Source organism: Pigmentibacter ruber (assembly GCF_009792895.1).
In the GTDB taxonomy this organism is placed as follows: Bacteria; Bdellovibrionota_B; Oligoflexia; order Silvanigrellales; family Silvanigrellaceae; genus Silvanigrella; species Silvanigrella rubra.
Genome location: NZ_WSSC01000003.1, coordinates 288,358 through 519,043, shown reverse-complemented (window position 1 = coordinate 519,043; position 230,686 = coordinate 288,358). Strand labels below are relative to the sequence as shown.

Below are 230,686 nucleotides of genomic sequence, written 5' to 3'. Positions count from 1 at the left end.
AGGCAAATAACAACACTGTCTGAATATAATGAAAACGGAAATTTGGTTAAATTTACAGATGCAGATGGCAGTGTAAAAACTTATACATACTGTAAAATAACTGAAGATAATAGCCAATGTAAACCAGACTCGTCAGGTTTTGAAAAGCAACTTAAAAAAATTGAAATAAATTCATCCAGCTCACCTGATAAATACACAACGCTTTTCTACTATGGCAAATACGATAGCAAAGAATCAGGATTAAATTTTTCTTTACCAATAAAATCTGAGCAGTACTTTAACGAAAATATATTTTTGACAGCAGAAACTGATTTTTATTCAGATAAAAATGCCCCATTTTACGGTTATCCAAAATTTTCAAAAATAAGCAATCAAAATGAATCATTCAGCAATAATTATAATTACAGCATAGATAAATCAAATATAATTATAAAAAAAACTTACGGTGGAAAAAAAGTTTCTCTCTCTGAAATTTCTGCAATAAATAGATATATAAATAAATCTATGTTTGAAATTGATTCGCAAGGGATAAAAACAACATATACTTACGACCTTTGGGGCAGAATTCTAACAAAAACTAAATTTGCAGATACAGTTCAAGCTAAAAATTTTAGCTATGATTATATTTTAAATACAGCAGATGAATTTGGAAATTTAAATTATGTTATAGAAACATCGCCTATTGGACAAAAAAGAAAAACGGCTCTTGATGGGCTAGGGCGAGATACAAAATTATACAGAACACCAACTGACGCAGATAGAAGTATTCTAGATGGGAATAATTTCTTGCCACTATCTGAAACATTTTATGATGAGTTTGGTAGAAAAAACAAAGCGACTGTCTATAACACAATTTATTTTAATGATAAATTGCAAGAAGTATCCGCAACAACAGAATTAAAGTACGATTTATTAGGAAGAGTAACAGAAATACAATTCCCTGATGGAATAACGCAAATAACTGAATATGATAATGATAAAAATATTTCACAGACATATAAAATTTCAAACGGAAAAAAGATAAAATCACCTGTTACATTAAAACAATTAAATAGTAGTGATAAACTAATAAAAGAAAGTATTTTAGATCCCAATGGAAATGAAACATATTTTAAAGCGTATAGTTATGATGGTTTTGGACGCTTATTGTCAGTTACTGATATTGACAATAAAAAAACTATGTATAAATATAATTCAAATGGATTTTTAGCTCAAATTACTTCTACAAATAATGGAAACATTTATTATACCTATAATTTGCTAGGCCATGTAAAGAATATTAGTACATCAAGCACTGACGGAAAAATAATAAAAACATTAGGCACTAGAGAATACGATGAACTAGGAAGACTTATCTCAGAAACTAATAGTTATGGATTTTCTACAATATTTAATTATAACGATGTTACAAATGAGCTTCAATCAATTCAAATTCCAAAAGATAATGGAAGTAATTATAACATAATTCATTATTCATATGATCCAATTACACATCAAAAGTTATCCCAATCAATTGAAAATAATTCTACAGAAAATGTGAATTACATCTATGATTCATCTACATTACTTCTAAAACAAGTAAATGATAAAACGGGTGCGAAATTTTTCACTTATTATACAAATGGCGCATTAAAATCAATTGAACATATTTCAGAAGGAGGAATCGAAGGTAAAAAAGTATCTAACTATAAAATATCATATGGTTTATATGATAGAATAGGAAATCTTCTTTCATCCACAGATGCAAATTCTAAAACGACTATTTTTAGCTATGATAAATTTGGAAAAATTCAAGAAATTCAATATTGGAATGATAAGTTTCAGTTTGAAACTGCAAAATATGAGTACGATGAACTCAACAGATTAAAATCGGAATACTTTCAAAACTCAAAAATAAGTCGAGATTATGCTTATGACGATTTGTCTAGAATTGCTCTGTTAAGCAATAAACTAAATGGAAATATAGTAACAGAATTTAAATTTACAGATTATTTCAATAATGGAAATTTAAAGAAAAGGTTAAGAACTAATGGTCAAGACAAATTTGCTGAAGAAAACTACAACTATGACAATATGAATAATTTATCATACTATCATTGCAAAGGAGAGCTTTGCCCCAAAGATTCTCTAGGTAACAAAATACAAGAAGAAAATTATACGTTTGATGTATTTAACAATATTAACTCAGTTACATCTTCTTTAATTTTAAAAGATACTGGAGATAATATACAAAATACAACTAATTACTTCTATGATGAAACTGATCCAATGCGCTTAATAAAATACAGTAACTCAGCAAAAAATATTTTTTCTGATAGTTTAACTATTGAATATAATTGCAATGGAAATATCACTCAAGATGACAAAGGTAATAAATATTATTACAATGAATTGGGACAAACTATCAGTATTAAAACTTCTAGCAATACTGATTTATCTAATTATATTTATGATTTTACTGGCAGACAAGTATTACAATTGATTCCAAACCAATCTCCTATTGAAAAAATCTATGATACAAATACATTAATCAATGAAAGACAAGATAAAACCGTAACCAATTATTTAAATGGATTAAGTGGTAAAGTTGCAAGAATTGTTTCAGACAATTCATTTGGAAATTCTGTCATTACTTATTTTGGTTTTGATCAATCAGGATCAACAGTAAATGAAATAAGTGGTCAATTAAGTAACATAAATAATTTATCTTTGCTGCAAGAAAAAGCATACTCTCCTTATGGAATTGAAACTGAATTTTTACCAACGCAGCAAAGTAAAAATTCGATTGAAATAAATAAAGTAGGATTTGATGGGCAACTTACTGATTCGCAAAGTCATCTTCAATTTTTGGGAGAAGGTTACAGAGCATACAATCCTTTTTTAAAGCACTTCATGAGTTATGATAATTTATCACCATTTGATAAAGGTGGTATAAATGGATATTCTTTTGCAAAAAACAATCCTATTATGTTTAGTGATCCTAGCGGACACATGAGTGTTGGCGGTTGGATTGGAATGATTTTTGGAATTGTTGCAAGCATTGCTCTTGCGATTGTTGTCTCTGTTGTTACTGCAGGTGCCGCTTCTCCCGGGGCAGCTGCTGCTGTCGCATTAGAAATTGAATCAGGTACAGCAGCTGCGACAATAACATCTGCGGCAGTAAATATTGGTGTTGCGACCGTTTCAGGAGCAGCTATTGGAGCAACAAGTCAAACAATAAGTGATGCCGTTGATGGAAAAAAACCTGGAATGGATGTTGCTTTAAGTGCTTTAGAAAGTGGGTTAGGCGGAGCTGTTGGTTCTTTTGCAAGTAGTGCCATAAGCGGTTTAGCTTCATTAGTTGCAGGCGAAGAAATAGAAAGCGGAATAGTCAGAGCTGCATCTGCAGATAATAACGTAGTTTTAACAAAGTTTTCAAAAATTGGACAGGAAGTAACTGATTTAAGCAAATCACCAATTGAAAGTAACGGGTTAGAAGAAAATATAAAAGTACCAAAAGACCCATCATTTTCAGTAAAAAGAAGCTTAAATATCTCAAAAAAAGGAATTGAATTTAAGACTCGATATACCTTACAAGAAAAACCAGATGCAGGAATTACAAAAAATTTAGTAGAATTTAAAGATTCTGTTCTCACCAAGATTAATTCTACAAATATCAATGCTAGAGTGAAGGCATTCGTAGTTAACAAAATATCAGATATTACTTATAAAAACATTCAAAGTTTTGCTATTAACAAAGCAAAATCAGAAATTATTCACTATTCCTATAAAGAAACATTTACAGCATTTGAGAAAAAGATAAAAGAAAGTAAAAAAAAGGAAAATGATAAAGATTAATTTTCTTAAAAAATAGCTGAAAGTAAAAGTCAAAATTCATACTTACTTTTATAGGTTTATTGTTAATCCAAATATCATCCTTTTTAAGCGAAACAAAACAAGTTATTAAAATTGGCTTTTCATTTTACTGGGAATAACTTTTGAAGATGAAAACAAGTAGCTCAAGGGTGCTTTAATTGAATTCTATACTGGCTATGTTTTTAAAAATCTTCCTTATGAATTAAAATCTGTCGGATATCCATATTCAAGAATGTCAAAAGAAATTGAAAGCCGGAAAATTGACATGATTGCTTTAACTTCAAGTGATAAAATAAAAATGAATTTTTTTACTTGAAAATCACTTCTCCATAAAAATAAAACTTTTATTATAACTAGAAATGATTTTCCTTACAAAGAAATTACTGCAACAAGTTAGTTGAAAAATTATATAATATGGATAAGGCAGGATTCTGCTCTATGTCCTTTTATGACGAAAAATCTTCATAAATTTAAAGTTGAGTATTCTCCAGGGAAAAGTTCAGTTGATTATGTGACAAAAAATTAGAAAAAGAATCGATGCCATTTATGTTTTAAATATTTTACCTTTATTGTACATAATAAAAAAAGAAAATATTTTTGATCAAATAAAAATTGAAAAAATATTTAAACTGAATTACTTCTTTTCAAGACTCTTGGATTACGTGTATTTTTCTCTGTAGTATAATCTTCAAATTTATCCGTTAAAGAATTTATATTATAAAGTAGCCTTATTTTTTTAGAGATAATAAGACCTAATAAGTGATGAATTTCTTTCCCAGGATGCACATCATCATGAAAGGCATAAACTTCATTTTTCTTAGAAATACTTCCATTTCTACTTTCAGTACTTTGCAAAGCGGAATTTTTTTGTGGATAAGTTTTATTTTTTTCTTCTTTCTTTTTTAATTTTTCAATTTCTTTTAACTTTTTTCTGAACTCATCTGAGACATTTGGATCATAAATATATGGATTTATATGTGGATATACATCTTCCTTCTCTTCTAATTGAGAAAGCCTTGATCTTTTAGTATTAATATTTACCTCTGAAAGAACCTGTATGTTTGATCTTTTGCGAAACAATCTAGAGCCCAATGAACTTCCAGTTAATTCTGGTGATACATTCATACCTTCTTCAAACTTTGTTATCCGAGTATAAAATCGTTCATCAAATATTTTCCCATAAGACGCAATATTTGAAATATTCTCGTTAGAAAAAATAGAATTGTGTCTGATATCTAAATATTCATAATTAGAAGCACTGAGATCAACCATAATTGAATTAATATCTTGAGTTATAAAATCAACTTCTGGGTAATGTTTTTTTAATACTTTAATTCTTTCCATTAGCATATCGTTATATTCTGAAATTAATGTATCAAGCTTTTGCTTTTTAGTTACATCTGCCTTTATAAATCTAGGAGAAGACGTAAAAAAAGGTAAATTGAATACCATAAAGTTTTTTGCACCTTTTTTAATTAATGCTTGAATCAAATTTTGAATTTGTAACGTTATTTGGTTAACAGCAATCGATGTATCCCAACCTACAGTAATAAGATCGTTTGCCCCAATCCAAATGATGTAAAGATCTTTTTCTAAGAAATATCCTAATAAATTGTCTTTATCTTTTTCTAAACTTTTCCAGAATTCCTTCATAAATTCATTGCTCATTTTATGCCGAATTTTACTAGCATAATATTTTTTTACTTTTTCCCAGCTGTATTCTAAAAAATCATTATATTGATCATCTAAATTTTTTAAAATAAATTTCCTAGTTATTTTATCATTAATTGCATTTTTATTGATTTTATCAAAGAAATTTTCCTTTTCATAATCATCAACATCGGTTTCTTTAAAATTTACTGCGGTAGCACCACCTATTGAGTAATTTAGAATTGGAAAATCTCTAAAAATTTCTGGTATGTGTTTCTCAGTATATTCTATGTTATAATTGTATTTATATGCTTCATTCATAATTTGATCGGCTAACATTCTTTCTAAATCATTCCGAAAAATATAAGATTTTAACCAATCAGTCCAATTATATCCATTGGTAAATCTACCGTAAGGTGATGGTGTGATTTGATTCAAGAAATTTCTAGCTATGATTGCTGTTTTTGAATTATGCATCCTGCCTGTATCACTTAGACTATCACCAAAAATAACGACCCGCTCAATTTTAGGTTTTGATCTAGACATGACAAATTCCTCATATGAATTCGAACTTTTAGGTATAAAAAAATTTCTCCTTTAAAAAGGAGAAATTTTCTAGATTATTTAAAATAATTCATTTACTTTATAAGAGTATTATGAACTAATATTAACTTACCAAAATTTTATTTTTTATCAATTCAAAATTAATCTATTTTTAATGGAATAGTTAAAAAATAAATTATTAATAATTGGATGAAAATAAACAAATGTTACAAAAGTAAAAAATAAACTTAATTAAAGTAATAAACATTAAAAAACAAAAAAGCATTTATAAGTTAAATAAATCAATCTTTTAAATTAAAGAGCTTGGATAAAATCTACTTTAAATTTTCAAACAAATATTTATTTTAGAAACTAAAAATTTAAAATTCTTAAATAAAATTCATTACTCATTTTTTTCACAAATAAAAGTCATTACTCCTAAATTCAAATATTTCTCGAAAATAAAAAAAGGAAAAGTTATAACTTTTAGTAAAAAAAATTTTACAAATAAATTTTCAAAAGGAAACAAACTATTGAAAATATTATATTTAGAAACCCTTCCCAACCACCAAAGAGTAAATGCATCTAGTGTTCCATACTTTAAAATTTTTTTGATCCGAAAACCATTTTGATTCATTAAATACGTTAATGATTCTGGGGAATAAATTACGCTATGCCTTGGTGTATGCAACCCTCCCCAATCACCTTTCTGCTTATTAACAAAAAATGATTTATAATTTGGTAACTCAATAATAATTAAACCATTGGATTTTAATTTATTTTTTAATTCTGAAATTAATTCTACTGGGTGAAAATGATGCTCAAGACTATGCCACAAAGTGATTACATCAAATTTTTCTTGAATTTTTTCAAAATCATTTGAGAGGAGTTTTAATTTTAAAAATTTTTCATGTGAATCTTTCCAGCCATTATCACTAAAATCAAATCCAACGAAAATTCCTTGATTAAAAGTACTCAATTTTTTTAGGAAAGTTGGTTTGCCACAACCATAATCTAAAATATTAAATATTTTTTTATTATCAATATACTTTAGTAACAAATCACATTTTTTCTTATCCACCATATTTTGCCATATATTTACAACAAATGTATATTTTCCCCAAGGCTTTGAGTTTGAATAAGGCAAATAATTGTCAGAATAATACTTTTTCAAATCTTCTTCAAATGGAGGGTTTTTTAAGAATATAGAACTACAATTTAAGCATCTATCAAATTGAAAAATACAATTATCATCTTGCAACTGAGTTTTTGAATGCAAAACAAAAACTGATTCAATGGATCCGCATAGTGGACATTTCATAAATTCACTTCACAATCCTCAGGATACTTTAAAAATTTATAATTTTCTTCTTTTAAATAATGAACTAATTTTTTATTCTTAATAAATTTACTTCCTTTAGTTGTATCAAGAAATTCAAAACAGTTTTGAATTCCAAGTGAATTCGCAATATCAATATGCGTTTTGAAATCACCTGAAGTTAAATTAAATCGCTCACAAAACGTAAAATTAGTAAAAATTTTTTCAATGAAATATACAATATCATTTACATGAATATAATTTAATATATTTTTTCCAAACTTAACTCTTTTCTCAATATACCATTTTTTTGGATAACGATTTGGGCCTATTATTCCAGAAAGATGTAAGATTAAAGCCCCCATTTTTCTCAGATGTTCTTCTTTAATGTAACGTTGATCTTCAATTTGCAAAGGAAAGTCTTCATCTATTTGTAAATTTTCATCAGACAATTGATATGCTGAAGTAGATGATAAGATAATAACTTTTTTATTTTTACAGTATAAATTATAAAAATCAGAGACTAAATCTATTGTTAAATTAGGATTACTTAATGCAAAAGTCCATAAAACAAAATCACAATCTTTTAAATTTTCCCATGTATCTTTATTTAATAAATCAAACTTAACCCCTTTGTTACTATCCTTTATATCTGTCCTTTGAGTAAAAAAACAAGAAGGATGTGAAGATAAAAAATGTTTACCAACGTACCCACAGCCTAAAATGATGCATTTATTCGCATTAAATAACATTCCAAATTACTTTCATATCGAATTAATATATGAATAAGTTGAAGGTAATTTTGCTAAGAGTGAGGGCATTTTTGCAGCTCCAATATCTTTTGCTAATAACCTACAAGTTATTCTTGAACTTAATATAACACCTGGCAAGCCTGCACCTGGCTGTGTATTTGCTCCAACAAAATACAGACCATCAATTTCAGGAGAGCTATTTGATGGTCTAAAGCCTGCACTTTGTAGAATCCATGGCTCTAAACCAAATGCATTGCCCAAATGGCTTTTTAAAGTAGTTTCAAAATCATTTGGAGTAAAAATACTTTCACAAACAATTGATTCTTGTAACCCAGGCATAAACTTTTCCTCAAGAAATTTCTTAACCCTCTCAACCATTACTAATTTATAATTTTCCCAATTTGTTTTACTTAGTAAGTTTGGCACGGGTACCAACGCATAAATAACCTCTCCTCCCTTTGGAGCAAGAGAAGCATCGGTTCGAGTAGGAATATGAATATAAACGCTGAAATCTTCAAATTCTATTTTTTTGATAAATATATCATCAAGTAATTCTTTATATCTTGGTCCTAAAGCAATTGTATGTTGAGACAATTCAGGCCAGGTTTTATTTGTTCCTAAGTATAATAAAAAAGCTGACATGCTTAGGTCTGCTTTTTCAAGTTTTCTTGATAATTTTCTAGGATAAGCATCATTTTTTAACACCGAGGTTACAAAACGATGCATGTCAGCATTTACTACAATATTTTTTGCTGTGAACATTCCATTTGGAGTAGTAATTTCAAAATGTCCTAAAACATTTTTATCTACAACTTCAACAGGAGTTGATAAAAATGTAAGTCCACCTAATTCAGTAAATCTTTTTTTAAAAGCTTCTGCCAAAACATGCATTCCACCTAATGGATGATAAACTCCATAAGCTCTCTCTAATCTATTAATTAAACTATATACAGCTGCTGCACGAAATGGATTTCCACCAATGAGTAACGGATGAAAACTTAAAAATTGACGTATTTTTTCATTTTTTACAAATTTAGATACCATTGAATAAACTGGACGTACCGCATTTAATTTTAATAATTGAGGTGCTACTCCTAACATTGAAAATGGATTAGCAAAATTTTTATCTCCCAATTCAATAAAACCTTTTTGAAATATTTTATCTGCATATAGAAAGAATTCTTTCACATTTTCAATTTCAGTAGGTGCTATATTTTCAATTTCTGCAAGAAATTTTTCTTGTGAATTAAAATGACTTATCTGACTACCATCATGATATCGAACTGTATAAAAAGGATCTACTGGAACAAATTTACAGTAATCTTCTCTATTAACACCTGACATTTGAAAAATATCGTCTATTAAAAATGGGGCAGTAATAATAGAAGGACCTCTATCAAATGTATACCCACATTTTTCTTCTGCGTATGCTCTTCCCCCGATTTTATCTAGTGCCTCAATAATTGCAACATTTAGTCCCATACTTTTTAATGTTAAAGCACTAGCCAAACCGCCAAACCCACTACCAATTATAATAACATCAAAAATACTCATAACAATTCCTTTTCGTTAATCAGATTTGCAACTTTTAAAGGATGAAATCCAAATAAAATTTTTAAAAAAATAATTAACTTTTTGAAATGTGAAATGACAATTCTTTGCTTGAAAACAATTGATTTATCAAATACAATTTTTCCCAAAATTGAACCATAAACACCAATCATAAGTTTAACACATAACCTTGCTCTAAATGATGGGATATATTTTAATCCTTCAATAGCTTCACAGTAATACAAAACAGCTAAATTAACAAGTTCATTAATTAAGTTATTTTTATTACCACAATCATAATTATTCATGAAAAATAAAGAAAAATTTTCAATTTTATATTTAGAAAATAGTTCTATTGGAATGTAAATACGATTATTTTCAAAATCTTCTTTAACATCTCTGAGAATATTGGTTATTTGCATTGCACAGCCTAATTTTTCAGCTGCATTCATAGCTACTAAATGATTTTTTGTATGAAATATTTTAGCCATCATAATTCCAACTACACCAGCAACTCTAAAGCAGTATAAATATAAATCATTTATATTGAATGGTTGAACGAAATTTTCATCCATTTTTTGCCCATTTATGAGATCTATAAAATAAGATTTTTCTAATTCCAATTCTTTGATCAATATTCTAGCATTTAATATAAAATCTATTGCTGAATCATAATTTACAATAGCAAACAGTTTATTGCTTAAATGCTCCATAAATAATTCAATAAATTCATCTGATAGTAAATCACATTCTGACCATAAATATTCTAATATTTCATATGAAAAAGTTGATCCAATTTTATTATTGGCATCAAACACATTTCTTTCATCTGTAGCATCATCAATTAGTCGGCAAAGCACATAAATAAAATAGGAACTATTTCTTTGCTTTGAAGCCAAAACAAGTGATGAAATATAAAAAGATTTCCCATGATTAAATGTAATTTTTTTACAAATTTGTATAAAATTAAAATATGAACTAATTTCATCTTTTGAATGGATGTTTTTAAATAATTCAATTTTCCTAGATTTAATTAATATTTGGTTAAATGATTTTTTAATATTTAATGGATATAAAGCTTCCAAAGTACTTTGAGAATCTAAAGACTTTATTCTATGGTAGAAAGGAGCTGATTCCATTGTGAAATCATAAATAATCTCTCTATTTAAATTTAATATTTTTGGATACTTTATACCAAATAAGTTAAATCTAAATTGTCTAATAAAATTAATATTTTTTGCATCAAATATTTTAAAATCTAAAGATTTTTCATTCATGTAATCCATTTTTTTTATTTGATACATAGCATCTAAATGTGGAAAATAATAATTAACTTGAACTCCATTTTGAATGCTTTCGTGCCACCAATACCAAGGTTCTTTTATAGAATACAACGGAGAAAAACCAAAATTATGATCAAAATAATAAGAGGCATTACTTAAATCGAATACTCCAGCACTTTGATTTTGAAGTTTCAACTTCAGAGGATAATCAAAAAAGAAGGAATTTCTTTTGCAAAGATTTGAAAATGAGAATTCATCAGATACATTATATATATTTACCATTGAATGTAAATCATTGCCAGAATTTATGAATTGCCAAAAATGCTTTACTTCGTTCTGATTAATTTGATACTTATTGTCATCAGTGCAAAAATCATATTTAATCTTTATATTTATATACTTCTTCATAGAATGATCAGGCAACCATAAGTCTAATATATTTGTCTTTCCAGTTAACCATCTTCCAACATTATCTAAGTAACTCTTACTATTTTTGTCACTAAAATATATATAACTATATGCAACAACTTTTTTACTTTTATATAATGTAAAATAGATTGATTGTTGTTGAGTTTTATTATTATTCAAATTAAAACAATCTTTATATGATAATATACAAACAAAATGTAGATCATCTTTCCTAACTTCAAAATAAAACCATTCGTACTCAATTCTTTCATCAATATTTGAAAAAATAACGGGATTATTTGAGCATAATAAAGAAATATCACAATTATCAATTTTTAATGTTTTCATAAAGAAAGAGTTTCTTCCATTTTTAATTTATAATTAACTTGTATAATAGAGAAAATATTTTTTCTAATCATATCAAAAGGCTTCTCTATAATATCTGATAGATAATCTTTTAATTCTTTATTAATTTGAATTGACTCTAATTGAATAGAATTAATATGCAATAAATAAGAAGCTTTATAATAACATTTTTCAAGCGACTGAATTTTTTTATAGTGCTGTAAAAAATACTTTTTAAAATTATTATTTTTAATTTCAAGATATGCTAATTCTTTTTCTTCATCACTTAATATATCAATAAAAGAATGCACAACTGCACTTCTTAAACCGCAGTTTAAATCTTCATATAATTTATTTTTATTTAATTCAGGTACAAAATTTTTCAAATCATCAAAAATTTGATATATAATGCCATATGAATTAAAAATTTTATCTACTAAATTTATTTCTGAATCAGAGATATTTAAAATCTTTTTTAAAGAAAAGAGTGGTAATTGAATTAGCTTTCCTGTTTTTAAAGAAACACATTTCTCATAAAAAGACCATCTAGTACTTTCATCAGCATAAAAATATTTTTTATTTATAAAGTCATCATTACTTGATAAATCAAAAGCTTGGCCTATGTGACAATCAAATAATGTTTCTATAGCAATTGATTTAGAAACTGCTGGAAAATGTTTCAAAGCTAAAAAATACATCCAATTTGCTGCATTTAATGCTTTTGGCAACCCATGTGATAAATGCAATGAAAGCCTTCCTCTTCTTTCACAACTACCGTCTTCTATGTCATCAATAACTAAACTTGCGCAATGAAATATTTCTATACCTATAGCAACTTGTGTAACTGTATCTAATAATTTTTTGTTACTTTTTTCTACTAAATCTAGAGATGTTAAAGAGTTGTTTGGTAATGAAAAGTTTCTGAGTAACCAATAGCATAAAAGAGGCCTAATTCTTTTCCCTTCTGCTAACATAGAATCTTTTGTTATAGCTATTAAATTTTTATCTATAAAAGGTTTAAAATCTATAAATTCATTTGGAAAATTTTTATATATATCTTTTTCTAAATAATTACTTAATTTCTTCATAAAGTAATTGTAATCTAATGCATGATAATTATTTTCTTTTGCATTCATAAATTTTCTATCTCTTTAGCGTTATCTGTTTTGACGAAAAAAAGCATTACATGAAAAATTGCTGTAAAAATTCCTATAGTAATTACAGGATATATAAAATAAGTTACTAAAACCGATTCTTTGTAATAAAAGTTAATATGTGAATTCGATAAACTCCAGTCAGCTATAGGCCGACTCACAAGAATTAGTGAAGAGTAAGTTGCTCTTAATGCTGATAAAGAAAAATGCATAGCATATTCATTGTTGGTTAAACCACCAAGTGATTTACGGCTTTTTGATTCTTCATAGACATCAAAAAATTCTATAATTAAAGAAAGAACTAGTAGCAAAATACCAAAATATAAAAATAGTCCTTGAAATTTATTGCAAAAAACGAAAAGAATTGACCAAGGAAATAAAATTGCATTTAAAGTATGGAGTAAATGTTCTTTTTTAGATTCATCTCTAGCATATAATTTATATTTATAAATATGAAAATAAAATCCATCAATAACAGCTATAATTAAGTAGATTAATAAAAATAAGCAAGACAATGCTTTTAAATCCATAAAATCCATAATAATCCAACCTTATTTAAAATTTTTAGAAATATGCTGAGAGATTCTTTTCGCAGATTTTATCACCATGGTAACACCAGCCCCAGGATGAATACCAGCCCCCACAAAATATAAATTTCTATATTTTGTAATTCCTGAATCGTGAAAAGCTAATGGATTAAATTTTCTTAAACAAGCGCTATATATTCCACCTTTAAAACTGTTCGCTCTTCCTTCCAGCTCTTGTGGACTTATCATTTTAAAGATTTTTCCTTTAAATGCATGTTTTAATCTTTTTCTACACAACTCTAAAATTCGTTCCGCATATTGTAAACAAAAATCATGTGACCAATTAATCCCTGACAGATTATTTGGTGCCATTGCAGAAATAAATAATACTCTTGGTGAAATGCTTTTATCAGTGGCATGCGGCCATACAAGATATATACATGGATCTTTTGGTAACTGATAAGACTCACATACTTGGACAAAGCTTTCAAGCCAACTTTCAGGAAAAATTTTAACATGATGAAGTAATTCAATGTCATCATAAAGGTCAAATAAAATGACAAATTGGCTTTCAGATGGTCTATAAATATTTTTATTAATTTTTTCTACATAATTTTTAGAAATATCTGTGTTACTTAGCCATGAAAATGAAGCTGTAAAAGGATCTGAATTTGAAATAACAATGTCAAAATTGGCGTGATGTATAGAATTATCTTTTTTATAGCTTAATTTCCAACCTTCAGAAGGATTTTTTTCATCTTTTAATGCTGCAGATATAACCGGAGAATTTAAATGTAAATTTACTTTATTTTCTATAGCAACCCGTTCAAGAGCTGAAGCTATCTGATAAACTCCTCCCTTAGGAAAAACAATTGGTGAGACTAATTCAACATGTGCTATACTTAAAATTCCTCCTTGGGCTTCATTAGGATTCATGCCAACATAACTAGCAAAATGATAAAAGAACTCACGCATATTTTTATCGCTAATCAAGGAATCAATAACTTTTCTATATGGTGTCAGTGTTAACTTGGGATATTTTAACATTAGCCCAGAAGCAAAAGATTTAAGCCCTAATGAGATTGCATTTGGTGGATCATTATAAAATATATTTTTTTCTGCAAATTCATAAATTGAACTAGAAATTTCTAATGCATTAAACACATCTTGACTCAATTTCTCATTACTGTTTGCTAAATATTTTTTAATGTTATTTAATCCAAAAGGTAGTTCCCAATTAGTACCGTCAGAAAAATTTAAATGACTACCTGTATGAAGTTTTAATAGTTCTATTTCTGATATATTGAGATCTAAAAAAAGTTTGTTTAGTTCTTGTGGCAATGAGATAAGGGTCGGGCCAGTATCCCAACAAATTCCTTCCGCATTTTTATATTGAAACATTTTTCCCCCACATTTATCTGCAGATTCAAATATTTCAACATCAAAACCTTGTTTAACTAATAAATTTGCAACTGTTAAACCTGATACTCCGGCACCAATAACTGCAATTTTAATAGTTATCTCCTAATGATTTATATGTTTAGTAAGCAGCAAGTATTTAATAGCATAATGTTCTAAATTTATCAAGAATTGTCGGTTTGATATATTTAGAAACAGTTGGATATATTTTTTAATATTTTTATAAATTTTAATAAAATACAAAATCATCTCTGATTCTTGATTATTTTTCGAAAATAAATTATATTTGCCCGTTAAGTTGGCTTTATTCTTTTATGTTGATCATTAAAAAATAACTTATGGAGTAAAATGAGTCATTTAAAAAATTTAATAATTAATGGAGGAAACTCCTTAATTGGTAAGAAACTCGCAGAAATTGAAGAACATAAAACAAACGTTATTAAGATAGTAAGAAGTAACTCCGATTTAAATGAAAATACAAATAACTTATTTTTTGCTAATGCAATAGATTCAGATGAAATTAAAGAAACAATTCTTAAAATTCAAGAAAAATATCAAACTATAGATCAATATGTTCACCTAATAGGATCAATTGTCTTAAAACCATTACATAGTCAAACAAAAGAGGAATGGTTACAAACAATTGATCTTAATTTAAATAGCATTTTTTATGCTTTAAAATTCATTCTTCCAATAATGATTAAACAAAAAAAAGGACAGATAGTATTAGTATCATCTGTAGCAGCACAAATAGGTCTCATGAACCACGAAAGCATTTCTGCCGCAAAAGGAGGAGTGGAATCGCTTACCCGCTCTTTAGCAATTACATACTCAAATTATGGAATTAGAGTCAATTGCGTAAGTCCTTCATTGACAGATACAAAAATGGCAAAATTTTTAACTCAAAATGAAATTGCAGTTAAATCTACAGTATCACTCAACGCTATTAAAAGAATTGGCATACCAGAAGATATTGCACATGCGATTTCTTTCCTATTAAATGATAATAGTTCTTTCATTACGGGTCATGTTTTAAATGTTGATGGTGGACTTACCAAGATAAGAACACCTCCAAAAATATAAAGAAATATTATGACAAAACCTAAATTAGCGATTGCAGGTGCAAGTGGTTTTATTGGAAAAGCAGCTATTGATAGATTAGCTGATGAGTTTAATATTAAGGCACTTAGCCGAGTAGCTCCTTCAAATAAAAATTCATATAAAGAAAATGTACATTGGCATTCTTGTGATCTTTACAATTTAAAAGAAGCAGAAAATGCTTTTAAAGATTGTGATTATATTCTCTATCTAATTCATTCTATGAAAAAAGGAAATAGGCTAACTCAAAGCAGTTTTGATGATTTAGATTTAATAATTGCTGATAATGTAATGCGTTCAGCCAAAATTAATAAAGTAAAACAAATTATCTATGTTGGAGGTATTTTACCTGAAGTCAATTTAAATATTTCAAAACATTTAAAAAGTCGGAATGAAGTAGAAGTCGTACTATCTTGCTCAGGAATTCCACTAACAACAGTAAGAGCAGCAATAATTATAGGAGCTGAAAGCAGTTCATTTCAAATTTTATATCGTCTTATTAAAAGACTAAGAGTTATGATAACTCCAAAATGGACTAGGTCTTTATCACAACCAATTGATGTCCAAGATATTACAGAATTTATATATCATTGTATTGGGAATGAAGAAACTTTTAATAAAACAATTGATGTTCACGGCTCAGAATTATTATCTTATAATGAATTAATGACAAAAATTTCCAACATATTGAAACTTAAAAGAATTGCTTTAACAGTTCCTTTCTTTAGTTTAGGACTATCAAAATTTTGGTTACATTTGATCACAGGAATAGATTACTTTACTATTTCTCCACTTGTAGATAGCTTAAAGTATAACTTAATTGCTTCAAACTCTGTCTTATTTAATAAGTATATTCCAAATCCAGTTAGCTTAAATGACTCACTACAAAGGGCCATATCACAAGCAAAAAAATATGAAAAAGTAAAAGAAAAAAGTATAATATATGAAGAAAGTAAAGTGCGGACAGTTCAACGACTATATTTACCTATTGGCTGGGATGCTATCAAATTAGGAAGAGAGTATATAAATTGGTTACCAAAAATATTTTTTACAATAATTCGATCAAAAGTTAAAAATAATGTTGTTAGATTTTCATTTTTTAGTATAAATTTATTAACTCTTGAATTTTCTCAAGAGCGGAGCACTAAAGATCGACAGTTATTTTATATAAAAGGTGGGTTATTAGTCATTAAAAAAACATTCCCTCACGCAAGATTTGAATTTCGAATTAGTCCACATGAACAAACTGCTATAGCTGCAATACATGATTATTACCCTTCATTACCTTGGCCAATTTATAGAATTTTTCAAGCAAATATTCATAAATTTGTAATGTACTTATTCAATAGACACTTATTAAAAAATTCGAGCAAATTTAAATCATGAATGCCAGGATAGATTCAGAATATAAAAATTTAATAGTGGGATCTGGCGCTGCAGGAATTACAGTTGCAAAATTAATTTCTGTTACTTCTCATTCTAAAAATACAGCCCTTTTAGAACAGCACTATTCTCCTGGTGGATGCTCTAGTTTTTTTGCAAGAGGAGTTCCAAAAAGAGTTTACGATGTTGGCGCGACTCAAATGGTAGCCGTAACTGAAAACGACATCCACCATAAAATATTTACTCTTAATAATGATATGGAATATCCAAAATTAATTAAAATCAAAAAAATAGAATTCATATTTCCTTCAGAAGCAGTTCATTTAGCAATAAACGCTGATAACAGTATAAATGTTTTACAAGGAATTATTAATAAAGATGAAGAAATATATATCAATAATGTTTTAAATTATTCAAAAAAAATTGGGACAATTTTTTGGGATTTACTAAAGAAAATTCCAAAATTTCCAGTATTAAATATTTCTGAAATTCTCCATAATATAAAAATATTTGCTAAGTTGAAATTTAAACTTGAAATTTTACTTACAGTTTTTTTACCAACAAAGATTATTTGCTTTTTTCTTGGTAATAAAAAAAATTTTGTTTTTAGTAATAAAGTATTTAACTCTATACTTCTTGACACAGTTCAAAATACAATGGAAAAAATTCCTTGGTTATTTGGTTCATTAGGATTGAATATCATTAATAATGGAATTTATAGATATAAAGGTGGAATGAGAAGTTATTTTTATAACCTCAGTATGCAAATAAAAAAAAATAATATGAATATATTTTATCAAATAAAAGTTACAGAAATTCATGAGGAAAAAAATGGCTTTAAATTAAAGATATATGATAATAAAAACAAAATACATGAATATATAAATGTCACTGAAAATTTATTTCTAAATATTACTCTTTGGGATTTTTTAGAGTTATTTCAAGAAAACAATTATTATAAAAAGAAAATAAGTAGATTAACTAAAAAATTTAATTCTTGGCTTGCTTTTTCTTTATATGGGTATTTTGAAGAATCCACAGTGTTGGAAGAAGAAGCTAGATATATTCAATTATTTCCACCTAATGAAGAAATAACTGCATTAAAAAGCTCATTATACTTATCAATATATGAACCAAATAATAGTATTAGGTCTTTTACGGCTACTATTCATGTACATGCAAATTATGTACAAGATCATTTAAAAGATATTTACAAAGAAAAATTAATAGAGCGAATTGAAAAAAATCTCAATATTAAAGTAAAATCTCCAGAATTTTCTATGCATCATTCTTTTGCATATTATACTCAAAGATCCAAAGGAAGAGTAGGGGGATTAATAGTAAATTCTATAAATACCTTAATAAATCCTGTCCCTAACGTTTACACTCATCCAAATAAAAAGACCAAACTTTTTTTGATTGGTGATAACTATTTTCCTGGACAAGGTGTCATTTCATCTACTATTTGTGGAATTATTGCTTGGGAAAGAGCATTCAAAGGTAAATTTTCTAAATTATAAAACTATATTTTTAGTTTCTTTAAGATATTTTTTATTTTTAAATTTAATCGATAAAAATATTATTATTCTTGATATTATCGACATGAACATTAAAAAAACTGTAAGAGTCAAAAGCCATATAAATTTTACTTTAAATTCATTCTGATTCATAAAATATATAATTGTACTAAAAATAACAAAAAATGCTCCATATGCTAACAAAGATTTTTCTACTAAACTCAATAAGTTTTTTTTCAAAAATTCATGATATAAATTATAAACTCGAAGAATTGGTAGAAGAACTATAAAAATAAAAAAAGTATTTAAAATTACATTATATATACTTAGAATTTTATTAAAATAAATTAAGTATGAAATTATTTGAGAAATTACTAACCAAAATAAATCAAAACTAATCACACATACGAGTATTAACATTTTTGAGATTTTTAAATTTTTCTTGATCATTGTTTTCCAAGATACTTAAATTTTTTGTAAGTTCTAAGGCAAAAATTTTAACTTTTGAATTTTAAAAATAAAAAAAGGTGCACTAGAGCACCTAATTTAATGAATTTCGGCGTTAAAATAATTATTGATTTCTGTTATCATATCCTCGACGCTGAAAGCCTCCTCCGTCACGTTTATTATCTAATCTAGGTCTTGCTTCGTTTACAGTCAAAGGTCGTCCCATAAAAGGTTTACCATTAAGACTTTCAACAGCCTTTAAAGCATCGCCTTCTTCTTCCATTTCTACGAAACCAAATCCTTTACTGCTTCCAGTTTCACGATCTGTAACAACACGAGCACTAGTAACAACACCATACTGAATAAAAGCTTGTGAAAGCTCATTGTCAGTACAACTAAAAGGAAGATTTCCAACATATAACTTCTTAGCCATGAGACATGCCTCCAAGGAGCGTTCTCTAATACGAGAGAATCGACACATAAATCAATAATCACCTTGCAAGCAACTTAATTTCAGTTTTACTTCTAATTTCAAAACTGCAATTATGAATTGAGCTTGCTGGTGGAGAAATATTACAAATCAAATTTAAAAAAGTCAATCAGTTTCAATTAGATGTCCCTGGTAATCCAGAAAATTCTGGATATGAATCTAATAAATTCTCATTTTCCATTTGGGTAAGTTTAAAATTTACAATTCTAAAATTTGGATCATTTTCTCCTATCATACTTAGATATGTCTCCCATGACTTATAAGCAGATAAGTAATTTTTTCTCTTATTTTCTAAAAATCCATTTAAATAATAAAGAAAAGGAATGGATGGAAAATTAGTCATCGCAATCATTAGTACATCACTAGCTTCATCATATTGCCCACTTTGAATCAAACAATAAGCGTGATTGTGTGAGATATACGGATTATTTCTATTTTCTTCAAAAGCTTTTTTGAATGACGTGCATGCTGATAAATAATCTTTATCATCTTGATAAATAATTCCTTGCCAAAGTAACACATTGCTGTCTTTTGGAAACAAAGTATTTAAACGATTCACAATTTGTTTTGCTGAAATTAAATTACCCATTTCTCTTTCGGATTTTAATTGCAAAATATAAAGATGTAGCAAATCATTTGCACATTTATCTATGCCTTTGACCGCAACATCATAAGCAAGTTTATAGGCTTTTTTACTAAAATAGTATTCTCCTAAAGCTATATAAGCTGGGGTCCAATTATTTGAATTGATAATTAATTTTTCTAAAATTAGCAAAGTTTGCTTTTCTTCACCTGCTTGCATATACGCTAGAGATAGAACTAACATTGCTTCCCTAAATGGTGAAACAGAGTAATCCTCATCAAGAGTCTTTGTTCTTTGGCGTTCTAAAATATTTAATATATTTTTATTTTTTTCAATTGCTTTCTGATAATCACCCCTTTTAATATCAGCTAACGAACTTGCAATCACATCTATTGTACTAGGTATTGCCTTACTTAAAGTAGGATTATTTGAAACTATATCAAGAAAACTAGACTCTTTGTTACTATTCAGATAGTCAACAACCTCATTAGGAATATACTTTTTGCTTGCAGATAATCTCTGCTCCTTTGTTGTAGTTTCAGGATAGTAAAAAAAAGTCTGATAATTTGGCAAATTTAATAATTCTGAATCAAGTATAACTTCATTATTTGTAATTGTTTCACAGGAAGTCAAAATTAAGAAATTACATATACAGACAATATTTTTTATCTTCATTTTAACCTCCCAATTTCTATTTTGCTATTTAAGCTCATAGAATTTGGTAAATATTCTAAAATATCAAAGAAATTTTGTTTATCAGCTATTGATGCAGACAAGTTTACAGCAAATTTTCTCTTATCAAATCTTGAAATTAAAGCTGATAATTCAATATTTTCATCACTATTTATATTTTCTTTTGCATAAGAAAGAGATAAATATAAATATTTTTTTCCTTCATTCCTTAATTTATCTGTTTCAGCTAGGTACATATCTTTTTTGTCTTGAAATTTATATAATAAAGCATATGAATCACTTAATTTTAAACTCATTTTTCCATAAGTCAAATAAGTTTTTGTCAGAATATCATCAATATTATTCAATTTTTCTATGTATTTAATTCTATTTTCTATAAACTTTTTATTTTTTCCCATAGCAATTACCGCTTGATAATTATATGCATCAAAGTTTTTTTCATTTTCTCTTAAAAAATTAGAATAATCAAAATCATTTAGTACCAATATAGATTTTTTAAGATATAAATTTTTTGATTTAATATCTTCTATTTTCATAATATATTCTTTAATATATTTATCAAATTGATTTTCTGATGCATTCCTTGAATTATTAATATATAAATTCGATGTTAATAAACCTATATTTGCATTAATCAAAGAATATTTATTTAAGTTTTTTCTTTTAAGGATATTTTTAAAGATTTTACTAGCAACTTGATATTTTTTTTCTTTCAAGTAATTATATGCTGATTGCATTTCTGTTTCTTCATAATTTGAGTTCTTTTCATTACTTAATTTTTCAAGTAATGATAATTTTTCTAATAATTCGGGAATTTTTTCATCATCTTTTACCATTTGCAGAATGTCGATTGCTCTTTTTATAGCAAATATTTTTGAATTTATATCTGGAAAAGTATTTTTACTATTAGCACTTATAATATAATAATTTGCAGCACTTGAAAACTGAAGTAATGCATCAATAGCTCTTGCTTTCCAGTACATAATTTCATTAATTCTTATGTCATCTTTTCTATTAGCGATGAAATAACTAGCTACATTATTCACTTGTTCCCATTTTTGGAGAATTGCGAATTCTTTTATTGACTGCTCTAAAACTTCACCTGCATGGTCATTTGTATTATAATTTTTTCCCCATAATTCCAAAAATTTTGCAGAATTAAAAAGATCTCCTTTTTCTTTTATAAATTTTGCATATTCAATAGCTAATGCGTAATTAGTAATTTTAACCACAGACATAACTTGAGATGAAACAGAATATTCTTTAGCTATTTTTTCTAAAGAACCGGCTCCATCAGTTATGCTGGAATTTTCTATATTCATTTTCTTTAGTAAGTTAGCCAAATTTAAACTTACTCTATCTTTTTCTTCTTGTGCCTGTTCATTACTTTCTAAAGATGGTAAGGACAAAATTTTTTCATATTTAATTTTTGCAGTTTCATAGTCGCTAAGTATTTCACAACGCTTAGCAAATTCAAATAAGAAATTTCTAGCAATTGAATAAAGTGGAAAATGAGCTATAAAACCATCAACAGATTTTTCATATTTTTCAAATTCAACCGATTTAACATTTGTAACTTCAGAACTCTGTTCTTTACCTATGTTTACTAATTGAAACCAAGAAAGTTTTAAACTAAATTCATCCAACGGGTACTTTAAACTTTCTTCGGTAGCTAGCCAAGCTTCATTATAATCCTTCGCCATAAACAAAGCATTACCATATGATTGAAATAATACACCTCTTAGATCTTCTGAAAAGTTTTCAATTATTCTTGAATGATAAATTTGTGCGCTCTTTAAAAATTCACTTCTAGATTTTGTTGCTAATCCAAGATTAAAATAATATTGACCTGCTTGAAGTGATAAATTTTCAATCATTTCTTTTCTATTTTCTTCTTCTGATTCGGATAATTTAAATCTACTTTTCCATAATGAATCTTTTGCAATAAATGCAGTTCCATAATAAGCTAGTTCGTTATACTTATTTAAATTCTCAGCTTTTGCTAATGCTACTAATCTACTTTTAATAAAATCGGGCAAAAGCCTTGAAGAAAAAAAATCTCTTTCAATTTCCTTTGCAATGTTTTCAACTTCATTTGGATATCCTGCTGCAGTGAAGTAATAAAAGGAACTTATTATTATCTTTTTTCCAAAATCTCCTGCTGATTTATCTTTAGAAAGCTTCAAATAATTTTCTTTTTTCTTTGACTCAAACATTGATAACGCACCAACTCTAATTACATCATCAAAGACTTTTTTTGCAATTAAATTTTCGTATTGTCCCTTTTCTCGTGCAAATTCTTGAGTAAAGTTGAAAGCCAAGTCATATTCAGCATTTCTATAAGAAGACCAAATTAATCTTAATTTTATTTCTGCTAGTAACAAAGAATATTTATTTTCAGAGTATGCAATAAAGCTTTGACTAAAATCTAATCCTTTAGAATAAGCGGTTTTTGCTTCTTGAAAATGAAATGTTTCAAATTCACTATCACCTAAGCCAATATAAGCTCGAATAATTTCTTCTCTAAATTCACTTTTATCAAGTTCTTTCGTTATTATACTTATGTAGTAATTTTTTGCTTCTAAAAATCTCTCGGATATTAAAGCAAGATCTCCTGCTAATAAATTCATTCTTATATATAGCTTAATATTTTCTTTATAATTTTTTAATTCTTTGAGTCCATCATCAATTAAAAATCTGGCTTTTTCAGCATCAATCTGTTTATTAACATACGAATATAATGCTAATTTAAAGCATGCTTCAGCATATGTTTGATTATTATTTTTTTCATTTATAACTTCGTTTAATTTTATTATTTCATTTTTTATTTCTTCATCGATTATTTTATTATTTTCATCTTTTTTTTCATTATCTAAATTATTATATTTCTTTCTAATATCTTCAGTATGTCTTTGAAATTCTGTCTTCCAAGTATTAAAATGTAATTCAAATAAATCACGGTAAATATTATTTAATTGTCTGTCATTTTTAAAATTTATCTCATCTGAGAGCGTATATAAAAATGGTTCTGCATTAAACTTTGGAATAAATAAATCTTCTGCTTTTATTGGGAAAAATAAAAATATGTTTAAAATTATAAATGATTTAAAAATATTCATCTCATTAAATCCATTTGCACTGATTTTATCAAAGTATCTATCCAAATTTCTCTTTGTTCTGCTGCTTCTTTAATTTTCTCATTATTATCTTTTGCTAATGAAACATTTTCTTCTGAATAGTTAGCTAATGCAATGTTAATGTAATCTTTAAATTGTTTTATTCGTGGAAAAAGTAAATTAGCTAACTCAATAGAAATTGAATTATACTCTCTTATAATTTTTTTACTTAAATCTACATTCTCTTTTTCTGTTTTTAATAAGTGATTATTTATTTCATTTATCATTTCTAAAACTTCTTTTCTCTCATAAATAATTCTATCTTTTACTTGATTTATTGCTATTTCCAATTGTTTTAAAGTTGCAAATAAGCTCAACCAAGTATTTCTAGTTGCCTCTTCTATTTCAATTTCACCGATTGAATAAGATCTTACCTTATTTTTTTGGTGCAATGAATATATTGATTTAAAGGTATCATCTAAAGAAGAAAATTTTTTCTCAAATAGTAAATTAGCTGTTGGCTTTAAGCTCCTAGAAATTTGAAATATTCTTTCTTCAATCGTATTTTTTAAAAGTTCCTCTTCCATTTTATAGACGGAATACGTTGCAAATGATTTTTCTAGTATCTCAATATCTTCAAGCTGAACTTTTTCAGGTATTTTATTATTGTTTAATGTAAATAAAAATTTTAACCCTGATAATTCAGCATTCAAGTTATTTATATTGCTATTTAATATTTTTAATGAATTTGGGAATTTTGGAGAAAAAACTTTATCTTCTATTTCTCTTTTTAATTTATATTTACTAATCTCATCATTAATTGATGATAACCTTTTCAGTAGTTCATACCTATTGTTAATTGCAAATTTATTTCCAGATTTTTCATTGTCCCATAATTGAAATTCAAGAATATCTAAATTTAATACAAGCTCTTTAAATGAATCAAGGATTGAATCAACTTTTGTTAAAGAAGAAATCGCTCTTGCCTCAAGAATTCCACTATAGGCCAAGTCATTCACATTAATTGCATTTGCTAAATCAGAACGAATGTATTTTAACTCATTTTCTAAATTATAATACGCCCTTCTAAATGATGACGCCGTAGTTACAAGTTTAGTCTCAATACCGTATTCCTCAGCTAAACTTGATAATGCGAGAATATTCTCTATCTGTTCATTGTTACTATCTGTATTTTTTTTCTTAATTTTTTCTAAAAACTCCAAATCAGCTAATACATCACCATATAATTCTAGTAATAATAATTTAGAATCATTATTTTTTACTTCTTTTTTTGATAGTATTTTTGCAAGAATAAATTTTGATAATCTCATTTTATTCGATCTATTCTGAGGATTATCTTCGAAAATTATATTTAGATCACCAGAAATTTTCTCAATAGATTTTTTATACTCAATGGCACTTTCTTTGAATTTTTTTTGTAAATATAAAACATGTGAAAATTCTAATTGAACTTTTAATTTTTCTTGAACATCTATTTTATACCCAGTAACATTTTCTTCATCTAACACATCTCTATACCAATTCTCTGAAGCAAGTAAATTAAACATAGAAGCATGAAATCTAGCTAAACAAATTCTTGCAAGCACTTTAGTTGTTTCATCTGTTTCAAAATATTTTACATTTTCACCATACCCTTTAAAATCACCAGAAAGATATCGAATAAGCGACAATGCTTCTTCTTTCCTCTCTTTTTCATAAAGAAGTAAAGCTAGGACAAGATAAGATCTGCCAATTAGACTATTTCCTACTTTTGTATGACTAATTGCTTCTTGCAAATATTTTATTGCAAATGAATTATCTGAATATATTTGTCTATAACATAAAGCAATATATGCTGAACTCAAAACCATAAACTTAGAATCATTTTTTACTATTGGGGAGTTAGACCATATTATAAGTTTTTCTTTAAAACTGTCATAATCTTTATTTTTATTTAAAATCATTGCTTCATTAATAAATTCATTTGAACAAGCTAATTTAAACTTATCTGGAAATAGATTTTCTTCAGAACCTCCAATATAAAGCATTTTTATACATATTTCCGTTGATTTATTATGATTTTTTAGAATTCTATTGGATTGAAAGAGTATTTTATATGCCCATGAAATATAATTTCTATTTCTAGGGTCAATGTTTTTTAATTCTCTTTCAATTATTTCTATTGCTGCTAAGTAGTCTCCTAGATACATGTGATCTTGTGCTTTAATTAAATTTAATTTAACTCTAATAGGATCATTACTTAAACCAAGAGGTGTTTTTTCTTTTTTGTAATGTTTAGAATTTGGGTCATAAACATTTGACAGATAAGAAATACCTAAAATACTGCTCCGCAGAATTTCTAGTTTTGTATTAACTGTCTGAATATAATTCCATTGTTTTACTCTTATAGTTTCATTGTCTTGAAAAATATTTTTTTCCGAATCACTTAATTCAATTGAAAATGCATTTAATTTAAATAGAAAAAAAATAATGAATATTTTAATTATTTTTTTCATTATTAATTTCCTTTTTGTTCTTCATCCTCAGTTATTAGTTCAGGTAGTTTTGTTATACTATTTTGTCTTAAAACAATTTTTATATCATGAATTGGGGAACTTAAAGATCCTATAATTTCTATTTCTTTTTCGACTTTCCATTTTCCTTGAGGCAATACATAAGGCCAATTATTATTAAACTGACCAACTATTCCATATACTTTTATCTTATATGTCCCTAATGGTAGAGGACCGCTAAATATTGGCAAAAATATTTTTTTATCAAAAAAAATTGGTTTGTTGTAATGTATTAGTGAAATGTTATTTATAGTTGCTGATAGTTCAATTACGCCAAATTGTGGTAATTCTCTTTCACTATTTTTTGATATTACTTCTACTTTAAGTTCTATTCTATCTTTATATTTTGCAATGAGTAAATCTTGCAAAGTTAAAACTTTTGATCGCATCTTTTTATTTTGTTCTTGTAATTGAGAAATTTTATTAGCTATTTCATCTGCATTAGATAAGTCATTATTATCACTAATAATCAAAAATGGGTCAGGAGGTAAATAATTTGTTTCAGCAAATACTTCCTCTTTTAGAATTAGAGGAAACAAAGAAAATATTAATAGATATAGTATTGTTTTACGCATACAAACCTCAATAATTAAATTTTGTCATTAATTAATACATGAGGTTTGATAAATTCTGCTTATTGTGTTTTAAATTTGACTACTTTATAACATTTTGATTCTATAACTCATTGGATTTTCACTGTTTTGAGAAAATTCATGAATTTGTCTAGCTAATTCTTCAACAGACTTACTACGCATTGAAAGTCGCCAAAAATGATGCCCAAATTGGAACCAACGTGCACCTGTTGCTACAAAGAAACGAAATTTTTCTAAAATATATTCTTCATCATCAAAGTATTCTTGAAAAATTTTCAAAAGTAACAAACAAGCATTTATATATTCTTTGCCTTCTTCTGTTGGTGTCTTAGGTGATAATTGCCCAATGAATGCGTCTGGAGGATTTTCATTACCTAGCATTTCAGCAATTTGCCAAATAATCCAAGGTCTTGCTACAGCTGCGCGCGCTATCATAGCTCCATCAATTTTTAAAGAATTTAGCAGATACAAAGCGTCTTCTGCTGTCTGAATATCTCCATTTGCGACAACTGGAATATTTAAATTATTCCTTACTTTTGCAACCAAATCCCAATTCGCTGAACCACTATGTTTTTGTGCTCTAGTTCTGGCATGAATAGTGATAAAATCAGCACCTGCATTTTGAAGTTCAGTTGTAAAATCTAATAAATAATCAAAGTTCTCTTCGTCAGAAACACCTCCTCTAAGTTTAACACTTACTGGTTTATCTGTAGAGTTCTTTACAATTTTCACAATATCAGAAGCATATTTTTTATCACCCATGAGTCTCACACCCCAATTATGTTTTAAAGTATGAGAAACTGGGCAGCCCATATTTATGTCAAATCCCCATGGGTTTTTCAAAGATAACTTTTCTATACTAGGCTTTATAAATTTTTCTTCGTTACCTAAAATTTGCGGGATATAGTAACTTTCGTTCCTACCTGTTCTAAGTTCATTAGTAGAATCCAATTTTTCATTTGGAATTCTTCTTGTTGAAAGCATTTCAGTAAATCGTAGCACATTAATATTTTTTGGAGTATAAAAATGAATCAACTCGCGAAATGCTAAATGCGACAAACCAACCATTGGCGCAATTAAAAAGGGAAAATCAATGCCCAATTTCAACATTCTAGAATGATTAAAATATTTATTTTTTTGGTCACTAATCATAGAATCTCCAAATTCAATTCAGAGCCTTTTCATAGCGAGAATTTATAGGAAATAAAAGCAATAATTTAAAATTGTGCCCCTACATTAAAGTGGATAGCACCTCTAAACTTTAAATAGCCAGTAAGAAAAGAATCTTGAATTCTACTAACACACTTAGGTGGCGTATTTGAAGATAAAGCTTGTGCAGGGGTTACGCACTCAGGGTCCGAAGAAGGATCTTTTAAAGGATATCCATAATCTAATCTTATAGTAACGTAATTACCGACAATCATTCTTAGGCCAATCCCTGTTGAAATATAGGCTTGTTGCCAATATTGTTCTAAAAAATTAGTGTCTTGCAAACGTACTGGACTAGGTGCTATTAATGCGGCATTATCAGGAACGCATTGATTATTAGAAGGCAAAGCACTAGCAACTTTAGAGTTTATAATTGAGTTAATTTGATTTGTTTCTTGCTGGGTAAAATAATTTGTTGCTGAATCTACAAATAAAACCATACCGAAAAAGTCATTAAATCTATATCTTGTTTCAGCTTTTAAATACATTAGGTTTGTTGCACCAAGAGAAGCAAGTTGTGTATTACAATTTGCAACTCCATTGTTTTGATAATGAATCCACAATAACGGTCCTGGGGCAGTATTTCCATATGTCTCTGGAAATCCTCTCACTAAAGCTGACTCTGTTAAAGTTGCACGTCTGGAAGCTGGAGGTGTTACCGTTTGTCCATCTTCGTTAACGGTATCTATAATAAACTTACCGCCTAAAGAAATTCCTGCGCTTAATTTTTTATATATTGGAAAAAAAGTATCATAGGAAAAACCAAAACGATTGAATTGAACCTGCGATCCCAAACCAAATCGGGCAAAACCATATTGAAAATTTAATAGAGATCCCGAAGTGGGCCAAGCCTCATTATTTCTAGTATCTAAAGTTAAACTTGAAACAAGTTCCTTTACAGTAACAGAGGGACTGTCTAATGTTTGCACAATAGCACTTTCTGAGCTCGTAGATTGCGATTTTTCATAAACTAAAGACTGCCTAAAATTCCAATTCAAATCAAAATATGACGGTTTCCAATCACCAGCCAAAGTAGCAGTATAATATTCTCTATTAGTTAAAGTTTCAGCTGCCACTTGGTAACCAAATGTTGTACTCATATCAATCGGTGTTACTATTGGCCCCAATTTAAACAAAGATTCGGAAAGACCTAAACTTATATTTCGTCCTAATATTTGCTGCGTTTCACTTGAAGCAAAGGTTTGTTGTTGCTTTTCTTGTGAAACAGAAGCATTAGAAAAAAAACGTAATCCATCATCATTTAGTTTATTTAAAGTAAAATCCAATGCAAATATATATCCACGAAATGTCGAATATTGAGGTGATAATCCTAAAGAAAAACCTGTTTTTAATCTGGCATGAATAATAATGTCTATTCTTGTTTCTTTCCGTTCAAGTGCAGAAATATCTAAAGCTTCAACATAAATTGATGAAAATAAATCATGTTTAAGTAAACGAATTCTTGCGTTATCAAAACTATCTTGAGAAAAAATGTCTCCTGAATCTAAATTAGAAGCAGAAATAATAGCACTATCTTTTCCAACTATATCACTATCGACAAATATCTTCCTAATTCTTACTACTTGTCCAGGATAAACCGTTAATTTTAAATTTACTTTTTTGATATCTACCTGATTTGAAATAATTTCTTGATTAATTAAAATTTGATTATAAAGATAACCTTTAACCAATAATTGTCTTCTATATTCATCAACTAATGCTTTTCTTTTCATTGTACTTATAGCAGAGTTTAATTCTAAAATTGAATTAATTTTTGCCTGATCAATTTTAAAATCTGGAGGTAACCCTTCCAAAATTAATTGATTTAAAATATATTTTGCACCTCTATCAATACGAAAAATGATATCCATTTCAGACTTATCCTGTGATGGAATAAAGTCTGGGGCTGCGACTTGAACATCAGCAAATCCTTCTTCTAAATAGAGATTTTTCAGCTTATCACGATAAGTCCCTATATTATCTTTAGAAAAAGGTATTCCAGTTGAGAAGAAAGTTTTTTTTAATCCAATATATTCTAGAACGTCATCTTCACTTTGTGGTAAATGTCCAATAAATGTAACTTTCCCAATTTTAACTAATGGCCCTTTTTTTACTAAAAATTTTAAAACAGTATTTCCTTTGCTATCAATTACTCTTTCCGGTTCTGATACAACAGGAAATGCATAACCTTCTTTTTGATAAAAAGTAGTTAAATTAGAAACTAAATCACTATCTGTCATCAAAATAATATCTGAATAAGTTAAACTTTGCTTTGATTGAAGAAAATCTTGCAATAAAACGCCCGTTTCTTGATCATAAATTTGAAATGTAGTTCTTGGGCCCTTATCAATCTCTAATGATAATTTAGCACTTTCCTTAGTTGCAGAATATGAAATATTTTTTAAATCAACTTTAGCTTGCAAATAACCTTGTTCTAAATAATTTTCTTTAGTCAAATCTAAAGTTTCTTTAATTACTTTTAAATCACAAAGAGTTCCAGTTTCTATAGGCGCTGTAATAAAATTTAATATATTTGCATAAGAATCTTCAATAACCACTTGATCTATACGGCAAGGATTATTTTTTTCAACATCAAATACAACCTGAACATAATCACTAGAGATTTCATTAACTTTTGTTGATATTATTTTAGCATTTAAAAACCCATGTTCATATAAATTTTTCCGAATTTTTTCTGCATCAGAATTTAATATAGATTCGTTAAAAGGCTGCCCTCTTTGACTAGTAATAATTCTTAAGTATTCTGATAATTCAGAAGAATTTAAACCATTAATTATTATTTCTTGAATTCTTTTAATTGTGGTTGCTTTTGTAATGAAAATAATTTCATTATTTTTTGTAATAAATTTTTCAACTTCTACATTCTGATATAATTTTGTTTCAATCAACTCAGAAATAATAGCGTCATCTAACTCACTTAATGGTACGGATGACAAAGTTACAAGTATATCTGAATAAAAATTCACTTCTTTTCCATCGACAAATAAGTGCAGTTCAACAGATCGCGGAGCGACTGATGGATCAAGCAACCTATACTTATTTATTTGTCCAAAAACTGTAAAAGAAATAAAACTAAACAATACAAAGAAAATTATTTTAATAAACTTATTGACTTCCAAATCTAAACCTCAGCCCACCAGTGTAATCACTCAATGATTGTTGTTGTGTGGAGGACGTAGATGAGTTTGTAATAGAATACGAACTAAACAAACTAATAACATCATTTAAAAAGTAATCAGCTGTAAATGACGGTGAAGCACCTGCATCTCCAGATTGTCCTTGGTAGCTTACACCTAAATTAAATCTTTCTGCAACGGAGCGACTCGCTGTTACTCTCCAACTGTATTGCCCATTTTGCGAAGTAGGAACCACATTAACATTATCAAAAAGACCTGCTGTTACTGTATTTACTGTAGAATTTAAAACTCCTAAACCTGGAGTACTATCTCCAAACGAAAAAAATACATTTGTGGAAGCAGAAAGTAAGTTTGCACTTGAGCTTTGAGCTGGAATTTGTCCAGTTGATATAATTGAAATAATATCAAATTCTGTCATTCTATCACCGTTTGGTAAATTTGGAGGAATAATACTTAAGTCTATTTTGGGTCGACTAAACCTTCCATTTAAATTGGCAAAAATTGTATAAGAAGCGACTCTTGCTTCCATTTGAACGTCAATATTTGGATCATATTTCTGAAGTTCAATGAAATTAAAATCAGCTCGCTTAACTTCAAATCTACTTTTCAACAAAAATAAATTTGCTCTATCAGTTGTTAAATTTCCAATTAAAACTGGATTTGTTGTATCACCAGCAATATGCAGAGTTGGAGAAGTAGAGAATTTACCTCTAACACATTGCGTTTGTACCACTAATGAGTTTAGAGCTTGAAGGTTGATATTAAGATTTGCAATAGGAATGGATGTTCCTTGTGTAGTATTCAAACTAGAATTCTGTAAATTTAATTGTTTAGTTATTTCATCACATCCAATATCTTTAAAAATACGAAATTTACTAATAGTAACATCCCCTGCAATATTGTACGGCATTGAGTTGCCAGAAATTGAAATTCCAGCATCAAAAGTAGTATCAATTAATTGAATTATTGGTACAGGTATTCTTAAATCTACATTTTGTGCTGATAATTTGAAAAATAAATCTGGAGGTTGAGGATTTTCGCTGAATAATTTTGAAAAATCTATACTTCCAGCACCACTTATATAACCAGCACCTTTTTCTGCATAAAATGAATTTAGTTCTAATTTATTCCCATTAAATTCAAATTTTCCAAATAAATTTGTAAATGCGGGTTGATAATTCTTTAAAAATAAAGTTTTTGCATCAAGCACTAATGAACCAGATGTTGTTAAGTCAGACAAATATCCGTCTAAAATAAACTGTCCTTTAAGATTTCCTTCTGATGAGCCAAAATCATCGTGTAATTGATCAATTTTATTAAGATTAGCATCAATATTTAATGATGTATTTAAATATTTATTTTCCAAATTAAATTTCGAATTACCAATTTCAATCTTACCAATTTGTCCCGTCATTTGAAATGCATTCAAATCAATAATTTTACCATTAAAATTTATTAAACTTGCTGTATTGATATCCATCAGCATTCTTCCAACTTGTACATGGCCAGAATCAAGCGTTCCCTTTCCTGTCCATTTTTGATACCAACTATTATTTTTAAATTGATCAAATCCCATTGGACCCTGAAAACTAAAAGAACCATTAAATTGTGAAAATAAATTATAATTAGTTTTAACATTATCAGATAATAGATTTGTAGCGTCAAAATTAGATAACTTAACAAATAATATAGTGTTTTGTTCTACATTTCTTGGGATCAAGTAATTTCCAAGAATTTGATTATTATAAAGAGAAAAATCAATTGAAAAATTATTATCTAGTTTCTGTTTTCCTAACAAACTAATATCTCCAAACCAACTATTATTCATAGAAAAATCAGATGCTAATAACTTAAAATTTCCTTCTAATTCATTCCATTTTCCACCCATTTCAAGATTTGCATTTAATTTTCCTGATAATTTATTATCAGGTGTAGAGAACACTGAAATAGGAAAATTATTAACTTTCCCTTTAAATCCTGAATAATCAAATGAAAAATTATTCAATTCAAAAAATGCAAAAGAAGCTCCTTTACTAGGTGAATTTTTATCAGGAGATTTATCTTGTATATTATTAAGTAGAAAAACAGAATTTGCACAAATACCTACTTTACAATTTAAAATTACTTTTGAATCATTTACTTTACCATTTAGAAAATCTAAATCTTCTATATTTGAACTCAACTTTAATGACCATGTAGATGGATGCATTATTAGACCAGATAATGATGCAGAAAATTTCTTTATTTTCCCATTAGTCGAATAAAAAATGGGTTTAATCCAAAATTTATTTGCTTCAATAATAGAATTTAGATTTAAATTCTCACCAGACGCTTCTATTTTTGAATTTAGATTTTTATATTCTACATTTACTGAATTCAATTTTAAGATAGAATCTTCATTAGTAATTTTATTTTTAAAATTTACAAAAGCATTTTTTGTCCAAATACCATTATTATCTAAACCTATCTCTCCAGCATAATTATTAAATTCAACTCCAAACATTTCAGCGTTATTTGCATTTGCGGTTCCATTAAATACAACATTTGTTGAACCTGATTCAACTTTAATTATACCGGTAAAATCACCAATACCTTGAGTTTTAAATTTTAAAAAATAATCTAAAATATTTAAATTTAAGCCTTTACCAGAAATTGAAGCGTTAGCTGAAATACCTTTGGGTGGGGTAAAATCTATAAATGCTTTAGTAATTTTAACACTACCAGAGTTATCATTAACTTTCTTTGCAATAGTAGCGTGTGTATTATCTAGAATTAAACCTAAAACTGAAGCTCCTAAATCAAGATCAAAATCGATTGTTGGAAGTGGGGGCCTTTCTTTATTATCAGTAAAAGTTGTTACTAACATATTTCTCGCACTTCCAGAACCTTTTGCATTTAATTCAAAAACTTTTTTTTCATTTGGGCTAATAATTTTACCAGTTACTAACATTTTGTCAGAATAAATACCAAAATCAACAGGTGTAAAAGAAGCACCTAATCCATTTAATAATTCAGCAAAGCTTAAATTTTCAATTTGTGCTTCATTTTCAAATTCAAATGAATCAAATAATTTAAATTGTCCTTGAGAATATATACTTCCGTTTTTATAAGTTTTTATTTTAGCATTCGAATAAAAAATACTTCTATCTTTGAAATGCAAATCTGAACTACCATTATAAATATCAAATTGCATTAATTTAAAATGATTCCAATCCACTCTTCCATCAAAAATAGGTTCATCTAGTAATGTTTTTCCAGAAACAACCGCTCCAGACAAAATCGCTTCACCTTTAGCTTCCATTTCTAACAAATGAAATACATTTTTAGCATTTAATTTTAATGATTTGATATTTGCAATATAAGTTGAATGCATTATATCTGTTGATAAATGACCTCTAATATCTGTAATTAATTCTGCTAAATTACTTTTAAATTCAAAACTATCAGAATAAACACTTCCATCAATCCCTACAAATAAGGTACTTTCTAAATGATTTATATATACTTTATCAATTAAAAAAGGAAAAGCCAATGTTGTATCGGTAATTAATAAATTATTTTTTAGAACCGGTACTCCATTTTTATTAAATTCTTTTTCAATTTCAATATGTGAAAGTATAACTTTTTGATAGTTATTATTTGTTTCTTTTCCTATAATAAAATTTAAATTAATTCCTTCAATTGAAAATGGAATTTTAGAAATATTTTCTTGTAATATTTTTGGAATATTTATTGGCTCATTATCATCTTCAAACTGAAGAAAATCTGGTAGAATTAATTTATTTTTATCATCATAACCTAATTGAATTCCACCTCCTCTTAATGTAATTTTTTTTATTACAGGCGTTCTTCGAAAATAAGAAGCTAAAATATCAAAAGAAATAGTTAATTGATTCAAGCCAAAATTAAAATTACCTAATTGATTTGGGGCTTCAATATTTCTTTTAACTTCTTTTATATATACTTCATTTAAATTAAGTGAACCAGAGAAAAAGTTTAAACTTAATAAACCCAAGCTTAACTTTAACTTACTCTTTTCTAAGTAATTAACATTAATATATTCAACAATAGCATGCTGAATAGTTTGACTATTTAGAATAAAAAAAACTAAAGCATTCAATGCTACAAACGTCACAACAACAAACAATAGTAATCTTTTTAAAAACTTAATCACTAAATTCATTCCTATATTGGAAGCAAATTACCTTTTTTATGTTAACATTCAGTCACAAAAAGTGCCATTGAGTTTTGACCAAATGCTTACTCTTTGTTATGGACTACCCACCATATTCTGTCGAGGAGGTTACTTAACATGGGATGGCTATCGCGCGAACCAGCAAAACTTCAAGATGTGTCAGAAAAAAAATCATTACCTAGTGGGGTCTGGGAAAAATGTCCTTCCTGCTCAGAAATAGTTCTTATATCAGATCTTGAAGAAAACCACCTTGTTTGTCCAACTTGCAACTATCACCATCGGTTACCTGGCGAACAGCGTATTGAACTTCTTATTGACAATAATACTTTTTTTGAATGGGATCACACATTATGCAGTAATGACCCGTTACAATCAGATGATGGCCGTCCTTATAAAGATCGGCTAAAAAATATGATCAAAAAAACATCTAAATACGATGCCGTAATAACTGGAGCAGGTCTTTTAAATAATAGACCAGTTGCTTTAGGTGTACTTGATTTCTTTTGGATGGGTGGAAGCATGGGTTCGGTTGTCGGCGAAAGAATAAATCGAATGTTTGCTAGAGCAAGAAGAAATAATATGCCTGTTATTCTAGTTAGTAGTAGTGGTGGTGCTAGAATGCAAGAAGGGTTACTATCTTTAATGCAAATGGCAAAAACTTCAGCTGCAATAGCCTTACATCGCGAAGCAAGTCTCCCTTTTATTAGTATTATGTGCGATCCAACCACAGGCGGTGTTGCTGCCAGTTTCGCAATGCTTGGTGACATTAATTACGCTGAACCCAAATCAACTATAGGTTTTGCAGGGAGAAGAGTAATTGAAAATATCATCAGACAAAAGTTACCTGATAATTTTCAAACAGCAGAATTTTGTTTTGAGCATGGTGTTTTAGATAAAATTGTCAAAAGACAAGAAATGAAAGAAATTCTTGCGAGAACTTTAAATATTTTATGTGAGCCATTGCCAAAAAATAAACAAAAAAATTAAAATGGTTTCATTTTTATGAAATATACATTGCCAAAATTTATTCCCCAACAAGTAAATCCCTTGCTTGAACCGTACTTTGAAAAGACAAGGGGTAAAATGAAACCCGGTTCACATCGTTTGCACTTGCTCCTAAAAAATTATTTGAAAGACGATATCCTTCAGATACCATCAGTTCTTGTTGGCGGCAGCAATGGCAAAGGTACAACCTGTGCTTTTATAGAAAGTATTTTAAGATCGCACGATATAAAAACTGGTCTTTACACATCACCGCACTTAATACATCCAAATGAAAGAATTAGAATAAATGGAGTACCCCTCTCAGAAGATACTTTTGAAAAAAATTTACTAATAATAATCACAGAAGCTCAGAATACGTTGCCTGATGCTAGTTTATTTGAAATTCTAACAGCTGCTGCTTTATATACTTTTAAAGAAGAAAAAATAGATTTTTTAATCTGCGAAGTAGGTCTAGGAGGATTGTTAGATAGTACAAACTGCATAGCTCCTTTGGTTAGTATATTAACTTCAGTTAGCCTAGAACATACTGATATTTTAGGAGATACTGAAGAACAAATTGCAATAGACAAGGCGTTTATTTCTAGAAGAAATAAACCCATAATTTTAGGAGATTTAAATCAGTCTGCAATATCTGGTGCACTGAAAACAATACAGCTTACTGGAGCTGTTCCTAAATTCTTCGATACTATGTTATATGAAAAATTTAGCCAGGTTTTTTCCCAAATTAAATTAAATAACAATTCTGAATTTTCTTTTGCTAATCTTAATATTTCTAATTTAAATACAGCTCTGCTTGCAATCCAAGAAATAGAAGTAGAAATGCAAAATCAATTTAATACAAAATTAAATTTAAATATTGAAAAGACTCTTACAGGAATAAAAAAGACTCAATGGCCTGGCAGATTTGACATTCGCCAAATTGAAAATAGAACTATTATTTTTGATGCATCGCATAATCCCGATGGTTTTGAATTCTTTTTACGTGAATACAAAAGTTCCAATTTTTCTAATAAACGTTGTACATTAGTTTTTGCAAGCTTGAGTGATAAAGATTGGAGAAAAACATTAAGAAAAATTCCTGAAATAGCTCATACCATTTATATTACAGAAATGGATTCGCCTAGAGCTGAATTATCTAAAAATATTTTAGAATATTTCAACAAGTTAAAAATAGAGAATCAATCTCAACATTTTGATATTTTCTGTTATGATAAATACGAAATTGCATTAGAAGCTGCAATGAATCAAAATATTAATGATCCTATTGTTATTACTGGTTCTATAGCTTTTATTGGTTTAGTAATGGAACGATTAGGTCTTTCCTTCTTATCGGGGAATTGAGTGATTAAAAAACTTTATCCATGTTTAAAAAAATTTCTTTTGCCCTATATCTTCTTTTTTTTATTGAATGTTGAAAAATCTTTTGCCCAAGAATTTCTTAATAATAGTCTTATTCCAAATTTAGTTTTTTATGATGCAAATTCTATAAGTATCAATAAAAATAATGAAGCTTTTGAACTAAATGGTAATGCTATTATTTTAATTGGAAATATATATATTTCTGCTAATAATATTATTTTACAGAAAAAAGTTGGACTTGTTTCTGCTGAAGGAAATGTTAACTTAATAAGTAATAAGCAAAAAGCTATAGCATCGAGAATTATAATTGATCTCTATACAAAACAACTGCGAATGGATGATGCTAAAATTATTTCAGACCCTAAAGAAACAGATGAAAAATTTTCTGAAGTTACTTTAGGAATTTCTAAAGCAGAATTAGCTTATGAAGCAGCCAAGGATAATCGTACAAAAGAAATTGAAAATGAATTAAAAGAACTTCGAGAAGAGTACGCTAGAATTCAAAATTTAAAAAAATTTAAAAAATATAACGACGATAATTATTCAGAGAGAATAAAAGAAATTACTTCAAAGTATGCTCGTCTTTTAGCTCGTTTAACTCGAACTCAATTTCAACCAAACGCTTTTTTGGAAAAACTCTCCCAAAAAGATAAAGAAAAATTACTTGATAGAAGATCTGCAGTAGAAAAATTCAAGACTGAAAATCCAGAAATAGTACAGAAAATTGCAAATTTCTCATCTATTAACGGATATGTAAAAATAGCTGCTTCACAAATTATTCAAAAAGATAATAACACTCTTATTTTAAATAATTCAATTATCACTCCTTGTAATTGTAGTCCGTTAAACGAACCTCCCATTTATGGATTTAGTTCTGAAAATGCAAAAATAGAAATGGATAATTACATTACTATGCGTGATGTAACGGTAGACTTTTTTACAGTTCCTGTTTTTTATTCTCCTTGGTTAAAATTTCCAATAAAAAATAAAAGAGAATCAGGTTTCCTAACTCCAAGCTCTTACACCAGTACAAATGCAGGTTCTGCAACAGTAATTCCGTATTTTATTGTTTTGGGACCTTATGCTGATAGTACAATAACTTATGAGTACTTTTCTGGAAGGGGTTCACAATTTTCTGGTGAATTTCGTTTTCAAATTGATCGTGATAGTCAATTTAAGACTGAAGGAAAATTTATTAAGGATAAAACATATCTAAATGATTACAACTCAAATTCACAAAAAATAGATACAGCTATAGCACAATCAACTTCACAGAATGATATAAATACCTATAATAGCTATAGGGGTTCAAATAATCAAAATAGATGGTATACAGATTCTTCTGTTAATTTACCTCTAACTTCATCTGGTTCATTAAAATCAAATTATGAAGATGTGAGCGATAATCTTTACCTATCAGATTACTCAAATAATAATTCTAATATCAATCCAACAGCTGCAGTCTTTGGTGATACATCTCCTGCATCAAGAAGATTTTTAAATCAAGATGTTTCAACTGAATATTATGGTGATAATTTTATATTGTCTTTAAAAATACAATCAAATAAAGACTTATTTTCTGCTAATTCGGGTAGTACGCCTTATAAATCACCAAAGTTTGAATTTGACTTATTACCAGCAAAATATTTTAATACACCATTCATTTTTAGCAATAATTCTACTTTCGAAAATATAGTAAGACAAAATAATCAAAATTATATTCCTGTTCCACAAACCTTATTTACAACAACCCCTTCTAATTCTTTAACAGGAACTTATGATTCAAATTATCAAAGAAATCCTAATGATCCTTATGCACAAGGTAAAAGAGCATATACTTCTTCAACTTTAACTTTACCAGTCGCTACTAATGACTATTTTAATTCAAACATTTCTGCTACTGCAGTGGGGACCCAATATTATTTTCCTGATTCATATCCTTATCAAAATGTTCAACCTTATTTGGGTTATTTATCATATAAATTACATTTAGATGTACCATTATATTCCAGTACATATTTTATGACGCAAAATAATGAAGTTAAAACCGGTATAACCCAAAACCTCACACCCTTTATAGATTTTAACTATACTCCTTCAGTAACTCGAAGTAGCAATTTTCCAAATACTTATCAGCTTTGGTATGATCAGGATAAAACCGTAAGTTCCGCCATTATAAATTTTGGAGCAACACTTTCGTGGACTATTGAAAAAGAGCAGTTTATTGAAACCAAAGATAATGTTGCAAGACTTCCATCCGTTGCCGAACCTGGAGTTGCTAATCTTGATTTTTTTCGTCAAATTATTGAACAGCAAAAGTTCAAAATATCAAATAAATCTGAAGAAATATATAATTTATCGTCTCAAGTAAATTCAAATAAAATATTTGATTCCTGGGCAAAAACTGAATTAGAAAATTATTATGATAAAATTTCAGCAACAGAATTAAATCAAAATTATATTTGGCCAGCAGGTAATTTTTATACTAAAAAATCTTTATTGACATTTACTCCTCTTTCTTTAAGTGTTTCTACTGGCTATAATTTAATAGCTGAGCAAACTGCAAGAGAAACAAATTCTCTTGCTGGGCCAAATGTTTCTCCAGTAGATACACAAAAATATACGGACATAATTGCATCAGCAAATTTAAATATGAACCCAGTGTTACCTTTAAGTGGTAATGTTGGAGTAAGTTACAATCAATACTATCAAAGAATAAGCTCATTTACTTCCGGTATTTCAGCAGAATTGCCTTATGGCCTTGGATTTAATTATACTAACAATCAACAGTTTGTTATCAATCCTAATTCAAATATTCAAAACGATTTTATTAGGAAAACTCAACAAACATTAGGAGTGGATTATACCCCATTAAACTGGTTAAAATTTAGTTATCAATGGTCTAAGAGTACCGATCCTACAGCAAATACTGATACCAGTGATGGTAAAGGATATGGTTCCTCGCAAAGCATTACTTTTATGAATTTACAAAACTGTCTTGATCTTATGTTTGCTCGTAATAAGCCCGCAGGGATCACAGAAAACATGTCTACTTACGTGTTATCATTGACTTTTAGATTTTTTGGATATTCCTATACTGCCAAACAACTTGGCGATTATTTAGATCGTAAATTAAAAGACTAAATTATTTTTGAAAAACTTTACAAAGTAATTCAACTTATGCTAACCAGATAACCGTGTGTTCTGGCCGTAGCTCAGCTGGATAGAGCATCGGATTTCTAATCCGATGGTCGCGTGTTCGAATCGCGCCGGCCAGGCCACACAAAAATTCCTACTATCCTATTAATATTAATAGGAAATTATTGCTCCATTATTTTCCTTAAAACACCGATAAGAAACAGAGAAAAAAATTTCTTGTGAGGTGTTAGTGTCCGAACTAGGTAAATCCTTTAAAAAAACTAACTACAAGTACAAAAGTACTACGAAAAAAAAATTTTTCGATAGTCATACTATAATTTATGTATCTAAAAAAACTGGGAAAACTCATATTTTTCAATTACCTACTATTTTGCCTCCAATTCTTCTTTTAAGCTCAATAACCATTTTAACAATAGCTGTTACAATGACTTGGAATTACGTAGTTACAAAAAAAGATGCTTTAGAACTAGAAAGACTAAGAGATCAAAGCTTAGGTCTCCAAAGTGAAGTAGAAGCTTTAAATTCAAAAATAAAAAATATTCAAAATCAAGTTGAGCAAGTAAACTATTATTCAGATAAAATTAAAAAAGTAACTACTAGAACAGATGACCGCAAAAAATCAAACAGTATAAAAAGTACAACCCAAAATATTGAAAATAGTAAACCTCCAATAGAACATACTCCTAAAGGAAATGAAATTGGCCCATTGACTAAAGAAGAATTTGATTTATCAAACAAAATGACTGGTCTAAAGTATGATAGCTTAGAGTTAAAATCACTTTTTGATGTCGCAAATGAATCGGAATATAAAACAAATAAACAATTAGAAGATTTAAAAGTGTTTCTTGTTGAAGCTCAAAAACATGCTTTAAAGCTTCAAAGCATACCAGACATTGCACCAGTTAGAGGGCGTTTTACCTCTGCATATGGCTGGCGTGTCAGCCCATTTACTGGCCAAAGTCGAATTCACTTTGGAATAGATATCGCTGCACCTAAAGGTTCACCAATTTTTGCAACAGCAAACGGAACTGTCCATAAAGTGGGACATTCGGATGATTATGGAAAATTTGTTGAATTGATTCATGAAAAAAAAATGATTACTAGATATGCACACACCAGTGTTATTTATGTAAAAGAAGGAGCGAAAATAAAAAAAGGAGATATTATTGCTGCCGTTGGTAATACGGGACATAGTACAGGTCCACATGTTCACTACGAAATAGAAGTTAGTGGAAAAAGACATGACCCGCAAACGTTTATAGTAATCTGGTAAATGGCAATATAATTTCAATGAAAACAATTTAATTAAAATTGCATTCCAACAGAAGCCCTCATTCCATAAACACCTTTATTTAAGGATTGATTATACATTTGCCAAGAATTTCCAACAAACCAATAGCCTGCGTCTAAACCAAAAGTAACTCGATCTAAAGTAGTATATCTATAAGAAATATCAGCTTCATAACCAAGACTATTATTTCCTCCAACACAAAGAACATTGATTGGATTATTTGGATCTACCGTTGGAGAAGTATTAGTACAAATTGAATTTTGCGCATTATAGTTTTGATTCACTGCATTCAACATCCCCCAAATAAATGCTGGCCCAACTGATCCAAAACTTGGATTTTCATAAGTATAATCTAATCTTAAGAAAGTTGTATTTGTAAGAGCACCACCAGGCATACCATTTATTGCTGGTAAAGTATTATTAAACATTAAAAAAGCAGGTTGAATATTTGCATGTAACATCAAAGCAGTTATTGAATTAGTACTATTTGTTGTCCCAGGTGAACTAAATTGATTAGAGTTACCAGAAACATATCCACCTAATAGTCCTACCACATGCGAGGTTTTTCTTTCTTCTGTACCTAGTCTAAGCTGTGCATTTTCTGTGGAAGCTAATGAAGTATTTTCACTAGCTGCAATTTGATATTTTAATTTTAATAAAGCAGCAAATGCTGAAATATTTTGTGATGTACAAGTTTTAGAGCCAGTTGGAGTACCATCAGGAGAAGATGGACACGCAGCAGCTCCGCCTAATGATTGATAATTAGGACTTTGTGTTGAACCCGTTGGGTATAAAATTTCTGAACCTAAATAAAAACTTGAAAGATAAAATTTTGCATATAGATCAAGAATATTTAAGCTTGTATTTGATTTCCCATGAGAGAATTTTGAATACATGACACCTAATTCTTGTCCAACACCTGAGCTAACAACATCTGCAGGATCTGATTTTAATCGAACTTCTACTGTAAATGCATTTGCTTCAGCATCTAGTGATGTAGCACCAACACCTTCAGCATATTTTTCATAATAAAGTCCTATATCAAACGCGTTAAAATCAGTTACTAATGCAACAGCATCGGAAGTTGAAGGTAAACCAGAAAAAGGAGTCCACTCAGCATTTCTATAAATGCCTAAGCCCCAGTGTCTTGGCATGCGTCCGGCTTTTAATAAACCTATTGCTGTCTGATAGGTAAAATAAGCTTGTGTAATATATACATTATCTACTTGTTGAGAATACGCAGAACTATTAGTTGTATTTGCAAAAGGAAGTGGTGATGATGTTCCAGAAGAATTACTTTTTGCTGTAGATGAATTTTGCCCTAAATAGGTTGTTGGTCCTGGATAATTATTATATGCATAATCTATTCCAAGATACAAAGAAAAATTATCAGTGGGTCTTGCTTCAAGAACAAGTCCTATTGGCACACGAATTGCTGAAAAATCTGAACCAACTGGTGGTGAGCCATAAGTTGCTTGACCCACAACTCCTGCATGGCCACTTACCATTAAAGAAGTTGCAGCATAACTAGTATTACCTAGCAATACTAAAGAAGAAGTATAACAGAAATTCAATAATGTTGATTTTTTGTTTTTTAACTTAGGAAGTATAAATTTCATTCAAAACTCCAAAACGAACCTTTTAACTAAAGTCGATCCATCAGCCGCAAACCATAACATGATAAATTTGAAATTGCAGTTTTTTATAGTTAAAAGAAAAGTCCAAGTTCTGAAAAAATCGGAAAGAAGGATTGAAGTATGACAAACAAGACAAATGATGAGAATAATGGAAAAAAGCTTCCTATAAAAGCGATTGGTATATCAATTTTTATTTTATTTATCATTTTAGTTTTAGGATTTATGATATTACCTGCATATTTTGACAAAAATCCCTTTGGAAAACTTCTCACTAATGAGCCAGCACCTTGGGCTATTTCTGATAATCAGGGAAAAATTATGCAGATGACTGAAGCACAAAACAGAGGAAAGCAGCACTACTTGGAATATTGTGCAAGTTGTCATGGGCCAAAAGGAAAAGGAGATGGCCCTTCTTCAATAACTTTAAGAAAAAAACTTCCTAATTTTCTTGATCCAAACACCAAATATTATAATAATTTTGAAAAAGATGGACTTCTAAAAACAATAAACTTAGGAATACCAGAAAGTGAAATGCCTTCTTTTCACTACTTACCGCAAGAAGTTAAAGAAAATATAATTGAATTTTTGATATATCTTAATAAATATAAAAATTATAATTAGAGAAAATCAAACTTTATTTTACTAGCTTCAGTTACTTTTAATTTTTTCATTCTTTTTCTTTCTGCGGGATCATTTTCAAAATCTTTAATATCAGCTATGACATCTGCTTCAGAAAAAGCATTTTTATTCCATCTATCTACTAACATAATCCCATCTAAGTGATCATATTCATGTTGAAAACAAACGCTTGCATATAAATGCGAAGACTTCACAGAAAATTTTTCGCCAAATTCATTTTGCGCATGAATTTCAACATTTAAAAATCTATCTGTATTGAAAGATTCAGCATTTGGAAACGATAAACATCCTTCCCAGTTTACTTTAATAGGTTCAGACATTTCAACCAAAGTTGGGTTTATAAAAACCATTGGGAACTTAGCTTCTATTTCTTTATTGTTACTATCAAAAACTCTGAACGATTCTTTTTTAAATTCAAATTTATCACTTTCAAATGCGGGCTTAAAATCTACTACAAAAATTCGCTTTGAAACACCAATTTGAGGTGCCGCTAATCCGCCTCCATCAAATTCATACATAGTATTGATAAAGTGTTTTAAAAAATCTCTTAATTGGTCTGTAAATTTTTCCACAGGCGTTGCTTTTTTTCGTAAAAGAACATGCGGATAATGTAATACTTTATAAAGTGTCATTAAAAAAACTCTCCAACTATTTTAGCATAAAATTAATTAAAACGATAAAACGCCTTGATGGTTAAATCACCAAATGCAATTAGATTCAACTAAATCTAAAGTAAATGCTTTTTCTTAAGAAAATTATCTGCTAGCATAAACTTTCGACAAACGGGAAACAATGAAGCCGGCGCATGGTGCGTTGGGACTCTCGGATTGGCCGGGAGGATAAACAGCAAACAAATAGCCATACAATTTCTCCCGATTTTTGTCTGGCTATTTAGGATTTATTAAGGTTTTTTCATGTTTAATATCACAGAAAAGTCCATAAAAATTGGTGAAGATGAAATCACCATTGAAACAGGACGTATTGCAAGACAAGCAGGCGGCTCTGTTCTAGTTTCTTGCGGCGGAACACAAGTTCTTGTAACTGCTACAGCAGCGAAAGAAGCTCAAGCAACAGCCTCCTTCTTTCCATTATCAGTAGACTATATTGAAAAATTTTATTCTGCAGGAAGAATTCCCGGCGGATATGTAAAAAGAGAAACACGACCTTCCGATCGCGAAATTTTGATAAGTCGTTTAATAGACAGACCTATTCGTCCTCTCTTTCCAGAAACGTATTTGGTTGAAACACAAGTAATAGCTCAAGTGATTTCTCTTGAAGCAAAAATTTCTCCAGCCCAGCTCGCCATTTTGGGGGCAAGTTGCGCTCTCCATATTTCTGATATCCCTTTTGCAGGCCCTGTTGCAGGCGTAAGAATTGGATTCAAAGATGGAAAGTTTCTAATTAATCCTGCGGAATCTGACTTGCCTACAAGCGATTTAGATTTGGTTGTTGCAGGAACGAAAGATGCAATCCTGATGGTTGAAGCAGCTGCAAACTTTTTGACAGAAGCACAAATATTAGAAGCTATTGAACTAGGGCATAGAGAAATTAAGAAATTATGTGACCTACAAGAACAAATTCGTAAACTATGTGGCAAAGAGAAAAGAACCGTTCCAGAAGCTCCACAAAATAGTGATATGAAATCTATCATTTCTAAAAAATATGCCAAATCTTTAAAAGAAGCATATTCTATAGCTTCTAAAACAGAAAGAAAAAAAGCTATTGAAGCTGTTAAACAAGAAGCTAAATTAGAACTTGTGATAGAAAATGACAAAGAGTCAGAAAAAGCCTTTCAATATTTATTCGAAATGCAGGAATATAAAATTCTTCGCTCTAGCATAATTAAAGATAATCGCAGGGTAGATGGAAGAAGTTCAAAAGATATCAGAAATATTAATTGCCAAGTAGGTGTTTTAAAAAGGACTCATGGTTCAGCTCTGTTTACACGCGGTGAAACTCAATCCCTTGGGGTCATTACACTAGGTACACAAGACGATGCTCAGAGATCTGAATCCATCATGAATGTCTTAGAAGAAAAAACATTCATGTTGCATTATAACATGCCAGGTTACTCCGTTGGTGAAGTAAAACGTTTAGGTTCTCCTGGACGCCGCGAAGTTGGGCATGGAAATTTAGCTGAAAGAGCTTTAAAAGCAACTCTTCCTGCAAAAAATCGTTTTCCATATTCCATTAGAATTGTATCTGAAATTACTGAAAGTAACGGATCAAGCTCAATGGCTTCTGTTTGCTCTGGTACTTTAGCAATGCTCGATGCTGGTGTTCCTTTAAAAGAACCAATCGCTGGTATCGCTATGGGACTTATCTTAGAAGATAAAGAATTTGCTATTCTTTCAGATATCTTAGGTGATGAAGATCATTTAGGAGATATGGATTTTAAAGTTGCAGGCGGTAAAAACGGAATTACAGCTATGCAAATGGATATCAAAATTTCAGGAATTTCAATGGAAATTCTTGAACAAGCACTTGCACAAGCTAAAGAAGGTAGAACTTTAATTTTAGACAACATGTTGCGTGTAATATCAAGACCAAACGATCTTAGTCAATTGGCTCCAAGAATTGAACAAATTAAAATTAAGCCTGAAAGAGTGCGTGATTTAATTGGTCCAGGTGGAAAAAATATTAAGAAAATAGTTTCAGATACTGGTTGTAAGCTTGAAGTTAACGATGAAGGAATTGTTAGTATTGCTTCAACAGATGGTAATTCGGCGGCAAAAGCAAAACGCATGGTAAACTATTTAACTACTGATCCTGAAATTGGTGAAATTTATCTTGGAATTGTCAAGAAAACTGCTGATTTTGGAGCATTTGTTGAAATTAAACCTGGTGTTGAAGGTCTAGTGCATATTTCACAACTAGCCGCAACTAGAATTAATAAAACAGAAGAAGTAGTGAAAGAAGGCGATGAAGTTATGGTCAAAGTGATTGAGCTTGATCGTACTGGTAGAATTAAGTTAAGTAGAAAAGATGCCATTGGAAAAAGTCCTTCTGTAGAAGGTACTAAACCATGGATAGTTTAAACTTTCCTTAGGAATTTAATTTCTATTTAATTTCAAAGAAAACACCCGAAGTAAGAAACATATTCTTTCGGGTGTTTTTTTATGCTTAGAAAATATGTTTATTTATTAATTATAATATTATTTAATTTAATATACTATCCATTTTCATATTCAGGTGGTTTTAGTGCAAATTGGGTAGATATTATGATTCTGCATAATGGAAAGTATCGAGTTATAATAAAATACACAAATTTAAATATCGGTGAATATAGAGAAGCTTATGTAGATTTTGAATCAAAAAAAGAAGCAATCGAAGTCTTTCAAAAATTAGCCTTAGGTGCTGACTTTTATTGGGGTAGTAATAAAACAATTCATTTTCATGAGACTCCAGATAAGTTAAAGCCATATGGAAAAGGTAATTAATTTTTAGAGAAGACTTACATGTAACCAAAAAATTTTTAATACTTGTTAATATTTAAATTTTTCTCACTAAATTAAACCAATCTGAATAAATATAAGAAAAAAAAATTAATATCTTAATTTTTTTTTGCAACAGATCTTATTTACATATATTTTATAATTCTAGCATCCGCATCTTTTATATATCTTGTGTTATACATTCTCTCTAATGAATTTTTTATTTCGTTATTGCATTTATTTACTTTTTCTTTATCTAGTATAAAATTTTTATATCCATGAGTAATTGAAGAAATTTTTTTGAATAAATTAACTCTTTCATTAAATTTTAAAAAAATTTTGTTCTTTAGATTTTCATTATTTCTTTCTGAAGAGTTGTATATAATTTTTTTATAAAAATAAGTCTCTGTATTTATTATTTTATATATTATCGACCATTGATATTCCTTAAGAATAGATAAATCTTCAGATTTAAAAAAAATTAACATTCTCTTATCATATAAAGGAAACGCACTTGGTCTAAATGGAGAATTTTTGATTACATCTTTATTATATGAACCTTTTAGAAAAATATCCATAAAATTTTCTAAATAATTTTCATCAATACAATAACTTACATTTTTGCCATAGATTTTTGATCTATATTCTTTATAACCTTGTGAATATTCTTTTTCACTATATGTTTCTTTATCATAATACTTTATTGGTGCAAATGATAATGTTTTCGAAATAATACCTTCATTAATTCTCAATGTATTTAATGATTGTCCATGATCAATTTTAATTAATTTTTCATCCGGTCCAAAACCAAAATTGCCTTCATGAAGATCATTTTCTTCCAAAAACATTGATGAAATCAAAATGTACATAAAACCCTGTAAATCTTTCCTAAATTTGTTTATAATTTCTATAGAAGGGATACCATTATCCAAAAATTTTCTAATGGGTTCATATTTAACTAAATATTGTATGACGCCTTGACTTGGTCCCGTTTTTGTTCTCGGTTGTGAATTTCCTATCAAATACCTGTATATTTCTCCAGTAACACATTCAATTAATGACTCTTGTTCTTTTTCTAAAGGTTTAAAAACACGTTCTTTAAACTCCCCTTTCCTACTAATTTTTTCAATAAAAAAAACTTTATTAACACCTACAGGAGCATTAGTTGGTCTTGCCTTGAAATCTTTTAGTGATGAATTTCCTTTCGATCCTGTTACAATAAATTTGTTTAAACCACTTTCTTCAATATATGGATGAACAATATTTTTAAAAATATGAATATAAACATTACTCAAAAATCCTTCATCGGCCATTTTAAATAAGTAATGTTTAAAGTTTACATTTTTGGGATCATCACTATCAATAATTTTTTTTTGTATATTTTCCATATGCTTGCCAATGCAAAAATTAGAGTACCTATTTTCATATTTAATGGTATAAAATTGACTTATCACATAATCTGACATAAAATTTACAAAATATTGTAATTTAGATTTAATAACATCTTTATTTTTCTCTGAAAATTTAAATTTTATATACTTACTTGCATTATCATATACGATATAATTTTCAGTATTATTAATATAGTTTTCAGTTCTATTAATATAATTTGGATTATATTTTATATAATTTGGATTATTAAAGTGATTTTTAATGAACTTATTTTCAAATTGATTATAAAAGATATTAATACCATTTTCCCTCAAATTAATCATATCTTTAAATATTTCTTTTATCAAACTGCAAAATTCATTTTCATCGCTCATAAAATATACTCCAAAATTATTCTATATATTTATCATACCAGGATTAATAATTTCAAAATGTCAAACTTTCGTCTGCTTTGATGGTGAAAGTTATTTTTTAATGATTACTTATTTAAATCCCTAATAGAAATTACAATCTCATGTTTGAATTTCTAAAATTTGTTTTTTAATTTAATGATTTTTTCTCTAATGAGCCAAATAATTAAGGTCATAATGTGTAATAATTTTATTGATAAATAAATCGATATATTCTGAAATAGAAGCTTTTCCTTCTTTTATTATTTATGAGTTAACATAACGTTTTATTTCATTTCTTAATGTGAAAAAATTGTTTAATAAATTCAATTATCATAAGAATATGTAATAATTTTTTATAAAATATGCTTTAATAATAAAGTTTATAATCATTAAATAATACTTATCAAAGAGATTAATTTATAAAGAAATTATACATATTTTAAATACTTATTCTAATTAATTATTTTATAAATGCAGAATTAAATATTTTCAATCTACCTAAACATCAAATTTCAATGAAAATTCATAAAATATAGTTGCAATTTTTTCAGGCGAATCAGTAGTTAAATCATGGCCTAAACCATCTAACACAACTAAAGAAGCCAAAGATGTTTTTTGCCATAAATAAACAGTATTTTGCCATGGCACTAAAGCATCGTCTTTAGAAACAAGAAAAAGATAATTGTATTTTAATTGCTTGCTGTTTAACTTTATTCTATAAAAACTAGCAGAAATTAATTGCCGTAGTAAAGCCATTCTAGAAAAATATTCATTTTCCCAAATATTGTCCCATTTATTAATCCAAAATTCTAAAGGAATATTTCTATTAGCAATTAGATATTTTGCAAAATACTTATGAGATAACTTTCCTGAAAAAAAAGAAAGAATTAGTGAAAATAAAATACTAATTAGCGGAAAAATATATATTCTTTTAACTCCCGATCCCATAGCAGAAGAACTTAAAACAATTATTGATTTACAAGATATTTGATTCCAATTATTATTTCCTAAAATATGAGATATTTCTAAAACAACCATTCCACCTAAACTCATTCCTGCTAAATGAAAATTTTTAATATTATAGTAATTTAATGTGAAAAGAACATCTTGTGCAAATTTTTCAATACTTTTTCTACCAAAAAAATCTTTACTACCACCAGTACCTAATAAATCAACAAAAACAATATCAAAGTATTTTAATAGTTCATTTTCAAAATTTAACCAAAAACTCATTGAACGACCTAGACCTCTAAGCAAAACAATAGGATAATTCAATGGATTTTTTGCCTGTGATTTTACTATGCGAATATTTAAAATTTTATAATTCATGCTTTAGTTAATAACTTTCAAATACAATTTGCGCTTTAAATGGGGTAGTGAATGTTTTTTTAAAGGAAAATTTTTTCAATTTTTCCATTATACATTGTTTTACTTTATCTTGAGAAACCCCACTATTTACAAAATTGAAATCGCTCATAGATATGTTTAGTAATCGCGAATTTTCTTTCAAATTTTTCAATTGAACATTTCCATTTAGAACTAAAAGAGGATCGATAACCTCTTGATCTGAAACACAAACAGTAACTTCTGTTGAGACAAAATCTCTTAATTCAGCTAGCTGACTTTCTAGTCTTTTATTTGTCTTTTTAGTTCCTGTCAAAATTATTTTTAATTGAATATCGCCAATTATTCTGTCTTTTTTCATCAATTCACCAGAGTATGCATTAAATATTTTTTTAACTTCGAACATTTTTTTTAAACTTACAATTTCATAATTTCTTTTAAAATAAAAAACTATTCCGCCATCATTATTTTCCGTATCTTCTTTTTTTATTTCTGAACTACCCAAAAAATATATCCCATTTTTATCTTTATTACCAGTAAGATTAAGTTCAATTATTTTTAAAAGTGTGCGTTCTTTTATATTTTGAATTTTAAAATAATCATCATTCATTTTAAAATACTTTTTTAACTCCTTTGCTTTAATAATCAGAGGATATGTTTGAAATTTTTTTTCAGAAAGATCTTTTGAAGCAATCGTCATCGACTGCATATTCCAAACTCCATTTGGTAAATAAAATTTCTGAATAAAAGTATTATGTATATTACAAGGACTTTTATCATAATTTACTTTTCTATAAAACACATATTGCAGTAAATCTGTTTTATTTACCCAAACCGTTTTTAAAATTCCCTTTATATCGCAACTAACATCAACCAACATACCGAGGTTATTAGAATTAGGATGCCTAATTTTTGAGCCATTTAATTGAAGAGGAGGAAATATTTTATTTGCATACATAAATTTTACTTTATTTGAAAATAATTTATTTTTTAATGATTTTATTTCATTATATATTTCATTAATTTCAATATAGTCATCTTCAATAATGTCATAATAGTTTGTAAAATCAGCTAATTGATTATTTTTAATGTCAAATTTTGTTTCAAAAGAAACTTCTGGCATTGGAGAGATATGATTATTTTGAATTTGAACCTGCAAGTATTTATCTTTATCTTTCTTATAAAGATTTGTTGCAAGAACCTCAAACTGAGAAATCTCACCTTTATTTATTCTATACTTAAGTATTAGTCCCTTAAATTCATATTTTCCTTCTTCAAATTCATTGAATTTTTTAGCAAAAAATATTTGACTTCTTTTTTTCTTATTTAAGATCACAATAGCATTTCTTTTACCTACAAAAGACATTTCTTTTAATATTACTCTGTCATTGCTTTTATCGTAGAAATTTAAACTAATTGATTTTATTTCTAAATTAAAATCATCAGGAATATTTGGGTTTAGTGTCAGTGTCCATGCAATAGGAGTCCACAAATATCCTGATTCTTTTGCATGCAATTGCAGCTGAAAAAGAAAATGAAAGATAAATATTGCATAACATATAAATTTCTTCATAATATCTCTAACGATGATTTTCTTTTATGAAAGCATTATTTTCGGAGAACTCTGTGAATTGTAATGATATTGTTTTTTCCAAAAAAGTACTCCTCAAAGAAGGGGCTTTATACAAAATTTTTCCTGCTTCAATTGAAATATCAGGAAATCAAATCATAAATGTCACAAAACTCTCTTTAGAATCGTATCAAGCTTCAATACAAAAGGAAACTGAACTAAAAAATAGAAATACTCATGATTTTGGCGATCGGATAGTAACCCCAGCTTTTATAAATTGCCATACACATGTAGCAATGAATTTCTTTCGCACATTTTTCCAACAAAATTCTAAAAGTAATAATATAATTGAAGAATTTTTCTATAAAGCAGAATCTGCATTGACACCAGATGATGTACGCGCATTTGCAAGAATTGGTGCATATGAAAATATATTAAATGGCAATGGATTAATTTGGGATCATTATTACTATGGAAATGAAATTGCGAATGCTTGTTCTGATGTTGGCATTTCAGCTGTAATTGCACCAACAATACAAGACCTTAGCGGTCCTGGAATGAAATTTCATCAAGAAATGATTAACGAAACTATTGAAATTTTCTCAAATTCAACTTTTGAAAAAGCAGGTATTTATTCTGCCTTTGGACCTCACGCTACAGATACTGTTAGTAAAGATATGTGGTTAAAAATATTAAATTTATCTGAAGAATACAAAATACCAATTCATACCCATGTCTCTCAATCACTTGAAGAAGTATCGAGAATATATAAAAAATATAAAAAAACTCCTATTCAATATTTAGATTCCCTTGGTATTACAAAAAATACTGCTTCTAATTTATTTGTTCATTGTATTTATTTAAATAATTCCGATTTAAAAATTTTGCAGGCAAAAAATAATTCTTTAGTTTTTTGTCCCTTTTCTCAATTAATTTTTCAATCGCCAGCAAATATTATTGAATGGGATAAACATAAAATAAAATGGTTTATTGCCACAGATTGTGTTGCCAGCAATGATTCAATGAATCTGCAAAAAGAATTAAAATTAGTCGCTGGTTTCCCTAAATTTCAACCAACATTTAGTTTGAATTCTAAGCTTATCTCAAAATTTTCCGATAAAACAAAAAAACAATTTTTAAAAGATACATTAAAAATAAATAAAACATATCATAAATTTTCTGATCCAAGTTTTTTACTGCATAAAGTATTTGAAGGCCCTGGGACTTTCCATAATTTTTTTAAAACAGGAATTATTCAGACAGGGGCATTAGCAAACCTTATTGTTTGGGATGTAGATCATCCAGCTTTATGGCCGTGTGATAATTTCCCTAAAATCCTTGCAATGGGAGACACTACAGGTGCTATTTATAATATGATGATAGGTGGTAAATGGATCAGTAAAAATGGAAATTTTATACATGGGTTATTAAATTCTGACAAATACCAAAGTCATCTCAACGAAGCTAAATTAAGATTAAAACATTTGCTTAAAAAATTGTAATTGATTGCTTCCATATTCTTTCTTGTTTTTTTTAATTGAAAGAGATAACTTACTTTTGCCACTTGGGGAATCGTCTAATGGCAGGACACCGGATTCTGATTCCGTATGTTTAGGTTCGACTCCTAATTCCCCAGCCAATCATTAAAATTATTTGTTGTTTAAGGAGAAGCTATGAATGAATCAAATCATAACTTTCATCCTAACGATAAAAAAATTCAACTCACCCCCGAAATAAATAGACTTGTAGAAATTAATAAAAAAAATAAATATAAATACTTACTAAATAATTTATTAAAGAAAAATTCAATCAACCGTGAAAAAATTATGTTAAAAAAGAATAATCAATAATTACCTTTACTTTTTTATATTTTATAACACAAGAATGATATTAAAAAAATTATTTGTTAATTTGAAAAAGAATTGATCAAGTGGTATGTTTCCTTAAAAAAGGAGGCTATCTTGATAGTAAAATTTTTTAGTAATATTTCTAAAATATTTATAATTTCAAACATTGTTATTTCTTGTCAAACTATCCAAAAAAATAATGAAAAAACTAGTAATAAAGAAAATCAAAGAAATAATGTAATTTTGTTTGTGTGGGATGGTTTAAGACCAGATGTATTAAGCGATCCAAAAGCACACAATCTAATAAAAAATTTAAGATATATAGCTAATAATGGTGTTGAATTTAAAGATAATCATTCTGCATATCCAACTTTTACTATGAATAATGCACAAGCATTTGCTACGGGTAGTTATGCTGGAAAAAGCGGTTTTTTTGGTAATTATATTTATGAGCCATGGCGTGCGCAAAAAATTTATGGTGACGCTTCAAATGCTAATGGGACGAATATCACAAGTACTTTTTTATCGCCAATTTTTACTGAAGATTACAAAATTCTTCAAGCACTAGATCAACCTTATACAGGTTTTGAAAAACTAAATGAACCTCTTGTTCAAGTTTCAACTCTATTAGAATCAGCGCATTCATCTGGTCTTGTAACTGCAGTTGTTGGAAAATCTGGACCTGCTTTTTTTCAAGATTACAAAGCAAAAGGCTATATCTTAGATGAAAAACATGTTTGGCCACTTAGTCTTGCGCAAGAACTTCAGAACAATAATTTTAAACTCCCTAAATTAACAAGTATTGCTTATCCGGGAAAAGAATTTAAATTAGCAGCTAATAATGGAGATCCTACAGCAAGTGAGCCATTAATATTACTTGAAAATAGTGAAGATGTTACCGATCCTAGCCAAGCAAAAACTTCTCCCTTTAACAAAAAAAATGAGTATATGGCAGATATTTTCTTAAATTATATACTCCCAAATAAACTTCCTAATTTAAGTGTCGTATGGCTTAGAAATCCTGACTCAACTCAACATGAATATGGTCCAGGTAGCGAACCTTACTATGATGCATTAAAATCTAATGATATTGTTTTAGGTAAAATTTTTTCTAAATTAAAAGAATTAAACTTATTAGATAAAACAAATATAATAATTGTTTCTGATCATGCCCATAGCAATATTTTAGCCACAAAAAGAGAAGATTCTGAAGGATATCCTCAACTAGTTTATCCTTTACATGAAATTAAAAATGGAAAAATTTTATCTAAAACTAATAGTCAAAAAAAATTTGATCTTGAAAAAAATAAAAAATTATTATTAACAACTGGATATTCTACTTCAGGAATTGTAAGAACTGCTGATTTAATTACAAAGGCAAATTTAAAAACTTCACAAGGAAATAAAATTGCAGCTTTTGACGGTGCTGGTTGTTCATTTAATTCACCAATGGCAGGAGTACTTAATGAAGATGGCTCTATTAATACATCATCAGAAGGTTACAATAATGCAGATGGTAGTTGTGTAGATAAAAATAATAAAAATTCAGCTTATACTTCACCAGCATATTTTGTCCCTAGAAATCTTTCAAATTCAGATGGTATTGAAAAGGTAGTTATTGCAGCAAATGGAGGAACTGATTATGTCTATATTCCAAATCATAATCAACAAGTAGTCGAGGCTTTAGCTAATTTTTTCCAAAGACGTCAAGAATATTCAGCAATATTTATCGACGACAAAAGATATACCGGAATTGATAAAGAGTTGGCTGGTACTTTACCATTATCATTTATTAAATTGGAAAATCAATATGGAAAAAATCCAGATATGGTGATTAGCCTTACACATAATCCAAATGTTGTAGTTAATGGATTACCGGGAACTGAATTTGATTCGACTGATGGATACGGACAAAGAGGCGATCATGGCTCCTTCGGTCGGACAGATGTTAACAATATTTTATTAGCTATAGGCCCTAATTTTAATTCACACATGAAAAATTATTTGCCAACAGGTAATGTGGATGTTGCTCCAACCATAGCAAAAATACTTAATCTAAAATTACCAAATACGGACGGAAGAGTAATGCATGAAGTATTAAAACAATCTAATATATCAGCTAATGATTATAAAGTTAGTCATCTTCAAATAACATCAAATCCAAAGTGTAACCTTGAAATATATGAACCAACTACGCATCCTATTAATTTCAATTCAGATGCTAAAAATAAATTTATTGATCCTGAAATCAATAGTTTTCATACTGAGTTAAATACAAAAATATTAGAAACTAGTAATAAAGAAAAATATATTTACTTTGATTCAGCAGAAGGAAAAAGAAGTAAAGAATGTCCAAAAGTAACTTTTAAAGAACTTAACTAAACCAAAATATAAAATAATCAGTAATTTGGAGTTATTTTTAGAAATAAAAATTCAGCAAAAAAAAACAGACCTAGATAACTACTAGATCTGTTTTTTTTTGGAGCGGGAAAAGGGACTCGAACCCTCGACCCTCGCCATGGCAAGGCGATGCTCTAGCCAACTGAGCTACTCCCGCACCTGAGAGTAAAACTTTATGTACTGAAAGTGATAAATAGAGTCAAGTTGTTTCCGTTAGAAAAATGTCAGAACAGGTAATAAAATTATTAACAGCTTAATTTTGCTGGGTAAATTGAACCTTCCATTTATTCTTACTTTCATGAAAAGCAGAATCACTAGCAATCACATTTTTTTGTTTATGCCCCAAAGTATCAGTACTATCATATAATATTGGCCATTCCGTTTGTTTGCGACTCATTCTATCTTTAATATAATTAAAAAAAGGCTCCTGAATGCTCCAATGACTAAAATTCTTCTCAAATAAAAACCCTAATCTATTAAACAAAGCCTGAACATTGCAGTCTGTGGCGTATTTTAAAATCTTTTCAAAATCCGGTAACTCATCAATTTTTCTACACAATCTTAAGAGTTCAGAAAATGGAGGGCAATGCGCAGGCCTTTTTAAGCAATCAACTAATGATTTTTCAAAATTTGTTACCAGAACTGCATATTCTACATCACATTCTCTTAGTAAAAAAGTTTCCAAACCATGGGGCTCAGGGCTCTGACACCAAAAATAATGAATTCCCTCAAAGCGAAAAGAATTAAACTTTGTTGGACTTACTATGAATACTGTATCATTTTCTTTTGGAATTTCTTTTGCATGAAGTTGCAAGGCAGAATGAAAACCTACATAAGAATAAGGGGTTATTTTACCAGCAACAGCAAATGGAGAGCTTTTTTCGATACTAGGCCTTTCACCAATCTTGCTGACTCTATATAATCCTTGACGAATTGAAAAAATATACCCTCTAGCGGCTAATTCACTAAGACGCTTGCGCAGGGTGTTGCCAGTAGTTTTTAACTTCTCGCGAGCTTCTTCAATTGTAAAGATTTGACCTTGCCTGAAATGCTCGTAAATTTTAGGTAACTTCATGCATTTCTCCAAATGTGTACCCTAATTTAGCAAGTACCATTTAAAGGATACTTTTGGGAGTTTATCACGCTAGGCAATTTTAAAAGAAAAAGGTGTTAAGATGTTGACGGTAAAAATTTGGAGAACTTTTTGGCTTCGTTACTTTTTAGAAAGTTTGATGTTTTATATTCCATTTTTTATTGTTGCATTAATATTTTCATCAGGTTTTGTTTACTTAGGTGAAGATACTTCATCCATATTTCTTATGATTTTTAAGAGCCAACCCGAACTGGTCTTTATATCTCTTGGGAAAATATTTCTAATTTCTTTCCTATTATGTATTGGTCTTCAATTCGTTACCTCATCATTTAGTAAAACTTTCAAAATAATTATTGGGTTTATTTTCTTTCTTTCAGTAATTATTCGTTTAGGAGCATTATATCCTGGCGTTACTGAGAATTGGCTTGTAACGCAAAATTTTGATTTTGTTAGAAGCTTTTTTCAATTTATTTCATCATTAAAAGATGATGCTAGAAGAAGAATTTTAGTTGAATGGTTACCTTTTTATGTTGTATGTGTGTCATTTTTCTTTAATCTTGTTATCCACATGAAATATTTAATTGTACAAAGTAGAAAAGTAAAAAAAGCAAGGTCAAGTATTCATATTAATGAGTTAGATATTGAATCAAAAATTTTCTCCATTCAAGGGATGTCATTTATATTATTTTTTATCTTTGGAAGTATTTTTTTGTATAATTTAACCTCTTCTTTTAGTATTAATCTTCCAAAAAATGAAACAAAGCAAGTCAGACCTAACGTCTTTATTTTTGCCATTGATAGTTTACGTTTTGACAGATTAAATGAACCTGAATTTGCATCGGTAATGCCATTTTTAAAAAGCAAAATTAATGAGGCTGCACTTTTTAAACCTATGCTTGTTGGAATTCCACGGACTTTTCCAAGTTGGGTTGAAATTGCTACTGGAACTTACTCTTCTAAAACTGGTGTACGCTCAATGTTTCCTCCAAGAAATGTAAAAATAAACAAAAAGGAAACTATTTTTGAGGTTGCAAAAAATAGTGGCTATTCAACAATTTTTGTTTCTGATTTTGCTGGAGATATTTTTCCACGTTACCCTTTTGGTTCATTAGAAACTAATGCTCCTACCTCTAATTTAGAATCTTTAGTAGAAAATGGTATTATTTCTGCTTTTAGCCCAATTCAAGCTACTCTTTCTTTACCAAATTTACATCGATTGTTACCAGCTTTATTAGAAACACCTGAAATTGCCGATCCAAGACTTATTGGCAATGCGATGGCAAAAAGTTTGAGTATTTTTTCTTCAACTTCTAGACCTATATTTCTTACTACTTTTTTTTCTACAGCACATTTTCCTTATGCAGCACCAGGACCATGGTATTCTAAATTTCAAGAAAAAGATTCGTCAGGAAAATTATTATTTAGAAAAACACCAGATCAGAGTATTAATAAAGAAACGAACAATTTAAACATTATAAACGAGCAGCAAAAAAAGCAAATTATTTCATTGTATGATGGAAGTTTAAACGCTATCGATCACACTTTAAAAACAATATTTATGCAATTAGAAGAAAAGGGATGGCTTAGACATTCTATTGTTTTAATTTTTGGTGATCATGGAGAAAATTTGTATGATGGAAACTTAGGTATGGGTCATGGAGATGGAGTTGCAGGAGAACATTCAAACGTTACGCCTTTGATGATTTTTTTAAATGGCTATGCACAAACAAGTTTATCTGAATTACCTATCAAAAATATAGTAAGAACTATAGATATTGCGCCTACAATAGCAAAAAGAATTAATGTTAATTTAAATAATAACTATATAGATGGTGAACCTTTATTAGATTTGAATGAAAAAATTTCAGATTTCCCATCAAACGCTGCATATATGGAGACTGGTATTTGGTTTACTTCTGGATTGAATTCACCAGAACGTTTTCCAAGAATTAACTATCCCAATGTAACAGCTTTACTTGATATTGACGCAGGAATGAATTTTGAATTTTTCTTAAGACCAGCATATTCTCAAGCTGTTCCTGGCGTAAAAGAAAGAGCTTGGGTAAATGATAAGTATCGTTTAATTACAAGAACACATTCCAAAGGAATAATACTATCACTCCACTTAAGAACTGATAAAAATGCTGAGAATAATCTTTTAATTTCAAGCAACAATAATAAGTATTATAAAAATATTGCTGAAAATATGTTAAAAGAGTTGAACTCTTATTTATATTCCAGAGGTGTTGAAATAATACAAAATGGAGACAACTCATTTTTTTATGCGGAGAATATTGTTCAATGAAAATGTATAAAATTAGAAGACAATTCATCCGTTTAATTCTCCGCCCTCTAAAAGTTTTAAGACTTTCTTTAGTTTACTTCTATGGACGATTTGCCCTTGCTTTAGCAATCCGCGGAATAAATTTACCAGGACTAAATGCAATCAAAAAAAGAATGCCAACTTCTGCTTTGGGGGCATTTGAACGCCAAGTTTTAATTTATGAAATAAAAAGTGAACGGTATTTCTTTCGGATTGGTCCCTTATGGATTAGAAAATTAATTGATAAAATTTCCTTTTTATTTGCTAAAAATAAATTTTGGTTTCTTATAGTTGTGAAAGCCACTTCAGCAATTATAATTATTGCTATACCTATTTTATTTTTTATATTAATTAGAGGTATTTTACCTGTACCAGAAAGAGTTCCATATAAAAATATAAATAATAAGTTAAGCACAAATTCTAACTTAAAAGTTGATTGGCTTTATACAGAAAGAATTCAACAAAGTAACAGCTATTCTATTTCTGAAAATAACAAGTATAATTTTATTAATCCAAATGATTCCAGAGGTGTTTCTATAACTCCAGTATTAGAAAATAATATTCCTAATGGTCTCCTGCATTTTGGTATTGGTTATTATCCAATTAAATTTAATTTAGTCAGAGGTTTTTTAGTTAGTGAAAATTCTGATATTGAAATTAATAAGTTAAAAAATGTTCCTATTGAAGTTGAGGATGGAAATAAACTTCGAATACAATATTATTTGTTTCCAACAAAGGACAAAAATATTCATCAATGTAAGTTAGAATTATTTGATGAAAATGGAAATATGCTAACTAATTTAATTGAAGATACTCCACAAAAAATTTCTGTTCGCTCAGCAACATCAATAAAAACAGCTTGGAATGAACGATTTGTTCCAAACTCTACTCCAAATTACGGAAACCTTGGCGAATTTATTATAAATCTAAAAATCCCTCCAAAAAAGATTATAGCTAAAGTTACTGAATTGGTTGATAACAAAAACCTTACAAAAAATATATCTTTAAATAATAAAAATAAAGAGTACTATGAAACATTCAAACAATCTTTTCCAAATGCTAATGGTATAGATGTCACAGATGATAATTGTGTTTTTGCCTTAGGCGATTTTAGTTTTGAAAGAAGAGTAGTAAATCCTCCCAAAAGAAGAGGAATTATTTTTATTGTTATTGATACTTTAAAAGCTGAAACAGCTTATGATGAAGATTTAATGCCAAATTTAAATTTTTTTGCTAAAGAAAATGCCATTAAATTTTTAGAGCATAGATCTCAAAGTAACATGACAGTTCCAAGCATTGTTTCACTGATGACATCAAATTATCCAAGGGAAGTAGGTTCTGTTGCGTTTGCATATGCTGCAGATAATAAATCCAAAAAAAGTTTTTATAACAAACAAATTCCTACAATCGCTTCAACAATGCAGAATTTAGGATATAGAGTTGGTGGAATAGGCTGGCTTTCTTTATTCACAGAAGCTTTAGAAGGAGGACTTGATTTAGGTTTTCATAACGCAATTATTACTGAAAACCCTGAATATGAAGCAAGAATTATAACAGAACAAATGGGAAATTGGTTAGAAAATTACGGTGAAGCTCCTTTCTTTCTTTATTTACATTACAATACATCACATGGACCTTATAAACCCCCTGTTGAAAAAATTGATTTAGCCAAGTTTTTTTCCAAACCATTTGGCTTAAATCAAAAAAGACAATTATATAATGGAGTTGCTAGATATTGGGATAGCGAGTTGCCAAATATTATTCAGAAATTAAAAGACTTAGGAATTTATGAAAATGTTGATATTGTTATTACGGCTGATCATGGTGCTCAATTAAATGTTCTTCCTTGGTATTATTTTTTAGGTGTACCTGAAAATATTGATGGGGGATATGCTGACAAAGGAAATTCGTTATTTGATGAAGAAATTAGAGTTCCCTTAATTATAAAATTAGCTGAACAAAAACAACAATACGGACGTACTGTTTCAATTCCAACAACTCATGTTGACTTATTTCCTACAATTTCATCGATTGCTGGAAATCAATCTATTTCTAAAAATTGGAAAGGAATTAATTTTTCGGAAGCATTAAAAAACGATTCTCATCAATCCTTTTTAGATTTACTAAAAAATAGAACCCATATTTATTTCGATGCCCACAAATATGCGGGAATGCTTTATTGGGACGATATATTTATTAATAAACCTATAAAATATATGCGACAATTAACTCCTGATAGTGTAAAATTGTATTTAACTCACAACCCATGGAGTGAAAAAATAAATTGGTATCAACCTGAAATGTTTTCTTATGTAAATTTAAGCGAACATTCTGAAAAAATTGTCCCAAATATTTCTTACCTCGAATTAAAAAAATTGCGCCAAGAATATTTTAAAATATCTCCTTCAGATAAAATGTTACGATTCACTCCAAAATATTCAGGAAATTTAGATTTTAATTTAGAAGTTTTAAATTTTGATGGGATTAATTCACCACAAGTTTCATTAATTCCTGAAAATGTAAAATTTGAAATAATTAGAAAAAATAACAATTTTAAATTGTTTTTTACTGGAAAAGTTAAGCCAGAAGAAGAAATTTGGATTAATTTAGGAAAATCTAATTTAGTAAATCTTGATTTTAAAAGCGAAAATAAATTAGTTGTATGTGCAAATGGAAACATAGTAGATAAAAAATTTGTAACAAAAATAATAAATGAAAATATTTGTTCTTTTTATTCTCCACCAAATAGCCTTATTGAATTAAATTATAGTAATTCAGATAATATTATTGTTATTAAAAAAACATTAGCTAATGAACAGGTGCAACAAATAGAAGGAGCTGGTGCAGGAGCAGCCTTACAAAATGCTCTAAGAGATTGGGGTTATGCCAAATGAAAAAAACTGCAAAAATTATTTCTGACAAAGAAATAATTTATAATATTTTTTCTTCTTTGCACCAAAAATGGCCTGATGCAAAATGTGAATTAAATCATAATAATTCTTTCCAACTACTCATTGCGGTTGTTTTAAGTGCTCAAGCAACCGATAAATCTGTGAACAAAGCACTAGAGCCTCTTTTTACTTCTTATCCGCAATTTTCTCCTAAAGACTTAATAGAAATGGGCGAAGAAAATTTTCTTAAAGTTATAAAAAGTATTGGCTTGGCAAAAACTAAAGCAAAAAATTGTTATAATTTATCAAAAATTCTTGTTACAAAATATCAGGGAGAAGTTCCCAAAAAAAGAGAAGAATTGGAATCTCTACCTGGAGTTGGACGGAAAACTGCAAATGTCGTTCTGAATGTTGTGTATCAACAACCAACAATGGCTGTCGACACACATGTTGATAGAGTTTCGCAAAGAATAGGACTTGTAGAAGAAACAAACGATAGGCTAAAAATTGAAGAACAACTATTAAAAATAGTGCCTAATCAATTTGCACTACAAGCACATCACCTACTTATTTTTCAAGGCAGGTATCATTGCACAGCAAAAAACCCTAAATGTGATTCTTGCCCCATTACAAATTATTGCTTAAAAAAAATTAAACATTAAATAAAAAGTTCATAATATCACCGTCTTTACAGACATAATCACGACCTTCTTTTCTATATAAGCCGGCTTCCTTAACTTTAGTTTCACTGCCTAACCGAATTAAATCATCATATGCATAAACTTCTGCGCAGATGAAACCCTTTTCAAAATCAGAGTGAATCACACCAGCTGCTTGAGGTGCTTTACATGCTTTTGGAATAGTCCAAGCACGAACTTCTTGTACACCCGCTGTAAAATAGGTCATTAATCCCAGAAGCGAATAACCAGCTTTTATCAATCGATCTAAGCCAGGCTCGGTAATTTTTAAATCATCCATATATAATTTAGCTTCTTCTGCATCTAATTGGCCAAGTTCTTCTTCTAGTTTTGCTGATACAACAACAACCTTCGAACCTTCTTTTTCAGCTAAGTTTCTTAATGCGTTTACATGTTTTGAATTTATAGCATTATCTGCAAGTTCATTTTCATTTACATTTGCTGCATAAAGAACTTGTTTCCGCGTAATTAAATGCAAACTTTTGAGATAATCATCTTCATCTTCGTTTAAAGTAACAAAAGATCTTGCAGGTTTTAAACCTTCTAAATGATTTTTTAATCTTAATGCACACTCGTGGGAAGCCAAGATTTTTTTATCATTATTTTTTAATAATCTTGACATTTTATCTAAGCTTTTATTTACAGTTTCAAAATCACTATAAACAAGTTCTGTATTAATTGTATCCACATCTCTAACAGGGTCTGTGCTTCCATCAACATGTGTAACATTTGAGTCTTCAAAGCATCTTACAACGTGCACAATGGCGTCTACTTGCTTAATATGTCCAAGAAATTGGTTTCCTAAACCTTCGCCACGGCTTGCACCCTTTACAAGACCAGCAATATCTACAAATTCCATAAAAGTTGGTACAACACGCTTTGCATTTACAATTTTATTAATATTATCGAGTCTTTCATCAGGGACAGCGACACGACCCACATTCGGCTCAATTGTACAAAAAGGATAATTTGCTGCTTGTGCATTTGCAGTTCTTGTAACAGCATTAAATAGGGTTGATTTTCCAACATTAGGAAGTCCAACAATTCCGCAATTAAATCCCATAAAAACCTCTTTATTCAATGATCTATTGCCATGTAAAACGGCAGCTGGCTACACTAAGATGATTTTCCATCTTAGGCAAGTTCAAATACGAAGGTTGTGCTACTTTGGTTGACACTTCTGTAACTCGTGTTAAACCAATCGTGAGCCTATGATTTGAGTTGACTTTAGTTGAGGCATCGTCTCACTGCGTTAACACTGTCCTGCTGCAACTGGGAATTTATATTTGTATTAAAGGAATATTACATGAATTCTGAAAACCTAAATAGAACTATAGAGGGAGCAACTGTTCAAGGACCTGCGGATGATAACGATAACTCACCAATGGCAAATGAAAAACTTCTAAGTTTTTCTACCTGTCCAGATGAATACAAAATGTTTATTGAGGAAACAAGCTTAGAAAAGTTAGTTTATTGGAAACTCTTTAATTTATTTGAAAAATTTGATGAAGATTCTCCAAACGACATTTTGAAAACTGTTTTAGCTCATGTAGAACGCCCTCTTTTTGCTTTAGTTTTGAAGAAAACGAAAGGCAATCAAAGCAAAGCCGCTGATGTTCTTGGCTGTAATAGAAATACTTTACACCGCAAGTTGAAAGAGTTTTCTATTGAACCTAGAGATTTGCGTAGAGCGCTTAGAAGCTCTGATCAATCCACTCCACGCACTTCTTTTTCTGCTAAAACAGAAGAAGTTTCATTATAAGAATTTTGGAGTTGATGCTCAGATTTATAAATAAAGAGTGTTTTTTATAGGTTAAACAATGACAACAACTCCACAAGTTTCTCATTCAATCACCGGACTTCCGCATTCAAGAGAAGCTGAACAAGCTGTTCTTGGAACTATACTTACTACCCCATCTAGTATTTTTGGGTATACAGATAAACTTATACCCGATTATTTTTTTGATCCTCAACACAAAATTATTGTTGCAGCTATGCGGGAACTTGTAGCTGAAAACAAACCAGCTGATGTTACCTTAGTATATGGGAAACTTCGCGAAAAAGGCGATAACCTAAAAGTAGGTGACCTTGAAGGGGTTAGAAGGCTTTTAGAATTTAATGCGCGTCCAGAACTTCTTGGATACTGGCTTGATGAAGTAAAAAAGTATTGGGAACTGCGCTTGGTTATCGAAGCCTGTGCCGAAATTGTGATCAAAGGTAAAAAAGTAGCTGGGGCAAATGTTGAAGAATTTCTTAGTTTTGCAGAAGCAAAATTTACACAACTTGCAGAATCAAGAATTACAACTGGTTTAATTCCATCTTCGCAGGTGGTAAGACAAACCATTCTTGATTTGGAAAAAATATTTCAAAATCCAGGTAAGATTACTGGTATTCCAAGTGGTTTTTCAGATTTAGATAAAATTACTGCAGGATTTCAACCTTCTGACCTCATTATTTTAGCGGCACGTCCAGCTATGGGAAAAACCTCATTAGCTTTAAATTTTGCTGCTAATGCTGTTCTCTATCATCAAAAGACAGTCGCCTTTTTTAGCCTTGAAATGAGTAATTCCCAGCTTATGCAAAGAATGCTGGCAACAGCTGCTAAAATTGAATCACATAAATTTCGTGATGGTAAAATGACTAGTGATGAATTGGGTCGACTATATCCAGAAGCAGCTTCATTCCAAACTGATAAATTATTATTAGATGATTCACCAGGAATTAGTATTATTGACTTGGCCAGCCGCTGTCGAAAAGTAAAAAGAGAAAAAGGTGCTTTAGATCTTATCATTGTTGACTATTTGCAACTTATGTCCGCCCACGGAGCTGGAAAAGGTTCGCAAAGTCGTGAGCGAGAAATTTCAATAATAAGTATGGGATTAAAATCATTGGCAAAAGAATTAAATTGCCCGGTCATTGCATTATCTCAGCTAAATCGTGGACTAGAACAGCGACCTGATAAACGACCTCGTCCTTCTGATTTACGTGAATCAGGTTCAATTGAGCAAGATGCCGATCAAATTATGTTTGTCTATCGAGATGAAGTTTATAATAAAGAAAGCCCAGATAAAGGAATCGCTGAAATTATTATAGGCAAAAATAGACATGGTTCGATTGACACAGTTAAATTAGCATTTCAAAGTAGTTATACCTCTTTCCATAATTTAGCTCGCTTTGATAATTAATAAATTCTTACCCTCTAAAAATTTTATTAAAAGCAGCAATAAATGCCCATCAATAAAAAAATAAACTTCCGATCAAAGAGATAAGTGACTACTAAATTTTATGACTTGGAGCATATTTAGTGACAATTTCACCGTTCCATAACATTGATATTGTTCTAATATACAAACCTTTTCATTTTTATTTATCGATAAGTGACATTACTGATGTAAAATTAAACATCATTGAAAATGATTTAGATGAAGAAATTAATCAAAAATTAATTGACCATGACAGACTAAAATTATTTATTTTAAAGCCTCAACAGTACAATCAAAAATTTGAACAAATACAAAAATTTTTAAACACAGGAAACAATTCAAAGCATATAGGATTTCTGCTAGTCGAAGACCCGCAAGAAAAATGCACTATTTTATTGAGAAAAAAAATAGAAAAATATTGCAAAAGTAACAACATTATTAATTTTTTAAAAACACCTTTAGCAAAAAATCAGTTCTTTTATGAGGTCAGAAACTCTATACAAACACTATTTTTAAAGTGTAGTTATGAATATCTAGAAGCTTTTTCTTTTTTAAGAGATGTTGAAAGTAAAGCAATTAAAGATCTTAGCAAAGCAATGACAAATAAGTCATTTCTAGCAAAAGATTTTATTGATCTAGTTTTGAAAAAAAGCATGGAAATAACCATGGCAGATGCTGGATTTATTTTTATTAACGAAGAAAGTTTTCACTCAGAAAATAAAGGAAATTTTGCAAGTAAAATACAAAACTTAAACCGTCCATTAAAGTTTTACCAAAAAGGAAAAATTTTAAATAGCCAAAAAATATTTTTAAGAAAAAACTATTTAGATCCAAGTCATTCAAAAGTTACAAGACACTTAGTTGAAAATAAAATAGGTATTTCTTGGTTTGACAACAAAAATAATTTAAACCCAAAAGAAAAAATAATAGCTCTAAAAAAAGTTTCACCTCTCAATGAAGTAGACTTTGATAGTAAAACGTATAAAATTCGCTCTTACTGCGCATTTCCAATTCTTTTACCATCTGGTGAAATGGAAGGATTTATTCTTTTGATTAATAAAAGAGTATCAGAAGATCATATATTAACTAAACAATATGATATAGAAAATTATGTTACTAAGTTTAGTTCGCATGATTTAGATTTACTTGAATCATTTACTAATCAAGCAGGTATTGCTCTAGATCATTCTAAATTAATTTATGATTTAAAAAAAGTTTTTGAATCTTTCACTGCAGCAAGTATAACTGCAATTGAATCTAGAGATCCAACTACAAAAGGACATAGTGAAAGGGTTGCAACTTTAACTGTAGGACTTGCTGAAGCAGTCAATAAAACAAGTACTGGAATTTACAGTGGTCTAGAGTTTTCAAAAATTCAAATAGAAGAAATACGGTATGCTTCTCTTCTCCATGATTTTGGAAAAATTGGTGTTAGAGAACATATTTTGAATAAAGAGAAAAAATTATTTCCGCATGAATTAGAAAATATAGAGTCAAGGTTTATTAATTTACAAGATAAACTTAAAATAAATATTTTAGAAAACTACATAAATAATTTACTTTTAAAAAATCAAGCCCCAAATAATATTGACCTAGAAAAAATAAGAATTGAAATTGAAAAAACTACTGAAAAATTACAAAAATTTTATAAAATAATTCAAGAAGTGAATGAGCCTGCAATTTTATCGCAAGAGTTTTTTGATAAAATATCTGAAATAGCGGCTACAAAAATAATAGTTGGCAATTTATCTTTCCCTTTACTGACAGAAAGAGAAATAGAAGCATTAAGCATTAAAAGAGGTTCTTTAAGTCAAGCTGAAAGATTAGAAATTGAAAGTCATGTAACACATTCTTATAATTTCTTAGTTCAAATCCCATGGTCTAGTGACTTAAAAGATATACCAGAAATAGTATATGGTCATCATGAACGCTTAGATGGATCTGGTTATCCCAGAAATTTAAAAGGAAAAAATATCCCTGTTCAAGCTAAAATGATGGCAATAACAGATATCTACGATGCACTTGTGGCACGAGATAGACCATATAAAAAAGCTGTACCTTATGAAAGAGCGCTCAGTATTCTTGAAAGTGAGGCTAAAGCTGGAAAGCTTGATTCAGAATTATTTAGGATTTTCGTTGATGCAAAAATTGGAGAGTTGACTCTCGACCAAAATGAAATTGATGCCAAAATTAACAGTAAACAAACTTCAGTAGCTTAATTATATTTCTTTTAAATTATATTGTTTGAACAATTTTTTAAGAGCACCACTACTTTTTAATTTTTGGATTATTTTATTTACAACTTCAATTTTAGGATCCATATTTTTTCTTGCAATTATTCCTAAATTATAAATTTGATCGGGTTTATTTGAAATAATAATTTTATCTTTAACATCAGGATTTTTATTTAAATAAAAATCTAAATATGAATGAGTTACTATACCAATATCTCCTCTATCATATAAAATCATTTGAATACTTCCATCATGATCTGATGTTAATTCTGCACGAAAATTTTTCTTTAAAAAATCTATATCATTATTATAGCTTGCGAAAGCATAATGATATCCTTTAATTCCAACAAATTTTTTATTTTTCTTATCATTAAAATAGCTTTGATCACGTCCTTCTTTCTTTTTAGTTATATAAACTTCTTCATCTTTGGTAAGTAATTCTGAAGAAATTACATCATAATCTTTCCATCCCCAAACAATATCTTCAAAAAAAACCATATCAAATTGATTACTCTTATAATCAATATATCTACGACCTGAGGAAGTTGGTACAAACTCAAATTTGTAATCATTTTGAATTTTATTCATTTCATTTATCAGTTCAATTGTTATACCAGTTTGTTTAGCACTTGGATTATGCTGATCTACATAAGGGGGGAAAGTGTATCCTCCAACTTTTACAGTTGTAGAAGGAAAACCCTTGTTGTCTAAAAGCAAAATAAAACAAACTAAATATTTAAATATACTTTTTTTCACACCCCCCCCTTTTTATTAATATAAATTAACTATAATAGTTTTGAGATTTTAGTTTAGTTAAAAATGACTAAATTTTGACTTATTAAAATATTAAATATTGTTTTCTTTTAATTTCTAAATTTTCTATTGTAACCTCTTAAAATATCATTTGCTACTTTTGTAGTATCATCCATCAAAAGTTTAGTCGGCTTTTCTGGATATTCAATTTCACCTTTTGCATTGAATTTTGATAAATACCCATTCTTATAAGCGGCTTCTAAAGTAAGTTTATGTTCTTCATTCATAGAACTAGAATAAAAAGCGATAACATTTTCTGGGTTTAAATAAAAAGGTAATTGTCCAATTAAAGAAACAGACTCGCCTGGAAAAATAAAAATACTCTTTGTTTTATATGATAAAAACAATATTGGATCAAAAGAAGAGTGCTTGATTCTTTGTTTTCCATTTATTTCAAAAGAAAAATTAAAAAAAACAAAAGGAATTTTATTTTTGTTTAACAAACTAACAAAATATTCACTCACTTTATCTACTGCATTTTTCCTTGACTCTCCTGTTTTATATTCATGCAAACAGATAACAGCACCTGTTTTAGGATCATATTTGCCTGTCCTAGGTCCATTTTGAACAATTACTGTTTTTTTTGAATTAGATTTTTTCCAAATATTTTGGACATTTCTAAATAAATTATATGCTGATTCCTTAGAAAAGAAATGAATTTTATTATTGCTATCTGGAGCGTCTCCTGGCAATAAAACTGTAATATAATTTTTTTTCAGATCAAATTGTTTATTGTAATTCCATTTATCATATGAATTTTGTAATTCTTTAATTGTAGGATTTATATTAGGAACTGTTATTGTTTTTGAAACATTAGGAATATCTTTAACACTTTCAATTTTTTCAATATTATTTAGACTTGCTTCTGGTATTTGCAGATGATCTAGTTTTAGCTTTTTATAGTCTTTAATTTTTGCTGAGTACTGATGCATTCCCCAGTATATGTAGTAATTATTGTCTAATAACTCATCACTAATTGCTTCAAGAGCTTCCCCTCCTTTCTCACCTGCAGTTAAAAGTAGATACTTCGTCTCTTTTTGAAATTTTATATTACTCTCTTTTCTATTTACTATATCTTTCAACTCTTTTATTATTTTCATTTTACTTTCATTAGCATTAATTGAATATATTTCTTTATTTTCTAACTTTGATGATAATTCTTTTTCTAAAGATTGAATATGAGCTGCATCACCAGCTTGCGAAAAACTATATAATAAAATTAATTTAGTTAGCATAAATTTTTTCCAATCAATTTACTTTTTTTTAGCTACTTATAACTGTTCATCTATCTAATCTGCTTAAATAAACTACAATATCATTTTTTATTAATACAAGAATATTTTTTAAGATATTTAACTTTAAGAATTTAATTTTTTAGGCATTTGCAAACATAAAATTTGTCATTTAGTTGTTGCTTTTTATTTACTTAGGAGGAAATCATAGTGTTAAAAAAAATGCTTAATAAAATTACTTTAATTTTAATTACTTTTGCATCATTTCATGCTTGTACAACAACAAGTAAAAATGAACAAAATACTTCTGTATATTTTAGAAAAGATATTGCTATTAAAACTGATAAAATAATACTTTTTCCAACAATGTATCTCACAAAACATAATTTTGTTGAAGAAAATAAAATTTTTAAAGGCACATTAATCGATGCTAAAATTACATCGAGTTGGGCAAGTAACCTTAATAAGGCTACATTACTTCCAATTCCTCGTCAAGTTTTAAACGAAATTCCAGCAGCCTGGGAAAGCATGTATATTCTCGCTTCTATGATGGATAACTCAGAAGAAATTAAAAAAAATGTAAATAATTCTGTGTTGGAAAAGTTTGTACACAATATCACAAAAAAATATGGTAAAAATAGTGTTTTAGCTTTATCTGTTGTTTTTGAAAATGAAAACGAATATATTTCAACTCATACAGTTCATAAAAATATAGGATTATATGATACAAAATCTATGTCTTGGAAGTGGATTACAAAAGATACTTTTGATTCAAGTTTTATTCCAGTCCCATATGATGTAGCAGTTGGAAAGATAATTAGTAATTCTTTTGATGCTGTTAAAAAGCAAAATAAAGATAAATTATTTTAATTTTTTATAATTTAGACTGTAAAAAATTTTTATTTTTTTCAGCTAATTTTACGGGATCTATTGGACTTTCCATATCAACAAAACTTTCGTAGTGATCTGGGGAGTACCAACGTTTTCCTGATATTCTATCTACTATCACCCTTTTTGCATCTCTAACCCTAACATGCTCTTCTACAATTGGAATATCAATTTCATAAAGATCAAAATTTTCTGTTAAACCTTTAATTCGTCCTTCATTATTCCAAAACTTTTTGGCTGTATTAAAATCAATTAAATCTGAAATACTATATGCTCTAGAGGGTACTTTATGCCTTGCATTTCCACCTAGCTTATACATATCAATACGCAAACTTCCTGTTCTCTGAAAAGGATTGGCAGCTGTATTTATCTCCTCGCTTGAATGTGTTTTCAGCATGTCAGAATAAGATAACTTTCTTTGTCCCATGGTGTTAGGATTTTGCGAACTACTCGAAACCAATTGCTCAGCAATTTGTGATGGTCTACGCTCTGCTCCAAGATGGCCATTTCCAGAATTTATATCAACAGCACTTACGGAATGAGTAATTTCATTTATTCTTGTGCCAAATGGATCCATTGGTGAAATAGCACCATCAGTTGACGGAGAATTAACATTTGAAATTGTTTTTTCAATAGGTACAACTCTTCTATTAGCTCCTCCATTATTTGAAGTTGCTAATGAATTTGGCCTTGTTAATCCTGAAGGAACTTTACCTCCCTTTAAAGCACCCTTAATGGGTCCTGATGTGATGATATCTGCACTTATTTCAGCAATTAAAGATCCTACAGTTGTATGTGATGTTGTTACTAGCCCTAATGGGTAATCCCAATTTGGACAAATTAGATTATCTGCAACAATATATCCCCAATCAGATTCCGCTAAGGCATTACCCGCTGCTCCAACAAAACGAAACTCATTTCCAAAAGTACTTGTACAGAAATTAACGAGCAATCTACAAGCCTGTAATCCATTATTTGTTGCAATTTGATTTTTAGCTATCGCTACTTGATTATTAAAGCCTGAAATACTAGCTCTTTTATTTCTTTTTAAATTTTCATTAGAAAATTCTTCCCACGCATTCCAATTTTCCAATTTTTCCCATTCATTTGAGTCGCTAAATTTCTGATTGGAAGAATCAGTATGTAGCTGCGCTTCTAATTGAGAAGTAGGCTCTGTATTTTGCTGTCTAATAGTCATTTTTTCTTCTGTACTATATGCTGATATTGTTCTACTAAAAAGATTATTTAAATCTAAATTTAAAGCACTATGCAATGCAATAGGCGCATTAACAATTTTAAGATTTCCTTCAAGCCAAAAATATTGTGTATTAGGATTAGGTTCATTTTTATTGTGATATGGAGCCCAATGCCATTTAGAATTACCATTGGAACAAAATAAGTAGGAACCATCAGCAAAGGCATTTGAATGAATAACTAAAGTAGAAATCAAAAATAACACTTTTTTATTGAAATTAGACATAGCAAACCTCATAGATAATCGTTTTATGATCAAATTTAAAAAAAAATAAATACTAATTAAAATTCATATAAAATAAATGTTTATTAATTTTTTTATTTTATTTTATTATTCTGTTTTTATTTGTTATTTTCTTAGTACTAAATTTCTAACAATATGATTTAACATATATTAAATTTTTTATGACCGATTAAGAAAAGACAAATTCTGATAATCGATTTAATTAGATTACCAAAAAATTAAAAAATGTCAAATTCGGTAAAAATCTAAACAAATTTCTTTGTAACAATTAATATGAACGTAAAAACCTGACTAGTTCTTTATCAATATTTTGATAGGACATAATATTTTTCCGCTTTTACGTCTGAATAAAAAGAACTATGATAGCTTAAATAGGGATGTGTAGATTCAAGATTTCATTTTTTATTTGTGCATTTTAAATGGATACAAGTAGAATATTTGCCTTATTGGAGGCATATTATAAATAATATTTTAAGGTCAATAAAATATAAAGTAATATTTTTATTCCCAACTTGTAACATAATTTTTAAACTTTCAAAAAATATTTTATTTAGTGAAGCATGAAATATTTAATTCAGGAACTATAATGTCTGCTTGATACAATTCTTCTTTAGTATGAGATGTTGTCAATGCTATGCAAAAAGCATTGGCTGCTTTCGCTGCTTTTACGCCACTAATGGAATCCTCAATAATCACCGTTTGATTTACTGGAATATGTGATAAATTTATTGCTTTCAAAAAGCCTTGTGGCGACGGCTTACTTTCAGTAATATCTTCACATGATATAATATTTAAGAATAAGCTTTCTATCCCTAATTTTTTTATATGAAACAATATTTCATTTTTACTTGCACCTGACACAATTGAATAAATAAAATTATTTTTATATTCATTAATAAAATTTATAGTAGATGGTATAGCTACATCTTCTGTTTGAATAATTTGCATATAAATTTTATTTTTAATTTTTATAATTTCTTCAATACTAGAATCAATATTCAGCATTTTGAAATAGTCTTCAAAAGCCTTTTCATTCGTTCTACCAATAAAAAATTTGAAATATAATTCTTCTGAAAAATCATGATTAAAGCTTTCTTTTAAAGCAATTTTTGATGACAAAAAATGAATTTTTTCATCATCCACAACCACTCCATTAAAATCAAAAATAACATGTTTTTTTTCCATAATACAAAACCTTACTTTTATACTTTTTTATTTTGGAAGAAATTTTTGGTGACCCTTACGGGATTTGAACCCATGTTCCCATCGTGAAAGGATGATGTCCTTGACCTGCTAGACGAAAGGGTCAGAAAAAACGACTATTGAGTTTTATTCTGTAGCAAAAAGATATTTTTGATACAATGCAACAAGAAAGACATTTATTAACAGATTAGATTCAAAGACAAAAAAAAACCAACCTAGCTAGGTTGGTTTTTTATCAATAAGGAGTGAATGGTGACCCTAACCGGATTCGAACCGGTGTTACCGCCGTGAAAGGGCGGTGTCCTAGGCCTCTAGACGATAGGGCCATTACTTCCGTGAACGGGTTAGTATTCTTTCAGAGGAAAAGAGTCAAGCGTTTTTGAAATTTTTTTTTCACAGAAGTCTAGAGGACTCAGATATACATTTTTTTTATAGCTGAGAAGAAATTATTATGTCACACTTTGTTTTATATCTACCGACAAGAAGTTATGACATTTTATAGCGCACATGTTTTAAATACATGAGCTTGTTTTGTTTTTTGGAGGTTTTTATGGTTCAAGATCTTGATATGGTTAAAAAAGTTTATGCAAATTTTAAATCTAATGTAGATGCTGCCCGCAAACTTCTTGGCCGACCGATGACTTACACCGAAAAAATTCTTTACGCACATTTAAAACCAGCAAACGGCTCAAAAGGAACCGAATTAAATAACTTTGCACGTGGAAAAGACTACGTGGACTTCTTTCCAGACAGAGTCGCAATGCAAGATGCTACTGCTCAAATGGCTCTTTTGCAGTTTATGTCTGCAGGAATCCCAAAAGTAGCCGTTCCTTCAACAGTTCACTGTGACCACCTTATCCAAGCTGAAATTAACGCTAAAACCGACCTAGCAACAGCAAATAAAGATAACGCTGAAGTCTATGAGTTTTTGGCAAATGTTTCAAAAAAATATGGAATTGGATTTTGGAAGCCTGGTGCTGGTATTATCCACCAAGTTGTTCTTGAAAACTACGCTTTTCCTGGTGGAATGATGATCGGTACAGATTCACACACGCCAAATGCAGGTGGTCTTGGAATGATTGCCATCGGAGTTGGTGGCGCAGATGCCGTTGATGTAATGGCTGGTATTCCTTGGGAACTTAAATTTCCTAAACTTATTGGAGTCAAATTGACTGGCTCTTTAAAAGGCTGGGCTTCACCCAAAGATGTTATCTTAAAGCTTGCTGGCATCTTAACAGTAAAGGGCGGAACTGGTGCTATTGTCGAGTATTTTGGCCCTGGGACTACGACTCTTTCCTGTACTGGGAAAGGTACAATTTGCAATATGGGTGCTGAAATTGGTGCCACTACTTCACTATTCCCATATGATTCCCGTATGGCTGACTATCTTAAAAAGACAGAGCGTGCTGAAATTGCAAAACTTGCTGACGGCCTAAGTGAATACTTAAAAACAGACATAGAAGTAGAAAAAAATCCAGAAAAATTTTACGATCAGGTCGTTACTATTGACCTTGATACCCTTGAACCACATGTAAATGGTCCATTTACCCCCGACTTAGCGACTCCTATTTCTCAATTCGCAAAAGCAGTAAAAGACAACAACTGGCCTGCTCAATTAAGTGCTGCACTCATTGGTTCTTGTACGAATTCATCATACGAAGATATTGATAGAGTTGCATCAGTAGCAAAACAGGCTGCGGCGCAAGGAATAAAATCTAAATGTGAATTTCTAATCACTCCAGGAAGTGAGCAAGTTAGAGCAACCATTGAAAGAGATGGACAATTAGGCATTTTAGAAAAGCTTGGCGCAAATGTAATGGCGAATGCTTGTGGGCCATGTATTGGTCAATGGAAGCGTCATGGAGCACAAGAAAAAAATTCTATTGTCACAAGCTTCAATCGTAATTTTACTGCTAGAAACGACGGCAACCCTAAAACACATGCATTTGTTGCCTCACCTGAAACAGTCATTGGCTTTGCTTTAGCTGGAGATCTTTCCATCGACTTTACAAAAGAGCCTGTCATGAATGACAAAGGCGAGAAAGTCATGTTGCAAACACCAAAAGGGCTTGATCTACCAGACAAAGGCTTTGTAAAAGATGAGCATGGATATGTTGCGCCTGCAGCTGATGGCTCTAGTATTTCTGTAAACATCAACCCACAAAGTGATCGTTTACAAGCTTTAAGTCCATTCAAGGCTCCGCATGTTGAGAATGATTTTAATAGTTTAAAACTTCTTATCAAAGCTAAAGGCAAATGCACTACAGATCACATTTCAATGGCTGGTAGCTGGTTAAAGTACCGTGGGCATTTGGATAATATTTCAAATAACCTACTTATTGGCGCGATCAATGCTTATAATGGTGAAGCCAATAAAGTGAAAAACCAATTAAATGGAAATACTGGAGCAGTTCCGGCTACTGCCAGGGACTATAAAGCTAATGGAATTGGTTGGATTGTTATTGGAGAAGAAAACTATGGTGAAGGAAGTTCGCGTGAACATGCAGCGCTTGAACCTCGTCACTTAGGCGGTAAAGCTATAATAGTTAAAAGCTTTGCACGCATTCATGAAACAAATTTAAAGAAACAAGGCATGCTACCTTTAACTTTTGCTACTCCTGCTGACTATGAAAAAATTAAGGAAGATGATACTTTTTCACTAAATGCAAAAGATTTAGCACCAGGTAAGCAGCTTACTTTAACTGTAAAACATGCTGACGGACAAACAGATACTATTTTGTTAAATCACACCTTTAATGAGCAACAAATTGGCTGGTTTAAAGCAGGAAGCGCTTTAAATTTAATCGCAGCTACTTCAAAAAAGTAACACTTTATTTATAAGTGTTACTTTTCTCCTCAAATTATTCTTATTTCCTTTTAAAATAAATTACACTTAATAATGAAGAAAAACATTACCTATAAAACAAGAGAGTTTTCAATTTAGTTAATTTAACAAATAGATTAAATCAAATTAGAAAGGAAATATTCTGTGCATAATTATTTTAACAAGAATTTTATATTAACATTAATTTTAAGTATCATATTTTTTTTACCTGAATTATTTGCTGAAGAAAAAAAGACTTCATGCTGTGGTGTAATAAGTCCAGCAGGAAATTCTCTTCTTAAATTCTTAGATGAATCAGGTGTAGAGCATCTATGGCTTGCACACTTGCATGTAAATTGGGAAACAGGAAAACCAGATAAAAAAGCTGATTATAAAGGCCCTGGAAAATCTACGCATTGCAGCGCTTTTGCTGCAGCTATGGCAAAAAGACTCAATATCTATATGTTAAGACCACCAGAACATGGTCAAATATTGTTAGCCAATGCACAAGCAAGATGGTTTGGAACTCATGAGGGGATCCAAAACGGCTGGAAAAGCTTAACAAATATGCAAGAAGCACAAAAACTAGCAAATGAAGGTAATTTTGTAGTAGCCACTTTTCAAAGTCCAAACCCCAAAAAACCTGGACACATTGCAATTATCCGCCCAGCTGAAAAAACCCTAGAGCAATTGCTTTTACAAGGTCCTGATATTATCCAAGCAGGGAGTCAAAATAAATTATCATGGAATGTTAAAGCAGGATTTGAACACCACAAAGGTGCTTGGCCCAACAATATTAAGTATTTTTACCATTCACTGACAAAAATTTCCGAGCCTAGATAAAAAAATTAATCTGTTTAAAAATGGTATTGCAGTTTGAATAGCAAAATATATTTACAAGAAAAATTATTAAAAAAATTTTAAACTTTAATTTCAATCTAATTTTAATTTAATAAACTTTATTACCAAACACTTCTAATTAACAAAAATATATTTAATATCTAGAATTAAGCTTATAAATATTTTTTGAAAAAGTAATTAATTGCTAAATTAACCTATAATTTTTTTCTCTATAAAATCTTCTTTTTTATCAATTTGCTTTGCATTTATAAAAAAGTACAGACTTGAAACGTAAATTAGATATAATAAAGACAAATAACCACCTAATTTTATATTGCTTAAATCTCTGTATATAAAGTTTGCAAACTCAGTACCACATGCAAGGATAATGATTAGCATAACACTAAATAAAGCACTTACTATTCCTTTGGGTAATTCCGATGAAAAAAGGAGCAAACGTGTTATAGGTGAACTTACTAAACCTAATCCTAAGGAATATAAAGAGAAAGCAAAAACCATTACATAATAATGCTGATTAAGGAGAATAGAAAATACAAGACTTGAAAACAATCCTATACCAATTAAAATTGTTCCAATTTTAATAAGAACTTCTAAATCACATTTTTTAATTAAAAACTGCAAAATAATTACACCTAAGATAAACGAACCAAATACTGGTATTTGATATAAACCGTAATCAAACCTTGATAATTCAGCTTTTCTCATCAATAATAATGGAGATAACGCAATCCAAATTATTATTGAAAGTTCAGCAAAAGAAAAAGCCAATACTCCAAATATAAATTTTTTATTTTTGAATAGTGCTTTATATTGCAAAGCTGTTTCCCTTAAAAAATTTCCACTTTTTTGCTTGGCTATTGAGTTAACTTTTGCATCAATTGGGAAAAAGAAGTAAAGTCCTATCAGAGCTATACATGCAAAAAAACCAATGACTAAATTTATTCCACGCCAGTTATAATATTGTAAAAATAAACTTCCCGATAAAGGTCCAATTAATGGGGCAATAATAGATATTGTTGTCATAATAGAAATTATTCTAACCGCCAGCTTTTCTTCAAACATTTGTTGTATTTTGGCATATCCAATCACTCCAATATAGCAAATACCCATGCCTTGAAGAAACCTTGAAACCAAAAACTCCTCAATATTTCTGGATAGTCCATTAACTACTGTTGCAGTCAAAAATAATAAAACTCCTCCAAGCATAATTTTACGACTGCCATATTTATCAGAAAGAGGTCCTAATAATAATTGTAAAGTAGCACCTCCAAGCACAAAAATAGTTAATGAAGAGGCTATAAATGAATCTGAAACATTAAATTCATTTACTATATTAATCATAGCTGGCATAATCATATCATTTGCAATATATACACTGAACTCGTAGACTAGTAAAAAAGTAACAAATAAGAATGCAAGTGTTTTATTTTGTTTTGACATAAAAATCTCTTAATATTTATAATTCTACAAGAAAAATGAATTGTTATATAAATAATATAAGCAATTTAGAAAATAAAAAAACAATCTATAATTTAAAAATAATTAAGCCAAAGCTTATTTTTTTTACAGTAAAATCTATAACATAGACATTATAGACAAATTTTTTATCACAGAAATAAATATAGAGCAAGGGTATTTTTTTAGAAAATAGTTATAATTATTAATAATATTCTTTACTAATAATATCTTATAATATTTTTTATCAAACTTTTAACAATAAATAAAATTTATTAAATTCATTTAAAAACCATTTCAATTTTTTCTAGTGCCCTATTTAATTGATTTAAAGGACACGCAAAATTTAAGCGCATAAATCCTTCTCCACCTTTTCCAAAACGGGTCCCAGGATCTAAAGCAACATTTGCATTTTCATAAATAAGCTTTTTTAATTCAATATCTTTTAAGTTCAAGCTCTTAAAAGATATCCAAGCTAAATAAGTTCCATCTGGAGAAACATGTTGAATAAATTTATTGTTTTTATTTGCCCAATTAAAAACAACCTCTCTATTTATTAACAAATATTCCATTAAAGAATTATACCATTTTTCTCCATATTTGTAAGCTGCCTCAAAAGATAATACAGAGAATGCTGATGGTAAAAACAAATGAAATCTGTCTAAAGCTTTGTCTAAAATTTTTTTATAATTATTATTTTCTACAATTATTACGGAACTAGAAATACTTGGCAAATTAAAAGTTTTTGCAGGAGATGTACATGTCAAAGTTAATTCAGCTATATCTTTACCTAAGCTTGCAAAAGGAACATGTTTCTTTGGCTTATAAACAATATCGCTATGAATTTCATCTGATACTACAATAATATTATATTTTTTACATAATTCAGCTACTTTTAGTAGCTCATGTTTTTCCCAAACTTTACCAATAGGATTATGTGGATTACAGAATAACAATATTTTAGGTGCATTCTTTTTACATAAATCTTCAAAATTATCAAAATCAAAAGAATAATTACCTTGTTCATTTAACTTTAATTCGTTTATTAATAATTTTCTATTATTGTTTCTTACAACCTCCATAAAAGGAGGATATATTGGAGTTTGAACAATGACTCCATCATTTTCATTTGTTAAAGAGAATATAATTATACTTAATGAAGTCACAACAGAAGGAGAATATAAACAATTATTACTTAAAACTTTCCAATTATGTCTCCTATGTAACCATTCAGCCATACATTCAAAATGCGAGCCAGAATATATTGTATAGCCAAAAAAAGGATGCTTTGCTCTTTTCTCTATTTCTTCTAAAATTTCAGGAGCACACTTAAAATCCATATCAGCAATATGCATTGGAATTAAATTTTCGTTTCCTAAAAATTTTTTTCTCCCATCCCATTTAAAACAATTACTACCAATTCTGTTAAACTCTTCATCAAAATTATAGTTATTCATTTTTTTTACACTTTTCAAATTGAGAAATACGATAGATTGGAATTTCTAATAATGGAGTAGGTCTTCCTGAATGTTGAGAATCGACAATAACATTAATTGCATTTTTTGCTTCTAAAGCCATGTATGCTAAATTTAGGTATTCGTTTTCAAAATTTCCACAAATATCAAATTCTTTTCCTAAAATCCTTATTTGTTCTGCTTTAAATAGTTGATCATCTTCAAAAGGATTTAATTTTAATATTAAATTTTCTTCTAATAATGGAAAATCAAATTTTTTTAACTGTTCTATAGTACCATGGCGCATTGAGTGCCAATATCTACCTGTCAAATAAAATATTTCTAAACCATTATTCTTTAAATATTTAACAAATTCGCATGAATTTTCAATAGTTTGATCATATTTTACTAAACTAATTCCATCAAAAAATTTCTTTTTCCAAACCCTTTCAATTGAAGAAAAGACTGCCATTATTTGTTGATTACGTAAATCAAAACCTGAATTTTCAAATAAATGCGATAAACTATATCCAATATGATCATAATTTATTTTCCTTATTTTTTGTAGAATACTTTTGTCAAAATGCACTGCTGCATCAGACTCCAGCCATTCTTTTATAATTCCGATTGTTCTGTAACCGACATCAAATAATGTCCCATCTAAATCAAATACACAAATAGGTTTTTTTTTGGTTTTTTTAGCTTTTTTAATTATTAAATTCGCCACTTCATCAGATAAAGTATCTCTTATATCCCAAGTTTTAGGCTCTGAGCGATAAATCCTACTTCTTGGATGTGGATGAGGTAAGCCAATAGAAACTTGCTCACTAAAAAACTTATCGATTGCTTCTTTAATAGAAGTACATGCTCTTTCAAGAACAGGATGGTGTAAGGAATCAGTTTCTTTTTTAATAACTTCTATTTCATTAATAATAATATGCCATAATTCATTTGCATCCATATTAGTTACCTTATTTATAAATCAATTCTGAAGGCATTACATGTGATCGGATTATTTTAACGCCATTAGCAATGCATTTAAATTCATATTCTTTAGAAATATAATCTCTTTTAATAGGTATATCTAATTCCTTATACAACTGCCCAATAAACCATTTTCTTGATAATCCAATTAGAATATGTTTATTTAAAGCTGACAATTTTTTAATAAATTTAGGAGACAGTAATTCTAAATTGTGTTCGACTGTTTTACCAAATCCAATACCAGGATCTATGATAATTTCTTTCACTCCACATCTTTCAGCATAAATCATTCTCTCTTGCAAAAATAAAATGACTTCTTCTGTACAATCTGTATATATTGGTGCATCTTGCATATTATCAGGTTTTCCTTGCATATGCATAATAACATACCCTAAATTAAAAGAAGCAGCAATTTCTGCGTTACTTATATTCTTTGTTTCATTATTATTTGAATTTAACCTTTTGATTCTTCCTGAGAATTGGTCATTAATGATATCAATTAAATTTTCTTTTGCCAATGCATAAGTCACTTCCGGGTTAAAACTATCAAGACTGATTAACACATCATCTGGTATTTTATCTTTTAAGGATAATATTACTGGATAAAGTCTATCTAATTCTTCACTAATAGAGATTTCTTCTGCATAAGGTCTTGTAGAAACAGCTCCGATATCCAAAATTTTTGCGCCATGTTTTATTAGTTGCATTGCTCTTGTATATGCAGATTCAGCTTTTAAATAAGCTCCACCATCACTAAAACTATCAGGAGTAATATTTAAAATTCCCATCCATAAATGCTTATTTTCAGAACACAATTTTCTAAATTTTTCATCACTATTTATCATTTTTATTTACTCATTTAAAATTACTAAATAAAAAACCTCACTATTTTTTAACGAGAAAAAAAAGTGAGGTCAAAAGGAAAATAAAATTAAATTATGCAGGTGTTGGAGTAGTATTTAACGAATTAATTCCAGCAGCATTTTCTTGCTTAGAATTATCACCTTCAAGACTACCACTTAAAGATTTCTTAGCCTGCATTTCTTTGATTTCTTCTGCTGTGGCAGAATTCCCAACAACAGCAAGGAACTCTTCTCCATCTAAAGTTTCTACTTCAAGTAAAATATTTGAAACTCTCTCAAAAACGTCCATATGATCAACCAAAATCTGCTTTGCAAGCTCATATTGAGTATTGATAATCTTAGATACTTCCATGTCTATTTCGTGTGCCAGTGTTTCTGAGTAATTCCTAGCTTCACCCCAATCACGTCCTAAAAACGGATTTTCACTTTTTTGGCCAAAATTTATAGGTCCTAAGCGGCTCATACCAAATTGACAAACCATGCGTCTTGCTAAATCAGTGGCTTGTTGAATGTCGTTTGAGGCACCCGTAGTAAATTGTGAAAATTTAATTTCTTCAGCGGCTCTGCCACCCATTGCAAAAGCAATTTTAGTCAGAAGATCTTCTTTGGAATAACCATAGATGTCTTCTTTTGGTAAATAAGCAGTAACCCCAAGCGCCTGTCCACGAGGAATGACGGTAATTTTATGCACATTTTCTCTGGATTTTAAATAATAAGCTACTAATGCATGCCCTGCTTCATGGAAAGCAGTTACTTTAATTGTTTCCTTAGGAAGAACTGCGCTTCTTCTTTCTGGACCCATTAAAATTTTATCTTTTGCAGATTCAAAATCTTTTTCTGTAACTCGCTTCATACCGTTGCGAGCAGCCATTAGAGCAGCTTCATTACATAAATTTTCCAAGTCAGCCCCAGAAAAACCAGGAGTACCAAGAGCAATACGCTCAACATTAATATCTTCAGTATGCTTAATTTTCTTCATATGCACGCCAAGAATTTCTTTGCGGCCTCTCACATCTGGCAATCCAACCATTACGCGGCGATCGAAACGTCCAGGTCTTAATAAAGCTGGATCTAGTACATCGGGACGGTTAGTAGCGGCTATGACGATGACTGCATCGTTTGCTTCAAATCCATCCATCTCTACAAGTAATTGGTTTAGTGTTTGCTCACGCTCATCATGCCCACCACCAACTCCTGCTCCACGATGTCTTCCTACAGCGTCAATTTCGTCAATAAAAATGATACAAGGGGAATTCTTTTTAGCATTTTCAAATAAATCACGAACTCGCGATGCACCAACTCCAACAAACATTTCTACAAAATCAGAACCAGATATTGTAAAAAAAGGAACCCCAGCTTCTCCAGCTATCGCTCTCGCTAAAAGGGTCTTACCTGTACCGGGAGCACCCATCATAAGCACTCCTTTTGGAATTCTAGCCCCAATTTCTTGAAATTTTTTATGATCTTTCAAAAAGGCAACTATTTCTGTACATTCTTGTTTTACTTCTTCAATACCTGCAACATCTTTAAATGTAACCTTATTAGCACCGTCAGTTTGCAATTTTGCTCTGCTTTTCCCAAATGACATGGCTTTTCCACCAGCACCTTGCATATTTCGCAAAAAGAGAAGCATGAAAATAACGATAATAATCAAAGGTAACCACATGGAAACAAAGTTTAACCAAGCGCTTCCTTCATCAGGTTTTTCATAATTTATTGGAATCTTTTTAGAATCCAAATCTTTCCGTAATTGAGCTCTCACTCCATCATCGGCAGGGGCATATGTTGTCACCACTGAATTATCTTTTAATTTGGCAGTTATTTCATCGCCACGTAAGTTATCAGAGCGTATACTGATACTCAAAATACTTTGAGGATCTCCTGCTGGTTTCTCAATGTAGCTAAGAAATTGAGGATATGTTTTCTGAACTTCTTCGTGAGGTTTGTACAAAAATTTAAAAGTCAGTACAAATAAAACTATAATAGCTGCCCACACTAAGGCAGCTTTCACCCAGGAATCTTTACCCATTCGAGCTCCTTAACTATCACTTTATTTAGCCTCACCTAATGAGTTAGAGGTTCATAAATTATTTATGCTTCTAAACAGGCGAACTCTACACCCTATCATACACTTTGCAACGTTACATCGGTAAGTCAAGGCACATTCATAATTCATTTCATGAAATTTTTTTGCATAACTTCTATGTCAATGTTATTATTAATCTTATTTAACTGGACAATCCAGCCCTGTGCCAAGTTAATATCCTTTTGCAAAAAATTACTTTTTTTAAAAATTTTTATTTCATGTAGTAAATTCATGGCTGCATTTCGAGTTAGCACTCTTTTAAGTTCCTTATTTTTTTCAATTAAATACATGTAAATTTCATTAACAGAAAATGCATCTAAATGCCACTTCTTTTCAATTGAATTGGTTAAATTTTTTTCTTTTTGCATAGCTAACACATTAGCGACATCATTTGACAAGGAAACAAATGCTTTTTCGTAAGAATGATTTAAATTACTCAAATGAGGTATTATATTATGTCTAATATAATTTCTATCATATTTGTCTGACTCATTAGAACTATCTAGTCTATATTTTATTTTTTCTTCATTACAATATTTTTGAAGTAGTGAAAAACTTATCTCAGCAAAAGGTCTAAAATAAATTTCGTCCTCATCAAACTCTTTTATTCCTATTAAACCATCAAGTGAACAACCTCTAATTAAATGCATTAAAATTGTCTCAACATGATCGCGGGCATGATGTGCTGTTAAAATAAAATATTTTTTACAATTTAGCTGTTTACTTAATTCTTCAGATAATTCAATAGCCTTTTTTTTCCGCCAATTTCTAGCAACTTGCTGGAAATTTTTCCCAGTTAAATTTATTTTGTAATCATTAAAATTCTCAACGTAAACAGAAATTCCATTTTTTAAGCAAAAATTAACAACAAATTGCGAATCTAAATCAGATTCTATTCCTCTCATTTGATGGTTAAAATGTTGAACAATAATAATAAATTTATTATTAGGTTTAAAATGTTTGGAATGTGCAATTTTAATTAAAGAATTTAATAAACACATGCTATCCATACCACCAGAAACTTGCACATTTAAAAGAATATTTATTTGCTCATTTAAAACATATTTTTTATCAATAATATGTATTTTTTCTAGGAAAAGATATTCAAAATTATTTAAAGATTTAACAGTAAAAGTCATTTTATCATCTCCAAAAAAATAAACACTAAGAATTTCAACTTCCAATGTTGATTTTTTTATTTTACTAGCTTTTAATAAACCTCTGGTTATTAACCTAGTATTTCTCAAACTTACAATAGTCTAATGTATTTAGCTATTTAAAGTGTTGTTACCGTATATCTAATCTAGAAAATGATTCCGGCTTCATTTTCAGTAACAGAAATCTTTTTCTAAAGGTATTGCAATGCAAATTTCTAATAAAATTGCTCAAAGATGGAACTCTATAGGTAAAAGTATTTTTTCTGAAATGACCTCACTTGCTAAATTACATAATGCAATAAATTTAGGTCAAGGTTTTCCAGATTTTTACGGTCCTATTCGAATAATTGAATCTATCTCCAAACAAGTATTAACTTGTCATAACCAGTATTCACCATCCCACGGTGAGCCTCAACTCAGAACTGAAGTTTCATTCTTTGTAGAAAAAACTACAGGTGTTATATATGATCCTGAGACAGAAATTACCATAACAAATGGCGCAACTGAGGCTATTTTTTGTGCCATAAATGCATTTGTAAATCCAGGAGATAAAGTTTTAGTTTTTGAACCCGCTTTTGATTCATATTATCAGGCTATTGCCAACGCTGGTGGGCAAGCAGTCCCGGTTAAATTACATGCACCTGATACTCCAGTAGGAGTGAGGGGAGGGGGTTGGACCGTAGACTGGTCTGAATTTGATGCTGCTTGCGCAGGAGGTATTCAACTTGCAATTTTTAATTCTCCTCATAATCCAACTGGAAAGGTATTTTCAGAAGATGAACTTGATAGAATAGCCACAAAGCTTTTAAAGAAAAATGCAATTATTCTCTGTGATGAAGTTTACGAAAATCTTGTTTTTGAACCTTATACCCACACATCATTATGTTCAATTCCTAAAATTCAACATTTAGTTGTTAGAATTAGCTCAGCAGCAAAAACTTTTGGCTTTACAAGTTTAAAAATTGGTTGGGTTTGTGCACCTCAAAATTTGACAGAAGCGATTCGAATTGTCCATCAAGCTACAGTATTTTGCAGCAGTGCTTTTATCCAATTAGCTATTGCAGATGTTATGTCAGATCATAAATGGTTGTATACCTATTTAAAGGAACAAAAAGAACAATACTTTATTAAAAGAAATTTTTTAAAATCAATTTTAGAAAGAGCCGGGTACATAGTCAGCAATACGCAAGGAACTTTTTTTATTACAGCAAATTACGCCAATCTAGCTGGAGACATATCAGATTTAACCTATGCAAAACAATTGATGGAAACAAACCGAATTGCTACAATTCCATTATCATCTTTTTACAAACAACCTCCAAAAAGCTTGCCATGGATAAGATTTGCTTTTTGTAAAAAAGAAGAGACTTTACGAGCTGTCGCTGACTTATTTCTCAATCCTTAACTTTAATTCCAGTCCATAAATAAAAACTTTCCTTTGCCTGTGTAACAAGCATTAATTCACCATTGATAGAATTTATTCCTAATTTCTTAGCTAGACTTACAGCCTTAGTATCTTTATAAATTAAATCAAAGTAACTAATATTTTTACTCTTTGCTGTTAATAAAATATTATTGGCATATGTATTTTCATCTAAGTAACTTCCATGTAAATTATCTTTATTTTCTGCCCCTAAAGGAAGAGTATTAATTAAGATTACTTTTTCATCTACAGTATAAGTAGAAAATTCCTTTGAAATATATTGATTTAATTTATCTAAACTATTCACAGTTAATTTATTTTGTTTCTCTATAAATGGAAAATTACTAATTGTTTTATCTGGATTTCTTGTAAATATATTAATATATCTACATAAATTATTTGTTATACATTCATAAATAACACTTACAGCAGATCCTCCACCACCTAATAGTATTACTTTAAAAGGTTTATTTTCTTTATTTAAATACTGAATAGATTCTCTTATTCCTAAAACATCAGTATTTTCTAGTGTCCATTTACCCTTTGAATTTAAATATAAAGTATTAGCAGAAGATACATTTTCCACTATTTCTGATCTAATCAAATTTTTATCTTCTAAAATTAAATTTTTATAAGGTAAGGTAATATTTGCCCCTATAAAATTTTGGGTATTTATTAAGCTCTTTACTAATGAAAGAAGTGTTTTTCCTTCAATTACTTCTAATGGCAAATATACTGCATTTTGATAATGTTCTAAAAACCATTTTGAATGCATTTCTGGAGAGAGCGAATGTTTAATGTTTGCACCGAACAAAAAACAAAACTTTGTTTCTCCGTTTGGAATAAAAGAATGTTGGTCAAAAATGATTTTTTCCATATAAGCCTTTATAATTATTAAAATATTACATACTAGTTTGACTAAATTTTTAGACACAATTGCCAAATTTATGTTAGGTGCACAATGAGTCTTCTAAAATAAACTCAAGGTATTTTTACAGATGTCGATATAAAAGTGAAGCGCAATGTATACGCGTCGTGAAGATGCCTTTTGCGTTAGAACGCGTCGAGATGACGCTATGTGGCATGTAATTACATCATCACCAATGATGAGAGAGGAAAACTTTATGGTGGTACGCAGAAGAAAAAAAGCCAGTACAGCAAAAAAAGTAACCACTGGCAAAAAACGTAGAAAATCTACGAAATCAAAAGTAACTAGAAAAAAACGTAAAAAAGTTACTAAAACTGCTGGTAGAAAAACTAGAGCTAAGCGCTCAACTAAAAAAGCTACGGGCACAAAAAAAAGAAAGACTAAACGTAAAACGTCTGCAAAAAGACGTAAAACTAAAGCCTCTTCTACAACTAAAAAAACCCGTAGAAAACGCACTAAAAAATCTGCAAAAAGAACAGCTAGAAAAGTTGTTGCTAAAAAAAGTGCAGATAAACATCTCAAAAAAGCAGGATAACCTAAAAGTTTATCCTGCTCCTCGAATTAACAGATTTAGTCTGTCCTACCAAAATGGGAGCCTGCCAAAATCAGGCTCCTTCTTTTATACCTATATTCTTTAAGTCTCTGCTTGACTTCTTTCATTACGACTTTTTAAGTCATCAGTAAGCTTATTCAATATCTCTGACGAAATAGCTACTATGTCTTTATCAGCAAGACCATATGCTCGTAAATCCTTAAAAATATTTTCCGCAATGACCTTCGTCATATTTGCTGACGAATTATAATTTGGTGATTGGCTTATATTTTTAATGGTATTCAAAAGTGTGTGCATTTAGATCACTCCAAAAAAGATTTGAATATACTTCTTTTCACATTTTTTTTATTCAGGTGAAAAGAAATAATAGAAACATTTTTCCACCAGCAAAAATCATGCCAAAGCATTCTTGTTTTAAGATTCGCGCTTTTGCTCGACTAGCTAGGATGCATGCTTACTATTACTGTGTCATTTATGACCCACTCTTAGAAAAAATGTAGCAAATGAGAGACTTCTTATTATTAAGACAATAAGTCATCATTATTTTTAGGTTAGCCAAAAAAATGTTATTCCTAGATGTCCATAAAAAAGTTCTTTTATAATAAAGTAAAATCTCAATTCAAGAAGATTTTAAAGTCAACCCTCTACACAAAAATTTCAGGAAGCCAAAAAATTGTCTTGACCATTGCGAGCTAAAGTCGCATGTATTTGTTGCTGAAAGTTTTTTGAGCTTGTTGTTTGCTGTATTGTAATTACTAAGATGAAAAGCCATCAAGGAGAAGCTATGGATATGCACGAACTGATTAGGCAAATGGAACGAGCTGAAAGAGTGTGGCCAGATGAAAGGCCTTGGGCGATTCAAGTGCTTGCTAGTTATCTACATGTACAACCACCTGAATTACTAAGTTTATTTCGTCAAATAAACCCAACTTTGGAAACAGAACGCGACCAAGTTCTTCCTGAAGATCTGCGCCTCTTGAAAGCTTATTGTGAACGAATTATTGAAAGAAACTCTCAAGAGAGTTTAGAAGACAAAAGAAGAGAACAAGTAAGGGCCAGAAAAACAATTCAAACCTTGTCACCAAAAATTGCTGAGATGATAGCAGCAAGAGATCATGTAAGAGCATTAAATTCTTACATTTATTTACTTGGCGAAAGTGGCGAATACGCTTTGCCAGAAGAAAAAGCTCAGTGGTATGAAGAAATGGGTCGCTTATGCTTGAAAGTAAAACGCCATCCAAATGAAGCCGCTAGATATTTTCGTTCTGCAGTAAATGCTTTAAGTCTTCTGGAAGACGCTGACGGTATTCAAGATCTTCTTGAAACTTACGACGAAGAGTTTCAAGGCGATGAAGCTCGTCGCTCTTGGGATTCAGTGATGACCACTGGGAAAGAATCTCTTTCAAAGTTAACATGTAGTGTTAGTTAACCATTAAAATGGATGTAAATAGACCTTTAGTCACATTACTAAAGGTCTAATTTATCCAAACATATAGATTTCAAAATTTTGCTCATTATAAAGGCATAGCTATGAAACGATTATTTACTCTCACTGGTTTATGTTTTTCAACCGCACTGTTATTCTCTAGTTGTTCATCTACATCTAAAACTTATGTTTTGCCCAATGAAGAAGATTATCAGGGCTATGAAATTATTGACGCTGTTGATAAAGACACGGTTTCATTAAAAGTAGATCAAGATGACAAAATTGCAGTCGTCATTCGAGATATTAGCACCACTTCATATAATTATTTAGAGCCAAGATATATGAACTCAATGGTAAAATTTGAAGGAAAAAGCAATTGTTGTAAACCTACAAGCATTACAATGGGAGCAAGCGGAAATTTAGTTTATAAGTTTTCATTTATAGGCAAAGGAAAAACAACCATAAAAATTATAGCAAGACACAAAGGAAAACTGATTACTGCAAACAGTTTTGAAGATGACAAAGAATTTTCTATAAATTTAGAAGTAGATTAACGCCTTAAAGCTCTTTGAGCTTCTCGTTTTGCATCTTTATCTTTTTCAGTGTCACGTTTATCATGATTTGCCTTACCTTTAGCAAGGCCTAGTTCTAATTTAACTCTATTATTATCATCAAAATATAATTCCAGAGGAATTAGAGTATATCCTTTTTGGCGAGTTGCAGTATCAAGTTTTTCTATTTCTTTTCGCTTTAAAAGAAGACGTCTATCTCGCCGCTCAGCGTGATTAAGATAACTGGCATTTTTGAGGGTCGGAATATAAGTATTCACCAGCCAAGCTTGTCCTTCTCGAATCATAGCATAACCTTCAACAACACTTCCGTGTCCACCTCGTAAGACTTTTACTTCACTTCCTTTTAGACTCAGGCCAGCTTCATACTTTTCTTCAATGTAATAGTCATGCCATGCTTTTCGATTTTTTGAGATTGATTTCATATTCTTCTCGTGTTCAATTCATTAAGATAGTTTACTGCAAATAAGATTGAGTTTCTAAACTATCGAATAAGAATAGTTGATAGATATTTATAATTTTGTCAAGGAAAAATACATGCCTATAGATTTAAGTACACTAAATATAATTTTCGGGATTTTTGTATTCTTGTTTGGAATATCAATTGGCAGTTTTTTAAATGTCGTTGCTTATCGAATACCTTTAAATATTTCTATTGTTAGACCAAGAAGTTTTTGTCCAAATTGTAAAAAAACTGTACCTAATTATGCATTAATTCCTGTTATAGGTTACATCTTAACCCATGCAAAATGTAATAAATGTAATTATAAAATTCCAATAACTTATCCTATTGTTGAACTTTTAACAGGAATATTAACACTTTTTATATTTTTTAGATTTTTAACTCCTATAAATGTTTTAGAAGCATTCCCAGCATTTCTTACTGTCGAAACATTCCAGTATGGAAAATTTCATTTTAATAATTTTGTTCCTTTTTTTGTTTCTTTATGGATATTATATACAGGAATTCCTTTATCTATTATCGATTTAAAGTATAGAATTTTACCTAACAAAATAATATATCCTGGAATTATTATAGGATTCTTAATAAGCTGTTTTAATCACAACTTAGGTTGGTCAGGAAGTTTAATTGGAATAATAACTGGTTCAGGTGGACTTTTTTTTATTGCTAAAATTTACGAGCTTCTTAGAGGTAAACAAGGAATAGGAATGGGGGATGTTAAATATCTTGGTTTTATAGGTGCCGTTTTAGGATGGAAAGGTGTAGTTTTTACTTTATTTTATGCAAGTATTATTGGTGCAATAATTGGTATTTTATGGGGAATTATTTCTAAAAAAGGATTAGCAACTGCAATTCCATTTGGACCATTTTTAGCCTCAGCAGCATTAGCAATAAGTACTTATGGTGATGAAATACTTGCTTTTATATTCAAAAATTAATTATGCAAAATATAATAAATTCATTAAATAAAGAACAAAAAGATGCAGTCACAAACATTCAGGGTGCTTGCTTAGTTCTTGCTGGGGCAGGAACCGGAAAAACAAAAGTTATAACCTCAAGGATAGCTTGGATGATTCATTCAGGTATTAAGCCTGAAAAAATTGTTGCGGTAAGTTTTACCAATAAAGCCGCCAAAGAAATGCGTGATAGACTTGGACTTTTAGTAGGAGAAAAATGTGCAAAAAAAGTTGAATTATCAACTTTCCATTCATTTGCCTTAAAAATTTTGAGACAATTTCATTCTGAATTTAATTTGCAAAAAAATTTCTCAATTTGTGATGAAAATGAAAGTGCAAATTTAATTAAAGATTCTATAAAAGAATTTAATTTAGAAGAAATAATTTCTTATGAAAATGCTGCGCAAAAAATTTCTGAATATAAAGATAAACTTTTTAGTGACGAAGAATTTAAAAGACAAAACAATGTATTTGATAGTAAGATTTTTTGCAAATTATTTAATTCATATAACAGGAGATTAAGACTTTATAATTTAATAGATTTTGATGACATAGTTTATCTAACAGTTCTTGGTTTAAGAAATAATGCCGATTTACTAAATGAAATTCAAGAAAAATTTACCTATTTAATGGTTGATGAGTATCAAGATACGAGCTATTCGCAATTTCAACTTATTTGTATGTTGTCAGAAAAAAATCAAAATATTTGTGTTGTGGGTGATGATGATCAAAGTATTTATTCTTGGAGAGGGGCAAGGCCCTCAATAATAGCAGATTTTCTAAAAAAATATCCAGCAGCTAGAAAGATTACTTTAGAACAAAATTATCGATGCTCTCCTAATATTTTAAATGCAGCAAATAGCGTTATTCGTGAAAATACTGAACGTCTTGGAAAAGAACTTTGGAGTGAACAACCTAATTTACATCCAATCATTATACATGCATGTGAAAATGAAAGAGATGAAGCCTTATTTGTTTCTGATTCAATTTTAGATCTTAAAAAAAATATATTAAATTTTACTTTTGAAAATATAGCTGTACTTGTTCGCTCAAATAGCCAAACTTTATCAATTGAACAAGTTTTTATCGAAAAAGATATTCCATATGTCGTTCATGGAGGAGCTCAATTTTTTGATAGAAAAGAAGTAAAAGATGTTCTTTCATATTTAAAATTAGCCTATAATATAAATGATTTGAATAGTTTATTTAGAATAATGAATCTTCCTTCTAGAGGTGTTGGAATAGGAACTTTAGAGAAAATTAAAGCTTCTTTTCTCCAAGAAAAAAAACTGAATAGTAATTGCAGTTTAATAGAAATTTTACAAAAGTTTTCTTTTGAAAATAAAGGAATAAAAGATTTTCTTAGCAAATGGAAAATTTATGGCTTTCATTTAAATTCAGCAAAAAATAAAATTGAAATTTCCCAAAAATTAAAAGATTGCTTTGAACATATGGGTTTAAAAAACGAAATATTGTTAACATCAAATAATATGCAAACAGCTCAATTTAGAATAAATGTTGTAGAAAGGGTTTTTCAAGTTATAGAAAAACTAGATTTAGAAGATGAAAGTATTTCAGCAGTTGTTGATGCTTTGCATCTAGATAAAGCAAGATATGATGTTGCTAAAGAAAATAAAAATAAGGTACAAATAATGACCATCCATTCATCCAAAGGCTTAGAATTTCCTAATGTATTTCTAATTGGTGTTGAAGATGGTATCTTGCCTCATGAAAAAAGTATGAATCTTGAATCGGGAATTCAAGAAGAAAGGCGTCTTTTTTATGTTGCTATTACAAGAGCTAAGTTTAGACTTTTTATCTCTTATTGTGGGTTTCGCAAAAAAGGGAAAGCTGCTGGGAAGGATGTTGAGCCCAAACCATCACGTTTTCTTTCAGCTATTCCAAAGCAACTTGTTATTAAAGAAAAAACGGATCCAAACTCTGAAGAATCAAAGAGAATGGATGCTGCTAGAAAGTTATTTGAACTTTTTCGATAATCTTTATAATGAAAATTAATACTTTATGAAACAGAAATTTAATTATTTAAAATACTTATTATATCTTATGATCCTACTATTAATATCTATTTTTGCTATTTGTAGTTACTTTTTTATAAATATGAAAGCAGAAACTCCAGCTTTATCAGATATTGCACAAAAAGTGGGACAACCTACATTTGCATTTGCTTTTAATTATACCACAGAAACAGATAAACAACTTTATTTATTTTCAAAAAATATTGGATTAGAAAATAATCCAAGAACTCAGCAAAATACTCCTCCAATAGGAGAAATAGGTGCGAAGGGATTTTTTGTATTTAATCTTTTTCCAACAAATAGTGATAAAGCTATTATTGCTCTAGATAATATTTTAAATGACTTTCTAACATCCTCTGAAGCAATTGATGACAATGAATTTTTCGATCCAGAGCCCATTGGCAATGAAATAAAAGACTCATTTAATGCTGAAGATCAAAAAAATATAATAGCAAATAATGATGAACTTGTTTCTGAAATTGAAGACAATCCTTTTTCAAAACCCCTGACACATTTAATTGAGGAATTATGGAATGGAAATACTTTACAAATTGGAGGTGTAACTCAACTCCAATTATCTTTAAAAGATTCATTTATAATTTCATTAGATCCACTAATTAAAAAAATAGTTAACCTCTCTTCTGATACTCTAAAAAATATTATCATAAATAATATTCCAATTTCAATCCAAAATTTTTTAAGTAACCATGCTATTGAATTATCTTCTGAGTCATTAGACTACGATGAATCAACAAAAATAAGCCACTCACAACTTATTTTTTCAATAAGTGATCCATTGGAATTTTTAAATTCAATTTGTTCACAAAAAAATAACCCTTGGGATTTTTGTGGACGTTTTAATTTTCAAAGAAATACATTTAGAAAAAATTTAGAAGGCTTTTTAGCTTTACTCAGCGATGATTTTAAAATTAAGCTAGACATTTATTGGACAATTGTTGGACATTCAATAGTATATTCAAATCAAAAGCAATTTATCATTGATAGTTTGAATCCTAGCAAAAAATCTGATAGCAAAAATATATTAACTTCAGTTTCTTCCTCAGGAGCTGATTTTCTTTTACCAACTGACAGTTCAAAAAAATATTCAAGTATTTCTATTCTTGCTGATATGATACAATCACAAAATAAATTACTTGATATTATAGCGCGAGTAAGAAAAAAATCGAGTGTTTTATCTGACTATTTTTCTTCACCTAACGGAGAAATTAATTTTAGAATGATTGAAAAATCAATTAATAATATTACGTCTTACTCAGAAAGCGCTTCCTTAACATTAGATACTGATGGCGATAAACTGATTCCTAAAATAAGACTTTATTCACCAATTGGAGATTTATTTACTAAACAAGGTAAAGAATTAAATCCTGAAGTTCTTAATACAATAAAAATATTTATTACCAAAACAATTTCATTTGGAAACTTTTTATTACCAAGAGGACTTGTACCATTACCTGGACCATATCTCAGCAGAAATGGAAAATGGGTTATAATTCAATCAGAAATTCCTGTTAAATCAATAGCTCCATATTTAGAGAGTATTGACCCTTATATAAATAGCTCTGAAGATTCAACCAAACTTTAATTAAAAATTGGAGAGGCAATGCAAATTTCTACTTTAATTGGGAACTCACAAATGCTTGATGGTGGAGCCATGTTTGGAAATGCGCCAAAACCAATGTGGGAACATTGGATAAAACCTGACGAGTTAAATAGAATTCCTTTAGCTTGTAATTCTTTATTAATAAAAAACTGGAATAATAAAAATATTTTACTAGAAGCAGGAGTTGGAGCTTTTTTTGATCCTAAACTGAAAGAAAGATATGGTGTAGTTGAAAAACATCATGTTTTATTAGAAAGCCTTAAAAAAGAAAATTTATCGCATGAAGATATTCATTATGTCATTCTATCACATTTACATTTTGATCATGCTGGAGGAATATTAAGTGCATTTGATGATGGTGAACTAAGACTTCTTTTCCCTAATGCAATATTTTTTGTAGGAAAAGAGCAGTGGGAACGTGCACAAAATCCACATTCAAGAGACCGTGCTTCTTATATTCCCCATTTGAATAATTTACTACTAAATTCTGGTAGACTTAAATTCGTTGAGCAAAACAAAAAAACAGAGCTTGATCCTTTCATCACATTTCGATTTTCTAATGGTCATACTCCAGGATTAATGCTTGCCCAAATTAATTTAAATGATGGTCCTTTAATTTTTGCCAGTGATTTAATTCCAGGTTTTGCCTGGATGCATATTCCAATTTCTATGGGATATGATCGATATCCAGAATTAGTTATTGATGAAAAAAGAACTTTATTAGAAGAAGTTTTACCGCTAAATGCTAAAATATTTTTTACTCATGATATTCAGCATTCTATTGGGAAAGTTTTGAAAGATAATAAAGGTAAGTTTTATGCCGAACCATATGAATATCCAAAAGGACAAGAATGAATTCAGGAACACTTTATATTGTTGCAACCCCAATTGGTACTTTAAATGATTTTTCTCCAAGAGCAAAAGAGGTGCTATCACAAGTTGATTTTATAGCATGTGAAGATACTAGGCATACTGGAAAATTGTTACATTATTTTCAAATAAAAACTCCATTAGAAAGTTTACATGCTCATAATGAAAAAAATAAGATTAATTTTTTGATAAGTAAACTTTTAAATTCTGAAAATAAAATGGCTGCAATAGTTACAGATGCTGGCACGCCATGCATTTCAGATCCTGGTTCATTATTAATTGCAGAAGCGCATAAAAATAATATAACAATTCAATCTATTCCTGGTCCTAGCAGTTTAACAGCTGCTCTCGCAGCATGTGGCTTTATCCAACCAAGAACAATTTTTTCTGGTTTTTTAGATCGCTCAATTAAAAATCAATCTCAAGAGTTTGAATTATGGAAACATTCAGCCCCATGTATTGCAGTTATATTTGAAAGTCCAAAAAGAATTTTAAATACTCTAAATAATCTATTAAATTATTTTAAAAATGACGACATTTATCTTTGTGTTTCTAAAGAAATTTCAAAAAAATTTGAAGAACATAAAATAGGAAATTGTAAAGAGATAATTGAATATTACTCTAATTTAAATGAAATTCAAGGTGAATTTGTTGTGTGTATTAATATTAATAAATTGAATAAAGAAGCGCTTGATTTAGACGCAATTGCTTCAGAAGCTATTTTTCACTCTAAAAGTAAAAATTTATCTTTGAAACAAGGATGTAAAGAAATATCATTAAAATATAACATTAATAGTAAAGATATTTATAATAAAGCTTTAAAATTATAAAAAAACTTGACAATTTTTGCAAAAAATTTAAAGTGAATCCGTTCGTACTAAAAATTAAAACTTGTAGGAATTAAAGTGAAATTAATAATTTTCTCAATTTTTTTTGTTTTTCATAATTTAAATCTTTTTGCTATAGACATAAATCTAAGATATTCTATTATTGATACAGGAGTAATTAGTTGTTTTCCTTCAAATACAAAAACTAAAATTTATGAAAAAAGTAAAATTGAAATTGTAGCAGCTTCATGTGAGCCATCAGCTATAGCTTATAATAATAATTCACTATTCTTTGCTAATGATAAAAGTATTAATGGAAAACAAATATCATCCATATTTTCGTTAGAATACAAAAATGGAAATTTCACTGATAAAAATAGTATTAATTTCATTACTCATCCAAATATTTTTCTAGTCAAAAAGTTTGAAGACTTCGCACAAACTATAGATAATAAGTACATTTTAGCCACTACAAGTTTTGATCGCAATGATGAAAGTCTCGAACACAATTCTATCCTCTATTGGAATGCAAATAATTCTAATATAGTAGATTTTTTACAAGTTAAAAGCGGAAATAAGTATTCAAGGAAAATTAGAAATTATTTGGAAAAAGTAATTAAAAAACCGTATTTTAAAATTGAAGGTCTTGTGGTTATACCAAATAATAAATTAATTTTTGGAATTAGAGAAGAAGGAGAATCTTACAAAAAATTTGATTATGTTGTTAATTTAATATCAGTTTCAATTGAAGAAGAAAAAAATTCAAGATTATTTATTAAAGATGATTTTAAATTAATATATTCTTTTAAAAATACTAAAAGATATGTGAATGAAGATATTGGAATTTCCTCATTAGCTTGGGATACTTTTCACAATTCTATTTTAATTCTTACAAGTTTTGAAGAACAAGAAAAAGTTGGAGCATATTTATGGAATCTTCCTCTTGAATATATAGAAAAAAATATTGATCCTGTAATTTTGCTTTCAAAAGAAAATCAGCCATTAAAATTTTTACACAAAGCAGAAGGAATAACTTTTGTAGCAAAAGATAAATTATTTGTCATTCATGATGATGACAGAAGAATCATACCCGCAAATATTAAAGGAAATATCTATTTGCGAAAACCTCATGAAGCAATCTACGACATTGTTTCAATTGAAAAGTTCGTAAAGTAGTTGTCTTGTAAGTATCAATTTTTATTGATACTTTTATATAAATAATTTCATATACTTCAACTAAAAACAGAAACTTATAAGCAAAATCGTATTAAATTACTTATTATAAATCATTATTTTCAATTACTTACATTCTTTACATTTCTTTTACGTTAGTCGTATTCACAGTACGATAAGATCCTAAGTATAAGAGATTTGAATTTTACTTAAGACCTTGGGGTTATTATGAAATTAAGAGAATCTGCAAAAATTGTTAAATTCAACTGGCGAAATTTTATTTGGATTTCAGCAGTACATTTTATAGCTCTAAGCTTATGCTGGTATTTTTTTACATGGCAAGCTTTTGCTGTTTTCCTTGTTTTCCATTATTTAACAGGAATGGTGGGTATCACTTTCGGATTCCACAGACTAATAGCCCATAAAGGATTTCAAGCTTACAAACCACTTGAATACTTTGCTGCGTTTTGTGGAACTCTTTCCTGCCAAGGTGGTCCAATTTCTTGGGTGGGACAACACCGCGTACATCACGCTTATTCTGATAAAGCTGAAGATCCGCATGATATGAATAAAGGTTTCTGGCATTCGCATATTGGATTTATTTTTAACCGTAGAGCAGATTTAAATGACATAGTTGAAGTTTCACACTACTGTCCTGACGTTGCCAAAAATAAATATTATCAATTTCTTGAAAATTATATGATTCCAATTCAGTTTGCAGTAGGAATCTTGCTATTTATTTTAGGTGGATTTCTTAGTACTTATTCTTCTGCTATGTTTGACTGGTTTAATGCTGTGTCTTTCATAGTCTGGGGAATCTTTGTCCGTCTTGTTGCTGGCTATCATGTTACTTGGTTTGTAAATTCTGCAACCCACAAGTGGGGTTCTAGACCAAATAACACGAACGATGCCTCAAGAAATAACTGGTGGGTTGGAATTCTAGCCTTTGGAGAAGGTTGGCATAATAATCACCACGCACAACCAAGAGCTGCTAGACATGGATGGAGATGGTGGCAGTTTGACCAAACTTGGATTATGATTTCTCTTTTAAATAAATTAAAACTGGTGCAAAATATAAAATTACCTGTTCAGGCAAGTGATTGCCAAATTGAAATTGCAAAGAACCGCTCTCTAGAGTCTGAAAATTTAATTAAAGTAAATAAAATTCAGCAAAATAAAGCGGTATAGTGCATTATTGATTGTGAGTTATTGTAAAAATATTTGCATTTCCTAGCACTTTTTGTTCGACTTGATAGTAACCAGTGATATCCATAGTGCCTAAAGGAAATGTTGGATAATATTTATCTACATAATCCATTTTAAAAACATCAGATTGATCTACATTCATCCCAAATTCTTCATCACCACTACTAGCAGTAAATTTTAAATGCATTTTAAATTTTGCATTAGAAACCATAGCGTTCATATCTTCATTGCGCTTCAAATAATTTGAACCACCAATAGTAACTCCACCAAAATTGTAGTCTGGCCTTGCCCCACCATTCCAATGGTTTGGATCCTCAATTGTTGTATGGATAAAAACTTTATAACCTGTTTGATTATTTACTTGTAAAACGGTTCTGAAGGCATCTGAGAAAGGAACAACAAACTTACTTCTGCTAATTTCAACCATTTCAGTAGCATTTGGAGCAACAACATGGACTTGTGGAGGCAGATCGAACATAAATACTCCTATTTTTTAAAAAATGAAAAGGCTATTGGAGTCTACAGAAGCTAAAGATAACAATAAAGTGTCAAATTTTTGATGATAATTTTATTTTTTTTCATTATATTATAAAATAATCCATTTTTAAATATTTTATAAGTAATTTTAAATTCAATAAAAATGTTTTAGATAAGATATCTTTTCAAAACTCTGGAACTTACGAAAATTAAAAGGTATTGGTTCCATATTGATGGATAATGTTTACGAGGTGCTTTTTATGACTGATCCAAAACTAAATCTAAATACAATTCAAAATAAATTAAAGACATGTTCTGATGGATTTGACCGTTATCACCATATGATTACTCCTAAGGCTGAGTATTCAAGCTTTGGTTGGTTTTTAGTCACATTTGGTATAACAGCCAAACCAAAAAAAATTAAGTATTTTTGTCGAAAATGTAATGAAATATTTGATGAAAGCACTGAACCAGAAGATCTAGAAAAGAATACTTAAATCAATCTAGTAATATGGGATATTATATGTATTATAAATAGATTTTATTTTATTTTTCTAATTTAATTAGAATTTTATTTAATATATAAAAGAAATATAAATAAAAAAAGAGTGATTTAACATTTAAATTTAAAAGTTTCATCAAATTTAATCCCTTTTAATTTAATATAATTAAAGCTAGAGGCAGAAATATAATAAATTTAATAATATATTTTGGCTAGAATTTACTTTTTTTAAACAAATTATAACTGAAATATAATTTTAATTTCAAGGTCTTTATTAAAACTTAAATGAAATGAACCCTTAAGAGTTACAAGAAAGGCATAAAATCTAAAAAATGGCGTCACCAGCAGGACTCTAACCTGCGACCCCTTCTTTAGGAAAGAAGTGCTCTATACAACTGAGCTATGGCGACCTACCTAATATTTCTTACAAAAAAAACGGAAAACGTCAAGGAGTAATATGTCAAACCAAATCAATCTATAGCCATGATATGATAACGTTTTTTAAATATCGCGGGAGGTCAAGCTTTATCTTTATTGCAAACTTTTAAGTACAATTTTGCCCACTTTTTATTTAAATAACTAAAACTAAAGAAAACAAGATATAGATTAATTTACAAGATTAGAAAGGAGTCTAATGCAGAAATTTACAATATTTATACAAGCATTTTTTAATTCTATAGCCTGTTATTTATTAACCTTTTGTATTATTTTTTTCATTCATGAGTTTTTTAATTATGGAGAATATTTTAAAAATTTTCTAGACTTATCAAATATTTTTAAAAGCAAATCAGTTTCTATAGCAGAAAATATGAAAGAAAAAGATTTGGCTCTAAATTTTTTGGCAAATATTCGGAAAATTACTTTTCAGGATAGACTTATATTTGAATATTCAGGATTAATTCATTTATTAGCTATTTCTGGCAGTCAAATTACTCCAACTACTAATATTATAGTGAATGGAATAAAATATATTATATATTTTTTAAAAAAAAAGAATACAAATCCTTTAAAAATAATGATTTTAATTAATAAAATAAAAATTTATTTATCTATCATAATATCATTTTTTATTTCATCAATTTTTGGCTTTTCTGGTGCTCTAGTTAGAGTTATTTCAATTAACTATGTAAGTAAAATAAACTTAACATCATTATTTTATGCAATAATTTTTCCAATTTTTCCAAACATCCTCTTTACAACGTTTAAAAATTGCATTTTATTAATATTTTTTTCATTTATTTTTGGAAATCTTTTAATAAATTTATCATTTATCCTTTCTTTTTTTGGCGTTTTATGTCTGAAAATTATAATCAGAATGAATAACTTATTAAATTTTAACAATTTATTTAGTTACGTTACAAATACTGTTTTAACATCTTTCATTATTGGTATTTTATTATCACCTTTCTCAAACTGCAATATTTTTTCATCTTGTCTAGCAAACTTAGTTGCAACACCTATTATTTGTTTCTTAATAACCCCTTTAACTTTCTTACTCTTAATTTTACCTGAAAACAACTTATTTTCTTTAAATTTAATTTACTTATATGATATATCATTAACTATATTTAAAAATATAGGATTAATATTTTCAGATTATAATCAACTATATACTAATAGTAACAAAACAAGTTTATTTTCTTTATATGGATTACTTTATATAAATTCAGCATTTGTTATACTTATTTCAATATATGATTTAATAAAAAATTATAATATTTTAATAACTAGATTTAAAATTAATTCAATTAAAATTTCTTGAAAATTCTTCCTCAGTAATAATCTTGATCCCAAATTTTACTGCATCTTTATATTTATTAGAACCTGAGCTTTCATTACATACCAAAAGGTCTGTTTTTGAGCTGACTGAAGAAACTAATTTTGCTCCCACATTTTCAAGCATAAATTTATATTCTTCTCTTGGCCTTGATAAACTTCCCGTTATACAAATATTTTTCCCAAAATAGGGATGAGAATTTTGTTTACTTATTTTTTTATTTGATTCATCATCTAATACTTCAACATAATTCAATAAATTACGAATAATATTTCGTTTATTTTTTAATGAAGCAACAAAATCTTCAGCAGATTTATCTGCCCAGCCTTTCTCAACTTTTAAATCGCTAGCATCAATTTTTAAAACATTCTCCAAAGTTTCAAACTTTCTCGCAACTTCTTGGCATTTCACAGCGCCACCACGTTTTAATCCTAAAGCAGTTAAAAATTTTGCTAAAGGAATTTTTCTTGTATTTTGTATTGATTTAATAACGTTTTCAGATGATTTTTTTGCAAATCCTTCAATTTGTAACAAATCTTCTTCAGTTAATTTATAAAAATCAGCAGGTTCTTGCACCAATCCTGCGTCTCTAATTTTTAAAACAATTTTATCGGACACTCCCATAATATCTAATGAAGATACAAAATATACAAGACTTTCCTGATCTTTATAATTACAAACTGGGTTATCTAAGCACATTAAATCAGGGCCTTGTCTAGTTAATTTAAAGCCACATTTACAAAATTCAGGTAACTTAAATGATTTTTGAGCAGGCTCTATCAAACGAATAATAGCAGGGATAACTTCGCCACTCCTAATAATTTCAACTTTTGAACCTACTGCATAGTTTCCTTCCTCTATAAATTCCGCATTATGAAGAGTTGCATATGATATTTTAGCGCCAGATAATTCAACTGTTTTTAATTTTGCTCGAAAAGTAATTTTTCCACTCCGCCCAACATTTTCTTCAATGGCTAGAATTTCTGTTTCAGCTGTTTCTCCTGCCTGTTTAAAAGCAATACTTCCTCTAGGATGATGGGCTGTATTTCCAAAATTTTCCCATAATATTTCGTCATTATATCTGAATACAATTCCATCAATTTGATAATCTCTATTTCTTTTATACCAAGCTTCTATAAAATCTTTTAATTCATCTATATTCCTGACATGATCTATTTTTTCAAGCAAATTTGTATTATCAATAAATCCTAATTCTTGACTATATTTTATTTTATCTAAATAGTTATTATTTTTTTTGATAAAAGAAAAAAATTCCTTTGCATTTAAAGGATTATTATCTTTAAAAACCAAAACGTCATAAACACAAAAACGCAAAACCCTTAAAACCTCAAGAGCTTCTTCCACTTCTTTTCTTCCAAGTGTTCCAGGAACTGCATTGCGAAAACTATCAAATCTATCATTAAAATTTTTAAATTCTGAAAGTGGAAAATAGACTTCACCCCGAATCTCAAATTTTAATTCTTCTTTTTTACTAGAAATATTTAATATTTTTGGAATATTAGTGACATGACAAATATGCTCTGTTACATTTTCTCCAGCCTTACCGTTACCTCTTGTTGAGGCTCTATATAATTTACCTGAGAAATCATATTCTAATGACAACGCCATTCCATCTATTTTATCCATCGCTATACAGCTATTTTTTTGCAAAAATTCGTATAGATCCTCTACTGAATATGTTTTAGCCAAAGAAAGCATAGGTATATCATGGGAAACTTTATTTGTTAAGTCATCAAATTGGTATCCAACAAAAGATAATACAGGATGGTCAGGGGCTAGTTCTTTTAATTCATTTTCTAGTGCATCAAATTCAGAATCAGATATTACACTTTTTCCCAAATAATATAATTTTTTATGTTGTAAAATTTTGGAAGCCAGTTCTTCAATATATTTACTTTTACTTGAAACTTTACCCATTGCCCTCTCCCTTAACATAGGAGTGGGTTATAACAATTCCATCTTATAGAAAGCAAGGAGGAGTTATCTATTCAACATAGGGCTTCGCATTTAGTAGAATTTTTCTTTTTCTACCTGCATATCCCATGACACCATGATTTATACCTTCATAAATTAAGCTTACTTTAGACGAATCGGATATCACTATCTCTGCTTTAGTTTTAAAAGGGATATCTAAAACTCCTGCAGAATGAACCCCTGAAAAAATCTGTTGCCCATCAGCTTCTACGACTAAATTAACTTTTCCAGCTATATTTAGTTTTGCTATTCTTTCAATATCTAAGGCTACTTTATTTTTTTCTGAAACAGTGGCAGATGAAGATGAATTGCTAGCAGAAGGGGTTTTACTAGAATCATCTTCAGGAGAAGTTTTAGTTTGAGCTTGAACTTTTGTTACTTTTTCTGAATCTTTAATAACTGGAACACTAGATTCAACTATAGAATTTGGCAATGGCTCTGAATCTCCAACTTCATTTTCAATTTGCTTAGCTGATAAATTAGTCACTTTCACTTGGCTATTATTGCGAGAATAAAGAAATAAACTAAGAAAAATAAAGATAACAATAAACGATAATATGACTAGAATTTGTAGAGGATTAAAATCAAAAGTTTTTTTTCTAACAATTTCTTCTTGTTGTATTGAATTATTTACACCATTATAAGCATCTTTCGCTACAAAAGTACTTTCTTTCTGAATTTCTAGATGAATAGATTCACTAACCATTGATTCTTCAACAATTTCTTCAACTTTTTGAAGATTTTTTGGAATGACTTTTTCAATTTTTACTGGTTCGGCTGTTGGCAAAGTTTGATAATTAACATTAGCTTTTATTTCTGGTTGAGCACTAGAAGTCTGAGGTTTTTCAACACTATTTCCAGCTACAGCTTTATTTTCTAGCTGGATCCCAAGAACGTCATAAATATTAGGGGTTACAATATTCGTATTATTTGTGTGGATAGATCTATTTGTATTAAAATTTCCAGCACTTCTAGAATACACCTTGGTTGAAGTATGTTGCTCTTCTGTAGAAACTTGCGAGACATGTGCAGAATTATCTGGATCTAAATGAATCCCTTTTTGAAAATCACTCCGTGAAATAGAACGTATAATTTCTGCTGATTCTTCAGCAGCAGGATGATATTTTGATTTTTTTGATGAGGCTTGCATTAAACTTTCTGATTGACGTTCTACCATAACTGTTTGTAAATGATGAAATGTTTCAAATTCAGGAATAGCTACATTTAATTCCCTGGCATATAAACGAATAAGACCGCGTCCATTTAATCCTGGAGGAAGAACATCCCAATCTCCAATCTCAATAGCCTCAATATAACGATCTCTAATTTTAACACGTGCTGAAACTTGTGATGGAGATAATCTTTTAACTTCTCTTGCTTGACGGAGACGTTTTCCAATTAACGCTGCCGTTTCATATGAAACACCAAGTGCATTTTTATCGTTAGGGTATGCGGCTTGGTTTATGCTCATGTTCCACATTCCTTATAGTGCAATGATCAAAATCTCTTAATTACCGGCCGAGGTTTTCCTGTAGCTTCTGCCTGACCAACAATTCCTTCTAATATCATTCTATCCATTATACGTGCTGCTCGATTATAGCCTATTCGGAATTCTCGCTGAATACTTGATGTACTCACATTTCCAGCTTCGCGGGCAAATTCTACAGCCTTTTCATACAATGTATTCTCGTCCATCGTCTCATTTTCATTAAAACTTGTGAGTGTACCAATTTCGCTTAGTTTGTCAGATTTTTGTCTTACGAGATCCTTAGAAACTCTTTCAATATCTTGGATAACATTTGTCTCATAAATTGGAGGATATAGCTTCTTAAGTTCATTAGAAAGAGCATTTATTTCTTTATCAGCAACAAATGCACATTGAGCACGAACAACTTTACTAATTCCAGGCGGTAAGAAAAGCATGTCACCTTTACCTAAGAGCCGTTCAGCACCAATATTTTCAATAATTGTGCGACTATCATGCCTTGATGCGACTTGAAAACTTAAACGGCAAGGCAAATTTGCTTTAATAACGCCAGTTAATACATCTACACTTGGTCTTTGCGTTGCAAGTATTAAATGAATTCCTGCAGCTCTTGCTTTTTGAGCTAAACGTTGGATACTATCCTCTACATCTTTTGGTGAAGTCATCATAAGATCACTTAATTCATCAACAACAACAACAATATATGGAAGTAAATCTAGTTTTGGTTGTTTTGGATCAGTTTGTTTTATTTCACCATTAGTAACAGCATTATTATAAGCTAAAATATTTCTAACTTGATAATTTTTCATCAACCTATAACGCCTGTCCATTTCTTCTATCGCCCATTTTAAAGCTCCAGCCGCTTTATCAGGTTCAGTAACAACAGGCATAAGTAAATGCCCAATTCCATCATAAATGGATAATTCAAGCATTTTTGGATCAACTAATAATAATCGAAGTTGTCTTGGTGTTTTGCTAATCATTAAACTTAAAAGCATTACATTAATGCATACACTTTTTCCTGAACCAGTTGAACCAGCTACTAAAAGATGTGGCATTGAAGATAAATCAGAAATAAGAAGCGAGCCATCAACATTTTTACCTAAAGCTACAGGCAAAGGAATATTCGGATTTTGAAACAATGGTGATTCCATTATTTCTTTTAAAGAAACTGTTTCACGGATAGACGCGGGTAACTCAATTCCTAAAGAACTTTTTCCTGGTTGTAAACCAATTAAAACACTTTGAGCTTTCAGTGCCAATGTTAAATCATCTTGCAGAGCAAGAACTTTATTTACTTTAATTCCAGATGCTGGTTCAAATTCATGTAAATTAATCACAGGTCCATTTTGACTTTTAATTACTGAGCCTTTAACTCCAAAAGTAGCTAATTTTTCTTCTATAAGCCTTGCTTCGGATCTTAATTTTTGCGCTTCAACTTCAGGTTGTTTCTTTTGATTAGAAGATTTATGATAATCCAATTTTGTCAACAATTGATCAAAATCTTTTTTATTTATCATAAAAGAAGTATTTGGTGAAATATTAGCAAATGTAATATCTGATTGAAAGAAAGTATTTTGTTGTTCTTCACCTATAGTTGGCTGATTATCAGGTACCTTTGTTTTTAATACTGTAACTTTTGTCTGACTTTGAATTGTTTCGTTTTCAGTTGTGTATCCATTAGTAATATCTTTTTCATTTTGCCCCTCAAGGAAAGCATTACCTATTTTTTTTGTTGTTTTTGAGGGAAATAATGAAAATAAATATGATAAAGTTGTTAATGGCCTAATTCCTAAAGCTAATGTTAAACTTGCAGTTCCCAAAAATGTTAAAGCTATAATACTCCCAGATTTTCCAATGTAAGCCAGAAAAAAACTTGAAATCAAGTGCCCTAATATACCACCTGAATATATTTCAACACCGCGAAAATGTAAGGATGGTAATATAATTGACATAATACTAAGATAACAAAGAATTAACTGAGGATAACCTAAAACTCTTAAAGCAAATCTACTTTTTTGTCTTGGTCTGCGAAAAGTATTTAGCAATTGGATGATAAACACCATTGAAAAAACAATAGAACCAAGTCCAAAAACCTGAAAACTCCAATCAGCTATTGAAGCCCCAATTAGACCAAAAGTATTTGAAGCTGTATGAGAATATTGAATAGAATGTGAACTAATATTGAATGAACTAGGATCTGATGGATTGTAAGTTATTATAGAAATAAAAGCACAAAATGTAATACCTAATAGTAAAACATGGACATACTCTTTCAGATATTCTCTATCCCCTGTTACATTTTTAGGCGTAATTTTATGGATTGAAGCTTTATTTTTTAACTCAGTTGAAGAGGCCATTGAGAGTCTCCGTTTATAACATTATTCTACCGCAACAAGGAGGGTAGAATGTCTATCGCAGTATTTAAACAACTACTATTGGGATTCAAGTCCCCTATTTATTCTGTCAAATTTTTTAAACATAATAAAGCAATGCTTTTTTTAGGCGTCGCTCCTCATTTGGTTAATGTAGTAATCTACTTTTGGATTGTAAGAAATATTATTTTAGCAAAATGGCTGATTCCTTTGTTTCACTCACTTGCTGAAAAGTGGCAAGGTAGTTTTTTCAGCCCATTATTTAATACAACTTTTATCGAAATATTTGTTTGGATATTAGGAATTTTACTCTACGGAGTATTTGGAACATCTTTTGTAAATGCTGTTGCGAGTCCCATTTATGATTTAATAGCTCAAAATGCCTACGAAAAATTTGCTCGAAAAAAAGTCCCAAAACAAACATTTATGGACTTTATTGATAGCATCATCTCAGAAATTACAAAAGCAGTAATTATTTTTTCCCTATTTATTGTTTCTTTTTTCGTTCAATTTTTTGCTCCAGTTGTTTTCTTCTTCGCGATTTGGTATTTAGGATGGAATAATATTGATAGAACATTATTATTACTAAACCTCCCTTTGAAAAAAAGAATTTTATTTGGGATAAAACATTGGGGTCTTTGTGTTGGGCTAGGTATTTGGTGCTATATTCCTATTTTTGGAACTTTAATGGCTTTTAGTTTTGCTGCTTCTGGTGCAATTATTTATGCTCATTTTGAAAAAGACAATTAATAATTTATCACTCATTATAAACAGCTTTGGGGATACGTATTTCAAAGCAAGTGTTTTTAAATTTTGTATTTATCAAAAGACAACCTTTATGTCTTTCTATAATTGATTTAGATATTGATAAACCAAGACCAGTTCCTTCACCTTTTTCTTTAGTCGTAAAAAAAGGATTAAATATTTTTTCTTTAATTTCGTCTGAAATACCAAGTCCAGAATCTATAATTTGCAGAACAACTTCATTCTCATCATCATCATTAAATAAATTAATTGTAATCCATCTTTCACTCATGTTTCTAATTGCATCAGCTGAATTGCTTAATAAATTAATCAATACCTGTTCTAATTCAACAAAATCTCCTTTTATTTTTCCTTCAGATACTACATTTATTCTTAAATCAATAGAATTATCCTTCATTTTTGCGTTCATAATTATTATAACTTCATTAATTACTTCCGAAATATAAATTAGCTCTTGTAAATCATTAACTGTAGAACGGGAAAATCTTTTTAGTCCTGTGACTATTTTTAATATTCTTTGAACAGATTTATCAATTTGTAAACATCTTTGCTCAAATTGCTCAGGATTATCCTTACTTTTCTTCAAAATTTGCATACTTGATGAAATAATTGATAATGGATTGTTTATTTCATGCATTATCCCTGCTGAAAGTTCTCCTAAAGATATAAGTTTAGAATTATGGATTGCTTTAGATCTTTCCTCATCTAATTTTCTTTGCATTAAAATTTGTTCTGTCATATCTTTTGCAATTACCATGTATCCATAAATAATATTGTCACTATTTTTTAGGGGAGATAAATTTAAACTCACTAAAACTTTACTGCCATTTTTTCTAACAAAATTCCATTTTCTTTCTTCAAAAATTTCTTTTTTTGCCTCACAAGTAATTATTGTAAAACTATTATCTAAACAATCTTTATTTGTTGCTGCATGCTCACTCGCTAAATTACTAATTTCACTCGGAACAAAAAAATTAATGACATTAAATTTATTCAGTACTTCTTCATTTTCATACTGTAAAATTCTTTTAGCTTCTTCATTATATCTTAATATAATACCTTCCATATCAGTGGTTATTATAGCTAAATTTGTACTTCTTAAAATTGCTATGTTTTCATCAATTAATTTTTTTAAATTTTCTTGCTGAATAAGTTCTTTAGTAATATCTAAAGAAAGTCCTATAAGTAAATTTGGATTTCCGTATTTGTCGAAAGTAGGGACTTTAAATGTTCTAAGCCATCTTTTTCCAAATTTTGTATTAATTTCTTCTTTAGGAATTTCTAATACATTTTTATCGATAAATACTTGCTTATCTTTGTTTGTAAAGAAATCTGCTTGTTCTTTAGAGAACAAATCATAATCAGTCTTTCCAATAAACTCGTTACTTGGTAAGCCTAACAACATTTCACCAGCTTTATTAAAAACTTTAAATTTTAAATTATCTTGAAAATCCTTTACAAATACCATGCAAGGAATATTATATAATACTTTCTCAATAAAATCTTTTTGTTTTAAAAGTTCTAATTCTCTTGAAGCACCTCCTGTATCATCCCAACTGATACCATATAAAATAGAATTTTCAGAAAATTCTTCTTTAATTTTTACAGCCCGATTCCCAATATATTTTCTAATAGAAAATTTCAAATTTATTTCAAAACTAGATGAATATTCTAAATCACTTAATAAATTTTTCTTGAAATTTTCTTCAACTAAATTTTTATCATATTTTACAAAACTTAACCACTTTTTAAAACTACCATCAAATTCATCATGATTTATTTCATAAAGATCGTACATTAAATTATCCCAATAAAATTTATTTTCCGTAATATTATATTTCCAAATCCCAATTTTCAACATTTTAAGTAATAGTTTATTTTCGTCTTGGAGTCTGACGTATTCTGTCCTATCTTGACAAGTACCTATTAAAAATTTTGCATGATTATTTTGATCTTTTATTACTTTTGCAATTCCTTGCACATACTTAACTCTTCTACCACCTTCAAATAAAACTCTATGATTAAAAACAAATCCTGCACCTTCTTTAATCGCTTTATTTATATAAATATCAAGTTGTTTTAAATCTTCAGGATGAATTTTACTTCTATACATTTCATATAATTTTTCAGGACTTTGATTTGGTGAAATTTCAAAAATTTTATAATGTTCTTCAGACCAAATTTGTGTAAAATTTTCTAGATTAAATTCCCAAGAACCTATTTTTGCAGTTTTTTGCGCTTCAATAAGCCGAATTGTATTGAGAGCTTGGTAGGTAACATCTGTACTTAGTGCTAAAAAATTTGTTATTTCACCTTTTAAATTTTTCAAAGGAAAAATACTTACTTCTAAAACAAAAATTGTTTTATCTTTCCTAGCATTATTAATTTGCCCTTTCCAGGTCTTTCCTGCTAAAATCGTAGACCATAATTGGTTAAAAAATTCTTTATCGTGCATGTTAGAATTCATTTTAGCAAAATTATTTCCAACTAATTCATCTTTTAAAAATCCAGATATTTTAATAAAATTATTATTAACATTTACAATAATTCCATTCTTGTCTGTAACATATAAAATAAAATTATCACTAAGAAAATTAAAAATTTCTGTATTTTGAAAGATAATTTCTTTTTTATCTGTTTTTTCTTGTGAATTATTTATAAAAAAAAGATTTTTTAAATTTTGTGAAATAAAATCTAATTCTTTGTTCATTTTATATTGACTTGTGATATCAGTAAATGCAGATAGAACTCTTTTTTTCCCAAAATTTTTAATTGTTATGGCATTAATTTTAATCCATCGTAATGTTCCTATAGGTAACTTTAGTCCCATAATGACATTGAGCACTGATTTTTCAGTTCTTAAAGAAACCATTGCTGGGTGTTCTTCTCCAGGAAATGGAGAACCATCTTCTTTTATTGCTTTCCAATTAGGATCTAATGAATTTCTGCCATAGAGTTGATCAGCTGTTAAACCTAGAATATCTAATGCTGCAGGATTATTTTGGATTATAACTCCGTTCTCATCCTGAACTACTATTCCTTCACTCATATTGTTAAATAACAATTTAAATTCTGGATTATCGTCAAAGTGTTCCCATAACCCTTTGATACGTGAATTTTTCTTTACCAATAACTTTTTAAAAGAAGATCCTAGTTTATTAAAAATTTTTTATACCTCTCCGTATTACTAGATAAAAATTTGCTTAATGTATCGAATTTTTTGTTTGCTATAACTAGGAAAAATTTTCAAATGTCATAAACAATAACAAATAATTATAATTTCAGACTGTTACCAATGTTTCTTATTTTTTGGTCATCTTTTTTAATTAACATCTAGGTAACAGTAAATTTACAAATTTTTTAGTGAATTAAATTTTGTTGATTTTATAATTTTTATAACTTATCTTAATTGCTCAAAATGATTTTTGAGAAAGGAGAACGGTTTTAAATTTTAGTTTTAATTATCAAAATTAAATAAGATTTTCCATTAAAATTCCCATTATATATTTTGCAATAGGAATAAAAATATGAATAAAGTTACAAGAGTGAATTTATTATTCTTATCGCTTGGATCTATTATAGGTTCAGGCTGGTTGTATGGCGCATTTTATACTGCAAAAGCAGCAGGAAACTCAGGCATTTTATCCTGGATTCTTGGAGGTATTATGTGCGGGATAATTGCTCTGAGCTATGCTGAAGTTATCCTTAATAAGAATTTTAATTCACTATCCGATGCTTCAGAACTTTCATTTGGAAAAAGCGGAAAAATTCTAGTAAGCTTAATAACTTGGATTTGGACTGCTTTGATACCTCCTATTGAAGTGCAAGCCACTGTGCAATATGCATCAAATTATTTTTCTTGGATAAAAACAAATGATAGTACATTTACATTAACCCCACAGGGATATGCATTATCATTTTTTTTAATGATCCTTCTTTTTTTCATAAATATTTTTGCAATAAATACAGTGGGAAAATTCAATAAAGTTATAACAGTTTTTAAAGTTTTTATTCCAATTTTTGTTGCTTGTATTTTTATCTTTGTTATCTTTCATAATCCAACTAATGCAATCAAAAATTTATCTACAGATATGTTCAGTAGCGGTATTTCTGGAATGCTAAGCGCTATTTCTGCTTGTGGTATTGCATTTTCATTTATTGGTTTTCAAACAGCTATTTTTCTAGCTAATGAAACCGATAATCCACAAAAAAATGTTCCTTTCGCAGTCTTTGGTTCAATTTTAATTGCCTGTTTTGTATATGTTTTAATTCAAATCTCTTTTAATCTTTCTTTACCTAATGAATATATTGCAAATGGATGGGCTAATATAAAATTTGCTGGAGATGCTGGCCCTATAGCAGGACTACTTGCTATTTTTGGCTTTGCTTCTATAAGTATTTTATTATATGCAGATGCAATTGTATCTCCTTTTGGAACAGGTTTAAGCTATAAAATTTCAGCTTCAAGAGTTCTAGGAAATATTGCAGAAAACAGATTTCTTCCTTTCTTTATCTCAGCTAAAAATAGGTATGGCTCACCTTATATTGCAAATATTATAAATTTAATTATTGGACTTGTTTTTATATCATTGGTTTCTGGATGGCAAAATATGATTGCTATTCTTTGCGCTCTTATCATACTTACTATGGCATATGTCCCAATATATGTTATTTTTGCAAGATCATCTCATAATTTTTCAAGTAATTTTAAAGTAAAAAATTATAACTTAATTTCTTTTCTAAGCTTTTATTTTTCTAATATTATGCTTCTTTGGTGCGGTACTTTAGCGTTAAAATATACTATAATAATTTTCTATGTATTTTTTATAGGAAATTTAATTATTGATTTAGCGAAAAAATCATTTAAATTTAATTTCATATATCATATCTTTTTACCAACTCATTTAAGCTCTATAGGGGTTTTTGCATACTTTAAAAGTCAAAATGAATCTATTTATTTCGATCTTATTAGCCAATTTATTTTCAGTTTACTTTTAATTTGTATAGCTAAATATTTTGCCTTAAAAGATACAAAACATAGTGATATTAAAGTAGCAAATACGACTCATTAAATATTAAGCTGTCATATTTTCATTCTTCTCAGTTTTCTTTGCTTGCAATGAATCTCGTTGAGTTTGCTCTAAGGAAATAAAATCTTGCTTTTCAGTAACTTGATTTATTTTCATAGTATTTCTTTTTCTATTCATTTTTTTATTAAATTTTGAAAAATATTTTAATTCATGAATGTATTCATTGTGATTATTCCGCATTTCACGTTCCATGATTTCTATTTTTTTAAATATTTTTTTTTCAAGTTCAAAATCTTGTTCAAGTAAATGTTTTCTATAATCTGTAGATTTTCTACTATAAAGAAGAAGCAATGGGGTTTGAATTGCCCCCATCAAAGCTAAAACTGTTCTTAATCCATTAAAAGGATAGGGGTCAAATTTTAAATTTTCAAATGGTATCAACTGGTTCCATAGTACACAACCAAATACTAAAATAAAGAAAAAAAACAAAGCCCACCATGAAGTAGAAAATTCATAAAAACGGGAACCAGATTTATCCCTTATTTTGCATAGGGAATCTAGTTTATCTTTTGATAACCGCATGCTAAATCCTAATCAATTTAATTGTCTGCGTAAGAAAGCATTTCTGATTCTAGCTCTTCGACAGGTTATTGTAAACATTTTGTGACAAACATGTGACAAAATGTTTGGTTGTCACAATTTTTTGTTCAAGATGCTTAAAAAGCTATGCAAATCATAAATGATGCTTCCGCATTTATTTGTTCTTTGTTAGTAATATAACTGTTTCAATTGCCCCGAAATCCGTCTCTTGGTGCATACTCTTTTTCTTTTGTATTTGAGGAATTTCATGTCTTATCAACACAAGCAGTTAGAACCATTCTGGCAACAGCATTGGAAAAATAAGAAAATATTTAAAACTTCTGAAAATCTTAACAAACCTAAGTTCTATGCACTGGACATGTTTCCTTATCCTAGTTCATCAGGCCTACATGTCGGGCATCCTATGGGATACACCGCTACCGACATTGTTTCTCGATATTATCGCATGCAAGGGTACAACGTATTGCACCCTATGGGGTGGGATGCTTTTGGTTTACCTGCTGAGCAGCACGCAATAGACACTGGAGAACATCCCTCCAAAGTAACATACCGTTCTATAGAAAACTTTAAAAAACAATTGCAAAGTCTTGGTTTTTCGTATGACTGGGAAAAGGAAATTGCCACTTGTGACCCAAATTTCTACCATTGGACACAATGGATTTTTACTCTACTTCATAAAAAAGGTTTGGCATATCAAGCAGAAGTTTTTGTTAACTGGTGTCCAGCTTTAAAAACCGTTCTTGCAAATGAAGAAGTTATTGATGGGAAAAGTGAAAGAGGAAATCATCCTGTTTTTCGCATCCCAATGAAACAATGGATGTTGAAAATTACTTCCTATGCGGAAAGACTTTTAGCTGATCTTGACAAATTAGACTGGCCAGAATCCACAAAAGAAATTCAACGCAATTGGATAAAAAAATCAGTTGGAGCAAAAATATTTTTTGCTGTTAAAGATTTTTCAGAAGAAAAAATTGAAGTTTTTACAACCAGACCAGATACTCTTTTTGGCGCAACGTATATGGTAATTGCGCCAGAACATCCTTTAGTAAAAAAACTAACTACTCCAGCACAAAAAATTAAAGTAACAGAGTACTGCGAAGCCTCGTCAAGAAAAAGTGACCTTGATAGAACAGAATTAAATAAAGAGAAAACTGGTGTTTTCACAGGTTCATATGCAATAAATCCAGTAACAAATGAGCCTATTGAAATTTGGATTAGTGATTATGTCTTAATGGGTTATGGCAGTGGAGCGATAATGGCTGTGCCAGCACACGACGCTAGAGATCATGAATTTGCAAAAAAATTTAATTTAAAAATACGCCAAGTAATCACAACTGATAACTTGAAAATAGATATAAATAGTGAAGCCTACACTGGAGACGGACATCTTATTCATTCTGATTTTCTAAATAATTTGTCCGTTGAGGAGGCTAAAGAAAAAATAACTTCCCATTTAACTGAACTCAAAATTGGTGAGAAAAGTATTACTTATAAATTAAGAGATTGGATTTTTAGCAGACAAAGATACTGGGGTGAACCTATTCCCATATTAAAAGATTCTAAAGGAAACATTATAAGAACCCTTAATGATAATGAACTACCTCTCACTTTGCCAGAAGTCAGTAGCTATGAACCAACAGGCGATGGAAAAAGTCCATTATCCGCAATAACAAGTTGGGTTCAAAGAACAAATGCAAAAGGTGAAACTGAATTTATAGAAACAGACACTATGCCCGGCAGTGCCGGAAGTAGTTGGTATTTTTTAAGATATATAGACCCATATAATACTAATTCAATTGGTGATTTTGAAAAATTAAAATATTGGATGCCAGTTGATCTTTACATTGGCGGTCAAGAACACGCTGTTGGGCATTTATTATATTCTAGATTTTGGACCAAAGTTTTATACGATGCTGGCGTTTGTCCAGTAGATGAACCTTTCCAAAAATTGGTTCATCAAGGTATGATTTGTCGTGATGGCGCTAAAATGTCAAAATCTAAAGGCAACGGAATAAATCCTGATGAAGTTGTAGAACAGTATGGAGCTGACACTCTTAGAGTCTACGAAATGTTTATGGGTCCATTAACGCAAACAAAAGATTGGGATGATAGTAATTTAGCAGGTATTCATCGTTTCTTAAGTCGAATTGAAAGGTTCTTTTTAAGTGATGATGGAAAAAGTTTATTAAATGATGAACCTGCAAGTTTGGAAGATAAAAAAATCCTTCACAAAACAATTAAAAAAGTGACAGAAGATATACAAAATTTAAGTTTTAATACATCAATTGCGCAAATGATGATTTTCTTAAACAGTGTTGCTGATACTCAATGTAAAAATAAAGAAATATTAAGTCAATTTTTAAAATTGCTTTGCCCATTCGCTCCTCATTTAGCTGAAGATCTTTGGTATAAATGTATTCTTGAAGAAAAAGTATCGCCAAACAGTGAAGAATATCCCTTTCTTTCTTTAGCAATTTGGCCATCCTACAATGAAGCTTTAACAATTGATAACGAAGTGAAAATAGGAGTTCAAATCAACGGAAAACATAGAGGTGAAATTTTAATCAACTTAAATGCTTCTCAAGATGAAGCTGTACAAGCAGCTATGAATAATGCAAATGTCAAAGCTACTTTAGAGGGAAAAACAATTAAAAAAACAATTTATGTAGCAAACAGAATTCTAAATTTTGTTGTTGTTTAATTTGTTATTCTTTATCTTCCTAAAAAGTATTACTTTTCTTAGTGAAGTCTAAAGTAGATAAAATATTTCCTTGCCTATCCAAAAAATATTGCTTTAATAAAGTTCCAGCAGAGTCTCTTAAAATTACAGTTGAATTTGAATAAAAATCAACTGTAACTTTTTCTTCTGTTTTCTTAGAGTTTTCAAGACCATAATTTTTCATTGCGTGCATAATTGGAATAGCCCAATTATGACTTCCATTTAATTTAATAAAGTAATTAGTGGCAATATCGCCTTCTAAATATGATTCATATTCTATTTTAGCATGAATTGTTCCTTTACTTGCTAGCAATTCTGCTATTACACTTTCCCCTGGTTCTAATTCTACTAATAATCCAGCAGAAGAACCTATCGTAAACGCCTCACTTTTCGATCCTCCTTTTCCCCAAGAGTGCTCATAATGTAAATTTGTGTTTCCACCTAAACCAGCTCCATTAAATTGAATGCCGTAGTTAAAGGCTTGATCAAAAGACATGGTATTTGAATGACTCCAGTTAGACTCAATTGTATTAGTAACATTTGCTGAAATATTTGCATTAAATTGAGCTTTTATTTTACTTAAATTTGAAAAATATTTAGTTTCTACAATATAAGGTATACTTTCAAATTTTGTTATTGAAGCATTTTTTACTTTGAGTTTTGTCTCCACCTCTTTCCATTCATTTTTTGTATACAAATTTCCAAAAGTAGTTGGTCCATGTAAATACGCGGCAAAAGGTTTTTTACCTAATTCAAGTTCAACCATTCTTTTTAAAATATCTTTGTCTTGAATATGAAAAATTCTTTCTTCATTTTTGGTTATCACATGCGCTTCATTTCCTGATGTTACTATGGTTGAAAAAGCTGCATTAACTCCCGCAATGATATTTATTGCAATTGACATAAATTTCTCCTAGTTTTTTTCTATCATTTGTGTATTTAATTTTTCAGAGAACTTCTATAGTCAAAAAAATGCCTATAAAAGTACTTGATATGCTAATTACTCAATTTAGGTTTGGTTATTTATTGAACTATAAATGATACTTATAAACAGATGGAAAGTATTAATAAGGATTTTATTACTTTTCTTAACTAGAAAGATTTAAAAAGGTAAATTAAATAAATGCTTAAATTTTTAAAAAACAGCTATTCAAAAACTTTTTTCCTATTCACTCTGATAGTTTTATTATCTTTAATTATTAGATGTTTGTACGGCTACCATTCATGGTACATAAGAGATCAAGCAAGAATTTTCGATTTAGGTTTTAAGCTATTCAGTGAAAATATTCTTCCGGTTCATGGATCTCCTGTTGTTTATGTGGATTCAGTTCTTCCAGGTAGTTTGCAAGGTATATTAGCCGCTTTTCCATTATATTTTTCATTTGGCAATCCATTTGGAATTATCTGCTTTGTTCAAATTCTCAACTTAATTTCATGCATTATTCTAGCTTTAATTTATTCAAAAATATTTAATAAAATAAACAAACTATTTATTTTTTTCTTTATTGTTCTTAATCCTATGAACATAATATATTCCTATGCTTGGAACCCTTCTTTTATGATTTTATTCACAACATTATTTTTTCTTGGTATTTATAAAGTAATCGAAAATAAAGAAAGTAATATTGGAAATTTTCTTTTGTACTTTCCCATATTATTTATGCTTCAATTAAATTTACAATTTTTAATTTATCCAGTTCTTCTTATTATTCTGTTTTTAAAAAAAATAATTAAAATTCCAAAATTTTCTGTCTTCTCACTTGCAGTTTTACCTGGATTTATTTTTCTTTTACCCTATCTTGTTGATAAACTTTCAAACAAAAGCAAACCCGTTAATAATTGGAATTTAAATGGAAATTTTTTAGATAGCATAACTTTCAATTTCGAAAATATTTTTTCCTACTTTCACGTTTTAATAAGATTCATTTCCTTTTCTGCCTCTGAAATCACTAGAAATATTAACAAAGAATATCTATTTAATTCAGCTTTTCTGATACCATTTTTCATCTTTTCAATAATCATTACAATTTTCATAATAGCATTTTCAGCATTATTTTACTTAAATAAAAATGTTTGGAAAAGTATAATCCTAAATAAAGCTAAATTTAAAACAGAAGATAAATTTAATTTTATATTAATTGCAATTCCTATAATAACAACTATCCTGTTTGTTTTTTCTATTACTCCACCATCTACACATAAAATTTGGAGTCTTTTCCCATTTTGTTTTTATCCATTATTTTTTATGATCAATAAAATAAAGCAAAAAGAAAATCCTAATTATGAAAATCACTTTCTACTACCAAATAAATTAATTTCTAAACTTAGAATATTAAACACAACTAAAATAAATAATTATTATATATATGTAATCCCTATTTTTTATTTTTCTACTTTGCTTTTTGGTTGTTTATCAGCTACAAAAGTCCCAATCAATTATTCCTATGTAATGGAAAGAAGCAAAACATTTTGTAAAAATGAGGATAGAGAATATATTAAAAATATTTTAATAGACGAGAAAAAAGCCAAAAAAGAAGAAGATTATACTTTTTCTTTATTATGTCAGTATTGGGATAATTTAAAATAGCTTTTTAAAAAAATTGCTACCCCATCTTTGTCATTAGTTTCAGTTATAAATTTGGCACCTTTTTTTGCTAATTCAGATGCATTTGCCATCGCGACTCCTATTCCGCAATTTTTAAGCATTAACTCATCATTATCTCCATCACCAAATGCAATAAATTCCGAAAGTGAAAATTGAAATAATTGTGCATAAGTTGAAACTCCTAAAAACTTAGAAACACCTAATGCATTTATCTCTAAAGAGTCAGATTTAGAAAATACACAACTTACTTTCTTCAAATTATTTTCTATGTATTTTCTTATTTCTATTAAAACATCTGGATTTCCTACTAACATAATTTTTTGTACTGAATTTTTTAGTTCTAAAACTTTTCCATCTATCAAAGTAGGAGAAAATCCTATGATATCTATTTCCTCTTGAGCTTTGCTCGTTAAAAAAGGAATATACCAATCAAAATCTGAATATATGTGCATAGTAAGTGTGTTAAACTTTGTATGGTTCTTTAATGTTTGATACAAATTAACTAATTCATCTTTATCAATAGATTCACGAAAAATAATATTATTTATGCCACTTGCTATAATTGCACCATTTCCTGCTATCATTGGAGAATTAGGCAAACCTATTTGACTAGCAATTTTTAAAACTGATTTTATTGGTCTAGCACTAGCTAATATTATTCTTATCCCAGAATTACTTAGGTGTTGCAATATATTTTTTGAAAACTTAGTTACTTCATGATTTTTATTTAAAAGAGTACCATCTAAATCTATTGCAACAGCTTTCACATTCAACTTGATTTACCTCATTAACTTTTGTATTAAATACCTTAATTTTTCTACTTGACGTAGACAACTTACTTCTTGAGTGTAAAAATTTACCTCATTTATTTGTATCCATTTTAAATCTAAAGATTCTTCAGATATTGTGATATTTTCATCTGACGAAATTAATAAAAAACGAATGTCATAATGAAAATGACTTGGTTCATTTTTTCTTTCAGGAATAAAATGAATATCTAAATCAAATGACTGGGGAATTCCCATATCAATTAATTTGTTTGGAAAATTAAAAATATCCACAAAATCTATTGATGTTAATCCAGATTCTTCTTTTGCTTCTCTTAACGCAGAATAATGAACAATACTTTCTCCATCACAATGCCCACCTAATTGCAACCACTTATTTAATTTTGCATGATACGTTAATAAGATCTTAGTAAAATCGTGATTAACTACTAAAGCTGAAGAAGTAATATGTCCTTTCAGACAATCTCTGTAGAAACAATTATCGTTTTTCTTCACAAATGAAATTATTTCATCAACTTTTTCTTCATTTTCTAAAAAATTATTTGATAATTCAAAAAAATTTTTTTTTACAATATTATTTTTATAATTGATCAAAGATTCAATAATAAAAGTTCTATCAACACTTAAATCTTCTAAAGACATATAAAAATACCTAAATTAATTATTTTTAATTAATTTTTTTCCTATTTGTAAAAAGTAGACCCATATTACGGCAAAAATAATTAAAAACCCTCCAAACAGAGCTTTTGTCGTCATACTCTCTTTTAGTAGCATATAACCAAATAAGATTGCAAATAAAGGTTCTAAAATATAAATTAAAGATGCTCTTTCTGGTGTTGTTTTACATTGATAATTTGCTTGCAATAAAGTTGTTCCAACCATTGATATCGCACCTAAATAAAATAAAGCGGCATAAGCTTCAATACTTGTTGGTAGAATATGCATATTTTTATGATAGTTTATTGGGATGAAAGTAGCTGCAAAAATACACATAATCATAATCTCAAGAAAAGCAAAAATTTTGCTTTTCCCATTTTTTTTCACAATTTTTTGTAATGTGTGAATATGCATTGAAAAGGTTATTGCACACAAAATAGTCCAAATATCCCCAGCGCCTATACCACTACCATCAAAAGGGCTTGTTAGTAATATCATTCCAACAAATGCAAATGCCATTGATACATAATCTTTATAATTAGGATATTGTTTTTGAAAAATAGGCGACAATAATGGAACAAAAATAATTGTAAGATTAGTTAAAAAAGCACTTCTAGCTGAGGTTATAGTTTCCAAACCAAATGATTGAAATAAATATGATAAATATACTAAAAAGCCTAAAATTGCTCCAAGAGGAAGAAATTTAAAACAATCTTTTCTATCTTCTTTTTTTATAAATACAAAAGGTAATAGCACTAAAGAAGCTAATAATGAACGGAAAAATACTAATGCAAAAGAATCCATTTCAGCTACAACTATACGAGTCACAGGAAATGTTAGACCCCAAATAATTGTTAACAAAACTAAAGCAAGTTCAGCTCTAAATCTTTCTGATTGTAACATAAATTTACCTATTTATTTTTAGATTTTGTTATTAAAGCAAAATTAAAATTCTACTTTAAATAAAAGACATAAATTTTACATTTAGCAAAATAAAAGATAATTTTCAATTGCAATACCTTAATATTATCTTTTGAATTCTAAAAATATTTATTTAAATTTATTTGCCTAAAAAAAAATAATTTAAACTTTAAATATAAAAAAATTTAAGTTATGTATTAATGCAAGTGAGCTGTATAACTTAACTTTTTCGCTTATAAAACCAGTATATTTCTGTAAATGACTATTTTCCTAAATAGAGGAGCTATAAATGTTAGATTTAGAATCTTTATTTAAAGAACATTTGAAAATTAGAATGGCTACAACAGATAAAGCCTTAAGTGCACTTAACTACAAAAGTTTAATTCTGGGTGCAGGTGAACCTTTCGGTTATTTTGCTGATGACACCTTTGCTCCATTTAAAACCAATCCACAGTTTGCACATTGGTGCCCAGCCGTTGGTCCACACCACGTTATTAAATATGAGCCAGGTAAAAAACCCTTGCTTATTTACTATTCTCCAGATGATTTTTGGCACTATCACGCCCCTTTAGGGAATCCATTTTGGGCTTCATGTTTCGAAATCATAGAAGTTGGGAACAAAGATAAAATTTGGGAATTATTGGGAGATACATCCTTTTCAGTTTTCCTAGGAAACGAAACTAAATATGCCGTTGTAAAAAATATAAAAATTAATTGTGAGTTACTTGAAGCACGCTTAAATTGGTATCGAAGGTTTAAATCGGATTATGAAATAGAATGTTTATCACAAGCAAATAAACTTGGAGCAAAAGCTCATCTTGCAGCAAAAGATGCATTTTTTAACGGTGATTCAGAATATCAAATTCATAATAAGTACTTACAAGCTATTGAATGTGTCGATACCGATTTACCATATACAGGCATTGTTGCTCTTGATAAAAATTCAGCCATCCTTCACTATCATGGTAGGGAAAAAAGAAGAAATGGAAACGTTTTATTAATTGATTCAGGTGCCTCTTTTAATAATTATGGATCAGATATTACCAGAACATATGCAAATAAAAATTGCCATCCTGCATTTATAGAATTATTAAAACAAACTGAAGATTTGCAACAAGTTTTATGTAAAAACGTCAAAAAGGGTTTATATTTTCCAGCGCTTCATGAAACTTGTCATAAAGAAATAGCAAAAATTTTAGAAAACCTAGGTATTATTTCAATCAATGGAGATTATGAAACTGCTTTAAATGAAGGATTGACAAAAGTATTTTTACCGCATGGTCTAGGTCACAAGCTGGGAATTCAAGTGCATGATATTGGAGGAAAGCAATTAGATGAGCAAGGTAATCCTGCTCCAATAAATCCACCAAATGTACTTTATAGATCTTTACGCTTTGTAGGTACCTTAGAAAATAATGTTGTAGTTACCATTGAACCTGGAATTTATTTTATTCAGACATTGCTGAATCAATATAAAGAAAAAAATAAATATTCAGAAAACATCAATTGGGCGCTGGTTGAAAAACTAATGCCATATGGCGGTATTAGAATTGAAGATGATGTTGTTCCTTTAGAAAATTCGCAAAGAAATTTAACAAGAGAATTTCTACCTTAAAAATATAAACGTTTTTGAAGATTCTAATGCTTGACTAAATTGATGACACTTATAACTTTCCCATTTTTAGTTGCTAATTAATTTTATTAAAGAGTCTTCAATTATATTTCTTTCCTCATAGTATTCTTTTTGAATTAAAGATTTTTTCAGGTCAAAATATTCCTTATTAAAAGGCTTTATAAAATCAAATAAATTTAAATTATTAGAATTAGTAATCTTTATATTTTCATTAAATTTTTCAAGGTAATCTGAAAAAGTAAAATGCAGCAACCCTTCTCCAATATAACCACCTTCCATAGATTTAATATTTTTATCATTAGAAATTTCTACTCCTTTTACATATACACCTTTATCTCTCCACCCAGTTCCTATACGCCAACAACCTTCACTTTGAGATTTATAAAAATGTCTACATTTTACAATGCCTTCTTTAACAGAATATCCAATAGCATTCATATATTTATTCATTTTAAATTTATGAGTAATGTAAAAACTTTGGGTTCTGTTGCAAATAATTAGGAGTTACGAAACACTGGGTTGTTACTTTTCAAGAATGCCACCTCTAGGCGCAATTATGCAGCGAGGGAGCTAAATTGCTCCCAAATAGGTAAATGACTTTTAAATTTGAACTGCCCTTTTCTGAGCATATGATGGAGTTCAATACCAGCTAAAGTAGCTCTCGCCGATTTCAAGGAGAAGAAACCAAGCATAGGCTTCACTTTCTTTTTTATAAATCGATGGTCTTGCTCTACAAGGTTATTTAGATATTTATTTTGTCTTATTAAGATCTTATCTGCAGATTTAAGATCTTTGGTTCTGTTGCAAAAAATATATAAGTGAGAGTAGAGTAACTTTTTTTTGCAACAGAACCGTAATTTTTCCATAATTCATATTAATATACCAATCTTTTTATTGAATACAAAGTACCCATTATGCTAATAATTAAAACACAGAATCCAGAAATAATAAATATTGCTCCCCATGAGGAAATATTAATAGTTAAAAAAGAAAACAATAATATTCCAAATAAGTTTGTTACTGATGAAATAAATGCTAATTGGCCAAAGTAAATTCTTTTTAAAGAGCTATCAGAATTAGGAATTTCAGCAATAAAGGAACGAAATCCATTTAAAAGTAATGTCATACCAATCGCCATAATTATATTACCTAAAGATAAAACTAATAAATTATTACTTGAACCAATTATAGCAAGACCACCACCTGACATAATTCCAGCAAATTTTCTATGTCTAGTTAATAAAGGCCATTTAGTAGTAATAAATCCAGAAACAAGCATAGAAATATTTTGAATTGTCATAAATACTGCGATCATTTTTGGATTTAAATTAATCTTATTAAGATAGACTAAAATACCTCCATTATAAGTTGAAGCCATTAAATTAATTATAATTACAATAATCCAAAAAAAATAGTTATTAATATAAAAAGAGAATAATCCTTTTTGATTATAAGAATTTATATTCAAATAATTTATTTTGTTATTTTTTAAAAATAAAAATATAAATAAAGCTGATATTAAATAAGAAAGTCCATTAATTAAAATTATATAAATAATTGGTATTTTCAAAGTAAATAATAATATAATTGAAATTGATGGAGCTAATATTTTTGTTGCTGTTAAAAATGTTGAATCTAAATGTAAGTATCTAGTTGTATTCTCTGAGGTTAGAAACTGTTGTGCCGAAGCTGTAATTAAAATAGAAAAAAGAGTAAAAATAAGACTAAACAAAGCTAAAGAATATTTTGATAAAATGTAATTACCATCTGTATTTATTTCAAAAATGCAAATTAAAAACGTAAAAATACCTGCACAAAAATTAGCAAAAATTAATATTTCTTTTGATGAGAAAATTAATAGCCGGGGTAGAATTACCCAGTTTCCTAGAAAACTTCCAGTTACTGAAGCTAAAATTACAAATGGTATTTCTGATTCTCTTTTTGAGCTTACTAAATATAAAAGTATTGAGTATGTGCAAATAGTTGAACCAATGTTTGATATAAATCTTCCAATAATTAAATTTATAATATTTTTTATGTCCATAAATTAGTTATATACCTTTGAACATAGACTGCATGGAGTTGAATTATTATCCATCTTAAATTTATGATCTTCAATATTTGAATTTTTATATTTCAAATAATCTTCAAACGAACCTAAACTTAGAAATATAAATTTATCATCAAAATGTGCTTTAGCAAAAATTTCATAAATTGAGAGCTCTTCTAGTTTACTAAAACTAATATGTTTCTTAGGATAAATAGTTCCTGTACAATATACCCATCCAATATCAGGGTAAACCGCTGCTCTATTTCGAACAGGACATTTTAAATCGCTGAGTTTAGGTTCAGTTAAATTATTTATTTTTAGTAATGATTTAGCTCTTCCTGACTTACTAAATTTTGACCGATATTTCCATTCTATTATATGTGCTATATTATATTCTTTTGCTTTTGATATAATATCTTTTAAATATTCATTATTTTCTAGAACTTCAATATCAAATAAACATTTATTTCCAATAATTTCATAATGGCGTTTTGCAAAATTTAAAATATGTTCTACAGATATAAATGGTAAATGAAATTGACCTGTGCTAATTTTTACATGATCTTCAGCATTGTTTCCAAATCCAACACTTTTTAATTGTTTTAATATATTACATAATTTAAGATCGTCTTTACCTAAAAATCCATTACTAAATGGAATAATTTTTTCAATTTTTAAATTCTTTAATTCCTGAACGAGTTCTACCAATTCAACTGGGAATTGGAATGGTTCTCCTCCTGATATTCCTACTTCATTTAAGCCCATTGAAACCCATTCGGTAATATTTGATTTAATTTGCTTCCATTCTATAAATTTTTTCTTATTTTCAGGACTACTTGCATTATAACAATGAGCACATCTTGCATTACAATAAAATGATGTAGTTATTCCTAGACTTTTTGGAAGCCAAATAGGATATACCGATTCAATGAAAGATTGAAAACTCATATTATAATTATTTGATTTAAAGGAATGAAAGTATCCATAAATTTCAAATTTTGATAATCCCCAAAATGAGTTATATTTTGAGTTATTATTCATTGCCAATGATTGATAATTCCAACCATATATATTACTTAATTTTTCAATTATTTCTGAAGTATTTTTTTCTTTTTTAAATACTTGAATAGATATTTTTCCCTGTATTGATTTAATTTTAATTATGCCTGTTAGAGAATATTTTTCATAAATATATCCATTTGCAGATAATAAAATACTATTTTCCTCTGATAGAATAAAAAATTCTTTTACAAATTCATAAAGATAGGGAATTGATTCATCTGTTTTAATAAGTCCAAATTCTATTTGTTGTGCTGCAATTGCAGCTGTAAAAAAATATAATTTGGATTTATTATAATAAGGAATATCTGAATTTCTAATATAATTTTGAAAATTTAATAAATCTCCCCAGCTTCCATAATCTCCTGCAATTGGTTCAGTTTTATCAAGATAATTATCAAGTAAATTTATTAAAATATCATTTTCATCATTTACAAAGGCACCTTTTAATGTGTCAAAAATCCAATCTTTACGATCGCGCCTATATCGCTCATTTTGAATTTTTACTCCAATATTATTTAAATTTAATATTTCTTGTAATTCTTTTTTAAATCCCGAAAATTGATCTAACACGTCGAGTCTCCTCTAAAGTTTCTTCAAATGGAGGGATTTTTTGTTCACGTTCAATAACAATTAAAGTATTTTCATCAAATATTGATCGGTATTGTTTCAATAAATCCCAGCTTCTTTTATTAACTGGACTTGAATGAGTATCTCTATAAAAATTTTCATGCCATTCACCCCCTGCGAGATGAATTTCTCCAATTGAAACTCCATTTAATTTTTCTAATTCCATATCTGCAGAGATACCAAAATTTATTTCATTTGCAACTAAATTTGAAATATCTAGAAGCATTTTTGATTTTCTTCCCTTAAAACATTTTGGAAATATATTTACCGCGCTATTTTGATGTTCCATTAGAAATGGTGCTGCAGGATTTTCAAAATAAAATGGACATGAAGTTATTTTGGATTCTATAATACTTAATCTCTTATTAAGAAGATTTTCTGCCTCAATTCCAATGGGAGCTGGTGTTAGACTGGAAAATGCTATTCCATCTAATGTAGTTAAAGCATAATGATCCGCCCAAGCTAAAAATGAATTAGAATTTAAAAATTTTTCGTGTAATTCTAATTTATTATCTTCCCAGGGTGAAGGGTCTAGCAAAGATAATGAATATCCATGTGCAGTTGCTGGTTTGTGATCTAATATTTTTTGAAGTGTTTCTTTTGCTTTAAAATCTTTACGGTAAATAAAATCTTCAATAACTATTTCAACAAAATCTATTTCTGGATGTTTTAATGATTTTTCATAATACTCTTTAGGTACATGTTGTGGGGAAAGGGATATTCCAATTTTCAATTTTTTTTACTCCAAAAAAATTATAATGGAGTAAAAAAAATGTACTCCATTATAATTTTTTATAATAATTAATAGCAATAATTACATATAACAACATGTATGAGCAGAAACTTCAATGTCTTCAATAATAATTATTGTTTCATTATTTTCTTTTAAATCTTCCATTTTTGACTCCTTATAGATTATTTTTTGAACCAGGTTTTTAGTGTATTTCATTTTTTTTAAATGACAAATTGCTAATGTCAAAAATTTGCCTTCTTTTAGAAATAGCATCACAAATATTAAGAAAATATTCGTCCCAACTTGGTCTCAATCTTTTTTTGACCATTCTGATTTCCTTTCAATTGAATAATAGACAATTGATCGGAAACATTTAATGAAAGTATATTCAAAATAGGGAATAATGAATAATTTTTTATAACTTCACCATTCCAGAAATTTTTACATCAAGGCAAACTAATATTTTTAAAAGAGTATCAGTTGTTGCATTATGATAATGGGTTCTGTTGCAAAAAATATATAAGTGAGAGTAGAGTAACTTTTTTTTGGAGTTGTTTGAGGGGAGTGGCGATGGATTTCAAGTGGAAGCACGCTGATCGTATGATTATCATAATGGCAATACGTTGGTATGTAAGCTACTCCCTGAGTTACAGACAAGTAGAAGAACTTTTAGCAGAGCGTGGTATTTTTGTAGATCACACGACCATTCATCGTTGGATTGTGGAATACGGTCCAAAATTACTTAAGAAGTTTTATAAGCTTAGGAAGCGTATCTGTGGAAGTTGGCGAATGGATGAGACTTACATCAAAGTAAAAGGTGAATGGTGTTATCTCTATAGGGCAGTGGATAAGCATGGTCAAACGATTGATATTTACCTTTCAAAACGAAGAGATACAACGAGTGCCAAACGTTTTTTCCAAAAATGCTTTCGTTCTTCTGGAATTCCAGAAAAGGTAAATATTGATAAAAGTGGCTCTAATACGGCAGCATTAAAGGCTATCAATAAAGATCTTAAATCTGCAGATAAGATCTTAATAAGACAAAATAAATATCTAAATAACCTTGTAGAGCAAGACCATCGATTTATAAAAAAGAAAGTGAAGCCTATGCTTGGTTTCTTCTCCTTGAAATCGGCGAGAGCTACTTTAGCTGGTATTGAACTCCATCATATGCTCAGAAAAGGGCAGTTCAAATTTAAAAGTCATTTACCTATTTGGGAGCAATTTAGCTCCCTCGCTGCATAATTGCGCCTAGAGGTGGCATTCTTGAAAAGTAACAACCCAGTGTTTCGTAACTCCTAATTATTTGCAACAGAACCCTTATTTTAATATATAGATTTTATATTCTTTTTTCAGTAAATAATTTGACATTTATAGGTAGAAAACTCTTTTATATGTTTGAATAACTCACTCATCTGTGATTGTAACGTCCAGCTCATTTTAAAAATAAAATTTTCTAATTATTAAAAGAATTTAAAGATAAGAAATTTAAAAAATATTTTAAAAGAAAAATAAAAGTAGAAAAAAGCTAAATTCCATTTTGTGCACTGTGCACTGTAAATGTAATTAAATTAACAATTTCTTCAATGTCTGAATTTCGTGCTAAAACATTTACTGGTTTTTTCATCCCTGTTAATATTGGTCCTATAGACGTAGCCCCACCCAAATTTCCAAGTAATTTATATGCTATATTTCCAGAAGTTAAATCTGGGAAAATAAGCACATTTGCTGGTCCTTTTAAAGTAGAAAAACCATAGGAACGATCTAATAATTCCGAGGATAAAGCAAAGTCAGCTTGCATTTCACCATCAATTTCAATATCTGGTCTTAATTTTTTAACAATTCCAGTAGCTTTACAAACTTTTTCAGCCTCTGGATGTTTAGTGCTTCCAAAATTACTGAAACTTAGCATAGCTACTCTTGGTTGTTCTGTTAAATGTATTTTTGCTAAATCATGCGTTTGAATAGCAATTTGCGCAAGCTGTTCTGCAGTTGAAGTTATGTTTACTGTTGTATCTGCTACAAAAATACTTCTATCTTTCCAAAGTAATAGATAGATACCAGCTAATATTTTATCTGGTTTTGTACCAATAATTTGCAATGCAGGGCGAAGTGTATCTCCATAATTATGATGAACTCCTGAACAAAAAGCATCGGCATCTCCTGCTTCAACCATCATGGAAGCAAAATAATGATGATCACCAGCAATTAATTCATATGCTCCCATTCTTGTTACGCCTTTTCTAGCTCTTTTTTCTAGTAACAAAGAAGCATATTTTTGTGATTGTTCACTTTCAATAGGATCAATAATTTCAATATTTGCAAGTTGTTTATCTAATTTAGCTTCGACAATTAACTTTTTAATTTTATCAATATTACCTAAAAGAATTGGTTCACAAATTCCTTCTGACTTAACAATTTCAGCTGCTTTTAAAATTTTTGGACTAGTTCCTTCTGGCAAAACAACTCGCATTTTTTTCCCAGAATTTCTATTTTTCACAACCACACTTCTTTTAATTTTTCTTGTTACCGATTGTAAAACTCCTAAACGTGATTCTAATTGATCAACATAATGTTCTAAATCAATATTTTTCCTAGCTACTTTAGTGTCCATTGCTGCTTTGGCAACAGCAGGTGCAACTTTTAATAAAAGTCTTGGATCAAATGGTTTAGGAATTAAATATTCCCTACCAAATTCCATATTTCCAGCATTTTGATAAGACTTTGTTACACTTTCTGGAATATCTTCTTTTGCAAGTGCCGCTATTGCATGCACAGCAGCCATTTTCATTTCTTCATTAATTCTTCTAGATAAAACATCCATTGCACCACGGAAAATGTAAGGATAACCCAACACATTGTTTACTTGATTAGGATAATCAGAACGTCCTGTAGCAATAATTGCATCGTTTCTAACAGCTTTAATATCTTTTGGAGAAATTTCAGGATCAGGGTTAGCCATGGCAAAAATAATTGGATTTGCTGCCATAGTTTTTACCATGTCTTGTGTAACAGCACCTGCAACACTTAACCCACAAAAAAAGTCAGCACCTTCTAAAGCCTCTGCTAGTGTTCTTTTGGCTGTGTCATTTTCAAAGCGTTGTTTATATTTGTTCATACCTTCAATACGACCTTTATAAACAACACCTTTAGAATCACACAAAATTAAATTTTCACGTTTCAATCCCAAATTTAAATACATTTGTGCACAAGAAATAGCTGCTGCCCCAGCTCCATTAACAACACATTTTATTTCAGAAATTTTTCTGCCCGTAATTTCACAAGCATTTAGTAAAGCAGCTCCACTGACAATAGCTGTACCGTGTTGATCATCATGAAATACTGGAATATCCAATTCTTCTCTTAATTTTTCTTCTACTTCAAAACATTCCGGAGCTTTTATATCCTCTAAATTTATTCCTCCAAATGTTGGTTCTAACATTCTACAGGCTGAAATTATTTCTTCTGGTGTTTTAGCATTTAATTCAATATCGTAACAATCAATATCAGCAAACATTTTAAAAAGGACAGCTTTTCCTTCCATCACAGGTTTTCCTGCTAAAGGCCCAATTGCACCCAGCCCCAGTATTGCTGTTCCGTTTGTCACAACTGCAACAAGATTCCCTTTTGCAGTATATTCATAAACTAATGAAGGATCTTTTGCTATTTCTTTACAAGGCTCTGCAACCCCTGGAGAGTAGGCTAAAGTAATGTCACGTTGCGTTTTGCATTCTTTCGTAATTCCTGTTTCAATTTTTCCTTTACGTCCTTTGCTATGATAGTGCAAAGCGTCTTCTCTTAAGCCCATGTGCGTATCCTCCTTTATCATCTACTGATGATGTCATGGGAACAACCTTTGTCTAGGGTATCCTTTTAGAATAACTCTTGCAATGTGATAAACTATATCTAACCTTTGCTAATAAAAATTAAAATTATGAAAGGGTTTTACCCATGAAGGTTTTGCTAATAGATGATGATGCTGACCTTTTAGAAATGTCTGTAAGAAGGTTTAAAAAGAAAGGTTTTGAAATAGACTCTGCACAAAACTTAACAACTGCAAGAAATTTTTTAAAAAATGATTCGTCTATTCAATCTATTATCTGTGATCTATTTTTACTTGATGGTGAAAATGGTTTAGATTTTTTTGAAAAAGAAATAAAAAATCAATTTAAAGGAAAATTTATTTTAGCAACAGGAGACGATACTGCGGATCCAAGAATAGAAAAATTGAAAAGTGAATATAAATTATTTACTTGTTTTCAAAAGCCTTATTCTATAGACGATGTCATAAAATATATAGAGCAGTAGCATGGCAATAAAAATCAAAATAAATAATCAGTCCCAGGAACAAAAAGGCAATTGGTTTAAATTGCATGATGCAGCCGAACTTTTGTCTGTTTCTGAAATTACATTACGCAGAAAAATAAAGACAGGAAAAATTAAATCGGAGTTAAGAGAGGGAAAATATTTTGTTTTCTTATCTGAAAAACAATATAAGGGGAAAAAACAAGAAATTTATGAAATTGAAAAATATTTACTTGAGAAAGAAGAGGAAATTAAAAATTTAAAAACTCAACTTTTGGATCAAAAAATTCTTATTAATGCTTTAGAGGAAAAAGTAAAACAATATAACAAAAATTTCTCTTAGAAAAACTCACTTAACCCAAAGGATAATCCACTTTGGTTTTCTGGTGTTACTGCAAATCCATAGTCCATACGTACTATTAAACCAGCTAGCTGCATTAATGGAAGACGTAATCCAACACCATAAGACATTAAAGACTGATTATTTATTGCATTTCAAAAATCTGAGCCAATATATCCCACATCAAAGAAAGGAACAACTTGTAAAGAAACATAGTTACCTTCACATACGGTTTGTCTAACTTCTACGTTTGAGTAAATAGCTTCGTTTCCGGAATATTGCATACTTTGAAAACCACGGAGCTGATCTGCACCAAGATATATTTTTCTAATTAAATTTTTTGAATTAGATCTTTCATGTTGAATTCTTAATGCAAAATTTGTGTGGTTATATAATTTCATTTTGTAAAAAGCTAGAAAAGTATTCTCAAATTTAATGTAATCTTCATTGTTATTGTCTTGGTACATCCCTGCAGTAGAAGTAACCGTTGAACTTAATTGTGCACCTTGCGCTAAATAACTATCGTGATCAATCTTTCCCAGTACACCTTTTCCAACAAAAGCCATATTTTCAAAAGATTTTGGTTTTTCAATTGCATTTTGAGTATTTTTTATCTTTTCATCATTTGAATATTTATATTTCCTGCATTTTCATATTTTAATCCGCCACCAAGATTGATATAATCATTAAATTTCCAGATCAAATCGCCTTCTAGTTGTATTAAATTAACCGAATAGTATCCCACTTCTCTGTTTTTATTGTAAATTGTATTTTTATTATCAACATAATTAAAGCTAAGAACACTTACTAAAGGTAAGTTAAAAGTAAAATTATTGACAAAAGTACTACCAAAATTGGGCTTGGAATTTTGCAGATAAAAATAATTAGTCAATTGATAAAATCTACCTAAAAAATTATAATCTTTTAAAGCCACACCGTATCTCGATACTCCACCAGCTGAATAAGCTATTGGTACAGGTATAATGGCCCATTTTTCCTCTAAATTAAATTTCACATCGATTTTATTAGAGTCGTCCTTATCACCAGCAGTTGATACTTCTACTTTAGAAAATAGATGAGTATTTTTTAATTGTTGCACAGCTTTTTCAAGTTTTTCTGTTTGAAATTGATCCCCAGAATTTATCTCTACTATTAAATTTAACACAGACTCTTCAGTTCTATTGTTACCCAAGAACTCTATTTTATTAAAGGTTTTTTCCGCAGCAAAAGCTGAGAAACTACTTAGGCAAAATAGAATTGGAATAATTTTTTTCAGTGAAGACATAAAATCCTTTCAAAAAAATATCTTTTATTACCATACACTTATTAGTACATATTTAATTACTTACTTAACAAATATAACAGGCTCAACAAAGGTTAGAATATTATTAAAATTAAATAAAAAGTCAAATTATCCTATAAATTATATTTTTATTCTAATTATATTGCACTAGAGTAACTATTCAGTTAAATTATTAATAAATAGATTAATATTAATCTATTTATTAATAATTTTATGATACTATACATTTTTTTTAGGATTCAAAAATTGCATGAAAATTAATAACAACAATGGACTAATCTGTTTAATCTTAGTTTTGTCATATCATTACAATATTTTTGCGCATGAAAAGCAAATGAAAACAACTTCTCTTCAAATAGATTTAAATTCAACCATGGATTTAGCTGAGAAAAACTCTCTTCAATTAAAAAGCTCTCTAGATGATTATAATTCTTCAAATTTTCAGCACACCCTCTCTTATTTTCAATTTGGACCTAGCCTAGAAGCTTCTGCTGAAACTGAGTGGTACCTAAGAAGAGATGCTATGAATTTAAATTCAAATCAAAATGGTGATAGAAGCTCTTCAGTTACATTAAAAATCACGCAACCAATATCAAATATTTGGAAAAATTATTATAACATAAAAGAACTTGAAGCTAAAAAAGATGCGTCCGCTTTTGATTATACTTTTCAAAAAATTAATGCCCGAATAACTGCAGCCCAAGCTTTTTTAGAAGCTCAACAAGCATTAAATGATCTTGAAATAAAAAAAACAACATTTGAAAACGCTGCTATTCAATATAAAGAAACAAGCGTGCTTTTTGAAACAGGAGACGCCAGTAAAGACAAAGTAGATTTACTATTATCGCAAGCAAATCTAAATTCCGTAGAAAATGACGTAAATAAAGCTAAAATTGAATATTTAAATAAGTTAGAAAACTTAAAAAAAGTTTTAAAACTTAGTGAACAGACAGAAATTTCATTAAAACCATTAGAATATTCTTTTTGGGAAAAACAAAAAGTAATATTAAAAGATCTTAATATATTAATTCAAGAAAGCAAAAATAACAGACCAGATCTTAAAAGTATTGAAAAAAACTTGTTTGCTAGCAAGCAAGAAATTGCAAAAAATAGCTTTAAGTTTTTCCCTGAAATATCGGCTTTTTCAACATATACAAACACTGAAATATTTAATAATGAAAGTGGGTTAAACAATAATTCAAATCTTGATAACTCTAATTCTTCCTTAAATGGTTTATCTTTTGGCATATCTATGTCTTGGAGTATTTGGGATGGTGGATTAAGTTTAGCAGAAAGAAGTTCTTTAAAAAACAAAGAAATAAAAAATAAATTAAATTACGAGGAAAAAAACTATGATATTATTGAAGAAGTAAAAAATAATTACAATACTTTAAAAAATAATCTTCAAATTTTACCACAACTAATAAAACTTTCAGAGATTTATTCCGAATCCTATAAACTTTCTTTAGTGAAATATAAAACAGGAAATTTAACTGCTTCAGAACTTATAAAAAGCCAAAATGAACTTTTAAATGCAAAAATTTCTTTAGCAAAAATTAGAGGTGATATTGATTACAACTGGCTTAAATTACAATCAGCAATAGGAACTATTCCATCTTATTCTAATACAAGGTTGATAAAATGATTTATAAAAAAATAATGATTTCAGTATTTATGGTTATTTTCTCAAATTTATTTGTCTTTTGTACAAAAAAAGGCGAGAAAGCATCGTTACCCCCTGAGGAAACAAAAAATTTACAAGCAAGTAATAAAAAAGAAGAACCTAAAAATAACTCTTCTGAAAGTAAACAAGCAAATAATTCAGAACCCACTAAATCCAATTCTATTGTTGAAATAAAAGATAACATTAATCCACAGAATCAAAAAACTACTGAAGTAAAAAATACTAATGCTGATAATAATATCGTTCCTATTATTCCTGCAATATTAAAAGCAGAAAATCAAAGTGCGCTTAGTTTTTTAACAAATGGTAGAATTACAAATATTTACTATCGAGCTGGAGAAAAAGTAAAACAAGGGCAAATTCTAGCTTCACTAGAAGATAATAATGCCATAATAGATGTAAAAACTGCAAAAATTGATGTTGAGTTAAAAAAATTGGCTCTTGAACAACAACAAAAAACTGTAGAAAGATTAGAAAAACAGTTAAGCAGTGGAATTATAAACTCTGCTACTTTAGAGAAAGAAAAAAATATCTTAAAGACAAAAGACCTGGAGTATCAATCAGCCAAGGCAAGTTTGGAAGGAAAAGAGTATATTTTAAAATCTACAAAAATAGCTTCACCCTTTGAAGGAATAATTACCAAAGTTGAAAAATCAGTAGGTGATTATGTTACTGCTGGGACTGCTATTTTTCAGATTACTGAAGCAAAAAATTATAAAATTTACGCACAAATTCCTGTTACTTACTATAGTAAATTTAAGACAGGTATGAAATTTAAATTTCAAGAACCTATTTCAAAAGCTTCTGGTGAAGCCGAAATTAAAAGAGTTGTTTCTGTTATCGATTCTTCTTCAAAAACTTTTGATGTATATGCAGAAATTCTTAGTGTCAGTGAAAAATTGATCCCCGGTGTTTATTTAGAAATAAAACTTAACCCCTAAAAAAAGAGATTAAAAATGTTTCTTTCAACTGTATCGGTGAAACGTCCCTATTTTTCCTCAATGTTAAACATAGTCGTCATTATTTTTGGTTTGCTTGCATTTGCAAATATAGGAATTGACAGAGATCCCAATGTCGACCTTCCTTATGTTTCTGCTAGCGTAACTTACAAAGGTATGAATCCCAAAACCGCTGAACAATTATTATTAAATCCAATGGAAGAAGCGTTTAAAAGTTTACCAGGCTTAAAAAAAATAGATGGTACAGCTGGTCAAGACTTTGCCAGTGTATTTTTAGAATTCCATTTAAATGTAGATATTGATAAAGCAACAGCTGATGTAAGAAATGCAATAGGTGCTATTGAGTTTCCAAAAGATGCTGAAAAACCCTCTATCTTTAAAGTAAAAAATAGTGCCAGACCTTTTATGACTTTTGATATTACTAGTGATAAAATGTCAGAGCAAGATTTATCAACATATGTTAACAAAGAATTAAAACCTTTACTCCAAAGAATTAGTGGAGTAGGGCAAGTTAATATTTCGGGAACAATACAGAGAGAAATTCATATTAACTTAAATCCTTCCATATTAAATGCACTCCATTTAAATCCCAATCAAATAAAAAAAGAAATTAATTCACAAATTGTGAATAAACCTAGCGGAGTTCTGAGAAATTCAGATTCACAATTTAGTATTATTACTAATACTATTCCAAGTTCACTAGACTTAATTGCAAAAATTCCCATTGCGCAAAAAGACAAACCGCTTATTAGGGTAGAAGATTTTGCCACTATTCAAGACACCCATGCTGAAGTAACAAATTACAGCGAAGTAAACGGTAAAAAAAGTATTGTGATTAATATTATTAAAGAATCAAAAGGAAATATTGTAGAAACAGCTTCTCAGTTAAGAAAATTAGTAGAAAATTTAAATAAAACAAACAAAGATAAAATGCACATATCTATAAACTTTGATGACTCAATTTATATCAATGAGTCATATAAAAACGTCAGGTTTGATATTATTTTAGGTTCAATTCTTGCAATTCTTGTAGTGTATCTTTTTTTACATGACTGGCGTAATACTTTTATTTGCTCAATTGCTATCCCAACATCTATTATTGGTACTTTAGCTATTATAAATTACTTAGGTTTTACTTTAAACTTCATGACACTTCTTGCCTTAACTCTTTCAATTGGAATTTTAGTTGATGATGCTATTGTGGTGATTGAAAATATTCACAGACATAAAGTTATGGGCAAATCTGCTCTTACAGCTGCAATAGATGGCTCCCAAGAAATTGGTTTAGCGGCCATAGCTGTTACTTTAGCCATTGCAGCAGTTTTTGTTCCAGTTGCTTATATGGAAGGAATTATTGGTCGCTATTTTTATGAATTTGGACTGACGGTCTCTGTTGCCGTTCTTATTTCATTATTTGTAGCATTTACAGTAGTGCCCATGCTAAGTAGTAAGCTTGGCACTAAACAACCATTCCATTCAAAAGAAATACAATGGCAAATTAAGTTTAACCATTTTTTTCATGTATTCCAAAATAATTACCAAAAAATATTAAAATATTCTTTGCAAAAGAAAAAAACAACTCTACTAGTTGGGATTTTAATTTTTGTCTTGAGTTTATTTTTATTAAAATTTGTTCCGACAAAATTTCAACCAACTGAAGATGAAAGTGTGAGTTATTTTTCCTTTCAATTAGCCCAAGGAACACCTTTAGAAGAGGCAATTAGACGTGGGAAAGAAATACGCGATCACATACGCACTTATCCAGGTACAACAGATATCATCATGAATGTTGGAAGTAACAATGACTCAGCTTCATCTCTAAGTTTTACAATTAAATTAGTAGATCCTAAAAAAAGAAATTATTCAACAAATGAATTCACTCAAAGACTGAATGAATCAGCAAGCAAGTTTATACGCAATCCTAATGAAAAAATTGGTGGAAATGGGTACAATAGTGCCATATATCTAGATTTATATTCAACAGATTCCCAAGGATTATATGAATATTCAAAAAAAGTTTTACAGCATATTACAAAAATTAAAGATATCGGCACCCCAGAAAGTTCTGTCAGCGATGCCGCATATGAATATCGAGTTACACCAGATTTTATCAAAGCGGCTTCACTAGGAGTGTCTCCTAGCAATATTGCCGAGACTTTACAGCTTTTATATAAAGGAGAAAAAGTTGGTGATTATTATGCTGAAGGTAGATATTTTGATATTAAAATTTTAATACCAACAAAAAAAGAACAAACACTAAATAGCCTTGCTGGAATTTTTATATTTTCGGAAAAAGGAGATCCTGTGTTGTTAAGTTCAGTTGCAAGTATAGAAAAAGTCGCAATAGAACCAAATATTAAACATATCAATGGTATTACCAATGTAACAATTTCAGCAGACTACTTTGGAAAAGATCTAGGAAAAATAATGACCCAAATAAACAAATATATTGCTGAGACAAAGCCAAAATCTATTGATACTTCTTATGGTGGGCAAACAGAATTATTAGATGAAACAAGTGGTACCGTAAGTAAAGCATTACTGTTAGCATTAGCCTTTATTTTTATTGTATTAAGTGCACAGTTTGAAAATTTTAAAGCTCCCCTAGCAATATTATTTAGTATTCCCCTTTCTTTTTCTGGAGCATTTTTAGCAATATTAATTGCAGGACAATCCTTAACTATTTTTGCGATGATTGGTATTATTTTGCTTTTAGGTCTCGTGACGAAAAATGCTATTTTACTTATTGAATTTGCCCAACAAAAAATTGCTGAAGGAATAGATGTCGACAAAGCTTTGCTTGAAGCTGCTGTTGTTCGTTTGCGTCCAATTTTAATGACGACACTCACCATGATTGCTGGCATGCTTCCGCTTATTTTTGGAACGGGAGCAGGGCATGAAGCATATTCGAACTTAGGAGTAACTGTCACGGGCGGACTGATTTCATCAACACTTTTAACTTTAGTTGTTGTTCCATGTGTTTATAGTTTGCTGATTAAGTTTAAATTTCCTAAAAAAATTCCATTCATTTCATAGTAACAATTGATTAAAATTTTAGTAACTAATGATTAAGTAATTAAAAATTAAAATGTTCAATTAGTCAATTAAATTGTAAATACTTAATATTAATACATTAAAATCTAGATTTAAATATTTTATAAAATAACTTAACTTTGTACCGATACGAAACTTGTTAGTTAATTTGTTTGTTAACTTTTTGCACTGAGAGTTTAACATGGCTGGCAAAAGTCTTGCTTTTAAAATTTATACTTCAATTAGTTTGCTAATAGTATTAATACTATTTTCTTGTTTTTATGCGATATCGATGATCAATAAAACCCAAGTTTATGCGCAAGAAACAGCAAAGAACTGGTTACCTAGTATTAGTGCTTTTAGTGAAATAATGAAAATTACAGGTAATTTATCCCGTCGCGTAACTGCAAATATTTCTGACTCTTTGGGAAATAAGCAAGAAAATTTAGCAAAAAATGAAGAATTTATAACTAAATATAAAAATCAACTAGAAGAATCCCTGAAAAATTATGAAAAAAGCGGGTTACTAGCAGCAGGGGAAGAAGGATTTTATAAAGAAACAATGAATGCTTATAAAAACTATTCCTTAACTTTTGAAAATGAGCTTAAGTTACTTAAAGAAGGAAAAAATATTGAAGCCTTAGAACACTACAATGCAATAGGTAGAGAAGAATTAAATAAATTTATTAGTGTTATGGATAAAGAAATTGATTTTAATATTAAAGGAGCAGAAGATTCCACAAAACAAGGAAGCTCATTAACAGCCGTTACAAATATTACTATGACAGTAGTTATTATAGCATCTATGATAATAAGCATAGGGATAATTCTTTTAATCAATTCAATCACTCGTTCTATTCAGCAATCCATTGAAAGTTTAAAGAAACAGTCTGAAGTCACAATGAAAATTTCAGAAGCTTTAAAACAAAATTCAAAGGGTTTATCTGACTCAGTATCGGAACAAGCCGCTGCAGTACACGAAACCACAGCAGCTATTAACGAAATTACCAGCATGGTGAATAAAACCTCTGAAAATGCCGAACAGTCAACACAAGTTGCAAAAAATGCTTCGCAAAAAGCTGAAAATAGCCAAGAAACCATGAAAAAATTAGTTAACAGCATGGAAACAATTCAAGAATCAAATAATCAACTGCAAAATATTGCAGAAATTATAAAACAAATTCATACAAAAACATCAGTCATTAATGATATCGTTTCAAAAACAGAATTATTGTCTTTAAATGCTTCAATAGAATCTGCAAGAGCCGGCGAAGTTGGAAAAGGGTTTGCGGTTGTGGCCGAAGAAGTTGGGAACTTAGCAAAGATTAGTGGAAAATCAGCCCATGAAATACAAGAGCTTATTTTAAAAAGCCAAGAAGAAGTCAATAAAATATTAGGAATTACAAAGGAACGTGTTTCTGAAGGAAAATCAGTTACGGGTGAAGCACAACAATCATTCTTACAAATTTCAGAAGACATTATCAACATGGTTTCTGTGATCGAACAAATATCTGCAGCAACAAAGGAACAAGACATAGGTGTAAGACAAATTACTACTGCTATGTCAGAAATAGACCGCGCTACTCAACGCAATCAAGCCTCTGTAAGCGAAACAGCTCAGTCTGCCAACGAATTAGTGGAACAAGGGCAAAAGCTACAAACCACCACAATTGCAATTGAAAACCTGATTATTGGAAAAAAAGTCAGTTAACAAAATACTCATTAAAGTAGCAGAATTTTTGCCGATAGGAAAATAGATTGAGATTATGACTTTGGTTTATGGAGATCTCTATGGCAAATAAAAGTTTAGCCTTTAAAATTTTCTTTTCAATAGGTATTTTAATTTCCCTGCTTTTGTTTTCATGTATATACTCTATATTGATGATCAACAAAACCCAAGTCTATGCTAACGATGTTGCAACAAATTGGCTGCCAAGTATTGAATCCTTTGGTAGAGTCAATTTATATGTGGGTAATTTATCTCGTAGAGCAGTGCTTGTGATAGGTGATAGTGTAGCCAACCAAACCGAGCGGTTAGCAAAAAACACAGAAGATCTAAAAAAATTCAAAGATCAATTGGATACCGAATTAACCAATTATCAAAAAAATGGCCTTATTGCTCCGGGAGAAGATAGTTTTTATAAAGAAACTATGGACGCTTATAAAGAATATATTCAGTCTTTTGAACATGAATTTAATTTAGTAAAAGAAAATAAAGGTTTAGAAGCTTTAAAACACTATAATGAAATTGGAAGACCATTATTATTTAAATTTAATGAAAAAATTATTAAAGAATCTGAATTTAACTTAAAAGGCGCTGATACCGCAAGTAAACAGGGTTCAGGCTTAACTTCTGTCACGAACTGGACAATGACAATAGTAATAATAATAGCGTTACTCATTAGTGCTGCCATTGCAGTAGTTATTTTAGGAATTACAAAATCAATCAGAGAATCCATTGAAAGCCTGAAGAAACAAGGCGAAGTAACCATGAAAATTTCCAAGGTTTTAATGCACAACTCACAGTCCTTATCGGAATCAGTAACAGAACAAGCTGCTTCGGTGCATGAAACCACTGCAGCAATTAATGAAATTACCAGCATGGTAAATAAAACTTCTGAAAATGCAGAACAATCTACCCAAGTGGCAAAAGGCGCTTCGCAAAAAGCGGAAAATAGCCAAGAGACAATGAAAAAACTTGTGAATAGTATGGAAACCATTCAAGAGTCTAACAATCAATTGCAAAATATTGCAGAAATTATCAATCAAATTCATGCAAAAACTTCTGTTATTAACGACATTGTGTCCAAAACAGAGCTTCTTTCTTTAAATGCCTCCATAGAATCCGCGCGTGCGGGTGAATACGGCAAGGGCTTTGCTGTGGTGGCTGAAGAAGTAGGTAACTTAGCAAAAATCAGTGGAAAATCAGCCCATGAAATACAAGAATTAATTGTAAAAAGCCAAGAAGAAGTAAATAAAATATTAGGAATAACAAAGGAACGTGTTTCTGAGGGGAAAACAGTTACAACTGAAGCGCAAGAATCGTTCTTGCATATTTCTGAAGATATTATCAACATGGTGTCTGTCATAGAACAAATTTCTGCGGCGACAAAAGAACAAGATATTGGTGTCAGACAAATTACTACTGCCATGTCTGAAATTGATAAAGCAACCCAAAGAAACCAAGCTTCAGTGAATGAAACTGCACAATCTTCTAATGAACTTGTAGAACAAGGCGAAAAACTTCAGTTAACTACACAAATTATTGAAGGTCTCATTATGGGGAAAAAAGCAGCTTAAACCCTTTTTCTTCATTTATTTAAGTCATTTCTTTGGCACCAATGCTATAAAATTCTCCATAAAAAATAAAACGTTTACAATAGAAAAATGAATAGCATGGAGTGCCATAAATGCGAAAAAAAAGTTTGGCTTTTAAAATTATTACGTCTGTTTCAATGCTCATTTTTTTAATTTTATTTGCTTGTTTGTATTGTATGTTTATGATCAAAAAAACCCAAGAATATGCAAGTGAAACAGGCTTAAGTTGGATGCCAAGTATTGCTGCTTTTTCTGATTTAAATGTCACCATTGGTAATTTATCAAGACGGGTTGTCCTTGTTATTGCAGATAGTATAGCTGGCCAAAGAGACAAGTATGTAGCAAATATAGAAGATATTAATAAATTTAAAGCTGCCATTGATAAATCATTTGTTGACTATAAGCCCCTTATATCACCAGGGGAGGAAAAGCTATATGAAGATACTTTGGCTACTTATAAAGAATATTTAACTTCTTTAAATCAAGAGTTAGATTTAGTAAAAGAAAGAAGGGGGCTTGAAGCATTAAATCATTACTATAAAGTAGGCAGACCAGCCTTATTTAACTTTTTAGAAACCCTTGGCAAAGAAGAAAAATTTAATATAAAAGGTGGAAAAGACTCCACAATGAAAGGTGAAAACTTAACAAGTATTACTATTATTACTATGTCAGTTGTTTTAGTTGTATCTGTATTAATTTCAATTGCAATTATAATTTCAATTGTTAAGTTATCTAAGGATATTCAAAAGTCTTTAGTGAGTTTAAAAAATCAAGGAAATGGTACCATGGAAATAGCAAATACCTTGATGAATAATTCAAAAGTGTTAACAGAATCTGTTTCTGCCCAAGCGGCTTCTGTCCATCAAACAACAGCAGCAATCAACCAGATTACCAGCATGGTAAATAAAACCTCCGAAAATGCACAACAATCAGCAGAAGTAGCTAAAGAAGCATCTAAAAAAGCAGAAGATAATATGTCCACTATGAAAAAACTTATGACTAGTATGGACACAATTCAGGAATCAAATAATCAATTGCAAAATATCGCCCAAATTATCAATCAAATTCATGCAAAAACTTCTGTTATCAATGATATTGTTTCAAAAACAGAATTACTATCATTAAATGCTTCTATTGAATCAGCCCGAGCAGGTGAATATGGAAAAGGTTTTGCTGTGGTGGCAGAAGAAGTTGGAAATTTAGCAAAAGTAAGTGGAAAATCCGCGAAAGAAATACAAGATTTGATTGTAAAAAGTCAGGAAGAAGTAAATAAAATACTAAGTGTTACTACAGGTAGAATTTCAGACGGCAAACAAGTTACTACAGAAGTACAAGAATCTTTCGTAAAAATTTCTGAAGATATTATAAACATGGTCACTGCCATTGAACAAATTTCTTCTGCTACAAAGGAACAAGAAATTGGTGTAAGACAAATTACAACAGCAATGACTGAGATAGATAGAACGACGCAAAGAAATCAAACTTCTGCAACAGAAACATCTAATACTGCAAATAAAATGGTTGAACAAGGGGAAATGCTTTTACAAACTACAAAAGAAATTCAAGGCTATATTATGGGTCAAGCTTAGTCTCCAGATTTTCTGCAATATCCTATATATCCTGCATGGAGAAATTTAGAAAATGTAAATTTAAAATTTTCATCCACTTCTTTTTTGCAAATTAATTTTACGATATTTTTAAAAGTAAAGGAGGGATTTAAACCTTTCATTTCTATTAAATTACAATTTAATTTTTTCAATTCGAACGTTAACTCACTAGGTTTAATAAATAAATGATGAACATGTAAATTTTTAGGTGTTTCTTTGACAAACCATTCCATAGCTTTAATGACAAAGTATTTTGTAAATAAATTTCTGTTAAATGTATGAAAAAAGATAAACCCACTCTTTTTCACTACCCTAACAGCTTCTTTGAGAGCAAGTTGATAATTATCAACGTGTTCAAGCACATCTAAAATACAAACAACATCAAACGTTTCATTTGCAAAGGGCAGGGCAAGAGCATTACCTTTCAAATAATTAACATTTTTTTGTCTATTATACTTTCTTGCAGTGATTAATGACTCTTCAAAAATATCAATTCCAGTTACGTTGTCGCTTATCTCAGCTAAATCATTTGCTAAAAGCCCTCCACCACAACCAACATCCAAAATACTACAAAATTTAGTCTCTAAAAAATTATTTTTTATTTGTAATTTTATCCAAGGATTTCTTAGCTTTGCTTCACTTCTTAGTAATGCAACATAATTTTTCCCTGTATACCATTGTTCGTTTAAGTCTTTATAAATTTCATTATTTATAAGATATTTTTCCATTAATATTCTTATCCTTGTATATAAAATTCCAATATACTATTTGATACATAAAAAATAGTATAACTAAATAAAACTGAAACTTTACAAAATTGTTTATATTAATTAAATTACTGAATGAGATTATTTCCGTTTTGTTTTCAGAAATTGAGCCCCAGGTAAAAAATAAAATAATTAATATTATTGGATGTAAAATAAATAAGACTGCATGTAAATACTGCTCAAGTGCTGTACACTTATTTAAATGAATAACTTCATCTTTAATAATAATTAAACAGGAAAAAGTAGCAAAAATTAAATACAACATTATAGTTGCTTTTGTCATTGGCATAAAAAGAATAACTAAATAACATAACAAGAAAAAAAATGTGTCAATCGGGTGCCCTATTCTTTCCCACCTTGGTAGTTTTCTTTTCTGATGAAAATAAAATTCATCAAAAAACATGACAACGCCTTGTAAAATCATTAAAAAAATTGAAAATTTATCGATAAAAGTCATACTACTCTCATTATAGAACCTGAAACCGTTAAACCAGGCCCAAAAGCTAAACTAATAACTAACTTATTTTGATCAGGAAAATCTTGTAATATATTTTGCCAAATATGCGGTAACGTAGCCGAAGACATGTTTCCATATTGAAATAATATATTCTCACTATAGAGAATAGATTCTTTTGGCAATTGCAATATTTCTTGAATATAATGAATAATTTTAGATCCTCCTGGATGGATAGCAAATAAAGTCGAATCTTTTATTTCATTAAAAATGAGCCCAATCTTTGCACACATTTTATTTAAAAATCTTTCAATATTTTCTGATATAATATTTGGAACTTTCCCAGATAAAGTCATAAAAAATCCAAATTCAGAAACTTCCCAAGACATTGCATCTTCTGTTTTTGGAATAATTTCTTCATGATCAATTAAAAAAAGAAAAGCTTTTTCATTGCTTGTTTTTAAATAATGTTCACTATTAAAAATTGAATATGTAATAAATCCATCAGCAAATAAACTTTGAATAACAAATTGACTTGGATCATGAATACTTGGATTAAAATGGAGGGTACAAAGTTCAGTATGTACAATATCTACCCTATCTAAATAAGGATCTTTTTTAGAATAAAGATCAGTATATTTTTCAATATCTGTAGATAAAAATCCATTCGCAATGCGGAGTGCAGGCAGGGAAGCATAACAGCCCATATGATATGCGTGTGTTACTTTAGTTTTTTCACCCCAATTTTTTTGTCCTACAATTTTCTGCGCCGGCGAAGGGGAAACATAGCCTGTACAACTTACATGCACGATATGCTTAGGTGCCAGCATATTATCTTGGTAAAACATTTGAAAAACTTCATCTACAACAGCTGAAAATAATTGCATCCGTTCATTTATACCTGCTCCTGCAAAGGATTTCTTAAAATCAAATAATTGCATATTTTCCCAATCTTGATGGGAATAATCTTGAATTGAAGTCCCTCTATTAGAAATCTTATCTGGCTTACAGGCAAATCGATTACAAATATTTGCAACCTGCTTATAAATTTCATCCATCGTTTTACTATTTGATTTATTGATATTTCCTTCAATAAATTTAGCATACGAATGCGCCAAAGAAATCCAATTCAAACCTTCAGCTTGGGGAACTTCATATTTAGGGCGTAAAATGCGAAAATCAGATAATATGAATTGCATAAACCCACCTTCAGAAAAACTGTGGCACCAACTTTTTAACTGATTGTAGCAAAATATACGGAGAAAGCTCTTCCATGCATTTAAAATGTTTTTTTGGACATTGTTTTGTTCCATGTGGAGAGCAAGGGTGGCAGGGTAACAAATTCCCAAATGAGTCTTTATAGTTTATATATATACTTTTTTCTGAAGTTGGATAAAAACCAAATTTCCAAGTTGTAGGTCCATAAATACTTACAATGGGAATATTAAAACCAGAAGCAATATGCACAGGACTTGAATCATTGGCTATTACAAATGATGCTTTAGCAACTAAATTTGTAAATTCTTGCAGGGGTAAATAAGAAGCTGTTTCTATCACTCTATCTAGTAATAACTTATTTCCTATATTACTTAATACATTTTTTACATCAATATAGTCTTGCTTACCACCAGCTAAAATGCAAAATAAGCTTTTGTTTAAACTTAATATTTCTTCAATTAATTTAGCAAAATGTTTTGCAGGATATTTTTTAGTTGCCCAAACTGAACCTGGCGAGACAATAAAAAATTCCTTTTTATCTTTAAAAAAGTTTGGGTTTTTTTGAGAAAAAACCAACAAGTTTTTTGTTTCAGTTAAAACAGGACGGGCTAATTTAAGCAATTTTTCGTTAGTTTTATGGCTTATTAAACCTTCTGGTGCAATATCTAAACAGCGCAAGCATTCATGTTTTTCTTTCACAAAATTTTTTAACTCTGAATATATCATAGACAATGCAGTATCATTATAACCAACTTTAATTTTTACCTTAGCTAAGCACACAATCAAAGAAGTTGTTATGGATTTATGTGGAACTAGCAAAATATCTAATTTTAAATCAGAAATATTTTTTGCAATTTCAAAAATAGAGCTTATTTTTTTAAATCCACTTTTTTTATTAGCAATAACAATTTTTTTTAATCTTTTATCCTCTTGATAAAATTGTGCTGCTAATTTTTTTGTTATTAAAAATACTTCATGCCCCTCTAAATATAAACCTTCTATTAACAAACTAGCAAGAACTAAATCACCCAAAAAAGCTGTATGAAATATGCCTACTTTCACAAACTTTTCTCCATGATAATTGCATCTTCATTATTCTTATAATAATTTTTTCTTGTCGCAATCTGTTTAAAATCAAATTTTTTATAAAATGTTATAGCTCCAATATTATTTATACCGACTTCTAGTAAGACTTTATTTTTTTTATAATTTTCTTGTTTAATCATGACATTTAAAAATATATTTAGTAAAAAATTTGCGACTCCTTTTCCTCTATGCACTCTACTCGCAAAAATATAGTCAATTTCAGCTACATCATAATTTATCACAACATTCAAAAAGGAAATTAATTTTTGATTTTCAAAATAAAGAAAAATTGAATTAAAATATTCTTCATTTTTATTTTGATAAACTTTCTCAACAAAACTATTTAAATTAGTTAAGGAAGAAATATAACTATCATTTTCAGCTAATTTAAACATTATTTCTGCTAAATTTGAAGAAGGTATAAAAGAATTGAATTCATCTTTTGTAATAATTTCATCTTTAAAGTTTTGAAAAGAAAAGTTATCCTCTAATGTCACTTTATGATAAGAATTTTTCCATTTGTAAATAATTAAATGGTTATTTTTACTATTCATTTTTTTCACTTTCAGAATTTTTATTTATCACAGTTGATGGAACCTTCCAAACAAAAGATGTCGACCATAAAGTTGGATTTTTATTTAAACCTCCTCTAACATAATAAAATGTATTAGCTCTAAGGATAAGATGTACAAAATCTCGTATTGTAAACTTAGAAAAATTATCTATTCTTTCTGAAACCTCTTTCTGTAAATTTTGCCAAGGTTTCTTTTTTATTACTTCATTAGAAATATCATCTAATGCTTCTATGGGTATATTAAATAATTTTAAACGGTAACTCTCATCCCAAGTTAGACACAAAAAAATAATTCGTTGCACATCTGCAGAGTAAGTCAGGTAATCTTTTTCATTTAAAGAGGAAGAAGTTGAAGCAAAACTTGGAGTAAAAGTATCCCAATTTGTTGTTAAAGGAATTTTTTCTTGCGATAATAGATTAGAAATACTTAAAATAGCTTGTATATCCAGGGATGTATAAACAGATAAACCTGTTTTTTGACCACAACTCATAATAGAACGATTTTTAAAAACCACCGATCCTTCAGGCAATGCCTTTCCTACAGGATTTGTAATAATTAGTTTTTGTGAATATATTGGAGAAAAGCTTAAAGTAACTAATAAAATAACAGATTTAATAATTCTCAACATCACCAAAAACTAGCTCCATTCTATATATTTGAGCAGAAAATTCTGAAGTTTGAATACCGCGCCAATTTTCAAAAATGGTATTAATTGCAAACGAATTGCTAAGCTTAACACGAAAACCTACACCATAAGTTAGAGAAAATTGACCTAAAGAGGATCTTGACTGAATCGCTGACCAAGAACGACTGCTAAAAAATAATGTATAACCAAGACCTCCAGTAAAAAAAGGTTGAAAATATTTTTCAACACTATTCCCCCATAAAAAACTAAGTGATGGTGCTCCTTCTATCTTGGAATAAATTGAAAGGGGACTTAAATCTGGATTATCTGAACGATTAGAAGTCCAATCTGACCAGCGAATATCTAATCCACCTTTCCACATCCCCCTAATCTTATGTGACATTCCCATAGAAAATCCATAGCCGGTAGCATCATAATTTGTATCAGTTGCGCCGGTTAAAACTTCATTATAAATACCAAGAGTAAAAATTGTTCGAGGAAAAGTTAGATTTTCACTCCTAATAGGAACTAATTTTGCTGATATATCATCCACCATTGGGTATTTTTCTTCGACATGGATTTTATCAGTTTGCGGTGGTAAATCTGCTTGCATTCAATATCTCTTTCAATTTTTACTAAAATTAAACTGCAAAATTCTTTGCAGTTCTCAATGAAAGTACATTATACAATGACTTCACAAGTTACACTTTATACAGACGGTGCTTGCTCAGGAAATCCGGGTCCAGGAGGTTGGGCCTGCGTACTTTTATACAATGAATACCGAAGACGCATTTCTGGTTATGAGCAGTATACAACGAACAACAAAATGGAACTCACTGGAGTGATAAAAGGTCTTGAAAGCCTTACTCGTCCTATGCCTGTTCTTATTATCACTGATAGCCAGTATGTCAAAAATGGTTTTTCTGAAAAATGGCTTGAAAATTGGCAAAAAAATGGTTGGAAAACAAAATCCGGTAAACCTGTTAAAAATATTGAACTCTGGATGCAACTTTCACTCCTTCAAAGAAAACATAACTTAACATGGCAGTGGGTAAAAGGTCATTCAGGAAATGAGTACAATGATATGTGCGATGAACTCGCACGTAACGCTATAATTAAAAAAAGTGGTATTGATGAAAAATTTTAAATAATGACCATAATATTAAATTTAAAGGAATAAAAAATTCAGATAGCAATTATTCGTAATATTTGTTACGATCGATCTCTATTGTTCTCATGCTGATTAGAACGTTATCTTGCTTTCTTTTTCTATTCAATAATTCTTCTGAAGAACAAAATACTTTGTCTGGTAATTGTTTATAAATATCCCTCCGCCAATCATTTTGCTCTTCTTTTTCTTTTTCGATTTCAGCGCTGTTATTAGATATTTTACTATCATCAAATAATGAATCATAATATTCATTACCCTGAGGTCCTTTAGGTATAATATCATTAAGATTTGGATAATTTAATACATAGGAGTTTTGCTCTTGCAAATTTTCAGCAATATTTAATTGCTCAAATGGTTCTGTAATAATCTGAGTTCTTCCTGAAAAAGACTGTATAAATGTTGTAAAAAATATTTCGCGGTCATTACTATCTTTTGATTTCAAGAAAAATTGATAGAATCCAGGCTCTAAACTATGAACTATACCATTTAATTCTAAATTATTAGATTCAATTATTTCAATATTATTATTTTTCTTTCCTATTACTGAGCTTTCCGCTATAATAGAACCAAATATATTTCTAACTTCTATTTTAACAAAACTATTATCAACATTATATTTTTCTAAACTTAAACTAAAAAATATCGATCCAAATTTTTTACTCCCCAAATATTCAATAGTATTGTCACTAATTTTCATATGTTTGGGATTAAATATTTTTAGTTTTAAAGGATTTTTTTCTTCAATAAAAACTAGACCTTCATCATTATCATTTTTTGATCTATCTTGTATAAAAAATTCTTCCTTAGGTTTTATTATAAAAAATTGATTAAAATTATTTTGATCTAATAAAGAATAGTTAATTATGTCAAATTTATATCCTGTTGAAAAATAAGTAAGCTTATTTAATTCTTCTTTTTCTAAGATCATTTTGTTGAATATAGAAACTTTTGCATTATCTTTCTCATATAGCCATGAATAACCATTTAAATCATTTAAAGAATAAAGCTCAACTGGTTTAATTACACCAGCAGTAAGATCAAAGTAATTTTCATCTGAAAATGTTGCTGCAGGAATAATTAAGCTAAATCTTTTCCTTTCACCATTCTTTAAAGTAAAATACAAATTATAGTTAGGGTTATCTAAACAATTTTCTTCATCTTTATTACAAGAGTCGATATTAAATACACAAAAGTAACCATTCATAGAAAGTTCTTGTAAATTTGGAGAACTGATATTGAGTTCCTTTGCATAACTTGCTTTGAATATTTTTTTATTAACATTTTCAATGAATATAGTTGTTCCTAACAAATCTCCAGGTGATAATCCTTTTGCTTTTCCACAAATTCCAGCTTTATTGTAAAATTGAGGAGTTCCTGAGGCATAACTTGACTCTAGTGATACTTTAGTCGCTAAAATTAATGGGATTTCATATAAATTTGGGCTTGCGCCTGCATAAGCGTTTACAGTTTTGGTATAATATTTACTATTAGTATCCCAAATTGCTAATAGTATCGAACTTCCAATTGGTATATTTTCTATGTTAAAACAACCATTATTTTTTTCTGGCTTATATATATATCTTTCTTTATTTTCTAATTTTGAATAATCTATTCCTAAAATCCTAATTTCAATTCCTTCTAGTTCATTTTCTATATTTTCAGAATTTGGTAGAATAATTCTTCCTGATATTCCATTTTCGATAGTTTTACACTGATTTTGTTTAACTATAACATTATTAGTCTCATCCTCATAGTTTTTTTCTGAAGGAATATTTACAAACATCTCCTGATTTGCCAGATTAAATTCTGAATATAAAGCAATAAATACTAAGATATAAATTTTGAAATACTGTTTACGGTTCAATGTGATATTACCTTTTTATTAATTACAAATCCTATTGCTCTAACATAATTTCAAGTGCACAAGAAAAAACATTTTCAAAGGCTTTCTTTTCAATTGCTGCTTCATACATTTCAAGTTCAATGTCATGTGTTGCTCTTAAATAAACAACCAAACTCATTTTACTATTAGAACTTTCTCTTACAATAATCTCTTGTATTTTACCTTGCCGACCTCTATCAAGAGAAACAGAAAGTCGTAAAATTGCCGCGCAAATATTAACAGCCTTCTGTATTTCTTTATCAAAATCGCAATAAACCTCATCACTTTCTCTAGGCATCCTTTTCCTATGGTAACGAACAATTGTTGCAATTATTTGCATTTCTCGCGTAGTAAATCCTGGCAAAGAAGCATTTCGAATAAAATAAAAAGTATGTTTATGGTGACCTGTATGACCAATAAATAACCCACATTCATGCAAATATGCGGCAGATCTTAAAAATTCTCGCCATGCACTTGATAAATTATGTTTAAATAACAGTTGATCAAATAAACTTATGGCAAAGGATGTGATATGAAACGCATGTGCTTCATCAATATGAAACTTTTGTCCAAAGGATCGAACTGATCGCCAACGGACATCGGTTGTGTCTCCTTGTAACCATACTCCATCACGTAATATCGTATCAAAAAGGATACCTTCTCTAAGAGCAGTTAGAGATATTGTCCATTCTCTAATTCCCAAAATTTTGGTTATGGAACTTAAAACAAACAGCCCAGCTACCACAATTTCAGCCCGTTTAGAATCTAAACCTGGGAGTTGTTTTCTTTCTTTTAAAGATTTTGCCTTTAATAGAGCTTCTTTTGCCAGCCAAATTTCTTTAGCTGTTAAAACAGATCCATGCATTGTTTGAAGGGGAGGGGTATTTAAAATTCCTAGTACTAGTGACTTTATAGCTTTTATTGTTCCTGATGAACCAACTGCAATATCAAATCCAATTCTTTCAACTTCCGAAAGAACAGGTTCTAGCCTTGTATTTATATATAATTCTAGTGCTCTTAAATGCTCATCACTCAATGGATCACTTGTTAGAAACATTTGTGTTAAGCGTACACACCCTAATTTAAGGGAAGTTGCAAAGCGTTCTTCACCCCACTGCCCCACAACTATTTCTGTAGAACCTCCGCCAATGTCTATAATAAGTGTAGATTTACCATGAATTGGTAACCCTTGTTGAACTCCTAAGTAAACAAGTCTGGCTTCTTCATGCCCAGAAATAACTTCAACATCTATTCCTGTTTTCTTATATAATTTAGCTACAAAGTCAGAAGAATTTTTTGCTTCTCGCAACGCACTAGTACCTACTGCTCTTACCTGCGCTTTTAGACTATCTGCAACCTCTTTCATTTTCCTTAAAACAACAATTGTTTTATTTAATGCTTCTGATGTTAAATTGCCGTCGTCATCAATCGATGCTGCTAAACGAACTTGATCTTTTTCTGAAGCAATTATTGTAAAAGAATTTATTGATTCCATATCAACAATAAGCATATGAATACTATTAGAACCAACATCAATTGCTGCAATTCTTTTTTTCTCAAACACTTTTTTTTCCGACAAATTTAACATTATTTCTTCTTCTTTTTCTTGGAACTTCTTGTACTTAATTCTTCAACAACTAATGAAGGAATAAATCTTTCAGGAATGCGATCGAAATCCTTTTTATCAAATAAAGGCTTTATAGCCTGATCGTAGGCTATTGATTTTATACCATAACGTCTTGCATATTCAATAAATTTATCTTGACTCCGATATAATTTTTCGTTTTGTGACGGCAACTTTCTTATGTATGTCCCATCACTTTGCATCTTGTGGCTTTTACAATTATCAAGTAAAAATGTAGTTAAAATTCCAGTTAACTTAGACTTCAATTCAGGACTTTCTATGGGCCAAACAATTTCAATTCGGCGATCCATATTACGTTCCATTAAATCTGCACTTCCACAGAAAATCAAAGGATCTCCAGCATTTTTAAACCAGAATATTCTAGAATGCTCTAAAAACCTATCAATCACACTGATAACTCTTATATTCTCAGATACCCCTGGAACATCTGGTCTTAAAATACAAATACCTCTAATAATTAAATCAATTTTAACCCCTTTTTGACTAGCGCGATATAAAGCTTGACATAACTTTACATCAACTAAAGAATTCATTTTAAAAATAATATGCGACTGATTTTCAGAACAATTCTTCTTTTTTTCATTTTCAATCATTTGAATAATCTGTTCTCTTAAACGAAAAGGAGCTACTTTTATTTTTTCAAAATGTGGGATTTTCATTTGAGTTAAATCTTGATCACGAAGTATATTAAATCCCGTAATAAAGTTAAATACATTAGCAACATCATCACATAAAATTGGATCAGTAGTTAAATGACCAATATCAGTGTAAAGTTTTGCTGTTGAGCTATTATAATTTCCTGTAGATAAATGAACATATTTTTGTAAGTAATTATTTTTTTCTTTTCGAACTACTAACGTACATTTTGCATGTGTTTTTAAGTCAATAAAACCAAAAACAACATGAGCTCCAGCTCTTTCCAGTCTTTTTGCCCATTCAATATTATTTGCTTCATCAAAACGGGCTTTCAATTCAACAACAACAGTAACTTGTTTTCCTCTTTCTGCTGCATTTGCTAATGCCTCAATAATTGGAGAATCTCCACCAGATCGATATAATGTTTGTTTTATAGCTAAAACTTTATCATCTTTCGCTGCACTGCGAAGAAAATCTAAAACACTAGCAAATGAATCATAGGGGTGATGTAATAAAATATCACGTTCTTTAATTATATCAAAAATATCTCTACTGGCATCAACTAGATTAATATTTAATCTTGGATTAAATGCTTCATCTTTTAAATATGGATCTAATCTTTCAATTTTTAGCAATGGCGCTAAATCACGAATATTTATCATTCCATCAATTTCATATAAATCGGAGGAATCTAAATCTAACACAGCAGCCAATTTGTTTCTTAACCAATCAGGCATATTTTTTTCATATTCTAACCTTACAACTGTCTTTTGTTCTCTATCTTTTAATTCGTATTCGATAGATTTCATTAAATCTTTTACTTCATGATCAAGTAATTGATAATCTAAATTTCTTGTTACTCTAAATGCATATGCTCCTGTCACTTGTGTCCATGGAAAAAGTGTGGGCATATAATTTTTGATGAGTTCATCAAGTAAGAAAAATCTTTGTTTACTTATTTTTTGTGAAATTGGAATTAAACGCATTATTTTTTGCGGAACTTCAACAAGAGCTAGTAATGGTTCTCCATTATCTGATACACCCTCAAAAGTAACTGCCAAATATAAAGATAAATTTGATAAATAAGGAAACGGGTGGGCAGGATCTATTGCAAGAGGTGTTAGTACTGGGAATACCTGACTTTCAAAATGAATATCTAGTTTTTCTTCTTCCGTTCTTGTTAATTCACCAAATCTCGGAATAGTAATATTATTTAAGCTTAGCTCAGGTAGAATTTCAGTATGCAAACATTTTGCTAATCTTTTTAATAAACCTCTTACTTTTATTGCAACTTCATCAAGTGTTTCTTCGGAATCTTCTTCATCATAATTAAAAGAATTATTTGGTTTTGATACCAAGCGAAGCAAGCCAGATATTCTGACCATAAAAAATTCATCTAAATTGGAAGCAAAGATAATACAAAACTTTAATCTTTCAATTAAAGGAACTAACTTATTTTCAGCCTCTGATAAAACTCTTTCATTAAAAGTTAACCATGAAATTTCACGGTTAATATAAAGATCAGGATCATCTAGATGAATATTTTTATGAGTTTGTACATCTTTTTGAAAATTTGAAACATCAATAGCAGGAAGATTTTTTTGGGTACTTTTATCTGTGTTAATTGACTTATTATTCATTTAAATATCCATAAATAAATTTTTCGCCTGTTCAACATCTTTGGTTATTTGTTCTTTAAGTTGATCAATACTTTCAAACTTCATTTCTCCACGAATAAATTTTTTCAGAAAAAATTTTACTTTTTTACCATAAATATCCTGAGAAAAATTTAAAATATGGGCTTCAATTTGGAGCTTTAAACCTTTAGCAATCGTTGGCCGAACACCGCAATTCATCACTGCTGGTAACAACTTTTTTGAAGATTCTATTTCAACAAAACAAGCATATACTCCATACTTTGGAATAACTAAATCTTCTTGTAAATCTATATTTGCAGTTGGAAAGCCAATTAACCTTCCACGTTGATCCCCTTGTACAACAGTACCAGGTAAAAAATAAGGGCGATTTAATAAATATTCTGCATCTTCGACTTGTCCTTGTAAGATAAGTTCTCTAATAGAGGAAGAAGATACAACTTTATCATTGTATAACTTAAATACTTCAGCTTTTCTAATTTCCCATTGTTCTTTTTCAGCAAAGGCTTTCATATGTTCAAAATTTCCTAAACGCTGCTTGCCATAGCAGAAGTCGTAACCAAGAATGACAGAAGAAATATTAAAATTTTCTTTTAGCCATTCACAAAAGTTATCCGCAGTTAAATTTGCAAAACTTTGATTGAAAGGCTGAACAACTACAGAACTCACTCCAGCCTCTAATAACAAATTAATTTTATCCTCAGTTGTATTAAGTAATGGCTTTTTTATTCCTGAAAAATACATTGCCGGATGAGGATCAAAAGTAACAACTACTATTGGATTATCATTTGAAATTTTTTTTAATTCTTTCAAAAGATGGATATGTCCTAAATGAACTCCATCAAAATTCCCAAAAGTAATTGCTATCCTATTTTTTTTCCTAATAATGTCTTCAATACCAACAACTTTAAAAGACTGTTTTAAATCCATTTTATTGAACCTGAATAAGTGAAAAATCCGCAACTTCCTCATACATGAAACAAAGTCGAGAGAGAAGAGTTAAACGATTATTCTTTAATTTTTCGTCTGGATCATTAACCATAACATTTTCAAAAAATTTCGACATAGGTTCAGCCAAACTAGCTAAAGTAAGTAGTAAATTTTCATAATCAGAATTTCTTTTAAATTCACGCACTTTATTTTCAACACTTTTTAAATTTTCATATAAAGATAATTCTTCATTAGCTCTAAAAAGATTAATATTTAATTCCTCTTTATTTTGCCAATTTTGTGTTAAATTTTTGGCTCTTTTATAAGGAACTAAAGCTTCAAGAAGGGAACCTTTACCATTTTGTTTTAAGGCGTGAGCTATTTTTCCTGCAAAATTCCTAACATTAATCAGATGATCTTCAAGTAAAGGTTTTGAAAGAGCATCTATTATGCGTGTATCAAAATCCTCAATTAAAGATGCTTTCATTCTTTCTACAATAAATGAATAAATTTTTTGACGACTTTCATGTTTTATAACGTAACTTTCTTCAATAACACCTAGGCATATTTCTACTATCAGCACTAAAGACAAGTTTAAGTGATTTTGTTCACCTTTTACACCGAGTAATCTTGCTATTGACAATGCAAGTCTTCTCAAACCAAATGGATCTTTGTTTCCTTTAACTTCTGCCCCATGACAGATCATCATACATAGGGAATCAATTTTATCTGCTAGAGATAATATTACCCCTTCTAACGAGCTTGGAAGTTCTGAAGATGCTCCTGTAGGTAAATAATGTTCTTCAACAGCTTTTGCTGCTTTTTCTGATTTTAATTGATGATTTAAAATATTTTGTTCCTTAATTAAAATACCACCCATAATTCCTTGCATTTCATCTGGGAATTCTTGGACACAACCAGTTTTTAAATCCGCCTTGCAATACTCAGCTGCTTTTTCTAATACAGAAAAATCAATATCCATTTTTAATTCACGACAAATTCCAGCTGAGATTTTAATTAGTCTTTCAGATTTATCAAATAGAGTTCCCATATTGGCATTGAACAGCTGATCTTTTAACTTAGAACGTAACTCAAATAAAGGTGTTTTTAAATCAGTATCATAATAAAATGCACCATCTTCGAGGCGTCCAACAACAACTGTTTTTGTTCCCTCAATCATTTCAGTTTTCTTTGTACAAGCGTAGTTAGCTGCACCTACATAGTAAGGTAACAATTCACTAGTATTTTCTTTAACAACAGAAAAATAATTCATATGTTCACGAAGAACACTTGTGATTAAAGGTTTAGGTAACCGTAAATATTTTGGATCAAAATCAGCTATAAATAAATCTGGATTTTCAAATAAACCTAAACATTTATTCATTAGTGCTTGATCAGATTTAATTTGTCCATTTACTTGTTTCGCTAATTTAATAGCATCGTTTTCAAATTTTTCTTTTCGATTTTCAAAAGCTGGTACAACTGATAACTCAAGTAATATTTTCTCGTAATTTTTTGCATTATCAATATCAGTTGGTTGAGGGAATAATATTCTTTGCCCGCAGGTTGAACGCCCAGACTTAATACCAAACATTTCAAATTCAATCACAAGATCATTAACAAGCGCAACTATCCAACGTACAGGTCTAATAAATTGGGGACTTATATTCTGAGGTAGCCATTTCATTTTCAAAGGTGCTTTTAATTCATAACACCATTCTTTAAATTTTTCTGCAAGCAATAGCGGAAAATCTCTTCCAATAATTTCTTTAGAAGCAAATAAAAAAGTACCATCATTTTTCTTTTTAAATTCAACTAAAGATGGATCAATATTATTTTTCTTACAGAATCCCAATCCTGCTTGGGTTAAAGTTCCATCAGAATTTCTGGCAATCCTTTCAACAGGCCCCCAAATTTCCTCAATTCTTGCTTTTTCTTGCTTAGGAATATTTAAAAATTGGATGCTTAATCTTCTAGCTGAAACTTCTACTTTGAATTTTGAATTTTGTGAGGTATTATTTTTCCAATCCAGATTATTTGCATTTATAAAACTTCCAATTTTTTCTTCTAATTCAGATTTTGCAGACAGTTGAAATGCTGGAGGCATTTCTTCTACACCAAGCTCAAAAACTATATTTATTTTCTCACTACTACCTAATTGTTCTATGTTTTTATACTTTTTAGTTTCTTGTGGAATAGTTAAATTGTTTTGATTTCCAATTGGAAAGAGCGGCTGCCGAGCATCGGTATCTAGTCTGCTTAGCATTGGAAAATTTAATTTTTCTCTAGAACTTCTATATTGTATTGCACATTTTTTTGCACAATCCCTTACACGTCCGATATATCTTTGTCTTTCACTAACAGAAATAGCACCTCTAGCATCTAAAAGATTAAATGCATGCGAAGCTTGTAAAACATAGTCATATGCTGGCAAAACTAAATTTTTCTCACAAAGTTGTGAGACCTTTTCTTCACATTTTTCAAAATGATCAAATAGTTCTTTTATATCTGCTTCTTTAAAGTTAAAAAAAGAAAATTCAAATTCATTTTGATAAAAAATGTCACCATAAGTAAAATGTTCATTAAAAGGGATTTCCAAGGCATTTTTATATCCCTTTGAATACATATACAGTCGTTCTAAACCATAAGTAATTTCACCACAAACAACGTCAATATCTAGACCACCAAGTTGTTGGAAATAAGTAAATTGAGTTACTTCCTGACCATTTGCTCTTATTTCCCAACCAAGCCCCCAGGCTCCTAAAGTTGGGCCTTTCCAATCGTCTTCCAACAAACCAATATCATTTTCTTTTAAATTAATTCCTACATGTTCAAGAGACTTTAAAAAAATATCCACAATATTTGCGGGTGAAGGTTTTAATAAGACTTGTAGTTGGTAATAATGCTGAAACCGATAAGGACTTTTTCCATATCTTCCATCAACTGGTCTCCTACAAGGTTGCACATACACAGACCTCCATGGCTCAGGACCAATTCCTTTTAAAAATGTGTGTGGATGGAACGTGCCTGCTCCCATACTTGCATCATAAGGTTGACTCCAAATACAGCCATGATTAACCCAATAATTGCAAAGAGATATAATAAAATCTTGAAAATTCTTAATTTCCACAGGGCTCACCTTTCACACAAAAATCAAAAAAAATTCCACGCTTGATTGTTTACACTATTAAGTCGAATTAGAAAAGAAAGTTAGTTTTATCAAGCGTATTTTTTTTATAAGGAGCTATCTTCAACTTTCATACTCGCAAAAAATGCGTCCACGCTTAACAATTGAGCATAATTACTTTTTTAGTTATTAAAAATTCTTTTCTATTCAAATCAGAATATTTTTTCAAAAGACTAATGAAATACTTTAATATTTCTCATCTCTAAAAAATAAAAGGAATGCATATTGCATAAAAATTTATTAAAAAGCCTTAACCTAAATTAATATATGATTTTTAGCTTTAAAAATATAATATTAAATATTATAAAATTTCTGAGATAAATTTATTGCAGTAAGGTAAAGTATTTAAATTCAGAATTTCGTAATAGACGCTTTCTAAACCTTTCAATTTTTCTTTTCATTTAATTTTTATATTTGCAGCAGGATATTATCTGGTCTTTTTTCATAATAACTTTTGGCTTGATAATGAAAAGGAAATATATAATATAGTTTTTCAGTTATATAAGTCATATTAACCTCTAAAAAATTAGGCCGAAGTAAAAGAAATAAGACATTTTAAATTATCTACAGTGTTACATTAAAAGAATTATTAGAATAAATTATCCTAGTAAAACATCTCAAATTATTTTTACTATTTATTATATTATAACCAAAATTTACACGCAAAAATTAGATATTATCAAAAATTAAAAAATCAAGTTTTTGAAATTAATATTTTCTTGAATTTAAAAGAAATATTTTAATAAACTTAAAGTACTTTTAAAAATTAATAATAAATTACTCTATATAAAAATATATCTACAAAGCAAATAAAATTATGAATAAAAACTCTATTAACTACCAATATTTTATTTCCATAACCTGAAAAGATTGTTTGTTCTGCCTAACCTGACAAAAATTAAATCTTAGTTGAAAGAAGCCTTTATGAAGCTTAACTTTAAAAAGATAAGTTTAAGAAACTTGTACTTAGCAAAACAAAGCTTATTTGATTTCAAAAAAGGGTAAAATATTTTAAATCTTCCTTGCTTTGCTGAGTTTCAGATATTAATGGTGAGAATTCGGGTAATTCAACTACAACGCGTCCTAACTTGTTAGGAGTGAGGAAAGTCCGGACTTCATAGAGCAGAATGCTGGTTAACGGCCAGGCGGGGCAACTCGACGGAAAGTGCAACAGAAAATACACAGCCGAAGTCGTAAGACTGGCAATGGTGAAATCGTGAGGTAAGAGCTCACGGATGTTGGTTGGCAACAATCAATCTGGCAAACCCCATTCGAAGCAAGGCCAAATAGGGGTGGAGAATTTGCTCGATTCAATGACACTCGGGTTGGCTGCAAAGAATGTTATGGCAACATAGCATCAAGAGAAATTGTAGTTTAAAACAGAATCCGGCTTATGTATTACCCGAATTTTTCGTTATCTTTAGAAAATAAAAGTTAACCCTTCTGCAGCGGTTGATATGAAAGGAAATACAATATGTTTCAACGCTCGCTTCTTAACAAGTCTTTTTCTCCTGAAGTAACCTATTTCACGTCTGAAAGTGTCAGTGAAGGCCACCCAGATAAGGTGGCTGACCAAATTTCTGATGGTATTTTAGATGAACTCTTAACTTTTGATCCAAAAGCAAGAGTTGCCTGTGAAGCTCTGTGCAAAACAGGTCTTGTCGTTATTGCTGGTGAAATTACTGTCAATCCTGAAACAGTTCATGCAAATGAACTTAAATTAAAAAGAAAAATGAAAAGTTATTCTGATATAGCAAGAAATGTTATAAAAGAAATTGGCTACAACGACCCAAATAATGGTTTTGAATATAGAAGCTGCGGTGTAATTGTTGCTATTGATCAGCAGTCACCAGATATTGCTCAAGGAGTTAACGAAGGCGAAGGTCTGCATAAAGAGCAAGGTGCTGGAGATCAAGGCATGATGTTTGGTTATGCCACAAATGAAACTCCTGAATTTATGCCTGCCACATTGCAATATGCACACTCTATTTTGAGAAATTTATCCAAAGCTAGAAAAGAAGGAACTGTAAATTGGCTACGTCCTGATGCAAAATCACAGGTGACAGTAGAATATCATGACGGCAAAATGAAAAGAATTGATACTGTAGTTGTCAGCACAATGCATTCAGAAAATGTCAGCCAACAAGAAATTAAAGAATTTGTAATTGAGAAGATTATTAAAAATACTATTCCACAAAATTTATTAGATTCAAATACAAAATACCATATAAATCCAACCGGAAAATTCGTTATTGGAGGACCACAAGGTGATTGCGGTTTAACTGGTAGAAAAATTATTGTTGATACATATGGTGGTCATGGTGCGCATGGCGGCGGTGCCTTTTCTGGAAAAGATCCTTCAAAAGTAGATCGTTCTGCTGCTTACATGGGTCGATACATAGCAAAAAATATTGTAGCAGCTGGATTAGCTGAAAGAGCACTTGTTCAGATTGCCTATGCTATTGGAGTTGCACAGCCTGTTAGTGTTAACGTTAATACTTTCGGCACTGAAAAAGTTGCTCGAATTAAAATTGAAGAAGCTGTCCAAAAAGTCTTTAATATGACCCCTGCTGGAATTGTTAAAACTTTTAATCTTTTAAATCCTCAAGAAAATGGTTACACGTATCATGAAACGGCTTCATATGGTCACTTTGGAAGAAGTAACTTTCCTTGGGAAAAAACTGATAAAGTACAAGAGTTGAAAAAATTTGTTTAGTTTAATTAAACCAATTAGATATTTATTTTAATCCTTTCTTTTATTTACAGATCTCCTAAAAAATTATAGTCTTAGTCGCATATGATTAGATGTTTTTAGGAGAACATATGTTAAAAAATAAATATAATAAAAGATTTTTTTTATTTTTGCTGCCTATATTTATGGTTTTTCCAGCATATTCAGATGAAAAAAATAATACTAAAGAAATAGTAACCAATGAATCACAAGATTTAATTTCAGAAAAATTGTTAGATTCTCTTTGGAATAACAGGGAAAATATAGATGGTGAAAATCAAATTTATCTTTTTCTAAGCAAAGAAAACACTATTCCAAAAGATTTCAACATAGCATGGAAGATAGCAAGGCTAGTTTATTATTATGGAAATTTTATCCTTATAGATGCAAATTCAAAAATAGATAAAACAAAATTATTCAAGTACGGCTATGAAGCTGGAAAAATTGCAAAAGAAATAGAACCCAAAAAAGTAGAAGGTTACTATTGGTATGCCATCAATCTTGGATCTTATGGCTTATCTAAAGGAATATTTTCAGCTTTAAGTAATGCAAAACCAGGCAGAGATGCTTTGCTAGAAGCTGCAAAAATTGACCCTAAATATCAATGGTGTGGTCCATTAAGGATTCTTGGCAGATATTATCAGGAAGTTCCTGGAGGATTAATTTCATTTGGTGACAAAAAAATTGCTGAAGATTATTTTACACAAGCAATTCAAACTTGTCCTGAGTTTCGCTTAAATACTATGTATCTTGGCATTTTAAAGAAAAAAGCAGGAGATAAAACAAATGCTTTGGAATTATTTAAAAAAGCTCAAACCTTACCAGAAGTAGATGGTAAAAATGAAGAAAAGCGATATTCTAAAGAACTTGCTGAAAATATTAAAAGTGTGCAAAATATGTAAACGATGCTTAATTAAGGGTTAAGTATGAATTTTGCTTTAAAGGAGTATATATGTCTTCAGGAAAGTTTATTATAGGTGGTATTTTTATTGCTGCAGCAGTTGTTGGCTCAATACCTTTATTTTTTCATGATTATAAAAAGATGGCGAACAGCTTAACTGGGCAAACCTCGTCTACATCTACAATAAGCAACAATGTTTCAAAAGTTACATCAGGTTCTGATGTTCTTGGAAAATATAATGGAGTTACTTTAAAGCGTTCAGAATTATCAACTCAAGAAATGCAATCATTATTTGATGCTGAAAGTCAATCTTATAAGGCAATAGAAAATATTTTAGCTAAAAGATATTTTGATAAAATAATTAAAGATTACATGAAAAACAAAGGAATTTCTAATACCAATGCAGCTGAACAAATGTTTATTCAAGAAAAATCTAATATCTCAGCTGAACAAGTAAAACAATTTATTAAAGAAAACTCAGAGAATCCGCAATTAAAAGGGAAAACACCCGAACAACAAGAAGCTTTAGTGAAACCTTATTTACAAAATCAAGCTGCTGGAAATTATTTTCGAGGTTTAATTTCACAAGCAATTAGCAAAGGTGAAATAGAAGTTACAGGTGCTTCAAAACCAGCTACACCAAAAATTAATGTTGATATAAGTAATGCTCCATTTAAAGGTTCAGCAAATGCGCCAATCACCATTGTTGAATTTGCTGATTTTCAATGTCCATATTGTGCATCCGCTCAACCAGTTGTTGAAGAAGTTCTTAAACAATATAAAGATAAAATAAAATTTGTATTTAAAAATTATCCATTGGTTCAAATTCATCCGGAAGCTATTCCAGCAGCAATTGCTGCAGAATGTGCAAATAAACAAGGAAAATATTGGCAAATGCATGATGCTTTATTTGAAAATCATAAAAAGCTAGGAGAAGAAACTTATTTATCATTAGCACAAAAAATAGGTCTTAAAATAGATGATTTTAATAATTGCAGAAAAGATCAAGCAATTCATGATAAAATTAATGCCGATATTGAATACGGTCAAAGTTTAGGAATCAATGCTACTCCTGCATTTTATATAAATGGAATTCAATTAATGGGATCCTTACCAAAATCAGAATTTGAAAAGGTAATTAATAATGAATTATCTGAGAAGAATTGAATAAAAGTTTGCTGAAATTATTTATCTAGAGTAAATACGCTACAGGTAAGACCTGTAGCTTTTTTTAGGAGATAATTTTATGTATGATAAATTAACAGAACTAGAAATTAATGGAAAAAAAGCCACTTTAAAAATTAACCGACCAAATCAATTAAATGCTTTAAATAAACAAGTTATTAAAGAAATATTCGATCATTGTCTGTTACTTAAGGATAATAGTGATGTTAAAGTATTAGTTGTTTGTGGTGCTGGAGACAAAGCTTTTGTAGCAGGCGCTGATATTAAAGAAATGCAAGACTTTAAAACAGCAAAAGAAGCTAGTGACTTTTCACAATATGCAGCTAATATCTTTACTACACTAGAAAATATACCTCAAATAACAATTGCTCAAGTCCAAGGTTTTGCGTTAGGTGGAGGTCTTGAATTAGCGCTTGCTTGTGATTTAATTATTGCATCTGAAAAAGCGAGATTTGGACTACCAGAAGTTACTCTTGGATTAATCCCTGGATTTTCAGGGACACAAAGACTTGCAAGAAGAATCGGCGTAGCAAAAACAATAGAATGGATATCTACTGCTAATAAATATTCTGCTCAAGAAGCATTTCAAGCTGGGCTTCTAAATCATGTCACAAAACATGAAGAGCTAGTATTTTTTACTAGTGATATTATAGACAAAATTCTAAAAAATGCTCCAACAGCCTTAAAAATAGCAAAAAAAGTTGTTAAGTTTGGTAGTGCAAGTAGCTTTAAAGAAGGTTGTCTTTTAGAATCTGAAGAATTTGGTTTACTTTTTAATACTCCTGAAGCAAAAGAAGGATTGGCAGCTTTTATTGAAAAAAGAGCCCCAAATTTTTAATGCTGAAAGTTTTATAATGGAAAACTCTTCAACCAACGACTTAGCAAAAATAGTAAAAATTTCTTTGATGAATAAATCTGGTGAAATTTTTGATGAATTTAATATCCGTGCAGGCTCTAACTTATGGGTTTTTCTTAGAAAAAGAGGATTACCTATTGGCGCGGCTTGTTCTGGAGTAGGTGTTTGTGGAGCCTGTAACGTTAAAATCATTCATATGTCACCAAATTCATTATCTATCCAAAATAATTTTGAAAAAGAAACTTTACAAAAAAATAATAAGACACAAAACGAGCGTTTAGCCTGTTTAACTAGAGTTTTCCAAGATATTACTCTTCAAGCAGAATATTGGTAATTCATATTTTTGTTTGATTAGGACTCCAATGCTATGAAACATCTTTTGCTTTTCTCGTGTTGTTCATTTTTTCTTTTTTCTGCTTGCAAAGAGCCCGAAGAGAAAAAAAAAGTAGTGTATACTTGCAGTGATTTATATGGCGCCATTTATCCATCTTCCACAAATAAAATTCATGACGGATGTGAAAATAACATTGACGATATTCCAGGTTCTAAGTCTACAGTTTACATATCTTCCAAGATATTAACAAAAAATAATAATGGTTATATCGAAATAACTGGCACTTGTACAGGAGTTGCTGTTACGTCCAGAACCATTCTTACAGCTGCACATTGTTTTACTTTAATTCCAAGCAAAGATGTAATATCTATAACGGCTGAAGTAAAAAATTCTGCTAATAGCTTAAAAAGTTTAAATGCTACGGTAAAAACCAACAAACTATATACTATTAATCCTTTCAAAAAAAATGATCCAAATTCAACCTATATTCCCATGGGTGATATCGCACTTCTTACTACTACTGAACCACTAACAAAAATAAATATTACTCCAGCAATAATAGCTAAAAATTATCAATTGGGAGATCGCTTAGTTACAATTGGTTTTGGTCAAAGTAATGAAAATAATAAAAATAGCGGCAATATTAAGCGTTGGACAGTAACAGAAATATTTAAACCTGAGAAAAAAATAGAATTAAACCAAGAGCAATTTAATCATTATAATAATATAGATTATAAATATGAAATAAATCGATCGGTAATTACTAATATTGGCGACACATTTATATCAACTAAACGATTACGAGGACAAACTTGCAGTGGTGATTCAGGAGGCGGACACTTTCTTATCAAAAATGACAACAATATTAATGAAGCAGTCTTATTAAGTCTTACCCAAGGCATAACTCATCTTGTAACTGGACCTATACCAATGACTGATACAAATGATGATTGTTCTGCTCAGCAAGCTGTAACTACCTATATTTACCCATATTTAAAATGGATAGAAGCTAACCTAAGCGGTGAAAAATTAAAGATCCTTGAATAATTTTTAGATAATGATGCTTTGTATTAAAATTTTTCTTGTTTGAAATTTATTTAAGTTGATTATAAAGTTTTTATGTTCTGTTATTTTTTATCAACCATTAAGAATGAAGTCATATAAATATGAAAAAAATTTTTCTAGTTACCTTTTTAGGACTATCAAACACAGTTTCATATGCTTTAAATCAGGTAAATCAAATTAAAAAAGAAGAATTTTATCAAACGATAAATTCTTCAATATCAGTAGATGATTCTATTATTCAAAACTTCTATCTCAATTACATCCATAATACACAAGAAAAAAATGTTGTTGAAACAAATATATATTGTCCAGACATGGGTTATTGCATAGTTACTACAAAAAATAATAATGAAGCACTAAATTCTACTTTTATTATCGAAGGATATCCTCAACTAAATAGTAATTTATATATTTTTAAAGTTTCTGAGGAAAATTCGTATAAAACTGAAGTTCGATATTATCAAATTCAAAATTAAAAAATATTATAATTTTTCTAAAAATATCATCAGGCATCTTTTTTTATTTTCTACAAGTTAAAAAATTCACATTTTCAGATATCAAATTGTTATAAATTATATTTAAGAAAAATTTTACTTATAAATTAAAAACTATTTCAAATTTTTACTAGTAATATAGAAATCTCTCTTTCAAATACCTATTAAAATCTTTAATTACTTGACATTAAATATTTTATTAAGGTAGTTTTTTAAGGTTTATTAATTTACTTTTTTGCGAGAAATAACCGATGGTTAAAAGTATAACAACTTTTTTAGACAAATATAAATTCTTTACTCTCTTTTTTCTTATTATCATAATAAAACAATATATGAAAATTATACATCCAGGCTTTTGGGGGGAAGATGGGTACATTTTCCTTAAACATTCTTTAGAATATGGTTTATCTTCAATTCTTTTACCTTATTCTGGTTACTATCAAGTTTTACCTCAAATTCTTTCTTATCTTTCAACTAAATTAACAATAGAGTATTACCCATATATTACTATGATAGAATGTTCCGTATTTTTTTCTTACGCTTTGCATATTATAATGAAAAATGAATTTATTTGGATCTCACAAAGCAAAGTCAATAGCTTGATTATTTCACTTTCAATCCTTTTTATTCCGGGACAAATTGAAATTTTAGGAAATTTTGCAAATTTACATTCAGTTCTTTTTTTGTGTTGCGTCCTTATGCTACTTTATGATTTAAACAAAAAATATTCACTTAGACATTTTCTATTTTTTTTATTTACAGGGCTTAGTGCCGGTGAATTATGCGCTTTAATACCTCTATTACTAATGCGGTTTTATCTCATTAAAAAACAAAATAGCGGTGATTCAAAGTATTTAATTAATAACCATCTCATTTTATTAGGTTGTGTTATATTTAGTACTATAATAAATTCATATGCATACATCACAAATTCACATGATGTTTGGACTCAGGGCGAAGCTGGCATTGAAGCAAAAATCGAATTTGTAAGACAATTTTTTCCAAATCGTTTCTTTTATTCTTTATTCAACAGAATGTTTTTAATTCCGATATTTGGTGATAATTACACTTTTTATTTAAATCAAGTTTGGCAATCGGTTTTATGGATAGGTTTCGGATTTACAGCATTATTCTCTTATTTTATATATAAAACTTGGTCAAAAAATTTATACTTTATTATTTTTTCTGGTATATTTACTTATATAACTCTTATCATCATGACTTGTTTAGTTCGCAAAGGTACATGGAAAACTGGGTGGTTTGGTCTTATCAATGAACCATCTTTATTTCAATCTCGTTATTTATTTATATTAGTGCCCATGGCAATCATTTCAATTTATTCTATTTTGTTTAGATATTTAAACAAATTTTGGAACAAAAAAATTAATTACTCAATATTAATATTACTTTTACTTAATTTTATTTTTCAAAACAGAAGTAATTTTTTTGTACCGCCTTACAATAATAATTTATCTATACAGTCCTGGAAAAGCACTGCTAATGAAATTAATTATTTCAAAGAAACAAAGACTTCAGGTCAAGTAAAAATCACTCAAGGCAACTTAGAATATATAATAATTATAAAAAATTAATATATTTTTTGTAAATAATGATAGACTATAAGTTTATATAAATCTAACTTCAGCCTCATTTTGGTCATATACCTGCGACAAAACTTCACTATAAAATAAAACGCAAACAATCCAAGTTAAATCAGCAAGAAATAAATGCACCATTTGCATCCAAACTGGAGCTAAAAGAATAATATTTACAAATCCTGATAATATTTGCACGATAAATATAATAATTATGGAATATAACATTTTTTTCTGTATTTGAGATGAATTTTTATTTGTTAAAAACCATGCTGTGAAGACAGTAAATATTGAAATTAAAATAGCCAAAATAGGATGAACAACTCGCAATGATTTTAAAAAGTGCCCAGCCTGATAAAAATCATTAACTAAACCTTCTCCTACATAATTGGGTCTAAACAATGTATCACCTAAAGCAGTAATAGCTCCTGTCATACCAATAAAAAACATTCCAACAATTATTAATGATGCAGGTAAAATTCTTTTATCACTAATTCTAAATTTACAAACATTAACTAGACCAGAAGACCATGCAGCAGTTAATGCTATTGAAGCAATTAATATAAAAGTAGCAACTAAATGCATAGACATGACAACTGTACGTAAAATAGAGGAATTAGCTGCAACTAAGCCAAAAATAACTAATCCGGCTCCAAGAAGAGCTTCAAATACTACAAAAGCAAAAGCAACCGATGCGGATTTTCTAATTGGATTCCCTTTTTTTGCAACCTTAAAAGCCCACAATATAAGAATAATGGAGCCTATTCCTACAATCCCACTTGAAATGCGATGAGTATATTCTATTACTGTATGGAAAGTTGATAAATTAGGAACAACTTCACCGTTACACAAAGGCCAATGTTCACCACAACCCGCACCTGATCCAGTTGCTCTTACATAGGCTCCCCCCAGTACAGCATATAAATTATACCATAAAAAAATCCATGCAAATCTTGAAAAATACTTAATATTATGCATTTGAACATCCAAAAATAAAAAAATAAAAACAATGAATATAGTATTTAAGATAATACAAAAAAGCAATGAATAAGGAGGTTTGTTGTTTATTATTAACTCGTTTTCAATAAATCATCAATCATGCCATCAACATCACCTTGATCTAATTTTTGATTTCTAGGATCAGGTAATGAAGAAATTAATTTTAAAAAGTTCCTATAAATTTCATCTTCCTCAGATGAAAATTGTTTTCTTCTTAAATCTCTATGCAAAAAGGAATGAAGAATTTCTCCACCTTTTCTTACTGCAAATAAAGGATTAGGATATAATTTTTCATTTTTTGTTAAATATTCTTGATTAAAAGCACAATTCATCCAATTAGAAATTTCAACAATTGCATTTCTATATTGATTCTCTGATTCAAATTGAGCAGCGCTCATAATACTATTTATTAAATTTGATATTGTTGCAAATGACTTTTCATCAGGAAGAGGATTTATTTTCTCAGGTTCATATTTTCCTAACATAGCTAATATAAGTCTAATTCTATGTTTTGATTCACTATAGATATCTTTTATAGAGTCTTTAGGTACTTGTTTCTCAGAATTCAAAAATATTCTCCTTAAAATGGGATAATATCTTATCAATTAACTTACAACTGCTAAAGTAACATCATCTTTAACATGCCTTGGAGGATCTAAACAAGATAATTTACCCAATAATTTTGCACCTTCTTCTACTATTAATTTATATGAAGCAATATCACCTTGAACTCGAGCTGTTGGAGTTAATCTTAAAAGTTCGGCAGCCTTAATAGAACCTTCAAAGACTCCACTTACTTCAATGACAACTCCTTGTATTTCACCTTTAATTAACGCCGATTCTTCAATTATTAAGACATCTTCTGAAATGATAGTTCCTTCAATATGCCCTGCAAGTCTTGCTTCTCCTTTTAGAATAACCTTACCTTGAAAAAATGTTTGACTTCCAAGGAGAGAAAAAGGAACACCTTTAAATTTCTTAGATACATTTTCAATACTTTGAGTAGATGACATAACTTTTACTTCCTTAGCTTTAGCAAACACCTTAATTTCTCCAAAAAAATATTTTTTAAACTTTTGAAACACTAAAATTGTTCGTATTATAAAAGTATAAAAATTAATAAATGAATGTTAGATACTATTTGTAGCAGGACAAGGTTATGACAACTCAAGCATTTATTGCAGCTAAAAAACTATTTGATGCGCTACCATTAACTTATATTATTCCAAAAGAAAGAGAGAAATCTCTTCTTAGATACAATAATCTTTCGAAAAGAAAGAATTCTTGTTCCTGCGATGAAGATTTGAATGAGATTGTTAAAATACCTAATATTTACCCCATATTTCCTTCAGAAGGAAATATGGGGCACGGCTATTACACTTCAATTCCAATAACTTATGTATCTTGGATCATACCTTCTCAACTTATTCCAATTATTGAAGTAATTGAAATACCTATACCTTATACTAGTTTGCTATTTAGTGAAATTGAAAAAGAAAATATTGATAGATGCTTAAATTCGACAGGAAGAAGCCTTATAATTCATGCAAAAAAATTAATTTTTCCTATAGATTTTAATATGTTAAACAAAATCAGAAGAATTGTCTTAAATAAAATTATAGAATATAATGAGAATAATGCTATAATCTATCTTTCGATCTTCGAAGAAATGCCGAAAATATTACAAGACAATAAGGTTACTGAAGTTAGAGAAAGGATTTCAACCTTGAATAACTCAACCAATTTTGGAATTTATCATTCTAAACGTATTGTACCAACAATAGAAAAAGGTGAACTTGTAACAAGCACCTTGCATTGTTGGACAATTACTAAACAAGATTTAAATTCTAAGTAAGGTATAGATGAAAAAAGATAAATGTGTGTTACAATTTTCAATAAGAATAGGTCTGAGGAAATTCTAATGAAATTTGGCATAATAAAATATATAAAATTAATTTTTCTAATTGTTATTTCTTTTTTAATATGTGATTTAATATCACTTGAAACATATGCTCAAAATAAAAATGTAACAATACTTTACTCACAAAATGGGAAAAAAATAAAAAACAATTCAAAAAATAAAAGAAAAAAAATTGGAAAAGGAAAAAAAAGAAGAGCTAGAGAAGAAAATTTTGCTAGAACTGATGCTAAAACAATTTATGTAACGGCTCAGCCTGTTCTTTTTTCTGCTTATAATGGTTCTTCTCTAATTAATCAAAATCGTTTTAATCAAGCACCAATAAAAGTTAAAGCTTTTACTGACCCAAGAGAAGCCTTAAATAATAATGGCGTGGCATTTAGTACGCCTTTTGGCCAGATAGATTGGCCAGAAGTAGCTTCAAAAATATTTTTCAAAAATGGAAAAACATATTCTTATTTTAAAGGTTATAAATTAGAATTAACAATCGATCCTCAATTGCAAGACGCTTCTGAAAAATATTTAACTCAGACAAAAATACTAACTGGTTCAACAGCTATTATTGATCCTAAAACAGGAAAAATTCTAGCTTTATCACAGAATGGGGGTAATAGAAATGCAATTATTTCCGTTTCTTCAAGGGCACCTGCAGCCAGTTTAATGAAAATAGTTACTGCCTCTGCTGCAATTGAAAAAAGAAATTTAAATCCTTATGATGAAATTTCATTTCGCGGTGGATGCGGTAATTTACGAAATGGAAATTGGCTTGCAGATCCTGCGCGTGATAATCAACATTTAACTTTTGCTAAGGCTTTTGGCTCAAGTTGCAATACAGCTTTTGCTAGAATAGCTCTTTATGATGTAGGGCTTTCATCTTTAAAATATTACGCCGAAAGATTTATGTTTAATAAACCTATACCAAGTGATGTTAAACTTCAAACAAGCATGTTTTTATTACCAGACCCTGACACAGCAACACCTCAGGAAGTTGCTGAAGCTGGAGCTGGGTTTGGCGCAACAAAACTGAATCCTGTGCATGCAGCATTACTTTCCGCTGCTATAAATAACAAAGGAATTATGATGGCTCCGTATCTTGTTGAAGCCGCCTTTAATACCGAAGGTAAAGAAGTGTATAGAGCAAAACCTATTCAAATTGGTAAAATAGTTTCACCACAAACTGCTTTAAAAGTTGAAACTCTTATGTTAGCAACTATTGCTACTGGCACAAGTAGAAGGACTTTTCACAAAGCAGGAACCAGAGCTGATGCTGATGAAATTGGTGGTAAAACAGGTACTCTTCTTGATCCAGAAAATAGAGATGTTTTATACACTTGGTTTAGTGGTATAGCGCCTCTAAATAGCCCTAATAGTATTGCTATTGGAACTGTAATCGCAAGCCCTCAAAATTGGGTTATTCGTGCTAGTTCTGTAGCCCAAACGACACTGGCGGATTATCTAAAACTTGAACGAAGTGATGGAAGAGTCGCAAGTAGAAATAACTAATTATATTTCCCATTAATTTAATTTTTAAAGAGGATCCGTTCTTTTTAAAAAAATTTTTAGACAGAATAAAAATGGCTTCTAATTCATTTATAGATTTTGTATTTTCTCAATTTCAAGGTAACAACTGGCAAAATGGTATTTCAATATATCGTTCTGGCGGTATTCATAATTTTCAATCCTTTGGCGAATTATTAAGTTGCAGAGTCAAGGCTGGTATAGGTGAAAACTATGAAGTCAGATTAAAGATTCATGCCCAAGGAAGATTCGTCCAGTGGATGGAATGTACCTGCCAAGCTAATAGAAGAAGAGCTGAAAAATGCCAACATATAGCTGCTTTTTGCATATATTTAGATCAAGAGAAAAAATCATTACTCCAAAAACTTAATTTTACAGTTGGAGATTCTGATTCATATCTAAATTCAATTCAACAAAATACTTTATCGCCTCAAAAAAATGAAAACAAGAAAAATCTTTATAGCAATGAAGAAAAATGGGATATAATTAATGATGCAAAACAAATTCTTGAAAGCAGTAATTTAGAAAATGTTTTTTCTTCAAATGTTACTGAACTTGTTTCCATTGATTTAGATAAAGAAGAACCATGGTTAAATGCAATTGTTCAAATTGAAAATACAAAAAAGATAAATTATCGATTTGGCGTTGATGATACTTGTAAACTTTTATTCAATGAAAAATATATTGAAAAATCTTCAGATAAAGTTAAAAAATTAATTACTCATAATGTAGTTGCAAAAAGGTACTTTAATGTTAAAGGAAATGGAAAAACTGGATTTACAATTGAAAAATATATAGCAATAATAAAAGATGAAAAAATTATTAAAAAGTTGTCAGTATCAGATTTAAACCAGTCTTTTGTTGGTAAATCTGGTTTATTTATTAAAAAAATTGGATATATACCATATGTAGATAAAATGAATAACACACAAGTATCTAGATGGAATGAATACCCTAAAGTAGGAATTGTTTCTGGAGATACTGCTGCTAATCTTTTAGAAAATGATTTTTCTCGATTAAAAGAAACAGCTGATATTGTTTTAAATGAAAGTTTATCTAAAATAAAAGTCTATAAGAAGATTACAATACCTGAATTCACTCTATCAAAATCATTAGATGGTTCTATATTAGTAGATGCGAAATTTAGTTCAAACTTAGAAAATGAAAAAAATAAATTAGATAATTCCGGATCATTAATCCAAATTCTTAAAGCCAGAGCTGAAGGAAAGCAATATTTAGAGACTGAAAAAGGATTTATTAAAATAACATCAGAACTTGATTGGTTAAAAAATAAAGTTCAAGAAGATGGCCAACTAAAATTATCGACATTAGAATTTGTGAAATTTCATGAGCAATTTGGCTCAGAAAGTAAAGTAAAGGGAAAGCCTGCTGTTATTGAAAAAATCCGCGCAGGATTAATTTCTAGAGAAACCTTATTATTACCTTCATTAAAAGAAACTAATTTGAAATTAAGACCATATCAAGAAGATGGGCTAAGGTGGCTATGGTGGTTATACAATAATCAACTGGGAGGATTATTAGCAGATGAAATGGGACTTGGAAAAACACATCAGGCTATGGGTTTAATCTCTAGTATTACACATAATGAACAAAACTCTATTTCTTTAATAGTTTGTCCAACAAGTGTTATTGATCATTGGCTTGACAAAATGTCAAAATATATTCCGAATATTAATAGCCTTTGTTTTCATGGTCCTAATAGAAAAAATCATTTATTAAAAATCGAAAAAAATAAGACCAATCACTACGCATTTGTAACAAGTTATGGCATTTTACTAAGAGATATTCAAATTCTAATGCAATTTAAATGGAATTTAGTAATTTTAGATGAAGCGCATTTAGTGAAAAATCAAAGCACTAGAACATACAAAGCAGCTTGCAAAATTAATAGCAACATGCGTTTATGTCTAACAGGTACTCCACTTGAAAATGATTTATTAGAATTAAAAAACTTATTTGATTATATAGCTCCTAATTATCTTGGAACTGACAATGAATTCAAAAAGAAATACATGATCACAAATGAAGATATTGACCCTATTTCAGATGTGGAACTACACAGATTAATACATCCATTTAAAATGCGAAGAAACAAAATGGACGTTCTAACTGATTTACCTGAAAAAGTTGAAGATATTCGCTATTGCCATTTAAATACTGCACAAAAGCGCTTATATAATGAAGCATTAAACTTAAAAGGGAAAAAAATTATTGATGATTTACAAAATGAAAAAAATCCTATCCCATATATTCATATTTTTAGTTTAATAAGCTTACTTAAGCAAATTTGTAACGATCCAAGTATAATAGATCCTCAATATAGCAATATAGGAAGTGGTAAATTACAAGTTTTTGATGAATTATTAAGTGAAGCCTTAGAAAGTAAACAAAAAGTTGTTGTTTTCTCTCAATACGCAAAAATGGTTCATAAACTATCTGAACGCCTCACTATGCAAGGAATTAAACATGTTACTTTAACAGGTCAATCGGTTAATAGAGGAAATATTGTTAAAGAGTTTCAAGAAAATAATGACGTCAAAGTGTTTATTGGTTCATTACTTGCAGGAGGAACTGGTATTGACCTAACGTCTGCCAGTGTTGTAATTCATTTTGATCGCTGGTGGAATGCTGCAAAAGAAAACCAAGCTACCGATAGAATTCATAGAATAGGTCAAATTAGAAACGTACAAGTCTATAAACTTGTAACTAAAGGTACATTAGAAGAAAGAATTGATGAAATTATCAGTAGGAAAAAAATTATATTTGAAAGATTTATAGAACAAGATGAAGAAGTATTTAAAAATCTTTCACGTGAAGATCTATTGCAACTTCTTAAAGCACCTGTTGATAATACAGAAATTGATATTCAAGATGATGATAGTTTTGAAGTATATAATATATAGAGTTAGGATTGTATTATTACTTTTTATAAAAATATAATTTTACAATTAGCTTTTTCATAATTTTTATTTATAACTAAATATATAAGATTTTATTTCAAAAATTTAATTTTTTTGATAACTATACAAACTTAGAAAATTTCTAATTTTGTAAAGGTCTTCAAATGAAACAGATTTTCCTTAAAATAAAATGTATTTATTTCTATACATTATTTATTCTTATATTCAATAGCTGCAGTAAACAAACCGAAACGAATAATATTCAGATTAATTCTGAGAATTTTATTTCGACAAATTATTCAAAAATAAGACATAGATTAAGTAATGTTTCAAAAAAATCTAATGCTAGTGCCAAAGATTTTTACTTTGAACAAGATTTTTTGGCAAAACTTGAAAGAAGCATTCAAAAAAGTACAACGTATAAAATAGACATGAATGCTTTAAATGAAATAAGAAATTATAGTGATTCATGGACTAATGAACAAAAATATCAAACAATAATTAATTTAATAAAAAACATTCCAGTACCTTACTATCTAGATAGCGATAGTGACTATAAAATTATGTATGATAAACTTATAGAATATAGTAAAAGACTTTATAAAAAAACGTCAAAAAGAGTTCCAAAAAATATTCACTTTATTTGGCTTGGAGGTAAACTAGGAAATATTCAAAAAGATTACATAAATTTATGGAGCAAATTAAACGGGAATGAATATAAAATATATATTTGGTACGATTCAAATAATATTAATAATTACAATTTAAATAAAAAATTAAGCAATTATTTAAATATATTTTTAAGTAATAAAAAGAAAAGCGAGAATTTTTTAGAGATTTATTCCGAGGAAATGATTAAAATCCAGAACAACTTAAACAATTATATTATAAGACAAAACAAAGAAAATCCAAAGCAAGATAATAATGAAATTAGACTAAATTTTATTAAACATTTCTTTAAAACGAATAATCATACAAATTTCTCTGAAATCTCAGATATTATACCAGATAATAATAATTTCTTAGCATCTGTAGAAAGTCTCTTAAAAGAAAATGAGAACATTATAGTTAAAGACATTCAAAAAGAAAGTAATTCATGGATTTTGAAGGAGAATTACAATCAAGAGTTAAACTTAAGATCTAATTTTGCCGCTGCTTCAGATAATGCACGGCTTGAAATTTTAAAAGAATATGGAGGTATATATATTGATGTAGATGTCTTGCCCAGTATTTCAAAACTTAATGAACTTACAACTATAGAACTCAAAGGCGTGAAATCGATTGTAAAAAGTCATTTTAAATTAATATCATACGCATACTATGAAACTATATTTAATACAAATCCAAATATATTACCTTCTCGGACAATAAGTAATGAAAATAACAATGACTTAAACTTACTTCTTAATTCAATAAGCACTGAAGACGCAAAAATTCTTAAAGAAAAAATTAACGAGCATTACAATTATTTTAAAACAGAGAACAATATTGAATACATTTTCAATAAAGTTGGTAATATTTACATTAGACCTTTAGAATTAAAAACATCTTTGCGAAATAATAACTTTATTATTTCTCATGAAAACGATAATAATAATAACATAATTAATCTAATTATTGATCAAATTAAAAATAATTACAATGAAGTAAATAAATATGAAAAAAACAATCCAAACTTTTATTACTCAAATACAACAGATTTTAATGATTTTATAGATGATAAAGACAAAGAATTCAATAAACTTTTTGAACGATCTGTTTCAAAATATAGATACGATTCACTTATTCCAGATTCTTCTGTAACAGTTCTTGTATCTGGGCCATTAGCATATGATACTATTTTTAAAAAGAATAATTTTAAACATGAAAATCTTAGTTTTTTAACTCAATATAGCGATTCTAATGAAATTTATAATAGGCATACTGAAGAAGACAAAAAGTCCTCGTGGGTTAAAGGAAATATAGAATCATTAATTTATGAAAATGTAATATTAAAATTAAGTAACAATACAAATTCAACTAAAGCAATAAATTACTATTCAAATCATTTTAAAGAAAATGGAGAAAATTTTTCAATAATTAGTTTACTTGAAAATAAAAAAATAAATTTAAGTAATGGAAAAAAAATAAATTTATTTATAATTGGTAATTCCGGAAAAAATAACAATGAAATTACAATTGATAAATTATCTTTTAAAGAAATTGGAGACTATATTAATAAAATTTTTCCAGAAAAAACAGAATTTGAATTTATTAATTTGATAAGTTGCAATCCAACTAATAACTCCAATGACACTAATGATATTGAAAGATTTGGAAAAAGTATTTTGAATCATCTTAATGAAAATAAAAACTCTGCTAACCTAATTATTTTAAGAAATAGCTTTATTAAGATAGATAAAAATGGGAAAGAAGTCTTTCCAAATAAATTTGGAATATTTTCAAATTCATCTGAAGAAAACAAAATATTTCTAATTAGAAGATCAAGTGATGACTTTATTTCTCTAAAAAGTAATATTAGTAGTAAAATTGATAATACTGGAATCTTTAATAAGCTAATCAATTATACTCAAATTATAAAAAATATAACTACAAAAAAAACTAGCCACTTAGCTGAAATTACAGAAATTTTAGATAACTACAAGTTTGTATTAAGAAAACAAAATGAAGAAAGCAAAAAAACTGTAATAAAAAATATTACTAACAAAAATTTTTATAAAATTTCAGAAAATGAATTGTTACTACAAAAAGTAATTTTAAACTCCAAACTAAGCGAAACGGATTTATATGATTTTTATAATAATATTTCATTAATAAATAGAGAAGATATTGATGAAGAAATTGAATACAATAATAATCAATATTTTTTAAATTTAATAGAATATTTAGAAAATAAATACCAAGTTAAAGAAAATAAATTTTTAGCTCAAATTAAAGATTTAATAAATAAAAATAAATCTGAATTACAATTGAGATTAAAGTTAATATTAGATATAAAATTAAAAAACCTAGAAAATGAATTCAGTAAAATAAGTTTATCAGAAAATGAAAAACCTATTTTACATACATTTAATAAAGATAAAAAAACAATTTCCATTTATAACCAAAAAAACAAAAAAGTATATATAAAAGAAATCAACTTTATTTCAGAAGAAGGCATTAGAAATATCAATGATGGAATAAAATTAATTGATAATAGCAGTTTAGAATATATGAAACACAAAAATTCATTTGGATCATTTATGGAGATTTCAGGACCCTCTGTAAGCTTGTCACATGCTTATTTGCTAAAAAATATAATTGAGTTTTTTAGTAAGAAAAATAACGAATCACAATCAAGCAATAAAAGTACTTTAGATGAAATAGTTAAAATTCACATGTATACAAACATGTCGCAGTTATCTAATGATGTCCTTGAAAGTTCAGTCAAAGTATCTAAGGTAATTAAACTAATAAGTAATAATGAGTTCAAAAATTTAAATTCATTCCAAACGTTTTCAAAATTTTCAGCAACTTTAGGTAGTGTTTTAAATGTAGCAAATGTTATTTTTGATGCTTCGGAATATCACTATGCAAAAACTGAAGCAGAAAAATCTAAATTTGGTACACAATTAGCTCTTGATAGTACTTCTCTTACTTTAATGTCAGCAGGTTTAATATTAGGTGAAAGTGCTGGTGGAATTTTTTTAAGTGGGATTGGTGAAATTTTTGGAGGTTTAGCAGTAGGTATCAGTTCTTATGCTGAGATTGTTGGAGATAAGATAGATCAAACATTAAAACTTGCAAGATATTTTAAAGACTACGAGAATGATCACTATAAATTAATTGAGAAAAATAATTACTTTTTTAATTCAGAAGAAAAAATTTTAACTTTTGCACATAAAGATTTTACGCAAGAAGAAAATAATCTTTCTAGAACTCAACTTAATGTTGTTGTAGAAGAAATGGATTTTAAAACCTCAGGTTCATACAAAATTATATTTGGTGATCATATTACTTACCCAATATCACGCCATGAAAATGGGAAATACTTTTATCATGTATTCGCTCCTAATCCTGCACTAATTAAAGACTCATCGGAAAAAGTAAAATTTAGAGAAGCTTTAAATATTCCTACTTCTTATACTAAAGAATTAGATAAAACTAATAAAATAATTCTTCCTAATCAGGTGAAAAATCTTATAGAATACTATTTTATGAATGTCCCTTTTAATGTAACAAGAAATGATGCGGAATTTTCAGCCGTAGATAAACTGCAAAATAACTCAAAATTTATTTTTCGTTATACATTTATGCATGGATTTGGAGATCAGGCTGTTGGATTACTCAAATTTATTCCACAAAAAACTGATATCAGACTTAAGTTAAACCATCATTCCCAGCATTTGCAATTTATTACCCCCGAAATACCTGACTCAGCAAAAAATAAAATTTTCTATCACGTAGAAATTGAAGATAGTATTAAAAATAAATACTTTCATTTTTTTATTAATAATATGGCAAATTATATATTTACCTGTAATAAATCTGATAATATTCATATTCATATCGATTCTAAGCTAGATAAAGCAGAAATATTAAATACTAATGAATTAAAAATATTTACAAATAAATATTTAAAAATTTATGATAATATTAAATTTATTCACTTTCCTGAAAAAATATTCATTCATGACAGCACGGGAGTTACATATTTAGTTTACAATAAATCTATAATTAATGAAAAAAAACCTATTTTTATAAATCCAATAATAGATTATAATTCTTTTCATTCAAAAGATGAAATTCAGAGTATTATTAATAACTACTCTACTAATATTGAAGCCACGTTTCTTGCAAATAATCAAAAAATAAAAATAATTAACTATCCAAGCAATGCTAATAATGGTTTTGAAACTGTTTTTTATGACCTAAATAATGAAGAAATTATCTATAGTGGATTTGATAATAAAAATTTAGTTTATTTGACAAAAATAAATAGTAATCATTATTTTACAAACTCTCTTAAAAATAAATTGTATATTAATAGTAAAGAGCTATTTAAAGATATAGATAAAATTGTTTCTATTAGTGACAATTCATTGAATATTAATATCAGATTTGATTTCAATATAAAAGCTAATGAAAGCGGATTCGTTACTATCAATACCGGGAAAGACATAAGAATAAACAATAAATTGAACATTGAAAAAAATATAGAAGCACAATTTTTAGAACTATTTCCTTTAGTTCAAATTACATTTAATGAAAAATCATTAGGATTTTATAACCCTAAGTCTAAAATATATTTCCTTGAAAATGATGCTAATGCAAAGTTGATTAGTTATTCTAACATTTCAAATAGTTCTAAAACATTTTACATTTCAGGAGAAAAATTAAACTCTTTTCATAAAAATTCTAAAGGTGAATTTATTTTTGAAGAATTAGAAATTAGTAACCCTCAATATCTTTATGAAATGAATGAATATGCATATTTTTTAAGCAATTATTTCGTGTATCAAGTGAAAAATAATGAATTTAATATAGTAGGAATAAAAAGTGATTATTTAAAAAATTATTTAGGAAAGTCAATGGAAATTGTCTTTAATGATTTTGAAAATTCAAACAATAATTTAGCTATAATCTTTAATGAAAAAGTATTTTTTGAGCTAAATTTAAAAGAAAACAAAATATTTCAAAGTGATAGTAATAAAAAATATATCGGAATTAATAAAAACAACAATAACATTCACTACTACTATGATAAAAAAAATAACCAATTATTTACAATTGATAAGGATTATTTTGACCCAAAAAATCACATAATAAAAATTGCGGATAATAATATTTTCATCGAATATAATAAACAAAAAACTTGGGAACTGGTTAATGGAGATTTATTTGCATCAATTAAATCAGATAATTTTTTAAACTATTTTCATAATTTTAATGAATTTTTTGAGGACAAATTAGAAGATAAAACTTGCTCCTCTTTCCAAAACACTTCTGAAAATATTTATAATCAAGTTTGTCAAATTGTTAAAAACATAAATAATGACCCATTTCAGATAATTAATGGTTATAGCGACAAAAATAATAGTACAATTCTTCTTACTAAAAATCAGGCATCATTCCGCTTATATGACAATTCTAATTTTCAAATATCATTTAAAAACACTGCATATGAATACTGGGGTGTTGGCAATTGGCTCAGTAATGAATTACCATACACTGGTGCTATGAAATATTTAGCTTTTGGTGGATTACTTAATAATTTAAATAGCATCTATGCTGATATTCGGTTTATTGATGTAAATGGAAATATTTTAAAAGCAATATCTGAAAATGGCTATTTAAAAAAATATACTATTGAAAATACTCTTTCAAGTCAATATATTAAAAATGTTTATGCTGCTTTTATTCTTAATGATTTATATCATGACTTTTTAGTCTTTCTAAGAAGAGATGGTTTGTATGATATTTTATCCCCAATTAATTATAAAGTTGTAAAAACAGATTTCATAAAAAACATATTTAAAGATATTCCAGATAGTTCTTTAATTTATATTGATCAAGCTATAAAAATGAAGGATAAAATTATTTTGCTCCAAAGAGAAAAAAACTCAGAAAAATATGAAGCATTTTATATTATAGAATCGAAAAATTTACTATTAAAAAATTCTAAATTTATTTATGAAAAAATAGATATCAATTAAAAGCATTCATGATTAATAAAATCATGAATTCCTTTAACTAAATTTGTAAACTCATCTGAATTTAAAGAACCAGTTAATAAACAATATGAAACTTTTGTAGATGGGTTGATTAAAAATAAAGAATTATAACCAGGTATCCCACCTGTATGTAAGTAGTCAGTCAAACCAGTTACTTCATTTGTTTGTGCAAATACCCCGAGGGAATATTTATTTGAATTAAAATAATTACTAAGATTATAGCTTACAATTTCAAAAAAGTAGTTTTTAAATAGTTCATAAGTATTTTTTTGCAAAAATAATTTACCGTCTTTGTTAAAAAATGAAGTGATGAATATATGAACATCCTTAGTTGATGATATTATATTTCCTGCTCCCCATACAACTGATAAACTAAAAGTATTTGCATTGATTTTATCTAAATAATTTTCTATGGAAGGATATCCTTCAACTAAAGTATCTATTTTATTTTTTGGAATTTCGTCTCTTATAAAATGATTTACAAAGTAAGTATTCCTTAAATTTAATTTTTCAGAAATGTTTTCTTTGAATATTTTATCTAATTTTTTTCCTGTAATTTTTTCTAAAATAATGCCAATTAATAAATAATTTATATTTGAATAGTCCCAGGCTATTCCACTTTTAAATAAAGCTTTCTGTGTTAAAATTTTCTGGATAATTAAATCCTTATCAAAATATTGATAAGGGTTCAGCATATATGAATGAAAATTTTCTATACTATATAAATTTGCACTTCCAAAATGGCTTGGAATCCCACTGGTCATATTTAGTAAATTTTTAATTTTTATGTCTTGCCAATCGCTTGGTATGTTTGAAAGATACTTTGCAATACTGTCTTCTAGGCTAATATTACCTTTTTCAACTTGCTGTATAGTGAGTGCTGCTAAATACAATTTTGTAAGGCTTCCTATTTCATATATGGAATTTTCATCTGGCATAATTTCTTGCTCTTTTTTTATGCTGCCATAATTTAAATAAACAATATTTTCTTTAAACTTTTTTGGACACATCAAAGCTACTGAAATTGGATTATTTTTTAAATTTAAAGAAATAAATTTATTATTTAGTTTTTCTAAACTTTCATTACTAGTTTTATGTACACATGAGTAGGTAAAAATAAAGATTATGAGTAATATTTTTCTCATTTTATAACCTCAAAGAAAAAATATAAAGTAAATAAAAAAAATTTTTTTATCAAATTAAAAATCATACAATTTTTTTAAAAAATCTTAACTGATATGCAAAAATTTCAGATAAATTATTATTTCCTTTTTCAAAAATTTAAGCTATAATTAAGAAATAACTATTTATATAAAAAGGAATCAACTAATGAACTTGTTAGAAATCGTTAGATCAAGGATTAATACTTTTCTTTGGGAAAAATTTAAAAATAAACATGAAGATGCAGAAAGAATTTACAATGCTTTAAGTCTTGTTTCTAACAAAAAAATTACATTTGACCATTATGCTCTGATAGATATTCCTGGTTCAAATACTGGAATGGATTATCTTTTTCAAGTGTATTCCTGTTTAGGTTATCTACCTCAAGGAAGAGAAAGATTAATAGAAAAGCAGAATAGATTTATGTGGCTTGCAGAAAATACTGCTTTAGGAAAATTAGCATTTGATGCGCCTCCTCAAGTAGTAATTTCTGATTTTGTATTATCTGAATTTCCTGATGAAATTAGAAAAATAGTTTTAAAATATTCAGAACTAACTCCAAAGCTGAATATTGAACTATTTCAAAAATTGTGTGGTAAAACTTTTTTAGGTGATGAAACAGCTGCGCAAGAATTAGTTAAAATAACATGTGACTATCTTAATAAAGATTGGCCTTTATTAACACTAAAGGAATATAATACTGTTAATGAATTTAATGAGCTACTATCTTGGGCATTGGTATTTGGAAGAGTTCCTAATCATTATACCTTTAACATAAGTCTTTTAAATACATTTGATTCTTTACAGAATTTTGTCCAATGGTTTCAGAATAACTTAAGCTTTGAATTAAATACTTTACCTACAATAATAAAAGGCTCAAAAAATGAAATGCTTGAACAATGTTCAACTAAAGGTAAATTGCAAAAGATACAGTTAATTGATGGGGAAGTCATTGTACCAAGTGCTTTTATAGAGTTTACTTGGCGCTATCCTTTAGTACAAAACCCTGAAAAATGGGAGGAATACTTCACAGGTTTTGTCACTGGTAATGCAAATCATGTTATAGAGTCTGTTTATTTATAAGATTATTTCAATAGCATATTTTTAAAGTGATAAAATTATAATTTTTTAAAATTTAATTAATTAATCTACTTAAAATAGTTACTCCACAAAAATTATCTAACTTTTTTGAATCAATTATTGAATAAAAATTCTCGTATAAGTTAACAGGAAATGGTGATGATTTTTTTAGCTTTTTACCTTCATTTATGCAAGAAATTATTTCATTATTTTTCCACCCAATTTCTGCGTAAAATTCAAAAATATTTTTTGGGAAAAATTGAAAAGGTGAATTTTTAAAACTTCTTTTTGAAGAAATTAATGAAAATTTAAAATAGTCTTTTGAATAATAATCTTGTATCCAATAGTTTATATTCTTATGTTTTAATAGATCTTCTGAAAGAAAAAGAACTTCAATTTCCTTTAAATACAAAATGAGTCCTTCTGAAAGAACTAAAACATTATTTGCTTGTGTACAAATTTCTGAGAGAATTTTTTTTCTCTCTTCTCTTAGAGATAAATCTAATTTAATGTATTGCAAAATACATTTAGGTAAAACATTTTTCAGTAAATTACTTTTGTATTCAATGACATTTGAAAAATCAATATCAAACCATTTAATTTTTTCTAAACCATCTAAGCGATAAGCTCTTGTGTCAAGACCTGCGCCTAAATTTATTACTGTATCTATATTTCTCTCTTTTATATATTTACTAATTAAAAAATCAATAGAATTTGTTCTAAGAGGAACTAGCCAATCAAAATGATTTTTATTTTTAATTTTTTTACATATTCTTTCAGCTCGATCATTTATTAAAAGAAAAGATAATAGATCTTTTACAATCGAATTTTTTTTCTTAGCTTCTAGCATACGATAAAAAGCAATTAAATAAGCAGTATCTGAAACATGATTTATTATTTCTTTCTTCATGGTATTTTTTTCTATTTAGTTTAGTTAAAAATTTTTTTATTTGATCTCAATTACCATAAGTAAAAATTATATGCAATCGTTTCTATATCCAAAAAAATTTTTACTTACTGATTTGCCATGATTTAGGGAAATTTTTTAGCATAAACTTATTTTCAATTATTTTTTTTATGATTCTTTTATTTCTATCAGTAATATTGCAAAAAGAAAAACCAACAAGATATTCATTACTTTGATCTTTATGTTTAACCTGTGCTTCTATTGGATCAAGTATTAAATTAAATTCTTGCAAAAGTCTATCTTCTTCAAGAATTAATATATATCTATCTCCTAAAATAAAATTAAATTCTCTGGATATACTAATTAATGCTCCAGTTGTAGAAATATTTTTAAATCGATTATTAGGTGCTACTAAACTCCCATTCCTGTACAAAGATACTATAAAATCAATTTCGTGTCTGACACTTTTTCTTTTTTCTGCTTTTTTAACATGTTTTTCAACAGGCATGAGAAATCCTTTTGTTATAATTTAAAAAATAACTCATCGGAATAGCCATTTTGTTTTTTTATATTTCTAGCAGATTGAATAAAACTAGTAAAACTACTTTTAGTAGAAGGAAAAATTGCTATACATGGATGTAAAGAAGATTCAGAAATAAACCATAAAAATTCGTCAGTAATTTTCCTTTGAAAATCAATTGTAGAAATTTCAATAATATTTTTAAATAAAAGAGGATTTGAAATTTGTTTAGAAAGCCAATTAAAAAACTGTTTTATATATGAAATATAGATATTTATATCAAATAAAAATAATACAGACTGAGCTCTAATTTCATGAATATGTGGAAATATAAAACTCAAATATACTTGCATAAATTCTTCAATTGTTCTAACTTGCATTAATTCTTTAGTAGGTAAATATTTTACAGCATCAATTTTATCTGAATCAAAAATACTTAAGTGTTTTCCTACTAAAAGCCATCTAGCAATTGGAAAATTACCTACTTCACCAAATGGAACTTGCATAAGCAAAGATTCTTTTTCAAAAACAGAAAAATGCCCTTGAATTATACTTTCAGATATTTCTTTAACAAAAAATTTTGGACTTGATTGTATTGTCAGCCCAACACCTGATTGTGAAATTTTACTACTAAAAGAACCTATTCCTAAAAAAGTGTCGGGCAAAAAACCATTAGCAGTTCTATTTAAAAGAAATTTGTGGCATGCGTCTTTAGTTTCAAGTAAATATATTTCTCTCATGAAATTTTGACCCTAAATAAACAGAATTTTTATTTAAGCTTTCCGCACATCTTTAGCAATTGCATCAAGTATGCCATTAACAAAACTAGCTGAATTCCCTGAACCAAACTCCTGCGCAATCGCAGCTGCTTCTGCTATGATAACGCCAACATCTGTGTCATTTCTTTCCAAAAGCTCCAAAATAGCTACACGAAGAATTGCTAGATCAACTTTAGCTATTCTAGAAATTTTCCAGTTTTTTGCGTATGCTTCTATTAAATCATCAATCTTTTTACTATTATCAAAAAGTACTGTCAAAAAATTTCGCAAAAAGTCTTTCTGCCCTTCAATGACTTCTGATTGTCGCATAAATTGTTGTAATGTTTGATTTTGCATTACAAATTGCTGATTAATATCTTGTTGATAAACAAACTGAACTGCAAATCTTCTAATTTGTTTAAAGTCAGCAGGTTTTAAACCTTTGCTATTTTCAATCATAAAAGTACATTTCCTACTAATGAAGATTTTATCATTACCATATCTAAAACAGCATCTGCTACTTCAGATCCTTTATTTCCAAGCTTTCCACCAGCTCTATCAAATGCTTGTTCCATAGTGTCACAAGTTAAAATCCCAAATGCTACAGGGACGGAATGCGATAACTGAACATTCATCAAACCCGAAGAAGTTGAGGAACAAACATAATTATAATGATCGGTAGCGCCTCGAATAACAGCTCCTAAAGCAATGACACCATGAACCTTTTTTTGTTCAATAAGTAGTTGCGCTGCTAATGGAGTTTCAAAGCTTCCAGGAACTTCTATTTCAATAATATTTTCAGCTTTGAGCCCTCTTCTAAGTAATAAACCTTTTGCACCAGAAGCTAATTTTGAAGTAATTATTTCATTAAAACGAGCAACAACAATACCTATTTTAACCTCAGATGGTTTCATTTATTACACTCCCTTATAGATTACACAAAATCCATTGAGTGCTTAGCACAATGAAAACCATTAACAAAGCAAAGATTAATGCCCTAGAAGCATTCTACCTACAATCATTCTTTGAATTTGAGAAGTTCCTTCATAAATTTGAAAAATTTTTGCGTCACGCATTAACATTTCTACAGGATATTCCTTATTATAACCATAACCCCCAAATACCTGAACTGCATCTGTGGTTATTTTCATACATGCATCTGCAGCAAACATTTTTGCAATTGAAGCAAAATATGTATTTTTTCTTCCCTCATCGACTTCACAAGCAGCCTTCCAGACCAGTAATCTAGCAGCTTCAATATCTCTAGCCATTTCAGCAATCATGAAACTAACACCTTGATAATCGCCTATAGATTTCCCAAAAGCTGTCCTTTGTTTAGCGTAATCAATAGCACACTGCATTGCTCTTTGTGACAATCCAACACATTCCGCTGCCACAGCTGGCCTAGTTCTATCAAATGCCCCCATGGCTAATTTAAAGCCATCTCCTTCTTTACCTAGTAAGTAAGATTCTGGAACTTCCACGTTATCAAAAGTAACTCCTCGGGTATCGCTACAACGTTGTCCCATATTGTCTTCTTTTCTACCAATTGTAATACCAGGAGTCTTTGCTGGAACAGCAAAACCTGTCATTCCTTTATGTCCTGCAGAGGGATCAGTTTTTGCAAGAACAAAAAACCAATTTGCATAATTTGCATTTGTTATCCACATTTTTGAACCATTTATAATATATTTATCTTTTACTTTTTTTGCTGTTGTTTTAATTCCAGCGACATCACTTCCCGCTCCTGGTTCAGTCACGCAATAAGAAGCCATAAGACACTCTTCGACCATAGGTGCTAATAAATCTTTCCAAACAGTTTTATTTTCAGATAAAATAACAGGAACTGCTGCAAGATCATTTGCCAATGCCGCGGTACAAAAACCTGCACACCCCATTGCAAGAGCCTCAGAAATTAAGCAGTGTTCAAAAGTACCTAAACCTAAACCTCCCACTTCTTCTGGGACAAAAGCATTTAATAATCCCAACTCATGCGCTTTTTTTAATAATTCAATTGGAAATTTAGCCGTTTCATCTAATTCTTTTGCTTTTGGCCATACTTCTTTATTTGAAAAATCTTTAGCCATATCAAATAATTGCTTGTGTGTCTCATTTAGCTCAAACATAGCCATAATCAATCTCCATATAAATTAACAAAAAGTACACATTCTCTTCCTTCAAATTATGTGTAAAATGAAAAAGCTGCAATGGATAAAAAGAAATACAAACAAATTTGGCGTAAACGGCAAGAAATGAATTTTGAAGTTTGCTCAAACTTATTGAATCATATAATTTAAATTCAAAAGGAAACTCAGATTGAAAAATATCTGCTATAAGGAGGATTTGTGTCAGAAAATTCTAAATTTAGTTTTATGAAAAACATATTTAATGGACATATACCTGAAAAATCTTTACATCACTATCCATTTTTTAATACTCATCGAGAAAATGATTATACTTTAATGGCTAGTTCGATCAATGACTGGATGAAACAAAATGTTGATAGCCTAAAGTTTGATCAAGAAAAAAAATTACCGCCTGAAATAATAAAAGGCATGAAAGAAATGGGTTTATTTGGATTAATTATCCCTGAAGCATTTGGTGGTAGCGAATTAACTCAAACGTTATATACAAGGACTCTCGAATTACTAAACAGACATGATTCATCCGTCACTTTAACAGCTGGTGCGCATAGTTCCATTGGTTTAAAAGGGCTTTATCTTTATGGAAATGAAAAACAAAAAGCAAAATATATGCCAAAACTTGCTTCAGGAGAAATGATAGCTTCATTTGCATTAACTGAACCGACAGCGGGATCAGACGCGGCAGGGATAAAAACAAGAGCTGTTCGTAATGGAGATCATTATATTATAAATGGCTCTAAATTATGGATAACAAATGGAGGCTTTGCTGATTTCTTTACTGTATTTGCAAAAGAAGAAATTAATGGTGAAGATAAAATAACTGCATTTATAGTAACAAGAGATATGGGTGGAGTTTCTCACGGCTCCGAAGAATTAAAGCTTGGTATAAAAGCCTCTTCAACAGTTGAAGTATTTTTTAAAGATGTAAAAGTACCCGCTGAAAATATATTAGGAAAACCTGGAGATGGTTTTAAAATTGCAATGGGAATATTAAATCAGGGGAGAATGGGATTAGCTGGTGGTGCGCTAGGAGCCATGAAATCCTTAATGGATGAATGTATTACTTATACAAAAAATAGAAAAGCATTTGGACATTCCATTTCTGACTTTGGTCTTATTCAACAAATGCTAACTGAAATGACTATGCATATATATGCTTCAGAAGCTACGACCTATTTTGCAACAAGCTTGGTTGATGCTGGAGATACTGATTACAGTATTGAAGCCGCTATTTGTAAAGTCTTTGTTACAGAAGTCGGCTGGAAAACTATCAATACTGCTATGCAAATACATGGTGGTAATGGATATATGGTTGAATATGGCATTGAAAGAAAATTACGCGATGGAAGAATTGGACTTATCTTTGAAGGAACTAATGAAATTTTAAGATTATTTATTGCAATGACTGGATTAAAAGAAACTGCAAATCAATACCAAAGATTAGGAAAAGAATTACAGTCGCTTCAAAGTCCAAAAAATCTGGATTTTTTAAACTCTGCAATTGAAAAAATAGGATTTATCTCCGAATTTGCATTCAGCGAAGTCAAAAAAAGTGTGATGGCTGAAAAATTAGAAGGGTTTCATCCTGCACTGGAAAAAGAGTGTGAACGATTATCTTCAGCAACACATGCTTTAGCAACTTCAGCTTCAAAACTTATTCGCAATTATGGACACAAACTTATTGATGAACAATTGCAATTAGCGCGTCTTGCAGATATTGCTATAGATACTTATGTAATTTCAGCTGTTTTAAGTCGAATTAATTCTGTATTAGAAAAACATGGTGGTCCAGAAAAAAATGATGTTGAACTTTCTATGGCAAAATTAATTATTCGCGATGCCAAAGCAAGAATAAATCAAAGTGTTTATAATTTAAAAGCTAATCATGATGACAGTATTAGAAATATTGCTAAGCACATTATTCAAAAAGAAAAATACCCTTTTTCTTTAGACAATTTTAAATAATGCAAAAAAATTATTTTATTGGAGAAGAGAGTTTTAAACCTATAATACCAATAACAATTAATAATAAACATAAAATCCTACTAAAATTTACTGGTTCTGAGTAAAAAATAATACCAAATAAAGCAACTCCTACAGCCCCAATACCTGTCCAGATTGCATAAGCTGTACCTACAGGGAGTGATTTTAAAGAAAGGGATAAAAAGAAAAAACTTATAATCATACCAAATACTGTTATAATTATTGGAGATATTTTATTTAAGCCATCAATATTTTTTAATGATAAAGCCCAAACAATTTCAAATACACCCGCAATAAATAGATATATCCAAGCCATAGATTCCTTTAATAATATTTTGAAGTTTAACTGTCTTAATTTAAATTTAATTGAATTAAAAACTAAGAATTTTTTCTTTTCTCAAGAACGTTTTTAACTTTATCTAAAAAGATTTCTCTAGTAAATGGCTTTATAATAAAATCATTCGCTCCATAAGAAAGCATTTTTTGCACGTCAGAAACACCATTATTTGCGCTCATTATTATGACTGACATTTTTGGATTAATTTTTTTTATTTCAACTAATGTTTCTAAACCACTCATCACAGGCATTTCCCAGTCCATAACTATGCACTCAATATCTTTTTCGTCCTCAAAAACTTCCAGAGCAACTTTGCCATTTTCAGCAGTAAAAACTTCATATTTTTCATCATCTAGAAAAAAATCCAAGATGAATGCAAGAACAGATTTAGAATCATCGACAATTAGTAATTTAGATACGTGCATTATGAACTTCCAAGAGATAAATTTAAAATATTATAACTTAAATAATTACCAAAAAATAAACGTCATAAATTTGTCAAAAATTTAATTTCTATTATAATAAATCCATTTAAAATTATAATAGTTTTTCATTACACCTTGAACAAACTCTTTAATACTTGAATCAGGAATATACTCCATAAATATTGGATCATCATTTATTTTAACATTTTCATTTAACCAAATATCTGTAAGTTCTGTTCCTGCTCTATATGCACTAATAGTATTAACAATATTATTTTTATATCGATCCATAAAAAATTTTAAATTACATACTTTTTGAGTAGCAGCTTCATCAGAAATATTTTCGTTTTGAAAAAAACCTTCTTGTCTAAATATCGCATACATTATATCTGGATCTACATGGCATCGTTGATTTGCTTTCAGCATTTGTTCTTTATAAAATTGAGGATAAAATAAAAAATAAAGAAAATTATTTTGTTCACTTAAGGGATCAAGAGATCCTTTTATTTTTGAAATTAATAAAATAGCTTGAAGATAATTTCCTACTGCAAAGTTTAGCCACGTAATATTACTACTAATGAAATTTTTATTTTTTACAATTAAATTATATTCATTCTCCCAAGTTTTTGTAAGCCAATTGATCTCATCTTTTATAATCAATTTTTCTAAAGATTTTTCATTCCTAAAAATCTTTTGAAGACTTTCAATATCATTAATATTATTTTCAATTTTAAATTTAGTAAGTCTTAATATTGCATATTTCAATCCATTTAATACTATTGAATTATCATTTTGATCTTTTATCTGATATTTTATCCATTTATTTTTCTCAATTTCCCAATCATGAAGAAAAGGAGATGTTTCTTTTGTCGAAGCTCTACCTGAAATAGTTCTTAACATTTGACCTGATAAGGCATCATATAATCCTAAAGGATTTTCATTTCCTGACATATAGTAATATTTATTTGCTTCACTTATATTACTTAAAGCAGAATAAGATCTTCCAATCCAATAGTAACAAAAAGACCTAAAAGAAATATCATTTGATTTATTTAATAATTTATTTAACAAATCAATAGATTTAGAAAATTCTCCATGCAGAAAATATGATAAAGCAATTTTTTCATCTAGTTCTATTTGCAATTCACTTCCCAATATTATATTTGGATTACTTTGAAAAGAAACATTAAGGATTTTTGAATTTTTTAAACCTAAAAAAATAGGATCAATAGATAATATCGGTTTTTCTTGTTTTATTAAAGCGAAAATATCGTCCGTTAATATGATATCATTATATCCATTTAAAGAAAAAATAATACCTTCATTTTTTACTAATACTTTCCATCCAGGACTATCACACAATTGAGAACATTGTTTATCTTGAAATAAATTAAAATCAAAGTTTTTAATGATATTATCTTTTTTTGGATATTTAGATTCATTCAATAAGATAGAAATTGTATAAGCTTTATAAGCATACTTATATATTGAAAAAGACAGATTTGGTTTGTATAAAATTTTCTGAGCAATTTCATTTGCGCTATCAAATTTATTTTCAGAAATTTTAATAAAAGCTAAATTTACATCATCAAAATTTTGTATAAATTCAATATCTTTATCTGTTAAATTTGTTTCGAGAGCTTTTTCAAGTTTATTTTTTAGAATTTTAGTAGGATTATTTAAAGAAACAGTTGTACAAGAAACAGATACAACCCCAATAATTCCTATTGCGGTTGATTTAAGTACATCCAACTTAAAAATAAGTTTAGTAAGACTCAATCGAATTAAGCCCTCTGAGCTCCTAGCTTATTGCCAAGAATATCTGCCACCATTTTCTCTACTTCACCAGCAAATGGTTTATGAGTAAAAGCAATTTTTCTACTTGCTTCACAAATGTGAACTTTACCATTTTCATTTTTTAGTGCAATACAAATAACGCTAGAACCCATTTTTTCAATTTTAATTACTAATTGATTATTATCCCAAGACGTTTTCACATAATCTTTTTTTATTTCAGAAGCGATGAGTTTAGTAAGCTCGCTTTTTACTTGTTCTAAGTCCTTTGCTATGACGTAATTTATGCTCATTTAAAATCCTTTTCATAAATTTTTAAATAATGATATCTATCAATATCAATTAAGAAAAAACTCTAACAAAAACTATGTTTAAAAACCAGCTTTTTGTAATTTTTCAAAAAGCTCTCTATTTTCATCATTTATTTCTTCTTGAGTTGGAACTTTCACTGAGATCACAGCATATAAATCTCCACGTTCAGTTGCTGAACCCATAACAGGAAAACCTAATCCTTTTAATCTGACCTTTATTCCATTTTGCATACCAGGTCTGATTTTAATTTGTTTTACTCCTACAGGTGTATGAACATCTAGTATTCCACCTAAGCATAACAAACTAAAAGGAGTCTTTGTTTCAACTTCTATATCGTTATCTAAACGTGTAAAATCAGGATGTGGCATAACCTTTACATTAAGATATAGATCTCCTTTATTTCCATCTGGAGCCGTTCTACCATGACCTCTAACTCTTAATTTTTTACCAGTTTCTATTCCTGCAGGAACTTTAATTCTTGTGGAAATATTTTCACCATTGCTCAATGCAAAGCTGACATATCTTTCTGAACCATTATATGCATCCATGAAGCCTATTTCTAAATCATGTTCAAGATCATAGCGTGAGTAGTCTTCGGGCTCTACTGGGCGATAACTTGTTTTCCGTGCCCCAGTTTTTTGTTGTTGATTGCGCCCAAAGCCACCAAATTTTCCACCTGATCCAAAACCACCGAACCCAGAAAATCCCATTTCTCTAAAAATACTATCAAAATCCATATTTCTAAAAATATCTTCTTGAAATCCAGTGCCTTGTTGTTGCGAAAATCTCGCATCTCCTAATATATCGTATTGCTTCTTTTTTTCTGGATCCGAAAGAACTGCATAAGCTTCAGACATTTCTTTAAATTTATCTTCAGCGGCTTTATTTCCAGGATTTCTATCTGGGTGATATTGCATGGCCATTTTACGATAAGCTTTTTTTATTTCATCTGAGCTAGCATTTTTGCTAACACCAAGAATTTCATAATATTTCATTAGATTCTCCAAATTTTAACGATAACTTTAGAAGCCTCGTTTTATAGAAATCTAATGCTCATTTAATAGATGGCAAGGGTTCTTATGAAGACTTTTTAACTAGCTGTTCTATATGATAAAATTCATGCTCTTTGACAACTTCAAGAAGTTCTTCGTCCTCAAAACCAAAAAATTCAAACCAATTAATTCCAACGAGTTCAGGAGTGGGAGTTACTTTTTCTTCACCTTCATCATTTTCATAATATTCATATGCCTTTTGAACAATACCATCACCAATCATTTCAAAATAGTGATATCCATCCCCATTTATAAATTGCCCATCTCTTGAGTCACCACTCCAGTACTCGCGGCAATACCAAACCTCATCTGATTTTCTTTTCATTCTTGTGGGAAAATTAACTACATTTTCCATAAATAATTATTATCCTTATCAAATTATAGCCTTTCATGAATATTTTCATATGAAATGCTTTGTTTAGGTAGGGACTTTAGCAATTTTTCTATTTGAATCAATCTTTCTACCTTCTTTCTTATTCGGCTTTCTCCTGAAGGAAATAAAATAATATGATAGAAATGTTGTTGTGATAACAATTTTTCACCTGTTTTTCTGACATCAAGAAGTAATGGCAATAAGGCTTTAGCTTGAATATGCATGTGATTTCCGGCTCTAAGTGCTTCTAATATATCACGTGAAATCATTTCAGATAAATTTTCAAAGTTTTTTATACTCATAATTCTTCTTTTAAATACCCAAAATCTTAATTTTTTTCTCTTCATATAGTAGCTTTTTTTTAAAGATAATAAGAAATAGATGATTAGCCCTATTATCAATATTAATGAAATTATAAAAATTAGACTCCGCATAATAATTCCTAAGGATAAATAAACATTTTTTCATCGGAAAAAAATGCCTAAAATTATGTAAGGAAGTCATTTTTTTGAACTATTATTAATCTATATTTTTTAATATTGAATAAAAGGAAATTTTTTATAATCTTGGCCCGACAAAATGTGAGGAATTAGAGTATTCTCTTGCAGATGCTAGGGTATTCTCTTGAAAATCACTTGAACTATTTGCTTCATTACTATTCGTATTTATTAAATTATTTTCATGATTTTTTTCAAAATCAGCAAAATGCTTATCCAAGTCTTCTTGTGAAATAATGTGACTAAGTTGTTTACCTTGAATATCTATATTCTTAGTTTCCATATCGACTGAATCATTCATTAATTGTTTAATTTGTTTAGATTCTTCATCTAACATAATACTTCTTTGAACATCAATTTTTACTTCTTGCCAAGAATCTTGAACATCTTTAGCAACTTTTTTGGCTTGATTTAAGCCTTTTATCATTTTTTTCATATTTTCTGGTAATTTATCATTACCAAACAATAATAAAGCTATTAGCGCAATAAGAAGCAATTCACCACTACTAAAACCAAACACCAAAGCACCCCAGAGTTAAATGTGCCGAAATACTGAACTCTTAAAAGTATCAATTGCTTGAGCTTAAAGCAAGCTAGTAGTTTAAAAGTTAAAATTAATATGAAAGTATATATTATCAGGTATTTAATAAAAATTATCTCCACCCATCAATAACATATTTTTTCTTTAAGTTTTTATCAAATATCGATATTTTTTCTTTTCCATGAATCTTTTTAAGAGTTTTTTCTTTTTTACTTGGCAAAACATGAATTACAAGTTTTAATTTTTTTCTCCCATCAGACAATAATAGTTGTAAATATCCATTACCTTGTTTGATAGGATAAATACATATTTTATTATTTATGATGTTATTTTTTACTTGCAAAATGTTTTTAGATAAATTCTTAATTTCTATTATCCTTTTATTTGATATACACATTTTTTTACCTATCCCTAGTTCAAAATAATTATCAAGATTATCTTTTGAATAAGCAATTAATTTTGTTGAAATTAATATAAAAATTACTAGTAATTTCATTTTAATATTTTACCCAATTGTTACAATCTTCTAAAGATAAATAGTCCACAAAAATATAGTTGCTTGAAAAAATTTTTACTTGTAAAGTTTTATTATAAGCTCTAGAAAATATTTCTAATTTTGAAATTCCTAATTTTTTTTCAGAACGAAAATAAACTCCATTTTCATCATATTTCCTTAAATAGAACTTACCTAAAAAACATTTTTCTGATTCATCAATTAACTCAATTAAATTATAAATTTCACCAACTTTAAGTTGATCTAAAGGCGATAAAAAGCTCCAAATAGAATTTTTTAAATGTAATTCATGTTTATATTTTTTTAAAACATTTTCTCTTGAATATTGAAATTTGTGACTCATTGAATTAGGAATATTTTTAATTTTATAGAAAATAAATATTACTAATAAAAACAAAAGAATAAAAATAAAAAGTTGCAGTAATCTTATCATAATTCTTCCAATCATAAAATGACTTAGAATACATAATTAAATTAATGCATAAAAAAAAGGTCTGCGCAAAAACTCTGCACAAACCTCAAATTTTAATTCATTTAATTTTATTATTTCTTTTTTAAGTAAGTTCTGCTAGGAAGAGGGACTTTCTTCACATTCGTTAAAGCTGGAATTTCGGACTTGCCTAGACTAGCCAATAAATCTCTTCTAGATAAAGGAATACTTTCATCATTATTATTTGTAAAACGGTTCATTCCAGAAAGAGGTATATAGGACTTTCTCTCAATAGATTCTGATTGAAAGACCTCTTCCATTAATTCTTTACCTTTAAGAAAAGACTCATCAACCTTTAGCTTCAAAATTTCTTTTTCAGAAGCAATTTTTGTATTGGCATAAAGGTGACAAAGCTCAGTATGAATTTGTATCCACTCATATATTTTTCGTAAACCCTCAACTTTTTGAAAATCTAAGGTTGTGATAAACGAATTATCATAGATTTTTCCTTGCATTTGCCACCTCCTTTCAATAAAATATATTTCATTAATATCAATATCTTAGCTTGATTTGAGTTATAATAAATAAACTAACCTGATATTATATAGTTAGATAAATCAACAGCAGCAATGGACAACAAGCTAGGACTTACGCATTATATCACAAATTGATTCAAAAATCTTTAAAAAGATAAATTTTTTTTACTATTTAAATGTCTGTTATATCAGACATATTTCTCTTGGCGAGTAAATTTGCATTTTTCTTTGCCTTTATTATGGCATGAATTTGTTTTGCACTCAAACGGGCAAAAAACAACCCTCCAAATGAAATTGACAACAAATTGACCGCTGTTACTAGCAACTGGGCTGAGCTAGCTGTGTTAGGAGATACTGCAAAAATAGAAAAAAGCAAGGCTGTAATAATTTGCATTCCACCCATACCAGCTAATCCCATAGGAACTAACGACGCTAAACAAATCATAGGTAGTACGGCAAAAATAACTTGCAGAGGGAGGTATGCTGAAATTGCTTTTGCACTGAAATATAGAGAATAAACTAAAATTAAAACTGAAAAACTACTAAAAATAATTGGTATACCAAAAGAACCAATTTTTTTACTACCAAGAGCAATTGCATCGAGAAGCGAGTTTATTTCTTCAAAACCTTTTTTAAGAATTTTTTTTACTAATTTAGGTTTGGCAAAAGTAAATAATAATCTTTCAAGTCTAGTAATTATTTTTCTAAAAAATAGAATTCTCGATACAAAAGGAAGAGCAATTAAAGATAAAAACAATAAAATTGAAAAAGTAAAAAATAAAATAAACTCCATATGAACTTTATCTTGCTGGAAAATAATTTCTTTTAATGCATATAAAGAAAAAATGATACCAAAACCTAACATAACAAGAATTCCAATAATTCTATCCATTATTGAAATGGCTAAAAGCTTTGATTTCAATGAAAGATCATTTAAATTTTTTTCAATAATATATGAATTTTGAACTACATCTTTTTCATTTTCAGAAATATTTCCGTTTTTATTCAAAAAATTAAATTTATCAGCTCCAAGCATTAATCCTATGCGAATAACTTCAATAAATGCCATTGAACCTGGTAACCACTGCCCCAAACCATTACTTACAAAGGTAGCTGCTGTTACATTATGAAAATCTGTCTTTATATTGAATATTTTCAAAATACTAAAGTAACGTATTGTCATTACATAACAATTAACAATTTGAAGAAAAGCAATAAATATAAGTAGTTTTTTGTGCTCATAAAATGCGTTTTTTAATGAGTTAAGATCTAATATATTTTTATTATACAAAAAATAAATAGCAAGTACAGAAATAAAAAAAAGGGTGATCATTTTAATTATTGTTTTCATTGATCTTTTCCTCTTCAGTACTTTTCTCACTGTCATTCAAAAGTTCTAATTGTTTCATTTTTCTGTATAAATGACTTCTTTCCATACCCATCGCATCTGCAGTTTTTGAAACATTACCATCAAACTCTTCTAATTTTCTTTGAATATAAATTTTTTCAAATTTAGCTCTTGCTTCTTTATAGTCACTAGAAAGAAACAAATTTTCAAATTCTTCATTTTTCTCATATTTTATATTGTTTATAGGATATGGTAGATGTTGTGCTTCAATAATATCAGCCGATACCATAATAGAAAGTCTTTCCATTATATTTTTTAACTCACGTACATTTCCAGGCCAAGAATAGGATTTTAATACTTGAATAGCTGATGTTGACAATTTTTTATTTTTAATACTATTTTCCACTGAAAACAAAGATAAATAATGTGATGAAATTAACTCAATATCTTCTTTTCTTTGTCTCAAAGGCGGCAATATTATAGGAATAACATTGATACGATAAAATAAGTCTTCACGAAAATTTCCTTTTTTTATTTCTTCTTCTAAATTTTTATTTGTTGCAGCTATAATTCTAGTATCAACAGTTATTGTTTCATCTGAACCAACTCTTTCAATTTTTTGCTCTTGAAGTGCACGAAGGAGTTTACTTTGTGTCTTTAAACTCATGTCACCAATTTCATCTAAAAATAATGTTCCATTATGCGCGAGTTCAAACTTCCCTCTTTTTGCAGTATGCGCGCCAGTGAAAGCACCTTTCTCATGCCCAAATAATTCACTCTCAATTAATTCATCAGGAATAGCTGCACAATTAATTGCAATAAAAGGCTTTGCTGATCTCGCTGATTTTTGATGAATTAATCTTGCTACATTTTCTTTGCCAGTTCCATTTTCACCAGTAATTAAAATCGTTGTGTTACGATTTGCAACCATTTCAACAGTTGATATGATATCTTTCAAAGCTTGTGATGTTCCAAGCAGAGTATATTTTTTTTCAACTCTATTTTTTAAATTTTGATTTTCAAATTTTAAGTCTTTTAAATGCAATATATTTTGGACATTTAATAGAACTTTTTCAAGACTTAATGGCTTTTCAATAAAATCAGTAGCACCAAGACGAGTACATTTTACAGCAGTTTCAATATTGGCGTGACCACTCATCATTATTATATATAAATCTGGATTAATATTTCTTAATTTTTCTAGGGTTTCAGTACCTTCAGAATCAGGGAGCCAAACATCAAGAAAACAGACATCAGGGAGTTCTCTTTTAGCTAGTTTTAGTCCCATTTCAGCGGTATTTGCACTGATAACCTTATATCCTTCATCACTCAAAATACCAGACAAAGTAGAACATATGTCCTTTTCATCATCTATTACGAGTATCTTTCCTGAAATTTGACTAGTATTCAAAATGATTATCCTTATTCAAATTGACTCCCCTGCTTAGGGATTTCAACGGTAAACACTGTACCTTTTGGTAGGTTTTCTTCAACATATATTTTGCCATTATGTTCATCAACTATTTGCTTAGCAATGACAAGACCCAGACCAGTTCCTGTTTTTTTCGTACTGAAGTACGGTTCAAATAGTTTTGATAATACTTCATTAGAAAGTCCCGCTCCATTGTCTTTCACTTGAATTTTGACAAAATTTAGGTGAGGTTGGCTCACAATAGAAACAACTACTGCCGTTTTTTCTTCTGAAGATACAGTTACCGCATTTGAAATTAAATTAACAAACAGTCTGACGATTTGATCGCGATCAAATTTACACTGAATTATTGGCAAGTTAGCAATTCTTTCTTCATTCCTAAGCAAAATATGCTTTGCATCTATGTTTGCTTCAAAGACCATTGGAACATTCTCTAAGTTTCCAACAAACCCTCGCATCGCCATGTAAACAGTATCGACAATATTCCCTTCTTCTAGGTAGGAATGCGGCATTCTTGAAAATTTAATAAATTCATCTACTAGTATCCTAATACTTTCTGAGCTTTGAATAATTATTTTTACTGTTTCTTGAAATATGTCTTTTTCATCTCCTTGAAAGTTTTGTGAAAATCTTTTCTCAATACGTTGAGCTCCCAGCTTAATTGGAGTTAAAGGATTTTTGATTTCATGAGCCACTCTTCGAGCTACGTCTCGCCAAGCAACCATTCTTTGCACTTTAGCAAGTTCAGTAATATCATTGATGAATATAATTTTAAAAATTTTACCTCTAGAAGAAACAAGTCCACTTAACAATATTTGAAGTTGATACTCCGCATCAAATATTTTTCCAGACCATTCAATTTCAATCCGTTTATTAGCTACACTAGATATTTCTTTCAATGAATTTAATAAAGCTTTTTCATAAAAATTAATATTAACTATATCGTAAATTTTCTTCCCTAATACTTCATGTTCTTTAAAGTTAAATAAATTTTCAGCTCTATTATTCCAAGTCTCAATATTTAAATCTTCATCTAATACAATAACTGCTGCATTTATATTTCTTAATAAAATTTCATTATACTCTGACTTTATTAATAGTTCGTCTGCTTTTCTTTTTAACTCAGTTGAAAATATATCTGCTCTTTCTTTTTCAACTTTCAAGTCTGAAACCATTGAACGAAAACTTAAAGCTAATTTACCCATTTCATCATCTGAAACAATATCATCTATCTTTACTGAGTAATTCCCATGTGCAAGACTTTCTGTAGCTTTTGATAATATTTGCATGGGAACAGTAATTTCTCTCGCAATTGTAAAACCTAACCAAGTTGCAGAAAAAATAATTAGTAAAGTAATTACGCCTAACATGACATAATATGATAATTTTAAAACTTTTGCTGCACTATGCGACTCTGGATATTCTGATTTAAGCAATAACCATTGAGGATGCAGCATTTTAGGAGATATAATTCCAAAAATGTAAGTAGAATTTGATTTAATAAGAATCATTCTTTCTTTATCAAACTCAAACCAATTTGCTTTAGCACTAATATCATATTTTTTTTCTTCAATGATATTTTCAATTTTTCCTAAATTTTTCTGCTCATTATTGGATACATGAAGAAATTTTTCTTTTTTTATATCACGAACAAAATCAAATGCTGTAATATTATCTTTTGTCGGATTTTGTGAGGAAAATAATGACAATATTTGATTTTGATATGTTGCTTCACTATTTAATGTTTCTTCTGTAGCTTCAACAAAATTTGACGGTAATAATTTTTCAAAATTAGTATTTACAAATTTTGTTGATACATATAATAAAACAACAGTAGGTAATAATGAGAAAAATAAAAATGCAGTTACCAATTTTGTATTTAGTTTACTTCCGAATGCACCATGTGAATTATCTACAATTAATTTTACACCACTTCTAAAAGTTAAAAATACAAACAGTAAAAGGAGTATAACATTAATATTTACGGCCGAAAAAAATAGAAAAAATGAACTACCAAAAAACTTATTTCCAAAAAAAGCACCATCTTTTACAATATGCGTTTCAATCCATGTTCCTGATATAACAATAAAAACAGCAAAAATAATCCATACTAGCAAAATGTACAGTCTAGAACGAACTTTCATAAATTTATGCCTCATTTTATGACAGCTAATAAAACCTTTGAAATTTTATTTTATTTATTAGAAATCTTCAATTTTCAATGTATAACTTATTATATAGTGCTTCCTTTAACTATAAATACACTAATATTAAAGGTTTTTATGATCATTAAGACGGATAAAGAAATAATAAAATTGCAAAAAATTGGTACAATTGTTGCTGACACTCTTGTTTATATGAAAAATTTAGCATGTGCAGGAATGACCACACTAGAATTAGACGAATTAGGTTTAGAATTTTTGAAAAAAAATAATGCTAAATCTGCACCACAATTAATGTATAATTTTCCTGGTGCAACTTGTATTTCTATCAACCACCAAGTTGCTCATGGCATACCATCAAACAAAAAAATTAAAGCAGGCGATTTAATTAATATTGATGTGTCCGCAGAACTAGATGGATATTTTGCTGATACAGGTGGTTCATTTATAATTGATGATGAAAATAATAATGATTTAAATTTAATTAATCTCTGTAAAGCAACTATTGAAGCAATGTATGCTGGTATTTATAGTGTAAAATCTGGATCGAAAATTTCAAATATTGGTTTTGCTATTGAAAAAGTGGCTAAAGAAAAAAATCTCACAATCATTGAAAACTTAGGAAGCCATGGTGTTGGACTTTCTTTACACGAAGAACCCAAATTTATTGCTCCATATTTTGATAAAAATGATCGAAGAATTTTACAAAATGGACAAGTAATAACAGTTGAACCTTTTTTATCCAACGGAGCTAAATATGCAAAAGAGGACAAAGATGGTTGGACTTTATTTATAGAGAAAAATAAAAGAGCAGCACAATTTGAGCACTCTATAATTGTTACCGAAAATGAGCCTATTATTTTGACTATTCCTAGTCATGGGAAGTTTTTTTGATAAAACTTTATAGATAATTATTATTTTAAAATTAATTATATCTTGTTTCCATTCCCAAAAAAGCATACATGGAACTTGGAAATGTTTTAATAGAGGGTAGAATCATGGACTATAAATCAGCAGTAGAAAAATTAATACCGTACGTACTTAATAAATATGATTCTTATCAAAAAGAAGCTCAATTAGCAGTAACTAACTTTTCGCAAAAATTTCCGAAAGAACAAATCACTTGTGCTAAAGGATGCGGAGCTTGTTGTCACTTTCCTATGGTTCCAATTACTCTTGGTGAAGCTTTCGTTCTTTTAAATAGATTGCTTGCTGAAGGGTATGATTTGCAAACATTAGCAGCAAAATTATTTGAATACTCAAGCAAATATTTTGATTTTGCGAAAGACTTAGGAACATTACCATTCAAAGATCAAGATCAAAAAAAGTTTTTAAACCTAAAAATTCCATGCCCCTTTTTTGTAAAAGAAGAAGGTAATCAATTTTCAGGTCATTGTGGTATTTTCACAATGCGACCTTTGATATGTGAGTTTTTTAATAGCCTAGATTCTCCAGCTAAATGCCAATTAAAACAACCACATCGAAGCCTAGAAATTACAAATGAGATTGGATCTAATATCCAAGATGAAATTCGTGAATATGAAAAAAAATTGTTTGGCAGGAGTACTATCGGACATTTACCTATTCTATTAGCAGCTTTATGCACGAAAGATGGATTAGAAAGTTTTTTAACAGAAAAACACTTAACTAGTGAAGAAATTAAAGATGAATATGCAGATGCGGTGAATGATTTCTCTCTTTACATTGAACTTTTAGCTAGTTTGGGATATCAAATATCGGAAAAAGATATCCTTGCACTTGAAGAAGCTCAATCTGAAATTATTAAAAATTGCCTTCCTACATAAATTCCATTTTTAAGATAAATTTTTGTTGTAATCTTTTTCACTGTTTTTAAATTTAAAAAAAACTTTTTGCATGAGTATGTACTATGCTGCTCATTAATATCTGAGCCAGAAATTGAAGGTAAAGTAATTTTATCAACAAAACGATCATCTATATACCATTCATGATATATTTTTGAGTAAAATCCTGCAGGTGCAATAATCGGAGATATTGCACAAATTTGTTTTCCGGCATTTAATGTACTGATAAAATCTTTTCTAGATTTTATATTTCCATTAATTAATTCATAAGATTTGTTGCCAGGCTTATCTATTGAATAGTTACTATTTTCAACCCAAATAGAAATAACAGGAAATTGGTATTCAGACGGAATAAATGAATGAATTGCAATAAAAATTGTTAATATAAATGAGGCTGCTATTTCTGGAATATTTATTTCTTGTTTTAAAAACAGCGAATTCCAAGGAAAAATAACTGAAAAGCATATAATAGTGAACCAAACATAATAATAATCAATAAATTGTGGAAAAAAAACTGCAAATAAAAATCCAAAAACCATGCAAGTAGCAATTAATCTTAAAAATAATCGAAATAGTTGAATTTTAAAGAGACGTATCCAAAATGGATCCCAAAGAGTCATTCCAACAAAAAACGAACAAAAAAATAGCCATATCCATTCCTGTCTAAAATATAAAAAAGGAATACAAAACATAAAAATATACTGGATAAAATATTGTGTGATAGTAAGTCCCACAAATTCAAATAAATCTTTTTGTTTATGAATATTAATATGAATTTTTTTTAAGTTACTTTGATTTTTTTGCGAAATTCTAGTAATGTAACTATACCAAGTTGACATTAAAATAATTAAAATAAAAAATGCAATTGTAAATAGCCCCAAACGGTATGCTTTGGAATAATCTCTTGTAAGCCAGAAGCTCGAAGCAATACCCCAAATTAAGCTCGCCCAGGGCAAAAGACGAGAATACTTGCTATAAACACTTTTTGCAGTACTTAAATACTTCAAATGACCTCATCAATACAAAAACTTTACATATTAGAAATAATAGCTTTTGCAAACTCAGAACATTTCACTTCTCTTGCACCACTTAATTGACGTGCAAAATCATAAGTTACAACTTTTTGCGCAAGAGTTTTTTCAAAAGCCTTTTCAATTAATGTAACAACTTCATTCCACCCAAGATACTCAAACATCATATTACCACTTAAAATAACAGAACCTGGGTTAACTTTATCCTGACCTGCATATTTTGGCGCTGTACCATGAGTTGCTTCAAATAAAGCATAACCATCACCTATGTTTGCGCCTGGAGCAATTCCTAAGCCACCAACTTGTGCAGCAAGAGCATCTGATAGGTAATCACCATTTAGGTTGGTACAAGCTAGAACTTCATATTCATCTGGACGTAAAAGAGCTTGTTGAAACATGTTATCAGCAATAGCATCTTTAACAAGAATTTTACCAGCTGGAACATTCCCATTACATTCTTCCCATGTAACGCAATGTTCCCTAAATTCTGTTTTCGCAACTTCATAACCCCAATCACGGAAAGCGCCTTCTGTGAATTTCATAATGTTACCTTTATGAACTAAAGTAACGCTTTTGCATTTATTTTTAATTGCATAATTAATTGCAGCTCTTACAAGTCTCTTAGAGCCAAATTCACTTACCGGTTTAATTCCTAAACCAGAGTCTTCACGAACTTTTTTTCCTAATGTATTTGCTAAAAACTCACGTAATTTTTTTTGTTCTTCTGTACCAGCTTTGAATTCAATACCTGCATAAATATCTTCTGTATTTTCGCGAAAAATGCACATATTAACTTTTTGTGGCTCACGCACAGGAGAAGGAACATTTGTATACCATTTGACAGGACGAACGCATTGATAAAGATCCAGAATTTGTCTTAATGCAACGTTCAAACTACGAATTCCACCACCAACTGGTGTAGTAAGAGGGCCTTTGATTGCCACTCTAAATTCTTTAATGGCGTCAATTGTCTCATCAGGTAACCAATTTCCGTGTTTATTAAAAGATTTTTCTCCAGCTGGTACTTCCATCCAGTGAATTTTCTTTTTGCCGCCATAGGCTTTTTGAACTGCAGCATCAAAAACCATTTGTGAAGCATTCCAAATATCAGGACCTGTCCCATCCCCTTCAATATAAGGAATTACAGGATTGTCAGGTACTTCAATTTTACCATTTGCATCAGCTTTTATATGAGCTCCACCTTGTGGAACAGTAATCAATTTATAAGACATGCCTATCCTCCTTTGAGTTGTGTATCTCTTGGCAGAGCGATTGCTTTTTACAAAACAATAAATCAAGATTCTTTTTTGATAAAACTATATCAAAATATTTTCAAGCTTATATGACATAATAGTGCTATAAAATTATTTAACAGCTTCTATAGTTTCTATTATACTTTTAAAATCTTTCGGCATATCTAAATTGAATTCAAAATTCTGACCATCTAATTGAAATTTCAAATAACACGCATGTAGCATATGTCTTAATGCTATTTGATAATATTTATGTCCATAAATATTTTGTGAATAAGTTTTATCACCCAATATTGGACATCCTATAGCATTTAAATGCACTCTTATTTGATGTGTTCTGCCAGTTTTAGGAAAACAGGATAATAAAGAAATATTTGCATCACTATAATAATTCAATAATTTATATCTTGTAAAGGCTTCTTTTGCATTTTTATTTTTAGAATTTGGATTAGTAATTGCAAAGTAACAATTTTTTCTGTTACTATCTTTAGCAATAGGAAAAGATAATTCTCCCTCATTTTGTTTTGGTTTATAAAAACATAAAGCTAAATAATTTTTTTCAATTAATTTATCCTTGAATAAATTTTCAAATTTCTTTTGTACTTCTGTATTTTTAGCTATAATCATTAATCCAGAAGTATCTTTGTCTAATCTATGAACAAGAAACATTTTTTTTAAATCAAATTTTTGAGGATAAACTTTATTTAATAAGTGGAAAATTGTATCTGTACTTGAAGTTAAAGTTGCTTGAGAAGCCACTCCTGCAGGTTTATTAATAATATAAAATAAATCATTTTCAAAAATTAATGTATCAAAATCCAATTTTATATCTAAGTTATTTTTTATATTTAATTGCTTTATAGAACTTGTTTGCACATTATCAGAATTAACCTCTTCCCAAAAGAGTTCAATTTTATCTCCTAGTTTTACTTCTGTTTTTGCGATTTTAATCCTTTTTTTATTTAAATACGCACCTCCAGAATCAATTATGTTTTTGATCCTCTTTCTACTTAAATTTGGGAAGAGATATGTAGCTACAACATCAAATCTTTCTCCTTTATGAACTTCAGAGACTTTAGCACTAACCGTTTTCAGCATATTTATACCTTAAAATAATATGTTACAAAAAAATTAAAAAAACTGGATGACAGGCCAAGGTTTTTATTGCATACATGCCTATCAAAGTCTCTTTAGTCTTACTACATGGTAGACCAAAGACTCTACAAACTTTTCAAAAGGTAAAGTAAAAATATGCAACTTAAACGAAATATTTCCAAAACAAGTCTTTTGTTTTTATCTATTGGCTCTATGGTTGGTTCAGGTTGGCTTTTTGGTTCCTTCTACACTGCCCAATCAGCAGGTCCTGCCGCAATACTTGCTTGGATTTTAGGTGGATTTTGCGTTGGTATTATTGCTTTAACTTTTGCTGAATTATCTACAATGCTTCCTCTAAGTGGAGGATCTACTGCTTATTCATTACTCAGTCATGGCAAAATGACCGGTGCTATTTTTGCATGGATCACTTGGCTATGGACAATGGTCGTAGCGCCAATTGAAGTACAAGCAGTCTTGCAGTATGCATCTAACTACATTCCTAATCTTATGGAAAAAATAAATGGAGTTGATACGCTGACTGGTAAGGGGCTATTATTCGCAACTTTATTAATGGCAATCTTATCATTTATTAATATCGTTGGCGTTAAATTTATGGCCGAAACAAATAAATTTGTTGTCATCTGGAAATTAATCATTCCAGTAGGAGTTGCGATATTACTCTTATCAACTAATATCCATCCAGAAAATTTAACTTCCCATGAATTTTTTCCATTTGGATTTAACGGATTACTTTCTTCCATCTCTATTGGTGGGGTTAGCTTCTCATTTTTTGGTTTTCAGACTGCCATTTTTCTTGCAGGAGAAGCAAAAAACCCACAAAAATCAATTCCATTTGCTTTATTTGGTTCAATTTTAGCAAGTATGGCTTTATATGTTATTTTACAAATTGGATTTATCCTATCAGTTGAGCCTACTGCTATTACAAATGGCTGGGATAAAATTAGTTTTACAGGCGATGCTGGCCCATTTGCGGGTATATTTATAGCCTTAGGATTTGCTTTTATGGTAAAAATTCTTTACTTTGACGCAATTATTTCTCCCTTTGGAACTGCAGTCGGCTTTGTAGCATCTTCTTCTAGAATTTTATATTCAATGAGTATTCAAGGAGATGCGCCAAAAGCATTTTCTAAAGTAAATCGCTTTTCAATTCCTTGGACGGCAATATTAGTTAACTTTTTAATTGGAATGTTATTTTTTCTACCTTTTTCCGGATGGCAATCCATGATTGCATTTTTATCCGCTGCAATTGTTCTCTCTCTTGCTTGTGGGCCAATTTGTTTACCAATTTTTAGAAAAAATCTTCCACACTTATCTAGGCCATTTAAACTACCTTATCCTAAATTTCTTTCGTTCTTATCATTCTATGTTTGTAATCTCATGTTGCAGTGGACAGGTTGGGAAACAGTTTGGAAACTTTTTGTTGCAGTTGGACTTGGAGTTTTTGTATTTGTTTTATCGCATAATTTAAGCAAATCAGCACGCAAAGAAACACTATCCTTGAAATCGTTTAGTTGGTTATTACTTTATTTATTGCTATCAGGAATTGTTTCTTATCTCGGTACTTATAAAGGTGGGTTAGGGGTTATTTCTATGCAGTTAGACTTTGTTGTTATAGCATTTACAAGTTTAGTAGTATTCATCTATGCACAAAAAACTGCAATCAGCGAAAAAGAAACAAATGATATATATCAAAAAATTCTTAATAATCATTCAAGCTGATTTGCAGGAATTTCATTATTATTTTTATTTTTTCTTCTTTTATTATAAAAGAATACTGAATAAAATCCGCATAAAATACATAAAACAAAAAATATAATTGCTAGAACAAAATTAAAATAGAGCATTGAAACTAAACTTATAAAAGACAATATTAAAGCTATTATTGGAAAATAAGGATAAAATGGAGCTCGAAAAGGACGTTCAAGTTCAGGTTCTTTCTTTCTTAATTTTATTAATGAAAACATAGATATTATATACATAATTATAGCACCAAATACTGACATAATAACAATACTAGCACTGAGAGTCTGGCCTTGAATTTTAATAATATTATCACTAAAAATAACTAATACTCCAAAAATACTTCCAGCAAATATAGCAACATAAGGAGTTTTAAAAGTAGGATGTATTTTTGCCAAAAAACTAGGTAAATATCCTTCTCGTGAAAGTGCAAATATTTGTCGAGAGTATCCCATTATAATTCCATGAAAAGAAGCAATTAATCCAAATAACCCTAACCAAACAAGCATGTGCAACCAACCGCTTGAGTTTCCCACTATAACTTTCATAGCTTCGGGTAGCGGATCATTAATATTTGCAAATTTCCGCCAATCACCTACACCTCCAGCAAAAATCATGACACCAAGAGCTAGAACTATTAAAGTCATAATTCCAGAAATAAATGCTCTGGGAATAGTTTTTCTTGGATTTTTAACTTCTTCAGCTGCCATTGCAGCACCTTCAATAGCTAAAAAGAACCAGATAGCAAATGGAATAGCAGCTAAAATACCAGAAACACTTGCAATTGAAAAATGATCACTTCCTGCCCAACCATTACTAATAAAGTTTTCTAATTTAAATCCTGGAAAAACAACTCCCATAAAAATTAATAATTCTATAATAGCAAAAATTGTAACAATTAATTCAAAACTTGCAGCAATACTCACACCTATAATATTTAGTATTGTAAAAATAAAGTAACAAAAACATGCTATCCATTTAGGATCCAAAGATGGAAATTGGACATTTAAATATGCCCCAATTGCCAATGCAATTGCTGGAGGTGCAAATAAAAATTCTACTAAAGTAGCAAATCCTGCAATGTAACCTCCTATTGGCCCAAATGCTCTTTTAGCATAGGCAAATGGCCCTCCTGCATGAGGAATTGCTGTTGATAATTCTGTAAAACTAAATATGAAAGTAAAGTACAAAGATGATATTAGAAAAAAAGTAATTAAGAATCCTAAAGTTCCTGCGCTACCCCAACCATAACTCCAACCAAAATACTCTCCAGAAATAACAAGTCCTACAGCAATACCCCAAAGTTGAAATGTTCCCAAAACAGGTTTTAATTTATCCTCTTTTATTTCCATATTATCCTTCACAAAAAAAATTAAAATTTATAAAAATAAATTTAACATAGAATTATAAAATTTCTAATTTTTTTATTGTTTTTTATTTTGGATATCTATCATAAATAAGTATTTATATAATTGTATTTAATTGTAGAAAATTAAAAAAGACAAAATAATAATTAAAGTAACTTAATATAGTTTTAAAATTAGAATTATTCTATTTTATCTAAAAAAATCCTTAAATTTTTATTTTTATGTTTACATTTTTTAATTTAAGCTTATATATTCTAATTTAATTTAATATTAAGATTAGAAAAAGATGACTTTTTAAGGAATGGGGGATTAAGATGTCTACAAGACTTTCTGGAGTTAGATTTTTTTCCTTGGGTGAATCCTGGAGGAATGCTTTTATTAGTGGCAAATCAATTTGTGAGATAGCTCATGAAGAAAAACAAAACCCCCAAACCATCAGCAGAGCAATCTGGCTAGCAAGAATCCCAGAGTCATTAAAACAAGAAATTCAAATGTACCCTGAATTATTTTCAAGGAAAATTTTAATCGATACCTTTGCTGCAAAAAGAAACCAATGTGAAAAAGATAATTTCAAAAAACTAAGAACTGAAGTTAAAAGAATGATTGAATTAGGTAAAGGAACAAAACCAAATTTAACTACCAAGAAAAAAAATAATATTTTAAAAAAATTTAAATTAATAAAGACTAACCCTAATTTGCAATTACAAGAAGCAATTAAATTAGAAAATTTAATAAAAAATAAAATAAATTTACATTGCCGAGTTTCTTTTAACAGACAGGGTCAAGGGGAACTAAGAGTTTTTTTTGATAGCAAAGAAGAACTCAAAAATTTACTCCAAAAATTAACATAATATTTTAATTTTATTGAGTTTTTATCCTTTTTGGATTATGTAATAAATTCTGTTTCCTATTTGCTTAATATTTAAAGGAATGAAATTATGCTAAAAAAGTTTTGTCCATTTATATTAGCCCCATTAATTATAAATTCTTTCTTACTAATACCTATATCTGCTTTTCCAGAAAACATGAATTCTAAAAGAAATAAGTTCACAATGAAAAAACCTTTGCAACCTCCAAAGTATAACAATCAATCTAAACCCCCCTCAAACTTCACAATAAATTATCAAGAACAACAAAAATCAACTTTACCTTTTAGTGATCGTAGAGACTATGAGGAATCTATTAAAGGGCTATTAGCAAAGCCGAACGATAGGTTTATAAAAGGGAGTAATGGGAATATTATTTGGGATTTTCATTTTTATGATTTTTTAAAGACATTAACTAATACAAGTAGCATTCATCCTTCTTTATACAGACAGGCTGTACTAAATATGGAATATGGATTATTTGAAGTTATTCCAAACAAAATTTATCAAATAAGAGGATATGATTTAGCAAATTTAACTGCTATTAGAACACAAAATGGTTGGATATTGATAGATGTGTTAACATCCAAGGAAACCGCTCAAGCGGCATTAAATTTATTAAATAATTACTTTGGAACTCTTCCCATAAAAGCAGTTATATACTCTCACTCACATAGCGATCATTTTGGAGGAGTGCACGGTGTAATTAATGAAAATGACGCTCGAAATGGAAGTATTAAGGTCATAGCTCCCAAAGGATTTATGGAGGCAGCAGTTTCCGAAAATGTTTATGCAGGAAATGCAATGAACAGGAGACTGTTTTATCAATATGGTCTTTATCTCCCAAGAAATGAGCAAGGACATGTAGACCAGGCCATTGGAAAAATGACTTCAGCAGGTACAGTTGGTTTAATTGCTCCAAATTACATAGTAACAAATAATTTTGAAACTATGATAATTGATGGGGTTAAACTAGAATTTCAAAACACACCAGGAACCGAAGCCCCTGCTGAAATGAATATTTATTTCCCTGAATTAAAAGCATTTTGGGCAGCTGAAAATATTACAAGTACTGTTCATAATATTTATACTTTAAGAGGAGCATTAGTAAGAGATGCATTAAGTTGGTCAAAACATATTAATGAATCTTTGTACAGATATGGAAAACAAGCTGAAGTGATGTTTGCTTCACACAATTGGCCCAAATGGGGTAACGCACGTATTCAAGAATATATGCGGACACAACGAGACGTTTACGCTAATTTAAATAATGGTGTTTTAAATTTAGCAAATAAAGGTGTAACAATTAATCAAATTCATAACGAATATAAGCCACCTAAAAGTCTGCAAAATCAATGGGCTGCTAGAAGTTACCATGGTTCTGTAGCGCATAATAGTCGCGCTGTAATCAATCGTTATCTTGGATACTGGGATGCTAATCCCGCCACATTGTTACCTTTGTCTCCAAAAGATTCTGCCCCTCTTTATGTTGAAATGATGGGTGGAGCTGAAAAAATAATGCTAAAAGCAAACCAGTTATCTAATGAAGGAAAATACTTTTTTGCAGCAGAAATTTTAAATAAGTTAATTTATGCTCAACCACAAAATACAGAAGCAAAATTTTTATTAGCTGATGTATTTGAACAAATTGGCTATCAACAAGAAAGCACAAGCCTAAGAAATAGTTTTTTAGCAGCTTCTCTAGAACTCAGAACTGGAATTCCTTCAGGTGGAAAAGGAAAATCTACAAGTACAGATATGATAGCAGCTATGCCAACTGAGCTTTGGTTCGACTATATGGCAATTCGTTTAAATAGTGCAAAAGCAGAAGGAAAAAACTATATAATTAACTTAACTACACCTGATAACAATGAAAAATTTGTTATAGAATTAAGCAATTCTTCTCTAACAAATATTAAGGGTTTTTTAGCTGATAACCCCCACCTTTCAATGACAATTAATAGGGCTGATTTAGAAGAAATTATTACCGGTAAAAGTACTTTTGCAACTAAAATTAAAGAAGGAAAATTAATCGTTACAGGGGATAAAGAAATTTTAGCTCAGATAAATTCAATGCTGGATAAATTTGAACCAAATTTTGAAATTCTTCCTGGTACAGCAAATATATCCAACACAAGAAGTTAAATGATCCTTTCTTTAAAAAATATTTAGAATAATTCTAAAAAACAAAATACATAAATTTCTATATCTTACAAAATAATACAAAAAACTCATCTCAAGCATTTATTCCAATACTATTTCTATATATATTAAATTGAATTTATAACCTGGAAGGAGACCAAATGGATTTGGTTTTTGACAATATTTTCAAAAATGGAATTTTAAACAAATATAAAGTAGAAAGAATTTCTCCTAAAGAGTATTGGGAAATTTTTTATGATGAGTTTCCCAATGAAGAACTGAATAAGATGACTTTTATTCGCGAAGCATTATTGTCCGAAGAACAAAGAATAAAAAGACAATTGCTAGAAGAACGTTACCAATTCAACAAAATTGAGAATTATATCAAAGTAATGGATGGTAACTTAACAATAGCATTATTTCGCGGAGAACAAAAATCTGTAGATATCTATTATATGCGCCATGCTATTGTAAAAAGAGAATATAGAACTTATGGTATTTATAATGATTACCTAGATAAAGTAATTCAATATTGTAGCGAAAGGGGTTTCTTACAAATTATAAGTTGTTTTGTACTATCAAATATAAATATATATAGAACAAAAATCAAAAAAGATTTTTATTTAACAGGTATTGAAACTCATGCTGAGTATGGACAAATTGGATGGTTGTGTCATTTTCTTCATGAAGACTTGAAAAAAGCATTTTTCTTTCGTTGTGGAAATGTTGAATTCAGTAAAAATCTTTACAATAATTCAGAAAAAAATGCGGTAAGGTTATTAAAATTACTTAAAAATTATTCCTAAATAATATATTAACTACCAGCAGGTTCACTATTTTCATAACCTTTTATGGTTTCTGGATCTACTTTTTCCCTATTTATAATTTTCCAAGTTGATAAACCAATAATTATTAAAAACAAAACAAACAAAAGATAAAAAAGAGGATGAATAAAAACTGATAATGTAAGCGAAACAAATCCTAAAATTCCACAAACAACAATATTTGTCATAACTTTATCTGAATTATTAAGAGGCAATTCAGCATCAAGAACTGCTTTTGTATATCCTTGAATGAGAATTCTTCTTTCTCTGACTGTAGTGAAAAATTTAAATAAACTTTTAGGTGAGAAAGAATAGCGAATATACCAAAAGGGAATATGAACAATATGTAATCCAACAACTTCTATTTCTGTTCTATGTTCATATAAAGTACCAACTTTGGTTTTTACCATTCTTCTATGATACTCATTAATTTGATCTTTTGCTCTAGCTACAGCGGAAGTTTCTCTGGTTTGAATGCTAGCTACAGCTATTTCATTTGTTTGTTCATATTTAAAAGGTACTTTTGCTTCATAAATTGGTTTTAAACCCTCGTCTTGAACACCCATTGTTTCATCTAAAGGAAAGCCTTCCCAATCAACATTCACACTTTCTCTAGGATGATGTAGACGCTCCAAACCCCAATGTTCTTTAGGAGATTTTCTAGCTAGAATTGCCCATCTATAACGCCGACTAAAACGGCCTTCTTCTTTTATAAATCCTGAAGCCAAATCACGAACTCTACCAGGATATAAATTCTTTTTGGCACTATGCCCACTCCAAAAAGTATGCGCTTCTGCAGAGATTACCCAGTAAGGCAAAATGATTCCATATGACCCGAGAATACTAAATTCACTCTTTATTTTCCCAGGATTATGATACCTTTTTGTTATCCATTCATTAAAAATACTTTCTAAATTTTCTTTTTGAATTGTAGATGGTATGATATAATGATCACCTATTAAGTCTTTTGCACCTTCATCAGGATCAATAATAAATCCTGCCGAACAAAATGGACAGAGATGAATGTAATCATCTGGACTATAATCAAAAGAAGCTTGACAAGAGGCGCAAGAAACTTCAAACATTTAAGGAAAACCTCATTTTCATTAAATTAATTTTAGAATACAAGATAAAAAAGAATTATTAAAGAATAGATAATAATCAATATGTCAATTATTTAAACACATAATTTTAAAGTTAATAAATGAATTAGTTTTTCTACATTTTTTTCGAGATTTTCAATAGATGAAGAGTTGTCAATAACATAATCTGCATAGGAAATTTTTTCATTATCAGGCATTTGTGATGCCATAATTTTTTTTGCAGCAACTTCATCTAAATTTCTATTTTCTTTTAATCTACTTAATTTTATATCTTCTTGCGCAGTGACTACAATACAAAAATCAAAATCCGCTTTCCTATTAAGTTCTAAAATTAAAGAAGCTTCATAAAAAACCCATGCTGTAGGAGCCAACTTATTTATTGATTGAAATTTTAAATTAAAGTGCTCATTCATAGCCGGATGCATAATTTTTTCAAATAATTTTTTTAGTTTAGGATCAGAAAATATAAGGTTTCTAACAAATTCTCTATTCAAAATTCCATTGCTTACAAAAACTTCTTCACCAAAAATAGATTTTATTCTAGCTTGAACTGCTGGATAAAACAAAACCTCGCGCGAAATAATGTCTGCATCCCAAACACAATATCCGCGTTTTGCAAGCATTTTTGATAGCAATGACTTTCCTGATCCAATTCCACCAGTTATTACTATTTTTTTTGCCATAATTATTTAGCGTTTATTGTTATCACGTTGTTGTCTATTGTATTGATTATTATTTGTGTTTGTAGATTGTTCATCATAAAAACGTTGGGTATTTTGGTAATTATTAGATCTTGTATTATTAAATCGTTGTTGTTGAGAATTATTATTTTGATATTGGTTTCTAAATCCATTTTGTCCTAAATTTTGTTGTCTAGAATTATTTTGTTGATAATTTCTATTTACATTATTTCTATTGTTCATATTTTGCGAAGTGTGCTGCTGATTTCTTTGTTGAAAACCAAATCTATTTCTATTTTGTACATTATTTTGTTGTTGGCGAGAATTATTCATCATGTGATGGCTCAAATGCGGTTGAGGGCTAGTTTGAGTACCATCTGAGTGAACATAGCCAGTTCTTGTCATTAAATGACTTGGAGTAGGTCTAGATTGATCTTCAAAAACTCTTTTTGTAACACCTTCTGCAACCAATTCAACCAACAAATCTTCAACTGAAATGCCTTCCATTTTAGACATTTGTCTTAATTGATTCATGAGTGACCATGAAAAAGAGACATTTACAGAATTTTGAGAAAAATCTCTTACCTCTGGTGCTTCTTCATCGCCAAAAGATTCATCATAGTTTTCCTCGAAAATCTGAGAATCATCTTCTAAATCAAAAGAATTATTTTGCTCTGTTTCCCAACCATTTTCTGAATTTACTTCCTCAGTAGAAGCAACTTCTTCCAAACTATCTTCCGCGGGACTTAGTGCCACAATATTCTCCATTTCTTTTAAAGGATTTAATTCAGTTTCACTCGGAAAAGTTGAAGGCATAAAACTTTCATTGGTATTTTCATTTTTATCAGAAATTTCATTTGCTATAGCTTTTAACTTGGGAGGACGACCTCTACCACGTTTAACAGGTGCGGATTCTAACATAGTATCTTTTGAACTTTCTTCAAAAAGGGACAAAGAAACATACCTACGAGAGTGAAAATTAATCACGACGATACTCCAAATATAAAGAAACAAAAAAGTTATTTAATAATTTAAAAATTCAGGCAGAATCTCAATAAAAAAATTCCTATGCAATTAAAAAACTTGAACATATAGAAGGAGAGATTTTCTCACTTCATATACAATCCCATAATTGAACTCTTAAAACAAGTTCTTAAAAGCAACTGAAAAGGAAAATTGTTCCTAGATGGTAAGCTTTTAATTAATTTACATCATTAGGATCTTGCAAATCAGCATATTCTGAAAGCATATTTAAGTTCTCGGTCCAACCAGATTTAACTTTAACAAAAAGTTCTAAAAACACCTTTCTATCAAGATGTCTTTCCAAAGAAATTCTTGCATCAGTTCCAATACTTTTTAGTCTAGAACCTTTTTTACCTATCACGATTCCCTTATGAGAATCACGTTCAACCACAATAGTAGCAGAAATATTTGTAACATTATTTTTGTTTTCAAATATATCGATTACGACTGCAATTTTATAAGGAAGCTCTTGACCTAATTGGCGAAAAATTTGTTCACGAATAATTTCAGCGCAGACAAATCTTTGTGGCCTATCAGTGAGATCATCTTCACCAAAAAGCCATTCACCTTCAGGCATCTGAGATAAAATATAATTTCTAAGAGACGCAACTTCTGTAGGTCGCTTAGATGAGACCATCAATGGGAAATCCCCAATTAATTGGCATTTTAATTCAGATACTGATTTGACACCTTCAATCAGGTCATGAAATCGATTTACAATATTTTGCCTTCCGTGCTCTACTTCCTCTATCTTAACCTTATCTGTTTTAGTTGCAAGGACTAGAAGCTTTTTCTCAAACTTTTTTAAAATTCCATCTAACCAAAGGGTATCTTCTTCATGCCAACCATTAGTTACGTCAATCAAGTAGCAAACCAAGTCCGCATCTTTTAAAACACTCCATGCTACCTTATTCATTACTTGATTCATTTTTGGAAGATTATCAGATTTGTGAATTCCAGGGGTATCTAAAAGTAGGGCTTGGCTATTTCCTTCAGAACAAACTCCCAATATTTTATTTCTTGTTGTTTGAGGTTTATTACTTACAACAGCTAACTTTGTTCCCAATAAAGCATTTAAAAGAGTACTTTTACCTGCGTTAGGACGCCCTAATAATGCTACATATCCACAATTTTTTGTCATTTTTCCCTACCAAAAAAACTTATAATCATTTCTTTTGTTAATTTTCCTGTTTCAATTTTATCTACAATATTTTCTGCTACTTTTTTGCTAGCTTCCCTTTTACTCGCTGCTACTGCTCGTCCAATTTCTGTATTTCCAATAAAGGCAGCAACAATAAAGAAGGTTTCTTGTGGTGTTCCTTCAGTGCCAATCGTTTTGTACACAGGAGGCACTCCAATAATTCCTTGAGTCCACTGCTGCAATTTACTTTTTGCATCAAATTTAAGCAAAATATTCGGACCTTCTTGAATATCTTCAGCAAAAACCTTTAGCAACCAAGAATGAACCTTTTCTTCACCAGCATCGAGCAAAAGTGCTGCCGTAATAGATTCAAACGCGTCAGCTAAAACATTATCTCTTCGCTGGGGATTAGAATTCATTTCAGCTTTTCCTACGAGGAGACAATCTCCTACACCAAGATCACGACTTTTTGAAGCTAAATTTTCAGTCCCAACTATAGCTGCTCTTAATCTTGATAAATCACCTTCTTGGAGTGATTTGTGTTGAATCATAGCTTCTGAGGCAATAAAAAAACTTAAAAAAGCATCTCCTAAAAATTCAAGCCTTTCATTAGAAAAAATACCTGATTTATCATTAGGCCAGTAAACTAATGAAGAGCGATGGACTAAAGAAATAGCGGCTAATTTCTTATCATTATAACGATGACCTTGAATTTCACCTAATTTATCAATATTTGCTTCGATTTGCGGAAATACTTTACTTAACTTATTAAAATTAAATTCACGTAAATGAATTTTTAATAAGGAGAGACGCTTCTCTAACATTACTCAAAAACCTTATCAATAAATCCGCCTCCAAGAACTTCATTATCCTTGTATAAAACAGCAATTTGACCTGGTGTTACAGATTTTTGAGGAGAAAGAAATTTCAAAGTAACTTTATCAGAACTCATATCAATAATAGCAGAACAAGGTGAAGAACGATAACGTATTTTCACTTCAAACTGAGATTCATTTCGAATATTTCGTATAGAATGAAATTTTTTAAACGAAAAACCCGAACGATAAAGATACTTTTCTTCACCAACAAAAACAGTTCCTGTTTCAGAATCTATTCTTGTTACATAGAGAGGATTTGGATAAGAAATTTTTAAACCTTTTCTTTGTCCTACTGTAAATTGATGTATTCCATCATGTTCGCTAAGTATTTGGCCATCCTCATGTTTAATAGAGCCTTTAATCAAGTCTGATTCTTGGACTCTATTTGCAATAAACTTTGCATAATCATTATTTGGAATAAAACAAATTTCCATGCTCTCTTTTTTAGAAGCATTTATTAAACCGTATTTTTCAGCAATAACTCTTACTTCAGGCTTTGTTAGTTCACCTAATGGAAATAAAACTTTCGCAAGCCTCTCTTGAGTCATGGAATATAAAAAGTAACTTTGATCCTTATGAGAATCAAGACCTTTTAATAATTTATATTGCCCATATGATTCATCATAAACAATTTTGGCGTAATGCCCAGTTGCAACATAGTCACATCCTAGACGTTGAGCTCTATCTAATAAATGATCAAATTTAAGAAAAGTATTACATGCAACACAAGGATTAGGTGTTCTTCCTTTAAGATATTCGTCAGTAAAATAATCAACTACATTTTCTTTAAAATCATCTTGATAATCAAAAACGTAAAAAGGAATTCCCAATTTATGTGCTACCATTCTTGCATCAGCGACATCATCTAAACTGCAGCAAGTATCAAATTTACTATTTGGGTCACAACTGGTTTCATTTTGGGAGTAATCCCAAAGCTGCATTGTTACCCCAATAACATCATACCCTTTTTCAACCAATAAAGCAGCTGCTACTGAGCTATCAACGCCACCAGACATTGCGACAAGAACTCTTTTTTTCATGTTACGTCTCAGAAGTTATTGAATGTATATCGTACTCACCATGGCCGTGCTTTTTCAAAAAAGCATCAGCTTCATTTTCTAATGATAAATTCCTTACAAATCCCCTTAAATAAAAAAACTTTCCTTCAAATTCATGCTTACTCCAATCAATAGGAATAAAAACATTTCTTTCTTCATTAAAGTAATTTGCCCAATAGATATCTAAATAATCTATTATATTTAATGCAATTTCTTGTTCATTTTCATTAATAGATTCTTTTATATAAACGCATTCTATGGGATAATGAAAAGAATTATCTTTTTTATTTAAAGAAATTTTAATTTGAATTTGTTCCTTTGATTTTTCCGCTTCTAAAGTAAATATTTCATTCTCAAGATACAAAGAATGTTTTTTATTTAAGAGCGTTTCAATTTTAAATTTCTCTTCTAAATCCCAAATTGGTTTAGTTTTTGATGCTTCTAGATAAGATAATTTTTGCATATATTATTTTTATACCCCAAAATTATAACCAATATTTTGAATAAATTCTTTTGCCAAATTTATCTCTTGTAAAGTTTCAAACGGTTTTGTTGCTGGCAATAATTTATTGGAAAATTTAGCTTTTGTTGTATTTAACTCACAGAGCATAGGAACTCTATCAAAAAAACTTTCCAGAACTAAATAAATTTCAATAGGTAAAAGCCCCTCTACGCTAGATAACCATTTCTTTGCATCAGCAAATCTATGCTTTTCTATCAATTTATCAAGACCAATAGTGTACTCAGTCCCGTCAAACAATTTAATTTTTTGAATAGTGTTTAACTTATTTCGCAATTTTTCATGAGCAGCATCAAGAAAGATAATTTCTTTACTCAATTCTTTTGGTATAGAATAAATCAAGTTCCAGCCTATATGAAATACAAACTCAGGACCAACAGTGCTTAAAAAGAAAGCAGCTAACTCCACATCTGGCAATACTTTATCGAGCAAAATAGGAAATTCTGATTTGTTTTGGAGTACGTATTGCAAACCAATATTTAACGCACCTCTTTCAACTTGCAAAGCGTAAGATATAGATTGGTTGTCTATATTTTGCATATAAGCTGAGACAATTACATTAGAAGTTCTTGCTATTCTTTCCTTTAATTGCATTGCATCGTGCATATTTTGTTTTACTAGATAAGAAAATACTTCTTCTATAAATAAAACTTCACGAGTATTGTTTATATTTACTTTATGAAACTCAATTTTAGTTAAAATTTTATTGCATAACGCTACAATTTTTTCCCCAGCTTCTGCGATAAAATCATCATCTTCATAAAAGTAACTGGGGTCAATATTGCTTGAGCCTGAAATCTTTTTTAATTCATCCATTCCTAATGCTAATTGCATATAACGAATACCTTCTTCAGGCTCTAAAGTACCTAAAAAATGAATGACTTGATCTGTTACTTCTAAATCAGAATTTAAATTTGCAGCATCTGACAACTTTTTTGGATATTTTCCTAAAACTTCTTGTTTTTTCTTTTCCAATTCAATTTCAAAAGCTAAAGATTTTTTTAATACCTGAAAATCTTTTGGCTTTAAGATTTCTTGTGCCTCTTCTTTTGATACAAATCCTTGATCAGAGAGCCTAGCTTCCTTCCATTTTAATCCATCTGCCAAAGATTCTTGCCGAATAAGCATTGCAGCATGTGCAAATGTGGAGGCTGCTATTCTAGGGTTATAAGAGTATAAATCGTCAATAAAAGGCTTTAATATTTCAAACGCTTCAGGATCTTCATCATTTATCTGCAAATAAAATCTATTATCCAAAGTTTTAAGCCAGTTTTCACGAATATCATCAGATATAATACCAACTCCTTCAGGGATTATTTGGAAAAACTTTGACAAAACTAGTACAATAGTTTCCTCATCTAATTCAAAGAACCTCTTTGCAGCAAAATTTGAACCTATTTCAAGCCAAACTCTTACCCACGATAGGGCTTTAGCAAATGAAATTTCCCCAGAATTATGATCTAATGGGGTTTGCCAAAGATCAAAATCTAGCACCTTTTGTAACTGCTCACCTCTGATCCATTCAATAACTTCCAGAGAATCTTCTATACCATGAGCTATTATACTTCTGTAAATAAGATGAGCAGGCGCAACTTGTACTAGAAACGGTAATAAAGGTTGAGTTATAAGCCAGTTTATATCTAATACAGCTGGAGCTAAGGGATTTTCTGGTTCTAATAATTTCCAAGCAGATTGAGGCGTTACATCCTGAAAAATGCTTTTATTGCGAAAGAGCTCTAAAGACTCCATCTCTTCAGACAAAATTTTTGGCGTGTAAACCATGAACATTTTTTCCAACTCCTTGACCTAAATACCGAGAAACAGGCAGTCTAATATTTAGAGTATTTAAATATAAAGTGGATATCACATCTTTATTAGAACAGGACAGAAAGCCTAGGTATCAACTTCAAACATTCTGTGCCGTAGCATGTAATAATTGATTTAGGAAGGAGAAAATGTGGCCCAAGTCCATAATAGGGTCAAATATCAGATAAAAGACAGAAATACAACAAAAGAAACTCCTATTGCATATGAGCAATATGTGACTTTTTGGGGAACAAGAGGTACTATTCCGATACCAAACGATAAAATGCTTAAATATGGAGGCAATACCTCCTGCGTTGAGGTATTATCCATCACAGAAACGGATTCAAAGGCTATTATTATAGATGCAGGGACTGGACTGATAAAATGTGCTGAAAACGCTCTGTTACGTGGAGACCGAATATTTCATTTATTTCTAAGTCACATGCACTATGATCACATGATTGGTCTCACAAAATTCATACCCTTTTTTAGAAATGACTGTGTTATAAATATCTACGGACAAGCAAAATTTGGTCTATCTTTAAAAGAAATATTCCAAAAATTTTTTTCCGCCCCTTTTTTTCCAGTAGAATTCTATCAATTACCAGCGCTTAATAAAATATTTTTCCATGAATTAAATAACTTAAAGTCTATAGAAGTAGATAATATTTCCATTGAAATTCAGGCATTAAACCATCCCCAAGAAGCATTGGCTTATAAAGTTTGGGATTTTCATAAAAGAAACTGTGTTGTATATGCCTCCGATCATGAACATGGTAGCATAAAAGATTATGAGTTAGAGAAATTTATAAAAAATGCAGATTTGTTAATTTATGACACCACTTACTCTGATAGTAACTATAAAAACTATGTTGGCTGGGGGCATTCCACAGCAAAAGCAGGGGCAAGTATTGCTAAAAATTCTAATGTAAAATATTATGCAATTTATCATCACGATCCATCAAGTAGTGATGAATATCTTGAAAGCAAAATTCTAACGGAAGCACAAGCAATTTTCAAAAACAGTTTTCTGTCTGCAGAGTACCAAACCCTGAACATAAACCAACTACAATCGATATTGACTGGCAAGTGATATTATGGGAGATAATAGGGTTTGAGTGCTATATTTTGCTTTTAGCGATATACATAATAATTAAATTCTCTGGAATGATATCAAATGACATTTCAAAATAAGAACAACCGTCCATTTAAATTCAATTATAAACCACCTAGAAGAGATCAGTCCTGTCTACCTTCAGAAATCATAAGCAATCCAAATAGACCTCAATGGTTAAACCTTTTACCTGCACAAATGGACATTGTTTTTTTTGATTTAGAAACTACTGGTGGAAATCCATATAACAGTTCTATTATTGAAATTGGCGCTATTAAATACAGTCAAGGGGTTGAAGTTGCTCGTTTTGAAACACTTATAAATCCTAAGAGACACATTCCAAGCATTGTTCAAAAAATAACAAAAATTAATAATGAAATGGTAGCAAAAGCACCTACTATAAAAGAAGTTTTCGAAGATTTCATTAAGTTTGTTGGAAATTCTATTATTGTAGCACATGGAGCCCAAGGAGATATTGCTTATTTAGCATACCATATGCGAGAATTTAAAAACGAAGAATTCAAAAATTTTTACTTCTGTACACATATATTAGTCACTAATATTTTAAATGAAATTCCTTCAAAAACCCTATCAGGTGTTGCTGAATATTTTAATATTCCCGTATTAGATGCACATACTGCTTTAGCAGACGCAGAAATGACTGCAAATATATTTTGGAAAATTATTGAAGTATGTGAGAAAAATGGTTTCAAATCTTGTGATGATCTTCTAAAGTTACAATCTGATGCTGAAACCGTAAGAAAATTAGGGCCAGGAATTAATCCAGCAATAGTTGAAAATATACCAACGACTCCAGGTATTCTATTCGTTCTAAATTCACATCATGAAATATCTTACTTAACAGCTAGTCAAAATTTAAAAAAATCATTACAACAATTGACTGAAATTGGCCAAGATAAAGAAATGAACAAAGTTATAGTTGATGCCTCTGGCTTTAAATTTGAACGATGCGCCAGTTTATTAGAAGCTTTGATTCAAGAAAAAAAAGAATTAAAAAGAATTTCTCTATCTATCGATCCTAGAAAAAGTCAAAGCCGCAGCGAAAATTTTTTACAAATCTTTATACCTAATGATATGATTGAATATTCAAAAGTTTTTCCTGAGAAAATACCTTTTTTAATTCCGCAGCAGGGTGAATTACATATTCAAGATTTCGATGATAACGAAACATATATTCGAGAGAATAAAACAAATAGCAATCTATATGTTACATTTGGTGAGCAAGATGAAAGTGTAATTCCAATAACAAGGACAAGAAAAATTTCATCTATATATAAGTCAGATAAATTTAAGTTATCAAGACTTCGCAACACCGAAAATGAATCACATATAAGAATAGGACATTTGAAAGAAGGAATTGGATACTGTTTTGGTCCTTTTCCACAGCCTAAAGTGGCACTTGCTGAATTACAAGAACTTATTAATTTTTTCCCTTTTGAATATAACACATATACTATGCACGAAAGATTTGCACATTTAAGAGTTATAATTTCATTATTAAATGGAAATATAGACGAAGAAATATATCGTATTGAAAAAGCTAGCAAGAAAACAAAAGCTATAAAAAATTTCTCAAAATGGTTGAGGAATTTAAATTTACTAAGACAAATTAAATATATTAAAGAAAAAATAAATCATAATATAGTAGGGTTAAAACCTAAATCTGGTTTGTGTTTAATATCAAATAATGATTTTAAAGAATTTGATATAGCTATTGTAGTAAATGGAAAAGTTGCTAAGAAAACAAGACTCCCATTTGAGCAATCTGAACGATTAAAAAGTTCAAGATATTTCACAAGACTTTTTGAAAATTATTATAATGAAATAAACTCACCTTTATCACCAATTGTCTTCACAGATGACGTTTGTTCTGATATGGAACTATTTTCGTATTGGTTGCATAATCGGAAAGGTGAAGGAGAATGGATTGATTTTAATGAACTTGAAAGCTTATACAATACTTCTTTAATTTAAAATTATATTTTTTCAGGCTTTTTTTTGTTTGAAGTCTTTTCCAAATCTTTTTGGACGTGAACTTGTTGCTCAATTTTCATTTGATGAATATATTTATCTAAAGAAACTTTATGAAAATATTTCACATCAGTAACATGTTCCTTTATCTTGTTACCAATGATTCTTAAATTTTCCAAAAATTCTCTTTCAAATTTAATTCTTTTTAATTCACGAATTATTTCTCTTTTAATTGTTATTTTATGCAAAAGCTTTCTAAAGTAAATGTTTTTAAAAATATTTCTGCTAATTAATTCCTTAGTAACAGCTTTATCATCAAACATTTCCTTTAATTTATATTCCGATAGAATATCAGCATGCCTAACATCTCTTCTCCGTCTCAACATTGCATACTGATGTTGTAGTTCAGCGAATTTTTCCCAAGTATATGATAGCGGTGAAAAAACATTAACTCTCATTTTTATCCTCCTAATTATAATCGGATAAAATTAATTTTTAATTTAAAAACAAAAAATAAGCTTGATATTTAAGGAATATATGATACTAATACACAAGTATTCCTCTAAAAAAAATTGTTCTTCTTTGCTTTTTCTAATGTAATAGTTTAAGAAACTAAATATTCAGGAGTGTTTTTTTTCAACACGCCTTTTCTTTTGGGGATTTTCATGAAATTCATTAATAAAAACCACTTTATTGCCATTTCATTGCATTCTATTTTCATGTTTTATGCCTGTACCACAACAAATACACGCCCTTTAAATTCAACACCTCCACAAACAATTACTTCATTGGCTCCTAATACCTCTTTTGATGCAAATACTATTGATGGAATATTAGCAACAATAACCGACCAAGTGATTTTACTTAGTGATTTACAGCAAGCAATATTTATTGCATCTAATGGACAAACCAAACTACTTCCAAATGGGCATTTAATTGGTGGTAATTTGTCTACCCAACAAGCTTACCAAATCTTAGATTCATTAATAAATCAAAAAGTTCTGCAAGCAAAAACACTTGAACTTGGTATTGATATTCCAGAAGATGAATTATCTCAAAGAATTAATGAGTTTTTAAAGCAAAGAGGATTTTCAGAAGACGATCTAAAGGAACAATTAGAAAGATCCGGAAAAACTGTAGAAGACTACAGAAAAGAATTTAAAACAGAAATATTGAAGCAGTCACTAATAGCAAGAGTAATAACTCCTTTAGTTAATGTAAGTGAAGAAGAAGTAAAAAGTTTTTATATTCAACAAACAGGAAGTATAAAACAAATAAGTACAATAAAATTAAGAAGTTTAATGATTAAAATTCCTGAAAATGAAAAAGATGATATTTTAAGTTCAAAATT

General features: G+C 29.2%; 177 protein-coding genes, 6 tRNA genes, 1 other RNA gene and 1 pseudogene (2 of these 185 running past the window's edge). 77 read left to right on the top strand and 108 right to left on the bottom strand.

What is annotated here, in order from left to right:
- Positions 1-3,837 carry the 3' portion of an RHS repeat domain-containing protein gene (locus GOY08_RS11230; RefSeq protein ID WP_158998997.1) on the top strand. It extends 1,563 nt beyond the left edge of the window, so only the last 3,837 of its 5,400 coding nucleotides appear in the window; its start codon lies off the left edge, out of view; its stop codon occupies positions 3,835-3,837.
- Between the two features lie 642 nt (positions 3,838-4,479).
- Here the strand turns inward: GOY08_RS11230 and GOY08_RS11225 are convergent.
- The 8 genes from GOY08_RS11225 to GOY08_RS11190 all read right to left on the bottom strand — a co-directional run bounded on the left by GOY08_RS11225 (position 4,480) and on the right by GOY08_RS11190 (position 14,886).
- The gene (locus GOY08_RS11225) at positions 4,480-6,051 is read right to left on the bottom strand and encodes an SGNH/GDSL hydrolase family protein (protein WP_158998996.1); all 1,572 of its coding nucleotides are present in this window, start codon (positions 6,049-6,051) and stop codon (positions 4,480-4,482) included.
- Positions 6,052-6,451: 400 nt separating this feature from the next.
- Positions 6,452-7,369, bottom strand: coding sequence for a class I SAM-dependent methyltransferase (locus GOY08_RS11220; RefSeq protein ID WP_158998995.1), 918 nt, complete (start codon positions 7,367-7,369; stop codon positions 6,452-6,454).
- Positions 7,366-8,118, bottom strand: coding sequence for an NAD-dependent epimerase/dehydratase family protein (locus GOY08_RS11215; RefSeq protein ID WP_158998994.1), 753 nt, complete (start codon positions 8,116-8,118; stop codon positions 7,366-7,368). The genes GOY08_RS11220 and GOY08_RS11215 overlap by 4 nt, the downstream gene beginning before the upstream one ends.
- A gap of 12 nt (positions 8,119-8,130) precedes the next feature.
- Complete coding sequence (gene crtI, locus GOY08_RS11210; RefSeq protein ID WP_158998993.1) at positions 8,131-9,672, bottom strand: phytoene desaturase family protein; 1,542 nt, start codon at positions 9,670-9,672, stop codon at positions 8,131-8,133.
- Positions 9,669-11,708: a phytoene/squalene synthase family protein gene (locus GOY08_RS11205; protein ID WP_158998992.1), complete on the bottom strand. Its 2,040-nt coding sequence runs from the start codon at positions 11,706-11,708 to the stop codon at positions 9,669-9,671. Before GOY08_RS11205 ends, crtI begins: the two co-directional genes overlap by 4 nt.
- Positions 11,705-12,841 (bottom strand): polyprenyl synthetase family protein, encoded by a 1,137-nt coding sequence (locus tag GOY08_RS11200; RefSeq protein ID WP_158998991.1) that lies wholly within the window; start codon positions 12,839-12,841, stop codon positions 11,705-11,707. Before GOY08_RS11200 ends, GOY08_RS11205 begins: the two co-directional genes overlap by 4 nt.
- Entirely contained in the window at positions 12,838-13,398 is a 561-nt protein-coding gene (locus GOY08_RS11195) for a hypothetical protein (protein ID WP_158998990.1), read from the bottom strand. Before GOY08_RS11195 ends, GOY08_RS11200 begins: the two co-directional genes overlap by 4 nt.
- A gap of 12 nt (positions 13,399-13,410) precedes the next feature.
- Positions 13,411-14,886, bottom strand: a complete 1,476-nt coding sequence (locus GOY08_RS11190) for a phytoene desaturase family protein (protein WP_235899675.1) — start codon at positions 14,884-14,886, stop codon at positions 13,411-13,413.
- A gap of 267 nt (positions 14,887-15,153) precedes the next feature.
- Here GOY08_RS11190 and GOY08_RS11185 point away from each other — a divergent pair, with 267 nt between their 5' ends.
- From GOY08_RS11185 to GOY08_RS11175, 3 genes are read left to right on the top strand one after another with little or no spacing between them, the layout of a single operon-like run.
- Entirely contained in the window at positions 15,154-15,888 is a 735-nt protein-coding gene (locus GOY08_RS11185) for an SDR family NAD(P)-dependent oxidoreductase (RefSeq protein ID WP_158998989.1), read from the top strand.
- A 9-nt stretch (positions 15,889-15,897) separates the two neighbouring features.
- Complete coding sequence (locus GOY08_RS11180; protein ID WP_158998988.1) at positions 15,898-17,289, top strand: NAD(P)H-binding protein; 1,392 nt, start codon at positions 15,898-15,900, stop codon at positions 17,287-17,289.
- Entirely contained in the window at positions 17,286-18,806 is a 1,521-nt protein-coding gene (locus GOY08_RS11175; RefSeq protein ID WP_158998987.1) for an NAD(P)-binding protein, read from the top strand. The genes GOY08_RS11180 and GOY08_RS11175 overlap by 4 nt, the downstream gene beginning before the upstream one ends.
- Positions 18,807-19,374: 568 nt before the next feature.
- Here GOY08_RS11175 and GOY08_RS11170 read toward each other — a convergent pair.
- From GOY08_RS11170 to GOY08_RS11135, 8 genes are all read right to left on the bottom strand, one after another.
- Entirely contained in the window at positions 19,375-19,683 is a 309-nt protein-coding gene (locus tag GOY08_RS11170; RefSeq protein ID WP_158998986.1) for an RNA recognition motif domain-containing protein, read from the bottom strand.
- A gap of 172 nt (positions 19,684-19,855) precedes the next feature.
- Complete coding sequence (locus GOY08_RS11165; protein WP_158998985.1) at positions 19,856-20,998, bottom strand: tetratricopeptide repeat protein; 1,143 nt, start codon at positions 20,996-20,998, stop codon at positions 19,856-19,858.
- Positions 20,995-24,135, bottom strand: coding sequence for a hypothetical protein (locus tag GOY08_RS11160; protein WP_158998984.1), 3,141 nt, complete (start codon positions 24,133-24,135; stop codon positions 20,995-20,997). The genes GOY08_RS11165 and GOY08_RS11160 overlap by 4 nt, the downstream gene beginning before the upstream one ends.
- Positions 24,132-26,648 carry a hypothetical protein gene (locus GOY08_RS11155; RefSeq protein WP_158998983.1) on the bottom strand — a complete coding sequence of 839 codons (2,517 nt, stop codon included), beginning with the start codon at positions 26,646-26,648 and terminating at the stop codon, positions 24,132-24,134. The genes GOY08_RS11160 and GOY08_RS11155 overlap by 4 nt, the downstream gene beginning before the upstream one ends.
- Positions 26,649-26,650: 2 nt before the next feature.
- On the bottom strand, positions 26,651-27,280 hold the full coding sequence (locus GOY08_RS11150) for a hypothetical protein (RefSeq protein ID WP_158998982.1): 630 nt from the start codon (positions 27,278-27,280) through the stop codon (positions 26,651-26,653).
- Positions 27,281-27,364: 84 nt separating this feature from the next.
- Complete coding sequence (locus tag GOY08_RS11145) at positions 27,365-28,450, bottom strand: tRNA dihydrouridine synthase (RefSeq protein ID WP_158998981.1); 1,086 nt, start codon at positions 28,448-28,450, stop codon at positions 27,365-27,367.
- Between the two features lie 65 nt (positions 28,451-28,515).
- A complete protein-coding gene (locus GOY08_RS11140) occupies positions 28,516-31,647 on the bottom strand; it encodes an outer membrane protein assembly factor (protein ID WP_158998980.1) in 3,132 nt (1,043 codons plus the stop codon).
- Positions 31,634-35,839, bottom strand: a complete 4,206-nt coding sequence (locus tag GOY08_RS11135; protein ID WP_158998979.1) for a translocation/assembly module TamB domain-containing protein — start codon at positions 35,837-35,839, stop codon at positions 31,634-31,636. The genes GOY08_RS11140 and GOY08_RS11135 overlap by 14 nt, the downstream gene beginning before the upstream one ends.
- Positions 35,840-35,977: 138 nt before the next feature.
- Here GOY08_RS11135 and accD point away from each other — a divergent pair, with 138 nt between their 5' ends.
- The 5 genes from accD to GOY08_RS11110 all read left to right on the top strand — a co-directional run bounded on the left by accD (position 35,978) and on the right by GOY08_RS11110 (position 42,656).
- The gene (accD, locus tag GOY08_RS11130) at positions 35,978-36,847 is read left to right on the top strand and encodes an acetyl-CoA carboxylase, carboxyltransferase subunit beta (RefSeq protein ID WP_158998978.1); all 870 of its coding nucleotides are present in this window, start codon (positions 35,978-35,980) and stop codon (positions 36,845-36,847) included.
- A 96-nt stretch (positions 36,848-36,943) separates the two neighbouring features.
- Positions 36,944-38,206, top strand: a complete 1,263-nt coding sequence (locus GOY08_RS11125; protein ID WP_158998977.1) for a bifunctional folylpolyglutamate synthase/dihydrofolate synthase — start codon at positions 36,944-36,946, stop codon at positions 38,204-38,206.
- A complete protein-coding gene (locus GOY08_RS11120) occupies positions 38,207-41,368 on the top strand; it encodes a hypothetical protein (protein WP_158998976.1) in 3,162 nt (1,053 codons plus the stop codon).
- 60 nt (positions 41,369-41,428) lie between these two features.
- A tRNA-Arg gene (locus tag GOY08_RS11115) sits at positions 41,429-41,505 on the top strand.
- Positions 41,506-41,612: 107 nt separating this feature from the next.
- Entirely contained in the window at positions 41,613-42,656 is a 1,044-nt protein-coding gene (locus tag GOY08_RS11110) for a M23 family metallopeptidase (RefSeq protein ID WP_158998975.1), read from the top strand.
- Positions 42,657-42,688: 32 nt separating this feature from the next.
- Here GOY08_RS11110 and GOY08_RS11105 read toward each other — a convergent pair whose 3' ends face one another.
- Positions 42,689-44,293, bottom strand: a complete 1,605-nt coding sequence (locus GOY08_RS11105) for a hypothetical protein (RefSeq protein WP_158998974.1) — start codon at positions 44,291-44,293, stop codon at positions 42,689-42,691.
- Positions 44,294-44,431: 138 nt separating this feature from the next.
- On the opposite strand from GOY08_RS11105, the gene GOY08_RS11100 reads away from it, so the two are divergent.
- On the top strand, positions 44,432-44,932 hold the full coding sequence (locus tag GOY08_RS11100; RefSeq protein ID WP_158998973.1) for a c-type cytochrome: 501 nt from the start codon (positions 44,432-44,434) through the stop codon (positions 44,930-44,932).
- Here GOY08_RS11100 and GOY08_RS11095 read toward each other — a convergent pair.
- Positions 44,929-45,582: a peptide deformylase gene (locus tag GOY08_RS11095; protein WP_158998972.1), complete on the bottom strand. Its 654-nt coding sequence runs from the start codon at positions 45,580-45,582 to the stop codon at positions 44,929-44,931. The two genes, GOY08_RS11100 and GOY08_RS11095, sit on opposite strands and share 4 nt — an antisense overlap.
- A 282-nt stretch (positions 45,583-45,864) precedes the next feature.
- On the opposite strand from GOY08_RS11095, the gene pnp reads away from it, so the two are divergent.
- Positions 45,865-47,988, top strand: coding sequence for a polyribonucleotide nucleotidyltransferase (gene pnp, locus GOY08_RS11090; RefSeq protein WP_158998971.1), 2,124 nt, complete (start codon positions 45,865-45,867; stop codon positions 47,986-47,988).
- 81 nt (positions 47,989-48,069) lie between these two features.
- A complete protein-coding gene (locus tag GOY08_RS11085; RefSeq protein WP_158998970.1) occupies positions 48,070-48,390 on the top strand; it encodes a hypothetical protein in 321 nt (106 codons plus the stop codon).
- A 140-nt stretch (positions 48,391-48,530) separates the two neighbouring features.
- Here the strand turns inward: GOY08_RS11085 and GOY08_RS11080 are convergent, their stop codons facing one another.
- The 3 genes from GOY08_RS11080 to GOY08_RS11070 all read right to left on the bottom strand — a co-directional run bounded on the left by GOY08_RS11080 (position 48,531) and on the right by GOY08_RS11070 (position 53,085).
- Positions 48,531-50,150 carry a hypothetical protein gene (locus GOY08_RS11080; RefSeq protein ID WP_158998969.1) on the bottom strand — a complete coding sequence of 540 codons (1,620 nt, stop codon included), beginning with the start codon at positions 50,148-50,150 and terminating at the stop codon, positions 48,531-48,533.
- A 516-nt stretch (positions 50,151-50,666) separates the two neighbouring features.
- Positions 50,667-51,497 (bottom strand): alpha/beta fold hydrolase, encoded by an 831-nt coding sequence (locus GOY08_RS11075; RefSeq protein WP_158998968.1) that lies wholly within the window; start codon positions 51,495-51,497, stop codon positions 50,667-50,669.
- Positions 51,498-51,504: 7 nt separating this feature from the next.
- A complete protein-coding gene (locus tag GOY08_RS11070) occupies positions 51,505-53,085 on the bottom strand; it encodes a hypothetical protein (RefSeq protein WP_158998967.1) in 1,581 nt (526 codons plus the stop codon).
- A gap of 53 nt (positions 53,086-53,138) precedes the next feature.
- Between GOY08_RS11070 and GOY08_RS11065 the strand changes: the two genes are divergently transcribed.
- The 4 genes from GOY08_RS11065 to GOY08_RS11050 all read left to right on the top strand — a co-directional run bounded on the left by GOY08_RS11065 (position 53,139) and on the right by GOY08_RS11050 (position 57,311).
- Positions 53,139-54,584 (top strand): amidohydrolase family protein, encoded by a 1,446-nt coding sequence (locus GOY08_RS11065; protein ID WP_158998966.1) that lies wholly within the window; start codon positions 53,139-53,141, stop codon positions 54,582-54,584.
- A 63-nt stretch (positions 54,585-54,647) separates the two neighbouring features.
- A tRNA-Gln gene (locus GOY08_RS11060) sits at positions 54,648-54,721 on the top strand.
- 34 nt (positions 54,722-54,755) lie between these two features.
- The gene (locus tag GOY08_RS11055; RefSeq protein WP_158998965.1) at positions 54,756-54,932 is read left to right on the top strand and encodes a hypothetical protein; all 177 of its coding nucleotides are present in this window, start codon (positions 54,756-54,758) and stop codon (positions 54,930-54,932) included.
- A 111-nt stretch (positions 54,933-55,043) separates the two neighbouring features.
- Complete coding sequence (locus GOY08_RS11050; RefSeq protein ID WP_158998964.1) at positions 55,044-57,311, top strand: alkaline phosphatase family protein; 2,268 nt, start codon at positions 55,044-55,046, stop codon at positions 57,309-57,311.
- 98 nt (positions 57,312-57,409) lie between these two features.
- Here GOY08_RS11050 and GOY08_RS11045 read toward each other — a convergent pair.
- Both GOY08_RS11045 and GOY08_RS11040 read right to left on the bottom strand, forming a co-directional pair.
- Positions 57,410-57,486 (bottom strand) — tRNA-Gly (locus GOY08_RS11045).
- Positions 57,487-57,582: 96 nt separating this feature from the next.
- Complete coding sequence (locus GOY08_RS11040) at positions 57,583-58,404, bottom strand: type IV toxin-antitoxin system AbiEi family antitoxin domain-containing protein (protein ID WP_158998963.1); 822 nt, start codon at positions 58,402-58,404, stop codon at positions 57,583-57,585.
- A gap of 100 nt (positions 58,405-58,504) precedes the next feature.
- Between GOY08_RS11040 and GOY08_RS11035 the strand changes: the two genes are divergently transcribed.
- The 3 genes from GOY08_RS11035 to nth are packed head-to-tail and all read left to right on the top strand — an operon-like array spanning position 58,505 to position 64,298.
- Positions 58,505-60,727 carry a sulfatase-like hydrolase/transferase gene (locus GOY08_RS11035; RefSeq protein ID WP_158998962.1) on the top strand — a complete coding sequence of 741 codons (2,223 nt, stop codon included), beginning with the start codon at positions 58,505-58,507 and terminating at the stop codon, positions 60,725-60,727.
- Positions 60,724-63,639 (top strand): sulfatase, encoded by a 2,916-nt coding sequence (locus tag GOY08_RS11030; RefSeq protein WP_158998961.1) that lies wholly within the window; start codon positions 60,724-60,726, stop codon positions 63,637-63,639. The genes GOY08_RS11035 and GOY08_RS11030 overlap by 4 nt, the downstream gene beginning before the upstream one ends.
- Entirely contained in the window at positions 63,636-64,298 is a 663-nt protein-coding gene (gene nth, locus GOY08_RS11025; protein ID WP_158998960.1) for an endonuclease III, read from the top strand. Before GOY08_RS11030 ends, nth begins: the two co-directional genes overlap by 4 nt.
- Here the strand turns inward: nth and ychF are convergent.
- Positions 64,288-65,397 (bottom strand): redox-regulated ATPase YchF, encoded by a 1,110-nt coding sequence (gene ychF / locus GOY08_RS11020; RefSeq protein ID WP_158998959.1) that lies wholly within the window; start codon positions 65,395-65,397, stop codon positions 64,288-64,290. The genes nth and ychF overlap by 11 nt on opposite strands.
- A 243-nt stretch (positions 65,398-65,640) precedes the next feature.
- On the opposite strand from ychF, the gene GOY08_RS11015 reads away from it, so the two are divergent.
- From GOY08_RS11015 to GOY08_RS11005, 3 genes are all read left to right on the top strand, one after another.
- Entirely contained in the window at positions 65,641-66,096 is a 456-nt protein-coding gene (locus tag GOY08_RS11015; protein ID WP_158998958.1) for a helix-turn-helix domain-containing protein, read from the top strand.
- Between the two features lie 58 nt (positions 66,097-66,154).
- On the top strand, positions 66,155-67,519 hold the full coding sequence (gene dnaB, locus GOY08_RS11010; RefSeq protein ID WP_158998957.1) for a replicative DNA helicase: 1,365 nt from the start codon (positions 66,155-66,157) through the stop codon (positions 67,517-67,519).
- Positions 67,520-67,638: 119 nt separating this feature from the next.
- Entirely contained in the window at positions 67,639-69,756 is a 2,118-nt protein-coding gene (locus GOY08_RS11005) for an HD-GYP domain-containing protein (RefSeq protein WP_158998956.1), read from the top strand.
- Here GOY08_RS11005 and GOY08_RS11000 read toward each other — a convergent pair whose 3' ends face one another.
- A complete protein-coding gene (locus tag GOY08_RS11000; RefSeq protein WP_158998955.1) occupies positions 69,757-70,527 on the bottom strand; it encodes a substrate-binding periplasmic protein in 771 nt (256 codons plus the stop codon).
- 107 nt (positions 70,528-70,634) lie between these two features.
- Positions 70,635-71,819, bottom strand: coding sequence for a hypothetical protein (locus GOY08_RS10995; RefSeq protein WP_158998954.1), 1,185 nt, complete (start codon positions 71,817-71,819; stop codon positions 70,635-70,637).
- A gap of 207 nt (positions 71,820-72,026) precedes the next feature.
- Here GOY08_RS10995 and GOY08_RS10990 point away from each other — a divergent pair, with 207 nt between their 5' ends.
- Positions 72,027-72,686 carry a hypothetical protein gene (locus tag GOY08_RS10990; RefSeq protein WP_158998953.1) on the top strand — a complete coding sequence of 220 codons (660 nt, stop codon included), beginning with the start codon at positions 72,027-72,029 and terminating at the stop codon, positions 72,684-72,686.
- A 4-nt stretch (positions 72,687-72,690) separates the two neighbouring features.
- Here the strand turns inward: GOY08_RS10990 and GOY08_RS10985 are convergent, their stop codons facing one another.
- The 4 genes from GOY08_RS10985 to GOY08_RS10970 all read right to left on the bottom strand — a co-directional run bounded on the left by GOY08_RS10985 (position 72,691) and on the right by GOY08_RS10970 (position 75,731).
- Positions 72,691-74,184: a hypothetical protein gene (locus tag GOY08_RS10985; protein WP_158998952.1), complete on the bottom strand. Its 1,494-nt coding sequence runs from the start codon at positions 74,182-74,184 to the stop codon at positions 72,691-72,693.
- A gap of 564 nt (positions 74,185-74,748) precedes the next feature.
- Positions 74,749-75,387 (bottom strand): HAD family hydrolase, encoded by a 639-nt coding sequence (locus GOY08_RS10980; RefSeq protein ID WP_158998951.1) that lies wholly within the window; start codon positions 75,385-75,387, stop codon positions 74,749-74,751.
- A 46-nt stretch (positions 75,388-75,433) separates the two neighbouring features.
- Positions 75,434-75,510 (bottom strand) — tRNA-Glu (locus GOY08_RS10975).
- 145 nt (positions 75,511-75,655) lie between these two features.
- A tRNA-Glu gene (locus tag GOY08_RS10970) sits at positions 75,656-75,731 on the bottom strand.
- A gap of 224 nt (positions 75,732-75,955) precedes the next feature.
- On the opposite strand from GOY08_RS10970, the gene GOY08_RS10965 reads away from it, so the two are divergent.
- Together GOY08_RS10965 and GOY08_RS10960 are read left to right on the top strand one after the other, a co-directional pair.
- Positions 75,956-78,232 (top strand): aconitate hydratase, encoded by a 2,277-nt coding sequence (locus GOY08_RS10965; RefSeq protein ID WP_158998950.1) that lies wholly within the window; start codon positions 75,956-75,958, stop codon positions 78,230-78,232.
- A gap of 162 nt (positions 78,233-78,394) precedes the next feature.
- On the top strand, positions 78,395-79,072 hold the full coding sequence (locus GOY08_RS10960) for a hypothetical protein (RefSeq protein ID WP_158998949.1): 678 nt from the start codon (positions 78,395-78,397) through the stop codon (positions 79,070-79,072).
- Between the two features lie 207 nt (positions 79,073-79,279).
- On the opposite strand, the gene GOY08_RS10955 is transcribed toward GOY08_RS10960, so the two are convergent.
- From GOY08_RS10955 to tilS, 6 genes are all read right to left on the bottom strand, one after another.
- Positions 79,280-80,530, bottom strand: coding sequence for an MFS transporter (locus tag GOY08_RS10955; protein WP_158998948.1), 1,251 nt, complete (start codon positions 80,528-80,530; stop codon positions 79,280-79,282).
- 296 nt (positions 80,531-80,826) lie between these two features.
- Positions 80,827-82,002 carry a MalY/PatB family protein gene (locus tag GOY08_RS10950; RefSeq protein ID WP_158998947.1) on the bottom strand — a complete coding sequence of 392 codons (1,176 nt, stop codon included), beginning with the start codon at positions 82,000-82,002 and terminating at the stop codon, positions 80,827-80,829.
- Positions 81,995-82,960, bottom strand: a complete 966-nt coding sequence (locus tag GOY08_RS10945) for an HAD family acid phosphatase (RefSeq protein ID WP_158998946.1) — start codon at positions 82,958-82,960, stop codon at positions 81,995-81,997. The genes GOY08_RS10950 and GOY08_RS10945 overlap by 8 nt, the downstream gene beginning before the upstream one ends.
- A gap of 10 nt (positions 82,961-82,970) precedes the next feature.
- Positions 82,971-83,828: a dihydropteroate synthase gene (folP, locus tag GOY08_RS10940; RefSeq protein WP_158998945.1), complete on the bottom strand. Its 858-nt coding sequence runs from the start codon at positions 83,826-83,828 to the stop codon at positions 82,971-82,973.
- Positions 83,829-83,919: 91 nt separating this feature from the next.
- Positions 83,920-85,875, bottom strand: coding sequence for an ATP-dependent zinc metalloprotease FtsH (ftsH, locus tag GOY08_RS10935; protein WP_158998944.1), 1,956 nt, complete (start codon positions 85,873-85,875; stop codon positions 83,920-83,922).
- Between the two features lie 143 nt (positions 85,876-86,018).
- Positions 86,019-87,071, bottom strand: a complete 1,053-nt coding sequence (gene tilS, locus GOY08_RS10930) for a tRNA lysidine(34) synthetase TilS (RefSeq protein ID WP_158998943.1) — start codon at positions 87,069-87,071, stop codon at positions 86,019-86,021.
- 223 nt (positions 87,072-87,294) lie between these two features.
- Here tilS and GOY08_RS10925 point away from each other — a divergent pair, with 223 nt between their 5' ends.
- Positions 87,295-88,494 (top strand): aminotransferase class I/II-fold pyridoxal phosphate-dependent enzyme, encoded by a 1,200-nt coding sequence (locus GOY08_RS10925; protein ID WP_158998942.1) that lies wholly within the window; start codon positions 87,295-87,297, stop codon positions 88,492-88,494.
- Here the strand turns inward: GOY08_RS10925 and GOY08_RS10920 are convergent.
- Positions 88,484-89,389 carry a shikimate dehydrogenase family protein gene (locus GOY08_RS10920; protein ID WP_158998941.1) on the bottom strand — a complete coding sequence of 302 codons (906 nt, stop codon included), beginning with the start codon at positions 89,387-89,389 and terminating at the stop codon, positions 88,484-88,486. The two genes, GOY08_RS10925 and GOY08_RS10920, sit on opposite strands and share 11 nt — an antisense overlap.
- A 145-nt stretch (positions 89,390-89,534) precedes the next feature.
- Here GOY08_RS10920 and GOY08_RS10915 point away from each other — a divergent pair, with 145 nt between their 5' ends.
- Complete coding sequence (locus GOY08_RS10915; protein WP_158998940.1) at positions 89,535-89,975, top strand: hypothetical protein; 441 nt, start codon at positions 89,535-89,537, stop codon at positions 89,973-89,975.
- Between the two features lie 99 nt (positions 89,976-90,074).
- On the opposite strand, the gene GOY08_RS10910 is transcribed toward GOY08_RS10915, so the two are convergent.
- Entirely contained in the window at positions 90,075-90,290 is a 216-nt protein-coding gene (locus GOY08_RS10910; protein WP_158998939.1) for a hypothetical protein, read from the bottom strand.
- A gap of 487 nt (positions 90,291-90,777) precedes the next feature.
- Between GOY08_RS10910 and GOY08_RS10905 the strand changes: the two genes are divergently transcribed.
- Both GOY08_RS10905 and GOY08_RS10900 read left to right on the top strand, forming a co-directional pair.
- Entirely contained in the window at positions 90,778-91,422 is a 645-nt protein-coding gene (locus GOY08_RS10905; RefSeq protein WP_158998938.1) for a hypothetical protein, read from the top strand.
- 101 nt (positions 91,423-91,523) lie between these two features.
- On the top strand, positions 91,524-91,973 hold the full coding sequence (locus GOY08_RS10900; RefSeq protein WP_158998937.1) for a hypothetical protein: 450 nt from the start codon (positions 91,524-91,526) through the stop codon (positions 91,971-91,973).
- On the opposite strand, the gene smpB is transcribed toward GOY08_RS10900, so the two are convergent.
- The gene (gene smpB / locus GOY08_RS10895; RefSeq protein ID WP_158998936.1) at positions 91,970-92,413 is read right to left on the bottom strand and encodes an SsrA-binding protein SmpB; all 444 of its coding nucleotides are present in this window, start codon (positions 92,411-92,413) and stop codon (positions 91,970-91,972) included. The two genes, GOY08_RS10900 and smpB, sit on opposite strands and share 4 nt — an antisense overlap.
- Before the next feature lie 112 nt (positions 92,414-92,525).
- Between smpB and GOY08_RS10890 the strand changes: the two genes are divergently transcribed.
- The 7 genes from GOY08_RS10890 (at position 92,526) to GOY08_RS10860 (ending at position 101,122) form a co-directional block, all read left to right on the top strand.
- Positions 92,526-93,389 (top strand): prepilin peptidase, encoded by an 864-nt coding sequence (locus GOY08_RS10890; protein WP_158998935.1) that lies wholly within the window; start codon positions 92,526-92,528, stop codon positions 93,387-93,389.
- Between the two features lie 2 nt (positions 93,390-93,391).
- Entirely contained in the window at positions 93,392-95,404 is a 2,013-nt protein-coding gene (locus GOY08_RS10885; RefSeq protein ID WP_158998934.1) for an ATP-dependent helicase, read from the top strand.
- A gap of 25 nt (positions 95,405-95,429) precedes the next feature.
- The gene (locus GOY08_RS10880) at positions 95,430-97,046 is read left to right on the top strand and encodes a hypothetical protein (RefSeq protein WP_158998933.1); all 1,617 of its coding nucleotides are present in this window, start codon (positions 95,430-95,432) and stop codon (positions 97,044-97,046) included.
- A gap of 18 nt (positions 97,047-97,064) precedes the next feature.
- A complete protein-coding gene (locus GOY08_RS10875) occupies positions 97,065-97,919 on the top strand; it encodes an MBL fold metallo-hydrolase (protein WP_158998932.1) in 855 nt (284 codons plus the stop codon).
- On the top strand, positions 97,916-98,764 hold the full coding sequence (gene rsmI, locus GOY08_RS10870) for a 16S rRNA (cytidine(1402)-2'-O)-methyltransferase (protein WP_158998931.1): 849 nt from the start codon (positions 97,916-97,918) through the stop codon (positions 98,762-98,764). The genes GOY08_RS10875 and rsmI overlap by 4 nt, the downstream gene beginning before the upstream one ends.
- A 75-nt stretch (positions 98,765-98,839) precedes the next feature.
- Positions 98,840-99,937 (top strand): hypothetical protein, encoded by a 1,098-nt coding sequence (locus tag GOY08_RS10865; RefSeq protein ID WP_158998930.1) that lies wholly within the window; start codon positions 98,840-98,842, stop codon positions 99,935-99,937.
- A gap of 225 nt (positions 99,938-100,162) precedes the next feature.
- Positions 100,163-101,122, top strand: coding sequence for an acyl-CoA desaturase (locus GOY08_RS10860; RefSeq protein ID WP_158998929.1), 960 nt, complete (start codon positions 100,163-100,165; stop codon positions 101,120-101,122).
- Between the two features lie 4 nt (positions 101,123-101,126).
- Here GOY08_RS10860 and GOY08_RS10855 read toward each other — a convergent pair whose 3' ends face one another.
- A complete protein-coding gene (locus GOY08_RS10855) occupies positions 101,127-101,618 on the bottom strand; it encodes a hypothetical protein (protein ID WP_158998928.1) in 492 nt (163 codons plus the stop codon).
- A 259-nt stretch (positions 101,619-101,877) separates the two neighbouring features.
- Between GOY08_RS10855 and GOY08_RS10850 the strand changes: the two genes are divergently transcribed.
- Complete coding sequence (locus tag GOY08_RS10850) at positions 101,878-102,114, top strand: hypothetical protein (RefSeq protein WP_158998927.1); 237 nt, start codon at positions 101,878-101,880, stop codon at positions 102,112-102,114.
- Positions 102,115-102,452: 338 nt separating this feature from the next.
- On the opposite strand, the gene GOY08_RS10845 is transcribed toward GOY08_RS10850, so the two are convergent.
- Positions 102,453-102,529: transfer RNA gene (locus GOY08_RS10845), tRNA-Arg, on the bottom strand.
- Between the two features lie 224 nt (positions 102,530-102,753).
- On the opposite strand from GOY08_RS10845, the gene GOY08_RS10840 reads away from it, so the two are divergent.
- Positions 102,754-103,881: an MBL fold metallo-hydrolase gene (locus GOY08_RS10840; RefSeq protein ID WP_158998926.1), complete on the top strand. Its 1,128-nt coding sequence runs from the start codon at positions 102,754-102,756 to the stop codon at positions 103,879-103,881.
- Here GOY08_RS10840 and ligA read toward each other — a convergent pair.
- The 3 genes from ligA to GOY08_RS10825 all read right to left on the bottom strand — a co-directional run bounded on the left by ligA (position 103,864) and on the right by GOY08_RS10825 (position 109,737).
- Positions 103,864-105,834, bottom strand: a complete 1,971-nt coding sequence (gene ligA / locus GOY08_RS10835) for an NAD-dependent DNA ligase LigA (protein ID WP_158998925.1) — start codon at positions 105,832-105,834, stop codon at positions 103,864-103,866. The genes GOY08_RS10840 and ligA overlap by 18 nt on opposite strands.
- A gap of 67 nt (positions 105,835-105,901) precedes the next feature.
- Positions 105,902-107,362 carry a helix-turn-helix domain-containing protein gene (locus GOY08_RS10830; RefSeq protein WP_158998924.1) on the bottom strand — a complete coding sequence of 487 codons (1,461 nt, stop codon included), beginning with the start codon at positions 107,360-107,362 and terminating at the stop codon, positions 105,902-105,904.
- Positions 107,363-107,388: 26 nt separating this feature from the next.
- A complete protein-coding gene (locus tag GOY08_RS10825; protein WP_158998923.1) occupies positions 107,389-109,737 on the bottom strand; it encodes a DNA translocase FtsK in 2,349 nt (782 codons plus the stop codon).
- A gap of 48 nt (positions 109,738-109,785) precedes the next feature.
- Between GOY08_RS10825 and GOY08_RS10820 the strand changes: the two genes are divergently transcribed.
- The gene (locus tag GOY08_RS10820; protein ID WP_158998922.1) at positions 109,786-110,502 is read left to right on the top strand and encodes an EI24 domain-containing protein; all 717 of its coding nucleotides are present in this window, start codon (positions 109,786-109,788) and stop codon (positions 110,500-110,502) included.
- A 7-nt stretch (positions 110,503-110,509) separates the two neighbouring features.
- On the opposite strand, the gene GOY08_RS10815 is transcribed toward GOY08_RS10820, so the two are convergent.
- Complete coding sequence (locus tag GOY08_RS10815) at positions 110,510-113,647, bottom strand: PAS domain S-box protein (protein ID WP_158998921.1); 3,138 nt, start codon at positions 113,645-113,647, stop codon at positions 110,510-110,512.
- 397 nt (positions 113,648-114,044) lie between these two features.
- Here GOY08_RS10815 and GOY08_RS10810 point away from each other — a divergent pair, with 397 nt between their 5' ends.
- Entirely contained in the window at positions 114,045-115,589 is a 1,545-nt protein-coding gene (locus GOY08_RS10810) for an APC family permease (protein ID WP_158998920.1), read from the top strand.
- Positions 115,590-115,592: 3 nt separating this feature from the next.
- Here GOY08_RS10810 and GOY08_RS10805 read toward each other — a convergent pair whose 3' ends face one another.
- Complete coding sequence (locus GOY08_RS10805; protein ID WP_158998919.1) at positions 115,593-116,129, bottom strand: DUF1003 domain-containing protein; 537 nt, start codon at positions 116,127-116,129, stop codon at positions 115,593-115,595.
- Between the two features lie 265 nt (positions 116,130-116,394).
- On the opposite strand from GOY08_RS10805, the gene leuS reads away from it, so the two are divergent.
- Complete coding sequence (leuS, locus tag GOY08_RS10800) at positions 116,395-118,848, top strand: leucine--tRNA ligase (protein WP_158998918.1); 2,454 nt, start codon at positions 116,395-116,397, stop codon at positions 118,846-118,848.
- 19 nt (positions 118,849-118,867) lie between these two features.
- Here the strand turns inward: leuS and GOY08_RS10795 are convergent, their stop codons facing one another.
- Complete coding sequence (locus GOY08_RS10795; RefSeq protein WP_158998917.1) at positions 118,868-119,770, bottom strand: follicular epithelium yolk protein subunit; 903 nt, start codon at positions 119,768-119,770, stop codon at positions 118,868-118,870.
- A gap of 219 nt (positions 119,771-119,989) precedes the next feature.
- Here GOY08_RS10795 and GOY08_RS10790 point away from each other — a divergent pair, with 219 nt between their 5' ends.
- Positions 119,990-121,453: a hypothetical protein gene (locus GOY08_RS10790; protein WP_158998916.1), complete on the top strand. Its 1,464-nt coding sequence runs from the start codon at positions 119,990-119,992 to the stop codon at positions 121,451-121,453.
- Here GOY08_RS10790 and GOY08_RS10785 read toward each other — a convergent pair.
- Genes GOY08_RS10785 through GOY08_RS10775 form a run of 3 tightly spaced genes read right to left on the bottom strand, consistent with a single transcriptional unit; the run spans position 121,429 to position 123,819 of the window.
- Complete coding sequence (locus GOY08_RS10785; protein ID WP_235899674.1) at positions 121,429-122,238, bottom strand: Cof-type HAD-IIB family hydrolase; 810 nt, start codon at positions 122,236-122,238, stop codon at positions 121,429-121,431. The two genes, GOY08_RS10790 and GOY08_RS10785, sit on opposite strands and share 25 nt — an antisense overlap.
- A 12-nt stretch (positions 122,239-122,250) precedes the next feature.
- Positions 122,251-122,901, bottom strand: a complete 651-nt coding sequence (locus tag GOY08_RS10780) for an NUDIX hydrolase (RefSeq protein ID WP_158998914.1) — start codon at positions 122,899-122,901, stop codon at positions 122,251-122,253.
- A 15-nt stretch (positions 122,902-122,916) separates the two neighbouring features.
- Complete coding sequence (locus GOY08_RS10775) at positions 122,917-123,819, bottom strand: DMT family transporter (RefSeq protein WP_158998913.1); 903 nt, start codon at positions 123,817-123,819, stop codon at positions 122,917-122,919.
- A 307-nt stretch (positions 123,820-124,126) separates the two neighbouring features.
- Between GOY08_RS10775 and pepQ the strand changes: the two genes are divergently transcribed.
- Positions 124,127-125,452 (top strand): Xaa-Pro dipeptidase, encoded by a 1,326-nt coding sequence (gene pepQ, locus GOY08_RS10770; RefSeq protein WP_158998912.1) that lies wholly within the window; start codon positions 124,127-124,129, stop codon positions 125,450-125,452.
- Positions 125,453-125,518: 66 nt separating this feature from the next.
- On the opposite strand, the gene GOY08_RS10765 is transcribed toward pepQ, so the two are convergent.
- From GOY08_RS10765 to GOY08_RS10745, 5 genes and pseudogenes are all read right to left on the bottom strand, one after another.
- A complete protein-coding gene (locus GOY08_RS10765; RefSeq protein ID WP_158998911.1) occupies positions 125,519-125,908 on the bottom strand; it encodes a hypothetical protein in 390 nt (129 codons plus the stop codon).
- 116 nt (positions 125,909-126,024) lie between these two features.
- Positions 126,025-126,240, bottom strand: a pseudogene (locus GOY08_RS10760) (DDE-type integrase/transposase/recombinase); the annotation flags it as partial.
- A gap of 104 nt (positions 126,241-126,344) precedes the next feature.
- Positions 126,345-127,514 carry an MFS transporter gene (locus GOY08_RS10755; protein ID WP_158998910.1) on the bottom strand — a complete coding sequence of 390 codons (1,170 nt, stop codon included), beginning with the start codon at positions 127,512-127,514 and terminating at the stop codon, positions 126,345-126,347.
- A gap of 3 nt (positions 127,515-127,517) precedes the next feature.
- Complete coding sequence (locus GOY08_RS10750; protein WP_158998909.1) at positions 127,518-129,152, bottom strand: radical SAM protein; 1,635 nt, start codon at positions 129,150-129,152, stop codon at positions 127,518-127,520.
- Positions 129,127-129,942 carry a multinuclear nonheme iron-dependent oxidase gene (locus GOY08_RS10745; RefSeq protein WP_158998908.1) on the bottom strand — a complete coding sequence of 272 codons (816 nt, stop codon included), beginning with the start codon at positions 129,940-129,942 and terminating at the stop codon, positions 129,127-129,129. The genes GOY08_RS10750 and GOY08_RS10745 overlap by 26 nt, the downstream gene beginning before the upstream one ends.
- Positions 129,943-130,512: 570 nt before the next feature.
- Between GOY08_RS10745 and GOY08_RS10740 the strand changes: the two genes are divergently transcribed.
- On the top strand, positions 130,513-131,187 hold the full coding sequence (locus GOY08_RS10740) for an IS6 family transposase (RefSeq protein WP_158998907.1): 675 nt from the start codon (positions 130,513-130,515) through the stop codon (positions 131,185-131,187).
- 283 nt (positions 131,188-131,470) lie between these two features.
- On the opposite strand, the gene GOY08_RS15680 is transcribed toward GOY08_RS10740, so the two are convergent.
- Positions 131,471-133,750: an NADP-dependent malic enzyme gene (locus tag GOY08_RS15680; RefSeq protein WP_158998906.1), complete on the bottom strand. Its 2,280-nt coding sequence runs from the start codon at positions 133,748-133,750 to the stop codon at positions 131,471-131,473.
- 143 nt (positions 133,751-133,893) lie between these two features.
- On the opposite strand from GOY08_RS15680, the gene GOY08_RS10730 reads away from it, so the two are divergent.
- Both GOY08_RS10730 and GOY08_RS10725 read left to right on the top strand, forming a co-directional pair.
- The gene (locus GOY08_RS10730) at positions 133,894-134,250 is read left to right on the top strand and encodes a response regulator (RefSeq protein WP_158998905.1); all 357 of its coding nucleotides are present in this window, start codon (positions 133,894-133,896) and stop codon (positions 134,248-134,250) included.
- A 1-nt stretch (position 134,251) separates the two neighbouring features.
- Positions 134,252-134,590, top strand: coding sequence for a MerR family transcriptional regulator (locus GOY08_RS10725; protein WP_158998904.1), 339 nt, complete (start codon positions 134,252-134,254; stop codon positions 134,588-134,590).
- Here GOY08_RS10725 and GOY08_RS15645 read toward each other — a convergent pair.
- Genes GOY08_RS15645 through GOY08_RS10715 form a run of 3 tightly spaced genes read right to left on the bottom strand, consistent with a single transcriptional unit; the run spans position 134,587 to position 135,872 of the window.
- On the bottom strand, positions 134,587-134,718 hold the full coding sequence (locus GOY08_RS15645) for a hypothetical protein (RefSeq protein WP_268892503.1): 132 nt from the start codon (positions 134,716-134,718) through the stop codon (positions 134,587-134,589). The genes GOY08_RS10725 and GOY08_RS15645 overlap by 4 nt on opposite strands.
- A 24-nt stretch (positions 134,719-134,742) precedes the next feature.
- Positions 134,743-135,153: a hypothetical protein gene (locus GOY08_RS10720; protein ID WP_158998903.1), complete on the bottom strand. Its 411-nt coding sequence runs from the start codon at positions 135,151-135,153 to the stop codon at positions 134,743-134,745.
- Between the two features lie 44 nt (positions 135,154-135,197).
- Positions 135,198-135,872 carry a POTRA domain-containing protein gene (locus tag GOY08_RS10715; protein WP_158998902.1) on the bottom strand — a complete coding sequence of 225 codons (675 nt, stop codon included), beginning with the start codon at positions 135,870-135,872 and terminating at the stop codon, positions 135,198-135,200.
- Between the two features lie 268 nt (positions 135,873-136,140).
- Here GOY08_RS10715 and GOY08_RS10710 point away from each other — a divergent pair, with 268 nt between their 5' ends.
- From GOY08_RS10710 to GOY08_RS10685, 6 genes are all read left to right on the top strand, one after another.
- Positions 136,141-137,535 carry a TolC family protein gene (locus GOY08_RS10710; protein WP_158998901.1) on the top strand — a complete coding sequence of 465 codons (1,395 nt, stop codon included), beginning with the start codon at positions 136,141-136,143 and terminating at the stop codon, positions 137,533-137,535.
- A complete protein-coding gene (locus GOY08_RS10705; RefSeq protein WP_158998900.1) occupies positions 137,532-138,515 on the top strand; it encodes an efflux RND transporter periplasmic adaptor subunit in 984 nt (327 codons plus the stop codon). Before GOY08_RS10710 ends, GOY08_RS10705 begins: the two co-directional genes overlap by 4 nt.
- 15 nt (positions 138,516-138,530) lie before the next feature.
- Positions 138,531-141,569 (top strand): efflux RND transporter permease subunit, encoded by a 3,039-nt coding sequence (locus GOY08_RS10700; protein WP_158998899.1) that lies wholly within the window; start codon positions 138,531-138,533, stop codon positions 141,567-141,569.
- A 199-nt stretch (positions 141,570-141,768) separates the two neighbouring features.
- Entirely contained in the window at positions 141,769-143,277 is a 1,509-nt protein-coding gene (locus GOY08_RS10695; RefSeq protein WP_158998898.1) for a HAMP domain-containing methyl-accepting chemotaxis protein, read from the top strand.
- Between the two features lie 80 nt (positions 143,278-143,357).
- The gene (locus GOY08_RS10690; RefSeq protein ID WP_158998897.1) at positions 143,358-144,866 is read left to right on the top strand and encodes a HAMP domain-containing methyl-accepting chemotaxis protein; all 1,509 of its coding nucleotides are present in this window, start codon (positions 143,358-143,360) and stop codon (positions 144,864-144,866) included.
- A 110-nt stretch (positions 144,867-144,976) separates the two neighbouring features.
- Positions 144,977-146,473 (top strand): HAMP domain-containing methyl-accepting chemotaxis protein, encoded by a 1,497-nt coding sequence (locus tag GOY08_RS10685; RefSeq protein WP_158998896.1) that lies wholly within the window; start codon positions 144,977-144,979, stop codon positions 146,471-146,473.
- Here GOY08_RS10685 and ubiG read toward each other — a convergent pair.
- Genes ubiG through GOY08_RS10650 form a run of 7 tightly spaced genes read right to left on the bottom strand, consistent with a single transcriptional unit; the run spans position 146,470 to position 151,829 of the window.
- Entirely contained in the window at positions 146,470-147,219 is a 750-nt protein-coding gene (ubiG, locus tag GOY08_RS10680; RefSeq protein WP_158998895.1) for a bifunctional 2-polyprenyl-6-hydroxyphenol methylase/3-demethylubiquinol 3-O-methyltransferase UbiG, read from the bottom strand. The two genes, GOY08_RS10685 and ubiG, sit on opposite strands and share 4 nt — an antisense overlap.
- Positions 147,197-147,715, bottom strand: a complete 519-nt coding sequence (locus GOY08_RS10675) for a hypothetical protein (RefSeq protein ID WP_158998894.1) — start codon at positions 147,713-147,715, stop codon at positions 147,197-147,199. The genes ubiG and GOY08_RS10675 overlap by 23 nt, the downstream gene beginning before the upstream one ends.
- Positions 147,712-148,911, bottom strand: coding sequence for a 3-oxoacyl-[acyl-carrier-protein] synthase III C-terminal domain-containing protein (locus tag GOY08_RS10670; protein WP_158998893.1), 1,200 nt, complete (start codon positions 148,909-148,911; stop codon positions 147,712-147,714). Before GOY08_RS10670 ends, GOY08_RS10675 begins: the two co-directional genes overlap by 4 nt.
- Before the next feature lie 10 nt (positions 148,912-148,921).
- Positions 148,922-149,992 (bottom strand): glycosyltransferase family 9 protein, encoded by a 1,071-nt coding sequence (locus tag GOY08_RS10665; protein ID WP_158998892.1) that lies wholly within the window; start codon positions 149,990-149,992, stop codon positions 148,922-148,924.
- Positions 149,989-150,570, bottom strand: coding sequence for a GNAT family N-acetyltransferase (locus GOY08_RS10660; RefSeq protein WP_158998891.1), 582 nt, complete (start codon positions 150,568-150,570; stop codon positions 149,989-149,991). The genes GOY08_RS10665 and GOY08_RS10660 overlap by 4 nt, the downstream gene beginning before the upstream one ends.
- Positions 150,563-151,219, bottom strand: a complete 657-nt coding sequence (locus GOY08_RS10655) for a hypothetical protein (RefSeq protein WP_158998890.1) — start codon at positions 151,217-151,219, stop codon at positions 150,563-150,565. The genes GOY08_RS10660 and GOY08_RS10655 overlap by 8 nt, the downstream gene beginning before the upstream one ends.
- Positions 151,203-151,829 carry a hypothetical protein gene (locus tag GOY08_RS10650; protein ID WP_158998889.1) on the bottom strand — a complete coding sequence of 209 codons (627 nt, stop codon included), beginning with the start codon at positions 151,827-151,829 and terminating at the stop codon, positions 151,203-151,205. Before GOY08_RS10650 ends, GOY08_RS10655 begins: the two co-directional genes overlap by 17 nt.
- A 57-nt stretch (positions 151,830-151,886) precedes the next feature.
- Between GOY08_RS10650 and rnhA the strand changes: the two genes are divergently transcribed.
- Complete coding sequence (gene rnhA, locus GOY08_RS10645; protein ID WP_235899671.1) at positions 151,887-152,363, top strand: ribonuclease HI; 477 nt, start codon at positions 151,887-151,889, stop codon at positions 152,361-152,363.
- Positions 152,364-152,412: 49 nt separating this feature from the next.
- Here the strand turns inward: rnhA and GOY08_RS10640 are convergent, their stop codons facing one another.
- Genes GOY08_RS10640 through glyS form a run of 5 tightly spaced genes read right to left on the bottom strand, consistent with a single transcriptional unit; the run spans position 152,413 to position 162,265 of the window.
- Positions 152,413-154,251 carry a hypothetical protein gene (locus GOY08_RS10640; protein WP_158998888.1) on the bottom strand — a complete coding sequence of 613 codons (1,839 nt, stop codon included), beginning with the start codon at positions 154,249-154,251 and terminating at the stop codon, positions 152,413-152,415.
- Between the two features lie 31 nt (positions 154,252-154,282).
- Positions 154,283-155,857, bottom strand: a complete 1,575-nt coding sequence (locus GOY08_RS10635; RefSeq protein WP_158998887.1) for a Ppx/GppA phosphatase family protein — start codon at positions 155,855-155,857, stop codon at positions 154,283-154,285.
- A complete protein-coding gene (gene ppk1, locus GOY08_RS10630) occupies positions 155,857-158,190 on the bottom strand; it encodes a polyphosphate kinase 1 (RefSeq protein WP_158998886.1) in 2,334 nt (777 codons plus the stop codon). The genes GOY08_RS10635 and ppk1 overlap by 1 nt, the downstream gene beginning before the upstream one ends.
- Positions 158,191-159,135, bottom strand: coding sequence for a bifunctional riboflavin kinase/FAD synthetase (locus GOY08_RS10625; RefSeq protein WP_158998885.1), 945 nt, complete (start codon positions 159,133-159,135; stop codon positions 158,191-158,193).
- A gap of 1 nt (position 159,136) precedes the next feature.
- Positions 159,137-162,265, bottom strand: coding sequence for a glycine--tRNA ligase subunit beta (gene glyS, locus GOY08_RS10620; RefSeq protein WP_158998884.1), 3,129 nt, complete (start codon positions 162,263-162,265; stop codon positions 159,137-159,139).
- Between the two features lie 1,115 nt (positions 162,266-163,380).
- Here glyS and rnpB point away from each other — a divergent pair.
- The 9 genes from rnpB (at position 163,381) to GOY08_RS10575 (ending at position 171,480) form a co-directional block, all read left to right on the top strand.
- An RNA gene (rnpB, locus tag GOY08_RS10615) (RNase P RNA component class A) lies at positions 163,381-163,732 on the top strand.
- A 64-nt stretch (positions 163,733-163,796) separates the two neighbouring features.
- Positions 163,797-165,038 (top strand): methionine adenosyltransferase, encoded by a 1,242-nt coding sequence (gene metK / locus GOY08_RS10610; RefSeq protein ID WP_158998883.1) that lies wholly within the window; start codon positions 163,797-163,799, stop codon positions 165,036-165,038.
- A 107-nt stretch (positions 165,039-165,145) separates the two neighbouring features.
- Positions 165,146-165,955, top strand: coding sequence for a hypothetical protein (locus tag GOY08_RS10605; RefSeq protein WP_158998882.1), 810 nt, complete (start codon positions 165,146-165,148; stop codon positions 165,953-165,955).
- A 50-nt stretch (positions 165,956-166,005) separates the two neighbouring features.
- On the top strand, positions 166,006-167,121 hold the full coding sequence (locus tag GOY08_RS10600) for a DsbA family protein (protein WP_158998881.1): 1,116 nt from the start codon (positions 166,006-166,008) through the stop codon (positions 167,119-167,121).
- A gap of 79 nt (positions 167,122-167,200) precedes the next feature.
- Positions 167,201-167,977, top strand: coding sequence for an enoyl-CoA hydratase/isomerase family protein (locus GOY08_RS10595; RefSeq protein ID WP_158998880.1), 777 nt, complete (start codon positions 167,201-167,203; stop codon positions 167,975-167,977).
- A gap of 16 nt (positions 167,978-167,993) precedes the next feature.
- The gene (locus tag GOY08_RS10590; protein ID WP_158998879.1) at positions 167,994-168,329 is read left to right on the top strand and encodes a 2Fe-2S iron-sulfur cluster-binding protein; all 336 of its coding nucleotides are present in this window, start codon (positions 167,994-167,996) and stop codon (positions 168,327-168,329) included.
- A 33-nt stretch (positions 168,330-168,362) separates the two neighbouring features.
- Positions 168,363-169,376 (top strand): trypsin-like serine protease, encoded by a 1,014-nt coding sequence (locus tag GOY08_RS10585; protein ID WP_158998878.1) that lies wholly within the window; start codon positions 168,363-168,365, stop codon positions 169,374-169,376.
- Between the two features lie 119 nt (positions 169,377-169,495).
- Positions 169,496-169,870, top strand: a complete 375-nt coding sequence (locus GOY08_RS10580) for a hypothetical protein (protein ID WP_158998877.1) — start codon at positions 169,496-169,498, stop codon at positions 169,868-169,870.
- 350 nt (positions 169,871-170,220) lie between these two features.
- Complete coding sequence (locus GOY08_RS10575) at positions 170,221-171,480, top strand: hypothetical protein (RefSeq protein ID WP_158998876.1); 1,260 nt, start codon at positions 170,221-170,223, stop codon at positions 171,478-171,480.
- 33 nt (positions 171,481-171,513) lie between these two features.
- Here GOY08_RS10575 and GOY08_RS10570 read toward each other — a convergent pair whose 3' ends face one another.
- The 3 genes from GOY08_RS10570 to GOY08_RS10560 all read right to left on the bottom strand — a co-directional run bounded on the left by GOY08_RS10570 (position 171,514) and on the right by GOY08_RS10560 (position 173,525).
- Positions 171,514-172,461: a COX15/CtaA family protein gene (locus tag GOY08_RS10570; protein WP_158998875.1), complete on the bottom strand. Its 948-nt coding sequence runs from the start codon at positions 172,459-172,461 to the stop codon at positions 171,514-171,516.
- 92 nt (positions 172,462-172,553) lie between these two features.
- Positions 172,554-173,051: a hypothetical protein gene (locus tag GOY08_RS10565; RefSeq protein WP_158998874.1), complete on the bottom strand. Its 498-nt coding sequence runs from the start codon at positions 173,049-173,051 to the stop codon at positions 172,554-172,556.
- A 36-nt stretch (positions 173,052-173,087) separates the two neighbouring features.
- Entirely contained in the window at positions 173,088-173,525 is a 438-nt protein-coding gene (locus tag GOY08_RS10560; protein ID WP_158998873.1) for a bactofilin family protein, read from the bottom strand.
- A 116-nt stretch (positions 173,526-173,641) separates the two neighbouring features.
- On the opposite strand from GOY08_RS10560, the gene GOY08_RS10555 reads away from it, so the two are divergent.
- From GOY08_RS10555 to GOY08_RS10540, 4 genes are all read left to right on the top strand, one after another.
- A complete protein-coding gene (locus GOY08_RS10555) occupies positions 173,642-174,337 on the top strand; it encodes a hypothetical protein (protein ID WP_158998872.1) in 696 nt (231 codons plus the stop codon).
- Between the two features lie 66 nt (positions 174,338-174,403).
- The gene (locus GOY08_RS10550) at positions 174,404-175,903 is read left to right on the top strand and encodes a penicillin-binding transpeptidase domain-containing protein (protein ID WP_158998871.1); all 1,500 of its coding nucleotides are present in this window, start codon (positions 174,404-174,406) and stop codon (positions 175,901-175,903) included.
- A gap of 71 nt (positions 175,904-175,974) precedes the next feature.
- Positions 175,975-178,842, top strand: coding sequence for a DEAD/DEAH box helicase (locus tag GOY08_RS10545; protein ID WP_158998870.1), 2,868 nt, complete (start codon positions 175,975-175,977; stop codon positions 178,840-178,842).
- Between the two features lie 161 nt (positions 178,843-179,003).
- Positions 179,004-185,534, top strand: a complete 6,531-nt coding sequence (locus GOY08_RS10540; RefSeq protein ID WP_158998869.1) for a TcdA/TcdB catalytic glycosyltransferase domain-containing protein — start codon at positions 179,004-179,006, stop codon at positions 185,532-185,534.
- Here GOY08_RS10540 and GOY08_RS10535 read toward each other — a convergent pair.
- Entirely contained in the window at positions 185,531-186,697 is a 1,167-nt protein-coding gene (locus GOY08_RS10535) for a serine hydrolase domain-containing protein (RefSeq protein WP_158998868.1), read from the bottom strand. The genes GOY08_RS10540 and GOY08_RS10535 overlap by 4 nt on opposite strands.
- A gap of 184 nt (positions 186,698-186,881) precedes the next feature.
- On the opposite strand from GOY08_RS10535, the gene GOY08_RS10530 reads away from it, so the two are divergent.
- Positions 186,882-187,796 carry a 2-oxoadipate dioxygenase/decarboxylase family protein gene (locus GOY08_RS10530; RefSeq protein WP_158998867.1) on the top strand — a complete coding sequence of 305 codons (915 nt, stop codon included), beginning with the start codon at positions 186,882-186,884 and terminating at the stop codon, positions 187,794-187,796.
- A gap of 52 nt (positions 187,797-187,848) precedes the next feature.
- Here GOY08_RS10530 and GOY08_RS10525 read toward each other — a convergent pair whose 3' ends face one another.
- From GOY08_RS10525 to GOY08_RS10500, 6 genes are all read right to left on the bottom strand, one after another.
- Complete coding sequence (locus GOY08_RS10525) at positions 187,849-188,703, bottom strand: class I SAM-dependent methyltransferase (protein WP_158998866.1); 855 nt, start codon at positions 188,701-188,703, stop codon at positions 187,849-187,851.
- Positions 188,704-188,803: 100 nt separating this feature from the next.
- Entirely contained in the window at positions 188,804-189,208 is a 405-nt protein-coding gene (locus GOY08_RS10520) for a PilZ domain-containing protein (RefSeq protein ID WP_158998865.1), read from the bottom strand.
- A gap of 14 nt (positions 189,209-189,222) precedes the next feature.
- Entirely contained in the window at positions 189,223-189,960 is a 738-nt protein-coding gene (locus GOY08_RS10515) for a hypothetical protein (protein WP_158998864.1), read from the bottom strand.
- Between the two features lie 33 nt (positions 189,961-189,993).
- Positions 189,994-190,437, bottom strand: a complete 444-nt coding sequence (nusB, locus tag GOY08_RS10510; RefSeq protein WP_158998863.1) for a transcription antitermination factor NusB — start codon at positions 190,435-190,437, stop codon at positions 189,994-189,996.
- Entirely contained in the window at positions 190,434-190,892 is a 459-nt protein-coding gene (ribH, locus tag GOY08_RS10505; RefSeq protein ID WP_158998862.1) for a 6,7-dimethyl-8-ribityllumazine synthase, read from the bottom strand. Before ribH ends, nusB begins: the two co-directional genes overlap by 4 nt.
- A 75-nt stretch (positions 190,893-190,967) precedes the next feature.
- Complete coding sequence (locus GOY08_RS10500; protein WP_158998861.1) at positions 190,968-192,110, bottom strand: acyl-CoA dehydrogenase family protein; 1,143 nt, start codon at positions 192,108-192,110, stop codon at positions 190,968-190,970.
- Between the two features lie 213 nt (positions 192,111-192,323).
- On the opposite strand from GOY08_RS10500, the gene GOY08_RS10495 reads away from it, so the two are divergent.
- Complete coding sequence (locus GOY08_RS10495) at positions 192,324-194,087, top strand: acyl-CoA dehydrogenase family protein (protein WP_158998860.1); 1,764 nt, start codon at positions 192,324-192,326, stop codon at positions 194,085-194,087.
- 10 nt (positions 194,088-194,097) lie between these two features.
- Here the strand turns inward: GOY08_RS10495 and GOY08_RS10490 are convergent, their stop codons facing one another.
- The 14 genes from GOY08_RS10490 to GOY08_RS10425 all read right to left on the bottom strand — a co-directional run bounded on the left by GOY08_RS10490 (position 194,098) and on the right by GOY08_RS10425 (position 205,840).
- Positions 194,098-194,421: a DMT family transporter gene (locus GOY08_RS10490; protein ID WP_158998859.1), complete on the bottom strand. Its 324-nt coding sequence runs from the start codon at positions 194,419-194,421 to the stop codon at positions 194,098-194,100.
- A gap of 62 nt (positions 194,422-194,483) precedes the next feature.
- Entirely contained in the window at positions 194,484-194,867 is a 384-nt protein-coding gene (locus GOY08_RS10485; protein ID WP_158998858.1) for a response regulator, read from the bottom strand.
- Between the two features lie 81 nt (positions 194,868-194,948).
- Positions 194,949-196,646, bottom strand: coding sequence for a lysozyme family protein (locus GOY08_RS10480; RefSeq protein WP_158998857.1), 1,698 nt, complete (start codon positions 196,644-196,646; stop codon positions 194,949-194,951).
- Between the two features lie 5 nt (positions 196,647-196,651).
- Complete coding sequence (locus GOY08_RS10475) at positions 196,652-196,954, bottom strand: hypothetical protein (protein WP_158998856.1); 303 nt, start codon at positions 196,952-196,954, stop codon at positions 196,652-196,654.
- 78 nt (positions 196,955-197,032) lie between these two features.
- Positions 197,033-197,968 carry a DnaJ C-terminal domain-containing protein gene (locus GOY08_RS15675; RefSeq protein WP_158998855.1) on the bottom strand — a complete coding sequence of 312 codons (936 nt, stop codon included), beginning with the start codon at positions 197,966-197,968 and terminating at the stop codon, positions 197,033-197,035.
- Positions 197,969-198,050: 82 nt separating this feature from the next.
- The gene (locus GOY08_RS10465) at positions 198,051-198,380 is read right to left on the bottom strand and encodes a hypothetical protein (RefSeq protein WP_158998854.1); all 330 of its coding nucleotides are present in this window, start codon (positions 198,378-198,380) and stop codon (positions 198,051-198,053) included.
- Positions 198,381-198,403: 23 nt separating this feature from the next.
- On the bottom strand, positions 198,404-198,700 hold the full coding sequence (locus tag GOY08_RS10460; protein ID WP_158998853.1) for a hypothetical protein: 297 nt from the start codon (positions 198,698-198,700) through the stop codon (positions 198,404-198,406).
- Between the two features lie 256 nt (positions 198,701-198,956).
- Positions 198,957-199,415 carry a twin-arginine translocase TatA/TatE family subunit gene (locus tag GOY08_RS10455; RefSeq protein WP_202914055.1) on the bottom strand — a complete coding sequence of 153 codons (459 nt, stop codon included), beginning with the start codon at positions 199,413-199,415 and terminating at the stop codon, positions 198,957-198,959.
- Positions 199,416-199,548: 133 nt separating this feature from the next.
- Positions 199,549-199,932, bottom strand: a complete 384-nt coding sequence (locus GOY08_RS10450; protein WP_158998851.1) for a hypothetical protein — start codon at positions 199,930-199,932, stop codon at positions 199,549-199,551.
- 1 nt (position 199,933) lies between these two features.
- Positions 199,934-200,383 (bottom strand): hypothetical protein, encoded by a 450-nt coding sequence (locus GOY08_RS10445; RefSeq protein WP_158998850.1) that lies wholly within the window; start codon positions 200,381-200,383, stop codon positions 199,934-199,936.
- 110 nt (positions 200,384-200,493) lie between these two features.
- A complete protein-coding gene (locus GOY08_RS10440) occupies positions 200,494-200,895 on the bottom strand; it encodes a hypothetical protein (RefSeq protein ID WP_158998849.1) in 402 nt (133 codons plus the stop codon).
- A 193-nt stretch (positions 200,896-201,088) separates the two neighbouring features.
- The gene (locus tag GOY08_RS10435) at positions 201,089-202,267 is read right to left on the bottom strand and encodes a lysylphosphatidylglycerol synthase transmembrane domain-containing protein (RefSeq protein ID WP_158998848.1); all 1,179 of its coding nucleotides are present in this window, start codon (positions 202,265-202,267) and stop codon (positions 201,089-201,091) included.
- Complete coding sequence (locus GOY08_RS10430) at positions 202,251-203,675, bottom strand: sigma-54-dependent transcriptional regulator (protein WP_202914054.1); 1,425 nt, start codon at positions 203,673-203,675, stop codon at positions 202,251-202,253. Before GOY08_RS10430 ends, GOY08_RS10435 begins: the two co-directional genes overlap by 17 nt.
- An 11-nt stretch (positions 203,676-203,686) precedes the next feature.
- Positions 203,687-205,840, bottom strand: a complete 2,154-nt coding sequence (locus GOY08_RS10425) for a sensor histidine kinase (protein ID WP_158998847.1) — start codon at positions 205,838-205,840, stop codon at positions 203,687-203,689.
- 138 nt (positions 205,841-205,978) lie between these two features.
- Between GOY08_RS10425 and map the strand changes: the two genes are divergently transcribed.
- A complete protein-coding gene (map, locus tag GOY08_RS10420; RefSeq protein ID WP_158998846.1) occupies positions 205,979-206,752 on the top strand; it encodes a type I methionyl aminopeptidase in 774 nt (257 codons plus the stop codon).
- Between the two features lie 104 nt (positions 206,753-206,856).
- Positions 206,857-207,663: a YkgJ family cysteine cluster protein gene (locus tag GOY08_RS10415; protein ID WP_158998845.1), complete on the top strand. Its 807-nt coding sequence runs from the start codon at positions 206,857-206,859 to the stop codon at positions 207,661-207,663.
- On the opposite strand, the gene GOY08_RS10410 is transcribed toward GOY08_RS10415, so the two are convergent.
- The 3 genes from GOY08_RS10410 to GOY08_RS10400 form a co-directional block, all read right to left on the bottom strand.
- Positions 207,627-208,688 (bottom strand): hypothetical protein, encoded by a 1,062-nt coding sequence (locus GOY08_RS10410; RefSeq protein WP_158998844.1) that lies wholly within the window; start codon positions 208,686-208,688, stop codon positions 207,627-207,629. The genes GOY08_RS10415 and GOY08_RS10410 overlap by 37 nt on opposite strands.
- A 23-nt stretch (positions 208,689-208,711) precedes the next feature.
- Complete coding sequence (gene icd / locus GOY08_RS10405; protein WP_158998843.1) at positions 208,712-209,944, bottom strand: isocitrate dehydrogenase (NADP(+)); 1,233 nt, start codon at positions 209,942-209,944, stop codon at positions 208,712-208,714.
- A 132-nt stretch (positions 209,945-210,076) separates the two neighbouring features.
- Complete coding sequence (locus GOY08_RS10400; RefSeq protein WP_158998842.1) at positions 210,077-211,063, bottom strand: RluA family pseudouridine synthase; 987 nt, start codon at positions 211,061-211,063, stop codon at positions 210,077-210,079.
- A 153-nt stretch (positions 211,064-211,216) separates the two neighbouring features.
- Between GOY08_RS10400 and GOY08_RS10395 the strand changes: the two genes are divergently transcribed.
- The gene (locus tag GOY08_RS10395) at positions 211,217-212,800 is read left to right on the top strand and encodes an APC family permease (RefSeq protein ID WP_158998841.1); all 1,584 of its coding nucleotides are present in this window, start codon (positions 211,217-211,219) and stop codon (positions 212,798-212,800) included.
- Here GOY08_RS10395 and eat read toward each other — a convergent pair.
- A complete protein-coding gene (gene eat, locus GOY08_RS10390; protein WP_158998840.1) occupies positions 212,788-214,173 on the bottom strand; it encodes an ethanolamine permease in 1,386 nt (461 codons plus the stop codon). The genes GOY08_RS10395 and eat overlap by 13 nt on opposite strands.
- Before the next feature lie 329 nt (positions 214,174-214,502).
- Between eat and GOY08_RS10385 the strand changes: the two genes are divergently transcribed.
- From GOY08_RS10385 to GOY08_RS10375, 3 genes are all read left to right on the top strand, one after another.
- Positions 214,503-215,039, top strand: coding sequence for a hypothetical protein (locus GOY08_RS10385; RefSeq protein WP_158998839.1), 537 nt, complete (start codon positions 214,503-214,505; stop codon positions 215,037-215,039).
- A 201-nt stretch (positions 215,040-215,240) separates the two neighbouring features.
- Complete coding sequence (locus GOY08_RS10380; protein ID WP_158999071.1) at positions 215,241-217,199, top strand: alkyl/aryl-sulfatase; 1,959 nt, start codon at positions 215,241-215,243, stop codon at positions 217,197-217,199.
- A gap of 158 nt (positions 217,200-217,357) precedes the next feature.
- Positions 217,358-218,002 (top strand): hypothetical protein, encoded by a 645-nt coding sequence (locus tag GOY08_RS10375; protein WP_158998838.1) that lies wholly within the window; start codon positions 217,358-217,360, stop codon positions 218,000-218,002.
- Between the two features lie 8 nt (positions 218,003-218,010).
- Here the strand turns inward: GOY08_RS10375 and GOY08_RS10370 are convergent, their stop codons facing one another.
- From GOY08_RS10370 to GOY08_RS10335, 8 genes are all read right to left on the bottom strand, one after another.
- Entirely contained in the window at positions 218,011-219,105 is a 1,095-nt protein-coding gene (locus tag GOY08_RS10370; protein ID WP_158998837.1) for a hypothetical protein, read from the bottom strand.
- A 92-nt stretch (positions 219,106-219,197) separates the two neighbouring features.
- The gene (coaE, locus tag GOY08_RS10365) at positions 219,198-219,806 is read right to left on the bottom strand and encodes a dephospho-CoA kinase (protein ID WP_158998836.1); all 609 of its coding nucleotides are present in this window, start codon (positions 219,804-219,806) and stop codon (positions 219,198-219,200) included.
- A 6-nt stretch (positions 219,807-219,812) separates the two neighbouring features.
- Positions 219,813-220,790 carry a hypothetical protein gene (locus GOY08_RS10360; protein WP_158998835.1) on the bottom strand — a complete coding sequence of 326 codons (978 nt, stop codon included), beginning with the start codon at positions 220,788-220,790 and terminating at the stop codon, positions 219,813-219,815.
- Between the two features lie 214 nt (positions 220,791-221,004).
- Complete coding sequence (era, locus tag GOY08_RS10355) at positions 221,005-221,967, bottom strand: GTPase Era (protein ID WP_158998834.1); 963 nt, start codon at positions 221,965-221,967, stop codon at positions 221,005-221,007.
- Positions 221,964-222,791: a ribonuclease III gene (rnc, locus tag GOY08_RS10350; protein WP_158998833.1), complete on the bottom strand. Its 828-nt coding sequence runs from the start codon at positions 222,789-222,791 to the stop codon at positions 221,964-221,966. The genes era and rnc overlap by 4 nt, the downstream gene beginning before the upstream one ends.
- Positions 222,791-223,885: a tRNA 2-thiouridine(34) synthase MnmA gene (gene mnmA, locus GOY08_RS10345; RefSeq protein WP_158998832.1), complete on the bottom strand. Its 1,095-nt coding sequence runs from the start codon at positions 223,883-223,885 to the stop codon at positions 222,791-222,793. The genes rnc and mnmA overlap by 1 nt, the downstream gene beginning before the upstream one ends.
- A 1-nt stretch (position 223,886) precedes the next feature.
- Entirely contained in the window at positions 223,887-224,366 is a 480-nt protein-coding gene (locus GOY08_RS10340; protein ID WP_158998831.1) for a hypothetical protein, read from the bottom strand.
- Between the two features lie 9 nt (positions 224,367-224,375).
- Positions 224,376-226,211 carry a DUF6178 family protein gene (locus GOY08_RS10335; protein WP_158998830.1) on the bottom strand — a complete coding sequence of 612 codons (1,836 nt, stop codon included), beginning with the start codon at positions 226,209-226,211 and terminating at the stop codon, positions 224,376-224,378.
- Positions 226,212-226,380: 169 nt separating this feature from the next.
- Here GOY08_RS10335 and GOY08_RS10330 point away from each other — a divergent pair, with 169 nt between their 5' ends.
- Both GOY08_RS10330 and GOY08_RS10325 read left to right on the top strand, forming a co-directional pair.
- Complete coding sequence (locus tag GOY08_RS10330) at positions 226,381-227,322, top strand: MBL fold metallo-hydrolase (protein ID WP_158998829.1); 942 nt, start codon at positions 226,381-226,383, stop codon at positions 227,320-227,322.
- An 84-nt stretch (positions 227,323-227,406) separates the two neighbouring features.
- The gene (locus tag GOY08_RS10325; RefSeq protein ID WP_158998828.1) at positions 227,407-229,338 is read left to right on the top strand and encodes an exonuclease domain-containing protein; all 1,932 of its coding nucleotides are present in this window, start codon (positions 227,407-227,409) and stop codon (positions 229,336-229,338) included.
- Between the two features lie 2 nt (positions 229,339-229,340).
- On the opposite strand, the gene GOY08_RS10320 is transcribed toward GOY08_RS10325, so the two are convergent.
- Positions 229,341-229,793 (bottom strand): hypothetical protein, encoded by a 453-nt coding sequence (locus tag GOY08_RS10320; RefSeq protein WP_158998827.1) that lies wholly within the window; start codon positions 229,791-229,793, stop codon positions 229,341-229,343.
- Between the two features lie 207 nt (positions 229,794-230,000).
- On the opposite strand from GOY08_RS10320, the gene GOY08_RS10315 reads away from it, so the two are divergent.
- Positions 230,001-230,686, top strand: partial view of a peptidylprolyl isomerase gene (locus tag GOY08_RS10315; protein WP_158998826.1) — the 5' portion only. 385 nt of this gene lie beyond the right edge of the window; the window shows 686 of its 1,071 coding nt (coding positions 1-686); the start codon lies at positions 230,001-230,003; its stop codon lies beyond the right edge, outside the window.

Bases quoted from the DNA above. Each gene is read 5' to 3' on its own strand.
- GOY08_RS10780 (WP_158998914.1), bottom strand. From the start codon at position 122,901: ATGTCTTTAGAAGATTTAAGTGTTGATAGAACTTTTATTATTGAATCT.
- GOY08_RS10980 (WP_158998951.1), bottom strand. From the start codon at position 75,387: ATGGAAAAAAAACATGTTATTTTTGATTTTAATGGAGTGGTTGTGGAT.
- GOY08_RS10810 (WP_158998920.1), top strand. From the start codon at position 114,045: ATGAATAAAGTTACAAGAGTGAATTTATTATTCTTATCGCTTGGATCT.
- ftsH (WP_158998944.1), bottom strand. From the start codon at position 85,875: ATGGGTAAAGATTCCTGGGTGAAAGCTGCCTTAGTGTGGGCAGCTATT.
- ribH (WP_158998862.1), bottom strand. From the start codon at position 190,892: ATGAAACCATCTGAGGTTAAAATAGGTATTGTTGTTGCTCGTTTTAAT.
- GOY08_RS10660 (WP_158998891.1), bottom strand. From the start codon at position 150,570: ATGAATAGTAAAAATAACCATTTAATTATTTACAAATGGAAAAATTCT.
- icd (WP_158998843.1), bottom strand. From the start codon at position 209,944: ATGTCTTATAAATTGATTACTGTTCCACAAGGTGGAGCTCATATAAAA.
- GOY08_RS11145 (WP_158998981.1), bottom strand. From the start codon at position 28,450: ATGATTAGTGACCAAAAAAATAAATATTTTAATCATTCTAGAATGTTG.
- GOY08_RS10370 (WP_158998837.1), bottom strand. From the start codon at position 219,105: ATGTTTGAAGTTTCTTGCGCCTCTTGTCAAGCTTCTTTTGATTATAGT.
- ubiG (WP_158998895.1), bottom strand. From the start codon at position 147,219: ATGGAAAAATATCTTATAAATAATGAAATTTATAAAGACTTAAACGAA.
- GOY08_RS10995 (WP_158998954.1), bottom strand. From the start codon at position 71,819: ATGCTAACTAAATTAATTTTATTATATAGTTTTTCGCAAGCTGGTGAT.
- mnmA (WP_158998832.1), bottom strand. From the start codon at position 223,885: ATGAAAAAAAGAGTTCTTGTCGCAATGTCTGGTGGCGTTGATAGCTCA.
- GOY08_RS10320 (WP_158998827.1), bottom strand. From the start codon at position 229,793: ATGAGAGTTAATGTTTTTTCACCGCTATCATATACTTGGGAAAAATTC.
- leuS (WP_158998918.1), top strand. From the start codon at position 116,395: ATGTCTTATCAACACAAGCAGTTAGAACCATTCTGGCAACAGCATTGG.
- GOY08_RS10635 (WP_158998887.1), bottom strand. From the start codon at position 155,857: ATGTTAAATTTGTCGGAAAAAAAAGTGTTTGAGAAAAAAAGAATTGCA.
- GOY08_RS10945 (WP_158998946.1), bottom strand. From the start codon at position 82,960: ATGGATGCAAATGAATTATGGCATATTATTATTAATGAAATAGAAGTT.
- GOY08_RS11195 (WP_158998990.1), bottom strand. From the start codon at position 13,398: ATGGATTTTATGGATTTAAAAGCATTGTCTTGCTTATTTTTATTAATC.
- GOY08_RS11095 (WP_158998972.1), bottom strand. From the start codon at position 45,582: ATGACACTTTATAAAGTATTACATTATCCGCATGTTCTTTTACGAAAA.
- GOY08_RS10860 (WP_158998929.1), top strand. From the start codon at position 100,163: ATGAAATTAAGAGAATCTGCAAAAATTGTTAAATTCAACTGGCGAAAT.
- GOY08_RS10375 (WP_158998838.1), top strand. From the start codon at position 217,358: ATGGATTTGGTTTTTGACAATATTTTCAAAAATGGAATTTTAAACAAA.
- GOY08_RS10500 (WP_158998861.1), bottom strand. From the start codon at position 192,110: ATGGCTATGTTTGAGCTAAATGAGACACACAAGCAATTATTTGATATG.
- GOY08_RS10395 (WP_158998841.1), top strand. From the start codon at position 211,217: ATGCAACTTAAACGAAATATTTCCAAAACAAGTCTTTTGTTTTTATCT.
- GOY08_RS10545 (WP_158998870.1), top strand. From the start codon at position 175,975: ATGGCTTCTAATTCATTTATAGATTTTGTATTTTCTCAATTTCAAGGT.
- GOY08_RS10755 (WP_158998910.1), bottom strand. From the start codon at position 127,514: ATGGACATAAAAAATATTATAAATTTAATTATTGGAAGATTTATATCA.
- GOY08_RS10535 (WP_158998868.1), bottom strand. From the start codon at position 186,697: ATGAGAAAAATATTACTCATAATCTTTATTTTTACCTACTCATGTGTA.
- GOY08_RS10650 (WP_158998889.1), bottom strand. From the start codon at position 151,829: ATGCAAGCAGATTTACCACCGCAAACTGATAAAATCCATGTCGAAGAA.
- GOY08_RS10380 (WP_158999071.1), top strand. From the start codon at position 215,241: ATGAAAAAACCTTTGCAACCTCCAAAGTATAACAATCAATCTAAACCC.
- GOY08_RS11030 (WP_158998961.1), top strand. From the start codon at position 60,724: ATGAAAATGTATAAAATTAGAAGACAATTCATCCGTTTAATTCTCCGC.
- GOY08_RS10765 (WP_158998911.1), bottom strand. From the start codon at position 125,908: ATGAATGCTATTGGATATTCTGTTAAAGAAGGCATTGTAAAATGTAGA.
- GOY08_RS10400 (WP_158998842.1), bottom strand. From the start codon at position 211,063: ATGCTGAAAACGGTTAGTGCTAAAGTCTCTGAAGTTCATAAAGGAGAA.
- era (WP_158998834.1), bottom strand. From the start codon at position 221,967: ATGACAAAAAATTGTGGATATGTAGCATTATTAGGGCGTCCTAACGCA.
- smpB (WP_158998936.1), bottom strand. From the start codon at position 92,413: ATGAAATCAATCTCAAAAAATCGAAAAGCATGGCATGACTATTACATT.
- GOY08_RS10690 (WP_158998897.1), top strand. From the start codon at position 143,358: ATGGCAAATAAAAGTTTAGCCTTTAAAATTTTCTTTTCAATAGGTATT.
- pnp (WP_158998971.1), top strand. From the start codon at position 45,865: ATGTTTAATATCACAGAAAAGTCCATAAAAATTGGTGAAGATGAAATC.
- GOY08_RS11085 (WP_158998970.1), top strand. From the start codon at position 48,070: ATGCTTAGAAAATATGTTTATTTATTAATTATAATATTATTTAATTTA.
- GOY08_RS10440 (WP_158998849.1), bottom strand. From the start codon at position 200,895: ATGCAAGGAAAAATCTATGATAATTCGTTTATCACAACCTTAGATTTT.
- GOY08_RS11035 (WP_158998962.1), top strand. From the start codon at position 58,505: ATGTTGACGGTAAAAATTTGGAGAACTTTTTGGCTTCGTTACTTTTTA.
- coaE (WP_158998836.1), bottom strand. From the start codon at position 219,806: ATGGCAAAAAAAATAGTAATAACTGGTGGAATTGGATCAGGAAAGTCA.
- GOY08_RS11200 (WP_158998991.1), bottom strand. From the start codon at position 12,841: ATGAATGCAAAAGAAAATAATTATCATGCATTAGATTACAATTACTTT.
- GOY08_RS10820 (WP_158998922.1), top strand. From the start codon at position 109,786: ATGTCTATCGCAGTATTTAAACAACTACTATTGGGATTCAAGTCCCCT.
- GOY08_RS10575 (WP_158998876.1), top strand. From the start codon at position 170,221: ATGAAAATTATACATCCAGGCTTTTGGGGGGAAGATGGGTACATTTTC.
- GOY08_RS11225 (WP_158998996.1), bottom strand. From the start codon at position 6,051: ATGTCTAGATCAAAACCTAAAATTGAGCGGGTCGTTATTTTTGGTGAT.
- GOY08_RS10830 (WP_158998924.1), bottom strand. From the start codon at position 107,362: ATGAGCATAAACCAAGCCGCATACCCTAACGATAAAAATGCACTTGGT.
- GOY08_RS10910 (WP_158998939.1), bottom strand. From the start codon at position 90,290: ATGCACACACTTTTGAATACCATTAAAAATATAAGCCAATCACCAAAT.
- GOY08_RS10325 (WP_158998828.1), top strand. From the start codon at position 227,407: ATGACATTTCAAAATAAGAACAACCGTCCATTTAAATTCAATTATAAA.
- GOY08_RS10675 (WP_158998894.1), bottom strand. From the start codon at position 147,715: ATGACTTTTATCGATAAATTTTCAATTTTTTTAATGATTTTACAAGGC.
- pepQ (WP_158998912.1), top strand. From the start codon at position 124,127: ATGTTAGATTTAGAATCTTTATTTAAAGAACATTTGAAAATTAGAATG.
- GOY08_RS10880 (WP_158998933.1), top strand. From the start codon at position 95,430: ATGAAACAGAAATTTAATTATTTAAAATACTTATTATATCTTATGATC.
- nusB (WP_158998863.1), bottom strand. From the start codon at position 190,437: ATGATTGAAAATAGCAAAGGTTTAAAACCTGCTGACTTTAAACAAATT.
- GOY08_RS11105 (WP_158998974.1), bottom strand. From the start codon at position 44,293: ATGAAATTTATACTTCCTAAGTTAAAAAACAAAAAATCAACATTATTG.
- GOY08_RS10585 (WP_158998878.1), top strand. From the start codon at position 168,363: ATGAAACATCTTTTGCTTTTCTCGTGTTGTTCATTTTTTCTTTTTTCT.
- GOY08_RS10985 (WP_158998952.1), bottom strand. From the start codon at position 74,184: ATGTCTAATTTCAATAAAAAAGTGTTATTTTTGATTTCTACTTTAGTT.
- GOY08_RS10850 (WP_158998927.1), top strand. From the start codon at position 101,878: ATGACTGATCCAAAACTAAATCTAAATACAATTCAAAATAAATTAAAG.
- GOY08_RS15675 (WP_158998855.1), bottom strand. From the start codon at position 197,968: ATGAAATATTATGAAATTCTTGGTGTTAGCAAAAATGCTAGCTCAGAT.
- GOY08_RS10840 (WP_158998926.1), top strand. From the start codon at position 102,754: ATGCAGAAATTTACAATATTTATACAAGCATTTTTTAATTCTATAGCC.
- GOY08_RS10710 (WP_158998901.1), top strand. From the start codon at position 136,141: ATGAAAATTAATAACAACAATGGACTAATCTGTTTAATCTTAGTTTTG.
- GOY08_RS10335 (WP_158998830.1), bottom strand. From the start codon at position 226,211: ATGTTCATGGTTTACACGCCAAAAATTTTGTCTGAAGAGATGGAGTCT.
- GOY08_RS10905 (WP_158998938.1), top strand. From the start codon at position 90,778: ATGGATATGCACGAACTGATTAGGCAAATGGAACGAGCTGAAAGAGTG.
- GOY08_RS10925 (WP_158998942.1), top strand. From the start codon at position 87,295: ATGCAAATTTCTAATAAAATTGCTCAAAGATGGAACTCTATAGGTAAA.
- GOY08_RS11160 (WP_158998984.1), bottom strand. From the start codon at position 24,135: ATGAATATTTTTAAATCATTTATAATTTTAAACATATTTTTATTTTTC.
- GOY08_RS10595 (WP_158998880.1), top strand. From the start codon at position 167,201: ATGTATGATAAATTAACAGAACTAGAAATTAATGGAAAAAAAGCCACT.
- GOY08_RS10555 (WP_158998872.1), top strand. From the start codon at position 173,642: ATGACAACTCAAGCATTTATTGCAGCTAAAAAACTATTTGATGCGCTA.
- GOY08_RS10730 (WP_158998905.1), top strand. From the start codon at position 133,894: ATGAAGGTTTTGCTAATAGATGATGATGCTGACCTTTTAGAAATGTCT.
- GOY08_RS10435 (WP_158998848.1), bottom strand. From the start codon at position 202,267: ATGAAAACAATAATTAAAATGATCACCCTTTTTTTTATTTCTGTACTT.
- GOY08_RS11220 (WP_158998995.1), bottom strand. From the start codon at position 7,369: ATGAAATGTCCACTATGCGGATCCATTGAATCAGTTTTTGTTTTGCAT.
- GOY08_RS10385 (WP_158998839.1), top strand. From the start codon at position 214,503: ATGTCTACAAGACTTTCTGGAGTTAGATTTTTTTCCTTGGGTGAATCC.
- nth (WP_158998960.1), top strand. From the start codon at position 63,636: ATGAAAAAAACTGCAAAAATTATTTCTGACAAAGAAATAATTTATAAT.
- rnhA (WP_235899671.1), top strand. From the start codon at position 151,887: ATGAAAGTACATTATACAATGACTTCACAAGTTACACTTTATACAGAC.
- GOY08_RS15680 (WP_158998906.1), bottom strand. From the start codon at position 133,750: ATGGGCTTAAGAGAAGACGCTTTGCACTATCATAGCAAAGGACGTAAA.
- GOY08_RS10415 (WP_158998845.1), top strand. From the start codon at position 206,857: ATGGACTATAAATCAGCAGTAGAAAAATTAATACCGTACGTACTTAAT.
- GOY08_RS10450 (WP_158998851.1), bottom strand. From the start codon at position 199,932: ATGAAATTACTAGTAATTTTTATATTAATTTCAACAAAATTAATTGCT.
- GOY08_RS11170 (WP_158998986.1), bottom strand. From the start codon at position 19,683: ATGGCTAAGAAGTTATATGTTGGAAATCTTCCTTTTAGTTGTACTGAC.
- GOY08_RS10340 (WP_158998831.1), bottom strand. From the start codon at position 224,366: ATGCAAAAATTATCTTATCTAGAAGCATCAAAAACTAAACCAATTTGG.
- dnaB (WP_158998957.1), top strand. From the start codon at position 66,155: ATGACAACAACTCCACAAGTTTCTCATTCAATCACCGGACTTCCGCAT.
- GOY08_RS10550 (WP_158998871.1), top strand. From the start codon at position 174,404: ATGAAATTTGGCATAATAAAATATATAAAATTAATTTTTCTAATTGTT.
- GOY08_RS10540 (WP_158998869.1), top strand. From the start codon at position 179,004: ATGAAACAGATTTTCCTTAAAATAAAATGTATTTATTTCTATACATTA.
- GOY08_RS10740 (WP_158998907.1), top strand. From the start codon at position 130,513: ATGGATTTCAAGTGGAAGCACGCTGATCGTATGATTATCATAATGGCA.
- GOY08_RS11165 (WP_158998985.1), bottom strand. From the start codon at position 20,998: ATGAAGATAAAAAATATTGTCTGTATATGTAATTTCTTAATTTTGACT.
- crtI (WP_158998993.1), bottom strand. From the start codon at position 9,672: ATGAGTATTTTTGATGTTATTATAATTGGTAGTGGGTTTGGCGGTTTG.
- ychF (WP_158998959.1), bottom strand. From the start codon at position 65,397: ATGGGATTTAATTGCGGAATTGTTGGACTTCCTAATGTTGGAAAATCA.
- ligA (WP_158998925.1), bottom strand. From the start codon at position 105,834: ATGGGTAAAGTTTCAAGTAAAAGTAAATATATTGAAGAACTGGCTTCC.
- GOY08_RS11055 (WP_158998965.1), top strand. From the start codon at position 54,756: ATGAATGAATCAAATCATAACTTTCATCCTAACGATAAAAAAATTCAA.
- GOY08_RS10425 (WP_158998847.1), bottom strand. From the start codon at position 205,840: ATGAAAGTTCGTTCTAGACTGTACATTTTGCTAGTATGGATTATTTTT.
- GOY08_RS11100 (WP_158998973.1), top strand. From the start codon at position 44,432: ATGACAAACAAGACAAATGATGAGAATAATGGAAAAAAGCTTCCTATA.
- tilS (WP_158998943.1), bottom strand. From the start codon at position 87,071: ATGACTTTTACTGTTAAATCTTTAAATAATTTTGAATATCTTTTCCTA.
- GOY08_RS10700 (WP_158998899.1), top strand. From the start codon at position 138,531: ATGTTTCTTTCAACTGTATCGGTGAAACGTCCCTATTTTTCCTCAATG.
- GOY08_RS10475 (WP_158998856.1), bottom strand. From the start codon at position 196,954: ATGAGCATAAATTACGTCATAGCAAAGGACTTAGAACAAGTAAAAAGC.
- GOY08_RS10875 (WP_158998932.1), top strand. From the start codon at position 97,065: ATGCAAATTTCTACTTTAATTGGGAACTCACAAATGCTTGATGGTGGA.
- GOY08_RS11185 (WP_158998989.1), top strand. From the start codon at position 15,154: ATGAGTCATTTAAAAAATTTAATAATTAATGGAGGAAACTCCTTAATT.
- GOY08_RS10445 (WP_158998850.1), bottom strand. From the start codon at position 200,383: ATGATAAGATTACTGCAACTTTTTATTTTTATTCTTTTGTTTTTATTA.
- GOY08_RS10725 (WP_158998904.1), top strand. From the start codon at position 134,252: ATGGCAATAAAAATCAAAATAAATAATCAGTCCCAGGAACAAAAAGGC.
- GOY08_RS10655 (WP_158998890.1), bottom strand. From the start codon at position 151,219: ATGTTGAGAATTATTAAATCTGTTATTTTATTAGTTACTTTAAGCTTT.
- GOY08_RS10950 (WP_158998947.1), bottom strand. From the start codon at position 82,002: ATGAATAACTATAATTTTGATGAAGAGTTTAACAGAATTGGTAGTAAT.
- metK (WP_158998883.1), top strand. From the start codon at position 163,797: ATGTTTCAACGCTCGCTTCTTAACAAGTCTTTTTCTCCTGAAGTAACC.
- GOY08_RS10775 (WP_158998913.1), bottom strand. From the start codon at position 123,819: ATGTTACAATCAGAAAGATTTAGAGCTGAACTTGCTTTAGTTTTGTTA.
- GOY08_RS10625 (WP_158998885.1), bottom strand. From the start codon at position 159,135: ATGGATTTAAAACAGTCTTTTAAAGTTGTTGGTATTGAAGACATTATT.
- GOY08_RS10590 (WP_158998879.1), top strand. From the start codon at position 167,994: ATGGAAAACTCTTCAACCAACGACTTAGCAAAAATAGTAAAAATTTCT.
- GOY08_RS10890 (WP_158998935.1), top strand. From the start codon at position 92,526: ATGCCTATAGATTTAAGTACACTAAATATAATTTTCGGGATTTTTGTA.
- GOY08_RS11015 (WP_158998958.1), top strand. From the start codon at position 65,641: ATGAATTCTGAAAACCTAAATAGAACTATAGAGGGAGCAACTGTTCAA.
- GOY08_RS10705 (WP_158998900.1), top strand. From the start codon at position 137,532: ATGATTTATAAAAAAATAATGATTTCAGTATTTATGGTTATTTTCTCA.
- GOY08_RS10525 (WP_158998866.1), bottom strand. From the start codon at position 188,703: ATGAAGAAAGAAATAATAAATCATGTTTCAGATACTGCTTATTTAATT.
- GOY08_RS10600 (WP_158998881.1), top strand. From the start codon at position 166,006: ATGTCTTCAGGAAAGTTTATTATAGGTGGTATTTTTATTGCTGCAGCA.
- GOY08_RS11205 (WP_158998992.1), bottom strand. From the start codon at position 11,708: ATGAAAACATTAAAAATTGATAATTGTGATATTTCTTTATTATGCTCA.
- GOY08_RS10580 (WP_158998877.1), top strand. From the start codon at position 169,496: ATGAAAAAAATTTTTCTAGTTACCTTTTTAGGACTATCAAACACAGTT.
- rnc (WP_158998833.1), bottom strand. From the start codon at position 222,791: ATGTTAGAGAAGCGTCTCTCCTTATTAAAAATTCATTTACGTGAATTT.
- GOY08_RS11070 (WP_158998967.1), bottom strand. From the start codon at position 53,085: ATGAAGAAATTTATATGTTATGCAATATTTATCTTTCATTTTCTTTTT.
- GOY08_RS10465 (WP_158998854.1), bottom strand. From the start codon at position 198,380: ATGGAAAATGTAGTTAATTTTCCCACAAGAATGAAAAGAAAATCAGAT.
- GOY08_RS10570 (WP_158998875.1), bottom strand. From the start codon at position 172,461: ATGCATAATATTAAGTATTTTTCAAGATTTGCATGGATTTTTTTATGG.
- folP (WP_158998945.1), bottom strand. From the start codon at position 83,828: ATGATAAATAGTGATGAAAAATTTAGAAAATTGTGTTCTGAAAATAAG.
- GOY08_RS10685 (WP_158998896.1), top strand. From the start codon at position 144,977: ATGCGAAAAAAAAGTTTGGCTTTTAAAATTATTACGTCTGTTTCAATG.
- GOY08_RS10720 (WP_158998903.1), bottom strand. From the start codon at position 135,153: ATGGCTTTTGTTGGAAAAGGTGTACTGGGAAAGATTGATCACGATAGT.
- GOY08_RS11155 (WP_158998983.1), bottom strand. From the start codon at position 26,648: ATGAAAAAAATAATTAAAATATTCATTATTTTTTTTCTATTTAAATTA.
- GOY08_RS15645 (WP_268892503.1), bottom strand. From the start codon at position 134,718: ATGTCTTATGGTGTTGGATTACGTCTTCCATTAATGCAGCTAGCTGGT.
- GOY08_RS10790 (WP_158998916.1), top strand. From the start codon at position 119,990: ATGCTTAAATTTTTAAAAAACAGCTATTCAAAAACTTTTTTCCTATTC.
- GOY08_RS10915 (WP_158998940.1), top strand. From the start codon at position 89,535: ATGTATACGCGTCGTGAAGATGCCTTTTGCGTTAGAACGCGTCGAGAT.
- GOY08_RS10965 (WP_158998950.1), top strand. From the start codon at position 75,956: ATGGTTCAAGATCTTGATATGGTTAAAAAAGTTTATGCAAATTTTAAA.
- GOY08_RS10825 (WP_158998923.1), bottom strand. From the start codon at position 109,737: ATGGCCTCTTCAACTGAGTTAAAAAATAAAGCTTCAATCCATAAAATT.
- GOY08_RS11215 (WP_158998994.1), bottom strand. From the start codon at position 8,118: ATGTTATTTAATGCGAATAAATGCATCATTTTAGGCTGTGGGTACGTT.
- GOY08_RS10795 (WP_158998917.1), bottom strand. From the start codon at position 119,770: ATGTCAATTGCAATAAATATCATTGCGGGAGTTAATGCAGCTTTTTCA.
- GOY08_RS10855 (WP_158998928.1), bottom strand. From the start codon at position 101,618: ATGTTCGATCTGCCTCCACAAGTCCATGTTGTTGCTCCAAATGCTACT.
- GOY08_RS10695 (WP_158998898.1), top strand. From the start codon at position 141,769: ATGGCTGGCAAAAGTCTTGCTTTTAAAATTTATACTTCAATTAGTTTG.
- GOY08_RS10715 (WP_158998902.1), bottom strand. From the start codon at position 135,872: ATGTCTTCACTGAAAAAAATTATTCCAATTCTATTTTGCCTAAGTAGT.
- eat (WP_158998840.1), bottom strand. From the start codon at position 214,173: ATGGAAATAAAAGAGGATAAATTAAAACCTGTTTTGGGAACATTTCAA.
- GOY08_RS11080 (WP_158998969.1), bottom strand. From the start codon at position 50,150: ATGAGCGATGAAAATGAATTTTGCAGTTTGATAAAAGAAATATTTAAA.
- GOY08_RS10460 (WP_158998853.1), bottom strand. From the start codon at position 198,700: ATGAGTATAAAAAACTTTGAAAATTTATCTGAAATGATTTCACGTGAT.
- GOY08_RS10885 (WP_158998934.1), top strand. From the start codon at position 93,392: ATGCAAAATATAATAAATTCATTAAATAAAGAACAAAAAGATGCAGTC.
- GOY08_RS10605 (WP_158998882.1), top strand. From the start codon at position 165,146: ATGTTAAAAAATAAATATAATAAAAGATTTTTTTTATTTTTGCTGCCT.
- accD (WP_158998978.1), top strand. From the start codon at position 35,978: ATGGGATGGCTATCGCGCGAACCAGCAAAACTTCAAGATGTGTCAGAA.
- GOY08_RS10670 (WP_158998893.1), bottom strand. From the start codon at position 148,911: ATGCAATTCATATTATCTGATTTTCGCATTTTACGCCCTAAATATGAA.
- GOY08_RS10515 (WP_158998864.1), bottom strand. From the start codon at position 189,960: ATGAGAGAAATATATTTACTTGAAACTAAAGACGCATGCCACAAATTT.
- GOY08_RS10530 (WP_158998867.1), top strand. From the start codon at position 186,882: ATGAACTTGTTAGAAATCGTTAGATCAAGGATTAATACTTTTCTTTGG.
- GOY08_RS10805 (WP_158998919.1), bottom strand. From the start codon at position 116,129: ATGCGGTTATCAAAAGATAAACTAGATTCCCTATGCAAAATAAGGGAT.
- GOY08_RS11175 (WP_158998987.1), top strand. From the start codon at position 17,286: ATGAATGCCAGGATAGATTCAGAATATAAAAATTTAATAGTGGGATCT.
- GOY08_RS10490 (WP_158998859.1), bottom strand. From the start codon at position 194,421: ATGGCTTGGATATATCTATTTATTGCGGGTGTATTTGAAATTGTTTGG.
- ppk1 (WP_158998886.1), bottom strand. From the start codon at position 158,190: ATGAATAATAAGTCAATTAACACAGATAAAAGTACCCAAAAAAATCTT.
- GOY08_RS10900 (WP_158998937.1), top strand. From the start codon at position 91,524: ATGAAACGATTATTTACTCTCACTGGTTTATGTTTTTCAACCGCACTG.
- rsmI (WP_158998931.1), top strand. From the start codon at position 97,916: ATGAATTCAGGAACACTTTATATTGTTGCAACCCCAATTGGTACTTTA.
- GOY08_RS11125 (WP_158998977.1), top strand. From the start codon at position 36,944: ATGAAACCCGGTTCACATCGTTTGCACTTGCTCCTAAAAAATTATTTG.
- GOY08_RS11040 (WP_158998963.1), bottom strand. From the start codon at position 58,404: ATGAAGTTACCTAAAATTTACGAGCATTTCAGGCAAGGTCAAATCTTT.
- GOY08_RS10955 (WP_158998948.1), bottom strand. From the start codon at position 80,530: ATGTCAAAACAAAATAAAACACTTGCATTCTTATTTGTTACTTTTTTA.
- GOY08_RS11075 (WP_158998968.1), bottom strand. From the start codon at position 51,497: ATGAATTATAAAATTTTAAATATTCGCATAGTAAAATCACAGGCAAAA.
- GOY08_RS10520 (WP_158998865.1), bottom strand. From the start codon at position 189,208: ATGCCTGTTGAAAAACATGTTAAAAAAGCAGAAAAAAGAAAAAGTGTC.
- GOY08_RS11180 (WP_158998988.1), top strand. From the start codon at position 15,898: ATGACAAAACCTAAATTAGCGATTGCAGGTGCAAGTGGTTTTATTGGA.
- GOY08_RS10485 (WP_158998858.1), bottom strand. From the start codon at position 194,867: ATGCACGTATCTAAATTACTAATTGTCGATGATTCTAAATCTGTTCTT.
- GOY08_RS10920 (WP_158998941.1), bottom strand. From the start codon at position 89,389: ATGGAAAAAATCATTTTTGACCAACATTCTTTTATTCCAAACGGAGAA.
- map (WP_158998846.1), top strand. From the start codon at position 205,979: ATGATCATTAAGACGGATAAAGAAATAATAAAATTGCAAAAAATTGGT.
- GOY08_RS11150 (WP_158998982.1), bottom strand. From the start codon at position 27,280: ATGCGTAAAACAATACTATATCTATTAATATTTTCTTTGTTTCCTCTA.